The 221,965-nt window shown below is 68.3% G+C and carries 197 protein-coding genes and 1 pseudogene; 128 read left to right on the forward strand and 70 right to left on the reverse strand.

Annotated elements, in window-relative coordinates; all coding sequences use genetic code 11:
- Positions 1-115: 115 nt before the first annotated feature.
- Positions 116-1,012, reverse strand: a complete 897-nt coding sequence (gene egtD, locus AC07RV_RS28735; RefSeq protein WP_256222371.1) for an L-histidine N(alpha)-methyltransferase — start codon at positions 1,010-1,012, stop codon at positions 116-118.
- 140 nt (positions 1,013-1,152) lie between these two features.
- Positions 1,153-2,406, reverse strand: coding sequence for an ergothioneine biosynthesis protein EgtB (egtB, locus tag AC07RV_RS28740; RefSeq protein WP_296776329.1), 1,254 nt, complete (start codon positions 2,404-2,406; stop codon positions 1,153-1,155).
- Between the two features lie 173 nt (positions 2,407-2,579).
- Here egtB and AC07RV_RS28745 point away from each other — a divergent pair, with 173 nt between their 5' ends.
- Both AC07RV_RS28745 and AC07RV_RS28750 read left to right on the forward strand, forming a co-directional pair.
- Complete coding sequence (locus AC07RV_RS28745; RefSeq protein ID WP_296776332.1) at positions 2,580-3,926, forward strand: NAD(P)/FAD-dependent oxidoreductase; 1,347 nt, start codon at positions 2,580-2,582, stop codon at positions 3,924-3,926.
- Between the two features lie 25 nt (positions 3,927-3,951).
- Entirely contained in the window at positions 3,952-4,203 is a 252-nt protein-coding gene (locus AC07RV_RS28750; RefSeq protein WP_296776335.1) for a hypothetical protein, read from the forward strand.
- Positions 4,204-4,233: 30 nt separating this feature from the next.
- Here the strand turns inward: AC07RV_RS28750 and AC07RV_RS28755 are convergent, their stop codons facing one another.
- Positions 4,234-6,171 (reverse strand): PhoX family protein, encoded by a 1,938-nt coding sequence (locus AC07RV_RS28755; protein ID WP_296776338.1) that lies wholly within the window; start codon positions 6,169-6,171, stop codon positions 4,234-4,236.
- 98 nt (positions 6,172-6,269) lie between these two features.
- Entirely contained in the window at positions 6,270-6,797 is a 528-nt protein-coding gene (locus AC07RV_RS28760) for a thermonuclease family protein (RefSeq protein ID WP_296776339.1), read from the reverse strand.
- 200 nt (positions 6,798-6,997) lie between these two features.
- Between AC07RV_RS28760 and AC07RV_RS28765 the strand changes: the two genes are divergently transcribed.
- Positions 6,998-7,720, forward strand: a complete 723-nt coding sequence (locus tag AC07RV_RS28765) for an SDR family oxidoreductase (RefSeq protein ID WP_296776340.1) — start codon at positions 6,998-7,000, stop codon at positions 7,718-7,720.
- An 11-nt stretch (positions 7,721-7,731) separates the two neighbouring features.
- The gene (locus AC07RV_RS28770; RefSeq protein ID WP_296776341.1) at positions 7,732-8,433 is read left to right on the forward strand and encodes an aspartate/glutamate racemase family protein; all 702 of its coding nucleotides are present in this window, start codon (positions 7,732-7,734) and stop codon (positions 8,431-8,433) included.
- Positions 8,434-8,442: 9 nt separating this feature from the next.
- Here the strand turns inward: AC07RV_RS28770 and AC07RV_RS28775 are convergent, their stop codons facing one another.
- Positions 8,443-10,140 (reverse strand): long-chain fatty acid--CoA ligase, encoded by a 1,698-nt coding sequence (locus AC07RV_RS28775; protein WP_209545425.1) that lies wholly within the window; start codon positions 10,138-10,140, stop codon positions 8,443-8,445.
- Positions 10,141-10,427: 287 nt separating this feature from the next.
- Between AC07RV_RS28775 and AC07RV_RS28780 the strand changes: the two genes are divergently transcribed.
- The 12 genes from AC07RV_RS28780 (at position 10,428) to AC07RV_RS28835 (ending at position 21,343) form a co-directional block, all read left to right on the forward strand.
- Positions 10,428-10,868 (forward strand): OsmC family protein, encoded by a 441-nt coding sequence (locus tag AC07RV_RS28780; protein ID WP_057596490.1) that lies wholly within the window; start codon positions 10,428-10,430, stop codon positions 10,866-10,868.
- Positions 10,869-10,915: 47 nt separating this feature from the next.
- Positions 10,916-11,884, forward strand: coding sequence for a Bug family tripartite tricarboxylate transporter substrate binding protein (locus AC07RV_RS28785; protein ID WP_296776342.1), 969 nt, complete (start codon positions 10,916-10,918; stop codon positions 11,882-11,884).
- A gap of 426 nt (positions 11,885-12,310) precedes the next feature.
- Entirely contained in the window at positions 12,311-13,084 is a 774-nt protein-coding gene (locus tag AC07RV_RS28790; protein ID WP_296776343.1) for a GntR family transcriptional regulator, read from the forward strand.
- Positions 13,081-13,881 (forward strand): transporter substrate-binding domain-containing protein, encoded by an 801-nt coding sequence (locus AC07RV_RS28795; RefSeq protein ID WP_296776344.1) that lies wholly within the window; start codon positions 13,081-13,083, stop codon positions 13,879-13,881. Before AC07RV_RS28790 ends, AC07RV_RS28795 begins: the two co-directional genes overlap by 4 nt.
- Before the next feature lie 15 nt (positions 13,882-13,896).
- Positions 13,897-14,559 carry an amino acid ABC transporter permease gene (locus AC07RV_RS28800; RefSeq protein WP_296776345.1) on the forward strand — a complete coding sequence of 221 codons (663 nt, stop codon included), beginning with the start codon at positions 13,897-13,899 and terminating at the stop codon, positions 14,557-14,559.
- 7 nt (positions 14,560-14,566) lie between these two features.
- Positions 14,567-15,220 carry an amino acid ABC transporter permease gene (locus AC07RV_RS28805; protein WP_093340005.1) on the forward strand — a complete coding sequence of 218 codons (654 nt, stop codon included), beginning with the start codon at positions 14,567-14,569 and terminating at the stop codon, positions 15,218-15,220.
- On the forward strand, positions 15,204-15,986 hold the full coding sequence (locus AC07RV_RS28810; RefSeq protein ID WP_093340007.1) for an amino acid ABC transporter ATP-binding protein: 783 nt from the start codon (positions 15,204-15,206) through the stop codon (positions 15,984-15,986). The genes AC07RV_RS28805 and AC07RV_RS28810 overlap by 17 nt, the downstream gene beginning before the upstream one ends.
- 191 nt (positions 15,987-16,177) lie before the next feature.
- Positions 16,178-16,672, forward strand: coding sequence for a P-loop nucleotide/nucleoside kinase family protein (locus tag AC07RV_RS28815; protein WP_296776350.1), 495 nt, complete (start codon positions 16,178-16,180; stop codon positions 16,670-16,672).
- 100 nt (positions 16,673-16,772) lie between these two features.
- Positions 16,773-17,282 (forward strand): sigma-70 family RNA polymerase sigma factor, encoded by a 510-nt coding sequence (locus AC07RV_RS28820; protein WP_093340011.1) that lies wholly within the window; start codon positions 16,773-16,775, stop codon positions 17,280-17,282.
- A 1-nt stretch (position 17,283) separates the two neighbouring features.
- Positions 17,284-18,270 carry a FecR domain-containing protein gene (locus tag AC07RV_RS28825; protein WP_296776353.1) on the forward strand — a complete coding sequence of 329 codons (987 nt, stop codon included), beginning with the start codon at positions 17,284-17,286 and terminating at the stop codon, positions 18,268-18,270.
- 104 nt (positions 18,271-18,374) lie between these two features.
- On the forward strand, positions 18,375-20,822 hold the full coding sequence (locus tag AC07RV_RS28830; RefSeq protein WP_296776355.1) for a TonB-dependent siderophore receptor: 2,448 nt from the start codon (positions 18,375-18,377) through the stop codon (positions 20,820-20,822).
- 35 nt (positions 20,823-20,857) lie between these two features.
- Positions 20,858-21,343, forward strand: a complete 486-nt coding sequence (locus tag AC07RV_RS28835) for a GNAT family N-acetyltransferase (protein WP_296776357.1) — start codon at positions 20,858-20,860, stop codon at positions 21,341-21,343.
- 3 nt (positions 21,344-21,346) lie between these two features.
- On the opposite strand, the gene AC07RV_RS28840 is transcribed toward AC07RV_RS28835, so the two are convergent.
- The 3 genes from AC07RV_RS28840 to AC07RV_RS28850 are packed head-to-tail and all read right to left on the reverse strand — an operon-like array spanning position 21,347 to position 24,406.
- Complete coding sequence (locus tag AC07RV_RS28840; RefSeq protein ID WP_057596479.1) at positions 21,347-22,570, reverse strand: CaiB/BaiF CoA transferase family protein; 1,224 nt, start codon at positions 22,568-22,570, stop codon at positions 21,347-21,349.
- A 14-nt stretch (positions 22,571-22,584) separates the two neighbouring features.
- On the reverse strand, positions 22,585-23,376 hold the full coding sequence (locus AC07RV_RS28845; protein ID WP_057596478.1) for an enoyl-CoA hydratase/isomerase family protein: 792 nt from the start codon (positions 23,374-23,376) through the stop codon (positions 22,585-22,587).
- Between the two features lie 46 nt (positions 23,377-23,422).
- Positions 23,423-24,406 (reverse strand): tripartite tricarboxylate transporter substrate-binding protein, encoded by a 984-nt coding sequence (locus tag AC07RV_RS28850; protein ID WP_492714801.1) that lies wholly within the window; start codon positions 24,404-24,406, stop codon positions 23,423-23,425.
- Positions 24,407-24,465: 59 nt separating this feature from the next.
- Between AC07RV_RS28850 and AC07RV_RS28855 the strand changes: the two genes are divergently transcribed.
- The 10 genes from AC07RV_RS28855 to AC07RV_RS28900 all read left to right on the forward strand — a co-directional run bounded on the left by AC07RV_RS28855 (position 24,466) and on the right by AC07RV_RS28900 (position 31,888).
- Positions 24,466-25,152 carry a GntR family transcriptional regulator gene (locus tag AC07RV_RS28855; protein WP_296776362.1) on the forward strand — a complete coding sequence of 229 codons (687 nt, stop codon included), beginning with the start codon at positions 24,466-24,468 and terminating at the stop codon, positions 25,150-25,152.
- Between the two features lie 104 nt (positions 25,153-25,256).
- On the forward strand, positions 25,257-25,844 hold the full coding sequence (locus AC07RV_RS28860; RefSeq protein WP_093340021.1) for a DUF1439 domain-containing protein: 588 nt from the start codon (positions 25,257-25,259) through the stop codon (positions 25,842-25,844).
- The gene (locus AC07RV_RS28865) at positions 25,841-26,863 is read left to right on the forward strand and encodes a glycerophosphodiester phosphodiesterase (protein WP_296776367.1); all 1,023 of its coding nucleotides are present in this window, start codon (positions 25,841-25,843) and stop codon (positions 26,861-26,863) included. Before AC07RV_RS28860 ends, AC07RV_RS28865 begins: the two co-directional genes overlap by 4 nt.
- A 26-nt stretch (positions 26,864-26,889) precedes the next feature.
- Entirely contained in the window at positions 26,890-27,141 is a 252-nt protein-coding gene (locus AC07RV_RS28870) for a hypothetical protein (RefSeq protein WP_371268778.1), read from the forward strand.
- 26 nt (positions 27,142-27,167) lie between these two features.
- Entirely contained in the window at positions 27,168-27,587 is a 420-nt protein-coding gene (locus AC07RV_RS28875) for a hypothetical protein (RefSeq protein ID WP_296776371.1), read from the forward strand.
- Positions 27,588-27,664: 77 nt separating this feature from the next.
- Positions 27,665-29,146 carry a TolC family protein gene (locus AC07RV_RS28880; RefSeq protein WP_296776373.1) on the forward strand — a complete coding sequence of 494 codons (1,482 nt, stop codon included), beginning with the start codon at positions 27,665-27,667 and terminating at the stop codon, positions 29,144-29,146.
- Between the two features lies 1 nt (position 29,147).
- Positions 29,148-30,533 carry a multicopper oxidase family protein gene (locus AC07RV_RS28885; protein WP_296776377.1) on the forward strand — a complete coding sequence of 462 codons (1,386 nt, stop codon included), beginning with the start codon at positions 29,148-29,150 and terminating at the stop codon, positions 30,531-30,533.
- Positions 30,534-30,571: 38 nt separating this feature from the next.
- The gene (locus tag AC07RV_RS28890; protein ID WP_296776380.1) at positions 30,572-31,084 is read left to right on the forward strand and encodes a cupredoxin domain-containing protein; all 513 of its coding nucleotides are present in this window, start codon (positions 30,572-30,574) and stop codon (positions 31,082-31,084) included.
- A gap of 19 nt (positions 31,085-31,103) precedes the next feature.
- Positions 31,104-31,562 (forward strand): DUF411 domain-containing protein, encoded by a 459-nt coding sequence (locus AC07RV_RS28895; RefSeq protein ID WP_296776381.1) that lies wholly within the window; start codon positions 31,104-31,106, stop codon positions 31,560-31,562.
- Between the two features lie 35 nt (positions 31,563-31,597).
- Entirely contained in the window at positions 31,598-31,888 is a 291-nt protein-coding gene (locus tag AC07RV_RS28900; protein ID WP_296776384.1) for a copper-binding protein, read from the forward strand.
- On the opposite strand, the gene AC07RV_RS28905 is transcribed toward AC07RV_RS28900, so the two are convergent.
- The gene (locus AC07RV_RS28905; RefSeq protein WP_296776385.1) at positions 31,885-33,183 is read right to left on the reverse strand and encodes an NAD(P)/FAD-dependent oxidoreductase; all 1,299 of its coding nucleotides are present in this window, start codon (positions 33,181-33,183) and stop codon (positions 31,885-31,887) included. The two genes, AC07RV_RS28900 and AC07RV_RS28905, sit on opposite strands and share 4 nt — an antisense overlap.
- 47 nt (positions 33,184-33,230) lie before the next feature.
- Between AC07RV_RS28905 and AC07RV_RS28910 the strand changes: the two genes are divergently transcribed.
- The 5 genes from AC07RV_RS28910 (at position 33,231) to AC07RV_RS28930 (ending at position 38,557) form a co-directional block, all read left to right on the forward strand.
- Positions 33,231-34,265 (forward strand): P1 family peptidase, encoded by a 1,035-nt coding sequence (locus tag AC07RV_RS28910; RefSeq protein WP_296776388.1) that lies wholly within the window; start codon positions 33,231-33,233, stop codon positions 34,263-34,265.
- 18 nt (positions 34,266-34,283) lie between these two features.
- Positions 34,284-35,804: a TAXI family TRAP transporter solute-binding subunit gene (locus tag AC07RV_RS28915; protein ID WP_296776391.1), complete on the forward strand. Its 1,521-nt coding sequence runs from the start codon at positions 34,284-34,286 to the stop codon at positions 35,802-35,804.
- A gap of 48 nt (positions 35,805-35,852) precedes the next feature.
- A complete protein-coding gene (gene pabB / locus AC07RV_RS28920) occupies positions 35,853-37,607 on the forward strand; it encodes an aminodeoxychorismate synthase component I (protein ID WP_296776394.1) in 1,755 nt (584 codons plus the stop codon).
- A 70-nt stretch (positions 37,608-37,677) separates the two neighbouring features.
- Complete coding sequence (locus AC07RV_RS28925; RefSeq protein ID WP_296776397.1) at positions 37,678-38,187, forward strand: MerR family transcriptional regulator; 510 nt, start codon at positions 37,678-37,680, stop codon at positions 38,185-38,187.
- On the forward strand, positions 38,093-38,557 hold the full coding sequence (locus tag AC07RV_RS28930) for a carboxymuconolactone decarboxylase family protein (RefSeq protein ID WP_296776400.1): 465 nt from the start codon (positions 38,093-38,095) through the stop codon (positions 38,555-38,557). Before AC07RV_RS28925 ends, AC07RV_RS28930 begins: the two co-directional genes overlap by 95 nt.
- Positions 38,558-38,575: 18 nt before the next feature.
- Here the strand turns inward: AC07RV_RS28930 and ettA are convergent, their stop codons facing one another.
- Complete coding sequence (gene ettA / locus AC07RV_RS28935; protein WP_093340042.1) at positions 38,576-40,237, reverse strand: energy-dependent translational throttle protein EttA; 1,662 nt, start codon at positions 40,235-40,237, stop codon at positions 38,576-38,578.
- 343 nt (positions 40,238-40,580) lie between these two features.
- On the opposite strand from ettA, the gene AC07RV_RS28940 reads away from it, so the two are divergent.
- The 3 genes from AC07RV_RS28940 (at position 40,581) to AC07RV_RS28950 (ending at position 44,931) form a co-directional block, all read left to right on the forward strand.
- Complete coding sequence (locus AC07RV_RS28940; protein WP_296776403.1) at positions 40,581-42,377, forward strand: DEAD/DEAH box helicase; 1,797 nt, start codon at positions 40,581-40,583, stop codon at positions 42,375-42,377.
- A gap of 221 nt (positions 42,378-42,598) precedes the next feature.
- Positions 42,599-43,798 (forward strand): tyrosine-type recombinase/integrase, encoded by a 1,200-nt coding sequence (locus AC07RV_RS28945; protein WP_003056225.1) that lies wholly within the window; start codon positions 42,599-42,601, stop codon positions 43,796-43,798.
- The gene (locus tag AC07RV_RS28950) at positions 43,795-44,931 is read left to right on the forward strand and encodes a PDDEXK nuclease domain-containing protein (RefSeq protein ID WP_003056224.1); all 1,137 of its coding nucleotides are present in this window, start codon (positions 43,795-43,797) and stop codon (positions 44,929-44,931) included. The genes AC07RV_RS28945 and AC07RV_RS28950 overlap by 4 nt, the downstream gene beginning before the upstream one ends.
- 45 nt (positions 44,932-44,976) lie before the next feature.
- Here the strand turns inward: AC07RV_RS28950 and AC07RV_RS28955 are convergent, their stop codons facing one another.
- Positions 44,977-45,765, reverse strand: a complete 789-nt coding sequence (locus AC07RV_RS28955; protein ID WP_003056223.1) for a hypothetical protein — start codon at positions 45,763-45,765, stop codon at positions 44,977-44,979.
- A gap of 6 nt (positions 45,766-45,771) precedes the next feature.
- Entirely contained in the window at positions 45,772-46,674 is a 903-nt protein-coding gene (locus tag AC07RV_RS28960; protein WP_003056222.1) for a WYL domain-containing transcriptional regulator, read from the reverse strand.
- An 89-nt stretch (positions 46,675-46,763) separates the two neighbouring features.
- Here AC07RV_RS28960 and mblB point away from each other — a divergent pair, with 89 nt between their 5' ends.
- The 5 genes from mblB to AC07RV_RS28985 all read left to right on the forward strand — a co-directional run bounded on the left by mblB (position 46,764) and on the right by AC07RV_RS28985 (position 52,394).
- Complete coding sequence (mblB, locus tag AC07RV_RS28965) at positions 46,764-47,957, forward strand: anti-phage 6A-MBL system MBL-fold protein (protein WP_003056221.1); 1,194 nt, start codon at positions 46,764-46,766, stop codon at positions 47,955-47,957.
- Entirely contained in the window at positions 47,954-50,209 is a 2,256-nt protein-coding gene (gene cap2-3 / locus AC07RV_RS28970; RefSeq protein WP_011517546.1) for an anti-phage 6A-MBL system cap2_3 protein, read from the forward strand. The genes mblB and cap2-3 overlap by 4 nt, the downstream gene beginning before the upstream one ends.
- Positions 50,210-50,254: 45 nt before the next feature.
- On the forward strand, positions 50,255-51,325 hold the full coding sequence (locus AC07RV_RS28975) for a ComEC/Rec2 family competence protein (protein WP_003056219.1): 1,071 nt from the start codon (positions 50,255-50,257) through the stop codon (positions 51,323-51,325).
- Between the two features lie 376 nt (positions 51,326-51,701).
- Positions 51,702-52,052: a DUF2958 domain-containing protein gene (locus AC07RV_RS28980; RefSeq protein WP_012204591.1), complete on the forward strand. Its 351-nt coding sequence runs from the start codon at positions 51,702-51,704 to the stop codon at positions 52,050-52,052.
- A 63-nt stretch (positions 52,053-52,115) separates the two neighbouring features.
- Positions 52,116-52,394 carry a hypothetical protein gene (locus AC07RV_RS28985; RefSeq protein ID WP_021027902.1) on the forward strand — a complete coding sequence of 93 codons (279 nt, stop codon included), beginning with the start codon at positions 52,116-52,118 and terminating at the stop codon, positions 52,392-52,394.
- 142 nt (positions 52,395-52,536) lie between these two features.
- On the opposite strand, the gene AC07RV_RS28990 is transcribed toward AC07RV_RS28985, so the two are convergent.
- Together AC07RV_RS28990 and AC07RV_RS28995 are read right to left on the reverse strand one after the other, a co-directional pair.
- Positions 52,537-52,836 carry a hypothetical protein gene (locus AC07RV_RS28990; protein WP_003056213.1) on the reverse strand — a complete coding sequence of 100 codons (300 nt, stop codon included), beginning with the start codon at positions 52,834-52,836 and terminating at the stop codon, positions 52,537-52,539.
- Between the two features lie 147 nt (positions 52,837-52,983).
- The gene (locus AC07RV_RS28995) at positions 52,984-53,247 is read right to left on the reverse strand and encodes a hypothetical protein (protein WP_012204589.1); all 264 of its coding nucleotides are present in this window, start codon (positions 53,245-53,247) and stop codon (positions 52,984-52,986) included.
- Positions 53,248-53,771: 524 nt separating this feature from the next.
- Between AC07RV_RS28995 and AC07RV_RS29000 the strand changes: the two genes are divergently transcribed.
- The 3 genes from AC07RV_RS29000 (at position 53,772) to AC07RV_RS29010 (ending at position 57,013) form a co-directional block, all read left to right on the forward strand.
- Positions 53,772-54,599 carry a DUF932 domain-containing protein gene (locus tag AC07RV_RS29000; protein ID WP_003056211.1) on the forward strand — a complete coding sequence of 276 codons (828 nt, stop codon included), beginning with the start codon at positions 53,772-53,774 and terminating at the stop codon, positions 54,597-54,599.
- A gap of 75 nt (positions 54,600-54,674) precedes the next feature.
- The gene (locus tag AC07RV_RS29005; RefSeq protein WP_003056209.1) at positions 54,675-56,741 is read left to right on the forward strand and encodes a ParB/RepB/Spo0J family partition protein; all 2,067 of its coding nucleotides are present in this window, start codon (positions 54,675-54,677) and stop codon (positions 56,739-56,741) included.
- Between the two features lie 62 nt (positions 56,742-56,803).
- Positions 56,804-57,013: a hypothetical protein gene (locus tag AC07RV_RS29010; RefSeq protein WP_003056207.1), complete on the forward strand. Its 210-nt coding sequence runs from the start codon at positions 56,804-56,806 to the stop codon at positions 57,011-57,013.
- Positions 57,014-57,143: 130 nt separating this feature from the next.
- Here the strand turns inward: AC07RV_RS29010 and AC07RV_RS29015 are convergent, their stop codons facing one another.
- Complete coding sequence (locus AC07RV_RS29015; RefSeq protein WP_011517543.1) at positions 57,144-57,662, reverse strand: GNAT family N-acetyltransferase; 519 nt, start codon at positions 57,660-57,662, stop codon at positions 57,144-57,146.
- A gap of 821 nt (positions 57,663-58,483) precedes the next feature.
- Between AC07RV_RS29015 and AC07RV_RS29020 the strand changes: the two genes are divergently transcribed.
- Entirely contained in the window at positions 58,484-58,798 is a 315-nt protein-coding gene (locus AC07RV_RS29020; RefSeq protein WP_003056203.1) for a DUF736 domain-containing protein, read from the forward strand.
- Between the two features lie 353 nt (positions 58,799-59,151).
- Here AC07RV_RS29020 and AC07RV_RS29025 read toward each other — a convergent pair whose 3' ends face one another.
- Positions 59,152-59,445 carry a helix-turn-helix domain-containing protein gene (locus AC07RV_RS29025; RefSeq protein ID WP_003056202.1) on the reverse strand — a complete coding sequence of 98 codons (294 nt, stop codon included), beginning with the start codon at positions 59,443-59,445 and terminating at the stop codon, positions 59,152-59,154.
- A gap of 223 nt (positions 59,446-59,668) precedes the next feature.
- On the opposite strand from AC07RV_RS29025, the gene AC07RV_RS29030 reads away from it, so the two are divergent.
- The 13 genes from AC07RV_RS29030 to AC07RV_RS29090 all read left to right on the forward strand — a co-directional run bounded on the left by AC07RV_RS29030 (position 59,669) and on the right by AC07RV_RS29090 (position 70,701).
- Positions 59,669-60,016 carry a DUF2958 domain-containing protein gene (locus tag AC07RV_RS29030; RefSeq protein ID WP_003056199.1) on the forward strand — a complete coding sequence of 116 codons (348 nt, stop codon included), beginning with the start codon at positions 59,669-59,671 and terminating at the stop codon, positions 60,014-60,016.
- 341 nt (positions 60,017-60,357) lie between these two features.
- A complete protein-coding gene (locus AC07RV_RS29035; protein ID WP_011517541.1) occupies positions 60,358-61,116 on the forward strand; it encodes a DUF2285 domain-containing protein in 759 nt (252 codons plus the stop codon).
- Between the two features lie 83 nt (positions 61,117-61,199).
- Positions 61,200-61,481 (forward strand): helix-turn-helix transcriptional regulator, encoded by a 282-nt coding sequence (locus AC07RV_RS29040; protein WP_023123353.1) that lies wholly within the window; start codon positions 61,200-61,202, stop codon positions 61,479-61,481.
- A gap of 26 nt (positions 61,482-61,507) precedes the next feature.
- On the forward strand, positions 61,508-62,365 hold the full coding sequence (locus AC07RV_RS29045; RefSeq protein ID WP_296776452.1) for a replication initiator protein A: 858 nt from the start codon (positions 61,508-61,510) through the stop codon (positions 62,363-62,365).
- A 253-nt stretch (positions 62,366-62,618) separates the two neighbouring features.
- Positions 62,619-63,257, forward strand: a complete 639-nt coding sequence (parA, locus tag AC07RV_RS29050; RefSeq protein WP_003056189.1) for a ParA family partition ATPase — start codon at positions 62,619-62,621, stop codon at positions 63,255-63,257.
- Positions 63,254-63,517, forward strand: coding sequence for a hypothetical protein (locus AC07RV_RS29055; protein ID WP_003056186.1), 264 nt, complete (start codon positions 63,254-63,256; stop codon positions 63,515-63,517). Before parA ends, AC07RV_RS29055 begins: the two co-directional genes overlap by 4 nt.
- The gene (locus tag AC07RV_RS29060) at positions 63,514-64,038 is read left to right on the forward strand and encodes a DUF2840 domain-containing protein (protein WP_003056183.1); all 525 of its coding nucleotides are present in this window, start codon (positions 63,514-63,516) and stop codon (positions 64,036-64,038) included. Before AC07RV_RS29055 ends, AC07RV_RS29060 begins: the two co-directional genes overlap by 4 nt.
- Positions 64,035-64,622: a S26 family signal peptidase gene (locus tag AC07RV_RS29065; RefSeq protein ID WP_011517538.1), complete on the forward strand. Its 588-nt coding sequence runs from the start codon at positions 64,035-64,037 to the stop codon at positions 64,620-64,622. Before AC07RV_RS29060 ends, AC07RV_RS29065 begins: the two co-directional genes overlap by 4 nt.
- A complete protein-coding gene (locus AC07RV_RS29070) occupies positions 64,619-64,996 on the forward strand; it encodes a hypothetical protein (RefSeq protein ID WP_077176498.1) in 378 nt (125 codons plus the stop codon). The genes AC07RV_RS29065 and AC07RV_RS29070 overlap by 4 nt, the downstream gene beginning before the upstream one ends.
- A gap of 73 nt (positions 64,997-65,069) precedes the next feature.
- Positions 65,070-67,046, forward strand: a complete 1,977-nt coding sequence (locus AC07RV_RS29075) for a relaxase/mobilization nuclease domain-containing protein (RefSeq protein WP_011517536.1) — start codon at positions 65,070-65,072, stop codon at positions 67,044-67,046.
- 215 nt (positions 67,047-67,261) lie between these two features.
- Positions 67,262-68,605, forward strand: coding sequence for a ferredoxin reductase family protein (locus tag AC07RV_RS29080; RefSeq protein WP_003056168.1), 1,344 nt, complete (start codon positions 67,262-67,264; stop codon positions 68,603-68,605).
- Between the two features lie 14 nt (positions 68,606-68,619).
- Positions 68,620-69,285, forward strand: a complete 666-nt coding sequence (locus AC07RV_RS29085; RefSeq protein ID WP_003056167.1) for a response regulator transcription factor — start codon at positions 68,620-68,622, stop codon at positions 69,283-69,285.
- Positions 69,286-69,345: 60 nt separating this feature from the next.
- A complete protein-coding gene (locus tag AC07RV_RS29090) occupies positions 69,346-70,701 on the forward strand; it encodes a sensor histidine kinase (RefSeq protein WP_230391047.1) in 1,356 nt (451 codons plus the stop codon).
- A gap of 13 nt (positions 70,702-70,714) precedes the next feature.
- Here the strand turns inward: AC07RV_RS29090 and AC07RV_RS29095 are convergent, their stop codons facing one another.
- A complete protein-coding gene (locus AC07RV_RS29095) occupies positions 70,715-71,422 on the reverse strand; it encodes a VIT1/CCC1 transporter family protein (protein ID WP_021028154.1) in 708 nt (235 codons plus the stop codon).
- 41 nt (positions 71,423-71,463) lie between these two features.
- Positions 71,464-72,015 carry a cytochrome b gene (locus tag AC07RV_RS29100; RefSeq protein ID WP_033460303.1) on the reverse strand — a complete coding sequence of 184 codons (552 nt, stop codon included), beginning with the start codon at positions 72,013-72,015 and terminating at the stop codon, positions 71,464-71,466.
- A gap of 321 nt (positions 72,016-72,336) precedes the next feature.
- Here AC07RV_RS29100 and AC07RV_RS29105 point away from each other — a divergent pair, with 321 nt between their 5' ends.
- From AC07RV_RS29105 to AC07RV_RS29210, 22 genes are all read left to right on the forward strand, one after another.
- Positions 72,337-73,560 carry an efflux RND transporter periplasmic adaptor subunit gene (locus AC07RV_RS29105; RefSeq protein ID WP_043376323.1) on the forward strand — a complete coding sequence of 408 codons (1,224 nt, stop codon included), beginning with the start codon at positions 72,337-72,339 and terminating at the stop codon, positions 73,558-73,560.
- Positions 73,561-73,573: 13 nt separating this feature from the next.
- Positions 73,574-76,669, forward strand: coding sequence for an efflux RND transporter permease subunit (locus AC07RV_RS29110; protein ID WP_043371994.1), 3,096 nt, complete (start codon positions 73,574-73,576; stop codon positions 76,667-76,669).
- Entirely contained in the window at positions 76,666-76,986 is a 321-nt protein-coding gene (locus AC07RV_RS29115; RefSeq protein WP_003056157.1) for a DUF3240 family protein, read from the forward strand. Before AC07RV_RS29110 ends, AC07RV_RS29115 begins: the two co-directional genes overlap by 4 nt.
- A gap of 47 nt (positions 76,987-77,033) precedes the next feature.
- Positions 77,034-78,281, forward strand: a complete 1,248-nt coding sequence (locus tag AC07RV_RS29120; protein WP_296781331.1) for a TolC family protein — start codon at positions 77,034-77,036, stop codon at positions 78,279-78,281.
- Complete coding sequence (locus tag AC07RV_RS29125; protein ID WP_227472611.1) at positions 78,262-79,050, forward strand: phosphatase PAP2 family protein; 789 nt, start codon at positions 78,262-78,264, stop codon at positions 79,048-79,050. Before AC07RV_RS29120 ends, AC07RV_RS29125 begins: the two co-directional genes overlap by 20 nt.
- The gene (locus AC07RV_RS29130) at positions 79,047-80,720 is read left to right on the forward strand and encodes a phosphoethanolamine transferase (protein WP_003056147.1); all 1,674 of its coding nucleotides are present in this window, start codon (positions 79,047-79,049) and stop codon (positions 80,718-80,720) included. Before AC07RV_RS29125 ends, AC07RV_RS29130 begins: the two co-directional genes overlap by 4 nt.
- Positions 80,721-80,731: 11 nt before the next feature.
- Positions 80,732-81,154, forward strand: a complete 423-nt coding sequence (locus AC07RV_RS29135; protein ID WP_012204569.1) for a diacylglycerol kinase — start codon at positions 80,732-80,734, stop codon at positions 81,152-81,154.
- 42 nt (positions 81,155-81,196) lie between these two features.
- Positions 81,197-82,111 carry a LysR family transcriptional regulator gene (locus AC07RV_RS29140; protein WP_012204568.1) on the forward strand — a complete coding sequence of 305 codons (915 nt, stop codon included), beginning with the start codon at positions 81,197-81,199 and terminating at the stop codon, positions 82,109-82,111.
- 25 nt (positions 82,112-82,136) lie between these two features.
- Positions 82,137-82,364 carry an EexN family lipoprotein gene (locus tag AC07RV_RS29145; RefSeq protein ID WP_003056142.1) on the forward strand — a complete coding sequence of 76 codons (228 nt, stop codon included), beginning with the start codon at positions 82,137-82,139 and terminating at the stop codon, positions 82,362-82,364.
- A 216-nt stretch (positions 82,365-82,580) separates the two neighbouring features.
- Positions 82,581-84,590, forward strand: a complete 2,010-nt coding sequence (locus AC07RV_RS29150) for a conjugal transfer protein TraG (protein WP_043371996.1) — start codon at positions 82,581-82,583, stop codon at positions 84,588-84,590.
- A complete protein-coding gene (locus AC07RV_RS29155; protein WP_003056139.1) occupies positions 84,587-85,051 on the forward strand; it encodes a ribbon-helix-helix protein, CopG family in 465 nt (154 codons plus the stop codon). The genes AC07RV_RS29150 and AC07RV_RS29155 overlap by 4 nt, the downstream gene beginning before the upstream one ends.
- Positions 85,048-86,097 (forward strand): P-type conjugative transfer ATPase TrbB, encoded by a 1,050-nt coding sequence (gene trbB, locus AC07RV_RS29160; protein WP_043371999.1) that lies wholly within the window; start codon positions 85,048-85,050, stop codon positions 86,095-86,097. The genes AC07RV_RS29155 and trbB overlap by 4 nt, the downstream gene beginning before the upstream one ends.
- Positions 86,094-86,480, forward strand: coding sequence for a TrbC/VirB2 family type IV secretion system protein (locus AC07RV_RS29165; protein WP_003056137.1), 387 nt, complete (start codon positions 86,094-86,096; stop codon positions 86,478-86,480). Before trbB ends, AC07RV_RS29165 begins: the two co-directional genes overlap by 4 nt.
- Positions 86,477-86,749, forward strand: coding sequence for a VirB3 family type IV secretion system protein (locus AC07RV_RS29170; RefSeq protein ID WP_003056130.1), 273 nt, complete (start codon positions 86,477-86,479; stop codon positions 86,747-86,749). The genes AC07RV_RS29165 and AC07RV_RS29170 overlap by 4 nt, the downstream gene beginning before the upstream one ends.
- A 14-nt stretch (positions 86,750-86,763) precedes the next feature.
- Positions 86,764-89,235, forward strand: a complete 2,472-nt coding sequence (trbE, locus tag AC07RV_RS29175; RefSeq protein ID WP_043372001.1) for a conjugal transfer protein TrbE — start codon at positions 86,764-86,766, stop codon at positions 89,233-89,235.
- Positions 89,232-89,987 (forward strand): P-type conjugative transfer protein TrbJ, encoded by a 756-nt coding sequence (gene trbJ / locus AC07RV_RS29180; RefSeq protein WP_003056124.1) that lies wholly within the window; start codon positions 89,232-89,234, stop codon positions 89,985-89,987. Before trbE ends, trbJ begins: the two co-directional genes overlap by 4 nt.
- A gap of 11 nt (positions 89,988-89,998) precedes the next feature.
- The gene (locus tag AC07RV_RS29185; RefSeq protein ID WP_003056123.1) at positions 89,999-90,325 is read left to right on the forward strand and encodes an EexN family lipoprotein; all 327 of its coding nucleotides are present in this window, start codon (positions 89,999-90,001) and stop codon (positions 90,323-90,325) included.
- Entirely contained in the window at positions 90,322-91,674 is a 1,353-nt protein-coding gene (gene trbL, locus AC07RV_RS29190) for a P-type conjugative transfer protein TrbL (RefSeq protein WP_043372004.1), read from the forward strand. The genes AC07RV_RS29185 and trbL overlap by 4 nt, the downstream gene beginning before the upstream one ends.
- Positions 91,675-91,692: 18 nt before the next feature.
- Complete coding sequence (gene trbF, locus AC07RV_RS29195; RefSeq protein WP_003056121.1) at positions 91,693-92,397, forward strand: conjugal transfer protein TrbF; 705 nt, start codon at positions 91,693-91,695, stop codon at positions 92,395-92,397.
- A complete protein-coding gene (trbG, locus tag AC07RV_RS29200; protein WP_003056120.1) occupies positions 92,394-93,395 on the forward strand; it encodes a P-type conjugative transfer protein TrbG in 1,002 nt (333 codons plus the stop codon). Before trbF ends, trbG begins: the two co-directional genes overlap by 4 nt.
- A 2-nt stretch (positions 93,396-93,397) precedes the next feature.
- A complete protein-coding gene (locus AC07RV_RS29205) occupies positions 93,398-94,666 on the forward strand; it encodes a TraB/TrbI/VirB10 family type IV secretion system protein (RefSeq protein ID WP_003056119.1) in 1,269 nt (422 codons plus the stop codon).
- Positions 94,663-94,938 (forward strand): DUF2274 domain-containing protein, encoded by a 276-nt coding sequence (locus tag AC07RV_RS29210; RefSeq protein ID WP_003056116.1) that lies wholly within the window; start codon positions 94,663-94,665, stop codon positions 94,936-94,938. The genes AC07RV_RS29205 and AC07RV_RS29210 overlap by 4 nt, the downstream gene beginning before the upstream one ends.
- Positions 94,939-95,054: 116 nt before the next feature.
- On the opposite strand, the gene AC07RV_RS29215 is transcribed toward AC07RV_RS29210, so the two are convergent.
- From AC07RV_RS29215 to AC07RV_RS29225, 3 genes are all read right to left on the reverse strand, one after another.
- Positions 95,055-95,534: a copper chaperone PCu(A)C gene (locus tag AC07RV_RS29215; protein ID WP_003056114.1), complete on the reverse strand. Its 480-nt coding sequence runs from the start codon at positions 95,532-95,534 to the stop codon at positions 95,055-95,057.
- A 26-nt stretch (positions 95,535-95,560) separates the two neighbouring features.
- The gene (locus AC07RV_RS29220; RefSeq protein WP_076841736.1) at positions 95,561-96,052 is read right to left on the reverse strand and encodes an SCO family protein; all 492 of its coding nucleotides are present in this window, start codon (positions 96,050-96,052) and stop codon (positions 95,561-95,563) included.
- A 115-nt stretch (positions 96,053-96,167) separates the two neighbouring features.
- Positions 96,168-97,055 (reverse strand): LysR substrate-binding domain-containing protein, encoded by an 888-nt coding sequence (locus AC07RV_RS29225; protein WP_027011074.1) that lies wholly within the window; start codon positions 97,053-97,055, stop codon positions 96,168-96,170.
- 171 nt (positions 97,056-97,226) lie between these two features.
- Between AC07RV_RS29225 and phnC the strand changes: the two genes are divergently transcribed.
- From phnC to AC07RV_RS29270, 9 genes and pseudogenes are all read left to right on the forward strand, one after another.
- Positions 97,227-98,066 carry a phosphonate ABC transporter ATP-binding protein gene (phnC, locus tag AC07RV_RS29230; protein WP_003056095.1) on the forward strand — a complete coding sequence of 280 codons (840 nt, stop codon included), beginning with the start codon at positions 97,227-97,229 and terminating at the stop codon, positions 98,064-98,066.
- A complete protein-coding gene (phnD, locus tag AC07RV_RS29235) occupies positions 98,060-98,938 on the forward strand; it encodes a phosphate/phosphite/phosphonate ABC transporter substrate-binding protein (protein ID WP_003056094.1) in 879 nt (292 codons plus the stop codon). The genes phnC and phnD overlap by 7 nt, the downstream gene beginning before the upstream one ends.
- Entirely contained in the window at positions 98,935-99,735 is an 801-nt protein-coding gene (gene phnE, locus AC07RV_RS29240) for a phosphonate ABC transporter, permease protein PhnE (RefSeq protein WP_003056093.1), read from the forward strand. Before phnD ends, phnE begins: the two co-directional genes overlap by 4 nt.
- Before the next feature lie 8 nt (positions 99,736-99,743).
- The gene (locus AC07RV_RS29245; RefSeq protein WP_011517523.1) at positions 99,744-100,727 is read left to right on the forward strand and encodes an NAD(P)-dependent oxidoreductase; all 984 of its coding nucleotides are present in this window, start codon (positions 99,744-99,746) and stop codon (positions 100,725-100,727) included.
- Positions 100,728-101,304: 577 nt separating this feature from the next.
- The gene (locus AC07RV_RS29250; protein WP_003056089.1) at positions 101,305-102,843 is read left to right on the forward strand and encodes an IS3 family transposase; all 1,539 of its coding nucleotides are present in this window, start codon (positions 101,305-101,307) and stop codon (positions 102,841-102,843) included.
- 70 nt (positions 102,844-102,913) lie between these two features.
- Positions 102,914-103,384, forward strand: a pseudogene (locus AC07RV_RS29255) (LysR substrate-binding domain-containing protein); the annotation flags it as partial.
- Entirely contained in the window at positions 103,381-104,049 is a 669-nt protein-coding gene (locus AC07RV_RS29260; protein WP_003056085.1) for an epoxyqueuosine reductase QueH, read from the forward strand. The pseudogene AC07RV_RS29255 and the gene AC07RV_RS29260, both read left to right, overlap by 4 nt.
- 103 nt (positions 104,050-104,152) lie before the next feature.
- Entirely contained in the window at positions 104,153-105,043 is an 891-nt protein-coding gene (locus AC07RV_RS29265) for a methylenetetrahydrofolate reductase (protein ID WP_227472608.1), read from the forward strand.
- 542 nt (positions 105,044-105,585) lie between these two features.
- Positions 105,586-106,617 (forward strand): endonuclease/exonuclease/phosphatase family protein, encoded by a 1,032-nt coding sequence (locus AC07RV_RS29270; protein ID WP_296781330.1) that lies wholly within the window; start codon positions 105,586-105,588, stop codon positions 106,615-106,617.
- Between the two features lie 12 nt (positions 106,618-106,629).
- On the opposite strand, the gene AC07RV_RS29275 is transcribed toward AC07RV_RS29270, so the two are convergent.
- From AC07RV_RS29275 to AC07RV_RS29295, 5 genes are all read right to left on the reverse strand, one after another.
- Positions 106,630-107,826, reverse strand: a complete 1,197-nt coding sequence (locus AC07RV_RS29275) for a mandelate racemase/muconate lactonizing enzyme family protein (RefSeq protein ID WP_093340046.1) — start codon at positions 107,824-107,826, stop codon at positions 106,630-106,632.
- A 73-nt stretch (positions 107,827-107,899) separates the two neighbouring features.
- Complete coding sequence (locus AC07RV_RS29280) at positions 107,900-108,907, reverse strand: TRAP transporter substrate-binding protein (RefSeq protein WP_093340048.1); 1,008 nt, start codon at positions 108,905-108,907, stop codon at positions 107,900-107,902.
- A 61-nt stretch (positions 108,908-108,968) separates the two neighbouring features.
- On the reverse strand, positions 108,969-110,270 hold the full coding sequence (locus AC07RV_RS29285) for a TRAP transporter large permease (protein ID WP_208513005.1): 1,302 nt from the start codon (positions 110,268-110,270) through the stop codon (positions 108,969-108,971).
- Complete coding sequence (locus AC07RV_RS29290; protein ID WP_093340051.1) at positions 110,267-110,833, reverse strand: TRAP transporter small permease; 567 nt, start codon at positions 110,831-110,833, stop codon at positions 110,267-110,269. Before AC07RV_RS29290 ends, AC07RV_RS29285 begins: the two co-directional genes overlap by 4 nt.
- Before the next feature lie 94 nt (positions 110,834-110,927).
- The gene (locus AC07RV_RS29295) at positions 110,928-111,677 is read right to left on the reverse strand and encodes a FadR/GntR family transcriptional regulator (protein ID WP_296781329.1); all 750 of its coding nucleotides are present in this window, start codon (positions 111,675-111,677) and stop codon (positions 110,928-110,930) included.
- Between the two features lie 171 nt (positions 111,678-111,848).
- On the opposite strand from AC07RV_RS29295, the gene AC07RV_RS29300 reads away from it, so the two are divergent.
- The 5 genes from AC07RV_RS29300 (at position 111,849) to AC07RV_RS29320 (ending at position 116,514) form a co-directional block, all read left to right on the forward strand.
- Complete coding sequence (locus AC07RV_RS29300; protein WP_296781328.1) at positions 111,849-113,588, forward strand: IlvD/Edd family dehydratase; 1,740 nt, start codon at positions 111,849-111,851, stop codon at positions 113,586-113,588.
- Between the two features lie 8 nt (positions 113,589-113,596).
- Positions 113,597-114,508 (forward strand): 2-dehydro-3-deoxygalactonokinase, encoded by a 912-nt coding sequence (locus tag AC07RV_RS29305; protein WP_296781327.1) that lies wholly within the window; start codon positions 113,597-113,599, stop codon positions 114,506-114,508.
- A complete protein-coding gene (locus AC07RV_RS29310) occupies positions 114,505-115,146 on the forward strand; it encodes a 2-dehydro-3-deoxy-6-phosphogalactonate aldolase (RefSeq protein WP_296781326.1) in 642 nt (213 codons plus the stop codon). Before AC07RV_RS29305 ends, AC07RV_RS29310 begins: the two co-directional genes overlap by 4 nt.
- Before the next feature lie 35 nt (positions 115,147-115,181).
- Entirely contained in the window at positions 115,182-115,919 is a 738-nt protein-coding gene (locus tag AC07RV_RS29315; protein ID WP_296781325.1) for an aldolase, read from the forward strand.
- Positions 115,920-116,199: 280 nt separating this feature from the next.
- On the forward strand, positions 116,200-116,514 hold the full coding sequence (locus tag AC07RV_RS29320; RefSeq protein ID WP_203202122.1) for a hypothetical protein: 315 nt from the start codon (positions 116,200-116,202) through the stop codon (positions 116,512-116,514).
- A gap of 63 nt (positions 116,515-116,577) precedes the next feature.
- On the opposite strand, the gene AC07RV_RS29325 is transcribed toward AC07RV_RS29320, so the two are convergent.
- The 4 genes from AC07RV_RS29325 to AC07RV_RS29340 all read right to left on the reverse strand — a co-directional run bounded on the left by AC07RV_RS29325 (position 116,578) and on the right by AC07RV_RS29340 (position 120,664).
- Complete coding sequence (locus tag AC07RV_RS29325) at positions 116,578-117,285, reverse strand: SDR family oxidoreductase (protein WP_296781324.1); 708 nt, start codon at positions 117,283-117,285, stop codon at positions 116,578-116,580.
- Positions 117,286-117,318: 33 nt separating this feature from the next.
- Complete coding sequence (locus AC07RV_RS29330) at positions 117,319-118,734, reverse strand: MATE family efflux transporter (protein ID WP_296781323.1); 1,416 nt, start codon at positions 118,732-118,734, stop codon at positions 117,319-117,321.
- A gap of 28 nt (positions 118,735-118,762) precedes the next feature.
- Positions 118,763-120,097 (reverse strand): MFS transporter, encoded by a 1,335-nt coding sequence (locus tag AC07RV_RS29335; protein ID WP_296781322.1) that lies wholly within the window; start codon positions 120,095-120,097, stop codon positions 118,763-118,765.
- Between the two features lie 111 nt (positions 120,098-120,208).
- A complete protein-coding gene (locus tag AC07RV_RS29340; RefSeq protein WP_093340068.1) occupies positions 120,209-120,664 on the reverse strand; it encodes a MarR family winged helix-turn-helix transcriptional regulator in 456 nt (151 codons plus the stop codon).
- Positions 120,665-120,720: 56 nt separating this feature from the next.
- Between AC07RV_RS29340 and AC07RV_RS29345 the strand changes: the two genes are divergently transcribed.
- Positions 120,721-121,269: a PaaI family thioesterase gene (locus tag AC07RV_RS29345; protein WP_296781321.1), complete on the forward strand. Its 549-nt coding sequence runs from the start codon at positions 120,721-120,723 to the stop codon at positions 121,267-121,269.
- Positions 121,270-121,296: 27 nt separating this feature from the next.
- Here the strand turns inward: AC07RV_RS29345 and argC are convergent, their stop codons facing one another.
- A complete protein-coding gene (argC, locus tag AC07RV_RS29350; protein WP_296781320.1) occupies positions 121,297-122,226 on the reverse strand; it encodes an N-acetyl-gamma-glutamyl-phosphate reductase in 930 nt (309 codons plus the stop codon).
- A gap of 82 nt (positions 122,227-122,308) precedes the next feature.
- On the opposite strand from argC, the gene AC07RV_RS29355 reads away from it, so the two are divergent.
- From AC07RV_RS29355 to AC07RV_RS29390, 8 genes are all read left to right on the forward strand, one after another.
- Complete coding sequence (locus tag AC07RV_RS29355; RefSeq protein WP_296781319.1) at positions 122,309-123,208, forward strand: LysR family transcriptional regulator; 900 nt, start codon at positions 122,309-122,311, stop codon at positions 123,206-123,208.
- A gap of 124 nt (positions 123,209-123,332) precedes the next feature.
- Complete coding sequence (locus AC07RV_RS29360) at positions 123,333-124,379, forward strand: Fe(3+) ABC transporter substrate-binding protein (RefSeq protein WP_057595618.1); 1,047 nt, start codon at positions 123,333-123,335, stop codon at positions 124,377-124,379.
- A 124-nt stretch (positions 124,380-124,503) separates the two neighbouring features.
- The gene (locus AC07RV_RS29365; protein WP_296781318.1) at positions 124,504-126,213 is read left to right on the forward strand and encodes an ABC transporter permease; all 1,710 of its coding nucleotides are present in this window, start codon (positions 124,504-124,506) and stop codon (positions 126,211-126,213) included.
- Positions 126,210-126,896 carry an ABC transporter ATP-binding protein gene (locus tag AC07RV_RS29370; protein WP_296781317.1) on the forward strand — a complete coding sequence of 229 codons (687 nt, stop codon included), beginning with the start codon at positions 126,210-126,212 and terminating at the stop codon, positions 126,894-126,896. Before AC07RV_RS29365 ends, AC07RV_RS29370 begins: the two co-directional genes overlap by 4 nt.
- Before the next feature lie 102 nt (positions 126,897-126,998).
- On the forward strand, positions 126,999-127,694 hold the full coding sequence (locus tag AC07RV_RS29375; RefSeq protein ID WP_296781316.1) for a glutathione S-transferase family protein: 696 nt from the start codon (positions 126,999-127,001) through the stop codon (positions 127,692-127,694).
- A gap of 61 nt (positions 127,695-127,755) precedes the next feature.
- Positions 127,756-128,169 (forward strand): lactoylglutathione lyase, encoded by a 414-nt coding sequence (gloA, locus tag AC07RV_RS29380; RefSeq protein ID WP_093340085.1) that lies wholly within the window; start codon positions 127,756-127,758, stop codon positions 128,167-128,169.
- Positions 128,170-128,175: 6 nt separating this feature from the next.
- The gene (locus tag AC07RV_RS29385; protein ID WP_296781315.1) at positions 128,176-128,772 is read left to right on the forward strand and encodes a DUF1697 domain-containing protein; all 597 of its coding nucleotides are present in this window, start codon (positions 128,176-128,178) and stop codon (positions 128,770-128,772) included.
- A gap of 109 nt (positions 128,773-128,881) precedes the next feature.
- Complete coding sequence (locus AC07RV_RS29390) at positions 128,882-131,077, forward strand: gamma-glutamyltransferase family protein (protein WP_296781314.1); 2,196 nt, start codon at positions 128,882-128,884, stop codon at positions 131,075-131,077.
- Positions 131,078-131,137: 60 nt separating this feature from the next.
- Here the strand turns inward: AC07RV_RS29390 and AC07RV_RS29395 are convergent, their stop codons facing one another.
- The 4 genes from AC07RV_RS29395 to AC07RV_RS29410 form a co-directional block, all read right to left on the reverse strand.
- Complete coding sequence (locus tag AC07RV_RS29395) at positions 131,138-131,869, reverse strand: haloacid dehalogenase type II (RefSeq protein WP_208512993.1); 732 nt, start codon at positions 131,867-131,869, stop codon at positions 131,138-131,140.
- A 7-nt stretch (positions 131,870-131,876) separates the two neighbouring features.
- Positions 131,877-132,524 (reverse strand): bifunctional 4-hydroxy-2-oxoglutarate aldolase/2-dehydro-3-deoxy-phosphogluconate aldolase, encoded by a 648-nt coding sequence (gene eda, locus AC07RV_RS29400; protein ID WP_093340093.1) that lies wholly within the window; start codon positions 132,522-132,524, stop codon positions 131,877-131,879.
- Positions 132,515-134,353: a phosphogluconate dehydratase gene (gene edd, locus AC07RV_RS29405; RefSeq protein WP_296781313.1), complete on the reverse strand. Its 1,839-nt coding sequence runs from the start codon at positions 134,351-134,353 to the stop codon at positions 132,515-132,517. Before edd ends, eda begins: the two co-directional genes overlap by 10 nt.
- 222 nt (positions 134,354-134,575) lie before the next feature.
- A complete protein-coding gene (locus tag AC07RV_RS29410) occupies positions 134,576-135,130 on the reverse strand; it encodes an OmpA family protein (RefSeq protein WP_281080781.1) in 555 nt (184 codons plus the stop codon).
- A gap of 69 nt (positions 135,131-135,199) precedes the next feature.
- Between AC07RV_RS29410 and AC07RV_RS29415 the strand changes: the two genes are divergently transcribed.
- Positions 135,200-136,021 (forward strand): gamma-glutamylcyclotransferase, encoded by an 822-nt coding sequence (locus AC07RV_RS29415; RefSeq protein ID WP_296781312.1) that lies wholly within the window; start codon positions 135,200-135,202, stop codon positions 136,019-136,021.
- On the forward strand, positions 136,018-136,560 hold the full coding sequence (locus AC07RV_RS29420) for a superoxide dismutase family protein (protein WP_057597176.1): 543 nt from the start codon (positions 136,018-136,020) through the stop codon (positions 136,558-136,560). Before AC07RV_RS29415 ends, AC07RV_RS29420 begins: the two co-directional genes overlap by 4 nt.
- Positions 136,561-136,569: 9 nt before the next feature.
- Here the strand turns inward: AC07RV_RS29420 and AC07RV_RS29425 are convergent, their stop codons facing one another.
- Positions 136,570-137,154, reverse strand: coding sequence for a nucleotidyltransferase family protein (locus AC07RV_RS29425; protein ID WP_296781311.1), 585 nt, complete (start codon positions 137,152-137,154; stop codon positions 136,570-136,572).
- Between the two features lie 32 nt (positions 137,155-137,186).
- Between AC07RV_RS29425 and pdxH the strand changes: the two genes are divergently transcribed.
- Complete coding sequence (gene pdxH, locus AC07RV_RS29430; protein ID WP_203202142.1) at positions 137,187-137,840, forward strand: pyridoxamine 5'-phosphate oxidase; 654 nt, start codon at positions 137,187-137,189, stop codon at positions 137,838-137,840.
- Positions 137,841-137,844: 4 nt separating this feature from the next.
- Here pdxH and AC07RV_RS29435 read toward each other — a convergent pair whose 3' ends face one another.
- The 8 genes from AC07RV_RS29435 to msrA form a co-directional block, all read right to left on the reverse strand.
- Positions 137,845-139,053 carry an OmpA family protein gene (locus tag AC07RV_RS29435; RefSeq protein WP_296781310.1) on the reverse strand — a complete coding sequence of 403 codons (1,209 nt, stop codon included), beginning with the start codon at positions 139,051-139,053 and terminating at the stop codon, positions 137,845-137,847.
- Positions 139,053-139,439 (reverse strand): hypothetical protein, encoded by a 387-nt coding sequence (locus AC07RV_RS29440; protein ID WP_296781309.1) that lies wholly within the window; start codon positions 139,437-139,439, stop codon positions 139,053-139,055. Before AC07RV_RS29440 ends, AC07RV_RS29435 begins: the two co-directional genes overlap by 1 nt.
- A gap of 151 nt (positions 139,440-139,590) precedes the next feature.
- On the reverse strand, positions 139,591-140,541 hold the full coding sequence (locus AC07RV_RS29445; protein ID WP_296781308.1) for an AEC family transporter: 951 nt from the start codon (positions 140,539-140,541) through the stop codon (positions 139,591-139,593).
- A gap of 67 nt (positions 140,542-140,608) precedes the next feature.
- The gene (locus tag AC07RV_RS29450) at positions 140,609-142,708 is read right to left on the reverse strand and encodes a TonB-dependent receptor (protein ID WP_296781307.1); all 2,100 of its coding nucleotides are present in this window, start codon (positions 142,706-142,708) and stop codon (positions 140,609-140,611) included.
- A 78-nt stretch (positions 142,709-142,786) separates the two neighbouring features.
- Positions 142,787-143,197, reverse strand: a complete 411-nt coding sequence (locus tag AC07RV_RS29455) for a hypothetical protein (RefSeq protein ID WP_296781306.1) — start codon at positions 143,195-143,197, stop codon at positions 142,787-142,789.
- Entirely contained in the window at positions 143,197-145,386 is a 2,190-nt protein-coding gene (locus tag AC07RV_RS29460; RefSeq protein ID WP_296781305.1) for a TonB-dependent receptor, read from the reverse strand. The genes AC07RV_RS29455 and AC07RV_RS29460 overlap by 1 nt, the downstream gene beginning before the upstream one ends.
- 81 nt (positions 145,387-145,467) lie before the next feature.
- Positions 145,468-145,860: a hypothetical protein gene (locus tag AC07RV_RS29465; protein WP_296781304.1), complete on the reverse strand. Its 393-nt coding sequence runs from the start codon at positions 145,858-145,860 to the stop codon at positions 145,468-145,470.
- Positions 145,861-145,879: 19 nt separating this feature from the next.
- Positions 145,880-146,431: a peptide-methionine (S)-S-oxide reductase MsrA gene (gene msrA, locus AC07RV_RS29470; protein ID WP_093340113.1), complete on the reverse strand. Its 552-nt coding sequence runs from the start codon at positions 146,429-146,431 to the stop codon at positions 145,880-145,882.
- A 100-nt stretch (positions 146,432-146,531) separates the two neighbouring features.
- Between msrA and AC07RV_RS29475 the strand changes: the two genes are divergently transcribed.
- From AC07RV_RS29475 to AC07RV_RS29490, 4 genes are read left to right on the forward strand one after another with little or no spacing between them, the layout of a single operon-like run.
- A complete protein-coding gene (locus AC07RV_RS29475) occupies positions 146,532-147,245 on the forward strand; it encodes a TetR/AcrR family transcriptional regulator (RefSeq protein WP_093340115.1) in 714 nt (237 codons plus the stop codon).
- A gap of 41 nt (positions 147,246-147,286) precedes the next feature.
- Positions 147,287-147,964: a protein-L-isoaspartate O-methyltransferase family protein gene (locus tag AC07RV_RS29480; RefSeq protein WP_296781303.1), complete on the forward strand. Its 678-nt coding sequence runs from the start codon at positions 147,287-147,289 to the stop codon at positions 147,962-147,964.
- Between the two features lie 13 nt (positions 147,965-147,977).
- A complete protein-coding gene (locus AC07RV_RS29485; protein ID WP_057596286.1) occupies positions 147,978-148,316 on the forward strand; it encodes a rhodanese-like domain-containing protein in 339 nt (112 codons plus the stop codon).
- Between the two features lie 24 nt (positions 148,317-148,340).
- On the forward strand, positions 148,341-149,879 hold the full coding sequence (locus AC07RV_RS29490) for a TolC family outer membrane protein (RefSeq protein ID WP_296781302.1): 1,539 nt from the start codon (positions 148,341-148,343) through the stop codon (positions 149,877-149,879).
- Positions 149,880-149,883: 4 nt separating this feature from the next.
- Here AC07RV_RS29490 and AC07RV_RS29495 read toward each other — a convergent pair whose 3' ends face one another.
- Positions 149,884-151,314, reverse strand: a complete 1,431-nt coding sequence (locus tag AC07RV_RS29495) for a 3-deoxy-D-manno-octulosonic acid transferase (protein WP_296781301.1) — start codon at positions 151,312-151,314, stop codon at positions 149,884-149,886.
- Positions 151,315-151,320: 6 nt separating this feature from the next.
- Positions 151,321-152,703, reverse strand: a complete 1,383-nt coding sequence (locus AC07RV_RS29500) for a phosphomannomutase/phosphoglucomutase (protein ID WP_296781300.1) — start codon at positions 152,701-152,703, stop codon at positions 151,321-151,323.
- 113 nt (positions 152,704-152,816) lie between these two features.
- Here AC07RV_RS29500 and AC07RV_RS29505 point away from each other — a divergent pair, with 113 nt between their 5' ends.
- The 3 genes from AC07RV_RS29505 (at position 152,817) to AC07RV_RS29515 (ending at position 155,942) form a co-directional block, all read left to right on the forward strand.
- Positions 152,817-154,430 (forward strand): DNA-3-methyladenine glycosylase 2 family protein, encoded by a 1,614-nt coding sequence (locus AC07RV_RS29505; protein ID WP_296781299.1) that lies wholly within the window; start codon positions 152,817-152,819, stop codon positions 154,428-154,430.
- A gap of 6 nt (positions 154,431-154,436) precedes the next feature.
- Positions 154,437-154,934 (forward strand): methylated-DNA--[protein]-cysteine S-methyltransferase, encoded by a 498-nt coding sequence (locus AC07RV_RS29510; RefSeq protein WP_093340123.1) that lies wholly within the window; start codon positions 154,437-154,439, stop codon positions 154,932-154,934.
- Positions 154,935-155,009: 75 nt separating this feature from the next.
- Positions 155,010-155,942 (forward strand): DMT family transporter, encoded by a 933-nt coding sequence (locus AC07RV_RS29515; protein ID WP_296781298.1) that lies wholly within the window; start codon positions 155,010-155,012, stop codon positions 155,940-155,942.
- Between the two features lie 7 nt (positions 155,943-155,949).
- On the opposite strand, the gene AC07RV_RS29520 is transcribed toward AC07RV_RS29515, so the two are convergent.
- A complete protein-coding gene (locus AC07RV_RS29520; RefSeq protein ID WP_296781297.1) occupies positions 155,950-156,612 on the reverse strand; it encodes a DUF1345 domain-containing protein in 663 nt (220 codons plus the stop codon).
- A 264-nt stretch (positions 156,613-156,876) separates the two neighbouring features.
- Between AC07RV_RS29520 and AC07RV_RS29525 the strand changes: the two genes are divergently transcribed.
- A complete protein-coding gene (locus tag AC07RV_RS29525) occupies positions 156,877-157,551 on the forward strand; it encodes a c-type cytochrome (protein ID WP_444814109.1) in 675 nt (224 codons plus the stop codon).
- Between the two features lie 10 nt (positions 157,552-157,561).
- Positions 157,562-158,854 (forward strand): c-type cytochrome, encoded by a 1,293-nt coding sequence (locus AC07RV_RS29530; RefSeq protein ID WP_057596293.1) that lies wholly within the window; start codon positions 157,562-157,564, stop codon positions 158,852-158,854.
- A gap of 10 nt (positions 158,855-158,864) precedes the next feature.
- Here the strand turns inward: AC07RV_RS29530 and AC07RV_RS29535 are convergent, their stop codons facing one another.
- Together AC07RV_RS29535 and AC07RV_RS29540 are read right to left on the reverse strand one after the other, a co-directional pair.
- Complete coding sequence (locus AC07RV_RS29535) at positions 158,865-160,169, reverse strand: ATP-binding protein (protein ID WP_296781295.1); 1,305 nt, start codon at positions 160,167-160,169, stop codon at positions 158,865-158,867.
- Positions 160,166-160,906, reverse strand: a complete 741-nt coding sequence (locus AC07RV_RS29540; RefSeq protein WP_296781294.1) for a response regulator — start codon at positions 160,904-160,906, stop codon at positions 160,166-160,168. The genes AC07RV_RS29535 and AC07RV_RS29540 overlap by 4 nt, the downstream gene beginning before the upstream one ends.
- A 165-nt stretch (positions 160,907-161,071) precedes the next feature.
- Between AC07RV_RS29540 and AC07RV_RS29545 the strand changes: the two genes are divergently transcribed.
- Both AC07RV_RS29545 and AC07RV_RS29550 read left to right on the forward strand, forming a co-directional pair.
- A complete protein-coding gene (locus AC07RV_RS29545) occupies positions 161,072-161,542 on the forward strand; it encodes a DUF2147 domain-containing protein (protein WP_296781293.1) in 471 nt (156 codons plus the stop codon).
- Between the two features lie 13 nt (positions 161,543-161,555).
- Positions 161,556-162,716, forward strand: coding sequence for a cytochrome c biogenesis protein DipZ (locus AC07RV_RS29550; protein WP_296781292.1), 1,161 nt, complete (start codon positions 161,556-161,558; stop codon positions 162,714-162,716).
- A gap of 6 nt (positions 162,717-162,722) precedes the next feature.
- Here AC07RV_RS29550 and AC07RV_RS29555 read toward each other — a convergent pair whose 3' ends face one another.
- From AC07RV_RS29555 to AC07RV_RS29575, 5 genes are all read right to left on the reverse strand, one after another.
- Positions 162,723-163,226 carry an RNA polymerase sigma factor gene (locus tag AC07RV_RS29555; RefSeq protein WP_296781291.1) on the reverse strand — a complete coding sequence of 168 codons (504 nt, stop codon included), beginning with the start codon at positions 163,224-163,226 and terminating at the stop codon, positions 162,723-162,725.
- 40 nt (positions 163,227-163,266) lie between these two features.
- Positions 163,267-176,595 carry a filamentous hemagglutinin family protein gene (locus tag AC07RV_RS29560; protein WP_296781290.1) on the reverse strand — a complete coding sequence of 4,443 codons (13,329 nt, stop codon included), beginning with the start codon at positions 176,593-176,595 and terminating at the stop codon, positions 163,267-163,269.
- A 212-nt stretch (positions 176,596-176,807) separates the two neighbouring features.
- On the reverse strand, positions 176,808-177,794 hold the full coding sequence (locus AC07RV_RS29565) for a FecR family protein (protein ID WP_296781289.1): 987 nt from the start codon (positions 177,792-177,794) through the stop codon (positions 176,808-176,810).
- A 94-nt stretch (positions 177,795-177,888) separates the two neighbouring features.
- Positions 177,889-178,401, reverse strand: a complete 513-nt coding sequence (locus AC07RV_RS29570) for an RNA polymerase sigma factor (protein WP_296781288.1) — start codon at positions 178,399-178,401, stop codon at positions 177,889-177,891.
- Between the two features lies 1 nt (position 178,402).
- Positions 178,403-179,047 carry a TonB family protein gene (locus tag AC07RV_RS29575; RefSeq protein ID WP_296781287.1) on the reverse strand — a complete coding sequence of 215 codons (645 nt, stop codon included), beginning with the start codon at positions 179,045-179,047 and terminating at the stop codon, positions 178,403-178,405.
- A gap of 382 nt (positions 179,048-179,429) precedes the next feature.
- On the opposite strand from AC07RV_RS29575, the gene AC07RV_RS29580 reads away from it, so the two are divergent.
- Positions 179,430-180,260 carry a hypothetical protein gene (locus tag AC07RV_RS29580; protein WP_296781286.1) on the forward strand — a complete coding sequence of 277 codons (831 nt, stop codon included), beginning with the start codon at positions 179,430-179,432 and terminating at the stop codon, positions 180,258-180,260.
- Positions 180,261-180,302: 42 nt separating this feature from the next.
- On the opposite strand, the gene AC07RV_RS29585 is transcribed toward AC07RV_RS29580, so the two are convergent.
- From AC07RV_RS29585 to AC07RV_RS29595, 3 genes are read right to left on the reverse strand one after another with little or no spacing between them, the layout of a single operon-like run.
- On the reverse strand, positions 180,303-181,856 hold the full coding sequence (locus AC07RV_RS29585) for an AMP-binding protein (protein WP_296781285.1): 1,554 nt from the start codon (positions 181,854-181,856) through the stop codon (positions 180,303-180,305).
- A 5-nt stretch (positions 181,857-181,861) separates the two neighbouring features.
- Positions 181,862-182,998, reverse strand: a complete 1,137-nt coding sequence (locus AC07RV_RS29590; protein ID WP_296781284.1) for a DUF5938 domain-containing protein — start codon at positions 182,996-182,998, stop codon at positions 181,862-181,864.
- Positions 182,999-183,053: 55 nt separating this feature from the next.
- Complete coding sequence (locus tag AC07RV_RS29595) at positions 183,054-183,857, reverse strand: SDR family NAD(P)-dependent oxidoreductase (RefSeq protein ID WP_093340144.1); 804 nt, start codon at positions 183,855-183,857, stop codon at positions 183,054-183,056.
- A 213-nt stretch (positions 183,858-184,070) separates the two neighbouring features.
- On the opposite strand from AC07RV_RS29595, the gene AC07RV_RS29600 reads away from it, so the two are divergent.
- Complete coding sequence (locus AC07RV_RS29600) at positions 184,071-184,754, forward strand: TetR/AcrR family transcriptional regulator (RefSeq protein ID WP_093340146.1); 684 nt, start codon at positions 184,071-184,073, stop codon at positions 184,752-184,754.
- Position 184,755: 1 nt separating this feature from the next.
- On the opposite strand, the gene AC07RV_RS29605 is transcribed toward AC07RV_RS29600, so the two are convergent.
- The 4 genes from AC07RV_RS29605 to AC07RV_RS29620 all read right to left on the reverse strand — a co-directional run bounded on the left by AC07RV_RS29605 (position 184,756) and on the right by AC07RV_RS29620 (position 190,281).
- On the reverse strand, positions 184,756-185,718 hold the full coding sequence (locus AC07RV_RS29605; protein WP_296781283.1) for a LysR substrate-binding domain-containing protein: 963 nt from the start codon (positions 185,716-185,718) through the stop codon (positions 184,756-184,758).
- A gap of 92 nt (positions 185,719-185,810) precedes the next feature.
- Positions 185,811-187,439 (reverse strand): tannase/feruloyl esterase family alpha/beta hydrolase, encoded by a 1,629-nt coding sequence (locus tag AC07RV_RS29610; RefSeq protein ID WP_296781282.1) that lies wholly within the window; start codon positions 187,437-187,439, stop codon positions 185,811-185,813.
- A 35-nt stretch (positions 187,440-187,474) separates the two neighbouring features.
- Entirely contained in the window at positions 187,475-188,890 is a 1,416-nt protein-coding gene (locus tag AC07RV_RS29615; protein WP_296781281.1) for an FAD-binding oxidoreductase, read from the reverse strand.
- A gap of 74 nt (positions 188,891-188,964) precedes the next feature.
- Entirely contained in the window at positions 188,965-190,281 is a 1,317-nt protein-coding gene (locus tag AC07RV_RS29620) for an MFS transporter (RefSeq protein WP_296781280.1), read from the reverse strand.
- Between the two features lie 209 nt (positions 190,282-190,490).
- Here AC07RV_RS29620 and AC07RV_RS29625 point away from each other — a divergent pair, with 209 nt between their 5' ends.
- The gene (locus tag AC07RV_RS29625; RefSeq protein ID WP_296781279.1) at positions 190,491-191,447 is read left to right on the forward strand and encodes a TIGR03571 family LLM class oxidoreductase; all 957 of its coding nucleotides are present in this window, start codon (positions 190,491-190,493) and stop codon (positions 191,445-191,447) included.
- Positions 191,448-191,450: 3 nt separating this feature from the next.
- Here the strand turns inward: AC07RV_RS29625 and AC07RV_RS29630 are convergent, their stop codons facing one another.
- Complete coding sequence (locus AC07RV_RS29630; RefSeq protein WP_296781278.1) at positions 191,451-192,692, reverse strand: glutamate carboxypeptidase; 1,242 nt, start codon at positions 192,690-192,692, stop codon at positions 191,451-191,453.
- 114 nt (positions 192,693-192,806) lie between these two features.
- Positions 192,807-193,670, reverse strand: coding sequence for an IclR family transcriptional regulator (locus AC07RV_RS29635; protein WP_296781277.1), 864 nt, complete (start codon positions 193,668-193,670; stop codon positions 192,807-192,809).
- 171 nt (positions 193,671-193,841) lie between these two features.
- Here AC07RV_RS29635 and AC07RV_RS29640 point away from each other — a divergent pair, with 171 nt between their 5' ends.
- The 4 genes from AC07RV_RS29640 (at position 193,842) to AC07RV_RS29655 (ending at position 198,738) form a co-directional block, all read left to right on the forward strand.
- Positions 193,842-194,819, forward strand: coding sequence for a Bug family tripartite tricarboxylate transporter substrate binding protein (locus tag AC07RV_RS29640; RefSeq protein WP_203202173.1), 978 nt, complete (start codon positions 193,842-193,844; stop codon positions 194,817-194,819).
- Between the two features lie 26 nt (positions 194,820-194,845).
- Entirely contained in the window at positions 194,846-197,203 is a 2,358-nt protein-coding gene (locus tag AC07RV_RS29645; RefSeq protein WP_296781276.1) for a cytochrome P450/oxidoreductase, read from the forward strand.
- A gap of 129 nt (positions 197,204-197,332) precedes the next feature.
- Positions 197,333-198,148, forward strand: a complete 816-nt coding sequence (locus AC07RV_RS29650) for a tetratricopeptide repeat protein (RefSeq protein WP_296781275.1) — start codon at positions 197,333-197,335, stop codon at positions 198,146-198,148.
- The gene (locus AC07RV_RS29655) at positions 198,145-198,738 is read left to right on the forward strand and encodes an esterase/lipase family protein (protein WP_296781274.1); all 594 of its coding nucleotides are present in this window, start codon (positions 198,145-198,147) and stop codon (positions 198,736-198,738) included. Before AC07RV_RS29650 ends, AC07RV_RS29655 begins: the two co-directional genes overlap by 4 nt.
- A 10-nt stretch (positions 198,739-198,748) precedes the next feature.
- Here the strand turns inward: AC07RV_RS29655 and AC07RV_RS29660 are convergent, their stop codons facing one another.
- From AC07RV_RS29660 to AC07RV_RS29685, 6 genes are all read right to left on the reverse strand, one after another.
- Positions 198,749-201,232 carry a penicillin acylase family protein gene (locus AC07RV_RS29660; RefSeq protein WP_296781273.1) on the reverse strand — a complete coding sequence of 828 codons (2,484 nt, stop codon included), beginning with the start codon at positions 201,230-201,232 and terminating at the stop codon, positions 198,749-198,751.
- Positions 201,233-201,331: 99 nt separating this feature from the next.
- Positions 201,332-202,810 (reverse strand): efflux transporter outer membrane subunit, encoded by a 1,479-nt coding sequence (locus AC07RV_RS29665; protein WP_296781272.1) that lies wholly within the window; start codon positions 202,808-202,810, stop codon positions 201,332-201,334.
- A gap of 38 nt (positions 202,811-202,848) precedes the next feature.
- Entirely contained in the window at positions 202,849-204,834 is a 1,986-nt protein-coding gene (locus AC07RV_RS29670; RefSeq protein ID WP_296781271.1) for a MacB family efflux pump subunit, read from the reverse strand.
- Positions 204,835-204,895: 61 nt separating this feature from the next.
- Positions 204,896-206,053 (reverse strand): efflux RND transporter periplasmic adaptor subunit, encoded by a 1,158-nt coding sequence (locus AC07RV_RS29675; protein WP_296781270.1) that lies wholly within the window; start codon positions 206,051-206,053, stop codon positions 204,896-204,898.
- 165 nt (positions 206,054-206,218) lie between these two features.
- Positions 206,219-207,898, reverse strand: a complete 1,680-nt coding sequence (locus AC07RV_RS29680) for a cyclic peptide export ABC transporter (protein WP_296781269.1) — start codon at positions 207,896-207,898, stop codon at positions 206,219-206,221.
- A 37-nt stretch (positions 207,899-207,935) separates the two neighbouring features.
- The gene (locus tag AC07RV_RS29685) at positions 207,936-208,175 is read right to left on the reverse strand and encodes a hypothetical protein (protein ID WP_093340174.1); all 240 of its coding nucleotides are present in this window, start codon (positions 208,173-208,175) and stop codon (positions 207,936-207,938) included.
- Between the two features lie 178 nt (positions 208,176-208,353).
- Between AC07RV_RS29685 and fhuF the strand changes: the two genes are divergently transcribed.
- The 6 genes from fhuF (at position 208,354) to AC07RV_RS29715 (ending at position 217,027) form a co-directional block, all read left to right on the forward strand.
- On the forward strand, positions 208,354-209,106 hold the full coding sequence (gene fhuF, locus AC07RV_RS29690) for a siderophore-iron reductase FhuF (protein WP_296781268.1): 753 nt from the start codon (positions 208,354-208,356) through the stop codon (positions 209,104-209,106).
- An 80-nt stretch (positions 209,107-209,186) separates the two neighbouring features.
- Positions 209,187-211,283: a GNAT family N-acetyltransferase gene (locus AC07RV_RS29695; RefSeq protein WP_296781267.1), complete on the forward strand. Its 2,097-nt coding sequence runs from the start codon at positions 209,187-209,189 to the stop codon at positions 211,281-211,283.
- Positions 211,265-212,575: a lysine N(6)-hydroxylase/L-ornithine N(5)-oxygenase family protein gene (locus AC07RV_RS29700; RefSeq protein ID WP_208513703.1), complete on the forward strand. Its 1,311-nt coding sequence runs from the start codon at positions 211,265-211,267 to the stop codon at positions 212,573-212,575. The genes AC07RV_RS29695 and AC07RV_RS29700 overlap by 19 nt, the downstream gene beginning before the upstream one ends.
- Before the next feature lie 184 nt (positions 212,576-212,759).
- Positions 212,760-213,377, forward strand: a complete 618-nt coding sequence (locus tag AC07RV_RS29705) for an RNA polymerase sigma factor (protein ID WP_296781266.1) — start codon at positions 212,760-212,762, stop codon at positions 213,375-213,377.
- A complete protein-coding gene (locus AC07RV_RS29710; RefSeq protein ID WP_296781265.1) occupies positions 213,374-214,417 on the forward strand; it encodes a FecR family protein in 1,044 nt (347 codons plus the stop codon). Before AC07RV_RS29705 ends, AC07RV_RS29710 begins: the two co-directional genes overlap by 4 nt.
- A 156-nt stretch (positions 214,418-214,573) precedes the next feature.
- The gene (locus tag AC07RV_RS29715; RefSeq protein ID WP_296781264.1) at positions 214,574-217,027 is read left to right on the forward strand and encodes a TonB-dependent siderophore receptor; all 2,454 of its coding nucleotides are present in this window, start codon (positions 214,574-214,576) and stop codon (positions 217,025-217,027) included.
- Between the two features lie 73 nt (positions 217,028-217,100).
- Here the strand turns inward: AC07RV_RS29715 and AC07RV_RS29720 are convergent, their stop codons facing one another.
- Positions 217,101-221,918, reverse strand: a complete 4,818-nt coding sequence (locus AC07RV_RS29720; protein ID WP_296781263.1) for a non-ribosomal peptide synthetase — start codon at positions 221,916-221,918, stop codon at positions 217,101-217,103.
- Positions 221,919-221,965 lie beyond the last annotated feature (47 nt).

Genomic DNA, 221,965 nt, shown 5'->3' on the forward strand with positions numbered 1-221,965 from the left:
GGGGTCGCCTTTTCTTTGCCTACTTTCTTTTGGCGAAGCAAAAGAAAGTAGGTCCGCCGCCGGGCGGAATTCCCGGCTCCTGCCTCAGCAAGAACAAGACCTTCGAAAAGGACCGTCAAGCCCCCAACCAATGCACGCTAAACAACCTCTCCGAATCCACCCAAACCGCCCCCGGCCGAAACCCCGCCTTCACAGCCAAAGCACGAAACCCATCCACAGTGAACTTGTGCGAGTACTCCGTATGAATGGTCTCCCCTTCCTCGAACCCAAACGACTCGCCATTCAATGAAACGCTCTGAGCCCGCCGACTCACCAGATGCATCTCGATCCGCCGCAAAGGCGCATTGAAGAACGCCGCATGCGTGAACCCATCGAGATCGAAGTCCGCATCCAGCTCCGAATTGGCACGCCGCAACAGATTGAGATTGAACGCCGCCGTCACCCCTTGCGCATCGTTGTAGGCCGCATGCAACCGCGCCGGATCCTTCACCAGATCCACCCCGATCAGCATCCCCCCACCGCGCAACATGCGAGCCGCCAACTGCAAGAAGGCCAGCGCCTCGTCAGGCTCGAAGTTCCCCAGCGTAGACCCCGGAAAGAACCCCACCCGCCGCCCCGCCCCAGGCATGGGCGCGGGCAACACCAGCGGCATCGTGTAGTCGGCCGCAATCGGCTGCACGGCCAGCTCCGGATAGTCCGCACGCAACCGCGCCGCAGCCCCCTCGAGATACTCGCCCGAGATATCGATCGGCAAATAACGCTTCGGCGACTCCAGCGCATCGAGCAGCAAGCGGATCTTCGTCAACGACCCCGCCCCGAACTCAACGATCTCCGCATTCGGCCCGATCTGCTTCGCGATCTCCCCCGCGCACTCGCCGAGGATGCGCAGCTCGGTGCGCGTCGGGTAGTACTCGGGCAAATCGCAGATTTGATCGAACAGCTGCGAGCCGACCACGTCATAGAAGAACTTCGGCGAGATGCTGCGCGGCGTGCGCGCCAGCCCCGCCTGCATCTCGCGCGCGAACTCGGACAGCGGCGCAGAAGCAGCGGGCGCCACGACGGCAGGACGCTTCTTCGCCGAGAACGGCAGCGAAGAAGAGGAGGAAGAAGCAGTCGAAGCTGCCGCGGGAATGGGAGCGAATGGGCGCATGGTCAGAGATCCTTCGCGAGCCGCAGGCCGGTGAATTGCCAGCGCGCGGCCGGCGGGAAGAAGTTGCGATAGCTGGGGCGCGCATGGCCCTCGGGGGTGGCCACGCTGCCGCCGCGCAGCACGAGCTGGCCCACCATGAACTTGCCGTTGTATTCGGCCGCCACGCCAGGCAGCGGCTTGAAGCCCGGATACGGGTCGTAAGAGGAACGCGTCCATTGCCACACGTGGCCGGTCATCTGCGAGATGCCCGGGTTGCCGAACGCGGCCTCCCACTCGAACTCGGTCGGCAGCCGCGCGCCGGCCCACTCGGCATACGCGGCGGCCTCGTAGAAACTCAGTTGCGATACCGGCGCCTCGGGCTCGATCGGCCGCACGCCATGCAGGCCGAACACATGCCAGCCACCGGCATTGGCCGACGAGGCACCCAGGCGCGGATCGTCGGGCGCGAGCCAGTAGGCCGGATGGCGCCAGCCCTGCGACTGCACCGCGGCCCAGCCGTCGGACAGCCACAGCTCGGGCCGCTGGTAGCCGCCATCGGCGATGAACTGCGCGAAGTCGCCGCAGCTCACGAGCCGGTCGGCGATCGCATGCGGCTGCAGCAGCGCGCGATGGCGCGGGGTCTCGTTGTCGAACGAGAAGCCCGCGCCGTCATGGCCGATCTCGACCAGGCCGCCCTCGTGCGGCAGCCAGCGCATGGCGGGCGGCACCGCGGCCAGCCGCAACGCGGGGCCGCCGGCGGGCTTGTAGGCGGGCAGCAGCGGGTTGCACGACAGGGCATGCAGGATGTCGGTGAGCAGCAGCTCCTGGTGCTGCTGCTCGTGGTTCAGACCCAGCGTGACGATCGGCTCGAGCGTGGTCCAGGCGGCCTCGGCCTCGTCGCTGTCGAGGAAGGCCAGCACGGCCGCGTCGACATGGCGGCGGTAGGCCTGCACCTCGTCGAGCGAGGGCCGCGTGAGCAGGCCGCGCTGCGGGCGCGGATGGCGCGGGCCCAGGGCCTCGTAGTAGGAATTGAAGAGGTAATGGAAACGCGTGTCGAAGGGCTGGTAGCCGCTGGCATGCGGCTGCAGCAGCACGGTCTCGAAGAACCAGGTGGTGTGCGCGAGATGCCATTTGGTCGGGCTCGCGTCGGGCATCGACTGGATGCACTGGTCTTCGGCGGAAAGCGGTGCGGCAAGCGCGAGGCTGGCGGCGCGCACGGAGCGGAACTGCTCTCGCACGGTGCCGGCTGCCGGCGTGATCGGCCGGGAAAGCGTCATGGGTTCTCCAGTCGCGGGTCAACGAAGTTTGTAGCCGATGCTTCCGACGGCGGCGCGTAGGACAAGGACCCGCCCCCTGGCGCAGGCTGTCCCTCCTCGCGCCATCCGACGGCGGGTCGGCCACTTTGGCACAAGATGGCTTCGCGTGCAGGGCGCTGCGTATCATCCGTTCGATGCAAACGACCAACTCCCCAGGCCGCCCCCGCGTCGTCATCGTCGGCTGCGGTTTCGGCGGGCTCGAAGCGGCTCGCAAGCTGCAAGGCGCCGACGTCGACGTGACGGTGATCGACCGCACCAATCACCACCTGTTCCAGCCGCTGCTCTACCAGGTGGCGACCGCCGGGCTGGCGGCGCCGTCGATCGCGGCACCGGTGCGCGGGCTGTTCCGCGGCCAGGCCAACATCACGACCCTGCTCGGCGAGGTCTCGGCCATCGATCCGGCCGCGCGCACGGTGCGCATGGCCGACGGCAACCCGGTGCCTTACGACCACCTGATCGTCGCGGCCGGCGCCACCCACAGCTATTTCGGGCGCGACGAATGGTCGGCCAATGCGCCGGGCCTCAAGACCCTGGCCGATGCCTTCGAGATCCGGCGCCGCGTGCTGCTGTCCTTCGAGACCGCCGAGCTCACGACCGACGCGCAGCGCCGCCGCGCGCTGCTGACCTTCGTGGTGATCGGCGCCGGCCCCACGGGCGTGGAGATGGCGGGCACGCTGGCCGAGATCGCCAAGCACACGCTCGCGGGCGAGTTCCGCCACATCGATCCGGCGAGCGCGCAGGTGCTGCTGGTCGAGGGCGGGCCGCGCGTGTTGCAGGCGATGCCCGAGGGCCTGAGCCAGAAGGCGCTCGAGCAGCTCGAGAAGCTCGGCGTCGAGGTGCGGCTCAACGCGCGCGTGACCGCGATCGACGCCACCGGCCTCGAGGTGCAGGCCGGCGGCGGCGCCGACGGCGCGCCCGCGCAGAGCTACCGCATCGACAGCAGCTGCGTGGTGTGGGCCGCGGGCGTCGCGGCCTCGCCGCTCGGGCGCATGCTCGGCGGCGCCACCGGCGTCGAATGCGACCGCGCGGGCCGCATCAAGGTCGAGCCCGACCTGAGCCTCGCGGGCCATCCCGAGATCAGCGTGGTCGGCGACCTCGCGGCCGCCATGAGCCATGCGCCCGGCAAGGAGCCGCGGCCGGTGCCCGGCGTGTCGCCCGGCGCCAAGCAGGCCGGGCGCGCCGCGGCCGCCAACATCCTGCGCCGCATCGCGGGCCAGCCCACGCAGCCCTTCCGCTACCGCGACTACGGCAACCTCGCGACCATCGGCCGCAATTCCGCCGTGGTCGACCTCGGCACGCCCTTCGGCCCGCTGCGCTTCAGCGGCCGGCTCGCGTGGCTGTTCTGGCTGTTCGCGCACGCGTACTTCCTGATCGGCTTCCGCAACCGCATCGTGGTGATGATGGACTGGGCCGGCGCCTACTGGAGCTTCCAGCGCAATGCGCGCGTGGTGGCCGACGTGAACGGCCGCAGCGAGTCCTGAGCCGCGCCGCCGCAGGAGGTCCGCCATGTCGCTGCTGCCCTGGATCGCGCTGCACGCCCTCACCGCGCTGTTCTGGCTCTGGATCCTGCGCTGGGGCGGCGCGCACTGGCTCGAAGGCACCTTCGCCTCGGGCTTCCTCGTGAGCATCTTCGCGCCGCGCTGGAGCGAGGAAGGCCTGCGCATGTGTGCGCTGCTGATGCTGATCGTCTGCGGCATCAGCTTCGTGCTCGGGCTGGTCATGCCCGAACTGCGCTGCTGGTACGGCGGCGCCTGCTGAGCGCCGCCGCTCGCTCCCGGGGACCAGCGCTCAGGTCCCGACCACGCCGCCGTCGTTCTTCGTGATCGCCACCGTCGCCGAACGCGGGCGGCCCGCGCCGTCGGGCCATTTCGACACCGCGAGCGGACGATCGGGATCGCTGCGCTCGTTGGCCGGCTCGCCCGGGTGCTGGATGTTGATGAACAGCGTGCGCAGATCCGGCGTGGCCGTGAGGCCGGTGATCTCGCAGCCGGCCGGGCCGAGCAGGAAGCGGCGGATCTCGCCTTGCGTCGGATCGCAGGCCAGCATCTGGTTGTTCGGCAGGTTGGTGTAGTCGCCCTTGCCGAGCGTGGAGGTCGAGACGTCGGTCTGGATCCACAGCACGCCGCGCGCATCGACCATCAGGCCGTCGGGGCTGCCGAAGGCGTCGCCCTTGACGTTGCCCTGCGCTTCCCAGCGCGACTGCTTCGGATCGCCCGCGAGCACCAGGTGGTTCCATGCGAACTTGGTGCCGTCGAGGTCGCCCTGCTCCTTCCAGCGGATGATCTGGCCCATGGTGTTGTTGGAGCGCGGGTTGGCCGCGTCCATGAACGGCTGGCCGGCACCGCCGCGGTTGCTGTTGTTGGTCAGCGTGCAGTAGACCTCCTTGGTCAGCGGATCGACGGTGGTCCACTCCGGGCGGTCCATCTTGGTCGCGCCCAGCAGGTCGCTGGCCTGGCGCGACTTGATCAGCACGTCGCCCTGGCTCGCGAATCCCTTGTCGGCCACGAGCCCGTTCTGGCCCTGCACGAGCGGCAGCCATTCGCCGCTGCCGTCGACGTCGAAGCGCGCTACGTAGAGCGTGCCGTGGTCGAGCAGCTCGCGGTTGGCGGCCGCGCCGCCGGGCTTCACCGCGTCGCGGCTCACGAACTTGTAGATGTACTCGAAGCGCGAGTCCTCGCCCATGTAGACCACGGCACGGCCGTCGGCGGTCAGCGCGGTGGCCGCGCCCTCGTGCGCGGCGCGGCCCATCGCGGTGCGCTTGCGCGGCGTGGAGGCCGGGTCCTGCGGATCGATCTCCACCACCCAACCGTAGCGGTTGGGTTCGTTCGGGTTCTTCGTCACGTCGAAGCGCGGCTCGTGCTCGTGCCAGCGGTACTTGGCGCCGTTGCCCTTGCGGATGCCCCAGCGCTTCTGGTGCGCGTCGGGCGACTCGGGGCCCTCGAAGTAGTCGGCGAAGTTCTCCTCGCAGGTCAGGTAGGTGCCCCAGGGCGTCTGGCCGTTCGAGCAGTTGTTGTAGGTGCCCAGCACCTGCGTGCCGCTCGGATCGGCGGCCGTGCGCAGCATCGGATGGCCGGCGGCCGGGCCGCTCAGCGTCATCGGCGTGAGCGCGGTGACGCGGCGCGCGAAGCGCGAGGGCAGCACCTGCGACCATTTGGCGCCGTCGCGCTGCAGCTCGATCACCGACACGCCATGGGCGTTCATCGACTTGCGCACCTTCTCGGGCGTCCAGGTCTTCATGCCGTCGACGTGCAGCAGGCCGTCGTCGACGTACTCGTGGTTCAGCACCAGCAGGCCGCGGTTCGAGCCCTCGATCGGGAAGAAGGCCATGCCGTCGTGGTGCATGCCGGCCTGCAGCGCCTGGTCGTCGGCCGAGTTGGAGCCGTCGGTCCTGAAGGCGGGCATGCTGCCGGCCACGCCGGTCGGATCGCCCCAGCGGTAGAGCACCTGCGCGCTGTAGCCCTCGGGCACCACCACCTGGTCGACCGCGGCCATCGCGATGCCCTTGAAGCCGATCGCGCGGCCCAGGCCGGCGACCGCGCCACCGCCGCTGCCGGCGGTCGATGCGCAGCCCGCGAGCGAGCCGGCCGCGAGCGGGCCGAACAGCCCCGCCACCGCGGCCGCGAGGCCGCCACGCACGAGCACGCGGCGCGCCGGATCGGACACCTCGTGGATCGTGGGGTTGGCGGAAAGGTTGGAGTCCTCCATCCGGTCGAAATTCTTGGCCATGTCGTTGTTCTCTTCGGTGCGTGGGTTGCAAGAACCCCGAATGCTCTTCGCGCCGCATGAATCTCGCGTGACATGGGCCGTGCCCGGCCTCAAGGCACTCAGAACGACGAGAAGAAGTTGTCACTCCAGTGAGATTCGCGCCGCTGCCGGCGCCATTCCCACGGGGGCGTGGGCTTGGTATCCGCCCACAGCCCGGCGCGCTGCGCGCGGGCGCCGTCCTGCAGCCGGAACAGATCGCCGCCGCGCTTGCTCGCGATGCCGTGGTAGTCGTAGACCCAGGCCCAGCCCTCCGACACCATGCGCCGGCCCGCGTCCTCGCCGTTGCACGACACGTCGGCCACGGTGCGGCCGTAGCGGTCGGTGTCGCGCGCGGTGATTAGCGCCTTCTCGGCATAGCAGAGCCGGCTCAGCGCCTGGCGGCTGCGCTGGCCATAGGGCTGCGCCTTCTCGGGCGCGTCGATGGCGGCGATGCGCACCTTGACCTGTTCGTAGGCGCCGCTGCGGCCGCAGCGCGCAGTCAGCGTGTCGCCGTCGCTGACGCCGACGACGAGGCAGCTGCGGGACGCGGCGGCATGGGCCAGCAGGGGGAAGGCAAGAAGGATGGGAAGGAACGCGCGCAGTTGCATGAAGAAGACGGACGGAGCGACAACGGATGAGGACGCATCGAGGCTAAGGGATTCGCGTGCCGGGCGCGGTGGGGACACACATTTTTTCCAGCGGCGCGCGGCACCGTGCCGCGCGCTTGACAGGGCGGCGCGGCCTTCTATGATCGAGTTCAATTATCTTGATGTGAGTTCCGAAATATGGAACTCGTGAAAATCCAATCATGAGCAACACCTTCTCGCAGCAACGCGTTGCCATCGTCGGCGGCACCTCCGGCATCGGCCTCGCGGTGGCGCAGCGCATCGTCCAGCAGGGCGGCCAGGTCCACGTGGGCGGTCGCTCGCCGCAGCGGCTGGCGGCGGCCCTCGACCAACTCGGCTCCGCGGCCACCGGCACGACGGTCGACTCCTCCGACGCCGATTCGCTCGCGCGCTTCTTTTCACCGCTGCCCGCCATCGACCACCTGTTCACGCCCGGCGCGAGCTACAGCGTCGCGCCCTTCGGCAGCGAGGACGTGGCGCAGGTCGAAAGCCCGTTCCGCCAGAAATTCTGGCCCCAGTACTGGGCCGTGCACCATGCGCTCGCCAAGCTGTCGCCCAGCGGCTCGGTGGTGCTGATGTCGGGCGGCGCGGGCGCGCGGCCGCTGCCGGGCGTCGCCAGCTACGCGGCCTGCAACAGCGCGATCGAGGGCCTGGGCCGCGCGCTCGCGATCGACCTGGCGCCGCGGCGCGTCAACACCGTGTCGCCCGGCACCATCGACAGCCCGCTGTGGCGCGGTCGCCCGGCCGCCGCGCGCGAGGCCGCCTATGCGGGCTTCGCCGCGATCAGCACGCTGGGCCGGGTCGGCACCGTCGAGGAAGTGGCCGACGCGGTGGTGTTCCTCATGGGCAACGGCTTCATGAGCGGCACCACGCTGTTCGCCGACGGCGGCTACACGCTGCGCTGAGGAGTCGCGCCATGCCGATCCGCATCCGCGTCGTCACGCCCCATGTCGCCCCGGTGCCCGCGAAGCTGCGCGAGATCGAGGATCTCGCCGAGGGCGGCGCGCTGCAGCTGTCGCAGGTCAACATCGCCGACGGCCCGCGCGCGATCGAGAGCCCGGCCGACGAGCATCGCTGCCTGCCCGGCGTGCTCGCGCGCATCGAGGAGGCCGAGGCGCAGGGTGTCGACGCGATGGTGGTCGACTGTTTCGCCGATCCCGGCGTGGAAGCCGCGCGCGAGCGCGTGGCGATCCCCGTCATCGGCCCGGGCGAGGCCAGCCTGCACCTGGCGGCGACGCTGGGCCGGCGGCTCGCGATCGTCACGGTGCTCGAGAGCGTGCGCCCGATGATCGATGCGCTCGCCGAGCGCACCGCGCTGGGTCCGCGGCTGGCGCCGCTGCGCGTGGTCGACACGGCGGTGCGCGAACTCGACGCCGATCCCGAGCGGCTGCTCGCGCGCCTGACCGAGGCGGCGGCGCGGGCCGTGCGCGACGACGGCGCCGACGCGATCGTGCTGGGCTGCACCGGCTTCCTGGGCGTGAGCGATGCGCTCGCGCGGGCCCTGGCGACCCAGGGCCTCGCGGTGCCCGTGATTCATCCGCTGCGCAGCGCGGTGCTGCTGGCCGCGGCGCAGGTCCGGCTCGGGTTGCGGCACCGGGCGGCGCGCCCGGCGCGCTGACTCGGCGCCTCAGGCGTTCTCGGCTTCCTGCAACAGGCGCCACATGACCTTGCCGCTGCCGCTCTTGGGCAGCGCGTCGACGAACTGCACCTGGCGCGGGATCTTGTAGACCGCCATGTTCTCGCGGCACCAGTCGATGATCTGCTGCGCGGTCGTGTCCTTGTGGGTGGCCCGCAGCACCACCACGGCCTTGACCGATTCGCCGCGGTAGGCGTCCTTGGTCGAGATCACGCAGGCTTCCTGGATCGCCGGGTGGCGGAACATCAGCAGCTCGACCTCGGCCGGCCAGACCTTGAAGCCGCTGGCGTTGATCATGCGCTTCAGGCGGTCGGTGATGAAGAAGTAGCCCTCCTCGTCCATGCGGCCCATGTCGCCCGAGCGGAAGAAGCGCTTGCCCTCGAACTCGACGAAGGCCGCGGCCGTGGCCTCGGGCCGCTTCCAGTAGCCCTGGAACACCTCGGGGCCATGGATGATGATCTCGCCCGATTCGCCCGGCGGCAGTTCCTTCAGCGTGTCGGGGTCGACCACGCGCGCGTCGGTGCTCATGAACGGGATGCCCAGGCACTGCTGCTTGGGATGCTCGGCCGGGTTCGAGTGCGAGGGCGCGGCCGTCTCGGTGAGGCCGTAGCCTTCCTGGTACTTGAGGCCGAACTGGTCCTGCAGCCGCTGCGCCACCGCCTGCGGCATGGCCGCGCCGCCGCCGCCGATGTAGCTGAGGCTCGAGAGGTCGTAGCTCGCGAAGTGCGGGCTCGCCATCAGGTCGATCACCATGGTCGGGATGTTGGTCCAGCTCGAGACCTTCCAGCGCGAGATCAGGCGCCCGGCCACGTCGCGGTCCCAGCGCGGCATGATGACCAGCGTGGCGGCCGCGAGGATCGCGGTGTGCATCATGCTGACCACGCCGGTGATGTGGAACATCGGCACCACGGCCAGCACCACCACCTCGGAATGCGCGCAGCCCCACAGCACGCCCGACAGGGCGTTGTGCATCAGGCTCGAATGGTGGTGGATGCAGCCCTTGGGCAGGCCGGTGGTGCCGCTGGTGTAGGGCAGCAGCGCCATGTCGTTGGCGCCCACCACGTGCTCGGGCACCGGGTGGCTGGTCTCGAGTGCCTCGGTCCAGGCCATGACCTCGCCGCCGGCCAGCGCGGGCAGCGCATGGCGGGTGCCGAGCCAGTCGACCCAGGCGGGCGCGGGCGCGTCGTCGCCGGTCACGCCGGGATCGAAGGCGTCGGTGAACTGGGTCACGATCATCCTCGACAGGCGCTCGCCCTCGGGCAGCGCGTCGCTGGCCTTGGCCAGTTCGCCGGCCAGGTCGCCGGTGGTGATCGCCACCTTGGCGTCGGCGTCGGTGATGTAGTGCTTGAGCTCCTCGGCCCGGTTCATCGGGTTGACCGGCACCACCACGGCATTGGCGCGCAGGATCGCGAAATGCGCGATCACCAGTTGCGGGCAGTTCTGCATGTCGAGCAGCACGCGGTCGCCGCGCTTCACGCCCAGCGCATGCAAGGTGCCGGCCAGGCGCTCGACCTGGCTCGCCAGCTCGCGGTAGCTGGTGACGCGGCCGAAGAACACCAGGGCGTTGTTGTCGGGGTAGCGCTCGGCGGCGGTCTTGAGGTTGTGCCAGAGCGACACCGCGGGCACGGTGATCGAATGCGGCAGGCGTTTGGGCCAGAACTTGTGATGCGGGCGTTGTTCCAGGGTCATGGCAGGCGGGCGGAAGGGGAATGGGGAATCCGGGCGGGGCGCGTCCGGCCGGAATGCCGGGCGCGCGAACCGCACGCCAGCCTAAGCCGAGCGCGGCGCGGCTCCCATCGGGGAAGCCCCCGGAGCGTCACCTTGGCGACGCCCTTTTTTCTACGTCCTCCGATCGCGGCCTGCCGAAACGGCCGGGGCGACAGCGCCCGCGACTACAGACGCGGTGCCCCGTTTCGGCGATACCGGGAGCTCCGCATCCCGTTCACCCATCCACCGACCACCGAAGGAGCATCTCCATGGCAGCAGAAAAGCACGCGAGCGTTCACTGGGAAGGCGCCGGCAAGACCGGCAAGGGCCAGGTCAGCACCGAGACCGGCGCGCTCAAGGACTACCCCTATGGCTTCGCCAGCCGTTTCGAGGACGACCGGCGCGGCACCAACCCCGAGGAGATCGTCGGCGCCGCGCACGCGGCCTGCTTCACGATGGCCTTCGCTTTCGCGCTCGAGAAGGAAGGCCTGGCCGCCACGAAGATCGACACCCGCGCGGCCGTGCGCCTGGCCAAGGACGGCGAGGGCTTCAAGATCGACCGCATCGCGCTCGAGCTCGACGCCGCCGTACCCAACCTCGACGAGGCGAAGTTCCAGCAGATCGCCGCGGCCGCCAAGGCCGGCTGCCCGCTGTCGAAGGCGCTCGCGAGCGTGCCCGAGATCACGCTGAAGGCGACGCTGGCCGGCTGAGGGCCTTGCCTATGATCGTCTCCTCACCAAGAACGAGGAGACGGATCATGAGCAACAACACCCTGCGGACCGCGCTCGCGGTCCTATCGCTGGCCGTGGGCACGGCCGCCACGGCCGCCTTTCCCGACAAGCCGATCAAGGTCGTGATCGGCTTCCCGGCCGGCGGCCCGCTCGACCAGCATGCGCGCCTGCTGACCGACAAGCTGCAGGCGGCGCTGGGCCAGCCGCTGATCGTGGACTACAAGCCCGGCGCGGGCGGCTCGGTAGGCGCCGACGCGGTCGCCAAGAGCCCGGCCGACGGCTACACGCTGATGCTCGCGAACACCGGCGTGGCCGTGATCAACGGTGCGCTCTACAGCAAGCTGCCCTACGACACGCAGCGCGACTTCGTGCCGATCGCGCGCACCGCGATGCAGCCGCTGGCGCTGCTGGTCACGCCCAAGCTGCCGGTGCAGAACCTCAGGCAGTTCATCGACTACGCGAAGGCGCGGCCGGGCCAGGTCAACTACGGCTCGGCCGGCAACGGCGGCATCAGCCACCTGGTGCCCGAGATGTTCAAGACCGCGACCGGCATCTTCATGGTCCACATCCCCTACCGCGGCAGCGCGCCGGCCTTCACCGACCTGATGGGCGGGCAGGTGCAGTTCATGGCCGAATCGATCCCGCAGGCCGCCAACTACCACAAGCAGGGCAAGGTGCGCGCGCTGGCCGTGACCAGCCGCGAGCGCAATCCCGCGCTGCCCGACATCCCGACCGTGGCCGAATCGGGCGTGAAGGGTTTCGAGGTGGTGGGCTTCTACGGCTTCTTCGCGCCCAAGGACACACCCAAGGAGGTGGTGGCCAAGCTCAGCGAGGCCTTCAAGCAGGTGCTGACCAGCGCCGAGGTGCGCGAGCGCATGGTGAGCCAGGGCGCCGACCCGGCCTTCCTGGGCAGCGAGGAGTTCGCGCGTTTCCTGGCGACCGAGACGCCGCGCTGGCGCGAGGCGGTGAAGGCTTCGGGCGCGCGGATGGATTGAGCTGGCTGGGGCAACCTGCCACTTCGAAGGGCGGGGGTGGAGGCCTGAGATACGTCAGGGGCGCGTGCACAGGACAGCGGGTACTTCCCTCCGCGAATGTCCCCCGGCCTTCGGCCTCCTCCTTGATCTCGCTGCGGGAAGCACCCGCTGCCCTGTGCACGTGGGCGCTGCGGTGGTGCGGGCGGTTCAACAACGATTGCGTCCAGGCTCACGCCGATGGGGTACTCCCCGCAGCGAAATAAAGGAGGAGCCGAAGGCGGGGGACATTCGCGGAGGGGAGTACCCCATCGGCGTGAGCCCGTCCCTCTGAGCGCGAAAGCTTCAGCACGCCCAAGGCACCCGCACCACCGGCGCACTCCGCCCGGCCCATTTCGGTGCACACATCTTGCATACCAGTTGGCACGGAAGCTGCTGGTATGCAGGCGAATGTCTACCTCCGCTTCCGAAATCAGTGCGCGCATCGTCGAGGCGGTGATGGCGCAGAAGCTCGCGCCGGGTTCGCGCCTGGGCGAGCAGCAGCTCGCGATGCTGTTCGACTGCAGCCGCACCATCGTGCGCGAGGCGCTCACGCGGCTGGCGGCGCGCGGCATCGTCACCGTGAGCGCGCGGCGCGGCTGGTTCGTGATCGAGCCCTCGCAGGACGAGGCGCGCGAGGCCTTCGAGGCACGGCGCGTGATCGAGCTCGGCCTCATTCGAAGCGCGGGCACCGCAGGCAAGCTCCAGAAGAGCGCGCTGCGCCAACTGAAGACGCACCTGCAGCGCGAGAAGGCCGCGCTCAAGGAAAGCGACGTCGGCAACCGCAGCTTCCTGCTCGGCGACTTCCACGTCTGCCTGGCCGAATGCCTGGGCAACACGCTGCTGGCCGACACGCTGCGCGACTACACGGCGCGCACCACGCTGATCGCCATGCTCTACCAATCCACGCACGACGCGGTGCAGTCCTGCGAGGACCACGTGCAGATCGTCGCGGCGCTCGAGCGCGGCGACCATGCCGCCGCCGAGGCCCTGATGGCCGAGCACATCGGCACGGTGCAGTCGGCCCTGCGCGTGCAGGCGCCCGCCGATCCGCTGGCCCAGCTGCGCGATGCGCTGGCGCCGCTCCAGAACACGGCCACCACGCCCGCCCCCCGGAGCAAGCGCCGCAAGCCCGGCGCGGCCCCCGATCCCGACTCTTCGACTTACCTAGGAGCCCTGCTATGACCTTCCTCGCATCCAAACGCCGCGTCGCCCTCGCGCTCGCCTCCCTCGCCCTGCTGGCCTCGGCCGGCGGTGCCTACGCCCAGAACGCGCTCGACAACGTGCTCAAGGCCAGGACCATCAAGATCGCCGTGCCCACCGACTACCCGCCCTACGGCTCGGTCGACAAGAACATGAAGCCGCAGGGCCTCGACGTGGAGATGGCCGAGCTCATCGCCGCCAAGCTCGGCGTGAAGGTCGAGCTGGTGCCCGTGACCAGCGCCAACCGCATCCCCTACCTGCAGACCAGGAAGGCCGACCTCGTGATCTCCACGCTCGGCAAGAACGCGGAGCGCGAGAAGGTGATCGACTTCTCGTCGGCCTATGCGCCCTTCTTCCAGGCCGTGTACGCCGCCAAGAGCATGAAGCTCGCCAGCTTCGCCGACATGGCCGGCAAGACCGTGGCCGTGACGCGCGGCGCGATGGAGGACCAGGAGCTCAACAAGGTGGCGCCGCCGAACGTCGACTACCGCCGCTTCGAGGACAACAACGCGACCATCGCGGCCTTCGTGGCGGGCCAGACCCAGACCCTCGCGACCAGCGCGGCCGTCGCCGGCGACATGCTCGCCAAGAACCCGAAGGTCAGCGCCGAGTTCAAGCTGCTGCTCAAGGACAGCCCCTGCTTCGTCGGCATCGCCAAGGGCGAGACCGCGCTCAAGACCAGGGTCAACGAGATCATCGCGACGGCCAAGAAGGACGGCACGCTCGACGCCCTGTCGAAGAAGTGGCTCGGCAAGGCCGCCGGCGACCTGCCGGTCTGATCGAACGGCGCGGCCATGGGCATCGAATTCGACTTTGGCGCCGTGCTCGCCGAATGGCCGCTGCTGCTGCGCGGCGTCGCGTGGACCATCGGCCTCACGGCCGTGGGCACCGTGCTGGGCATGGGCGTCGGCACCTTCTGCGCCTGGGCGCGCGCCGACGGCCCGCGGTGGCTGCGCGCCGTGGTGGGCACCTATGTGGAACTGATCCGCAACACGCCCTTCATCGTGCAGCTGTTCTTCATCTTCTTCGGGCTGCCGGCCGCGGGCGTCAAGCTCACGCCCGAGGTGGCTTCGGTGATCGCGATGGTGCTGAACCTCGGCGCCTATTCCACCGAGATCATCCGCGCCGGCATCGAGGCCACGCCCAAGGGCCAGATCGAGGCCGCCGTGAGCCTGGCGCTGAGCCGCTCGCAGGTGTTCCTGCGCGTGGTGCTGCCGCCGGCGCTCAAGAAGGTGTGGCCCGCGATGGTGAGCCAGATCGTCATCGTGATGCTGGGCTCGGCCGTGTGCGGGCAGATCTCGACCGAGGAGCTGAGCTATGCGGCCAACCTGATCCAGAGCCGCAACTTCCGCGCCTTCGAGGCCTTCATCGTCGCCACGCTGATCTACCTCGCGCTCTCGGTGGCGCTGCGGCGGCTGCTCGACTGGGCCGGTCCCCGCTTCTTCTTCGGCCGCTGAATCCGCCATGACCGATTTCTCCCTTTGGGACATCCTGCGCAACCTGCTGCTGGCGCTGCGCTGGACCGTCGTGCTCTCGCTCATCGCCTTCGTCGGCGGCGGCATCGTGGGCGCGCTGCTGCTGTTCCTGCGCCTGCGCGGCGGCCGGGCCGTCGGCAAGGCCGTGGGCCTCTACGTGCAACTGTTCCAGGGCACGCCGCTGCTGATGCAGCTGTTCCTGGCCTACTTCGGCATCGCGCTGTTCGGCATCGACGTGTCGGCATGGACCGCGGCCAGCGTGGCGCTCACGCTCTACACCAGCGCCTTCCTCACCGAGATCTGGCGCGGCTGCGTGGCCTCGATCCCGAAGGGGCAGTGGGAAGCCTCGGGCAGCCTCGCCCTGAGCTTCGGCGAACAGCTGCGCCACGTGATCCTGCCGCAGGCCGTGAGGATCGCGATCGCACCCACCGTGGGCTTCCTGGTGCAGGTCATCAAGGGCACGGCGCTGGCGTCGGTCATCGGCTTCGTCGAACTCACCAAGGCCGGCAGCATGATCTCCAACGCCACCTTCCAGCCCTTCGTGGTGTTCAGCTGCGTGGCCCTGCTCTATTTCGTGCTGTGCTTTCCCGTGAGCCTGTACGCCAAGACCCTCGAGAGGAAAACCCATGGCCGCCGTGCTTGAACCGCAACAACAACCCGCCGTCGCGGTGGGCGCCCCCATCGTGCGCATCACCGCGCTGCGCAAGTCCTACGGCAGCAACGAGGTGCTCAAGGGCATCGACCTCGACGTCAAGCGCGGCGAGGTGATCGCCATCATCGGCAAGAGCGGCTCGGGCAAGAGCACGCTGCTGCGTTGCATCAACGGCCTCGAGGTGTTCCAGGAGGGCTCGCTCACCGTCGACGGCAAGCCGCTGCTGCACGAGAGCGCGATGGCGATGCGCGAGCTGCGCCAGCGCGTGGGCATGATCTTCCAGGGCTTCAACCTGTTCCCGCACCTCACGGTCGGTAAGAACGTGATGCTCGCGCCCACGCTGGTGAAGAAGCGCTCGTCGCTCGAGGCCGCCTCGCAGGCGCGCAAGCTGCTCACGCGCGTGGGCCTGGCCGAGAAGTTCGACGCCATGCCCGACCAGCTCTCGGGCGGCCAGCAGCAGCGCGTGGCGATCGCGCGCGCGCTGGCCATGGAGCCGGGCGTGCTGCTGTGCGACGAGATCACCTCGGCGCTCGACCCCGAGTTGGTGGGCGAGGTGCTGCGCGTGGTCGAGTCGCTGGCCGACGAGGGCATGACCCTGCTGATGGTCACGCACGAGATGAACTTCGCGCGCAAGGTGGCCGACCGCGTGATCTTCATGCACCAGGGCCGCGTGCACGAGATGGGGCCGCCCACCGAGCTGTTCGCGAACCCGCGCACGCCCGAGCTGCGGCAGTTCCTGTCGTCACTGCACGACTGAAGCGCGCGGCCGTGGGCTATGCTCGGCCCATGGCCTGCCCGCGCATCATCGCGTCGATCATTCGCACCATTTCGAAGATGGTGGGTTGACGCACGGTTCCTCGAGTTCATGCCATGCAACCCGCCCCAGAAGGCGGGTTTTTCGTTTTCCGGGGCGCTGCTTCCAAGCCCACCACCTCCGGAGAAAACGAAATGACAGCGACCCCCTCCACCCCCGTGCTGCACATGGTCTGCGGCAAGATCGGCGCGGGCAAGTCCACGCTCGCGCGGCGGCTCGCCGCGGCACCCGCCACCGTGCTCGTGAGCGAGGACGCCTGGCTCGCGGCGCTCTACCCGGGCGAGATCCGCGAACTGCCCGACTACGTGCGCTGCGCGGGCCGCCTGAAGCAGGCCATCGAGGGTCACCTGGCGGCGCTGCTCGCGGCCGGCGTGTCGGTGGTGCTCGACTTCCCGGCCAACACGGTCGCGAACCGGCGCTGGATGCGCGGCCTCTTCGAAGCGGCCGGCGCGGCGCACGTGCTGCACCTGCTCGAGCTGCCCGACGCGGTCTGCAAGCAGCGCCTGCGAGAGCGCAACGCGAGCGGCACGCATCCCTTCGAGACCAGCGAGGCGCAGTTCGACCTGATCAGCAGCCACTTCGCCGCGCCTTCCGCGGCCGAAGGCTTCACGGTGCGGCGGCACGGCTGAAAACCCATGCCCCGGGGCGAGCGCTTCATCTAGAATTAATGAGAAACGTTCTCATTAATCTCGACCCATGCCAGGCCGCTGGCGAAGAGGGAATGCCGCCATGCCTGCCGCCGAATCCGCCATGCACGAGGAAGTGCGGTCGCTCTATGGCGAGCACCACGGCTGGCTGCAGGGCTGGCTGCGGCGCAAGCTCGGCGATTCCTTCGCCGCGGCCGACCTGGCACAGGACACCTTCGTCAGCGTCATCACGACCGGCACCGCGGCCGGCATCCGCGAGCCGCGCCCCTTCCTCGCCACCATCGCGCGGCGGCTGATCGCGCACCGGCATCGCCGGCAGGTGCTCGAACAGAGCTACCTCGAGGCGCTGGCCGCGCTGCCGCAGGAGATGGCGCCCTCGCCCGAGGTGCAGCTGCTGGCCATCGAGGCGCTGCACCAGGTCGATCGCGTGCTCGACAGCCTGCCGCCGGCCGCGAAGGAAGCCTTCCTGCTGGCCCATCTCGAAGGCCTGAGCTACGCGCAGATCGCCGAGCGGCTCGGCGTATCGGCCAGCTCGGTCAAGCAGTACCTGTCGCGCGCCAACCGCCAGTGCTTCTTCGGCCTGGCCGACTGAGATGCGCAGCGCCCCCCTCGACACCGCCACCGCCCTGCCCTTCGGCGAACGCGCGGCCGACGAGGCCGCCGAGTGGCTCACGCTGCTGATGTCGGGCGAAGCCACGGAAGACGACCGCCGGCGCTGGCAGCAATGGCGCCGCGGCCATCCGGACCACGAGCGCGCGTGGCAGCACATCGAGAGCTTCAGCGCGCGCCTCAAGGGCCTGCATCCGGCGGCCGCCCATGCCGCGCTCGCCTCCGGCCGCACGCCCGCGCCGCGGCGCAAGGCGCTGCGCGCGCTGCTGTGGCTCGGCGCGGCCGGCGCCACGGGCGTGCTCGCCTCGCGCACGCAGACCTGGCAGCAGACGGTGGCCGATTTCCGCACCGGCACCGGCGAGCAGCGCGATCTGTCGCTGCCCGACGGCACGCGCATCACGCTCGGCACGGCCAGTGCCATCGACGTGCGCTTCGACAACCGGCAGCGGCTGGTGCGGCTGGTGGCGGGCGAAGTGCTGATCGTCACCGGCCACGAGCGGCCCGACAGCCCGCCCTTCGTGGTCGACACCGCCCAGGGACGGATCCGCGCGCTCGGCACGCGCTTCAGCGTGCGCCAGGACGAGGGCCGCAGCCGTGTCGCCGTGCTCGAGAGCGCGGTCGAGATCGCGCCCGCGGAGGCCGCGGCCGCGCCGGTGCGGCTGCGCGCCGGCGAGCGCGCGAGCTTCGGCCGCGGCGAGGTCGGCCCGATCGCCGCGGTGGACGCGCAGACCACGGCCTGGACGCTCGGCCAGCTCATCGCCGACGACATGCGCCTGGACGACTTCCTGGCCGAACTCGGCCGCTACCGGCCCGGCATCGTGCGCTGCGACCCGGCCGTGGCCGGGCTGCGCTTGTCGGGCGTGTTCCCGCTGGCCGACACGGAGCGCATCCTCGCGATGCTGCCGAGCGTGCTGCCGGTGCAGGTGCGGCTGCGCACCCGCTTCTGGGCGACGGTGGAGGGCGTCCAGTAAGCACCGGCCTCCAGAAAATTTTCGTCGTCGCCTGCCCGATTTGCTTTCTCGCGGCACCTGTCAAGTGAGGGCTTCTTTTTCAGCAATCACTTCGAGAGACCACCATGCCGACCAACGGGCGCCAGCCGCGACACCAGAAGAACAAGCATCCAGCTCAGGGAATTTCAGCCACGGCGCTGTGCGGCCTCGCGCTGCTGGGCGCGCAGATGGGCCTGCCGGGCACGGCCCGCGCCCAGGCACCGCAGGCGCAGGCCGCGCGCCAGACCTACGACGTTCCGGCCGGCCCGCTCGCGCCGGCGCTGCGCAGCTTCGCGAGCGCGGCCAACCTGCCGCTGAGCTTCGTCGCCGAGCAGACCGACGGCAAGCGCACGGCCGGCCTGCGCGGCCCCTTCACGCCGCAGGAGGCGCTGGCCGCGCTGCTGGCCGGCACGGGGTTGCAGGCGCTGCGGCTGGACAACGGCGGCTACGTGTTGCGCAGCCAGCCCGCGCCCACAGAATCCGCGCCGACCGCGCCCGTCACGGGCAACGGCAGCCTCCCCGCCGTGCAGGTGACCGCAAGCGCCGAGCGCGAAAGCGGCAACGGCCCCGTGCCCGGCTATGCCGCGCGCATCAGCGGCACGGCCACCAAGACCGACACGCCGCTGATCGAGGTGCCGCAATCGGTGTCGGTGATCGGCCGCGAGGAAATGGAGGCGCGCGGCGCGCAGGACGTGATGGAGGCGCTGCGCTACACGCCCGGCGTGACCACCAGCACCTACGGTCCCGACAACCGCGGCTGGGAGTACGTGCTGCTGCGCGGCTTCAACTCGTCGACCACCGGCGTCTACCGCGACGGGCTGGCCCAGGCCTCCTTCGTTCCCACCTACTACCTGACCGAGCCCTATGCGCTGGAACGCGTGGAGGTGCTGCGCGGCCCGGCGTCGATGGTGTTCGGCCAGGCCGACGCGGGCGGCATCGTCAACCGCGTGAGCAAGCAGCCCACGGGCGAGCGGATCCGCGAGATCGAGCTGCAGTACGGCAGCTACCAGCGCCAGCAGCTGGCCTTCGACCTCGGCGACCGGATCGGCAGCGACGCTGTGCTGAGCTACCGGCTGGTCGGCCTGAGCCTCGACAGCAACGACCAGGACCGCTACCCCGACGGCCGCAGGCTCAACCACACGCGCACCTACATCGCGCCCTCGCTGCGCTGGCAGCCGAACGCGGGCACCTCGCTGACCGTGCTGGCCGAGTTCCTGCGCAACAACACGGCCGAGGATCCCTACTACCTGACGCAGAACTACGCCCTCTCCTCGATCAAGGTGGGCGACCACAGCTTCGGCCAGCTCAAGCAGACGCAAGGCGCCATCGGCTACCGCTTCGAGACCGCCCTGGGCGACCAGTGGACCCTGCGCCAGAACTTCCGCTACAGCCGCGTCGACCCGAGCCGGCGCGTGGTCTGGGCCGACGCGCTGGGCGAGGACCAGCACACGCTGTCGCGCATCGCCAGGACCTGGCGCGATCCCGTGAACCTCGCGACGCTCGACACCAGCGTGCAGGGCAGGCTGCAGCATGGCGATGTGCAGCACACGCTGCTGCTGGGCGTCGACTACAGCGACCAGAAGGGCCGGCAACGGCGCTTCATCGGCCCGGCGCCCAGCCTCGACCTGCTCGCGCCCGTCTATGGCCAGCCGGTGGCACTGCCCACCGAGCCGCTCGCCAACCTCGACCAGTCGACGCGCCAGCTCGGCTTCTATGCGCAGGACCAGCTCAAGTTCGGCGAGCGCTGGGTGCTCACGCTCGGCGGCCGCCAGGACCGCGTGCGCCAGGTCACCGACGACCATCTCGACAGCAGCCGCTCCCGCAAGTCCGACAGCGCCTTCAGCGGCCGGGCCGGCCTCAGCTACCTGCTGGGCAACGGCTGGGCGCCCTACCTGAGCTACGTCACCTCCTTCCTGCCCAACAGCGGCACCGATGCGAACAACGAGGCCTTCCGGCCCAGCCGCGGCAAGCAGGTCGAACTCGGCCTCAAGTTCCAGCCCACGGGTTCGCGCAGCCTGTTCACCGCGGCCGCCTTCGACCTGCGCAAGACCAACGTGGTCACCTACGACCCCGCGACCTTCGAGGGCCGCCAGATCGGCAAGCAGCGCTCGCGCGGCATCGAGCTCGAAGCCAAGGGCGAGCTCGCGCCGGGCCTGAACATCGCGGCGGCCTACACCTGGCTCGACATGAAGGTGCTCGCCAGCGCCGACCCCGACGAGATCGGCAAGATCCCGCCGCTGGTGCCCAAGCAGTCGGCCTCGGTCTGGCTCGACTACACGCTGGGCAACGGCCTGGGCTTCGGCGGCGGCGTGCGCTACGTCGGCAAGCGCCAGAACGACGAGCACAACACCAGCGCCGAACGCGGCGTGACGCTGCTCGACGCGGCGCTGCACTACGAGCGCGGCCCGTGGCGCGTGGCGCTCAACGTCTCCAACCTGGCGGACAAGAAATACAACTCGATCTGCTACCACGGCGAGTGCTACCAGGGCACGCGCCGCACGGCGACGCTCACGGCACGCTATCGCTGGCAGTGAGGACCGCGGCGGCGGGCCGCTATGCTTCGCACCCCATGCAGATCGAACCCGCCCGCCCCGAGGAAGCCCCCACCGTCGTCGCCGTGCTGCACGAGGCCGCGCAATGGCTGGTCGACGAAGGCCGCACCCTGTGGTCGGGGCCGGAGATCGCGCCCGCGCGCATCGAGCGCGACTGCGCGGCCGGCGGCTACTTCATCGCGCGCATCGATGGCCAGGTGGCCGGCGTGGTCCGGCTCGACCTCGAGGACCCGTATTTCTGGCCCGAGATCGAGGCTGGCAGCTCGCTCTACGTGCACAAGCTCGCGGTGCGCCGCGGCTTCGCGGGGCAAGGCGTGTCGAACGCCTTGCTGGTGTTCGCGCGCGAACGGGCGACGACGCTCGGCAAGCGCCACCTGCGGCTCGACTGCGTGGCCGACCGCGCACCGCTTCGCCGCCTCTACGAGCGCTTCGGCTTCGCGCTGCACAGCGAGATCCGCAAGGACTTCGGCCTCTTCGCGCGCTACGAGTTGCCGCTGGGCTGATCCTCAGGCCGCGGCGTGCTGCGCGATGACCTGCGCGCGCTGCAGCCGCTCGATCTCCTCCTCGCCGAAGTCGAATTCGCGCAGCACCTCGTGGGTCTGCTCGCCCACGCGCGGCGCGGCCGAGCGCGCATGCGGCGACACGCCGTCGAAGTGCAGCGGCAGCCCGAGCGAGCGCGTGGTGCCGCCCTCGGCATGGTCGACCTCCACCACCATCGACACCGCGCTCGACTGCGGATGCTCGAGCGCCTGCTTCACGTCGTGCACCGGTCCCACCGGCACGCCGGCGCGGTCGAGGCGCTCGATCCAGTGGTCCGCGCCGTGCGGCGCCAGCGCCTGCGTGATCAGCGCCTCGAGCGCGGCCTGGTGCGCGAGCCGGTCGCGGCCCGTGCGAAAGCGCGGGTCGTCCACCCACTCGGGATGGCCCAGCACCTCGGCGATGCGCTGCCAGTTGGCCTGGTTGCCGCCGCCGATCGCGATCGCACCCTCGGCGCAGCGGAAGGTCTGGTACGGCGCGATCAGCGGATGGGCCGTGCCCATCGGCCGCGCGATGGCGCCGCTCGAGAAGTAGGCCGCGGCGAACCAGTACATCTGCTGCAGCGAGGCCTGCAGCAGCGAGGTCTCGACCTTGCTGCCGATGCCGGTGCGCAGCCGCCGCACATAGGCCGAGAGGCTGCCGAGCGCGGCCAGGATGCCGGCATTGATGTCGGCGACCGAGTTGCCGGGCTTGGCCTGCTCGCCGCCGAGGCTGCCGGTGACGCTGATCAGGCCCGAGAAGGCCTGCAGCACCAGGTCGAAGCCGCCCTTGTCGCTCAGCGGGCCGTTGGGGCCGTAGCCGCTGATCGAGCAGTAGACGAGGCCGGGGTTCGCGGCGCGCAGCTGCTCGTAGCCGAGGCCGAGCGCATCGAGCTTTCCGCGCCGGAAGTTCTCGGTGACGATGTCGCAGCGCGCCGCGAGCCGGCGGATCACGTCCTGCCCGGCCGGCTGGCGGATGTCGACCGCCACCGAGCGCTTGCCGCGGTTGAGCATCACGAACGATGGCGCGAGCCCCGGGTCGTTGGGCCGTGCATAGCCGCGCGCATCGTCGCCGGCCGGAAACTTCTCGATCTTGATGACCTCGGCGCCCATGTCGGCCAGCATCAGGCCGCAGATCGGGCCGGCCATGATCTGCGACAGCTCGAGCACGCGCACGCCGGCCAGCGGCAGCGCGGCGGGGTCCGGTGGCGGCATTCCGTGCGCCACGCTCAATGGCCCTCGAAGCGCGGCGCGCGGTTCTCGGCGAAGGCCGCCAGGGCCTCGTGCAGGTCGCGCGTGCGCAGGCTGGCGACATGCGCCTGCTGCGCGGCGGCCTCGTCGTACTGCTGGCGCGCGGTCTCGTTGAGCGTGCGCTTCATCGTGACCAGCGGGATCGGCGCCACCGCGAGCAGCTCGTCGAGCCAGGTGCGCAGCTCGGCATCGAGCGCTTCGGGCGCGACCAGCGCATCGAGATAGCCCACGCGCAGCATCTCCTCGGCCTGGATCGCGCGCGAGGTCAGGAACAGCTTCTTGGCCGCGCCGAGCCCCAGCCGCGAGACCCAGCGGCGGATGCCGTGGCCGTAGTAGTGCAGGCCCAGGCGCGAGGCCGGCATGAACATGCGCATGCCCTGCACGCCGAGACGGAAGTCGCAGGCCAGCGCGAGGTCGGTGGCGCCGCCGTAGACCGGCCCGTGCAGCCGCGCGATGGTGACCGCGCGCGCGTTCTCGATCTCGTCGGTGAACTGCTCGAACAGGTTCTCGCCGGTGGCGGCGGCCTTGCCCAGGCGCGAGAGGTCGAAGCCCGAGCTGAAGCTCTTGCCCGTGCTCGCGAACACGATCACGCGCACCGCGGGATCGGCGTCGAGCTGGCGCAGGTAGCCGCGCAGCACCGGCAGGTCGTCGGGCTCGATGCGGTTGTGGCTGCCGGGCCGGCGCAGCGTGATGGTGGCGACGGCGCCGTCGATGGCGAGCAGCGGCGGCGCGGCGGTGTCGGCCGCGGGGTCCTGGAGGGTCGTGGTCATGCGTGAAGGTCCTTGGAGAGGAAAAGAAAAAAGGAAAAGGGGCGGGTCAATCGAAGCGGAGTTGCTGCTCGCGGATCACCTGGCCCCACTTGCGGAAGTCGGTCGCGACCAGCTCGGCGGCCGCCTCGGGCGGGCCGGCCTCGATGTCGCTGCCCGTGGCCAGGAGGCGCTCGCGGACCGCGGGCGTCTGCAGGGCGGCGTTGAGCGCCGCGTTGAGCCGTCGCACCACGGGCGCCGGCAGGCCCTTGGGCGCGGCGAGCACGAACCAGCCCTGCGCGTCATAGCCGGGCAGGCCCTGCGCGGCCACAGTCTTCACGCCCGGCAGCGCCGGCACCTCGCGCGCCGAGGTCACGGCGATGGCGCGCGCCCGGCCGCCCTGCACCACCGGCACGGCGGGCGCGATGGTGGCGAACGAGACCGCGACCGCGCCGCCCATCAGGTCGTTCATGGCCGGCGCCGCGCCCTTGTAGGGCACGTGCATCAGGTCGCTGTGGCTCGCGGCCTTGAGCAGCTCACCCGCCAGGTGGTGGATGGTGCCGTTGCCCGAGCTGGAATAGGCCAGCTGCCCCGGCTGCGCGCGCGCCAGCGCCAGCAGCTCGGGCAGGGTGCGCGCGGGCACCGAGGGATTCACCAGCACCACCAGCGGCGACTTCGAGACCACGCCCAGGTAGCTGAAGTCGCTGCGCGGGTCGTAGGGCACCTTGCGCGCGTTCGGGATGATGGTCAGCGGCGCGCCGTCGATCAGGCCCAGGGTGTAGCCGTCGGGCACGGCGGTCTTGACGGCCTCGGCGCCGATCGCGCCGCCGGCGCCGGGCCTGTAGTCCACCACCACCGGCTGGCCCAGCGCCTTCTCCATCACCGGCGCGAGGTCGCGCGCCACCGCGTCGGCCGCGCCGCCGGGCGTGTAGCCGAGCACCAGCCGCAACGGGCGGGTCGGCGACCAGCTTTCCTGCGCATGCAAAAATCCGGGCGTACCCAGCAGAAATGCAGAACCGGCCACCACGACCTTCCAAAGCAGTCTTGAAAACACCACGCGTCTCCGTTTAAATATTTATAAACGAATTCAGTATATTTTCAGATCACATCCGTATGCAACCCGGTAGAAGCCCCGTTGCCAGCCCGACGCTGGCCGAATCGATCCGCCTGTCGATCATCGAAAGCCTGGCCAGCGGCCTGCTGCAGCCCGGCCAGCCCATCGACGAGCGCGGACTCAGCGAGCGTTTCGAGGTCTCGCGCACCCCGATCCGCGAAGCCATCCTCCAGCTGGCGGCCCAGGGTTTCGTGGTGATGGAACCGCGCAGCGGCGCCTCGGTGCCGCGGCTGTCGATCCAGCTGCTGCGCGAGCTGCTGGAGCTGCTCGGCGAGCTGGAAGGCGCGGCCGCCAAGTTCGCCGCCAAGCGCATGCGCCCGGCCGAGAAGAAGGCGCTGGAAGAGGCGCTGGCCGCCTGCGCCGAGGCGTCGGCGCGCGACGACGCGCTGGCCTACCGCGATGCCAACGACCATTTCCACGACCTGATCTACGCGGCCTGCCGCAACGAGACGCTGGTCGACCAGATCCGCGCGCTGCGCACCCGCTGCGCCGCCTACACCGCCAACCGCTTCGATTCGCCGGGCCGCATGCAGCGCTCGGCGCGCGAGCACGCGGCCATCACCGAGGCGCTGCTGCGCAGCGATCCGGCCGAGGCGCAGGCGGCGATGCTGGTCCACATCTCGATCGGCGGCAGCGACTTCGCGGAGTTCGTGAGCGGGTTGCCGCAAGACCTGTTGCATGCTTGAACGGGCCCTGTCCGGCCAGCGGTGCCGGTGACGTCCTGCAACCAATCGGGCGCGAACTCGCGCGCCTGTGGCAAGCTCCCACCGCCATGCAAAGCCGCCGCTCCATGCCCTCCTCCCCGATCCGCCCGACCCGTCTGACCCGCCGCCGCGCGCTGGGCGCCCTGCTCGGCGCCTGCGCGCTCCAGGCGCCGTTCGCCGCCTTCGCGGGCTTCAACTTCTTCACCAGCGAATACACCGCGAGCCGCGACGAGCTGCAGGCGCAGATCGCGCGCCGCTTCCCGGTGGCCGAGCGCTATGCCGAGCTGTTCACGGTCGGGCTGCGCGATCCGCAGCTGGGCCTGGACGCGGGCACCAACCGCGCCGCGATCACCGCCACGCTGACCATCGCGAGCCCGCTGCTCGGCGGCGCGCCGGTGCAGGGCACGGTGGCGGTCAGCAGCGCGCTCAAGTACGACGCCGCCACGCGCGCGCTGCGGCTCGACCAGCCCAAGGCCGAGCGCATCGAGCTGCAGGGCCTGGGCGGGCGCGATGGCGAGCGGCTGCAGCGCGTGGGCGCGCTGGTGGCGCAGGAACTGCTGCAGGGCCAGCCGCTGCGCACCTTCAAGCCCGAGGAACTCACCGTCGGGCGCAAGACCTACGAGATCGGCGACATCACGGTGCTCGCCGACGGCATCAAGGTGCAACTCAAATGACACATCGCAGACGCACGCTCCTGCTCGCCCTGGGCGCCACGGCCGCGCTCGCCGCGGGCTGCACCGGCTTCGCGCCCACGCCGCGCACGCGCTTCGACCTCGAGGCCCACCGCGGCGGCCGCGGCCTCGCGCCCGAGAACACGCTGGCGGCCTTCTCCAACGCCATCGACCTCGGCGTGACCACGCTCGAGCTCGACATCGGCCTGAGCGCCGACGGCGTGGTGGTGGTGTCGCACGACACGGCCCTCAACCCCGACCACACGCGCGATGCCGCCGGCCAGTGGCTCGCGCCCGCGAACGGCCGCAGCGGGCCCACGATCCGCTCGCTCACGCTGGCGCAGCTGCAGGGCTACGACGTGGGCCGGCTCAATCCCTCGAGCAGCTATGGCCGCCAGTTCGCGCTGCAGCTGCCGCGCGACGGCGAACGCATTCCCACGCTCGAGGCGGTGTTCGACCTGGTGCGCGCGCGCGGCCCGGCCGCGGCCACCGTGCGCTTCAACATCGAGACCAAGATCGATCCGACCAAACCCGACGAGACCGCCGCGCCCGAGCCCATGGTGCGCGCACTGCTGGCCGTGATCGACACGGCACAGATGGCCGATCGCGTGACCGTGCAGAGCTTCGACTGGCGCACGCTGGCGCTGGTGGCCCAGTTGGCGCCCGCGATGTCGCGCGCCTACCTGAGCACGCCGCGCACGCTGAAGGACAAGCGCTGGACCGCCGGGCTCGATGCCACGGGCTTCGGCTCCACGCCGCGGCTGGTGAAGGCCGCGGCCGGGGCCAGCGGTGGGCCGCTCGTCTGGTCGCCGGCCTTCGCCGATCTCAACGCGGCGCAGGTGAAGGAGGCACAGGGCCTCGGCATGAAGGTGCTGCCCTGGACCGTGAACCAGCGCGCCGACATGATCCGGCTGATGGACCTGGGCGTGGACGGCATCATCACCGACTACCCTGACGTGCTGCGCGACCTGGTGCGCGAACGCGGGCTGCCGCTGCCGCCCTCGGGAAGGAGCGCCTCGTGAGCGCCGCGCTGCAACAGCTCGACACCATCGCCGGGCACATCGACGCGCTGCGCCGCCAGGGCGGTGGCCCCGCCGGCCTGCTGTCGGACCAGGCACGCGGCAGCGCCGCGCTGCTGGCCGCCCTGCCGCCGCGCTACGGCGAGGTGCTGCTGAACCTGCTCGACCGGCTCGAGTCGAGCGCGCTGTTCAGCGAGGAAAGCTGCTCGTTCAGCCAGAAAGATCTGCTCGACAACCTGTCCTTGTGGGTGGACAAGGCCCGCGCGCAGCTCGGCGGCTGAGGCACGCGGTTTATCATCGGCCCTCCATGCGCACCCTGTTCCTCGCCCTCATGATCGCCCTGCTGCCGGTTCGCGGCTGGCTCGGCGACGCGATGGCGATCGAGATGGTGCGGCATTCGATGCCCGCGGCCGAGGCCGTCGCCGGCGTGGCACAGGCGGCCACCGAGGCCCACTGCCACGAGGCCGGCGACATGGCCATGACGGCCATGGACAACGCCTCGCACGCCGAACACGCGATGGCCGACGGCCATGGCGACGGCAGCGACCACGCCAGCCACCAGGGTTGCGGCACCTGCACCGCCTGCCAGGTCTGCCACTCGGTGGCACTCGGCGGCACCGAACTCCCGGGCATCGCGCACGATGCCCCCCAGGCCGCCCCCGCGGCCCCGGCGGCTCGCTTCGCGAGCACCGAGCCCTTCCTGGGCTTGAAGCCGCCCATTTCCTGATCTCCCTGCCCGTAGTCCGTCCGCGGTGAGCCCTTGCCGGCTCGCGGCGTCGATCGTATTGCTCATGGAGATCGAGCGTGAACCCTATCGTTCGCCGGCACCTGGCCGGCCCCTTTCCCTTTCGCTGTCGAACAGCTGACGCGCTGCCCCGGCGCGCCCTCGCATTCGCCAGTGCCCTGTTCCTGGCCGGCTGCGCCAGCCTCTCGCCCGACGGCGGCACGGCCGACGTGCAGGCCCTGGTCGCGGGCAATCCCCTGATGGCGGGCCAGCCGGCCCAGCGCATGCCCGACGAGGCCTCGCGCAAAAGCGTCGACGCGCTGCTCGCCAGGCCGCTCGACGCCGAGGCCGCCGTGCGCATCGCGCTCGTCAACGGCCCGCGCGTGCAGGACGCCTTCGCCACCCTGCAGCTGAGCGACGCCGACCGCGTGCAGGCCGCGAGCCTGCCGAACCCGGTGCTCTCGTTCAGCCGGCTGGCGCAGGGCCGCGAACGTGAGCTCGAACGCATGCTGAGCTTCAACGTGATCGGCCTGGTCACGCTGCCGTGGCAGGCGCGCTGGGCCGGCCAGCGCCACGAGGCCGCCAAGCTGCAGGCCGCGCAGAGCGTGCTGCTGCTGGCCGCCGACACGCGCCGCGCCTGGGTGCGCGCGGTGGCGGCGCAGCAGAGCGTGGTCTACCTGCGCGATGCCAGGGAGGCGGCCGAGGCCAGCGCCGAGCTCGCGCACCGCATGGCCCAGGTAGGCAACTGGAGCGCGCTGCAGCGAACGCGCGAACAGCTGCTGCTGGCCGATGCCGCGGCGCAGCTCGCGCGCGCCGAGCAGGCCGCCGTGGCCTCGCGCGAACAGCTCACGCGGCTGCTGGGCCTGGCGGGCGAACGCGCCGCCTACACCCTGCCCGACCGCCTGCCGCCGCTGCCCCAGGCCGCGCCCGAGCTCGGCGACGTGCAGGCGCGCGCGCTGCGCGACCGGCTCGACGTGCGCTCGGCGCAGGCGCAGAACACGGCCGTGGCCGATTCGCTGGGCCTCGTGCATGCCACGCGCGTCATCAACGCGATGGAGCTCGGCGTGGTGCGCAACACCACTTTCGAGAACGATGCCGACCGTTCGCGCGCCACGCAGCGCGGCTTCGAGCTCGACCTGCCGCTGCCCCTGTTCGACTGGGGCCAGGCACGCACCGGCCGCGCCGAGGCGCAGTACATGCAGTCGGCCGCGCGCGTGCGCGACGTGGGCGTGCTGGCCGCGAGCGAGGCGCGCGAGGCCTGGCGCGGCTGGAACACCGCCTATGGCCTGGCGCGGCGCTACCGCGACGAGGTGCTGCCGCTGCGCAGGAAGGTCAACGAGGAGATGGTGCTGCGCTACAACGGCATGCTCGCGAGCGTGTGGGAACTGCTCGCCGAGACGCGCGCGAGCATGCTCGCGGTGAACGCCGGCATCGAGGCGCAGCGCGACTTCTGGCTGGCCGACACCGACCTGCAACTGGTGCTCACGGGCAGTTCGCCCGGCGGCATGACGGCGCTGCAGACCGCGGCCGCCAGCGACGCCCCCGCGGCGGGAGGACATTGAGATGAACCGCCGCAATTTCTTCGCGGGCGCCGCCACGGCCGTGGCCGCCACCACCGTCAGCCGCGTCTCGATGGCCGCGCTGCCCGAGCCCGTCTCGCAGAGCTCCACCGCCACGGCCGCGCCGCTGGTGCCGCCGAACGGCCGGCCCTACAACCCCGTCGTCACGCTCAACGGCTGGACCCTGCCCTGGCGCATGAACGCCGGCGTCAAGGAATTCCACCTGGTCGCCGAGCCCGTGGTGCGCGAGATGGCGCCGGGTTTCAAGGTCAACATGTGGGGCTACAACGGCCAGTCGCCGGGACCGACCATCGAGGTGGTCGAGGGCGACCGGCTGCGCATCTACGTGACCAACCGGCTGCCCGAGCACACCACCGTGCACTGGCACGGCCAGCGCCTGCCCAACGGCATGGACGGCGTGGGCGGCATCACGCAGCCGCAGATCCCGCCGGGCAAGACCTTCGTCTACGAGTTCACGGCGCGCCGCCCCGGCACCTTCATGTACCACCCGCATGCCGACGAGATGGTGCAGATGGCGATGGGGATGATGGGCTTCTGGGTCACGCACCCGAAGGCCGATCACCCGCTGATCGAGAAGGTTGATCGCGACTTCTGCTTCCTGCTCGGCAGCTTCGACGTGGAGCCCGGCAGCGCCACGCCCAAGGTCAGCACCATGACCGACTTCAACCTCTGGAGCTTCAACAGCCGCGTGTTCCCGGCCATCGACACGCTCAACGTGCGCAAGGGGGACCGCGTGCGCATCCGCGTGGGCAACCTCACGATGACCAACCACCCGGTGCACATCCACGGCCACGAGTTCGAGGTGACCGGCACCGACGGCGGCCCCGTGCCGCGCACCGCGCGCTGGCCCGAGGTGTCGGTCGACGTGGCGGTGGGCCAGATGCGGCAGATGGAGTTCATCGCCGACGAGGAAGGCGACTGGGCGCTGCACTGCCACAAGGCGCACCACACCATGGGGCCGATGGGCCACGAGGTGCCGACCATGATCGGCGTGGACCACAAGGGCGTGGCCGAGAAGATCAGGAAGCTGGTGCCCGACTACATGGTGATGGGCGACAAGGGCATGGCCGACATGGGCGAGATGGAGATGCCCATTCCCGACAACACGGTGCCGATGATGACCGGCACCGGTCCCTTCGGTTCGGCCGAGATGGGCGGCATGTTCACGCTGCTCAAGGTGCGGCGCGACCAGAAGCCCGGCGACTACCGCGACCCGGGCTGGTTCAGGCATCCGCCGGGCACGGTCGCGCGCGAAGTGCCGAACGCCAACGTGCCGCCGGCCCCGCGTGCGAAGGCACCGGCGCCATCGGCCAGCGAGCCCGATGCCAGCGTGCGCAAGCCCTCGGGCCATGGCGCGCACCAGCACTGAGTCCGCTCATCCCATTTCCATTTTTTGGAGTTCCATCCATGAACAAGACACTCAAGCTCGCCGCCGCCGGCCTCGCGCTCGCGGCCTTCGCCACCGCCTCGCTGGCGCACGAGAACCACGTCGCCAAGCCCAAGGGCGCGGCCGAACTCGCGCCCGAGCAGAAGCCCTGGGGCATCGTCGGCAAGCCCGGCGCCGTGAAGCGCACCATTGACATCGCGATGGCCGACGACATGACCTTCACCCCCTCGGTGATCGAGGTGCGCGAAGGCGACACGCTGCGCCTGCGCTTGAAGAACAAGGGCAAAGACCTGCACGAACTCGTGCTCGGCACCACGGCCGAGATCGAGGCCCACGCGGCCATGATGAAGAAATTCCCCGGCATGGAGCACGACGAGCCCTGGATGGCGCACGTGCCGCCGGGCCAGACCGGCGAGCTGGTCTGGACCTTCAACCGCGCCGGCGACTTCGACTTCGCCTGCCTGGTGAAGGACCACTACGAACTCGGCATGGCCGGCCGCGTCCGCGTGCTGCCCGCCGCCGGCAAATCCTGAAATCCCGAAAGGAACTCCCATGCAAAGAAGACGACTGATGCTGGCCCTGGCGTCCACCGCCGCCCTGCCTTTCATCGCACCGGCGGCGCGCGCCGCGGCGCCGATGGTCGAGATCTGGAAGGACCCGAACTGCGGCTGCTGCCAGGACTGGGTCAAGCACCTCAACAGGAACGGCTTCGCCACGCGCGTGCACGACGAAGGCAACGCGGCCGCGCGCAAGCGCCTGGGCCTGCCCGAGAAGCTGGGCTCGTGCCACACGGGCCAGGTCGGCGGTTACGCCATCGAGGGCCACGTGCCCGCGCGCGAGATCCAGCGCCTGCTCAAGGAGAAGCCCAAGGCCGTGGGCCTCGCCGTGCCCGGCATGCCGGTCGGCTCGCCGGGCATGGACGGTCCGGCCTACGGCGACCAGCGCGATCCCTACGACGTGCTGCTGGTGCTGGCCGATGGCGGCACGCGCGTGTTCCAGAGCTACCGATGAATCCTCCGATCACCCTGCAAGAAAGACCGATCACCATGAAGAAATCGCTCGCCGCCCTCGGCGCCCTCCTGTTCGCCGCCGTCGCCTTCGCGCAGACGGCCCTGCCGCCCGTCGAGGGCGAGGTCCGCAAGATCGACACCGAGGCGAACAAGATCACCTTGCGCCATGGCGACATCCCCAACCTCGAGATGACCGGCATGACCATGGTCTTCCGCGTGAAGGACCCGGCGCTGCTCACGCAGGTGAAGCCCGGCGACAAGGTGCGGTTCACGGCCGACAAGGTCGATGGGGCGCTCACGGTGTTGTCGATCGCGCCGGCCAACTAGGCGAAACGCTGCGGCGCGAACGGCGCCAGCGCGATCTCCGGCGCCAGCCCCGCCATCGCCTGCGCCGCCAGCCGCCCGGTGCGCGCCGAGCCGCACAGCCCCACGTGCCCATGGCCGAAGGCCAGCACCACGTCGGCGCTGCCGGCGGCGGGGCCGATGCAGGGCAGGCCGTCGGGCAGGCTCGGGCGATGGCCGAGCCAGCGCTGCACCTCGGTCCCTTCGGGCGGCGCGTCGGCGAGCGCGGGAAACATCGAGCGCAGGTGCGCGTGCAGGATCTCGGCGCGGCGCCAGTCGGGCGCGGCCTCGAGCCCCGCGATCTCGACCTGGCCGGCGGCGCGCAGGCCGCCGTTCATCCAGTGCGCGATGAGCTTGCCGTCGGCCACCATCACCGGCGTGCGCGGGCCCACCGCCGCCTTCGGCAGCACGACGTGATAGCCGCGCTCCGATTCCAGCGGCACCGGCGAGCCGGCCGCGGCGGCCAAAGCGCCCGAGCGCGCGCCGGCGCAGATCGCGGCGGTGTCGCAGGCGATCTCGCCGGCTTCCGTGCGCACGGCGCGCAATCGCCCGCCCTCGATGCGGAAACCGGTGGCGCGCGCGGCCACGCGTTCGGCGCCGAGCGCACGCGCATGCGCGGCCAGCGCCGCCACGTAGGCACCCGGGTCGCGGCAGTGGCCGGCCTCGCCGACGTGGATGCCCAGCGTGTAGCGCGCATCGAGGTCGGGCTCCTGCCGGCGCAGTTCGTCGGCCTCCCATTCGCTCCATCGCACGCCGGTGCGCGCACGCACGCGCCAGGCCAGCGCATCGCCCTCGAACTCGGCACGCGAGCGGTAGGCATGCAGCAGGCCGCGCTGCTCGATCAGTTGCGGCACGCCGGCCTCGGCCGCCAGCCGCGCATGCAGCGCGGGCGCGTCGACCAGCAAGGTGCGCAGCGCGTCGGCGATGCGCTGCACGCGCGCCTCGGTGGCGCCCGAGGCCAGGTAGCGCAGCAGCCAGGGCAGCGCGCGCGGCAGGTAGGGCCAGCGCACCGCCAGCGGGCCCAGCGGATCGGCCAGCCAGCCCGGCACCTTGCGCCAGGCGCCCGGCAGCGCGGGCGGCACCACCGAATGCGAGGAGAGCCAGCCCGCGTTGCCGTAGCTGGTGGCCTGCGGCGCGCCGGGCTCGCCCGGCTCGACCACGGTGACGCGCAGGCCCGCGCGCAAGGCCTCGATGGCGGTGGCGCTGCCCACGGCGCCCGCGCCGATCACCACCGCATGGCGCCGCGCGCCGGACTGGAAACCACTTCTTTCAACTGTCATGGCGCCCATCGTAGGGGCCACGCGGCATGGTTCCATAATCGGCCGCCATGTCCGCCACGCCTTCCCACGCTTCCCCTTCCTCTTCCGACGGTGCCATCACCGACGTCGCCGGCATCGAGGTCGGCCACTTCTCCGACACCCGCCGGCCCACCGGCTGCACCGTGATCATCACGCGCGAAGGCGCGGTGGCCGGCGTCGACGTGCGCGGCGCCGCGCCCGGCACGCGCGAGACCGACCTGCTCGCGCCCGGCAACCTGGTGCAGCAGGTGCACGCCGTGATGCTCGCGGGCGGCAGCGCCTGGGGCCTGGCCGCGGCCGAGGGCGCGATGCGCTGGCTCGAGGAGCGCGGCGTGGGCATGGACGTGCGCTTCGGCACCCTGCCGATCGTGCCCGCCGCGGTGCTGTTCGACCTGCCGATGGGCGATGCCCGCATCCGGCCCGATGCCGCGGCCGGCTATGCCGCCTGCGAGGCCGCGGGCCGCGAGGCGCCGGCCGAGGGCAACGTGGGCGCCGGCACCGGCGCGCTGGTGGGCAAGCTGTTCGGCGTGCAGCGCGCGATGAAGGGCGGCATCGGCACCGCCTCGGTCACGGTCGGCGGCGTCACGGTCGGCGCGCTGATCGCGGTCAATTCGCTCGGCGACGTGATCGATCCCGACACCGCGCTGCCCGTGGCCGGCGCGCGCACCGAGGACGGCCGCGCGCTGCTCGACACGCGCCGCGCCCTGCTGCGCGGCGAGCTGCCCAAGCCGCTGCTGGCCGGCACCAACACCACCATCGGCGTGATCGCCACCGACGCGGTGCTGACCAAGGTACAGGCCAACCGGCTCGCGACCGTGGCGCACGACGGCCTGGCGCGCGCCATCAATCCCGTGCACACCATGAGCGACGGCGACACCCTGTTCGCGCTCGCCACCGGCCGCGTGCCGCTGGCGGCCGACGGCCCGGGCATGACGGTGCTCAGCGCCATGGCGGCCGAAGTCACCGCGCGCGCCACCCTGCGCGCGGTGCTGGCGGCGCGCTCGGTGACGGTCGGCGAGCTGCACATCCCCTCGGCCGCCGAGCTCGGCACCGCGCCGCGCTGACCTCACGAGCGAGACACCATGGCCTTCCCGAGAACCCTCAAGCTGATCCTGCTGTCGATCCGCGACCTGATCGCCTCCGCCGGCCCGATCCTGTTCCTCGTGATCGGCCTGTTGATCGCCGCCTACTGGTGGCTGCAGCCGCAGCCGCCCAAGCAGGTCACGCTGGCCACCGGTCCCACGGGCAGCGCCTACGCGCAGTTCGGCAAGCGCTATGCCGAGTCGCTGAAGCTCAGCGGCATCGAGGTCACGCTCAAGCCGACCTCGGGCTCGTCGGAGAACCTCGAGCTGCTGCGCAAGGGCGAGGCCGACGTGGGCTTCGTGCGCGGCGGCAGCGCCGACCCGGTGGCCGACGAGGAGGCCGGGCTCAGTTCGCTCGGCAGCCTGTTCTTCGAGCCGATCTGGCTGTTCTACCGGCCCGACGCGATCACGCGCGCGCCCGACAGCGTGATCGCGCAGCAGGCGGCGGAGGCCGAGAAGGCGAAGAAGGCGGCCAAGGCAGCCGCGAAGGGCCGCCATGGCGCCGAGCGCAAGAAGGCCGCACCGCCGCCCGCGCAACCCGTCACGCCCCCCGCACCGATCCCGCTGACCTCGCTGACGCAGCTGCGCGGCCTGCGCGTCAACGTCGACATGCCCGGCAGCGGCCTGCCCGAACTCATGGGCCGGCTGCTCGAGGCCAACCGGCTCGCGCCCGACGCGCTGCTGCTGTCGAACCTCGAGCAGTCCGCGGCCGCCGAAGCGCTGCAGGCCGGGCTGCTCGATGCGATCGTGCTGTCGTCGGCGCCGCAATCGCCGCAGGTGCAGCGGCTTCTGCGCGCGAACGACATCCGGCTCATGGATTTCGTGCAGGCCGACGCGTACACGCGGCGCTTCCCCTTCCTCTCGGCCGTGACCCTGCCGCGCGGCGTGGTCGACCTCTCGAAGGACCTGCCGGCCGGCGACGTGTCGCTGCTGGCCGCCACCACCTCGCTGCTGTCGCGCGAGGACACCCATCCCGCGCTGCGCCAGCTGTTCGCGCAGGCCGCGCAGCACCTGCATGGCGGTGCCGGCTGGTTCAACCGGCCGCGCGACTTCCCGAACACGCGCACCAGCGAACTGCCGGTGAGCCCCGAGGGCGACCGCGCCATCAACGGCACGCCGCCGTTCTGGCAGCGCTACCTGCCGTTCTGGGCCAGCAACCTGATCGAGCGCATGTGGCTGGTGCTCGGCGGCCTGCTGGTGCTGATGCTGCCGCTGAGCCGCGTGGTGCCGCCGCTCTACCAGTTCCGCGTGCGCCGCCGCGTGTTCCGCTGGTATGCGCGGCTGCGCGACATCGAGGGCAAGGTCGACGGCCAGCGCGGCGATCCGGCCGAGCTCACGAAGGAGCTCGACGAGCTCGACCGCGTGGTCAACCGCGTGGCGGTGCCGCTGTCGTATGCCGACGAGCTCTATGCGCTGCGCAACAACATCTATGCGGTGCGCAAGCGGGCGCTGGCGCGCGGCGCCGGTGCGCCGGCCGGCCCCGCGATGCCAGCGCCGCCTTCGCCTTCCGCACCGCGCTGACCGGTACGCGGCGCCAGCGGGCGCCGCTGCCTTTTCCCAAGACCCATCGTGCCCACCCTGATCGACTTCGCCGACCCGCGCACCGATGGCGCGCAACGGCTGCGCCTGGCGTTCGGCGCCCCTTCCCGCACGCTCGTGGCGCGCAACCTGGCCGAGGTGCGGCCCGTGCTCGCGCAGGCCGAGGCGCTGGCTCGCGCGGGCCACTGGTGCGTGGGCTACCTGCGCTACGAGGCGGCCGCGGCCTTCGATGCCGCGTTCGAGACGCATGCGGGCGACGACGGGCCGCTGGCCTGGTTCGGCGTGCACGACCAGGCCCTGCCCTGGCCCGAGCACGCCCCGCCCTCTCCCTCCAGCCCGCCGATCGCCTGGCGCGACAGCCTCTCGCGCGCCGACTTCGATCGGCAGATGCAAGTCATCCACGCGGCGATCGCCGCCGGCGGCCTCTACCAGATCAACCACACGGCGCCGCTGCTCGGCGAATACGCCGGCGACCCGCTGGCCCTGTTCGCCGCGCTGCGCCGCAACCAGCCCGCGGGCTACGCGGCCTTCATCGACAGCGGCGAGGAGCAGGTGCTGTCGCTGTCGCCCGAGCTGTTCTTCGACTGGCACGGCGAGCGCATCCTCGCGCGCCCGATGAAGGGCACCGCGCCGCGCGGCGCGACGCCGGCGCAGGACGTGGCCCAGGCGCATCGGCTGCGCAGCGTGCCGAAGGAGCGGGCCGAGAACGTGATGATCGTGGACCTGCTGCGCAACGACCTGTCGCGCATCGCGCAGCCCTTCTCGGTGCGCGTGCCGCGGCTGTTCCACACCGAGGCGCTGCCCACCGTGTGGCAGATGACCTCGGACGTGGAAGCCGCGGTGCGGCCCGGCACATCTCTGGTCGACGTGTTCGATGCGCTTTTCCCCTGCGGCTCGGTCACGGGCGCGCCCAAGGTGGCGGCGATGCGGCTGATCCGCGAGCTCGAGCAGGCGCCGCGCGGCGTGTACTGCGGCGCGGTCGGCGTCCTGCGGCCCGGTGGGCATGCGACCTTCAACGTGCCGATCCGCACCGTGACGCTGCGCGGCGGCCAGGCACGCTGCGGCATCGGCAGCGGCATCACGGCCGATGCCACGGTCGACGCCGAATGGGCCGAGTGGGGCCACAAGCGGGCCTTCCTGGGCGCGGGCGACGTTGCCGAGGCGCCCGGCTTCGAACTGCTCGAAACGCTGGCGCTGGTCGACGGCACGCTGCGCGATGCGCCGCTGCACATCGAACGCATGGCCGGCGCGGCCGCCCACTTCGGCTTCGCCTGGGATGCCGCACGCGTCGAGGCAGCGCTGCAATCGCTGCACGATGCGCATGCCGAAGGCACCTGGCGCGTGCGCCTGCTGCTCGATGCGCGGGGCCTGCCACGCGCCGAAGCGCATGAAATGGGCGCTGCGCCCCACCGCGTGAAGCTGCAGCTGGCCGACCGCCCCTTCGACGAGGCGCACAGCGACTTCACGCGCTTCAAGACCACGCGCCGCGCGCACTACGAGGCCTTCGCGCCGACCCTTCCCGAGGCCTTCGACACGCTGCTATGGAACCCCGCGGGCGAACTCACCGAATGCACGCGCGGCAACATCGCGCTGCGCCTGGACGACGGCCGCTGGGTCACGCCGCCGCTGCGCTGCGGCCTGCTGCCCGGCATCGGGCGCGCGCAGCGGCTGGCCGAGGGCTCGCTGGTCGAGCAGACGGTGCGGCGCGAGCAGCTCTCGCGCGTGACCGCGCTAGCCTTCGTCAACAGCCTGCGCGGCTGGATCGAGGCGGAACTCGTCCCCTGAATCGCCGCATCGGAGGAAGATGCGAAAAGCGCTTGACTTAGAGCGCGCTCCAACTTCGAGAATTCTCCCCATGGAAAGCAACCTGAGCATCACGGAAGTGGCACGGCGCACCGGCCTCACGGCCCACACGCTGCGCTACTACGAACGCATCGGCCTGATCGCAGCCGTGTCGCGCGCACCGGGCGGCCAGCGCCGCTATGCCGCCGCCGACATGGAATGGCTCGCTTTCCTGTTGCGCCTGCGCGAGACCGGCATGCCCATCCAGGGCATGCAGGCCTTCGCCGGGCTTCGCAGTCAGGGGGACGCGAGCATCGGCGAACGCCGCGCGATGCTCGAATCGCATCTCGCCGAGGTTCGCTCGAAGGTGGAGGCGCTGCAGCAATCGATGCAGGCGCTGGCGCACAAGATCGAGCACTACCGCGGGATCGAGGCCCGGCGTCCCTCTTCATCGGGCAATGCCCCGGCTTCAACGAAGAGGAAGAAACATGCAGCAGCAACACCAGCCCCATCCGACGACCAGCCAAGCGACCGGCGAGCGCTACGCGCGCGGCCTCGCGAAACTGCAGCAGATCGACGGTGAAGGCGGCATCAAGGTCGTCGAAGGCCTGGCCGACATCGCACCCGACTTCGCGCGCCTGCTGATCGAGTTCCCGTTCGGCGACGTCTATTCGCGCCCCGGCCTCGACCTGCGCTCGCGCGAGATCGCGGTGGTGGCCGCGCTCACCGCCATGGGCAATGCCGCGCCGCAGCTCAAGGTGCACATCCAGGGCGCGCTCAACGTCGGCGTGACGCGCGAGGAAGTGATCGAGGTGATCATGCAGATGGCGGTCTACGCGGGCTTCCCCGCCGCGCTCAACGGCCTGAGCGCCGCCCGCGAGGTGTTCGCGGCCGACGATGAAAAAAACGCGCGGCCCCTTGCGGAACCGCGCGCCCTGGTCGAGCCAGCCTGACGAAGGCCGCAGCAGGCCTTACTTGAGGGCCTTGAAGCGCACGCGCTTGGGCTTGGCGCCCTCTTCGCCCAGGCGCTTCTTCTTGTCGGCTTCGTACTCCTGGTAGTTGCCGTCGAAGAACACCCATTGCGAGTCGCCTTCGGCGGCCAGGATGTGGGTCGCGATGCGGTCGAGGAACCAGCGGTCATGGCTGATCACCAGCACGGTGCCCGCGTACTCGAGCAGCGCGTCTTCGAGCGCGCGCAGCGTTTCCACGTCCAGGTCGTTCGAGGGTTCGTCCAGCAGCAGCACGTTGCCGCCCTGGATCAGCGTCTTGGCCAGGTGCAGCCGGCCGCGTTCGCCGCCCGACAGGTTGCCGACCTTCTTCTGCTGGTCCTGGCCGTTGAAGTTGAAGCGGCCCGCGTAGGCGCGGCTGGCCATCTGGAACTTGCCGACGTTGATGATGTCCAGGCCGTTCGAGATGTCTTCCCACACGGTCTTGTTGTTGGCCAGTTCGTCGCGGTGCTGGTCGACGAAGGCCATCTTGACGGTCTGGCCCACCACCACCTCGCCGCTGTCGGGCTGTTCCTTGCCGGCGATCAGCTTGAACAGCGTGGACTTGCCGGCGCCGTTCGGGCCGATGATGCCGACGATGGCACCCGCGGGGATGTTGAAGTTCAGCTTGTCGATCAGCAGGCGGTCGCCGAAGCTCTTGCTCACGTCCTTGAACTCGATCACCTGGCTGCCCAGGCGCTCGGCCACCGGAATGAAGATTTCCTGCGTTTCGTTGCGCTTCTGGTATTCGACGTCGCTCAGCTCCTCGAAGCGGGCCAGGCGCGACTTGCTCTTGGCCTGGCGGGCCTTCGGGTTCTGGCGCGACCATTCCAGTTCCTTCTTCAGGGCCTTGGCGTGGGCTTCCTCGCTCTTCTGCTCCTGCGCCAGGCGCTCGCCCTTCTGCTCGAGCCAGGTGCTGTAGTTGCCCTTCCACGGGATGCCGCGGCCGCGGTCCAGTTCGAGGATCCACTCGGCGGCGTTGTCGAGGAAGTAGCGGTCATGGGTGATGGCCACCACGGTGCCCGTGAAGCGCTGCAGGAACACTTCGAGCCACTCCACCGATTCGGCGTCCAGGTGGTTGGTGGGTTCGTCGAGCAGCAGCATGTCGGGCTTGGACAAGAGCAGCTTGCACAGCGCCACGCGGCGCTTCTCGCCACCCGACAGCAGGCCGATCTTGGCGTCCCACGGCGGCAGGCGCAGCGCGTCGGCCGCGATCTCGATCTGGTGCTCGGAATCGGTGCCGGCAGCTGAAATCACCGCCTCGAGCTCGCCCTGCTCGGCCGCCAGCGCGTCGAAGTCGGCGCCTTCCTCGGCGTAGGCGGCATAGATCTCCTCGAGGCGCGCCTTGGCGGCATTGACCTCGCCCATGGCCTCGTCGATCGCGTTGCGCACCGTGTGCTCGGGATTGAGCTTGGGCTCCTGCTCGAGGTAGCCGATCGACAGGCCGGCCATCGGAATGGCTTCGCCCTCGATCTCCTTGTCGACGCCGGCCATGATCTTGAGCAGCGAGGACTTGCCCGAGCCGTTCAGGCCGAGCACGCCGATCTTGGCGCCGGGAAAGAAGGACAACGAGATGTCTTTCAAGATCTGCCGCTTGGGCGGCACGGTCTTGGAGACTCTGTTCATGGTGTAGACGTACTGGGCCATCTTCTGTGTAGGACTGCTGATTGCTGAGGTGGCGAAAGCCGGAAAAAGCCGAAATCCCCTGGAGGAAGCCCCTGGAAGACGGCGGCAGGCCCGGCGCGCGGAATCGCGGAAACGGAGCGCGAAAAGCAGTGATTATCGACTCATGCGACAATCGCCACCGTGCCGGGTCCAGTTGCCCGCACACCGGCTCTCTGCCGGGGACGAAGAAAACCCTTCCGCAAGTCGGTTTTTCGGGCTCCCACTCCTGACCTTCATCAGCCTTGACTGGCTCGCGTCACAAGAACGAAAGACGCCGAGCGGGCCGATGTCACCGCGCCGTGTATGGCGCTTGTTGTTTCACACAATGACTTTTGATGAACTGAAGTTGGCTCCGGCCATCTTGAAGGCCGTGCACGAGCAGGGCTACGAGACCCCCACCCCGATCCAGGCCCAGGCCATTCCGGCCGTCCTCGAGGGCCACGACCTCCTCGGCGGCGCCCAGACCGGCACCGGCAAGACCGCCGCCTTCACCCTGCCGATGCTGCACAAGCTCACCATGAGCCGCAGCGCCACCAACAAGTTCGGCGGCATCGGCATCCGCGCCCTGGTGCTCACGCCCACCCGCGAACTCGCGGCGCAGGTCGAGGAATCGGTGCGCGACTACGGCAAGTACCTGCAACTCGGCTCGACCGTGATCTTCGGCGGCGTGGGCATGAACCCGCAGATCGACCGCCTCAAGCGCGGCGTCGACATCCTGGTGGCCACCCCCGGCCGCCTGCTCGACCTGCAGCAGCAGGGCATGCTCGACCTGTCGACCGTGCAGATCCTGGTGCTCGACGAAGCCGACCGCATGCTCGACATGGGCTTCATCCACGACGTGAAGAAGGTGCTGGCGCTGATGCCGGCCCAGAAGCAGAGCCTGCTGTTCTCGGCCACCTTCAGCGACGAGATCCGCGAACTGGCCAACGGCCTGCTGCGCAACCCGCAGAGCATCCAGGTCACGCCGCGCAACACCACGGTGCAGCGCATCACGCAGGTGGTCCACCCCGTGGGCCGCGGCAAGAAGAAGGCGCTGCTCGCGCACATCATCAACGAGCACCAGTGGAGCCAGGTGCTGGTGTTCACCCGCACCAAGTTCGGCGCCAACAGCGTGGCCGAATTCCTCACCAAGAACGGCATCGAGGCGATGGCGCTGCACGGCAACAAGAGCCAGAGCGCGCGCACCCAGGCGCTGGCCGGCTTCAAGAGCGGCGACATCCGCGCGCTGGTGGCCACCGACATCGCGGCCCGCGGCATCGACATCGACGAGCTGCCGCACGTCGTGAACTACGAGATCCCGAACGTCAGCGAAGACTACGTGCACCGCATCGGCCGCACCGGCCGCGCGGGTTCGAGCGGCGAGGCCGTGAGCTTCGTCTGCCTCGACGAGGAAGGCTTCATGCAGGAGATCGAGCGCTTCACCAAGCAGACGATCCCCGTGCAGGTCATCGAGGGCTTCGGTCCCGAGGAAGGCGAACGCGCCGAGCCCATCGCCATGGGCCGCCAGACCATCTGGGGCGGCGCCGGCCGTCCGCCGAGCCGCGAAGTCATGCAGGCGGCCGCCAAGGCGGCGCGCGGCGAGATGATGCAGCGCATCCGCGACAACAAGGCCAGCCAGGGTGGCGGCGGTGGTGGTGGCAATGGCCAGCGCCGCGGCGGTGGCGGCAACGGTGCCGGCCAGGGCCGCAGCGCCAACGGCGGCGGTGGCCAGCAGGCCCCGCGCGGCCAGGGCCAGGGACCGGGCAATCGCGCGCCGCAAGGCCGCGCACCGCAGGGCCAGCCGCGTCCGCATCACCATGCGGCGGCGCACCCGCAGCAGAACCATCAGCCGCACGACGAGCGCCAGCCGCGCCATCACGGCAACAGCCACAGCCCGACCCAGGCCAACCAGGTCGCGCACCTGCGCGCCGAGGCGATCACCGGCGCGGCCGGCCAGCCCGATCCGTTGCGCACCAGCGTCGACCACATGGGTGGCGGCCGCGGACGCGGCGGCCGCTCGGGTGGCGGTGGCTACGGCGGCGGCAACCGCTCGGGCGGCGGTGGCCGTTCGGGTGGCGGCGGCTACGGCGGCGGCGGTGGCCGCTCGGGCGGCGGCGGCGGCGGTCGTTCGTTCGGCCGCTGAGGCACGACACAGACAGAACAGAGGGCGCTTCGGCGCCCTTTTTCATTTCACCATGACTCCAGCACCGAACTTTGCTGGACTACGCCGAAGCCCGATACAGCAGGTTTATCAATAACTTAGGCGAGTCCAACATATGCCGGTGCTTTCCGAAACCTGACCCGGCTTCCCCTCTGATGGCCCCTACATGGCTCTTGGGAATCGGGTCTTTCCGAGGAGTCATCGTGGCAAAACTCAAGCTCACCAAGTCCGCAGTCGATGCGGCACAACCCCAGGCGCAGGCCGTCGAACTCCGGGACACGCTGGTGCCCGGCTTCCTGTGCAAGGTTACACCAGCGGGCCGCAAGGTGTTCATGCTCCAGTACCGCACGAACGCTGGCGAGCGGCGCAAGCCCGCCCTGGGCCTGTACGGGGAACTGACCGTCGAGCAGGCCCGCTCGCTGGCCCAGGAATGGCTGGCCGAGGTGCGCCGGGGCGGCGACCCCAGCGCGGCCAAGGCCGCCGCCCGTTCAGCCCCCACGGTCAAGGAGCTGTGTACCAAGTTCATGGAGGATTACTCCAAGCAGCGCAACAAGCCCAGCACCCAGCGCGGGTATCAGGCCGTCATCGACCGCTGCATCGTTCCGATGCTGGGCCGTTTGAAGGTCCAGGACGTGAAGCGCCCGGACGTGGCCACGGCGATGAAGAAGATGGCGCACAAGCCGGCCGAGGCCAACCGTGCTTTCAGCGTGATGCGCAAGATGTTCAACCTGGCCGAGGTGTGGGGCCACCGGCCTGACGGCACCAACCCCTGCCGCCACGTCCCGATGTACCCCAACGGCAAGGCCACCCACCTCATCAGCGACGAGGACATGGGCAAGCTGTTTCGGCGACTGGAGCACATCGAAGCCGAGGGTCTGGAGAACTACGTCATCCCGCTGGCGATCCGCCTTCAATTCGAGTTCGCCGGCCGCCGCTCCGAAATCGTGACGCTCCGATGGGATTGGGTGGACCTGGACAACCGCCGCGTGGTCTGGCCGGACAGCAAGACGGGCGGCATGTCCAAGCCCATGAGCGAGGAAGCCTATCGACTGCTCTCGACGGCGCCACGGCAGGAAGGCACTCCCTATGTGCTGCCGTCTCCAAGCCATCCCGGCAAGCACCTGACCACGGGCGAGTATTACGGCGGCTGGAGCCGCGCCCTCAAGGCGGCGGGCGCCACGCACGTCGGCACGCATGGCATCCGCCACCGCTCCGCGACCGACATTGCCAACTCGGGCATCCCGGTCAAGGTCGGCATGGCGCTGACGGCGCACAAGACCGTGGCGATGTTCATGCGCTACGTCCACACCGAGGACGATCCGGTGCGCAAGGCGGCCGAGCTGGTGGCGAACCGGCGCAAGACGATCACCGAGGCGCAGCGGCCTGCGGAGGTGGCTGCATGACCAAGAAGGCGCCTGCGATGGCGGGAGTCGCACCCGCCGCCGTGCCTGCCGGCTACGCCGGCATCCACGGCGGCATCGTGGATCTGCTCGATGCCGCGCGCCAGACGGCAGCGCGCAGCGTCAATGCGCTGATGACGGCCAGCTACTGGGAGATTGGCCGCCGCATCGTGGAGGCCGAGCAACAGGGCAAGCGGCGCGCGGGTTATGGCGAGCAGTTGATCGAGCGGCTGGCAAGCGACCTCACCCAGCAGTTCGGCCGTGGCTTCAGCCGTCAGAACCTGCAGCAGATGCGGTCGTTTTTTCTGACCCGGCCAATTCGCCAGACAGTGTCTGGCGAATCTTCCCCGGAGCCAGTGCGGCCTTGGCGGCTGGACGAGCTGGCGCAGGTCTTCACGCTGCCGTGGTCGGCCTATGTGCGGCTGTTGTCGGTCAAGGACGAGCATGCGCGCCAGTTCTATGAAGCCGAGGCCTTGCGCGGCGGCTGGAGCGTGCGCCAGTTGGATCGGCAGATCGGCAGCCAGTTCTACGAGCGCACGGCGCTGTCGAAAAACAAGGCGGCGATGCTGGCCAAGGGCGCGGTGGCCAAGCCCGAAGATGCCGTCGCGCCCGGCGATGCCATCAAAGACCCCTATGTGCTGGAGTTCCTCGACCTCAAGGACGAGTATTCGGAGTCCGATCTGGAGGCCGCCTTGATCCGGCGGCTGGAAGACTTCCTGCTCGAATTGGGTGAAGGGTTCACCTTCATTGGACGGCAGCGGCGCTTGCGCATCGACCAGACCTGGTATCGGGTGGACTTGCTGCTGTTCCATCGCAAGTTACGCTGCCTGGTCATCATCGACCTGAAGCTGGGGAGTCTGACGCATGCGGACGTGGGCCAGATGCACATGTACTGCAACTATGCCAAGGAACACTGGGCCTATCCCGAGGAGAACCCGCCGGTGGGGCTGATTCTTTGTGCCGACAAGGGGCTCGCCCTGGCGCGGTATGCGCTGGAGGGCTTACCCACCAAGGTCATGGCGGCGAACTACCGGATGGTTCTGCCGGATACCGATGTGCTGCAAAAGGAACTGGAAAGCACGCGGCTCTTGCTGGAGTCTCGCGGAACGATTCGTCCCAAGACGTGGAAGCGGTAGACACACCTGCGGAGCTATACGCCTGTTTGGAGATTGGGCAGAACCTCAGTCTGTAGTCGGTTTTACGGCTTTCTTCCGTGAGGAGGAAGAAGGCAACGACGGCAAACATTCAAACAAACGTTCCGCATAGACGAATCCCATCCGCCTTACTGCGTCCTGATCGAAATACAGTAGCCATGCGGCAAGTAGCGCCAGCGAAATGAGCAATGTCAAGCCTGCGGCAAGCCCTGGATCGGCAAGGTGCACCAAGTCAAATTGGAGAGGTGCTACCTGCAAAATCTTTGCAATCAACAATCCGTAGACGACGCCCATGAGGCACGACAGGATACCGACAGGCTTCATCGCCAGCATGTTGCGATGAAATCCATAGGCGATGTTCTCTTTCAGCAAGAGCTGCTTGTTGGAACGCGTGAGTTCGCGAAGCCGCTTAGTGGCACCGATGTAGATGTCGTCTGCCTTGTCTGGGTTTGCTGATTCTTCTTCTGCCGTTGGCATGGCGATACCCAACTTGGCAGTGATCGCCGTGTGATAACGCTGCTTGCTGACACCATCAAGGAACTTGTCGCGGTGGCGTAGTGCGATGGTCGTGGGCATGCCACCCCATTTTGAGACCAGCATCTCTTCAAGTTTTTTACCACGTCCGCGCGCTACGCTCGCGAGTGCATAGATAGCGCCGCAGCCGCCCAGCAGGCCGATCACACCTGTAAGCACAGGGTGCCGAGCCCCGTAGACGCACAACAGCGGCACCAGCACGGGTAAGGCCACAAGAAGGCCAGGGATAACACGTGCCTTGCGCTCGTAGGGGTCTTTGACCAGTTCAAAAATTGTTGTCATGTGAAGTCAGGCCTGTGCCGCCAAGGCGTCGATATAGGGTTGGATTTCATCGCGGTTTTTTAGCGTGATCTGCTGTGCGAGGGGGTCTGGTGCTTCCTTGGTATGCAAACCCAAACGTCTCAGCGTGTAGTACAGAAACGCTTGGCGGCATGGAAGTTTGACCTCTCCATCTTCCATGCCGTAGTCCAACTCTAAGACTCGTTTCTTGGCTGCAGGCAAATCGGGATGCGGTGCAAGTACCAGCGTCAATACAGTTTGCCAATGCGAATCTTGGTTGGAGTCCACTTGGGTCGCCTCGAAGCCATCGATGCGCAGGATTCGAGCAAGGACGAAATCGCTGAAGCGCTGGCGCTTGTGGCAAAACGCGCGCATGTGCCAGCGAAAACCGTCATTGCCAAGGGCGTGGGGAGACAGCAAGCGAACCGATTCATCCAACGACGTCATGGACTGGTAGCTCACCAGAATGGATTCCTGCTGGCGGATTGCGCGCACCACTGCTTCGACGGTCTGCTCATTGATCGTGCGCCAAGGGGACGGGGCCCAATCTGTCTCCGGCGCGGAGCCGATGAAGCTGGCCGTCGGCTCGACAATTCCCATCTTTGTCGCTAGCAGTTCTGCTAGATAGCGTTGCGCCGAGCTTCGTTGGTAAAGCGGGTGAAAACTCTGCGCTGCCGTGTAGGTCTTGGAGCTGCGGTCGTAAGTCAGGTTGCTCGGCGCCAACTCCATGTACTTGGAAATGTCCAGCGATGCCTGCGGGACCGAAATACCAAAGTGCTCGGTGAGATCCATCCGGTTGATGCGCCGCTCCCAGCGCAGACGGAAATCGATGAATTGAAGTCTGCTCTCCAGCCCCCAACTTAGCCCCTTAGGCTCAGCAGGTTCGGCGGCAGGAACGGAAGGTTTTTGCATCAGTCACGCCTAAAAAGTAGACGGATATAAAAAATCGTCGTACATTAACTATACGCGATCATCCTTCGATCGTCTACCCGGAGACCCCAGTGCCTACAACCATCACGTTTTTTCCCGTCGACAACGGGGACATGACCCTCATCAAGTTCGGCGATCTCGACGCGACGACTCTGCTGATCGACGTAAACATCAGGCAAGACGCCGACGACCCTGACGGGGAGGCGCGCGATGTCGCCAAGGATTTGCGCGAACGACTGAAGAAGGATGAGAACGGCAGGCCGTATGTCGATGCGTTCCTGCTGAGCCACCCGGATCAAGACCATTGCCGAGGGTTGAAGCGACACTTCTACCTAGGGCCACTCGACAAGTACCCGGACGACAAGAAGGACGACAAGGACAAGAAAATCGTGATCCGCGAGATGTGGTCGTCCCCGATCGTGTTTCGACGCGCCAGCAAGACGCACACCTTGAGCGACGACGCCAAGGCATTCAACACGGAGGCGCGTCGGCGCGTGCAACTGAACCGTGACAAGAATTTCGCCGTCGGGAACGGTGACCGCATTCAGATCATGGGCGAGGACATCGACGGAAAAACCGATGATCTCACTTCGATTGTGCGGAAGGTGGACACGCGCTTTTCAACGATCAATGGCAAGAGTTCCGCATTCTTTTCTGCGTTTCTTTTGGCTCCACTGGACGCCCAGGATGACGAGGAAGAGGAAGAGTGCCTGGTCAAGAACCAGTCCAGCGTTATTCTGAACATCACGTTGGCGGCTGACGCGCAGACGCCGGATGGTGCGAAATTCCTTACTGGTGGCGATGCTGAGGTGTTCATCTGGAACCGCCAGTGGCAACGCCACAAGGCTGAAGCAGATGTGCTTGAGTACGACATCATGCAGGCGCCTCATCATTGTTCCTGGCATTCGCTGTCCTATGACAGCTGGTCCGACTACCGTGAAAAAGCCAAGCTCGATGCTGATGCTCGCAAGGCGCTTTCGCAGACCCGTGACGGCGCCGTCATCGTCGCCAGCTGCAAGCCGATTGCAGATGATGACAGCGATCCGCCCTGCATCCGTGCGAAGCGTGAGTACGTGACGATCGTGGACGAAGCAAAAGGCGAGTTCTACTGCACAGGCGAGTACCCCAGCGAAAAGTCCGTGGAACCGCTCGTTTTCACCGTAACCGCTCAGGGTGTGCAACCTCCCTCGAAGAAGGAGTCCGGATCGAAGGCCGCTGCCGTGGTGACCTCTGCGCGCACCCCCATGCCGCACGGAGCATCATGACGGGCACCATCGCAGACGCACTGCATCAACTTCAGCGGCATCGAGGCCTTATCCGCGTTGGCGAGCCAAGGACAACTGGTGCATCGACGGAGATTGAAGTCGATGTTGCGGTCCAACTGCCGAACAGGTCTCGGCGCAATGGTATCTCTGAGACCGGAGTGCGCACCGTCGAGACGTGCGTGCTGGTATTCGGTAGTGACTGGCCCCTGTCTGCACCCGAGCCCTTCTTACGTGCGGACTTCCCGCTCAACTTGCCGCACATCAACCCCCATCGCCAAGGCGAGTTAGTCTCGCCGTGCCTATTCGAAGGGTCGTTGAACGAGCTGCTGCATCGGTTTGGCCTGGACGCCGTTGTCGATCAGTTGATCGACTGGCTGCACAAGGCCGCGGCCGGAACACTCCTGGACCTGGAGCAGGGGTGGGAACCAACGCGCCGAGACAGCTGTCCTTCGACCGTTGTATTCAGTGCCGAGAAGGTCGCGGCCGCCGCTCCCGCTGACGGCACGATTCTGGTGGTTCCCGCAGGCTACGTGACGATCGATGGCGGTCTGTACGCCATCATCAACGCCGAACTGACCGCACAAGTCGATCCTGTGTTTTATCAGGATGTTCACAACGACAAGCTGGGCAAATGGGGGAACGGCCATGCCGCGGCCTTCATCGCGCGCGCTCCGATGACCGACGGCCTCCCGCATGTGATCGGACGCTATCAACCAGAGACAGTTGTCGATCTCGCGACGCTGCTCGATCGAGCAGCGGAGCTTGGTATTGATCGCGACGCTTTGGCCCAGGAAGTGGACGGTTATTTCGGACGCTCAATCCTGGATATGCGACAGGACTCGCATGGCTGGGTGCATGGTTTGTACGCGATTGTGATTCTGGCTGTGCAAAGGCCAGCGTCGCTTGTGGGCTCGCCAGGGAGGAGTGTCGAGGTATTGCCCTATGTGGTGCGCTATGAACTCAACGCTCAATCGCTCCTGGAGCGTAACGCCACGGTTCACCCGGCCTTTCACGCGCATGCGTTGTCTCCTGAACTGCTGGCAAGGACGTCCGGCATTCCATACGCAGCCACATCACAGCCGCTGGTCGTGCTCGGCTGCGGAAGCGTGGGATCGAAAGTCGCGATGCAACTGGGGCGAGCGGGCTTTGGTTCGATGACTTTCGTCGACAACGAACCCATGTCGCCTCACAACGCCGCGCGGCATGCACTCATTGAGCGGGCATCAGTTCTGGTTCCGCCTCGGAAGTCGGCGCTGATGAAGACAGCCTTTGAATCGCTGTCGCATCTTCAATCGCGAGCGTTCGACACCGACGCAGTGACTCTTTTGGTCGATCCGGAACAGTTTGCGGCAACCGTTCCGCAGGATGCGGCCCTCATCGTGGATGCGACGGCGTCACTTCAGGTGCTGGCTGCAGAAACACAATCGGCAGCGTTGGATCAATCCCCAGCCCGATTGGCACGGATCGCGATGTATGGTCAGGGGCGCTGTGTGGCGGTATTGCTCGAAGGAGCTGGCCGTGCCGGCCGAGTTGACGACCTCACGGCGTTCTTGTTCGAGTGCTGCCGGTTTGCACCGGAACTGCGTGCGTCGATTGCCGGCGAGACGTCTGAGCCGACTCGGATTTTCGTGGGTGACAACTGTCATTCGCTGACGATGCCTATGTCTGACGCCGTTGTTTCGCGGTCGACGTCACTGGCCGGCCTGCAACTGGAACGATGGCTCGTTGATGGGCTTCCGAAGGAAGCGACGCTTTGCGCCGGAATCTCAGATGCCGAAGGCCTTGGAATGGCATGGACCCGCGCCAGCCTTGGCCCGACCACTGCGCTTGAAGTCGCAGACGATGGTGGCTGGAACATTCGGGTCCTGTCCCCAGTTGCGCAAGCAATCCATGCTGATGCGCTGCGCTGGGGTGCTCTGGAAACAGGCGGCGCCTTGATCGGCCGCATCTCGTTTGAAAATCGAACCATCACCATTGCAGGCCTTGTTGAGGCACCGCCTGACAGTGTTCGAGAGGCCGCCCGCTTCGTCCTCGGAACCAACGGGCTTGTTCAAAATTTGCGCGCCGCAAACGCGGCCTCTTTGGGGTATCTCGCCTTTATAGGAACGTGGCACAGCCACCCGAAAGGCGGCGCACATTCGGGTATCGACCGAAATACATTGCGCGGCATCGCCGAGGATGCTGGCGGCCTTCCGGCCGTGTCGTTGGTATGGACTCCGACAGGACTCACGTGTGCGGTGGATCGCTGGTAGGTGCAAAGCCACCGGCACTTTGTTGGCATAAAACAAGAGGGATGTATGGCTGACTACTTCGAGATCGACTTTCTTGGCGTCGAAACAGCGAAAAGCGGGGACGCGATCACGCTGCGCTACTCGGTGAATGGCACCGAGGGCGTGCACGTTGTTGACGGTGGGTATCTGGATACGGGTGATCAGATAGTCGAGCATCTGAAGACGTACTATGGAACAACAGTCATCGACCATGTGATCCTCACGCACCCAGATCGCGATCACGCCAACGGACTACGAAAAGTCCTGGAGCAATGCACGGTCAGGAATCTTTGGATCAACCGGCCGTGGATATACGCGGACCAGTTGATCGATCGCTTTGAGACCTATGAATCGGTTGAAGCCCTGCGACGGAAGTTGCGCTCAATCTACGATGCCACGGCAATTCTTGAGGATATTGCGGTGGAGAAGGGAATTCCAATCCATGCCCCCCTTCAGGGGCAGAGCATCGGTCCGTTCGCGGTCATGGCACCTACCCTGGGGCGCTACTTGGACCTGATCGTGGACTCCGCGAAGACACCGGAAGCTGTCGAAGAAAGTGCTTTTGATAGCGCGCTGAGCAGCATATTCCGGGCAGTGAAGGCCGCGACCGCCTACATCAAGTCCCTGTGGGGCGAGGAATATTTCCCGCCTGAGCCGACCAGTCGTGAGAATGAAATGAGTGTGGTGCAGTCGGCTGTCTTGAACGGTCATCGCGTCATGCTTACTGGCGATGCCGGGCGTGAAGCACTGCAGGAGGTGATCGACTACGCACCTTTCGTGGGACTCGCGCTGCCAGGTATTCGGTATTTCCAAGTGCCCCATCACGGCGGGCGACACAACGTTTCGACCGAAGTCTTGGATCAACTGCTCGGCCCACGGTTGAACAGTATGCCGGACAAGCACCATTGGAATGCCATATGCAGTTCTGCCAAGGCGGATGAGGATCATCCGCGGAAGTCGGTGATTCGCGCCGTATTGCACCGGGGTGGGCACTGGGCGGCAACTGAAAGCCAGAACATACGCATCGGGGCAGGCATCACCCGCGATGGCTGGGTGCCGATTCCCCAGGCGGCGTATCCGGAAGATCAAGAAAATTGACAGCGCCTGAAGGCCAGCACCACTTTTCAACTGCCTGCTGACAACTTGGCCTGCATCCCGACGTTCCTTCGTCGGGCTCATGGGCTGCGCCCCGAGCTTCGTGCCGAATCGCAGTCATCCGGCTTCAAGCCCGGACGCTCTGATCTGGACTGACGCTTCGGACCTGCGCGCTACGCTTGTCAATACCGGGGTGGCTGCGTGGTGAGGTGTGGCGGCTTGCTGTTCCCTTCATCGTGCCACGGCGTGCTCGCCGTCAATGACTGCGCACCTTCGGCGCTTGCGGCCTGGCGGCCGTCTTCGATCTTTGACTGCTTGCGCTGCGCCGTGCCCTGCAAGGGCTGGGCAATTCCGCCCGGTAACCTTACAGGAGTTCACCATGAACCACGCATTCATCACGGACGAGCAGCGCATCGTGCTGCTGGCCAACGGCCGCGAATCCTTGGAGAACCCGGACTTCGATCCGGCCCCAGTGGTCAAGCTGTTCACGCCGGATGCCGGCGCGACCTGGCTGCTGACCGAGATTGATCCCGATGACCACGATCACGCCTTCGGTCTTTGCGACCTGGGCCTAGGGATGCCGGAAATCGGCTGGGTCAGTTTTTCCGAACTGGCGACCGTGCGCGGGCGGCTGGGCTTGCCGGTAGAGCGGGATCTGCACTTTCGTGCCGAGAAGCGGCTGAGCGCCTATGCGCGCGATGCGCGGCTGGCGGGGCGTGTCGTTGTCTGACCTGGTTCTGGGGCGCCGCAAGGCGCTCCTGAGCGTTCTCAATCATTTCAGGAGGTCAAGGCCATGAGCAGCCACCACGACTACATCCTCGAAATCACGGCAGAGCATGATGCGTTCAAGCCGTTCCCACCGGAGAACGGCCAGCCCTTGCGCTTTGCGCTCGGCGACGCGGTGATCTATACCAACGGGTTTGGCGCACAGTTCCGGTGCCGCGTCACCGGGTTTTATCGTCCCAGCGGACTTTCGGGCCTGTACGCGCGCGGTGCGCGCTACCTGCTGGACTCGTCATCGCCGTGGATGCCGGTGTCGGAAGCCAGCCTGCGCCCCGACGACCCGGCCTGATGCCTTCGCGCCCCTGGCGGGGCGCTACGCGCTGCGCTTGCCTCCAGGGGAAAGCCCTGCGGGCTATCCCCGCCGCGCAGGCTTGGCGCCCCTCTCGCGCAGCGAACCGGCTGGTGCCGGATCGCTCCCTTCATGCCGGACATTACGATGGCACTTCGGGCGTGGGTGTGTCGGGTTCGTAGTCGCCCAGCCACTCGAAGAGACGTTCGATATCGCAGTCCAGCTGGTTCAGCGTGGCCTGGGCCATTGCGTACCAGGTGGTGCCGTCGTCCGTTTCTTCGGAGGCGGACAGCAGGACGTTGAGCTGTGCGCGCCGTCCCAGCAGGCGCTGCATCTCGTTGCCTACCGTCTTGCGGTCGGTGGTCCAGATGAGGGTCGGCAGAAAGATGCCAGGCCCTTCTGCTCCAGGCGCAGGCGTTCCGGGTTGCATGGGATCGCTCATGGTGGTTCTCCAGAAGGTGGAGATTCCACGGTAGGCATTGGCCCGTGACCGGGCCACTCGAAATTCGCGCTATTTCGGGGGGATTTCGGGATCAGCGCCGATCGGCCGTGGCGCAGTCATGCGGGCGGGCTGCCTTTGAGCCGGTGCTTACCAGGGCTTCCAGCGCCGCTGGGGTGTTTGCGGCACGGCGCCGAGCAATTGGATCGGCGGCAGTGCATGGGGCGCATTGTTCCTGGGGAAGCGCCGGCGCACTTCGCATTCCAGTTCGTGCGCGAGGCCGCGTGCGTCCTTCTCGCCGCGCAGTGCCCGTTGCCGCCAGTCTCGGGCCTGGGCCATCAGTTCATCGTCTTGTAGGGCTCGTATGTCCATGCCATTGCCATTTTGCCGATGGCTGGGTGGGTAGCTGTCCACGGGGATTTCATTGAAGTCATGTGGGCGTCCCCGGCCACCTGGGAGATGGCCGGTCGCGCTCTCGTGCTAGCGCATCGAGCCGCCTGCGGCGTCTCGCCCCCTTCGGGCTTCGATCGTTCCCTCACTCCGTTCGGCTGACGCCTCCGGCCCGGCTTCCAGCTTCGAGCCTGCGCGCTTCGCTTGCCGTGCGGTCGGCTTGTGGGATGGCCGTTGCCATGTCCAGTCCTCTTCCCTGACTTCATCACCTTGTCCGCGACTGTAGCCCGCGGCCGTGTGCCGTCAAGGCGCGCAGGGCCGTGTCCTCGGCTGCGCCTGCGGGCCGCCCCACCCTGCGCTTGTTTCCTTGACGGCCCCCGTCCGCGCGCTCCCTTTCGTCGCGGGCGATGAACTCAGGAAAGACGGTGGCAACAGGGCCAACCGGGTTCCTCGCGCCGACCGCACCGAACAGCCGAAAGGCTGGGCTTCGAATCTTGGAATCCGGTGTGCGGTTTTCTTCAACAGCCTTTTTGTTCAGGAGAAAGACCATGCAACTCGCATCCCGCTTCGCTTCCCATTCCCCCGCATTGCGCAGCGACTCCCCGCTGTCCGATGACCAGATCCGCCGCGTGGCCCCGTCCATCTTCGCGGATGCCCCCCATGAAAGCCGTTCCGAGCGGTACAGCTACATCCCCACCGCCGCCGTGCTGACCGAGCTTCGCAAAGAGGGGTTTCAGCCCTTCATGGTGTGCCAGACCCGCGTTCGCAACGAGGGCCGGCGCGAGCACACGAAACACATGCTGCGCCTGCGCCACGCCAACCAGATCAACGCCCGCGAAGCCAATGAAATCATCCTGCTGAACTCGCACGACGGCACGAGCAGCTATCAATTACTGGGTGGCATGTTCCGCTTCGTTTGCAGCAATGGCCTTGTCTGCGGCGACACCGTGGGCGATGTGCGCGTGCCCCACAAGGGCGACGTGGCGGGCCATGTCATCGAGGGCGCCTATCAGGTGCTGAGCGGCTTCGAGCATGCGCAGGAATCGCGCGAATCCATGCAGGCCATCACGCTGGATGCCGGGGAATCGGAAGTGTTCGCCCGCGCCGCGCTGGCCCTCAAGTACGACGACCCAACCAAGCCCGCGCCCGTCACGGAATCGCAAATCCTGATGCCGCGCCGCTTCGACGACCGCCGCCCCGACCTGTGGAGCGTGTTCAACCGCACGCAGGAGAACCTGACCAAGGGCGGATTGCATGGCCGCGCCGCCAATGGCCGCAGACAGCAGACCCGCCCCGTGCAGGGCATTGATTCGGACATTCGCCTGAACCGCGCCCTGTGGCTGCTGGCCGATGGCATGCGCGCCCTCAAGGCCTGACCCCCTCTGACGTGTTCCCCGCCGGAGGGGCGGTTTCCCCTCCATTCCCTTGTTTCACTTGATTGGAGATTCACCATGAACGCCGTTACTTACACCGAAGCTCAAGCCCTCGACAGCCGCGCAAACGTGCTGCAAGCCGCCGACCCGAGCAAGCACATGATTCTGGTTCCGCTGTCGCGGCTGGTGCTGCGCCCCACGGGCCGCAACGTGCGCAAGACCGTCCCGCGCATGTCCATCCCCGAGCTGGCCGCGAGCATTCAGCGCGTGGGCCTGCTGCAAAACCTGATCGTGATTCCCGCCGCCGATGACCTGCATTACGAGGTGGTGGCAGGTGGCCGACGCTTTGCGGCCCTCAAGCTGCTGGCAAAGAAGCACCGTATCGCCAAGGATTGGGACGTGCCTTGCCTGCAGGTGGCCGATGGCACGGCCCGCACCGCCAGCCTGACCGAGAACGTGCAGCGCGAAGCCATGCACCCAGCAGACCAGTTTGAAGCCTTCGCCGCGCTGGTGGCCGAAGGCCGACCGATTGAGGACATTGCGGCGGATTTCTCCGTTACGCCGCTGGTGGTGCAGCGCCGCTTGAAGCTCGCCAATGTCTCGCCGCGTTTGATGGAGGACTACCGGGCCGATGCCGTGAGCCTCGATCAGCTGATGGCGCTCTCCATCACCGACGACCACGCCGCGCAGGAATGCGCGTTCTACGATGCGCCGCAATGGCAGCGCCAACCCTCGCACTTGCGCGAACGTCTGACGGAGCGCGAGATTGACGCCTACCGGCATCCGCTGGTGCGCTTCGTCGGGCTGGACACCTACGAGCAGGCGGGCGGCGGCATCCGCCGCGACCTGTTCGCGGAGGGCGATGCAGGCGTGTACCTGACCGACGCCGCGCTGCTGGAACGACTGGCGCAAGACAAGCTGGCGGGCATCGCCGCAGAGGTGAAGGCCGAGGGCTGGGCTTGGGCTGATGCCACGCCGGGCGTGACCCATGCCGATCTGCACGCCTTCCAGCGTGCGCCGAGGGAGCGCCGCGAGCCGAACAAGCGCGAAGCACAGCGCATCGAGAGGCTGCAAGCCAAGATGCAGGAGGTGGCCGAAGCCATTGATGCCGCGACGGACGCCGACGACGAGGACAAGGCCGATGCGCTGCAAGAGGAAGGCGAGCGGCTGGGCGAGCAGTTGCAGGCGCTGGAAGACGGCTTGCAGGGGTACGGCGCGAACGTGAAGGCCGCAGCCGGGGCCATCGTCACCATCGGCCGCAACGGCGAGGTGGTGATTCATCGCGGACTGCTGCGCGAGGCCGAGGCCAAGGCACTGCGCACACTGGAGAAGCTGCGCCAAGGGTTCAGCGACCCAGATGCCGCGAACGATGACGAAGGCGAGGACGACGAGCCGCCCAAGGCAGCAGCGATTTCCGACCGACTGGCCCAGCGCCTGAGCGCCCATCGCACCGCCGCGCTGCAAATCGAGGTGGCCCGGCATCCGCAGGTGGCGGTGGCCGCGCTGGTGCATGGCATGGTGCAGACCGTCTTGCAGGGCCGCTACTACGGGCGCGACCTGCCGCTGGGCGTGAGCCTGAAAGTCCAAGACCGGCTGGACGGCATGGCCCCGGACTGGCCCGAGTCACCCGCCGCTGTGGCGCTGCGTGAATTGCAGCAGGCGTGGAGCGGCAAGCTGCCCGAGGACAGCGCCGAACTGTTTGCCGCGCTGCTGGCGATGGAGCAAGGCGAACTGGTCAAGCTGCTGGCCGTGTGCGTGGCTTCCACGGTGGACGTGGTGACGCCTCGCGCCACACCGCACCAGCCCGGCGAGGAACTGGCGCAGGCCGTGGGCCTCGACATGGCCGCATGGTGGCAGCCGACCGCCGAGGGGTATTTCAAGCACGTTCCGAAGGCGGCAGTTCTGCAAGCCGTGGGCGAGTACGCGCCCGATCAGGTTTCCCGGCTGGCGAAGCTGAAGAAGGCCGACATTGCCAGCGAAGCCGAGCGGCTGGCCGATGGCGCGGGTTGGATGCCTGCCATCTTTAAGGTCGAAGGCCCGCAGCAGGCAGTGAAGGAAAGCGCGCAGGAGGCAGGCCCGGAGCAGGACGCCCCGGAGGATGCCGAGGCAATGGCGGATGAACCCGCCGAGGCGCTGGCCGCTTGACCCACGCCGAAGGCAAGCGCCCCGGCTTCGACCGGGGCGCTTCGCTGCAAGGAGAAGCCCCCATGACCCGCACCACCACCAACCGCCCGCGCATGGCGGCGGTCTATGCACCCGGCACGGTGCGCGCCCGCCGCTGGCACGGCGATGGCGACGTGCGCGGCTACCGACCGCCCTCGGGCTGGTCGGCCCGCGCTGACCTCACCGACATACATCCCATCACGGGCCGCGCCTTGCCGCGTGCCGTGTGGTGGATCATCGAAACGAAGGAATGATCATCGTCAGCACCGCGCCCAGGCCGTTCCGCCCTGGGCGCGGTGAAACGCATAATCCGGGCGCGGCGGTGGCCGCGCCCGGTGTTGAAGCCGAATAGCCGGGGCATTACGCCGCCGCCTTCACTGGCACTCAGGCGGCGGCGTTGAAGGCATCGCTGTACTGCGCGATGCCTTCGGGCACTGGCCCATGGAAGGCCAGTGCGAGAAAATAGCCGGGCGGCACGCCCGGCAGTTGCAGGCCCGCATGGGCCTGGAAGCCAAAGCGCCCGTAGTACGCGGGCTCTCCGAGCAGCACACAGCCTTCGGCCTGCATGGCCCGCAGTTCAGACAGCGCCTGTTCCATCAGGCGCGAGCCGATGCCGTGCCCCTGCCTCTGCGGCAGGACGGAGATCGGCCCCAGGCCGCACCAGCCTTTGGCCTTGTGGCCGTGGTCGTTGGTGATAGTCACCGGCGACAGAGCCACATGGCCGACGACCTGGCCGTGTTCTTCGGCCACGATGGAAAGCGTCAGTTCGCTAGCGTCGCGCAATGCACGCACGATGAATTGCTCCGTGTGGCTGGTGTGCGGCGCATCGGCGAAGGCGGCAATGGTCACGGCCTCGATAGCGGCAATGTCGTTCGTGGTTTCGTGTCGTAGCTGGATGGTCATGGTGTTCTGCGTTCCCTGCTCAAAATATAGAACGGCCTGGGCGTGTCGGCGCGTAGCGCCGCCGGGCTTTCGGGCTGCGCCCCGTGCCGACTTCGCTGTCACGGCCATTCGGCTTCAATCCACTCACGCCTTCGCGCCTGCGGCGCTGCGCGCTGCGCTTGCCTCCGGGGGATCGGCGCAAGGCCCATCCCCGCCGCGCGAGCTTGGCGCCCCTCGATGCCGCCGAACCGTCGATGCCGGATCGGCCCGGCCAGCGCCCCGCCGCAATGGACGGAGCTGGCGAACACGCTGGTGCTTGCTGCGGCAGGTTGTGCGAATGCGTGCCGTCCTCAACGCTGGCGGTTCTCGCCCATCACGTCACGAAGGACGGTTCACGGACATCCCGCCCGGCATCGCTATGGAGCTTCCACGCCACGCCTCAAGACCGGCGCCGCAAGGTGCGGCCGGGGCGTTCTCGCTTGTCGTCGGATGGTTGACCTGGCCCGCGTCAGTGGGCGAGCCGGTGCTGCCTTCGTGCGGGGATGCCGAGCCGGCCCTGCCTCCTTTCGATGCGGTTCGGCCCAAGGCGTCCTTGTGTTGTTGTGAATCCTAGCGGTGGCGCGGCTGCGCCTCGGGCTTCATGGCTGCAACCGTCCGGCGAAAACAATTTCCCCTGCTTTGTCACTGCGTTCGGCGCATTCCTCGCGGGACAAATTCTTTTCGCCTCCCGGCTCTCCACTGCGTTGCGACCGCAAGCGGTGCAGCCCGCCCGTCCCCCGCCGGCCGGATCACAACAAGGACGCGATGGGCGCGAACCTTGTTCCACCAAAAGGAGTTTCATCATGGCCAACATCGGCACCTTCACCGCAGACAAAGACGGCTTCACCGGCACGCTTCGCACCCTGACGCTCAACGTCAAGGTCAAGCTGGTGCCCAACGACAAGGGGGACAACGAGAAGGCCCCGGACTTCCGCCTGCAGGCCGCCAGCCACGACATCGGCGCGGCGTGGAAGAAGACCAGCGAGGCCGGGCGGGAGTACATCTCCGTGACCCTCGACGATCCTTCGTTCCCGGCCACGGTCTATGCCCGCCTGATCGAAGGAGAGAACGGCACGCACGACCTGATCTGGTCGCGCAGCAAGCCCCAGGCGGCCTGACGGCCGCCAGCGCCCCGCCCACTGCGGCGGGGCGCTGTACTGCTTGGATCAGCAGACTGGAAGGCTTGGCTCTCCCAGCTTCGTGATGGTGGTGGTCGGGCAGCATCACCATGACTTCGTGTTGCCAGGGCGAATGCAGGGCGATTCGGCGCACTGCGCCGACCGGGCTTTGCGGGCTGCGCCCCATGCCGACTTCGCCGTCATGGCCATTCGGCTTCAATCCCTATCGCAGCTGCGCGCTTCGCTTGCCTCCGGGGGAAAACCCTGCGGCCTCTCCCCGCCGCGCGATGCTTGGCGCCCCTGAAGTCCCCGAACCGGCTGCACCGGATCGGCCACGCCAGCGCGGTCGCACGCTATGGCGTGTCACTCTTCTTCGCCACAGTCTCCAACTCCTGGCGCACCTGCGCCAGCAGCTGATCGACCTGCTGCAGGTCGTCGCCGGCATAGGCCAGCGTCAGCAGCGTGAGCGGGTGCACCTCCATGACCTCGCACAGCTCGGCCAGCTTGTTCAAGGTGGGGCTTTTGAGGTCGCGTTCCAGCGTGCTCATGTAGGTGCGGCTGGACACGTCCGAGAACGCTTCCTGGCTCAAACCACGTGCTTTCCTGATGGTCTTTAGTGCCTCCGACAATGTATGTTTCGCTGCCAACCCTGGATCTCCGCAAAATCCAAGATGACATCCGATTGAGCCCTATAGGGCTACAATCTATAGTGTTCAACTATGCCCGCCTGCCGCTTTCGTGCTTTTACGGAAATCCGTATCTGCAGCTTCTCACAGAAGCACAAAACCGCATCCGTGCCTTTCCACAAACCCGCCGATGCGGTTTTGCGCTTTCACGCTTCGGCGGTTTTGTGCGAATGAGGTAACGCCCATGAACCAACTCATGACCGAGGACGAGCGCAAGCAACTGCTGGAACACGGCCGGGTCCGGGCCGCTGGCCGGGCCATCGACCCGCTGCCCGTGGTGCGGTTGTTCACGCCGGACGCACACGCCACTTGGCTGCTGGTGTCGCTTGACCCCGCTGACGGCGATACGGCCCATGGCCTGATCGACTTGGGGATCAGCATGCCTGAGCTGGGCGAGATCAAGCTGTCCGACCTCGCATCCATCGTCGGGCCGAGCAAACAGCCCGTGATGCGAGATCGGTATTTCCGGGCGGTGCGCCCGTTGTCGGAGTACCTGCGGCTGGCCCAGGAGAACGGTTCCGTCCTCGATTGAGCCGTTCGCGCCACGGCCAAGCCGGGCGCATTGAGGCTATTTCGGTCTTGCTCCAGACCCGTCAGGTCTTAATCCGCACTGTTGCACCAAACCAGTGCCACCCTGACGCAAACGGTCATGACGCCAGCCGTGCCATCGGGCACGGTGGATAGCGCAGGAGGCCGCATTTCCTCGCGCGCCACCGTCGCATTCAGACGATCCGCGCAATCCATCGGATGCTTTTCGTCTTGACACGCAAGTTACTAATCTACCAGCTTATTCACGATTGGATGCTAGTTCGATGCGGTGACGTTGGCGTGTGAAACCAGTGACGGCCGTCCTGCTCTACGGGAGCTTGCGTCATGGCCGAACCGCACCACCTCGCGCACTGGTATCCGACCGCCGCCTACCTCTACGTCCTGTGTCTGGACACGCTCGCACTGGCCTGGGAGTACCTGCGCCGCCATCCCGACTACCGGATCGACTGGCTGCGCCGTGCGCGCTGCCCCGATGCCGCGCATCGCTGGGGCTTGCGTCTGCTGGAAGACCCGGACGTGGATGCGCGTGACGCGCATCCGGCCTGGCTTCCCGGCCATGGGGCCGTGGTGCAGCTTCACCCCGATGCCGATCCGCCTCCGGATGCCACCGCCTTCGCGTTCTGGCGCATCCCCGGCCACAAGCAGTTGCTGCACGACGGCAAGGGTCTGGCGCTGATCGCGCGCAGCCCCAGCCTTTGCCAGCGCTATGCGCTGGCGCCTGGCCTGGAGGACGGCATGGCCGTGGCCCATGCCTATCGTGGCCGTCACGCCGCCCCTGCGGCCCCTATGCCTGGTACGCCTGCGTCAATGGCTCGGCCCAGGCCACCGCCTGCGGCGCTGCTGGAGCTACACACCCTGCAGGCGCTCGACGCCACCCTGGCGGGCGCGTCCTTGCGCGACGTCGCCGAGGGCTTGTTCGGTGCGGACGCCGCAGCCGGCTGGTACAGCGACGGCGGCCTGCGCTCCAAGGTGCGCCGCCTGGTGCGGCGCGGCGATGCGTTGATGCGCGGCGGCTATCGCCGCCTAGCACAACTGCCGCCGCTTGAGAAGGGTCGTTTTGAAGAGAGCGCAAAACGACCCTGAGCAGGAGGGCTTCGTTTTCTGAGACTGCCTTCATCCGGTTGCGCTGTGTGGCCGGAGCCCTGCAACCGATGGAGGTTCTCACCATGCGTCCTGCTCCCTTGCGGCCTGCCGCTACTGTCTCGACCGCTGCCGCGCAGCCCCAACGCTATCTCACCAACGACGAAGCCGCCGAGTACCTGCGCCTGTCGCCGCGCACGCTGGAAAAGCAGCGCGTGCTGGGAGGCGGTCCCAAGTTCCGCAAGTTCGGCCGCCGCGTGATGTACGCCGTGGTCGACCTCGATGCCTGGGCCGCCGAGCGCAGCTTCGAGAGCACGTCCGAGCCCGAGTACGCCGAGCAGCATTCGGCGGACAGCCGTGCGCGCTGATCGCTGGCGCGCGGGTGGCCTTCGCCATGTCCAGCCCCGCGCTGCCCATGCGGCAGCGACCGATGCAAGAGCGCGAACAGCTCGATCTGTTCCGCGCCTTGCCGGGCGACATGGCGCCGCGCGACAGCCAGGACTTGATGGCCTTTCCGTTCTTCTCGCTGGCGAAGTCGCGGCGCACGGCGCCGATCGACTTCCGCGCCAGCGGCATCACGATCCGCGTGGAGGGCACGCAGGAGCATGGCATCGCCACGATTTGGGATGCGGACATCCTGATCTGGGCTGCAAGCCAGATTGTGGAAGCCCGCGATGCGGGCTTGCGCCCGTCGCGGCTGATGCAGGCCACGCCCTACGAGATCCTGCGCTTCATCGGGCGCGGTACGTCGCTGCGCGACTACCAGCGCCTCAAGGCGGCCTTGGATCGGCTGCAGTCCACGACCGTGGCCACGTCGATCCGCGAGACGACCGGGCGGCGCCTGCATCGCTTCTCATGGATCAACGAGTGGAAGGAACTGGCCGATGCCAAGGGCACCCCCTTGGGGCTGGAACTGATCCTGCCGGACTGGTTCTATGCGGGCGTGCTCGATGCTGCCCTCGTGTTGACCATCGACCCGGCGTATTTCCGGCTGACGGGCGGGATCGAGCGATGGCTGTACCGCCTGGTGCGCAAGCACGGCGGGCGACAGCCTGGCGGCTGGCAGTTCGACTTCCAGCACCTGTACCGCAAGTCGGGCAGCGTGGCGCGGTACTACGACTTCGCCGCCGACCTGCGCGCACTGGTGGTGCGGCAAGCCTTGCCTGGCTACCAGTTGGGCATCGAGTACGTCTCGGGCATTGCCTCGCCGCTGCTGACGTTCCGGCCCGTGCCGCAAACGGCACGGGGATAACTACGGCAAAGCCTGTGGATGGGCTCGTGCTATCAGGCAACAAAGGTATCGTGCTATCAGGCAACGAATCCTCGTGCTATCAGGCAACAAAACCGGCCGCAAAGCTAATACTGGCGCGGGTTTCGGCCTCTCCTAACTTCCCTAACTTAAATACTCTAACTGGTAGTAGCAGCGCCGCGCCTCGGTGGACAACCGCCACAGGACGCGAAGCGCAGCGGCAACAGGCGGGCTTTCCGACACGGAGGGTCCGGTCATGATCGTCGCGCTGCTCAACCAGAAAGGCGGCGTGGGCAAGACCACGCTCGCCACCCACATCGCCGGCGAGCTGGCGATGCGCGGGCAGTCGGTCATCCTGCTGGATGCCGATCCACAGGGCTCCGCGCTGGACTGGACACAGCGCCGCAGCCAGCAAGGTTTGCCAAGGCTATTTAGCGCCGTGGGCCTCGCACGCGAAACGCTGCACCAGGAAGCGCCAGAACTCGCCAGGCGGGCCGATCACGTCGTCATCGACGGGCCACCCAGGATCGCTGCCTTGGCGCGCTCCGCGCTGCTGGCGGCCGAGCGGGTGCTGATCCCGGTGCAGCCCAGCCCCTACGACCTGTGGGCCAGCGCCGAGATGGTGGCGCTGATCCGTGAGGCGCAGGTGTTCCGGCCTGCGCTGCGCGCGGCCTTCGTCATCAACCGGCGCGTGAGCACCACCGTGATCGGACGCGAGGCCCGCGGCGCGCTGGCCGAGCAGCCGCTTCCTGCGCTGCGCGCGGAAGTGCATCAGCGCATCGTGTTTGCCGACAGCGTGGCCGCCGGCCGGCTTGCACGCGAGACGGCGCCAGACAGCGCCGCCGCGCGCGAAATCACCGCGCTGGTCGATGAACTGCTGCGGTGGCCGTCATGAGCACTCCTGCCAGCAAGCGCACGGGCAAGCGCATCGGCATCGGCGCTCGCCCGCCCGCGAATCCGCACGCCGAGGCGTGGATTCGCCAGGGCAGTGCCGATGACCTCCAGAAAGGCGACCTCTACACGGCCCGCCTGACCCTCGACATCACGCCCGCCATGCGGGCGCGCATCAAGGTATCGGCCTTCACGCAAGGCGTGACGGTGGCCGATCTGTTGCGCGCGCTGCTGGAGCGGGAATTCCCGGAGAAGTCCTCATGAACACACCCGCCTCGACGGCTTCGGCACCGCCGTCCATCCCGCCTGTCGGCGTGGCCGACGGCGTACCGCTGACGCGCGTTGCGCTCGCATACATCGACCAACGCTTCGACCTCTACCTGCGCTTCGGTGATCCTGCCCGCATCATCCGGTTCGACCGCTGGCGCCGCTGCGCGGTGTTCACGCCGAATGCGGTTCTCTGCCGCATCCGCTGGCAGGCCAACGACTACGGCACGATCCGCTGGCAGCTCATGGTGATGCAGGCGTGCATGCCGATGGATGGCGCGCAGCGCATCTCCGGCGTGCAACCTGGCGCGCGCCTCTTGCTGCACGCCGAGGGTGAGCAATCGGTGCGTGCCGTGCTGGCGCGCATCGACGCCATCGAGGCGCTGGGCATCACGCCTGTCGGCGTCTCGCCCGCGTACTGGCGCACGCTCGCCAACCGGCTCGCAGCGCACTTGCCGCTGCCCGAATACACCGCCGAGCGGCACGCCGCCTGGCTGGCCGGGAGGGCGCTGCCATGACCGCAGTTTCCACTTCCGGCACCGCGCCGCACCCTCGCTTGCGCGTGCGCGCTCGCCTCGTGCTGGCGGGCCTGTCCGCCTGCGGCCTCGCTGCGCTGGCCTGGGCGTCCTTCGTGCATCCGCTGCCACGCCTGACCTACAACCCGTCCGACAGCGTGGAGGTCGGCTGGTATCGCATCGATCCGCTCGACCATCGCACCAGCTCGCCACCACGTCCGTTGTCGGTAGGCAGCATCGTGCTGGTGCCGCTGCCTGCCGAGGCTGCCGCGCTCGCTGCGCAGCGCGGCTACCTGCCGACGCGCATTCCTCTGCTCAAGCGCGTGGGCGCGGTGGCGCCGCAAGAGGTGTGCATCGCTGACGGCAAAGTCCGCATCGACGGCGTGCCTTCAGCCGCCGTGCTGTCTGCCGATCGCTGGGGCCGGCCGCTGCCATCCCGGCAGCAATGCCACCGCTTGCGGCATGGCGAGCTGTTCCTCCTCAGTGTGACCAATCCGGCGTCGTTCGATAGCCGGTATTTCGGGCCGGTCAGCGCAGCTTCCGTGATCGGCGTTGCGCGCCCCGTCTGGCTGGAGTCGCGCCCATGATGGCCACCGATTCGCTGCGCATCATCGTGCTATCGGGCGTGTCGTTCTGCTGGCCGTTGTCATGTCGTCGCGCGTGCAGTGCGAGCGCATCCGCGCTGCACTTCGCGCTGCCTCCGGCGCAGCCGTCCCACGTGCAGGCGTCTTGCCTCGAACACGGCTGGCCTGCGGCCATTGCCGTGTTCGCCGGTGCGCTGGCTGCTGGTGCAGCCTTGCCACCGGGCCGCAGTTGCCGGGATCGAGAACCTGGGGGACAGGGGGAGGCAAATGCGGAAGGCAAGACAAAAGGGGGCGGCACCTGTCGGCCCGCAAAGCCAGTCTGCACGTGGGGGGGCGAGGCACGCAGCGGCTTTGCCGCCGTGCCGCTTGGGGCGTGAGGCACGCACCGATACAGGCATGTCCGCGTGCTTCGCACGCCCGGACACGCCAGAGTTTGCAGGGAGCGCAGGCATGACCAACCGCCGCGACGATGATTTCCGCATCCGCCCCAGCGCACCGAAGAACCGGGGCCAGGGCTTCGTATCCAAGGTGCTCCAGCAGGCAGGCAAGGCCAGCGGCGGCAAGTCCACGGTGCGCCGTCCTGGCGGCAGTGGCAAGGGCACCGGCCAGCGGCCCGGATCGCGCCTGGGACGCGGCCACACGGCGGCGCGCTTCGCAGGGGCGAAGCTCACGCCTATGTCGCGGCGCGTGACCATCAAGACACTACTGGTCAACCAGCAGCGGGCCAGTCCGCAGTCGCTCGCCAAGCACCTGCGCTACATCGAGCGCGACGGCGTGGGCCGCGACGGCGAACCGGGTCGGGCCTATGGGCCGCAGACCGACGAAGCTGATCTGAACGCATTCAAGGAGCGCTGCGCCGATGATCGGCACCACTTTCGCTTCATCGTTTCGCCCGAGGAAGGGGCCGAGCTGGAAGACCTGCGCACCTACACGCGGCACCTGATGGGACGCATGGAGGCCGACCTGGGCACGCGGCTGGAATGGGTGGCGGTCGATCACTGGAATACCGACAACCCGCACACCCACCTGATCGTGCGCGGGCGCGACGACACCGGCAAAGACCTCATCATCGCGGGCGACTACATCACTGATGGTTTTCGTCATCGCGCCGCCGAGCTGGCGACCGAATGGCTGGGGCCACGCACCGAGCTGGAGATCCAGCAGACCTTGCAGCGCGAGGTGGAGCAAGAGCGGTGGACTAGCCTGGATCGCACGTTGAAACGCGAGGCCGGCGAGGATGGCCGGGTACAGATCGAACGCTTCAACGAACCGACGTTGCAACGCCAGCGCCTGCTGCTGATCAGCCGCCTGCAACGCTTGCAGCACCTGGGCCTGGTCGACGAGACGCAGCCCGGCAGTTGGGCCGTCCATGCCGATGCCGAGAAGACCTTGCGCGCCCTGGGCGAGCGTGGAGACATCATCCGCACCATCCAGCGGGCCATGAGCGGCCAGCCGCGCGAGCTGGCGGTGTTCGAGCCGGGCGACGATGGCCGAACTATTCTCGGCCGCGTAGCCGCGAAGGGGCTGGCCGACGAACTGCGCGACCGGGGCTATCTGGTCATCGACGGCGTGGACGGCAAGGCCCACTACGTCGCGCTCAATGCCCGCGACGAGCTGGCGAACTATCCCAGCGGCGCCGTGGTGGAGGTGAAAGGATCGGCCGACGTGCGCGCGGCGGACAAGAACATCGCCGCGCTGGCGAGCGATGGCTTGTACCGTACCGACCATCACCTCGCCATCGCCCAGGGGCAGGCCGTGCCCGGCCGCGATCCGCAGGAAGTCGTCGCGGCCCATGTCCGCCGACTGGAAGCCTTGCGCCGCGCCGGCATCGTGGAGCGTGTGGCCGAAGGTCTATGGAAGGTGCCGGACGATCTGCCCGAGCGTGGCCGTCAGTACGACGCGCAGCGCCTGGGAAGCGTGGCCGTGGAACTGAAATCGCACCTGCCCATCGAGCGGCAGGCCCGCGTGATCGGGGCCACCTGGCTCGACCAGCAACTGATCGGCGGCGGCTCGGGCCTGGGCGACCTGGGCTTTGGCGGCGAGGCCAAACAGGCCATGCAGCAGCGCACCGACTTCCTGGCCGAACAGGGGTTGGCCGAGCGGCGCGGGCAGCGCGTGATCCTGGCGCGCAACCTGCTGGGCACGCTGCGCAACCGGGAGCTGGCGCAGGCCGCGAAGGACATTGCAGGCGAAACGGGCCTGGAGCATCGGCCCGTGGCCGACGGGCAGCGCGTGGCCGGCATCTACCGGCGCAGCGTCATGCTCGCCAGCGGGCGCTACGCGATGCTTGATGACGGCATGGGCTTCTCGCTGGTGCCGTGGAAGCCGGTGATCGAACAGCGATTGGGGCAGCAGCTTTCCGCGACGGTTCGCGGCGGCGGGGCGTCCTGGGAGATTGGGCGGCATCGGGGGCCAACCATTTCTTGAGTCAAGGTAAAGCCACAAGCCGGTGGGCAAAATTAGATTTTATCCATAGATGGGTGATCAATCCAAAGCGTTACCAAAGGTTGGGATGTCAAAATTAGAATTATCTGTAATTTCGGATACACGGCCACATTCAAAGGCACGCTATCGCGTATATGGATTGATGGTTTCCGACCAGTGCCGCATGCGCCTTCCGCAGAATTTGGGGCAAATCCACGATGAAGAGAATAATTTGGACGTTCTGGTTTTTTGCGCTGGCATTGAGCGCTTTATGGCTTTTTACCGATACGCTCTGGCCTGCACAGTCCAACTACTTCGCCCTGCGAACGGTATGGATTCAATACAGCGGCGTACTGGCCATCGGCGCGATGTCCGTGGCGATGATGTTGGCCACGCGCCCGGCGTGGCTGGAGCCCAGCTTGAACGGACTGGACAAGATATACCGCCTGCACAAGTGGCTCGGCATCGCTGCTCTGGCCGCTGCAACAGTACACTGGCTGTGGGCGCAGGGTACTAAATGGGCCGTAGGCTGGGGCTGGCTGACGCGCCCCGCGCGCAAGCCCCGCGCAACGGCTGATTCAATGGGCTCCATTGAATCGGCGCTGCGTGGCTGGCGTGGACTGGCCGAGGACTTGGGCGAATGGGCCTTCTACGCCGTCGCCGTGCTACTGGTGCTGGCTTTGGTTAAGCGCTTTCCCTACCGGCTGTTCGCCAAGACGCACCACTGGATGGCAGCGATCTACTTGGTGCTGGCCTTCCACACCTTGGTGTTGGTGCAGTTCTCCTACTGGGCCCAGCCCGTGGGCTGGGCTTTGGCTATGCTGCTGGCGAGCGGCACGGTATCGGCGGTGTGGGTGCTGCTGGGCCGAGTCGGTGCGCAGCGCACCGCGCACGGTGTCATCGAATCGCTGCAGACCTACCCTGCGCTGAACGTGCTGGAAACCACCCTGCGGATGGACCCGGGCTGGCCCGGCCACCGGCCCGGACAGTTTGCCTTCGCCATGTCCAACCCGAAAGAAGGCCCGCACCCCTACACGCTAGCCTCAGCCTGGGTGCCGGAAGACCGGCGCATTACCTTCATCACCAAGGCGCTGGGCGACCACACCCGCCGGCTGCCTGAGCGCCTACGGGTAGGCGACCAGGTAACGGTCGAGGGGCCTTACGGCTGCTTCACTTTCGACGACGAGAAGGCCCGCCAGATCTGGATCGGCGCCGGCATCGGTATCACGCCATTCATTGCGCGCATGAAGTATTTGGCGCAGCATAAAGGCCAAGACGCACGCCCGGTCGATTTGTTTCATCCTACGAGCGACGTTGATCCGCAGGCCATCGAGAAACTGCGCGCCGACAGCCAGGCGGCCGGCGTTGTGCTGCACTTGCTCATCGACAAGCAGAACGGTCGCCTGACGGGTGAACGCCTGCGTGCCATGGTGCCGGGTTGGAAAGACGCCAGCGTCTGGTTCTGCGGCCCCACGGCCTTCGGCCGCGCGTTGCGCGCCGACCTGCTGGCCCAGGGGCTGGAGCCGGAGGCGTTCCACCAGGAGCTTTTCGAGATGCGCTGAATGGAAGAAAGCACATGCGCGTATTGATCGTGGAAGACTCGCAAACGCTGGCCGAAGCCCTGAGCCAGAGCCTTCAGTCGGAAGGCTATGCCTGCGATACAGCAGCCGATGGCGTGTCCGCGCTGAAGTTTCTTGCCAGCTACCGGTACGACGCCATCATTCTGGACTTGATGCTGCCCCGGCTGGACGGCTTTGGCGTGTTGCGCGCATTGGGCCGGGAGGCCCATGCCGCACCGGTGTTGGTGCTCTCCGCGCGCGAACTGCTCGACGACCGGGTGCGGGCCTTGGATGCGGGTGCCGATGACTACCTGACAAAACCCTTCGAGCTAGCCGAACTGCTGGCTCGCCTGCGGGCGCTAGTACGGCGTCCGCCGCAACGGGACGTTCCAGTTCTGCGCCACGGCGATCTGGAGGTCGATCCGCGCTCGCGCATCGCGAGGTTCAAGTGCATTGATCTTGGGCTCACGCCGAAGGAGTATGGACTGCTCGACTTGCTGCTGCGTCGGCGCGGCGCCACGCTGTCGCGCTCGCAGATTTTTGAACATTTGTACGACAGCCGCAGCGATGCATCGGACAAAGTGGTAGAGGTGATCGTCAGCACCTTGCGAACCAAGCTTGCCCTGTGCGGCCTGGATGAACTGATCGTGACACGCCGTGGCTTCGGCTACATCCTGCCCTGAACGATGGTACGTCCCGATTCCGAAGCCCTTTCTGATGCGAGTCAAGGCGGATCCTGGTCCTTGCAGCGGCGGCTGGCTGCCAGCTTGGTGATCTGCATTGGAGGAACCTTCGCGATCCTGTTTCCCGTCCTCGACTACTGGATTGACCACGAAATCTATCGACGGATGGATACCACCCTGATGCAACGATCAGCGGCGGTGGGGCGCGTGCTGCAGGAGTTGGATGCGAGAAAGCTCGAAAGCCTCATGCCGGAATATGAGCCTGGCGGGCATACCGAGTTCTTCACGGTCTTCGATTCGCAGACCCACCGGGCCTTGCTACGCTCTCCCAGCAGTGCAGGCGCCGAGCTATCGCTTGGCCCGGTGGAGCAAGGCACCCCGCGCTATTACGACGTGACACTTCCGGATGGCCACGCGGGCCGCGCGCTGGCGACGCGCGTGTCGGTAACTGGAGAGAGGTCTCAGCTATTAGTCGTCGCAACAGAACGCCGGGATTGGGATCAAACCGAGCGGCGCATCCACTTTGCGCTCTTGGGCGGTATTGTGCTGGCAACGCTGCTAGCGACGGGCCTGGCGCTGCTCATGGTTCGGCATATCGTGGTCATGCTGGAGCGGGTCGGCGAGCAACTGGCCGATCTGCGTTCGGATCGGCCGATTGCGCGGATCGGAGCGGACTTTCCCCGTGAACTGCGTCCATTTGCCGAAGCCTTCAATCAGGGCTTGCATCACCTGTATGTGGCCATTGTCCGCGAGCGCCGCTTCTCCCGCGATGTGGCCCACGAGTTGCGCACGCCCCTGGCGGAAATCCGCATCAGCGCAGAAAGCGCTTTGATCGATGCCGACCCGGCCCGAATCCAGCGCGCCCTGAATGCAATGATCCAGGCCAGTTCACGCATGCAGCGCAGTGTGGACACTCTGCTGTTGTTGGCGCGACTTGAGTCCGGCCAACACACAATGGCGCTGGATCCTCTGGATCTAACTGCTTTGCTGCGAGAGTTGCTGGCGGGACTTAACGTCCAGCAAATGGCACCCAAGTCACCCATCCGCGTGACTTTGCCTGAATCGGCATGGGTGCAAAGTGATCAGGGCGTGATCGAACGCATCGTCTCCAACCTCTTGCGCAATGCCATTGAATACGCGCCCGAAGGCGACGACATTCAATGCGGGCTGGAGCGCGAAGCTTCCGGCTGGATGTTGACCATCGTCAACACAGCTCCCAATTTGCTGGCATCCGATCTGGATCAATTCGGCCTTCGCTTCTGGCGCAAGGATTCCGAAGGTGGCACGGCGCACCACGCCGGGTTGGGACTTGCACTGGCCCTGGCGCTCGCGCATGCCATAGACCTGCCGCTGGCGTTCTCACTGGACAACGGTCGGCTGTCCGCGCGGCTTGGCCCTTGGCCAGCGCTGCTCTGAGATTGACGCAGATTTACACCGCGGTGCCGAACATGGCTCCCACGCCCGCTGTCACCGCCATGGCAAATGTGCCCCAGAACGCGACGCGCAGTGCACTTTTGAACAGCGGCGTACCACCCACGGCAGCAGCCGCAGCGCCGAGCAGGGCCAGGAAGACAATCGCCGTCGCGACGATCCAATAGAGCAGGCTCTGCTCCGGCGCCAACAGAACCACGGCCAGCGGCATGGCCGCACCCACGGCGAAGCTTCCAGCGGACGCCATGGCGGCTTGCAGCGGGCGAGCGCTCAAGGTTTCAGAAATGCCCAATTCATCGCGCGCGTGCGCGCCCAACGCATCATGCGCCATCAATTGCGTGGCGACCTGATCCGCGAGTCGATGATCCAGGCCACGCCGAACATAGATGGCCGTGAGTTCGCGATGTTCGGCTTCCGGACTGTTCTTCAGTTCATCACGTTCCCGCGCCAGATCCGCCTTCTCCGTATCAGCTTGTGAATAGACCGATACGAATTCGCCTGCAGCCATGGACATGGCACCGGCTACCAACCCCGCGATGGCCGTGGTCATGATGCTGGCATGGCTTGCATGGGCCGCAGCCACGCCTGCAACTAGGCTGGCCGTGGAAATGATGCCGTCATTGGCACCCAGAACAGCTGCGCGTAGCCATCCGATATGTTCAGTGCGATGACTTTCAGGGTGAGCGCGATGATGAAATTTTGTCATTGAAAAATCAAATCCATGTGAAGCAGCCCAAGGCCAGCAGTTCAGGTGCGATGACCGGGAAGCATGCGAACCAGTGTGTTGTCACGCATGACGTAGTGGTGCAACAGCGCCGCCATCGCATGCAATCCGATCAAGACATAGCCCAATGTCGCCAGCGCCTCATGGACATCCTTGAGTTGGCGCGACAAAGCAACGTCGGTGCCGATCAGAGAGGGAACGGGCAAGCCAAACAGAACAATCGGCTTGCCCGCCGCACTCAAGGTGAGCCATCCGAGCAGCGGCATGGCGAGCATGAAGCTGTAGAGCGCATAGTGCATGCCATCGGCGAGCGTGGCCTGCCAGCGTGGCATGGGTGGTTGGATCGCGGGCTTCACGCCCGCCTGGATGCGCACCCCGATACGGATCACGACGATCACCAGAACGCTGAGGCCCAGCAGGTAGTGCAAGGACTTCATGGCGTCTCTCAAGGCTCCCTTGGGTGCCAGTCCGCGCAATTCCATGCTCGCATAGACCGCAATGATGAGAATCACGGTCAGCCAGTGCAAGCCTATGACCAAGGGACTGAAACGGTATTCGGAATTCTTGATGTCCATGGCGCATGGCCCCGATGTTTGAGATGGCAAAAAAGCGAACCGCTGGCTATCCTGGCTATCGGATCAAGTGACTGAGAAGTCAACTTGCCGGCAGCTTGTGGCTCAAGACAAGCGGTTTTTTTCTGAATAGATCGTACAGAGAAAATTTCGCTTTCTCCAAAGCTTTCTCAAAGCTTCACCGAAGAACATGAGCTGATCTTTACAAGAGATCGACCGCATGTTTCGCCTCATTAACCTCGCGCACCGCTTCATATGCGACGAATTTTCAATTCGCGCTGTGTGCTCTCTACTCTGCTCTACGTCATTTGGGGCGGCACAAGCATGAGCTTCCCGACCTTGAAAGCGGCGGGCACCTCCAGCCGAACCAAGACCTTGGCCCTGTCCGCCGTCGGTGTGGCAGTTCTGGCTGCCGTAGGGTACGGCTGGTGGGCTTGGGCAACGCAGCAGACAACCGTAGCCGATAAAGACGCGAACGAAGCCGTCGCCCAGCCGAGTGCTGGCAGCGTTCAGCTCAACGCCGCTCAACTCCGCGCGCAGGGCGTGGAAACCGCCATCGTCAAGGACGCCGCAGCAATACCGCTGGATGGCTTGCCCGCGCAGACCGTGGCACCGCTCTCGGCCAGCGCGCAGGTTGTGGCACCCTATGGCGGTGTGGTGACGCGCGTTCTGGTCGATGAAGGTGCCGCAGTGCGCCAAGGACAGGCTTTGGCGCGCATCCAGAGCAAGGATGTTCTGGCGGCGCAAGCCGATCTGGCGCGTGCCCGCACGGACGCGACCGCAGCCGCCACGCAGGCCAGGCGCGATGCTGCCCTGCTCGCCGAGGGCATCATCCCCGCCGCGCGCAACGAGCAAACTCAGGCGCGCGCAGCGGCTGCGCAAAGTACGTTGCAAGAGGCCAATGGCGCCCTCGCACGGCTTCGACCCGTTAGCGGCGGGCAGGCCGGCGAGTATGAATTGCTGGCGCCTTTGTCCGGGCGGGTGATGCGTCGTCACCTGAGCCTCGGGCAGGCGGTCGCGCCGCTCGACATCGCCTTTATAGTGGCTCAGCCTGGCCCGCTGGATGTCAGCGTCGCGGTTCCGCTGCGCTGGCGCTCAGATCTCCACCCAGGCTTGGAAGTGCGTCTTCCCGATGGCACGATCGCTCGCGTGACGGCTGTTGGTGGCGACACTGACCTCAGTAGTCAGAGCCTGCGGGTACGTGCCCGCGTCGATGCAGATCAGGCAGGGGCAGACCGCTATGCGGCCGGGCAGCAGATCAGTGTCGCGCTGTTGCTGCCAGCACCGCAGGGCACCTTGAGCGTGCCATCGGCCGCACTGCTGCCAGCGGGCAGCGCCCACGTGGTCTACGTTGCTGAGCCGTCATCGCAAGACAAGCAAGGCGACCTACGCGTCCGCGCTGTTCCGGTGCAACTGCTGGGGCAAGACGAATCAGAGGCGTCAAGCGCCGTGCGTGCAGTCTCGCCAGACACTGCGCCGCTTGCGGCAGGCATGCAGGTCGTCGTGCGCGGTACGGCACTGCTCAAATCCATGATTCCATTGCAATGAGGGGCGACCACGCATGTTGTCCCGTCTGATTGAATTTTCCCTGCGCCAACGTGCGCTGGTACTGCTTGGCGTGCTGGCTTTGGCGGGTGCGGGCCTAGCGGCCTTCCTGCAACTGCCGATCGACGCCTATCCGGATATTTCCCCCACGCAGGTCAAGCTGATTATCAAGGCTCCTGGCATGACGCCTGAGGAGGTGGAGTCGCGCGTGATCACGCCGCTGGAGATGGAGTTGCTCGGCGTGCCCCGGGGCGTGATGTTGCGCTCCACGGCCAAGTACGCCATCGCCGACATCACGGTGGACTTTGCCGAAGGCAGCGACATCTACTGGGCGCGTCAGCAGGTGGCTGAACGCTATGCCGGCGTTTCGGGCAGCCTGCCCGAAGGCGTCAGCGGCGGGCTGGCGCCGATTTCGACACCGCTGTCGGACGTGTTCATGTTCACCATCGAAGGCGGTGGCCTCACGTTGAGCGAGCGCCGCGCCCTGCTGGACTGGACGCTGCGCCCGGCCCTGCGCACGCTGCCCGGTGTTGCTGATGTCAACGTGCTGGGTGGAGAAGCCAAGAGCTTTGCTGTGGTGCCGGATCGCGCACGGCTTTCCGCTGCGAGCCTCAGCTTCTCTGATGTCATCACGGCGATCGGCCGCAACAACCGCAATGACGGTGCGGGCCGCCTGGATGCAGGCGAAGACACGCTGATCGTGCGCGCCGAAGGCGCGATCCACACTTTGGACGATTTATCCCGTCTGATCCTGCGCGCGGGGGCCAATGGTACGGCCCCAGTTCGCCTGGGCGACGTGGCCCAGGTGCGCATCGAAGGCGTGACGCGATATGGCGCCGTCACCCGGGACGGCGCGGGCGAAGCGGTGGAAGGCATCGTGGTGGCGCTGCGCGGGGCCGATGCCTCGGCGCTGGTCAAAGCCATTCGAGCCCGGCTGGACGAGGTGACTCCCAGCCTGCCGCCCGGCGTCAAGGTGGTGCCGTTCTATGACCGCAGCACGCTGATCGAGCGCGCCGTGGGCACGGTGGAAAGCGCCTTGCTGGAAGCGACGGTACTGGTCGTTATCCTGCTGCTTCTGTTCCTCGGCGAGCTTCGCGCCGCGCTGGTTGTGGCGGTGATGGTGCCTTTGGCGGCACTGGGCACCTTCTTGCTGATGCGTCTGGTCGGCATGAGCGCCAACCTGATGAGCTTGGGGGGCCTCGCGATCGCCATCGGCATGCTGGTGGACGCTGCCGTAGTGGTGGTGGAAAACGCCGTCAGTCGGCTCGACCCGCACGCGCCCAGTGCGCACCAGCCGCGCCTGCACCGCATATTCGCCGCGGCGCGCGAGGTCGCCATGCCTGTGGCCTCGGGCATCCTCATCATCTGTCTGACCTTCATGCCCCTGCTCACACTGCAAGGGTTGGAAGGCAAACTGTTTGTGCCGGTGGCGCTGACCATCGTATTCGCCCTGGGCGTCTCGCTGCTGCTGTCGCTCACGCTGGTGCCGGTGCTGGCCTCGCTGCTGCTCAAGGAACATGCTCACACCGAGCCGTGGGTGATGCGCTGGGCCACGCGCCTGTACCAACCGCTGCTGGAGGCTGCGCTTCACCACCCGCTACGCGCATCGGCGGTCGCCATCGCGGCCCTGGCATTGGGTGTGGTGGCCTACCTTGGCACGGGCAAGGCGTTCATGCCGACGATGGACGAGGGCGATATCCTGCTGCAACTGCAAAAACCCCCGTCCATTGGGTTGCAGCGCTCGCTGGAGATTGACCTGGCGGTGCAGAAGGCCATCGGTGCGGCGGTGCCCGAGGTGCGGCACAGCATCGGGCGGGTGGGCTCCGACGAGCTGGGGCTCGACCCGATGGGCCTGAACGAAACCGACCTGTTCATGCAGCTCGCACCGCGCAAGGATTGGCATGCAGCCGACAAGGACGCGTTGAGTGCCGAGATACGCAAGGTGATGGATGCCTTCCCCGGCCTGGAATTCGGCTTTACCCAGCCCATCGAGATGCGCATCTCGGAAATGCTCACCGGCAGCCGGGGCGACGTGGCCGTCAAGCTGTTCGGCCCTGACCTGCAAACACTGGGCGATCTGGCGCAGCGCATGGCCGCTCGCATCGAGAAAGTGCCCGGTGCGCGCGACGTGCTCACCCAGGCCAGCGACAGCGTGGAATACCTGCAGGTGAAGGTGGATGCGCAGGCGGCGGGGCGCGCCGGGCTGGCCGTGACACAGGTTCAGGACGAGTTGCGCGCGCAACTCGAAGGCGTTCCGGCCGGGCTGGTGATTGAGCCGGACAGGCGCACGCCGATCGTGGTGCGCGGCGACGCCCGCCTGCGCGGCTCGGCCGAGCGCTTCAAGGACTTGCAGCTCGCCCGCGGCGATCAGGGCGAAATCCCCTTGACCTCGCTGGCGCGCATCGCCACCACTGATGGCCCCGTGCTGGTGCGGCGCGAGAACGGCTCGCGCTTCGCGCTGATCCAGTCCAGCGTGAGCGGGCGCGATCTTGTCGGCTTCGTGGATGAAGCGCGCGCCGCCGTAGCGCGCGACGTGCCGCTGCCGCCCGGCTACCGCGTCGAATGGGGCGGGCAGTTCGAGAACCAGCAACGCGCAGCGGCCCGCCTTGGCATGGTGGTGCCGGTGGCCCTGGGGCTGATTTTCTTCGTGCTGTTCATGACCTTCGGCTCGGTGCGGCAGGCCGCGCTCATCCTCGGCAACGTGCCGTTTGCCATGGTCGGCGGCGTGGCGGCGCTGTGGCTGTCGGGGCAGTACCTGTCGGTGCCTGCTTCGGTCGGCTTCATCGCGCTGCTGGGCATCGCCGTGCTCAACGGATTGGTGCTGATGACGCACTTCAACCACCTGCACGCGCTAGGCCTGCCCATGGAACAGGTGGTGCGCGAAGGTTCGCTGCGACGGTTGCGCCCCGTGCTGATGACGGCTTCCATCACCGCCTTTGGCCTAGTGCCCCTGCTGCTGGCCAGTGGCCCTGGCTCTGAGATCCAGCGCCCACTCGCCATCGTGGTGATTGGCGGACTGGTCAGTTCCACTGCGCTGACCCTGGTCCTGCTGCCGGTGCTGTACCGGCGATTCGGCCAGGCCATCTCCTCACAACAAGGAGTCCACGCATGAACGGATTGAAAGAAGCGCAACTGGTGCGCCTGAATCTGGTGTTTCCACCCACGCTCGAAGACGCCGTCACCGATGCCCTGATGGCCGACCCGGTGCTGCCAGGGTTCACCCTGTTGCACGCCGAAGGGCATACCGGCGACTTCGCGCGCGCGTCCATTCGCGAGAAGGTTCGCGGCCGTGTGGATCGGCGCGTCATTTGGGTGTTGATCGAATATGAACAACTGGAACAGGTCCTGGCGCATCTGCGCCAGCGCATCGCGTCTAGCGATGTCCGCTGGTGGGTGGAGTCGGTGTTGGCAAGTGGAAGACTGGTATGACGAGTAAAAACAAAGGATGCAGCCTGGTACTACCGACTGGTGCCGTCATGGTGGCTATCGCGGCTTTGACATTTCATCCCGCGCAAGCGCGCGCCGATGATCTTTCGTGGCTGCCTGCGCAGGCGCAAGTCGAAGCGGCGATAAAAATCCAGCCGGTCGTGAATGCCGCAGCCGCTCGCTTGGACGCGGCGGCCGCCACGCAAAGCGCCCTTGAAGCCGGTAGCCACGAATTTGAACTCAGTAGTGGCCTACAACGTCGCAACGTGACCAACGAAGCGCGTCGCTACAACGAATGGGAAATCCAGCTCAGCCGTGCTGTTCGCTTGCCAAACAAGGCGCGTATAGATCGGGACATCGGCAGCCGCACCCGTAGGATGGCCGATATGCGCCTTGAAGATGCCGAGCACCAAATGGCAAGGCGACTGTTGGAAGTCTGGGCCGGATGGCTGCGCAGTTTCGTCGTAGCCGACGAGATGCAAGCTCAGGAAAAGTTGCTTAGACGTGAGCAGGAAGCAATGGCCCGCCGCGTGGCCCTGGGCGATGCAGCGCAGCGGGACAGCGACGTTCTGCAAGCCGAACGCGCGATGCTTGCAGCCCAGGTTAGCGCTGCGCGCGACGCAGAACGGGCAGCACGACAAACGATGGTGATCGAGTTCCCGGGCATTGAGACTCCCGCGCGGCCATCCACGCTGCCAGATCCCGATCCTTTGCCGGGCGGGGTACAGGAGTGGCTGGCGCGAATTGTGCGACAAAGCGTCGAAATCGGCATTGCCGATGGAGAGGCAGCGCGCCTTGCCAAGGTGGCCGAGCGAGCTCGCGCCAACCGCACGCCCGACCCCACAGTCGGGGTACGGATGATGTCTGAACGCGGTGGGACGGAACGTGTCATTGGCGTTGTCCTGACGGTGCCATTTGGCACTGACTATCGCAGTGCAATGGCTGCCACGGAAAGCGCCAACGCAGCTGCCGCAGAGGCAGAGGCGCTCGGCGTGCGGCGCGCGGTGGAGCAAAGTGCGTGGGTAGCCGCGCAGGCAGCTGAAAGTAAGCGCACGCAGTGGCAGTCATTCGCGCAGGCGCTGGCCGCGCAGACCACGGCCAGCAACCGCACGCGGCGAGCTTGGGAACTGGGAGAGGCCCCCTTGGCCGAATACCTCTTGACGTTGCGAAACCTGCGCCAGACACGCCTCGGTGAGGCACAGGCTCGCATCGATGCGCTGCAAGCGTCAGCACTGGTGCGTATCGATGCGCATGCGCTGTGGCATTCGAAGGGGGCACATGCCGATGCCCCTCAATGAATCCCGACTACTGGGCAACGCCCCACTATCCAACGCACCATTCGCACCTCGATTCTTAATCACTCATTTAGCGCTACCAGCGGGTGCGGCGCTGATCATCAGCAGTCTATTGATGGATGGCGGTGGGGACTTCTGGGTCGCCGATCATCTCTATCGCTTGCAGGGCAGCCGATGGGCTTTGCGGGATGCCTGGCTAACCAGCAACCTGCTGCATCGTGGTGGGAAGAATCTTTCCACCTTCCTGGCAATTGCGGTTGCAGCAACGTGCATCTGGGCTTGGAGAAAAAAACGTAGCAACAAATGCTCGGCATACCTACGCTGGCCGCTACTGTATCTTTTTTGTGCGTACTTGATCGGGGCACTGACGGTTTCGGCGCTGAAATCGTTCACTAACATGGATTGCCCCTGGAACTTGGTGCGCTATGGCGGAGCGCGAGTGTTTGTGGGCCTGTTTGAAACACGCCCGCCCGGTATGCCGCGCGGTGTGTGCTTTCCCGCAGGGCATGCAAGTGCCGGATATGCATGGGTCAGCCTATATTTCTTTACCTTGATGGTTCGTCCTGCCTGGCGTTGGATGGCCTTGGCTGCAAGTTTGATGATAGGTGCCATCTTTGGATGGACCCAGCAGGTGCGCGGAGCCCACTTCCTTTCCCATGACTTGTGGACGCTCCTGATTTGTTGGGTCGTTGCCTTGGGTCTTTTCATGGTCTGGCAACGCTGGTTTGTTGATGGCTCAGGCGATGTCTATTCATCGGGGTTCCAAGCATGAGAACTTTCAAACAGGCTCTCGGTCTGATGCCGCGATTCAGAACTGCAAACCTCAAGGACCTAAGCCATTGGCGACCACAATGCAGCGTCGAGTGGCTGATCTTGATGACCAGTATTTTCTTTGCACTAGCCTGCAATGGTCTATTTTGGAGTAGCGCCTTAGGCGTCCAGTCCAGCTTACGCATGGGTACATCCGTACTGCTGTTTCTGGTGGGAATTCACAGTCTGCTGTTGAGTTTGGTTGTGTGGCGCTGGAATGCCAAGGTTTTACTTGCGGTGCTTTTTGTTGCCTCTGCCCTCGCAACACATTACATGCGCAGCTTTCATATCTACCTCGATTCGAGCATGTTGCGCAATGTTCTAGCCACAGACTTCAAGGAAAGTCGCGAGCTACTGACGCCTGCATTGATTGCTCCACTAAGCCTACTGGCAGTAGTTCCGATTATTTTTCTTTGGCGAATCCGATTGCTCGGGCGTACTTGGCTGAAAGCAACCGTGTGGCGTATGGGATTGATGCTGTTTTCGACACTGATGATTTCGGGCGGTGTCATGCTGTCATTTCAGGACATGTCCGCACTGATGAGAAATCATCGCGAAGTGCGATACTTGATTACACCGGGAAACTATCTGGTGGGTTTGCCGAAGGCACTGACAGGTTCCTCTATCACGCAGTCCGCCGAAAAAATACCCATTGGAGCTGATGCCGTTGCAACAGTCAGGCCCGAAGGCAGTCGGCCACGTTTATTAGTCTTTGTCGTAGGCGAGACGGCTCGCGCCCAAAACTGGGGATTGAACGGCTATGCACGCGAAACAACGCCTCAATTGACTCAGATGGGTGTGATCAATTTCTCCGACATGCACTCCTGTGGAACTAATACCGAGGTTTCTGTGCCTTGCATGTTCTCGTCCTTTGGTCGCCGAAACTACGATGAAGACAAGATTCGCTCACACCAATCCTTACTGCATGTTCTGGAGCGCGCCGGTATTACCACCTTATGGAGAGATAACCAGTCAGGTTGCAAAGGGGTGTGCGATGGTCTCGAATATCAAAGCCTAGGGAATGCACAAAGTTCCTCTTTATGCGTTGATGGTCGGTGTTTCGATGAGATTTTGCTTGAAGACTTACCAGCTCAGGCTCGCAAAAATCCCGGTGATCGTGTGATTTTTTTGCACCAGCTTGGAAATCATGGCCCCAGCTACTTTCAACGATACCCAGCAGCGTATCGAAAATTCATCCCAACATGCGACACACCGGAAATGGGGAAATGCACCCGCGAACAGATTGTGAATAGCTACGACAACGCTATTCTCTACACAGATCATTTCCTAACCCAAGTCATTAAAAAATTGCAGGGCCTTTCCGACTACGACACAGCTATGATATTCGTCTCGGATCACGGCGAATCCCTGGGCGAGAAGGGACTTTTTCTGCACGGCATGCCTTATGCGATTGCTCCACAAGAGCAGACTCGTGTTCCTTTGGTTATGTGGTTCTCTTCAACGTTTACTCAAAGTCGAGGGCTGAATATTGGCTGTTTGAGTGAGCGAGCCCGCTCTTATGCGAATCACGACGCATTGTTTTCGTCTGTCTTGGGGCTAATGCAGGTTAAAACAAGTGAGTACGATAGGAATTTCGATTTTTTCTTTGGCTGTGATGATAAGAATATATAAGAGTTGTTCTCATGAAAGATAAAAAACACACAATCGCAGCTGATTCCATGTCCGCATTCGAAAATAAACAAAAATCTCGCCGAGGAATATTGAGAATTTGGCATGCGTCCCATTACTCAATTCAGGGATTGCGCGCTGGATGGAATGAGCCGGCCTTTAGACTTGAGTCAGTATTTTCCTTTGTGTTGGTCCCATTGGCCTTCTGGTTGGGGCAGGGATGGGTCGAAGTCGCTCTTCTCTCAGGAAGTATCCTTATTTTGATGATTGTGGAGCTACTCAATACTGCTGTGGAATCGGCGATTGATCGTATTGGCCCTCAATGGCATGAGCTATCAAAGCGTGCAAAGGACATGGGAAGCGCTGCCGTGCTGTTAGCCACTTTGCTGACTGGGGGGGTTTGGCTGTCAGCACTCTGGCAAAGGCTGATTAATTAGCCGCGCAAATGAAATTAGACGAATTAAAGTGGAGTGAGCACAATGGAGCTTCGACATCTTCGCTGCTTTCTCATCGTTGCGGAGGAACTTCATTTCGCTCGCGCCGCTGAACGACTACATATCGACCAATCTCCACTTTCACGCACTATCAAAGAATTAGAAGAGGAACTTGGTGCTCGTTTATTCATTCGTACTACCCGAAGCACTCAACTAACCCGTGCCGGGCGACAGCTTTTGGAGCATGTCCCGCGCATTTTTACCGCATTGGATCAGGCCCGTGATGGCGTCAAGTCGGCCACCAACGGATTTTTAGGCCAGTTACGCATTGCCTTGTCTGATGGTGTAACACCCACACGATTGTCAACTTTGCTGGCGCGATGCCGTGAAGAGGACCCTGAAGTTGAGATGCGTCTGTTTGAGGTGCCGCTCGGGCTGCAGATCAAGGGTTTGCATGAAGATCTGTATGACGTAGGTTTTTCGATGGCAGAGGATGGAGGCGATGGGATCTTGGTCACACCTGCTTGGGAAGATGAACTGATGGTAGCGGTGCCAGCCCGCCATCCCGTGCTCGCCTTCAAACAGGTTCCGCTGAAAGAAGTGCTGCGCTATCCGTTGGCACTGGGCGACCCGGCGGTCTGCGAAGGCCACGCGCGGCAGATCGATCGTTTTCTGCGCAAGCTCGATCAGGAGCCGCTGATTGCGCAGCGCGTGGCAACCTTCGACGTGATGATGACGCTGGTTTCCGCTGGCCTGGCTTTGGGCCTAGCGGGCGAGGCGCATATCGCCTCCAGCCGCGAGCCGGGTGTCGTGGCCCGCCGCTTGGCAGGCAAGCCATACATGCTTACGACCTATCTGCTACGCCGCGATGCGGAGCCGTCCGAGATGCTGGCTCGGTTCATCGAGCGTGTGGCCTTCATTGATTCGGCAGACGGTATCGACGCTGCCGACGATGCCTGAACCATCCGACGAAAGGACTGGAATCATGAACAGAGTGATGCTACTGATGCTGACCGTCGCACTGACCGCATGTGGCTCGTCTCAACCTTCGGAAACCGTGGATTTCCTCGCGGCGCATCCCGAGCGCATCAAGGAGATTCAACGGCAATGCAAGGAAGATCGCACAAAAGTCGGTGATGAACTTTGCCGCCGTGCTGCCGAAGCCGCCAATCGGCGTTTCTTCGGTGACCGACCTGAGCAGAAGTCCAAATAGCTCTGTTGTAGTCGCTTCGCAGCGACAAAGTTCTCGCTGACACCTCACTACGCCGCAACGCGCTCCCGTCTGCGGCGTTTTTATTGCCTTCGCTCCTGCAAGAAATCAGGCTTTTTCGGCCTAAATCCCCGCCATAACGGTCTTTGACCGACCTATGCACACGCCTTGATCCTGATGCACGCGGCACGTTGTTGTGCCGTGATTGGAGGCGGGATCATGCAAGGGACGAACGTGCTGTTCGGTCAGATCGCCGTGGTATTCGGCATCGTGATCGCCGGCGTGTGGGCAGCCACACAATGGACAGCCGCCGCCCTGGGCTATCAGCTACGCCTTGGCTCGCCCTGGTTCGACTTCTTCGGTACGCCGGTCTATCACCCGTGGCGGCTGTTCGAGTGGTGGTTCTTCTTCGATGCCTACGCGCCCAGCGTCTTTGACATCGGCGGCGCCATTGCGGGTGGCAGCGGCCTGGTGGCCGTGCTGGTGGCCATCGGCATGTCGATCTGGCGCTCGCGGCAATCGCGCCTGGTCACGACCTACGGCTCGGCGCGCTGGGCGAACGCGGATGACATTCGCGAGGCCGGTCTCACGCAGCCGGACGGCGTGTTCCTCGGCCAGCACGAACGCCAGTACCTGCGCCACGAAGGTCCGGAACACGTCCTGACCTTCGCACCAACCCGCTCGGGCAAAGGCGTGGGCCTGGTGGTGCCCACCTTGTTGAGCTGGCCCGCGTCCGCCGTCATCCATGACATCAAAGGCGAGAACTGGCAGATCACCGCAGGCTGGCGCTCGCGCTTCTCGCATTGCCTGCTGTTCAACCCGACCGATGCGAAGTCAGCGGCCTACAACCCGCTGCTGGAGGTGCGTCGCGGCGCCCATGAGGTGCGCGACGTGCAGAACATCGCGGACATCCTGGTCGATCCCGAAGGCGCGCTGGAGCGGCGCAACCATTGGGAGAAGACCAGCCATGCTCTGCTGGTCGGCGCCATCCTGCACGTGCTCTATGCGGGCGAGGACAAGACGCTGCGCGGCGTCGCCAACTTCCTCTCCGATCCGGCTTGCCCATTCGAGCTGACGCTGCACCGGATGATGACCACGCCGCATCTCGGCTATGGCCCGCATCCGGTCGTCGCATCGGCGGCGCGCGAAGTGCTCAACAAGTCGGACAACGAGCGTTCCGGCGTGTTGAGCACGGCCATGTCGTTCCTCGGCCTGTACCGCGACCCTACGGTGGCCGAAGTCACGTCGCGTTGCGATTGGCGGATTGCCGACCTGATCGCGGCCGAGCATCCGGTATCGCTGTACCTTGTGGTGCCGCCTTCAGATATTTCGCGGACGAAGCCGCTGATCCGCCTGATCCTCAATCAGATCGGGCGACGGCTGACGGAATCGCTCGATGGCTCCGACGGCATCGAGCGCCGCCACAAGCTGCTGCTGATGCTTGACGAGTTCCCGGCGCTCGGGCGGCTCGACTTCTTCGAGACGGCACTGGCCTTCATGGCGGGCTATGGCATTCGCAGCTTTCTCATCGCGCAGTCGCTCAATCAGATCGACAAGGCGTATGGGCAGAACCATTCGATTCTGGACAACTGCCATGTCCGCGTGACGTTCGCCACCAACGACGAACGCACGGCCAAGCGGATCTCCGAAACGCTGGGCACTGCAACCGAGCTGCGCGCACAGCGCAACTACGCAGGCCACCGGCTCGCGCCGTGGCTGGGCCACCTGATGGTGTCGCGCCAGGAGACCGCGCGCCCACTGCTGACGCCGGGCGAAGTGATGCAGTTACCGCCGGATGAAGCCGTGGTGATGGTGTCCAGCGTGGCGCCGATCAAGGCCAAAAAGCTGCGCTATTACGCGGACACCAATTTCAAGCGGCGCGTGCTGCCGCCGCCCGTGCTTGCGGCCGGACGCTATGCCGACGTTCCGCCCTCGCGAGCCGACGACTGGAGCGGGCTGGCGATTCCCGCCGTGCCTGCCGCAGCGGCCACTGCACCTACTGATGGCCTGGAGCACTTGGGTTCGGCCGACGACGGCGGACCGCGCCGTCAGCCCGAACTTTCCGAAGCCGTCGCCTACGACCCCGAGCTGGCCGCGTCCGCAGCCGACCTCGGGTTGCTCGATGACGATGACGACCTGCCGCTTCCCCTTCCTCGCCAGCTTGACCCGGCCATGCAGCGCACGGCCCGGCTGGCTTCCCTCGACCCCAACGACGGAATCGAGCTATGAGCCACTACCGCCTCAACCTGTTCATCCAGCCGGAGCATGCCAAGCGTCTGGACGAGCTGGCCGCCAAGAAAGGCGTATCGAAATCCAGCATCGTCGCGGCGGCGCTCGCATCGTGGCTGTCGCCCGATGCTGCCGACCAGCGCGAGGCAGCGATTGCCAAGCGGCTTGATCGCCTCTCGCGCCAGGCCGAGCGCATGGAGCGCGACCAGAACATCGCCATCGAAACGCTGGCGCTGTTCATCCGCTATTACCTCACGGTCAGCACGCCAGTTCCCGAGGCGCACCAAGACGCGGCACGCGCACAGGGCAAAGCGCGCTTCGAGCAGTTCGTTGAACAGTTGGGTCGCCACCTGCTGCGCGGTCGAAGCCTGGTGCGCGATGTGGTGGAGGAACTGCACCCCGACCCGGCGCGGATGGATGACGCGGCGGCAGTTGCCGAAGCGCAAGAGCGCGCCTCATGAGCGTCGCACCTTCGTCCTTCGCCACCTCGCTCGACCGCCGCATTCAGATGCTGCGCACGGCGATGGGGCCGCTGATCGCTGCCGCGCTCGAAGACCCGGACGTGGTGGAAGTCATGCTCAATCCTGATCGCACCCTTTGGGTGGATCGGCTTTCATCGGGCCGCGCACCGATGGGCGTGGAGCTGTCCGAGGCGGACGGCGAGCGAATCATCCGCCTTGTCGCCGCCCACGTTGGCGCAGAAGTCCATCGCGGCCAGCCGCTACTGTCCGCCGAACTGCCCGAAACCGGCGAACGCTTCGAGGGTATCTTGCCGCCCGCCGCGCCAGGGCCGGCCTTCGCGCTGCGGAAGCGCGCCATCGGTGTGATTCCGCTGGAGCGGTACGTCATCGACGGGATGATGACCAGCGCGCAGGCGGGCTTTCTCGTTCGTGTCGTGCGCGAGCGGCAGAACGTCCTGATCGCCGGCGCCACCAGCAGCGGCAAGACCACGCTCGCCAATGCGCTGCTGGCCGAGATCGCCGCCACGGGCGACCGCGTGCTGGTGCTCGAAGACACGGTGGAACTGCAATGCGCGGCCCGCGACCACGTTCCGCTGCGCACCCGCGCAGGCGTGGTGTCGATGACCGAGCTTGTGCGCTCGTCCATGCGCCTGCGGCCTGACCGCGTGGTCGTGGGCGAGGTGCGCGGCGCCGAGGCGCTGGATCTCATCAAGGTGTGGGGCACGGGCCATCCGGGTGGCATTGCCACGATCCACGCCGGCTCCGCCCTCGGCGCGCTGCTGCGCCTGGAGCAACTGATTCTCGAAGTGGCGGTGAACCCGCCCCGCGCGCTGATCGCCGAGGCGGTCAACGTGGTGATCCACATCGCCGGGCGCGGACGCAAGCGCCGCATCGAGAGCATCGCCCGCGTCGTCGGCTTCGACGGCGTGGGTTACCGACTGGCGGATGCGATGGACGCGCCGTTTCCCGAGCTGCCGCCACTTCCCGATGCCGCACCCGCTGCGGCGACTTCCCCATCCCTCGACCTTTCTGGAGAACTGCCATGACGCACGTTGATGCTTTCCGTATTTCTGTAAATCCGCTTTCCCGCCGCTCCAGTCCCGCGCGGCTGGATGGCCTGGCCCGCCCGGCCATGCAAGGCTTGATGCTCGCTGCCTTCATGCTGCTGCTTGCGGGCACTGCACAGGCCGCCGGTTCCTCGATGCCGTGGGAAGGCCCGCTGCAATCCATCCTTGAATCCATCCAGGGGCCGGTGGCGCGCATCGTCGCGGTCATCATCATCATCGCCACGGGCCTCGCGCTCGCGTTCGGCGACACGTCGGGCGGCTTTCGCAAGCTGATCCAGATCGTGTTCGGCTTGAGCATCGCCTTCGCCGCGTCCTCGTTCTTCCTGTCGTTCTTCAGCTTCTCGGGCGGGGCCGTCGTATGAGTGCCCCGGACACCTTCGCGGCCGGGTTCGAGGTGCCGCTGCATCGCTCGCTCACCGAGCCGATCCTGCTGGGCGGCGCACCGCGCACCGTGGCGATCGCCAACGGCACCTTGGCCGCCGCTGTCGGGCTAGGCCTGCAACTGTGGATTCCCGGTGTCGTGCTCTGGATCGTCGGCCATTCGCTGGCGATGCGGGGCGCGCGCGTCGATCCGCAGTTCATGGCCGTGTTCGCGCGGCACATCAAGCACCGCCCGCTGCTGGACGTGTAGGGGAGGACGCCGCGATGCTGAACCTCGCCGAATACCGCCAGCGACCGGCCTTGCTCGCCGACTGGCTGCCCTGGGCCGGACTGGTGGCACCGGGCGTCGTCTTGAACAAGGACGGCAGCTTCCAGCGCACGGCGCGCTTTCGTGGCCCCGACCTCGACAGCGCGACGCAAGGCGAGCTGATCGCCACATCGGCGCGCTTGAACAACGCGCTGCGCCGCCTGGGTTCGGGCTGGGCGCTGTTCATCGAAGCCGAGCGCCGGTCTGCCGCCGACTACCCGCACTCCGATTTCCCCGAACCGCTGTCCTGGCTGGTCGATGAAGAACGCCGCGCCGCCTTCGAGGATTCGGGCAACCACTTCGAGAGCGGCTATCACCTGACGCTGGCCTACCTGCCGTCCGAGGAATCCCGTGCTCGGGCCGCGGGCCTGCTGTACGAAAACCGGCCCACCGAAGGCGTGGATTGGCGCGAGCGGCTGCACGCCTTCGTCGCTGAAACGGATCGCATCTTCGACCTGCTCGATGGCGTGATGCCGGAGATCGCCTGGCTTGATGACAGCCAGACGTTGACCTACCTGCATTCGACCGTCTCGACGCGCCGCTACCGCGTCGGCGTTCCCGAAGTGCCGTTCCACATCGACGCGCTGCTGACCGATTCCGCGCTGGTCGGTGGCCTGGCGCCGATGCTGGGCGACCAGCACCTGCGCGTGGTGTCGGTGCGCGGTTTCCCGACCTCGACCTGGCCGGGGATTCTGGACGACCTCAACCGCCTGGGCTTCGCGTATCGCTGGAGTACGCGCTTTCTGTGCCTCGACAAAGCCGAGGCGGAAAAAGAACTCGCCCGACTGCGCCGCCAGTGGTTTGCGAAAAGGAAGAACGTCATCGCGTTGCTGCGCGAGACGATCTTCCAGCAGGAAAGCCCGCTGGTCGATACCGACGCCAACAACAAGGCCGCCGACGCCGATGCTGCCTTGCAGGAGCTGGGCAGCGATCAGGTCGCCTTCGGCTACCTGACGGCGACCGTCACCGTCATGGACGCGGACGCCGCCGTTGCCGACGAGAAGCTGCGCATGGTGGAGCGCGTCATCCAGGGGCGCGGCTTCGTCACCATCCCCGAAACGCTCAACGCCGTGGATGCGTGGCTGTCGTCCATTCCGGGCAACGCATACGCCAATGTCCGCCAGCCCATCGTCTCGACGCTGAACCTGGCGCACATGATGCCGGTGTCGGCGGTATGGGCCGGCCAGGAACGCAATGCGCATCTCGATGGGCCGCCGCTGATCGTCACGCGCACAGACGGCGCCACGCCGTTCCGGCTGGTGACGCACATCGGCGACGTGGGCAACACGCTGGTGGTTGGCCCCATCGGCATGGGCAAGTCGGTGCTGCTGGCGACGATGGCGATGCAGTTCCACCGCTATCGCGGCTCGCGCATCTTCGCCTTCGACATGGGGCGCTCGATCCGCGCGGCCATCCTGGGCATGGGCGGCGAGCACTACGACCTGGGCGCGGACGACGAGATCGCCTTCCAGCCGCTGGCGCGCATCGACCGAGAGGGCTACCGCACCTGGGCCAGCGAATGGGTGGAAGGCCGCCTGCTGCACGAAGGCGCGGCCGTCGGCCCGGACGAGAAGGCGGCCATCTGGTCTGCGCTGGGGAGCCTGGCCAGCGCGCCGGTGGAGCAGCGCACGCTCACGGGCCTGACGGCCTTGCTGCAATCGAACACCTTGCGCCAGGCACTCGCGCCCTACGTCCTGGGCGGCGCGCACGGCAGGCTGCTGGATGCCGACCACGACCGCCTCGGCACATCCGACGTGCAGGCGTTCGAGATGGAGGAGCTGATGCACAGCAAGGCTGCTGTGCTCGCGGTGCTGCGCTACCTGTTCGCGCGCTTCGAGGAGCGGCTGGATGGTGCGCCCACGCTGCTGATCCTCGATGAAGCCTGGCTGTTCCTCGATGACCCGGTGTTTGCGGCGCGCATCCGCCAGTGGCTCAAGACGCTGCGCAAGAAGAACGTCAGTGTCATCTTCGCCACGCAGTCGCTCGCGGACGTGAAGGATTCGGCCATCGCGCCGGCCATCATCGAAAGCTGCGCGAGCCGGATTTTCTTGCCGAACCCGCAAGCGACCGAACCGCAGATTCGCGCGATCTACGAGGGCTTCGGCCTCAACAGCCGGCAGATCGAGATCGTCGCCACCGCGCAGCCCAAGCGCGACTACTACTACCAATCCCGCCTCGGCAACCGCGTGTTCGACCTCGACCTGGGGCCGGCGACGCTGGCCTTCGCGGGTGCTTCCACGCCGCAAGACCAGCGCGCCATTGATGAGGTTCTTGGCCGCGTGCCGCAGGACGCCGGCGTGCCCGGCTTCGCGGGCGCCTGGCTGCGCCATCGCGGCCTCGATTGGGCGGCCGACCTGCTGCCCTCGTTCCCCGGCTACGCGCCGGGTTCCCTCCGTACCGCTGACCACCCCCAGGAGAACCAACTATGAAATTGCATACCCCCAAGCTCGCCGCGTTGACCGCCGCCTGCGTGCTCGCATTCGGCATCGCGCAACCCGCCCACGCCTTGTTCGGCGTCGGCGACATCGTGCTCGACCCGACCAATCTGGTGCAGAACACGCTCACCGCCGTTCGCACGCTGGAGCAGATCAATAACCAGATCCAGCAACTCCAGCACGAAGCGCAGATGCTCATCAACCAGGCGCGCAACCTGGCCAGCCTGCCGTCCAGCGTGGTCGGCCAGTTGCGCGCGAACCTGGCGACCACCCAGCGACTGATCGCGCAGGCCAAGGGCTTGGCCTACGAAGTGACAAGCATCGACCGCGAATTCGTGCGCCTGTATCCCGAGAAGTACGCCGCCACGGTGAGCGGCAATCAGATGTACCTCGATGCGCAGGAGCGTTGGAAGAACACGCTCAACGGCCTGCAAACGACCATGCAGATGCAGGCCCAGGCGTCGCAGAACCTGAGCGACGACGAAAGCGTGCTGGCCGACCTCGTGGGCAAGAGCCAGTCGGCCGAGGGCGCGCTGCAAGCGATGCAGGCCATGAACCAGTTGCTGGCCTTGCAGGCCAAGCAGTCGATCCAGACGCAGCGGCTCCAGATCACGCAAGACCGCGCGGCCTCGCTGGAACTGGCGCGGCAGGCGGCGGCCACGGAGCGCGGGCGCGAAGTGACGCGCCGCTTCCTGGGCGAAGGCACGCCGTACACGCCGCAGCCCGTCAATTTCTACAACCGCTGACGGAGGCTGCCATGCAACGCACGCCCGTCGTGTTTGCTTTCGCCATTCATGCGCTGGTGCTGGCCGGCTGTGACCGGCCGCAGCAAGTGTCGGTGAATGCGCTCGCCGCCGACCCGGCCCGGTTGCACGCGCTGCGCGCGCAGTGCCGCGCGGGCGCGCACGACGGCGCGTTTTGCGCGCAGGTGGCACAGGCCGACCTGCGGCGCTTTCTCTCCGGCCAGGCCGGGCCGAATGAGTACCAGACGCTGGCCGACCTGCCGCCGATCCCGCCCAGCTTCGATGAACCCGCCGATGGCAGCGCGGCAATCGCTCTGCCTGGGCAGGAGGACTCGCCATGAACGACGTGACGGTCATCGACCGCTTCCTTGACACCTTCTCGCGCTACATCGACTCGGGCTTTGGCCTGTTGCACGGCGAAGTGGCGTTTCTGACCGCCACGCTGATCGTCATCGACATGACGCTCGCCGGGCTGTTCTGGGCGATGAGCCATGCCACCGGCCAGGGCGAGGACGTGATCGCCAAGCTGATCCGCAAGGTGCTGTACGTCGGCGCCTTCGCCTACATCATCGGCAACTTCAACTGGTTGGCTGGCATCGTGTTCCGCTCCTTCGCCGGGCTGGGCCTGACGGCCAGCGGCTCGACCCTGAGCATGGAGAACTTCCTGCAACCGGGCCGGCTGGCGAAGGTCGGCATCGACGCCGGTGCGCCGATCCTGAAACAGATCGGCGACATGGCGGGCTTCCCCGAAGTCTTCGTGAACATCACGCCCATCGTCGTGATGTTCCTCGCTTGGCTGATCGTCCTGCTGTGCTTCTTCGTGCTGGCGATCCAGCTTTTCATCACGCTGATCGAGTTCAAGCTGACCACGCTTGCCGGCTTCGTGCTGGTGCCGTTCGCGCTCTGGAACAAGACCGCATTTCTCGCCGAGAAGGTGCTGGGCAACGTGGTGTCGTCCGGCATCAAGGTGCTGGTGCTGGCGGTGATCGTGGGCATCGGCTCGGGCCTGTTCGCCGAGTTTCAGGTACAGCCCGCCGAACCATCCATCGACCACTCCGTGGTCGTGATGCTGGCCTCGCTGACGCTGCTGGCCTTGGGCATCTTCGGGCCGGGCATTGCAACCGGGCTGGTGTCCGGCAGCCCGCAGCTCGGCGCAGGTGCGATGGCCGGTGCGGCGCTGGGCGCGGCCGGCGCTGCTGTTGCCGTGGGCGCTGCGGCTACGGGCGTCGGCGGCGCAGTCGCCGCCGGGGCGCGCATGGCGCCCGCAGCCGCCAAGCTGGCCGGTAGCGGAGCGCGTGCCGCCACTGGGGCCGCCAGCAGCGCGCGGTCGGCGTTTCAGGCGGGTTCTGCATCCGCCGGCGGTGGCCTCAAGGGCGCCGCCGCCGGCGTGGGCAATGTCGCCAAGACCGGCGCGCAGGCGGCCGGGCAGAAGGTGGCTGATGGTGCGCGCTCGATGAAGGAGCGTGTCGCCGCCGCCTTCCGGCCCGATGACGCCGGATCGGCGTCAGGGGGCGGTGCCGCACAGGCTGCAAACGAGCCAACCCCATCCACCGCGCAACCCGCCTGGGCCAAGCGCCTGCATCGCAGGCAGCAGCTCACCCATGCCGCGACGACCGCCGCCCACACGCTGCGCGGCGGCGATGGCGGCAGCTCCAGCCAAGGCCCGAGCCTGCGCGATTCCGATTCCTGATCTTCAAGGAGAACTCCCATGCGATTCAAACGACCGCAGGTGCGCTACGCCGATACGCCACAGCCTGCTACTCCGTATCAATCCGCCGCCCAGGTTTGGGACGAGCGCATCGGCTCGGCCCGCGTGCAGGCCAGAAACTGGCGTTTCATGGCCTTTGGCTGCCTCACGCTGGCCGTGCTGATGGCGGGCGGCCTAGTCTGGCGCTCGGCGCAGTCCATCGTCACGCCCTACGTCATTGAGGTGGACAACGCGGGCCAGGTGCGCGCTGTCGGCGAGGCCGCCACGCCCTACAAGCCCAGCGATGCGCAGATCGCCTACCACCTGGGCCGCTTCATCGGCCTGGTGCGCTCGCTGTCCATCGACCCCATCGTGGTGCGGCAGAACTGGCTCGATGCCTACGACTACACGACCGACAAAGGCGCGGTCGTGCTCAACGAGTACGCCCGCACGAATGACCCGTTCGCGCGCATCGGCAAGGAGTCGGTGACGGTGCAGATCACCAGCGTGACCCGCGCCAGCGACACGTCTTTCAACGTGCGCTGGACGGAAACGCGCTTCGTCAATGGCGCGCTGGATCGCACCGAACGCTGGAACGCGGTGATTTCCACGGTGCTGCAAACCCCGCGCACCGAGCAGCGTCTGCGCAAGAACCCCCTGGGCATCTACGTCAACGGGCTGTCGTGGAGCCGCGAACTGGAAGCTAACGAAGGAGCAAAACCATGAATGATCTTTTCCGTAAATCCGCCTTGCCGGTGATGCTTCTGGCTTCGACCGTGCTGTTCTCTGGCTGCGCTACTCAGGGCAAGCCGCCACCGACCATTTCGCTCGATGAGCCGGTGCAGGCCCAGCCGCTGCCGGAGCCACCAAAACCGGTGGAGGTGGTCACGGTGCCGCAGCCGCTCGCGCTGCCGTCGCAGTTGAAACCACTGCCAGAGACCGAGGAGGCCAAGCCCGCGCCGGAACCCGCGGATGAGAAAGTGCGCGTCTCGCGCGCCAATGCCGAGGCCCGTGTCGCGCCCACGCGCGAAGGCTACGTCAACGCGATCCAGGTCTGGCCCTTTACCGATGGCGCGCTTTACCAGCTCTATGCGGCCGTGGGCCGCGTGACGGTGGTTTCGCTGCAGCCCGGCGAGGAACTGGTGACGGTCGCGGCCGGCGACACGGTGCGCTGGATCGTCGGGGACACGTCGAGCGGCAGCGGTGAGGCTCTGCGCGTCAACGTGATGGTCAAGCCGATCCGCTCGGGCTTGAAGACCAATCTGGTCATCACCACCAGCCGCCGGACGTATCTGCTGGAGCTGACTTCGACCGAAAAGACGTGGATGGCGTCGGTGTCCTGGGAGTACCCGAAGGACAAGATGCTGGCCTTGCAGCGCCAGGCGCAGGCGGCCAGCGCCGCCGCCCCGGTCGATAGCGGCCTGTCGCTGGAGAAGATCCGTTTCCGCTATGCCATCAGCGGCAGCAATCCGCCGTGGAAGCCGCTGCGTGCTTTCGATGACGGCGAGAAGGTCTACATCCAGTTCCCGCCCGGCATCGCCCAGGGCGAGCTGCCGCCGCTGTTCGTGATCGGCGCGCAAGGCGACGGGCAACTGGTGAACTACCGATTCCGTGCGCCGTACTACATCGTTGATCGCCTGTTCGGCGCGGCCGAACTGCGCCTGGGCGGGGACAAAGGCGACGTGGTGCGGATTGAGCGCACGGACGGCACACGGAGGAACTGACCATGAGCCAGGACGATTCCCCTGATCTTGCGGCGCAGGCGGGCAAGGTCGCGCCCGAGGCGGTGGCGCTGCGCGCCCAGCCGCGCCCGGTCACGCGCCTGAACCGGCGCACGCTGGCCATCCTCGTCGGCGTCCTGTCGGTCGCCGTGCTCGGGGCCACGATCTGGTCATTGCAGCCGCACCGGCGCGGCACGGGCGAGCAGACCGAGCTTTACAACGTCGATCGCGTCTCGAAGTCCGAGGGGCTGGATGGTCTGCCGGCCGACTACTCGAAGCTGCCGCCGAAGGTGCCCGAGCTGGGGCCGCCGCTGCCGGGTGATCTCGGCCCAGCCATCGTGAAGTCGCAGCAGCCGGTGACGCCGGCCTACGCACCGCCGGGACATGATCCGGCGGATGCGTGGCGCAAGGAGGCCGATGCGGCGGCGAACTCGTCGGTGTTTTTCCGCTCGGGCAACCAAGGCAAGGCCACCGCGCCGGTCACGGCGCAAGCCGCTGCGGCTGCGCCCGGCAGCGCCTTGGCGGGCTTCGACCCGCTGGCCGCTGGCCCGGCCTCGACGGCGGCCCAGCCATCCGACCCGACAGCCGTGCAGAACCGGCAAGACCAGAAAGAGGCTTTCCTGAAAGGCGGTTCTACGGAAACCCGCAATTCCGGCAATCTCCAGATGCCGGCCTCGCCGTATCAGGTCATGGCGGGAACGGTGATCGCGGGCGCGCTGGTGACGGGCATCAAGTCCGATCTGCCGGGCGACGTGATAGCCACGGTGACGGAGCCGGTCTATGACACGGCCACTGGCAAGTTCCTGCTGATCCCACAGGGATCGCGCATCCTGGGCAAGTACAACAGCCAGGTGAGCTACGGGCAGAGCCGCGTACAGGTGGTGTGGAACCGCGTCATCCTGCCGGACACGTCCTCGCTGAAGCTAGACAACCTGGCGGGCACTGACCCTGCCGGCTATTCCGGCCTGGAGGATGGCGTCGATTGGCATTGGGATCGCGTCTTCGCGGGTGCGGCGCTGACGACCCTGCTGGGCGTGGGTGCCGAGTTGGCCGCACCGGAAAACCGGCAGGATGGCAACCGCATCGTGATCGCTGGGCGCGATAGCGCGCAGGACAGCATCAACCAGGTCGGCCAAGAGATGACCCGGCGCAACATGAACATCCAGCCGACGCTGACCGAGCGGCCGGGCCTGCCGGTGCGGATCATCGTCAACCGCGATTTTGTGCTGCGGCCGTACCAGCCTATGTTCTTCAACCGTGGAATTGCGAAATGAACACCACCAGGAAGTTGCGGCTTGGGCCGCTGCCCAAGGTCGAGAGCGTCAAGCTGGCCTTTGCGTGCCCGGTCAGCCTGAAAGCCGACCTCGACCGTTACGCCGCGCTGCACGCGCAGGTGTACGGCGAAGCGGTCGATGCCACGACGCTGATCCCGCACATGCTAGAGGCCTTCATGCAAGGAGACCGTGGGTTTCAGAGAAACAGCGCTAGTAAACACGCATTGCAAAACGCTGGTGGAGTAACCATCTCCGGTTGCCGTACGCCGTGAGCTTTTTGGCTATGCGTGACCTAGGTTGCGGGAGTTGGCATCGCGGCTTCGAATTTCGAGGGCTGCAAGCGGTGGGGTGTGCTACAGGTGCGCCATTCACCCACCCGCCAAGTGCTTCAGTGCTTGTGGCCGCCCTGGGCATCGTGGCCAGCCGGCTGGGCGCTGGCGTTGAGCGCACGCACGGGAGCCTTCACTTCGACCGATTCGCGCTTGCCGTCCGGGCCCTCGATGACGAGGGTCAGAGGCACCGTGTCGCCTTCCTTCACCTGCTGCTTCAGGTCCATCAGCATCACGTGGTAGCCGCCGGGCTTGAGTTCCACGGTCTTGCCTGCGGGCAGCTCGACGGCCGGCACCTGGCGCATCTTCATCACGTTGTCCTGCATGGCCATCTCGTGGACCTCGACGGCGGGCGTAAGCGGCGAGCTGGCCGAGACCAGCTTGCTATTCTTGGTTGCCTTCAACTGCATGAAGGCGCCGGTGGCTTTCTGTTGCGGTACGGTGGCGCGCACCCAGGCATCTTTGACGGTGACTTGCGCCTGGGCGGTGGCCGCGAGCAGCGAGGCGGCGACGATGGCTGTGCGGATGACGAGTTTCATGGTGTTCTCCTTGAGGGGATAGAGGGTCAGGCAGGGTTCAAGAGCTTGCGGATGTCGTCCGCATAGTCTTGGGCGGGTTGCTCATGGCGCAGGGCCAAGCGCAGCTTTCCTAGCGGGTCGTAGACGTAGCTGAGCGATGTGTGGTCCATGGTGTAGGACGATCCCGTCGGCATTTTCTTGTAGTAGACCTTGAAGTCCTTGGCGATCTGTGCGGTGCGTTCCAGGTCGCCGTACAGACCGATAAAGCTGGGGTCGAATGCAGCCGTGTAGGCTTTGAGCACCTCGGGCGTGTCGCGCTCGGGATCGACCGTGACGAACAGTGTCTGGAAGCGCTCGCCGTCGGGGCCGAGAAGCCGCTTGACCTCGGCCGCCCGCGCCAGGGCCGTCGGGCAGACATCTGGGCACTGAGTGAAGCCGAAGAAGACCAGGATGGCCTTGCCTCGGAAGTCCGCCAGCGTGCGCTCATTGCCATCCGGGTCGGAGAGCCGGATGTCCGTGGCATAGGTTGCACCGGTCAGATCGACACCTTTGTACGTGGGGACGTCTCAGGCCTGTTTGACTGACAGCATGGCTGCTAACGATAGGCTTGGCATGAATGATCCACTCGGGCCCTGTCGCCAAGTTCGTGAATCTTTAGGCCAGGCCTCTTCTCACCTCTTTTGCCAAGTCGAAAATCGTTGCTATCAGCGGAGCGTTCTGTCGTTCGCGACGACAGATGAAGTCGACGTGGGTGGCCATTGCTGTATCCAGAATCTTCAGCTTCACAAGACGCGGATCTGGAACATAGGCTGTCTCGGCAACGACGCCTAGTCCTATTCCTTGTGCGACTGCCTCGCGGACAGCCTCCCGGCTTCCCATCTCCAGCGCAACCTGGATGTTGATATTGCGGGCAATTAGCTCGCTCTCGAAGACTCTTCTTGTCGTTGAACCTTCCTCACGTATGACGAAGCGCTGGCTCTGAAGGTCCTTGAGCACTATCTCACCGCACCGGGCTAGGGCGTGCTCTCGGTTCGCAAAGACCACCAGGCGCTGTGACCTGTATGGCATGCAATGGAGTTCGGGGTGCTCGGCGTGATTGAGGACCACGCCGACATCACCCTGGTAGTCGAGGAGCTTTTCCGTGATTGAGCGGGAGTCGCCTACACGGACAGAGACCTCGACCTGGGGATGGCGGCTCCCGAAGGCCTTCAGAACAGGGACTACGTTGTACGGGCCGATCGCGTGAATCACAAGACGCCCGACGAATCGGTTTTTGGCTGCTGCCAAAAGGGCGTGCGCATCTTCCTCGCCGCTGAATGCCCGCCGCGTGTAGTCCAGCAGAGTCCTGCCAAAGGTAGTCAGCTCAAGCCGGCGGCCTTGACGAAGAAAAAGCTCCACGCCGTACTCATTCTCCAGGCGCTGAATATGCGCTGAGATGGTGGGCTGCTGTAGATCAAGCAGCTTCGCAGCAGCAGTCATGCTTCCGGCCCTTGCCGTCGCATCAAAGGCTTTCAAAGCCGCAAGTAGCGTGAGTCCAGACATAGGTGTTATCTATAGATACCCCTATTTTTCGGGGTGCAAGTTTCATATTGATGACACGTTCCACGAACAAACTGCACGCATGCCTAGCCGTATCGAACTTCTTTCTGCGGCAAATGTGCGTCATAAGCGCTCTCGCGCTGCTCGCAGGCAGAAACTTGCAAAGGTAACAACATGAAGTTGGAGAAGGACCGAGACGTTCTGAGTCTCAAGGGAGTTTCCGTCCGCTACGTTGACTCGACCGTGGCCTTGCACCCGACGAGTCTGGATGTGAAGCAGGGAGAGTTTTTGGTGCTTCTGGGCGCCTCGGGCGCAGGGAAGTCCACCTTGTTACGAAGCATCAATGGACTGGTGCTGCCCACAAAAGGCGAGGTATCGATACCTGGCCTGGCAGGTGGGGTAGTCAACGCAAAGACGCTGAGAGAGCACCGCAAGCGCTGTGGGATGGTTTTCCAGCAGCATCATCTGATTGGACGTCAGTCGGTCCTCAGGAATGTTCTGATGGGAAAGCTCGGTGACAGGGGTGCATTCGCTTCGCTATGGCCGTGGAGCAAGAAGGACAAGCTGGAGGCGCTCACAGTGATTGAGCGTGTCGGGCTGCTCGAAAAGGCGCTCTCCCGGGCTGATGCCTTGTCTGGGGGGCAGCAGCAGCGCGTAGGCATAGCTAGGGCGCTAATACAGAAGCCACGAATCCTGCTGGCCGATGAGCCTGTTGCCAGCCTGGACCCGGCAACCGCACATAGCGTGCTCACCTTGTTGCATGAGATCTGCAAAAAGGACCACCTCACCGCAATCGTGAGTCTTCACCAGGTGGAGCTCGCGCGCTCGTTTGCAGACCGAATCATTGGGCTCCGCCAGGGAGCTGTTGTATTCGAGGGTAGGGCAGAGCAGCTGAGTCCTGATGTTGCGCGGAACCTCTATGCAAAGCAGTCCAACGCTTCCAACACGAGTGCGTCCACTGATAGCCCCCGAACTCTTCAATCCAGTCAAACCAAGGAGCTCTTGCCATGCTGAATCGCCGTAACTTCTCTCTTGTTGTCAGCGCAGCTTCTTTTGCTGCACTCCTTCCTCTGTGGGCTCATGCGCAGGGAAAGGATCCATCAAAGCTTCGTGTCGCCCTTCTTCCAGATGAGAACGCTGCCAGCATCATCCAGAACGCGCAGCCTCTTAAGCGCTATCTTGAACAGCAGCTCAAGAAGGATGTTGAGATTGTGGTGACTACCGATTACTCCTCGATGATCGAGGCAATGCGGTTCGGTCGGATTGAGGTAGCGTACTTTGGACCGTTTTCGTACGTTTTGGCCAAATCTAAGGCGTCCGGGATTGAGCCCTTTGCGGTGGGCGTTGAACGTGGGTCGCCCACATACCAGTCGGTCCTCATCGCAACGGCCGGAGGGCCGGTGAAAACGCTTGAAGACGTGCGCGGCAAGCCCTTCGGATTTGGCGACCAGGCGTCCACATCAAGCCACCTTGCACCACGTGCACACCTGCTCAAGAAGTACAAGCTTGATGGTGAGAAGGACTATCGGCCAGTTCACCTTGGGGCACATGACGCGGTCGCACGTGCGGTGCAGTCGGGTCAGATTCCAGCCGGGGCTCTGTCCAAGCCGATTCTGGACAACCTCATCGCTCGAGGAAGCATTGATGCCACGAAGATTGTTCAGCTTGACCTTTCTGCTCCCATTCCAAACTATCCGGTCGTCATGCAGGGGGACCTCAAGCCTGAGCTCAAAGCTGCCATCCGCTCTGCCTTTCTGGACATGAAGGATGCTGAGGTGCTCAAGGCGTTTCGTGTCCAGGCGTTTGCCGCCACTGATGACGCTGCATATGACGTCCTTAGGGATACCGCAACCATCCTGAAGCTTGATTTGGGCCGTATGCAATGACCTCGGCTGCATTCGAGAACATCATCAGTCGCGACAAGCGGGAGCAGTTCATTGGACTGCGCAATACAGCGTTCGTCCTTCTGGTTTGCCTTGTAGCCCTGTACGTCACGGGGTTCTTCGATGCACAGCGGTTCATCGAAGGCGCCCCGGCTGTCAAGCAGCTCTCATCTGAGATGGTCCCTCCCAACTTCGACCGCTGGGAGCACTGGGTCATCCCGCTGAGGGACACCTTGGCGATGTCGATTGCCGGCACAGCACTGACTATCGTGCTTTCACTTCCGCTGGCGCTCCTGGCGGCTCCAAACACCACCCCCAATCCTTTGGTGGGAAGAGTGGCCAGAGTCATCCTGGCGGCATTCCGGTCCGTGCCAGAAATCATTCTTGGCATTCTGTTCGTGGCAGCCGTAGGGTTTGGTGCTCTACCTGGGGTGCTCGCACTAGCGTTGCATTCCACGGGAATGGTCGCAAAGTTTTACGCGGAAGCCATTGAGCACGTGGATCCGAAGCCACTTGAAGCAGCTGCTGCGGTAGGCGCAAGCCGCTTTCAGGTCATCTCGCATGCCGTTATCCCCCAAGTCCTTCCACAGTTGGCAGACATAACCATCTATCGCTGGGAGTACCACTTCAGGGCCTCCGCAGTACTTGGCATTGTCGGTGCAGGTGGCATCGGCTTCGAGTTGATGGCAGCACTTCGCCTTGTCAAGTATGACGAGGTCTCAGCCATCCTTCTGTCGATTCTTGCCTGTGTCCTCGTGGTTGACAGCATTGGATCGATGCTGCGAAAGCGTCTCAAGTAAATCGAAAAATGAATCATCGGAAAATCGTCGTAACGCAGCCAGTTCATGAAGAGGTTCTAAGGAAGCTCCAGGCTGAGGGTGAGGTCATCATGAATCCAGGGCCTGACCCCTGGAGCCCCAGCCAGCTCAGGGAGTACCTCGTGGATGCTGATGCCATGATGGCCTTCATGACAGACAGTGTGACCAAAGAGTCGCTGCTGAACGCTCCCAGGCTCAAGACCATCTCCTGTGCACTCAAGGGGTACGACAACTTCGACCTGAGGGCTTGCGCACAAGCCGGGGTGAGCGTCACCTTTGTTCCTGACCTCCTCACAGAGCCCACAGCCGAGCTGGCCATCGGATTGGCTATTGCTGCTGGCAGGAACGTGCTTCAGGGTGACGCCGCTACAAGAGCAGGCTACTCTGGGTGGAGGCCAGCTCTATACGGAACCGGGCTTCATGGGTCGGTGGCCAGCGTGATCGGTCTCGGAAAAGTTGGGCAGGCCATATTGGCGCGACTCGCGGGCTTTGGCTGCGCGCGGCTGCTTGGTGTAGACCCAAGTGTGCGTCTAGATCAGGTCGAACTGGTCACGCTTGATGAGGCTGTCAGCACATCGGACTATGTGTTCCTGGCAGTGCCTCTTGTTAGCGATACGCGCCACCTGGTTGACTCCAGGATGCTTCAACTATCGAAAAAGGGCCAGATCCTTGTAAACGTGGGTAGGGGGTCTGTGGTCGACGAAAGGGCGGTTGTCGATGCCTTGGCGAATGAGCAACTTGGCGCGTACGCCGCTGACGTCTATGAGATGGAAGATTGGCTACTTCCAGACAGACCTCGCGAAATTCATCCGGGATTGACCAACAACGCCAGAACAGTACTCACTCCCCACATCGGCTCGGCTGTGAGACGCGTACGGTTCGAAATTGAAATGCGGGCTGCTGAGAACCTAGTCCGCTCACTCAGGGGCGAGAGTTTGAGTGATGTTGCTGTCGAGGCCAGCGCGGCAGCATAGGTATGGTTGCTCGGCGGTTTGCACGCCAGCTGAAATGGGCGCGGCTTCAGAGCCTATGTCCTATGGCTGGGTGCAACCTGCCCGTGTGATGCCATCCTGCTCGCCAAGGGGAAATGACTTGAGTCATCATCGAAGTGGTTTAGCGATGATGTTCTCTGCACGGCGCAGCTCATGGGGTAAGCCCAAATGGGCGCATGGCAAACACCAGATACTTCGAGGGGTCAGGCTACAACACTGATCGTTCTTGGCCTCTGATAGTGGTTTCAACCCAGGACGTTTCAGCTGAGGTCATTACATTCGGCTCGTAGTAGAGGTGACGCTGCTTTGCGAGTTCTTGGACTGCACGGCTGAACCCTAGGTCTAATACAACCGCACTGCGCAGAGTGTTGAGATGCACCGCCGAAAGTGTCTCCCTCGCCCCTTTAGGGTCTGCCTTAGAGTTCACGCAGACGACGAGGTGCGTTGTCGCCGATAGACTGCTTTGATGCATCTCAATGAATCTAGGCTGTTGATTTCCACGCAGAACTGACCCGCCGGGGATGCGGACAAAAACTTGGACTACCAGGGGAGGTAGTTCATGTACTCATACGCAGACAGGATTCGTGCAGTTGCGCTTTACATCAAGCTTGGCTTGCGTGTCAGAGCCACGATTCGCCAGTTGGGGTACCCAACCAAGAACGCATTGAAAGGCTGGTATCAGCACTACCTGAAGCATCAGGATTTGCCAGCAAGCCAAGCTCCAAGAGCACCAAAATATTCGCTGCAGCAAAGGCAGGTGGCTATTGCTCATTACCTCGCCCATGATCGCTGTATTGCTGCAACGATGAGGGCTTTGGGTTATCCGGGTCGAGGAACGTTGACTGCGTGGGTTCGGCAAGACTGCCCTGACACCTGCAAATCGAGAGTAGGCAGATCTTGGCCGGCTACAAAGCCTGATGCCTTGATGTGTGAGGGCGTGGTGCAGCTGTGTGCCCGTCGATCAAGTGCACAGCAGATTGCGGACAAGTTAGGGGTGTGTAGGGGGACCTTGTACAACTGGAAAAATCAGTTGCTTGGCCCTTGTGCCCCAGCCTCAATGAAACACAGTCCAAAGCGATCGCCAGTGTTGGATGAAGCAGCACTCAGGCGCCAAGTTGAATCATTGCGCCAGGATGTTCGGCGGCTGAAGATAGAACGTGAGCTTCTCAAGCAGGCCCATGAAATCTTAAAAAATGGGGCTGACATTGATCTGCATAGGCTGGCAAACAAAGATAAGGCTGTGCTGGTTGAAGCGTTGCACGGGCAGTATGAATTGCCAGAACTGCTTTCTCTTGTTGGCCTTGCTAGAAGCTCGTATTTTTACCATCGTGCTCGGCTGAAGCTGGCTGACAAATACGTTGATTTACGCCGAAGCATCACAGAGATCTTCGACAACAACTACCGTTGCTATGGATATCGCAGGGTGCAGGCATCTCTGCTCAAGGAGTGCACGGGCATCTCAGAGAAGGTGGTTCGTCGGCTGATGAAGCAGGAGGGGTTGATCGTGGCCAAGCCCAAACGCCGCAGATATAACTCCTACCTTGGAGAGATAGGTGCCGCCCCGCAAAACCTCATCAATCGAGACTTCCGTGCCGCTGCGCCCAATGAGAAGTGGCTCACCGACATTACTGAACTCCAGATTCCTGCTGGCAAGGTTTACCTGTCGCCAGTCATTGATTGCTTTGACGGGCTGGTGGTGAGCTGGTCGATTGGGACTCATCCCAACGCACATCTCGTCAACACAATGCTGGATGCGGCCATTGATGCTGTTCAAGGCAGCGAGAGCCGCCCTGTGATTCATTCTGATCGTGGAGCTCACTACCGCTGGCCAGGCTGGCTCTCGAGGGTCCATGATGCAAAGTTGACTCGCTCGATGTCTCGCAAAGGGTGCTCACCAGACAACGCTGCGTGCGAAGGCTTTTTTGGAAGGCTAAAGATGGAGCTGTTCTATCCCAACAACTGGCAATCAACAACGATTGAGCAGTTCATTGAAGCTGTCGATGCGTACATTCGTTGGTACAACGAAAAACGTATCAAGGTATCTCTGGGACGTTTAAGTCCTGTGGAATACCGGCACAAACTTGGCCTAGCCGCATAAAACCAGTCCAAGTTTTTATCCGCACCCCCACCGGGGGCTAGTGGGTCACTTCTGGGTGGAAATCAACACGCTGTTCAAGCCGGGGCTGAAGTTCGAACCCGTGTTCGACTACGAGCAGGTGCTGGTCGTGGCCAAAGACCACCCCCTGGCTTCTACGGCCTACGTGAAGCCCCAGCAGCTGACCCGGGAAGTGCTCATCAGTTACCCCGTGGACATCGAACGCCTGGACATCTACAGCCAGTTCCTGTTGCCGGCCGGCGTGACGCCCAAGCGCCACAAAGCCATCGAAACCACCGACATCATGGTGCAGATGGTGGCCAGCGGCCGCGGTGTCGCCGCGCTGCCGCGCTGGCTGGTCGAGGAATATGCGGCCAGGATGGACGTGGTGCCTGTGCGGCTGGGCGCGCGCGGTATTGCCAAGCAGATCTTCCTGGGCGCACGCGAGGCGGATACCGCCATTGACTACGTGCGGGCCTTCGTCGAACTGGCCCGCCAGCCTGCAACTGCCACCACCGCTATTGCCCAAGGAGCCAAGGGATGAACACCACCGTCGAACGCAAAGCGCTTGCGCTGCCCGGAGGCCACGACAAGGTGCTGCTGCATTCGTGCTGCGCGCCGTGCTCAGGCGAGGTCATGGAGGCCATGCTGGCCTCGGGCATTGACTACACCATCTTTTTCTACAACCCCAACATTCATCCGCTCAAGGAATACGAGCTGCGCAAGAACGAGAACATCCGCTTCGCGGAGCAGTTCGGCGTGCCCTTCGTCGATGCGGACTACGACCGGGACAACTGGTTCGAGCGCGCCAAGGGCATGGAGCACGAGCCCGAACGCGGCGTGCGCTGCACCATGTGCTTCGACATGCGTTTCGAGCGCACGGCGCTGTATGCGCATGAGCACGGCTTTCCGGTGATCACCAGTTCCCTGGGCATCTCGCGCTGGAAGAACATGCAGCAGATCAATGACTGCGGCGTGCGTGCGGCGGCCAAGTACTCTGGCCTGATGTACTGGGAATACAACTGGCGCAAGGGCGGCGGCTCGGCGCGCATGATCGAGATCAGCAAGCGCGAGAACTTCTACCAACAGGAATACTGCGGCTGCGTCTACTCGCTGCGCGACACGAACCGCCACCGCGTGGAAAGCGGCCGCGAGCGCATCCAGCTCGGCGTGACGTTCTACGGTGACGAACAGCCCCCCAAAGATTGACGCGCCCTGCCGGGTGAGCGATGCCGCTCCATGGCTTCCAACCGACCCGATCAGCGCTGGCGGGTCGGAACTCTCCCAACAGTCGCCAGATATGGCAAGCCCCTTGCTTCATTCCGACAAGTCCAAGCCCATCGGCAACATCACCGACGCCTATTCGTTAGAGGTCAACGCGAAGGATATCTCTGCGCTGACCGCAGCGGCGCCGCGTGTATTGCCCGGGTCAACCATTTCCATTCCCTACCTGGCGAACCAGGACAACGACGCGCGACTGGCCGCAGCGCAGGCCGTTCGCGGACTCGGCTTTGAGCCCATGCCTCACCTCGCTGCACGCCGTATCGCCTCGTTCGCAAAACTGGAGTCGTTCATCCAGCGCGCGGTCGCGGAAGCCGGCGTCAAGCGTTGCTTCGTGATCGCTGGAGATCCGTCCACCCCGCTGGGGCCGTTTGCCGACAGCTCCTCACTGATCGAATCAGGCGTGTTCGAGCGCTCGGGCATTCAGATGGTCGGCGTGGGTGGCCATCCCGAGGGCCATCCGGTCATGAGCACATCTGATCGTTGGAAAGTGCTCGAACACAAGTGTCGCTGCATCGAAGGGCGCGGCATGGCGCCCTTGATCGTCACGCAATTTGCCTTCGATGCCGACATCGTGCTGGCCTGGCTGGAAGCCCTGCGCGGGCGTGGCGTCGAACATCCCGTACGCGTGGGCGTGCCGGGCCCTGCAGGCGTGGCGGTGCTGGCGCGCTATGCCGCCTTGTGTGGCGTTAGCGCATGCGCGTCGATGTTGTCCAAGTACGGCATCTCGATCAGCAAGCTGTTCGGCATAGCAGGCCCGGATCTCTTTGTGGATCGTCTGACCACCCGCCTGACCGAAGCACATGGAAAGGTGAGCCTGCATTTCTTTCCATTCGGAGGCATCGCTCAGTCCGTGAAGTGGGTAGAGCAGTACTGCTCGCGTGCCGAGCCTGAACAACCCATCGACACGGCTCCCATGTGATTACTGCGCCTCCAGCAGTCGCTTGCACTGGCATGCCCCATAGAAGCAGACCTCGTTGGGGCGAACGCTTCGAGAGCATCCTACCGCCCGCCTCAGCCTTCGCGTTGCGCAAGCGCCCCATGGGCGCGATCCCATTGGCACAGGACACACGCGGCCAACATCACCGGACGCAGGCGCAAATGCCACATCGAAATGGATCGCCCGCATCATCGGCTTCGACGGTGCGAGCTATCGATTGGCAGATTGGGGGGGCAAACACGATAAACGCCCTTCTCGAACTGCCTTCTGTAGGAAGATGGTGATAGACCGAAACTTTGATGATGCGACTTTGCTCGCTGAGACATCCTTACGTTTGCCACTGCAAAGCGCCTATGTGGCACCTAGCTCGCAAATCAGCAAGGATGCGTAGCGACCAAAATATGGACTAACCTGTTATTCCATAAGACCTTTTACGGAACTGTCCGTCTACATCAAAGACTTGACAGCGGACATTTTTCATGGCCGTCCGGGGGCTGAAACACCTTCCGGACACAATCGTCGCCATGCAGTACATCCCGCCGAACTTCGCCACCCTCTTCGTGGCCACCTGCAACCTGCTCAATCTCGCGAACCCGCACCGCGTGTACTACGAGAACCAGGACGCCTACAACGAGCGCGAGTACGAACGCAAGATCGACTGGCTCGGCGAGCGCTTCCATGCGCTCAATGCCGACGTGCTCGCGGTGCAGGAGGTCTGGGACGAGGCGGCGCTGAAGGCCGCCCTCCACCGCAGCGGCCTGCGCTACGACTTCGTGGCCGTGCCCGGTGCCGAGAACACGCCCGCGCAGCCCGGCCTGCCGCCGCGCCCCGGCGCGCAGGGCACGCCGCGCGTGGGCATCGCCACGCGGCTCAAGGTCGACCGCATCCAGTCCTTCGTCGACTTCCCGCCGGGCTTCGGCGTCGAGGTGCCCGGCCTCGGGCCGCACACCCGCTTCGAGCGCCCGCCGCTGCTGGCCACGCTGCGCATGAAGCACGGCCAGGCCGTGCACGTGCTGACGGTGCACCTGAAGTCGAAGCGGCCCAAGTTCCTGCAGGACGCGCAGGGCAACCACCTCGAGGACCGCGACGACCGCAAGGTGGGCGCGATGGCCTCGCTGCGCTCGCTGCTGATGCGCGGCGCCGAGGCCGCGGCCCTGCGCTGCATCGTGATCGACCTGCTGCAGGGCACCAACGTGCCGCTGGTGGTGATGGGCGACTTCAACGACAACCCGCACAGCGTGACCACGCAGCTCGTGGCGGCCACCTCCGAGGTGGCCTACGACAAGGCGGCGCGCGACGTGGCGCTGTTCAATGCCTACGAGATGCAGGGCGAGGCCGCGCTCAAAAAGGACGTGGCCTATTCGCACGTGCACCAGGGCTACCCGGAGGTGCTCGACCAGATCCTGGTGAGCGAGGAGTTCATCGCGGGCAGCCGCCACAGCCTGGGCGACGTGCGGCGCGTGGACTACTTCAACGACCACCTGCACGAGGGGCGCGACCGCTCGCGCTCCGACCACGGTTTCGTGCGCGCGCTGCTGCGGCTGCGCACCGACTGACGACGCGCCCGCTCAGGCCTTCGAGATCCGCACCATCGCATCGGCGCGCTTGTGCAGGTCGGGCAGCAGCTCGAGCCCCAGCCCCGGCTTGTCGTTGAGGCTGATCATGCCGTTCTCGACCTTCGGCAGCTCGGTCACCAGGCCCTGGTACCAGCCCGTGAAGAAGGCGCGCACGCTCTCCTGGATCAGCGCATTGGGCGCATGCAGGCTCAGGTGCGTCGATGCGGCCCACACCACCGGGCCGGTGCAGTCGTGCGGCGCCACCGGCAGCTGCCAGGCATCGGCCATGGCCGCGATCTTGCGCGCCTCGGTGAGGCCGCCGCACCAGCTCAGGTCGAGCATCGCGACACCGGCCACGCCGGTCTGCAGGTAGTCCTTGAAGCCCCACTTGTAGCTCAGCGTCTCGCTGGCGCAGACCAGCGCCTTGCAGTCGACCGCGTACTGCCTGAGCAGGTCGAGGCTGTCCATGCGGATCGCATCCTCGTGCCAGAAGGTGTCGAACTCCTGCAGCGCGCGCGCGATCTTCTGCGCCATCGGCAGCCGCCAGAGGCTGTGGAACTCGACCATGATGTCCATGCGCTTGCCGACCGCGCCGCGGATCTTGCGGAAGGGCTCGAGCGCCGCGTCGAGGTCGGCGTTGCTGATGTACTGGCCGTGGCTGCGCTCGGCCGCCGGATCGAAGGGCCAGATCTTCATCGCCGTGATGCCCTCCGACAGCAGCGACTCGGCCAGCTCGTCGGCATGGTGCAGGAAGCCCTGCAGGTCCTCGTAGGGCCCGGCCGCGTTGCCGATGCCCCAGTTGGAGCTGGTCTGGTTGGCGGCGCTGCGGATGTACTGGTAGCCCGCGCAGGTGTTGTAGATGCGGATCGCGTCGCGGCTCTTGCCGCCGAGCGCGGTGTGCACCGGCATGTTCGCGGCCTTGCCGAACAGGTCCCACAACGCGATGTCCACGGCCGAGTTGCCGCGCGTCTCCACGCCCGACCCGCGCCAGCCCAGGTAGCCCGTGAGGTCGCGGTTGCGCGCCTCGATCGCCAGCGGGTCGGTGCCCAGCAGCTTGTGGGCGCCCCACTCGTGCAGGTAGGCCTCGACCGCCTCGGCGCCCATGAAGGTCTCGCCGAGGCCGACCAGGCCTTCGTCGGTGTGCAGGCGCACCCAGAGGATGTTGGGGAATTCGCCGAGGCGGATGGTTTCGAGCTGCGTGATCTTCATGGCTTCATGGCGGTCCGGGATGCGGTGACTGAACGGCCAGCGCGCTCTCGAGCGCCGCCGGCCCGCGAAAGACTCAGCCCCCGCGCGCCTTCTTCAGCGCGTCCATCACCACGTTGACGGCCTCGGGGCCGATGGCCGGCACGTTCTTGTCGTACACCGGCTTCACCTTGTCGAGCATGCGCTTCTGCTCGGCCGGCGAGACCTCGTTGACCGTCATCGTCTTCTTGAGGCTGGCGAGCGACTTCTCGTTGAGCGCGCGATTGGCGGCGCGCTCCACCTTCTGGCCCTCGACCGCGGCCTCGCGCAGCACCGCCTGCTCCTCGGGCTTGAGCTGGTCCCAGAGCTTCTTGCTGTAGAGCACGAGGAACGGCGTGTAGGCATGGCGCGTCACGCTCAGGTACTTCTGCACCTCGCTGAACTTCGAGGTCTCGATGGTCACGAAGGGATTCTCCTGGCCGTCGATGGTGCGCGTCTCGAGCGCGGTGAAGATCTCGCCGAAGGCCATCGGCACGGCGTTGGTGCCCAGCGTCTTGAACGAGTCGAGGAAGATGTTGTTCTGCATCACGCGCACCTTGATGCCCTCGAGGTCCTCGACCTTGGCCACCGGCCGCTTGCTGTTGGTGAGGTTGCGGAAGCCGTTCTCCCAGTAGGCCAGGTTCACCAGCCCCGCGGCCTCGAGCTTCTTGTTGAAGTACTCGCCGGCCGGGCCGTCGAGCACCGCGTCGGCCTCCTTCTCGTTGTTGAACAGGAACGGCAGATCGAACACGCCGAGTTCCTTCACGATGCCCACCAGCGGCGAGGACGAGGTGCACACCATCTCCTGCGTGCCCGCGCGCAGCGCCTGCGTGGCCGGCAGGTCGCCGCCGGCCGCGCCGCCCCAGAAGGCGACGATCTTCATCTTGCCGCCGGTCTTGGCGGCCAGCACCTCCTGCATCTTCTTCACGCCCAGGCCCACCGGGTGGTCCTCGTTCACGCCGTTGGTGAACTTGATGGTGCGTTCGGCGAACTGGGCGAAGGCCGGCGTGGCCGCCATCAGGGCCGCGGCGGTCGCTGCCGCCATGAGGGTTCTGCGCTGGATCATGGTCTGTGTCTCCTACTTCTTGGGTGATGAACGAACGGACGGGAAACTCTGCGAAACGCCCTCAGCGCGCCAGCCACCACGACAGCGGCACGGTGACGATCTGCGGGAAGAACACCAGCGCGAACAGCACGATGAGCTGCGCGATCAGGAAGGGCATCACGCCCTTGAAGGCATCGTCCATGGTGATGCGCGCCACGCCGCACACCACGTTGAGCACGGTGCCCACCGGGGGCGTGATCAGGCCGATGGCGTTGTTCATGATGAACAGCACGCCGAAGTACACCGGGTCGATGCCGGCCTTGAGCACCACCGGCATCAGCACCGGCGTGAGGATCAGCACGGTGGGCGTGAAGTCGAGCGCGGTGCCCACGATGACGATGAGCACCATCATCATCAGCATCAGCAGCGTCTTGTTGCCCATGAAGGGCTCGAGCATCCGCGTGACCTCGCCCGGGATGTCGGCCACCGTGATGAGCCAGGCGCTGACCATGGCCGCGGCCACCAGGAACATCACGACCGCGGTGGTCTTGCCGGCCGCCAGCGTGAGGCGGTAGAGCATCGAGACCTTGAGCTCGCCGTAGACGAACATGCCGACCACGAACGAGTACACCGCCGCCACCACGGCCGCCTCGGTCGGCGTGAAGATGCCGAACTTCATGCCGCCGATGATCACCACCGGCAGCGCGAGCGCGAGGCTGCCGCGCGCGGTGATCGCCAGCCGCTCGCCGAAGGGCACGCGCGGCGCGGCCTGCACCTTGTCGCGGCGCGCCACGATCCACCAGGCGATGCCGATCGCCACGCCCATCAGGATGCCCGGCACGATGCCGGCGAGAAAGAGCTTGGTGATCGAGACGTTGCCCGCCACGCCGAACACGATGAAGCCGATCGACGGCGGGATCACCGGCGCGATGATGCCGCCCGCGGCGATCAGGCCGGCCGAGCGGTTGGTGTCGTAGCCCGCGCGGTTCATCATCGGGATCAGCAGCGCCGCGAGCGCCGCCGTGTCGGCCACCGCCGAGCCCGAGATCGAGGCCATGATGATCGCGGCCACCACCGCCACGTAGCCCAGGCCGCCGCGGAAATGGCCGACCCAGGCCATCGCCATGTCGACGATGCGCCGGCTCAGCCCGCCCGCCGTCATGAACTCGCCGGCCAGCAGGAAGAAGGGCACGGCCAGCAGCGGGAAGTTGTCGGCGCCGTCGACGAAGCGCTGCGCGATGATCTGGCTGTCGAAGGCCGGCAGGCCGCCGGTGTAGGCCAGCCAGCCCATGAGCGAGACGCCGCAGACCAGCAGCGCATAGGCGATCGGCATGCCGATCGCCATGGCGGCGAGCAGCGAGACGATGAAGACCGTGACCGTCATCGCGCACCTCCCGCGGTGCCCGGAGCGGGGGCAGTGGCGGCGGCGGGCTCGTGCGCCACGTCCTCCGACTCCATCACCTGCACCAGCTCCTCGTCGGAGACGCGGCCGGTGGCCAGGCGCCACAGCTTGTTGAGGTTGATGACGCCCATCACCACCGACACCACGTAGCCGATGCCGTAGACCCAGATCATCGAGATGCCGACCACCGGCGAAACGTTGGTGCGCTGCAGCTCGTGCATCTCGAAGGTGCCCATGAAGAACAGCACGTTGCAGAACAGCATGAGCAGCTGGTTGAGCACGAAGCAGATGGTCTTGCCCAGCCGCGGCAGGCGGCGGATCAGCGTGTCGACGCCGAGGTGCGCGCCGTCGCGCATCGCGACCATGGCGCCGATGTAGGTGAGCCAGATGAAGCAGTAGCGCGACATCTCGTCGGACACCGTGATGCCCGAGTTGAAGCCGTAGCGCAGCACCACGTTGCCGAACACCATGACGACCATCGCCACCATGCATGCGACCACGAGGAATTCCAGCACCCGGAAGAATCCGTCGATCAACCTCTTCATTCGATGTCTCCTGTTGCCCTTGTGTTGTTGTTCGCTTGTTCCGTCGTTGCGCGGCCGCGCGCGCGGCCTCCTGCCGCCTCGTCGCCTTCGCCTGCTAGAGCGCGAAGGCCTTGAGCTGGGTCGCGGGCCGGCTGATGCGCGGGATCTTGCGGCGCGAGGCCAGCACGGTCTCGATGTCCTGGCGCGCGCCGTCGATCAGCACCAGCACCGCCTTCTCGGCGCGTGCCGGGTTGCGCGCGATCACCGCGTCGAGCACCGCGCGGTGCAGCGGCAGCGAGCTCGCGGGACCGTTCTTGCGCGTGGTCGAGATCTCGAAGCTGGTGCGCAGCAGCGCGCCGAGCGCGCGGCTCATCTGCACCAGCATGCGGTTGTGGCTGGAGCGGATCAGCCCCTGGTGGAAGCGCAGGTCGGGCGTGATGTAGTCGCCGCCGAACTCGATGGCCTGCTTCATGCCGGCGTAGGCCTCCTCCATGTCGGCGATGTCCGCGGGCGTGGCGCGCGAGGCGGCCAGCGCCACCGCGGCCGGCTCGACCACGCGGCGCAGGTCCTGCAGGTCGCGCAGGAATTCGATCGACAGGCCGGCCTGCGTCTGCCACACGATGACGTCGGCATCGAACCAGTTCCACTGGTCGGGCGGCTGCACGCGCGTGCCGACCTTGGGGCCGGTGGTGACCAGGCCCTTGGCGATCAGCGACTTGATGGATTCGCGCACCACGGTGCGGCTCACGCCGAGTTCCTCGCACAGGATCGGCTCGGGCGGGATCGCGGCGCCGGGCGCGTAGCGGCCCGCGACGATGTCGCTGCCGAGCCGATCGACCGTGTTGCCGTGGACGTTCTTGATCATGCGAAGCCGTTGGTTGTGCGACGCGGCCAAGGCCGCCCGGCGCGCCCCGCTCGCTCGGAAACCCTGAGCGCCCCGCCAGGACAGCGCGCTTATCATATGATGATTGAAAATGCGGTTCGGCAGGACAAACCCTGACCCCGCGGCGCCTTCCCGCAACCGGAGACACCCTCGATGAGCACCCCTCCCAAGAAGAAGAATCCCGAAGAGCTGCGCAGCCAGCAGTGGTTCGGACGACACGACCGCGACGGCTTCATCTACCGAAGCTGGATGAAGGGCAAGGGCGTGCCGCACGACCAGTTCGACGGCCGCCCGGTCATCGGCATCTGCAACACCTTCAGCGAACTCACGCCCTGCAACTCGCACTTCCGCACGCTCGCGGAGCAGGTGAAGATCGGTGTCTACGAGGCCGGCGGCTTCCCGCTCGAGTTCCCCGTGATGTCGCTCGGCGAGACCTTGTTGCGCCCCACCGCCATGCTCTATCGCAACCTCGCGAGCATGGACGTGGAGGAAAGCATCCGCGGCAATCCGCTCGATGGCGTGGTGCTGCTCATGGGCTGCGACAAGACCACACCCGCGCTGATGATGGGCGCGGCCAGCGTCGACCTGCCGACCATCGGCGTGTCGGGCGGCCCGATGCTGTCGGGCAAGTGGCGCGGCCAGGAGCTCGGCTCGGGCACCGGCGTGTGGCAGATGAGCGAGCAGGTGCGCGCCGGCACGCTCAAGCTGCAGGACTTCTTCGAGGCCGAGAGCTGCATGCACCGCAGCCATGGCCACTGCATGACGATGGGCACCGCGAGCACCATGGCCAGCATGGTCGAATCGCTGGGCATCGGCCTGCCGGGCAACGCGGCCTTCCCGGCCGTCGACGGCCGCCGCAACGTGCTCGCGCGCGAGGCGGGCCGGCGCATCGTCGGCATGGTCCACGAGGACCTGAACATGTCGAAGATCCTGACGCGCCAGGCGATCGAGAACGCGATCAAGGTCAACGCCGCGATCGGCGGCTCGACCAACTTCGTGATCCACCTGCTGGCGATCGCCGGGCGCATCGGCGTCGAGCTCACGCTCGACGACTTCGACCGCCTGGCCTCCGAGCTGCCCTGCATCCTGAACCTGCAACCTTCGGGCCAGTTCCTGATGGAGGACTTCTGCTATGCCGGCGGCCTGCCGGTGGTGATCAAGGAGATCGCCGACCACCTGCACAAGGACATCCTCACCGTCACTGGCCGCAGCGTGTGGGAGAACGTGAAGGACGCCGAGAACTACAACCCGCAGGTGATCCGCACCCAGGCCGAGCCCTTCAAGGACAAGGCCGGCATCTGCGTGCTGCGCGGCAACCTCGCGCCCAACGGCGCGATCATCAAGCCCAGCGCGGCCACGCCCGAACTGCTGGTGCACAAGGGCCGCGCGGTGGTGTTCGAGAGCGCCGACGACCTGCACCGCCGCATCGACGACGAGAGCCTCGACATCGACGAGCACTGCGTGATGGTGCTCAAGAACTGCGGCCCCAAGGGCTACCCCGGCATGGCCGAGGCCGGCAACATGCCGCTGCCGCCCAAGGTGCTGCGCAAGGGCATCACCGACATGGTCCGCATCAGCGACGCGCGCATGAGCGGCACCGCCTACGGCACCGTGGTGCTGCACACCGCGCCCGAGGCCGCGGCCGGCGGCCCGCTGGCGCTGGTGCAGAACGGCGACATCGTCGAGCTCGACGTGCCGAACCGCAAGCTGCACCTGCACGTGAGCGACGAGGAACTGGCGCGCCGGCGCGCCGCCTGGGTCGCGCCGAAGGCACCGCTCGATTCGGGCTACTGGAAGCTCTACGTCGACACCGTGCTGCAGGCCGACGAAGGCGCCGACCTCTCGTTCCTGCGCGGCCGCCGCGGTGCCTTCGTGCCGCGCGACAACCACTGATGGCGGCGATGGCAGGTCCATTGGTCGCGGTCGACTGGGGCACGAGCTCGCTGCGCGGCGCGCTGATCGCGGCCGACGGCACGGTGCGCGAGGAGCGCAGCGACGCGCGCGGCATCCTCGCGGTGCCGGCGGGCGGCTTCCCCGCGGTGTTCGAGCAGCTGTTCGGCGACTGGATGCGCGAGAGCGGCGCGCGCTGCCTGATCTCGGGCATGGCCGGCAGCAAGCAGGGCTGGGTCGAGGCACCCTACTGCGCCTGCCCCGCGGGCCGCGTCGAGGTCGGCCGCAGCATCATCGCCATCGACGCCATTCCCGGCCAGCGCATCGCGATGGTGCCGGGCCTGCGCGACGAGCACGACGGCGTGCCCGACGTGATGCGCGGCGAGGAGGTGCAGATCTTCGGCGCGCTGTCGCTGCTGGGCCGCGACGAAGGCCTGTTCGTGCTGCCGGGCACGCACAACAAGTGGGCCATGGTGAAGAAGGGCCGCGTGACCGGCTTTCGCACCTTCATGACCGGCGAGTTCTATGCGCTGCTGAGCCAGCACTCGATCCTCGCGCGCACGCTCGATGCGTCGGCACCGCTCGACGAGGCCGCCTTCGTCGAGGGCGTGACCCGCGCCGACAACGGCCAGGGCCTGCTGCACAACGCCTTCGGCGCGCGCACGCTGGCGCTGTTCGATCGCATGCCGCGCGCCGAGCTCGCGAGCTATCTCTCGGGCCTGCTGATCGGCGAGGAGCTGCGCACCCAGTCGCTGCAGGCCGCGGGCGAGGTGGTGCTGATCGGCTCGCCCGCCCTCACCCAGCGCTATGCGCTCGCGCTGCGCACCAGCGGCACGGCCACGCGCTCGCTGGGCGCCGAAGCCACCTGGGCCGGGCTGCATGCGCTGTCCGGCTTCCTCGATTCCTCCGCCACCCCATCATGACCACGCCCTTCGACAAATTCGACGCCGCCCTGCGCACCTTGCCGCTGGTGGCCATCCTGCGCGGGCTCGAGCCGCATGAAGCCGATGCCGTCGGCGACGCCATCGTCGAGCCCGGCTTCCAGCTGCTCGAGGTGCCGCTCAATTCGCCGCAGCCGCTCGACAGCATCGCGCGGCTGCGCGCGCGCTTTCCGCAGGCGCTGGTCGGTGCCGGCACGGTGCTCGATGCGCAGCAGGTGCGCGAGGTGCAGGCGGCCGGCGGCGAGTTGATCGTGTCGCCGAACTTCGATGCCGCCGTGGTGCGCGAGGCCGCCCGCCTGGGCCTGGTCTGCCTGCCCGGCGTGATGACCCCGACCGAGGCCTTCGGCGCGCTCGCCGCGGGCGCCACCGGACTCAAGCTGTTCCCGGCCGAGCTGGCCTCGCCCGCGGTGGTGAAGGCGCTGCTGGCCGTGCTGCCGCGCGGCACGCCGCTGATGCCCGTGGGCGGCATCACGCCCTCGAACATGACCGAGTGGCGCGAGGCCGGTGCCTCCGGCTTCGGCATCGGCTCGGCGCTGTTCAAGCCCGGCAAGAGCGCGCAGGCGGTGCGCGACGATGCGCAGCGCTTCGTCGCGGCCTACACCGGCACGACGCGCGCCTGATTCGATTCCCCCACGCAGAACACCAGAGGATCACGATGTCCGCCGATGCCGACTACGCCAGCCCCGAAGTGCGCCAGCTGCGCGAAGACCTCGCGCTCGCGCTGCGCGCCGCCGCCCACCACGGGCTGTCGGAAGGCGTGTGCAACCACTTCAGCGTGATGCTGCCGGGCCGGCAGGACCGCTACCTGATCAACCCGCGCGGCCTGCACTGGAGCGAGATCGGCGCCGAGGACATCGTGCTGATCGACGTGCACGGCGAGGTGCTCGCGGGCCGCCATCGCGTGGAGCCCACCGCGCTCTTCATCCACGGCGCGGTGCACCGCATCGCGGGCCATGCGGTGGTGCTGCACTGCCACATGCCCTACGCCACCGCGCTCACCATCACGGTCGACCGCGCGCTCGATCCGACCGCGAGCCAGAACGCGATGCGCTACATCGACCGCATCGCCGTCGACCGCGAATACAACGGCCTGGCGCTCGACGACGCCGAGGGCGAACGCATTGCGCGCGCGATGGCGGGCAAGGACGTGGCCTTCCTCGCGAACCACGGCGTGATCGTGGCGGGCGCCACCATCGCCCATGCCTACGACGATCTCTACTACCTCGAGCGCGCCTGCCTGCACCAGGTGATCGCGCAGTCGACGGGCCGCCCGCTGGCACCCGTGAACCGCGAACTGGCCGCGCGCGTGGCGGCGCAGATCCAGGGCGAGCGCGAGCAGTCCGACCTGTTCTTCGAAGCGCTGCGGCGCATGCTGCCCGCGCCGCGCGGCTGAGCCTTTTCGCACCTGTGCCTTGTCGCCGTGCGGCGACAGCGGAAGCCTCTTTGTGTCGAGGCGTTTCCCGTGCTTTCAATTGCCTTGCGGCGCTGGCCGCGGCGCGTTACGTCTTGCGCCGGACGCGGCATTCGCGCGGGCAGAATCCGCCCGGTCGCCGTGAGCGAAGTCCTACGCCCCGGCGTTACAGCGCTTCATCGGATTTCGCCCGCGCCTTACACAGCGTTGACATGAACGCGGGAGGATGACACCCATCAACAACCACTCCCCTGGAGTTGCCATGAAAAAGCTCACCTACGCATTCGGCGCCGCGGCCCTTCTCTCGCTGGCGGCGATCAGCGCTCCGGCCCAGGCGCAGAGCGGCCCCTTCATCCAGGCCCAGGTCTACGTGACCCCGGCGCCGCCGCATCGCCACTACGACCGCCGCTACTACGCGCCCCCGCCGCCGCCCCACTACCACCCGGGCTACCACCGCGGCGACCGCTACTACCGCCATGACCGCTACGAAGGCCGCCGCTACGGACGCCACGACAACGACCGCGACGGCGTGCCGAACCGCTACGACCGCCGGCCCAACAATCCGTACCGCTACTGACGCGGTCGTCTCCAGAAACGAAAAAGCCGGGCCTCGCGCCCGGCTTTTTCATGGCCGCCGCGTTCAGGCCGCGGGCACCTGCGCGTAGGGCGGCGTGTCGCTGGCGAAGCCCTGCTTGAGCCCGCGCGAGATCGCGTCGGCCAGCACCTCGGGCAGGCCCTTCTCCACGCCCTCGTAAGCCAGCCGCGCCACCTCGTCGGGCGAGGTCTTCGGCGCATCGACGTGCGCGGCCATGTCGGTGTCCATGTAGCCCACGTGCACGCTGACCACCTGCGTGCCCTGGCCCGCGAGCTCGTTGCGCAGGCCGTTGCTCAACGACCAGGCGGCCGACTTTGTCGCGCTGTAGGTCGCCACGCTCGGGAAGGTGGTCCAGGCCAGCGCCGACAGCACGTTGACGATGGCACCGCCGCCATTGGCCGCCAGCACCGGCGCGAAGGCGCGCGACAGCGCCCAGGGGCCGAAGAAGTTGGTTTCGAGCTCGGCGCGCGCGGCCGCCACCGAGTCGGGCCCGAGCAGGTTCGAGCCGCGCGAGATGCCGGCGTTGTTGACCAGCACCGAGACGTCGCCGCAGGCGCGCACCGCGGCCTCGATCTGCGCCGGCTGGGTCACGTCGAGCGCCACCGGCACCACGCCGGCCAGGGTGATGGTCTGGGGGTCGCGCGCGGCGCCGTAGACCTTGCGCACACCGGCCGCGAGCGCGGCCTTGGCGAAGGCGAGCCCCAGGCCGCGGTTGGCGCCGGTGATGAAGACGACCGAATCCTTGATGTTCATGGGAGCCCTTTCGAAGTTGGACGAGAAAACGCTTCAGGCCTGCGCCATGCGCCGCAGCAGCCCGCTGGTGGTGCGCGGCCAGCCGACGCGGCCGAACCAGGCGCCGCCGGCGATCGCCGAGCCGATGACCAGGCCGTAGACCACGAGCGCGATGCCCTGGGCCGCGAACACGCCCGTGAGCCCCGCGCCCCAGCGCAGCGCCAGCCAGCCGCCGATGCCCGCCACGGCCAGCCGCGCGAGGTTGCCGATCACCGGCCACAGCAAGCGGCCCGCGCCCTGCGAGGCGAAGTACAGCACCAAACCGACGCCGAAGAAACCGTAGAGCGGGCCCACCACGCGCAGGTAGTGGATGCCGGTGTCGAGCATCGCGGTGTCGTGGCCGAACAGCATCAGCCACGGCCGTGGGAACAGCGCCGCCAGCAGGCCGATGGTCTCGGCCAGCGTGAAGGCCAGCGCGGCGCCGATCCAGGTGGCACGCAGCGCGCGCTCGCGCTGGCCCGCGCCCATGCAGGTGCCGACCATCGCGACCAGCGGCGCGCCCAGGCCGAACACCAGCGGCACCAGCAGGTACTCGAGCCGCGAGGCCGTGCCGTAGCCGGCCAGGGCCTCGGGACCGAAGTGGCCGGTGAGCGCGGTGGCGATGCCGATCGACAGGTTGGTGGCCACGGTCGACACCGTGCCCACGAGGCCCACGCGCAGGATGTCGCGGAAGAAGGGCCAGCGCAGCTTGAGCGCCGCCAGCGCGGGCTTGAGCAGGCTGCGCGGCGAGCGCAGGTAGACGATCAGCGCGATCGAGCCCAGCAGGTAATACAGCAGCAGCGCCATCGCGCCGCCCGCGATGCCCATGCCCGGCAGCGGGCCCCAGCCGAAGATCAGCAGCGGCGAGGCGGGGATCAGGAACACCACGCCCACCACCGTGACGTTGGCCGGCACCGCCATGTTGCCGGTGCCGCGCAGGATCGCCGACAGCGAATTGAACAGCCACACCAGCACCGCGCCCGAGAACACCCAGTTGGAATAGGTCAGGGCCGCCTCGAGCGCCGGGCCGCTGCCGCCCATGATCCCGTAGAGCCAGCGGCCGCCGAACAGCAGCGCGAGCGAGAACAGCACGCCGAAGCCCAGCGCGATGACGATCGCATGCCACACCAGCGAATCGGCATCGGCGCGGCGGCGCGCGCCGAGCGCGCGCGCGATGGCCGAGGAGATGCCGCCGCCCATGGCGCCGCTCGAGGTCATCTGCATCAGCATCACGATCGGGAACACCAGCGCCATGCCGGCCAGTGCATCGGTGCCGAGCTTGCCGACGAAGTAGGTCTCGATCAGGCCGACCGAGGCCTGCGCCACCATCACGAGGACGTTGGGCGCGGCCAGCCGCAGCAGCGTGGGAACGATGGGCGCCTCGAGCAGGCGGCGGGTGCGCGGATCGAGATCGGCGGCGGAAGCGGTCATGGCCTGGGGCTCCGTGGCGTGGGGACGATCAGGCGCGGGCCGTGGCGGGCTGGCCCGCGGCGGAAGGCGTCGCGGGTGCGCCGCCGGCCTTGGGCGCTGCCGGACGGCGGATCGCCATCACCATCAGCGCCGCCAGCAGGCAGGCCGCGCCGGCGACGTAGAGCGCCGGGGTGTAGGTCAGCAGCAGCGTGCGCGCGAAGCCCGCGCCATAGGCCGCGGTGGCGGCGCCGAGCTGGTGCGCGGCGAATACCCAGCCGAACACCATGCCGACCTTGGCCGGGCCGAAGGTGGAGCCCGCGAGCTTGACCGTGGGCGGCACGGTCGCGATCCAGTCGAGGCCGTAGAACATCGCGAACAGGCCCAGGCCGTAGATGGTGAATTCGGAATGCGGCAGCCAGAACAGCGAGAGACCGCGCAGGCCGTAGTACCAGAACAGCAGCTTGCGGTTGTCGTAACGGTCGGACAGCCAGCCCGAGAGGATGGTGCCCACGAAGTCGAAGGCGCCCATCATCGCGAGCACCGAGGCCGCGGGCACCGCGCCCATGCCGTTGTCGCCGCACAGCGAGATGAAGTGGGTCTGCACCAGGCCGTTGGTGCTCAGGCCGCAGATGAAGAAGGTGGCGGCGAGGATCAGGAAGGTGCGGTTGGTCGCGACCTCCTTGAGCACGCGGAACGGCGTGGCGAAGGTGATCGCCGCGGCGGACGCGGCCGGTGCCTGCGGCGCATCGGGGGCTTCACCGAAGGGGCGCAGGCCGACGTCGGACGGCCGGTTGCGCATCAGGCACAGCGCCAGCACGCCGATCAGCAGGCTGCCGATCACGATCGGCACGATGGCCGAGCGCCAGCCCCAGTGCTCGATCATCCAGGCCGCGACCGGCAGGAACGCGAGCTGGCCGGTGGCCGAGCTCGCCGTGAGCATGCCCACCACCAGCCCGCGGCGCGCCACGAACCAGCGGTTGGCCACCACCGCGCCGAGCACCAGCGCCGTCATGCCGGTGCCCAGGCCCAGCATCAGGCTCCACAGCACGAACAGCTGCCACAGCTGCGAGGCCATCGTCACCAGCGCCATGCCCAGGCCGACCAGCGCGAGGCCGGTGCAGATCACCGCGCGCAGGCCCCAGCGCTCCATCAGCACCGCGGCGAACGGACCCATCAGGCCGAACAGCGCGAAGCGCAGCGCGAGCGAGGACGAGATCTGCTCGGTGCTCCAGCCGAACTCCTTGCCGAGCGGCTGCAGCATCGCGCCGGGCAGGCCCAGCGCGGCCGACATCGTCAGCATGGTCAGGAAGGTGATCGCGGCGACGATCCAGCCGTAGTGGATGCCGCGGCGCTGCAGCCATGCGGAGACTTGGGTGGCGAACATGGGACCTCTGGAGGAATGGGAATGGAGGAATGGGAGAAAAGAGGGGCCTGGACCGCGGGGCCTGCGGGCGAATGGGGAGTGCGAAGAATGGGAAGCGGGTGCGGCTGCGCGTCAGTCCAGCTCGCAGGCCTGGTCGTCCGCGCCGAGCAGCTCGAGCGATTCGTCGATCAGCAGGTGCAGCGCGAGCACGCGCTCCACGCCCAGCAGCGCATTGAGCTTCTGCTGCGCCGTCTTCCAGTGGGCCAGCGCCTCGCGGCGCTTGGCCTCGCCGCTGTCGGTGAGCTGCACCAGGCGGCTGCGCGCATCGGCGCCCGCGCCCTGCGCGATCCAGCCCGCGGCGATCAGCGGCTGCAGGTTGCGGCTCAGGGTCGAGGGCGTCATCTTGAGTTCACCCGCCAGGTCGACCGGGCGCGAAGGACCGAGCCGCGCCAGATGCGACAGCAGCGAGTACTGCGTGGTCTTGAGTCCGCTGCGTGACACCTCCGCGTCATAGTGCTGCGAGAGGCGGCGCGAGAGCTGGCGCACCTTGAAACTGGTGCAGCCGCGGGGCTTGGTGGGGGCGTCCATGGGCTATTATTGTAGCTGCAACTATTGCATATGCAACCAAATGGAGGAATGACCGCATGACCGAACCCCAGAACCTGCTCGAGACCTGGCTTGCCGAGGAGCGGGACATCATCGCGAAGCTCGAAGCCGGCCCGGGCCCCGGCGTGGCGCGCCCCGAGCAGGTGAGCGGCAAGACCGGCCTCGAGATCATGCAGGCCATGCTGCGCGGCGACATCCCCTATGCCGCCATCGCCAAGACGCTGGACTTCACCGTCATCTCGGTCAGCCCCGGCGTCGCGATCTTCCAGGGCACCCCGCTGCCGCAGCACCTGAACCCGCTGGGCACCATCCACGGCGGCTGGGTCGCCACCCTGCTCGACTCCGCGCTCGGCTGCTCGGTCCACACCATGATGCCGCCCGGTCGCAGCTACACCACGGCCGAACTCGGCGTGAACTACGTGAAGGGCCTCACGCCCAAGGTGCAGCGCGTGCGCGCCGAGGGCAAGGTGATCCACTGCGGGCGGCAGCTCGCGACGGCGGAAGCGCGGCTGGTGGGCGCCGATGGCACGCTGTATGCGCATGCCACGACGACCTGCTTCGTGTTCGAGATTCCGGCGGGACGCTGAGCTTCGGGGTCCGGGCGCTCACCTGCCCTACAGCGCGGGCGCCAGCGCCCCCGCCATCAACCGCAGGTTCTGCACCGCCGCCCCCGCGGCCCCCTTGCCCAGGTTGTCGAGCACCGCGCTCAACACGACCTGCCCTGTGCGCTCGTTGAAAGCCACCGCCAGGCTCATGTCGTTCGTGCCGTTGTGGATCTGCGGATCCAGCTCGGTCGAAGGCGCATCGGCAGACATCGGCAGCACCCGCACATGCGCCGCATCCAGATAGCGCTCCGCCAGGCAGTCATGGATGCGCGCACCCGACACGTCGGCGGGAAGCAGCCGCGCATGCAACCCGATCGTCAGCACGATCCCCTGCCGATAGCTCCCGTAGGCCGGCACGAAGAGGGGCCGCTGCGACAGGCCGGCGTAGGCCTCGATCTCCGGCACATGCTTGTGTTCGAGCGCGAGCCCATAGACCGTCAATGAATGCGCGCCAGCGCCGGCCTCGTGCGCTTCGGCGCCCGCCCTGCCCTGGCCCGAATAGCCCGAGACGGCATGGATGACCAGCGGATAGTCGGCGGGCAGCAGACCCGCGTCCGTCAACGGCCGCAGCAGCGCGATCGCGGCCGTGGGATAGCAGCCGGGATTCGTGACCCGCGATGCCGAGGCGATGCGTTCGCCCTGCCCGGCAGCCAGCTCCGGCAAGCCGTAGACCCAGCCGGGGCTGGTGCGATGCGCCGAGCTCGCATCGATGACGCGCACCGCCGGGTTCTCGATCATCGCCACCGCATCGCGCGCCGCGGCATCGGGCAGGCACAGGATCGCGATGTCGGCCTCGTTGAGCGCGGCGCGGCGCGCGGCCGGGTCCTTGCGCAGATGGGTGGGCAGGGTGCGGATGCGGAATTCCCCGCCGCGCAGCCGGTTCTGCAGATCGAGGCCGGTGGTGCCCTGATCGCCGTCGATGAAGAGGTTGAGGTCCATGGAGCGAGATCGTAGGGACGAGGCCGCGATGGCTCCAGCTAAATATATGGAACCCCAGATTCAAAAAAGATAAATTAGCGCGATGCGGGAACTGAGCCTCGACCATCTGCGCACCCTGGTCGCCATCGCCGACCTCGGGTCGCTGGCCAATGCGGCGCGCGCGCTGCACCTGGCGGCCCCCACCGTCACCGTGCAGATCGCGGAACTGGAGTCGCGCCTCGGCGGCCAGTTGCTGGTTCGCGGGCGCGGGCCCGCGCAGCCGACGGCCCTGGGCGAGCGCTTCATCGCGCGCGCCCGCCGGCTGCTGGCCGATGCCGACGATGCGGTGGAGGACGTGCGGCGCCAGCTCGCGGGGCAGACCGGCCGCGTGCGCGTGGGCGCCTCGACGGGCGCGATCGCGCACCTGCTGCCGCCCGCGCTCGAACGGCTGGCGCGCGACCATCCGGGCATCGAGGTCAACGTGCAGGTGCTGACCTCCAACGACAGCATGGCGCGGCTCGCCGCGGGCAGCCTCGATCTCGCGGTGGTCGCGTTGCCGCAGCCGCCGGTGCGCGGCGTGCACGTCACGCCGCTACGGCGCGAGGCCGTGCTCGCCTTCCTGCCGGCGGCCTGGAAGGCGCCGAAGCGCCTCACGCCGCAATGGCTGGCCGAGCGGCCGCTGATCATGAACGACGCCTCCACGCGGCTCTACCGGCAGACGGCCGAGTGGTTCTCGGCGGCCGGCGTGCATTGCCGGCCGCGCATCGAGCTCAACTACAACGACGCGATCCGCACGCTGGTGGCCGCGGGCTATGGCGCGGCCCTGCTGCCCGAGGAAGCGGACGGGCGCACGCCCGATCCGCGCATCGCGATCCGGCCGCTGAGCCCGGCGCTGTGGCGGCAGCTGGGCCTCGCGGTCGGCGACCGCGACGTCGGCGGCCCGACGCGCTTCGTGCTCGAGGTCCTGCAGGCGTCGAAGGGTCGCGGCGGCCCGGGCGAGTAGGCCTGCGGCTTGTAAGTCCAAACGACGCGCGCCTCTTCTCCCTGTTGATAATCGTTCGCATCGGCGCCGCAGGCCGGCCGCCGCATTGCCCCGAGAACACATCACCGACCTGGAGGATCCCGTCATGACCCAACGCATCGGCGCGCGCGCAGCACACGCCCTGATCGGCGCCACCGGCGCCTGGCTCGCCCTCGCCGCCCTGCCCGCGCATGCGGCGGAAGAGCTCACGCTCTACACCACGCGCGAGCCGGCGCTGATCCAGCCGCTGATCGCGGCCTTCAGCGCGCAGAGCAACATCAAGGTCAACACGGTGTTCGTGAAGGACGGCCTGCTCGAACGCGTGAAGGCCGAGGGCGCGCGCTCGCCGGCCGACGTGCTGATGACGGTGGACATCGGCAACCTGGTCGACCTGGTCGACGGCGGCGTCACGCAACCCGTGAAGTCGGCCGCGCTCGAATCGGCGATCCCCGCCAACCTGCGCGGCGCCGACGGCCAGTGGTTCGCGCTCTCGATGCGCGCGCGCGTGCTCTACGCCGACAAGGCGCAGCCGCTCACGAACTTCCGCTACGAGGACCTCGCCAATCCCAAGTGGAAGGGCAAGGTCTGCATCCGCGCCGGCCAGCATCCCTACAACACCGCGCTGGTGGCCTCGCTGATCGCGCACGACGGCGAAGCCAAGGCCGAGCAGTGGCTGCGCGGCGTGAAGGCCAACCTGGCGCGCAAGGCCACCGGCGGCGACCGCGACGTGGCGCGCGACATCCTCGGCGGCATCTGCGACGTGGGCCTGGCCAACTCCTACTACGTGGGCCAGATGAAGAGCGCCAAGGAAGGCACCGACGCGCGCAAGTGGGGCGATGCCATCAAGGTGGTGCGCCCGACCTTCGCCAAGAGCGGCGGCACCCACGTCAACATCAGCGGCGCGGCGGTGGCGAAGAACGCGCCGCAGCGCGCCAACGCGGTCAAGCTGCTCGAGTTCCTGGTGTCCGAGCCGGCCCAGTCGCTGTATGCCGACGCCAACTACGAATACCCGGTGCGCAAGGGCGTCGCGCTCGACCCGATCATCGGCCAGACCATCGGCGAGCTGAAGGTCGATCCGCTGCCGCTGACCGAGATCGCGAAGTACCGCAAGCAGGCCAGCGCGCTGGTCGACAAGGTCGGCTTCGACCAGTGAGATCGGGGAGCGCTCGAGAAGTAGAAACCGTTCACGCTGAGCCTGTCGAAGCGCCGCACGAGGCTTCGACAAGCTCAGCCCGAACGGTTCTCGTGGATCGACCGGTTCTCTCCGATCGCAGATCATGCTGAGGGCCTCGCGCGGCCCCCGCACGCTGCAGGCGGTGGGCCCGCTGTGGCGCGGGGCCGCGTTGCTCGTGGCGGCCGGCGTGCTCGCGCCGGTGCTCGCCCTGCTGTGGCTCGCGCTCGGGCCCGGCGCCCAGGGTTTCGCGCACTGGCAATCGCTGTTCGCGCACGTGCTGCCGCAGGCCACGCTCAACACGGCCATGCTGCTGGGCGGCGTCGGCCTGCTGGTGCTGATCGTGGGCACCGGCTGCGCCTGGCTGGTCACGGCCTGCGACTTCCCGGGCCGGCGCGTGCTGCACTGGGCGCTGCTGCTGCCGCTGGCCATGCCGACCTACATCGTCGCCTTCGCCTACCTCGACCTGCTGCATCCCATCGGCCCGGTGCAGGGCGCGATCCGCTGGCTGCTCGGCTACGACAGCCCGCGCCAGTTCCGCCTGCCCGACCTGCGCTCGATGGGCGGCGCGGTCTTCGTGCTCGGCTTCGTGCTCTATCCCTACGTCTACATGACGGCGCGCGCGATGTTCATGAGCCAGCCCGCGCACCTGATGGAAGCCGCGCGCATGCTCGGCGAGAACCGGCGCGGCGCTTTCTTCCGCGTCGCGCTGCCGCTGGCGCGCCCGGCACTGGCCGTGGGCCTGAGCCTGGCGCTGCTCGAGACGCTCAACGACATCGGGGCTTCCGAATTCCTCGGCGTGCAGACGCTCACCGTGGCCGTCTACACGACCTGGATCACGCGCTCCGACCTCGCGGGCGCGGCGCAGATCGCCTGCGCCATGCTCGCCATGGTGATCGCGCTGGTCTGGCTCGAACGCAACGGCCGGCGCCACCAGCGCTACGGCTCGGCGCAGCGCATGCGCGCGCTGCAGCCGCGGCCGCTGCGCGGCGCCATGGCCTGGGCCGCCACCGCGGCGGCCTCGCTGCCGGTGCTGATCGGCTTCGTCGCGCCGGCGCTCTACCTGGTCTGGGAAAGCGCCAAGCGGCTGCGCCAGGGCGGCGGCATCTCGCACGGGCTGCTCGCGAGCCTGGCCAACACCATCGCGCTGGCGGCCGGCGTCACCGTGGCCGCGGTGGCGGCCGGGCTGCTGGTGGCCTGGGCCGCGCGCAACCCGGGTGGCCAGGGCGGCAGCGCGCGGCGCGGCCGCTGGCCCGCTCGCGTGGCCACGCTGGGCTATGCGGTGCCGGGCACGGTGCTGGCCATCGGCCTGCTCACGCCGGCGCTGGCCTTCGATGCCGCGCTCGCCACCACGTTCGGCTGGCAGGGCCTGCCGCTGATGGGCGCGGGCGTGGTGCTGGTGGCGGCCTGCACCATCCGCTTCCTCGCGATGCCGGTCGGCAGCATCGAGGCCGGGCTCGCGCGCATTCCGCCGGCCATCGAGCAGGCCGCGCGCCTGCTCGGCGAGACCGCCCTCGGCGCGCTGCGGCGCGTGCACCTGCCGCTGCTGCAGCCCTCGATCGCCGCCGGCGCGCTGCTGGTCTTCGTCGACGCGATGAAGGAACTGCCCGCCACGCTGCTGCTGCGGCCCGCCAACTTCGACACCCTCGCGACCTGGCTCTATGCCGAGGCCGCGCGCGGCACCTACGAGGAAGGCGCGATCGCGGCGCTGCTGATCGTGGCGGCCGGGCTGCTGCCCGTGATGCTGCTGGCGCGCAGCCAGCTCGCGGCCGCGCACGCGGCCGATCCCCTGCCCGTATCCTCCGCCACGCCATGAGCGCCAACCTGCACATCGACGCCCTCCGCCTCGCCTACGACACGCCGCGCGGCCCGCACGTCGTGGTCGACGGCTTCTCGCTCGCACTCGCGGCCGGCGAGATCGCCTGCCTGTTCGGCCCCTCGGGCTGCGGCAAGACCACGGTGCTGCGCGCCATCGCGGGCTTCGAGCCGCTGCGCGCGGGCGAGATCCGGCTCGGCGAGCGCACGCTGTCCTCGCTGCAGCAGCATCTGCCGCCCGAGGCGCGGCGCGTGGGCATGATGTTCCAGGAGTACGCGCTGTTCCCGCACCTCGACGCGGCGCGCAACATCGCCTTCGGGCTGCGCCGGCTGCCGCGCGCGCAACAGCAGGCGCGCGTGGCCGAGATGCTCGCGCTGGTCGGACTGGCCGAGGCCGGCGAGCGCTATCCGCACGAGCTCTCGGGCGGCCAGCAGCAGCGCATCGCGCTGGCCCGCGCGCTGGCGCCCGCGCCGGCGCTGCTGCTGCTCGACGAGCCCTTCTCCAACCTCGACGGCGCCACGCGCGAACGGCTCACGGTGGAGGTGCGCGCGATCCTGCGCCAGGCCGGCCAGACCGCGATCCTCGTGACCCACAACGAGGCCGAGGCGCAGGCCATGGCCGACCGCATCGGCGTGATGCACGGGGGGCGCATCACGCGCTGGATCGAGACCTCGGTCCGCTGAGGCCTAGCACAAGACGCTCTTTTGCCGAATGGGCTTTTCGGGAAAAGGTTGTTCGCCCCCGGAAGAATCCGGCCCCAACCGATTCATCCGGAGCGCCCGCCCATGTCCCAGCCTCTCACCCTCGTCAGCCACCTGCTGTGCCCCTACGTGCAACGCGCCGCGATCGCGCTGCACGAAAAGGGCGTGCCCTTCGAGCGCGTCGTGATCGACCTCTCGGCCAAGCCCGACTGGTTCCTCGCGATCTCGCCGCTGGGCAAGGTGCCGCTGCTGCGCGTGCAACGGCCCGACGGCGGCGAGACCGTGCTGTTCGAGAGCAACGTGATCTGCGAATACATCGAGGAGACCCAGCCCGGCGCGCGGCTGCATCCCGAGGACCCGCTCGCGCGCGCCGAGCACCGCGCCTGGATGGAGTTCGGCTCGGCGATCCTGGCCGACCTCTGGGGCTACGAGACCACCAAGGACGCCGAGGTGTTCGCGCAGAAGCGCCAGGCCCTGGCCGACAAGTTCGCGCGCGTCGAGGCGGCGCTCGGCGCCGGCCCCTTCTTCGCGGGCGAGCGCTTCAGTCTGGTCGACGCGGTGTTCGCGCCGGTGTTCCGCTACTTCGAGGTGTTCGACCGCCTCGTCGACTCGAAGCTCTTCGACGCCCTGCCGCGCGTCGAAGCGTGGCGCAAGGCGCTGGCCGCGCGGCCCAGCGTGCGCGCGGCGGTGGTGCCCGAGTACCCCGAGCACCTGATGGACTTCCTGCGCAAGCACGAGTCGCTGCTGCTCACGCGCGCCGAAGAAGTCCGAGCGGCTTGATCGGCGCGGCGGGAGACCGACAATAGCGGGCTCCCACGACAACACCCACGGACTCCACGCGATGAGACTCCTCCACACCATGCTGCGCGTCGGCAACCTGCAGCGCTCGATCGACTTCTACACGAAGGTGCTCGGCATGAACCTGCTGCGCACCTCCGAGAACCCCGAGTACAAGTACAGCCTGGCCTTCGTCGGCTACGACGAGGGCAACCCCGGCCAGGCCGAGATCGAGCTGACCTACAACTGGGGCACCGAGAGCTACGAGCTCGGCACCGCCTACGGCCACATCGCGCTCGGCGTGCCCGATGCCTACGCGGCCTGCGAGAAGATCAAGGCCGCGGGCGGCAACGTCACGCGCGAAGCCGGCCCCGTGAAGGGCGGCACCACGGTGATCGCGTTCGTGACGGATCCCGACGGCTACAAGATCGAGCTGATCCAGCGCGCCGAGCAGGCGGCCGGCGGCGGATTGCGCTGATCGACGATGGCCACCGGCGCCGCGAAGAAGAAACCGGCCTCGAAAAAGGCCGCTGCCAAGGCCGGCAGCAAGGCCGTGCGCCATGTCGCGCTGCTGCGCGGCGTCAATGTCAACGGCATCACGATCCGCAGCGCCGACCTGCAGGCGCTGTTCGTCGAGCTCGGCTTCGGCGCGGTGCGCACCGTGCTCGCGAGCGGCAACGTGCTGTTCGACACCGACGAGACCGACATCGCCGCGCTGCGCCAGCGCATCGAGCAGGCGCTGCGCGAGCGCTTCGGCTACGAGGCCTGGATCGTGCTGCTCGCGCAGGCCACGGTGGCGCGCATGGCCGCGGGCTATCCCTTCGAGCGCGTCGACGAGGAGCGCCATCCGTACATCGTGTTCGGCTCCGATCCCGCGATGCTCGACGAGGTGATGGCCAAGGCCGAAGAACTCGAGACGTACACCGACCGGCTGCAGCGCGGCGACGGCGTGCTCTATTGGGAGCTGCCGCGCGGCGAGAGCACCGACACGCCGGTGGCGAAGCTGCTCGCGAAGACGCGCTACAAGTCGAGCACCACCACGCGCAACCTGCGCACGGTCGAGAAGCTGATCGCGGGTTGAGCCGGCCAGGGGCCACGGCATAGGGGCAATCGCCCCTGCGCAAGGCACGGGATTTGCAATAGATTGAAAGGCCGACCGACGCGTCGGCCTTTTTCATTCGAGCGCCACGATGCCCCCCTCCAGAATCATTCCAACAGTCCTGCTCGCCGTGACCGCGGCGACGCTTTCCGCCTGCGGCGGCGGTTCCAGCGGCGGCTTCGCCGCGCTTCCCATCGGCAGCGCGCCGCCGCCACCTTCCGCTCCCCCGCCGGCCCCGCCCGGCGCGCGCTTCGATCCCGCGCTGTGCGTGCAGCAGGCCGGCACGCCGCACGGCCAGACGGCCGGCATCAGCGGCACCAGCCTGATGGTGACCTCGGCCCACTACGAAGCCTCGAAGGCCGGCTGCAAGGTGCTGGCCACCGGCGGCAGCGCGATCGACGCGGCCATCGCGGTGCAGGCGGTGCTCGGCACGGCCGAGCCCTTCGCCTCGGGCCTCGGCGGCGGCACGCTGATTACCTACTACGACGCGGCCACCCGGGCCGTGCGCACCTTCGACGGCCTCTCGGCCGCGCCCGCGGCCACCGGCGGCGCGACCACGCTCTACCAGGCCGTGGCGCAGGACGTGTCGAGCGCCGCGCCCTACAACGTCTGCAAGAGCGGCCTCGCGGCCGGCGCGAGCATCTCCTCGCAGCAGGGCAACACCAACATCTCGGCGCGCGCGGTCGGCATTCCCGGCACGGTGGCGGTGCTCGACCTGGTGCACCGCGCCTACGGCCGCAAGGCCTGGAACGCCCTGTGGGACGACGCGATCGCGCTGGCCGAGAACGGTTTCCCGATGACCAGGTACATGTACTCGACGCTCTATGCCGACAGCGCCGAGTTCGACGACGACGGCAACCCGGTGGACGCCGGCAGCGGCGTGCCCGCCTGGGTCAACTCGGCCGGCACGGTGCGCGGGGCGGCGCGCTGCAAGTATCCCGACATCGCGAAGCGCTACTGCGACCTGGCCGACGCCACGATGCAGAAGCCGCTGCCGATCGGCACGCTCATCAAGAACCCCGAGCTCGCCCAGACCATGAAGCTGGTGCGCGACGGCGGCAGCGCGGCCTTCTACGATCCGGCCCGGCCCACGGTGCAGGCGATCGTGCAGCGCACCACCGCCGGCAGCCTGCCCTGCCGCTCGGTCCTGCCGACCGCGGGCACGCCCGCCAGGCCGGCGGTGGCGACCACCATCGCCTCGATCCCGAGCCTGATGCAGCCGACCGACTTCGCGGCCTACCAGGCGGTGGAGCGCAAGCCACTCGTGGGCACGCGCTTCGGCACCACGATCTACACCCAGCCCGCGCCCTCGTTCGGCGGCTTCGTCACGCTCTATTCGCTCGGCATCCTCGAGCGCAAGAAGCTGCAGGACGAGAAGGCGCTCGACACGCCGCGCTTCGTCTACTACGCCGCGGAGGCGAGCCGGCTCGCCAACGTCGACCGGCGCGCCGTGATCGGCGACCCCGCCTGGTCGAACGTCAACGCGCGCGCCTCGGTGCTGCTGAGCGAGGCCGAGCTCGACCGCCGCGCGGCGCAGATCGGCGACAAGGCCTTCGACACCGCACCCGCGGGCAACATCGGCAGCTTCGTGGCGGCTGACCCGGCGGGCTACGACACCATGACCGCGCTCGGCAAGGGACGCGCCGCCGCGCCGGCCACTCGGCTGGCGCAGGCTCGCCCCACGGCGCGCGACGAGGACTGGAACACCACCAGCAACGTGGCGGTGGTCGATGGCTACGGCAACGCGCTGTCGATGACGACCACGATCAACACGCACTGGGGGGCGCACATGGAAGCGGCCGGCATCATGCTCAACGACGTGATGTCGAACTTCTCCGCCGGCTCGAGCGCGCCGCCGAGCACGGGCTCGGACGTCAACGGCTACCAGGGCACGAAGCGGCCGCGCACCTCGATCGCACCCGCGATCGCCTTCGATGCCGAGGGCCGGCTGCGGCTGGTCTGGGGGTCGGCGGGCGGCGGCCCGATCCCCGACTACATCGTCAAGAGCTTCATGGGCCACGTGGTCTACGGCCTCGACCTGCAGGCCGCGATCAACGCGCCCAACTTCACGGGCCAGAACGGCGTGGCCGAACTCGAGGCCGGCTCGGCGCTGGCGCCGCTGGCCGACAGCCTGCGCGCGAGCTACGGCTACGACACCGACACCCTGCGCGTGACGGGCCTGCTCAGCGGCCTGAGCGGCATCGCGGTGACGCGCGACGCGAACGGCCGCGCGGTCTACAGCGGCGCGGCCGACAACCGGCGTTCGGGCGCGGCCTTCGGCTACTGAGCCCGCGCAGCGCACACGAAGAAAAGCCTGGCGGTGCCAGGCTTTTTCGTGTGGCGCGGATCAGCAGCCGAGCAACTCGGCCAGCTCGAGGATGTCGCGCGCATGCAGGTTGTTGGCCGCCACCGGCGTCACGTCCTTCGGCTGCGCGCGGCCGAACTCGAAGGGCCGCTCGATGTAGCCGGTCTTGAGGCCGCAGGCGCGCGCGGCCGCGAGGTCGTCGTGGTGCGCGGCCGCCAGCATCACCTGGCCCGGCGTGGCGTCGAACACGCCGGCCACGCCGAGGTAGGTGCGCGGGTCGGGCTTGTAGGCCTTGAAGACCTCGGCCGACAGGACGCAGTCCCAGGGCAGGCCCGCGCGCTTGGCCATCTCGGTCAGCAGGCCGATGTTGCCGTTCGACAGCGAGCAGATGGTGAACTTGCGCTTGAGGCGCGTGAGCCCTTCCACCGCATCGGGCCAGGCCGGCAGCCGGTGCCAGGCGCGGCTGAGTTCGCGCCGCGCGGCAGCATCGAGGCGGTCGCTGAGGCCGAAGTCGCGCAGCACTTGCTCGAGCATGCTCAGGTGCAACTCGTCGAGCAGCGTGAAGCCGCCCTCGCCCGCGGCGATGCGCTCCATCACCTGCTTCATCGCGGGCTGGTAGCCGGCGCGCCAGGCCAGCGCGAAGGTCGCGCCGTCCACACCCGGCAGGGCCTGCTCGGCCTCGGCGGCGATGCCGCTGTGCCAGTCGACCACGGTCCCGAAGACGTCGAAGGCCACGACCTTGAGGTCGCTGGCGTCGAAATCCGCGTTGCCCATGGCGGCCTCAGCGCGCGAGCTGGCTCGCGGCGCGCGCCAGCTGTTCGATGCGGGCCCAGTCGCCGTCGCGGATGGCGTCGGTCGGCACGATCCACGAGCCGCCCACGCAGGCCACGTTCGACAGCGCGAGGAACTCGGCCGCATTGCCCGCATGGATGCCGCCCGTGGGGCAGAAGACGACGTCGCCGAACGGGCCCTGCCAGGCCTTGAGCATCGGCAGGCCGCCGGCCTGCAGCGCGGGGAAGAACTTGAGCTGGGTGTAGCCGTCCTCCTGCGCCGACATGATCTCGCTGCCGGTGGCCACGCCGGGCAACAGCGGCAGGCCGAGGTCGTGGCAGGCCTTGCCGACCGCGCGCGTGTAGCCCGGGCTCACGCCGAACTTCGCGCCGGCCAGCGCCGAGGCCTGGGCATCGGCCGCGCTGCGGATGGTGCCCGCGCCGGCCACGGCCTCGGGCACTTCCTTGGCGATGATTTCGATGCATTCGAGCGCCTGCGGCGTGCGCAGCGTCACCTCGAGCATGCGGATGCCGCCGGCGACCAGCGCGCGCGCGAGCGGCACGGCGTGCTTCACGTCGTTGAGCACGATCACCGGGATCACCGGCGCGTCGCGCATCACGTCGAGGGAAGTCAGTGCGTTCTTGTCGTTTACAGCCATGAGCAGGCTCCTTCTTCAGCAGTCAATGCATTGCGCCGCATGCCGGCGAACAGTTCGCGCCCCAGGCCGTGGCCGTCGGCGATGCGCTGGGCCTCCGACAGCGTGGCGGCCTCGCGCTCGGCCCACTCGTCGGCGGGCAGCAGGACCTCGAGCGTACCCGCGACCGCGTCCAGGCGTATGACGTCGCCATCGCGCACCTTGGCCAGCGGCCCGCCCGCGGCCGCTTCGGGCGACACGTGGATGGCGGCTGGTATCTTGCCCGAGGCGCCGCTCATGCGGCCGTCGGTGACCAGCGCCACTCGGAATCCCTTGCCCTGCAGCACCGACAGCGGCGGCGTGAGCTTGTGCAGCTCGGGCATGCCGTTGGCCTGCGGGCCCTGCCAGCGCACCACGCAGACCACGTCGCGCTCGAGCTCGCCGGCCGTGAAGGCCTTCTGCAGCGCGGCCTGCGAATCGAACACCCGCGCGGGCGCCTCGACCACATGGCGGTCGTCGGGCACCGACGAGACCTTGATGACACTGCGGCCCAGGTTGCCGCCGAGCAGCTTCAGGCCGCCGGTGGCGCTGAAGGGCGCGGCGACGGGCCGCGTGACGGCGTCGTTCTGCAGCGCGGCGGCCGGCGTCCAGCGCAGGCGCTTGGCATCGGCCTCGCCCTCGAGCGACGGCACGTCGGCGAATTCGCGGATGCCGCCCGAACGCACCGTCAGCACGTCGGCATGCATCAGGCCGGCCTCGACCAGCTCGCCGATCACGAAGCCGGGGCCGCCCGAGGCCTGGAACTCGTTCACGTCGGCGCTGCCGTTCGGGTACACACGCGTGAGCAGCGGCACCACGTCCGACAGCTTCGAGAAATCGTCCCAGTCGATCACGATGCCCGCGGCGCGCGCCACGGCCACCCAGTGGATCAGGTGGTTGGTGGATCCGCCCGTGGCGAGCAGCGCGGCCATGGCGTTGACGATGCAGCGCTCGTCGACCATCTCGCCGATCGGCGGGCACTGGAAGGCGGCTTCGCCGGCCTTGCCCAGCACCGTGCGCACGGCCTCGCGCGTGAGCGTCTCGCGCATCGCGTCGCCGGGCTGCACGAAGGCCGTGCCGGGCACGTGCAGGCCCATGGCCTCGAGCAGCATCTGGTTGCTGTTGGCGGTGCCGTAGAAAGTGCAGGTGCCGAGCGTGTGATAGGCCGCCATCTCGGCCTCGAGCAGGCCCTGGCGGCCCACGAGCCCCTGCGCGGCCTGCTCGCGCACCTTCGACTTCGCGTTGTTCGACAGGCCCGAGGGCATCGGGCCCGCGGGCACGAACACGGTGGGCAGGTGGCCGAAGTGCAGCGCGCCGATCAGCAGGCCCGGCACGATCTTGTCGCACACGCCGAGCATCAGCGCGGCATCGAACATGTCGTGCGTGAGCGCGACCGCGGTGCTCATCGCGATCAGGTCGCGGCTGAACAGGCTCAGCTCCATGCCGGGCGTGCCCTGCGTGACGCCGTCGCACATGGCGGGCACGCCGCCGGCCACCTGCGCGGTGGCGCCGAGGCGGCGCGCCTCGTGCTTGATGATGTCGGGGTAGCCCTGGTACGGCGCATGGGCCGAGAGCATGTCGTTGTAGGCGGTGACGATGCCGATGTTGGGCGCGCGCTCGGCGACCACGCGGAACTTGTCGTTGGCCGGGATGCCGGCCACGGCATGCGCCACGTTGGCGCAGCCCATGCGGTCGGAGCCGCGGTCGCGCTGGCGCAGTTCGGCGAGGCACGCGAGGTAGGCGCCGCGCTGCGCCTTGCTGCGATCGCGGATGCGATCGGTGACGTCGAGGACGGTGGGATGTGTGCTGCTCATGGGGATGTTGTCGGTGGCTCTGCCGATGGGGTCGCCACTGTCGCGTGGGCGACCTCGAGATGGGTTCATCGTAGCAAGGACGACGCCAGGCCTCGATGGAAATCGGGCACCGTGCCAATACGAATCCACGCCCGGATACGGATGCTTGCAAAACACCCGGACGCGGACTCGCGCGAGCCCGCGTGGCGGCGCATTCCGCGCGCCGCGGCGGCTCGCCCGGCCTCAGTCGAGCAGCTTGACCTCGACCCGGCGCGCCTGCGCGTCGTTGCCGCTGCCGGCCGTGACCGGCGGGCGCAGCAGGTCGATCTTGTCGGCCGGCACGCCGAGGCCGACGAGCACGTCGCGCACCGTCTCGGCACGCTTCTTCGCGAGCTGTTCGTTGACCGCCGCATCGCCGGTGGTGTCGTGGAAGCCCGAGACCACCGCCTTGCGGCCGGCCTCGACGCCCTTGATGACCGCGGCCAGCGCTTCCGCCGCGCCGGGCGCGAGGTCGGCGCTGCCGGTGGCGAAATAGAAATTCACCACGCCGTTGGCGACGCGGATGCTGGCGCCGTCGGGGATCGTGACGGTGACGGTCTCGGTGACCTCGGCCACCGTGGCCTGGGTGGCCGGGGCCGCGGCCGGCACCGTGATGGCGGTCTGCGCCGTCGCGGAGGCCTTGGCGGGCGTCTTGTGCCACGCCGCGAAGCCGATCACCCCACCGACGATCAGCAGCAGCAGGATCGCGATCAGCCCGAGGGCGAAATTCTGCTGGCTGTCGTCGGTGTTGTTCGTCACGCGTGCTCCATAGGATGAAAGCGGCCGGTAAATAATGGGGTGGTCAACCATGATCAGGAAATTGTAGGCATGGGTCCTTCTCCCGACACTGTAGGCGCTGGCCCCACCTCGGGCTCGGACCGGGCGCCCAATCCCGGGCCGCCGGGTCTGGATCCGCTGCCCAAGCCGCTGCGCGATCCCCAACCGATGCTCGAGCGCACCATCGCCGAATGGGGCGGCCACGAGGACCTCTGGCTGTTCGGCTACGGCTCGCTGATCTGGCGGCCCGAGTTCGATTTCATCGAGCGCCGACCGGCCTGGGTGCGTGGCTGGCACCGCGCGCTGAAAATGTGGAGCCGCGTCAATCGCGGCAGCGTGCAGACGCCGGGCCTGGTGTTCGGCCTGCTCTCGGGCGGCAGCGTGCGCGGCATGGTGTTCCGCGTGCCGGCCGCGCAGGGCCTGGACACGCTGCGCCGGCTCTGGCTGCGCGAGATGCCCACCGGCGTCTACGACCCCAAGTGGCTGCGCTGCACCACCGCCTCGGGGCCGGTGAGCGCGCTGGCCTTCACGCTGTCGCGGCGCAGCCCCAACTTCACGGGCGAGCTCAGCGACGAGCGCTACCGCCACATCTTCGCGAATGCCGTGGGCCGCTACGGCAGCTCGCTCGACTATGCGCAGCAGACGCTCGAGGAGCTGCGCCGCCATGCGATCCACGACGTGGCGCTCGCGCGGCTGGTGGCGCTGGCCGCCCCGCCCGCCGTACCCTCCGACACATCGGCGGCGCACACTGCATCGCCGGCCCCGACCGATTGCGATGTGGTGCCGCCTCCGGTATACGTCGCAGGGTCTTCCGACAAGAAATCCTCTCAACCTTCCGGACCCTCCGGATCTCCCGACAAGGACCAACAATGAAGAACTCCTCCCGCCGCCTCGCCGGCGCTGCCACCGCCGTGCTCGCGGCCTCGCTGCTGGCCGCCTGCGGCACGCTGGGCGGCAAGCCGGCCACCACGGTCGAACTGGTGCCCACCGGCGCGATCACGCCGAACCCGACCACGGGCACCGTCACCTTCACCGCGCTCGAGCATGGCGTGCGCGTGGCCGGCATCGTGCGCGGCCTGCCGCCGAACACCGAGCACGGCTTCCACATCCACGAGAAGGGCGACTGCGGCGACAACGGCAATGCCTCGGGCGGCCACTTCAACCCCAGCGGTGGCACGCACGGCAAGTTCGCCGCGCCGGGCAGCCATGCGGGCGAGCTGCCGAGCCTGGTGGCCAACGGCGCCGGCGAGGCACGCTTCAGCGTCGAGAACCATGCGATCTCGCTGACGCCGGGCGCCGCCAACAGCGTGATCGGCCGTGCGCTGGTGGTGCACCGCGACAAGGACGACTTCACGACCCAGCCGGCCGGCAACTCGGGCCCGCGCATCGCCTGCGCGGTGATCGGCAAGTAAGGGCTTCGTTCAGCCGGCGCGCTGTGCGCCGGCTGCCTCGCGCGCGCGCCACAGCGCCTCGGCGCGCGCCAGGGCCTCGGGAGTGTCGATGTCGGTCACGACGCCGGCATCGTCGAGCGCCAGGTCAGCTACCGAATCCATAGCACGCAATGCCCGCAGGACGGGCGCCGCGCCGAAGTTTCCTTCGAGCGCGGCGAGCGCCGCCTGGCAACTCGCGGCAAAGCCCACCGGATGCCCGCGCTCGCCCTGGTAGCTCGGCTGCGCCGCCTGCACGCCGCCCGCGAGCGCCGCCGCCACGGCGCGCATCGTCTGGGGCAGCACCAGCGGCAGGTCGCCCGGCAGGATCAGCCATCCCGCCGCGCCCGCCGTGGCGCGCACCGCGGCGGCAATGGAATCGCCCATGCCCGGATGGCCCGCGTCCTCCACATGCCAGGGCAGGCCGCTCGCGCGCACCGCGTCGAGCGTGCGCTCGAGCACCGGCTTGCCGGCCAGCGGCGCGCGCAGCTTCGAGCCGCTGCCGCCGGCGGCCACGAAGCGTTCGCCGCGGCCCGAGGCCAGCACGATCACGGTCGGGGGATTCGCGAGGGGGGTCACGGCGCGAGTATCGCTTGGGCAACAATGCCGCCATGACTTCCCCGACTTCCAAAGAATCGCTGGCCGCGCTGCGCAAGAGCTACGAGCGCGCCGAGCTCGGCGAGGCGCACAGCGCCGACGATCCGCTGCGCCAGTTCGAGCGCTGGCTCGACGAGGCCATCGACGCCCAGGTGCCCGAGCCCAACGCGATGACCTTGTGCACCGTCGGCAGCGACCTGCGGCCCTCGAGCCGCATCGTGCTGATCAAGGGCTACGACGCGCGCGGCCTGGTCTGGTACACCAACTACGAGAGCCGCAAGGGCCGCGAGCTCGCGGGCAACCCCTATGCCTCGCTGCAGTTCCACTGGGTCGAGCTCGAGCGCGTGGTGCGCATCGAGGGCCGGGTCGAGAAGGCCGGCGCCGACGAGAGCGACGCCTACTACGCGAGCCGCCCGCTCGATTCGCGCCTGGGCGCCTGGGCCAGCCCGCAGAGCGAGGTGATCGGCGGGCGCGAGGTGCTGGTGAAGAATGCCGCCGTCGCCGCCGCGAAGTACCTGCTCTCGCCGCCGCGCCCGCCGCACTGGGGCGGCTACCGACTGGTGCCCGATCGCTGGGAGTTCTGGCAGGGCCGCAAGAGCCGGCTGCACGACCGGCTGCGCTACCGGCTCGAGGCCGGTCAGTGGACACGCGAACGGCTCGCGCCCTGACAGATCAAGCCTCGCAGGCCGTCACCTTGAATTCGACGCGGCGATCGAGCGCGTCGCTCGCATCGTCGGCGCCCGTGCCCACGATGTTCTCGCGGAAGCCCGCGCCGGCTTCGCGCAGCTTCTTCGCCAGCGGCGGGGCCTCGCCCACCAGCCGGGTCTTGACGGTCACCGCGCGCTGCAGCGACAGCCGCTCGTTGACCGCCTCCGAACCCGTGCGGCTGGTGTGGCCGGTCACGACCACGCAGGAATCGATCTGCACCGCCTGGCGCGCGATCTGGCGCAGCCACATCGGGTAGGCGGCGCTGATCTTCGGGTCGGCCAGGAAGTCGGTCGAGCCCGGCTTGAACAGGAACTTCACGCTCAGGTTGTTGGTTTCGAGCCCCAGCCGCGCAAGCGTGCCGAAGGTCTTCTCGGCGTCGGCGGTGCGACCCAGCTGCGACTGCGTGAGGTACAGGCCGCTGTAGACGCGCAGCTGCTGCCCGTCGGGGCGGCGCGAGGCGGCGTCGTAGCGCGCCAGCGCCTCCTGCAGCCGGCCGGCCTCGTAGGCGGCGGTGGCCTCCTGCATCACGGTCGCGGTCGGCAGGCGCTCGAGGTAGAGCGCGTCGGCGGCCTGGCCCGGCTGGGTCTCGGCGGTGCGGATGTAGCCCTCGACGCCGCGGTCCTTGCCGTTGACCGGGCTGTCGCGGAAGAAGGCCGTGGGCCGGGTGTCGAGCGAGGCATCGCTGATGCGCGCCACCGACTGCGCGATCACCACGCCGCTCTTGATCTCGGTCAGCGCGAGGTTCAGCCGGTAGGGCGAGCCGCCCGCCTCCTTGTCGCGCACCAGCGTGCCGTTGAGCACGTACTGCGCGGTGGCGATCTCGGTGCTGTTGAACGGCGTCACGGTGAACTGCTTGAACTGCGCCTGCATGCGCTGGACGATGCGCTGCTCGGCCACGCGCGTGACCTCGGTCTGCTGGCCGCTGGCGCTCTCGAGCAGCGGGTCGATGACGATGCGGCTCTGCTTCATCGAGGACTCGACCTTGGCGAGGAAGCCCGGCAGCTTCTTGGTCTGCACCATCAGGTCGTCCACCGCCTGGTCGACGGCCTGTTCGAAGGGCATCGCGTTGCCCGGCTGCGGGCGCTGTGCCGCGCAGGCCGCGAGCAGCACGGCGGCGGCGCCGAGCGCCATCGCGCGCAGCGCGCTGCGCAGGCTGGAGGGGATCTTCATCATCAGCATTGGCTCCTCAAGTACGTCATGTCCTGGTCCGACAGCGGCTCGCCCACGGCGGCGCGCATGTTGATCTCGGTGCAGCGCTTCGTCGGCGCCGGCCGGCGCACGGGCGCGGGCCGGTCGGCCTCGTGCTCCGCCACGCGGGCCGGCGGCGCCTCGGCCGGCGCGCGCGGCTTCGGCGGCGGCCGCGTGGCCGCCTTCTCGCTCGGCCGGTCGACGGCGGCCGGCGGCTTCGCCGGTTCGGGCGCCGGTTTCTCCTCCGGCTTGGGCACGGCCAGACAGGGCGTGCGGCACGGCTTGGCCTGCGCCGCCGCCGGCGTGGCGGCGCCCAGCAGCAGCCATGGCGCGATCGCCGTCGCGATCAGCACCATCGCAGCAACGGGCATGGATCGCGTCTGGCAAATCATCAGCGGGGAAATGTAGAGCGGCCGGCGGCGCTCCACATCTCGCCAAACGGCCACCCTGCCGAACGGCATAGGGGGCGCGGGACGCGGAGGAGATCGAAAGGCTACGGTTTCGCGTGGCCCGGGACGGATGTCAGGGCAACCACTGCACCCAGAGCATCACCAGCGTGAGCGTGACCAGCGCCAGCAGCGTGGAGACCGCGACGCTGGCGGTCACCAGGTCCTCGGCGCTGCGGTAGCGCTGCGAGAACAGGAACACGTTGGCGCCGATCGGCAGCGCGGCCGCGACCACCATCACCGTGAGCGGAATGCCGCGCACGCCGAGCGCCCAGCCGATGATCGCCACCAGCAGCGGATGCAGCAGGTTCTTGACGCCGGCCTGCACCATGGCACTGCGCCAGTGGCGCCCCACCGGCGTGAGCGCCAGCGTGATGCCCACCATCACCAGCGCCACCGGGCCGAAGGCCTGGCCCAGCAGCTCGATGGTGCGGTCGACCGGCTGCGGCATGACCCAGCCGCTCTGCGCGAACAGCAGCCCAGCGATGATCGGCAGCGGCACCGGATGGATGATGGCGTTGCGCAGCGCGCGCAGCGCGGTGCGCAGCATCGAGCGCTTCTCGGCGCCGCCGACCACCGCGTGCTCGCGCGCCACCGCGAGCTCGAGCACCACGGTGGCGCTGGTCATCAGCACCAGCGAATGCAGCGAGATCAAGGTCAGCAGCACCACCATGCCGGCCTCACCATAGGCCAGGCCGACCAGCACGATGCCGATCATCACGGTGTTGCTGTAGGTGTTGGCGAGCGCGAGCACCGCGCCCGTGCGATTGAAGCCGCGCAGCGCCAGCGTGGCCGCGAACAGCAGCCCCGAGGCGATGAAGTAGGCGGCCACCGGCTTGAAGCGCAGTTCCTCGACGTGCACGCCGCTCATCGCGCGGAACAGCAGCGCCGGCGCGAGCAGCAGGAAGATCAGGTTGGAGAGGTCCTTGACCGCGGGGCCGCCGATCCAGCGGCGCCTCCCGGCCAGGTAGCCCGCCGCGATCAGCAGCACGACGGGCAGGAGGGAGGAGATGACGAACGAATTCACCGGTCGAGGATAGCCGAGCGTTCGCGCCCGCCTCCCTCCCCCGCCGGGGGAAGGAGGCCCCGTCCGGTCAGAAGGTCACGCGCACGCCCACCTTCAGCGACCGCCCCGGCAGCGGTGCGGCCGGGTACACCGTCGTCGTCAGGATCGAGGTCGCGCTGTAGGCCAGCTTGTTGCCGATGTTGTCGACGCGTGCATACCAGGTGAGGTTGGCGCGCTGCACCTTCATGCGGTAGGCGATCGAGGCGTTCCACAGCGTGTAGGCATCGGTCTCGCGCGCGCCGACGCCCGGCACGCGGTGCTGCGCGGCGTTGTAGTCGAAGCCGACGCGGCCGCTCCACGGGCCGTTGCCGTAGACCAGCGTGGCGCCCACGCGCACCGGCGCGATGCGCGGCAGCGGCTCGCCGGTGTCGGTGTTCTTCGCGCGCACCAGGTCGCCGCGCCACTCGAGGTCGAGCGTGCCGGCATCGGCCATGCGCGCGAAGCCGTCGCTGCCCAGCAGGCGCAGGTTGCCGCTGGCCTCGATGCCGGTGAAGCGCGCGCGCACGCCGTTGTAGAGGTACTCGGCCAGCGTGTCGGTGACCTCGGGGTCGGTCACGACCTGGCCTTCCTCGTCGAGCGTGCGGCCCGAGGCGGTCAGGCCGATGTAGTTGCGAAAGCGCGTGACGTAGGCATTGACGCGCGCCGTGTTCGGCCCCGACTTCCATTGCGCGCCGAGGTCGAAGCCGGTCGACTGCTCCTTGCTGAGGTTCGGGTTGCCGACCTCCCATGCGGCCGTGGCCACGTGCGGGCCGTTGGCCAGCAGCTCGTAGTCCTTGGGCGCGCGCTCGGTGTAGGCGATGTTCGAGGTCAGTTGCCACTGCGGCGCGAGGTTGACCAGGGCGCCGAAGGCGGCGCTGTTCGGGTTGAAGGTGCGCTCGCCGATCGCGAAGCGGTTGATGCTGGGATCGTCGGGATAGCCGAGCGAGCGCACGGTGACGCGCTCGGTGCGCGCGCCGAAGCTCAGCTTGCCCCACGAGGTGCCCATCTCCTCGTAGAGGAACAGTGCGCGCGAGCGCGTGCGGCTGTGCGGCGCGAAGGCTTCCTCGCCGTCGGCGGCGAAGCGGTTGGTCTCGGCGCTGAAGCCCATCAGGCCTTCCAGCGGTCCGATCTTCTCGTGCCGCACCTCGACGCGCAGGTCGTTGCTCATGTTCGAGAAGGTGGTGCCGGCCTCGGCGCCCTCGAACTCGGTGTGGCGGTAGTTGGTGTGGCTGAGCTTGGCGTGGACGCTGCGGATGATGCCGCCCGGGCGCCATTCGCCCTCGATCGCGTAGCGGTCGGACTTCATCGCGATGGTCACGTCGTCCTCGGCCACGGTGCCGTAGTTGCTGCGGTAGGTGCTGGCCGAGGCACCGATCCAGCCCCGGTCGAAGAACAGCGTGCCGCCGATCGCGCCGCCGTGCGCCTCGTTGGCCGAGTTGCAGATCTTGCGCGCGCGCCAGGGCGAGCCGGGCTTCTCGCAGTTCAGGTCGATCGGCGCCGAGACGTCGCTCGAGTCGCGCTTGAAGGCATCGGCATGCAGCGCGAAGCGGCCGTTGCCGCCCTCGAGCATCACGGCGCCGTTCTTCTCGCGGTTGCCGGTCGCATAGCCGAGGTCGGCGCGGCCGCCGAAGCCCTCGATCGGCTCGCTCGGGATGCGGTTGTCGATCAGGTTCACCACGCCGCCGACCGCGCTGCCGCCGTACTGCAGCGCCGACGGGCCGCGCAGCACCTCGACGCGCTCGGTGACCAGCGCGTCGACCGGCACCGCGTGGTCGTAGCTCAGCGCCGAGGCGTCGGGCGCGCCGCCGCCGTTCTGCAGGATGCGGATGCGGTCGCCGTCCTGGCCGCGGATGATCGGCCGGCTGGCATTGGGGCCGAAGTAGGTGCTGCTGACGCCGGGGATGTTGTCCAGCGTCTGGCCCAGCGTGGACTGCGAGCGCAGCAGCAGTTCGTCGCCCGAAAGCGTGGTGGTGGGCGCGATCAGGTCGCTGGCGCCCAGCGGGTTGCCGGTGACGGTGATCTCGCGCAGGCTGGTGGTGGGTTGCGGGTTCGGCGAGGGATCGGCGGGTGCGGTCTGGGCCAGGGCCGCGGCCGAGGCGAGCGAGAGGACGGCAGCGCCGATGGCGTTGCGACGGAATTGGGGGGTCATGATGAAAACTCGTTGAATCGATGAGCGACCGCCGGCCACCCGTGCGCGACGGCTGGCGGCGAATCGGAAACGGAACATTCAGCGAGCGACAGGCGGCCCGCGGGCCTCGAACGGCGCGACCCAGCGGACGATGGCCTCGCCCTGCAGGTAGGCGAAGCGCGCAGCAGGCAGTTGCACCGGCAGCAGCACCAGCGGCACGCCCAGGGCGCCGGAGCCGTGCGCGAGCCGGTCGTACAGCCGGCACTCGGCATCGGTGCGATCGCCGAACAGGGCATGCAGCCAGCCGTGCCGCGCGGCGGAAGCATGCGCCTGCGCCTCGTGCACGCCCTGCGTCGCGCCGGCGGCCGCGGCCGTGCGCCGGGCCTCCACGGTCCGGGTCCAGTCGCCCGGCACGTGCAGCGTGGCATGCACGAGCCCGAGGGTCGACGCCGCCCACACCGCGAGCAGCAGCGTGAGAACGACGGCGCGCGACAGCCTCGAATGCTTCATCAGAAGTGCGTGGTCATGCTCATGTAGACGCTGCGCCGCGTGCCGTATTGCGGCGCGCCCACGCCGACGCCGGTGCCGTCGCGCAGCAGGTAGCTCTTGTCGAACAGGTTCAGGATCGCGACGCGGCCGACCACGTCGCTGCCCGAGGCGTACTTCCAGGTGTGGGCGTAGGCGGCGTTGACCACCGTGTAGTTCGGCAGCGCGGCGCTGTTGGGCGCACCGCCGTCGGGCGTGCGGCGCAGGCCGCTGCCGAAGATCAGGTCGCCGCTGATCTGGTCGTCGCCGAAGCGGTAGCTGGCGCCGGCCGAGGCCGTCCAGGTCTGGTCATGGTCCAGGTACACGTCGTGGTTGGCGATGTAGCCCAGCTCGTCGGCGCCGAACAGCGACTGGCTCGACACGATGTTCCTGCCCATCGCCTTCTGGTGGGCCAGGTTCGCATAGGCCGACCAGTGCTCGTCGTTGTAGCGCGCCGACAGCTCCACGCCGCGCGCGAAGCCGTCGGCGTAGTTGAACGGCGACAGGATCAGCGCCTGGCCGAACTGGCCTTCGTCGACCAGGTTCGTGATGTTCTTGTAGTAGACGTCGGCCGACAGCGACAGGTTCGGGCTCAGCTTGTGGTCCACGCCCAGGTCGAAGTAGTGGGTGCGCTCGGCCTTCACCGGATCGGAGACCGCGATCTCGGGCTGGTTGGTGGTGCCCGCGTAGAGGTTGATGCTCTGCTGCGACGCCAGCTCCTGCGGCGGTGGCGTGAAGTAGCGCGCGTAGCCCGCGTGCAGCGCCGTGTCGTCCGACAGCTTGTACGCAAGGTTCAGCCGCGGGCTCCACTGGTGCTCCTTGGTGAAGGCATCGACGCTGTCGTAGCGCAGGCCGTAGTTGAGCGTGAGCTTCGGGTCGATGCGCCACTCGTCCTGCAGGTAGAGGCTGGCGAGCTGGCCGACCTTGCCGGAGTCGTCGTTGATCAGCAGCGGCGTGTCGCCGGCCTGCGCGCCGCTGTCGTCGACCGGGAACACGTTCACCGCATTGATGCTGCGCGTGGTCTGCCGCGTGTAGGCGCCGCCGAAGCGCAGCGTGTGCGCGCTGCCGAGCTTGTACGAGGCATCGGCCTGGAGGCCGTTGGACGAATTCGAGCGCAGGGTGTCCGAGGCCACGCCGTTGTAGACCAGGTCGCCCACGGGGTCCGGCAGGTAGTGCAGGTTCGAGTACTGGTGGAAGGCCGAGACCTGGAAGTCGAGCGCGCCGAGGGTCTTCTGGAACGACAGCGCGACGAAGCGCGTGGCCTCGGTCTGCCGCTCGCGCACGTCGGACGACGGCAGCGCATTGAAGCCCGAGCCCAGGTCGCTGAAGCCGGCGAGCGAGAAGGCCGGGGCCTGGCCGGGATTGGTCGGGATCTGGAACTTGCCGTTGTAGGTGCCGAACATCAGGCCCAGGCGCGTGTCGGCATCGAGGTAGTACGACAGGGTGCCGAAGGTCTTGCCCTGGCGCGTGCGGTCGTTCTGCGCGTTGAGCGTCGGCTGGGGGTTCTCGATGCCGCTGGTGTTGGACACCAAGCTGCCCGACAGGTAGTAGCTCAGGTTGCCCGTGGTGCCGTAGAACGACGCGTTCTCTTCCAGCGTGTTGTGGCTGCCGAAGGTGAAGCCGAGCGAGCCGCCGGGCTTGCCGAGGCCCTGCTTGGTCTGGATGTCGACGATGCCGGCGGTGCGCAGGCCGTACTGCGCGGGCAAGGCGCCGGTGAGGAAATCGACCGAGTCGATGTAGCGCGTGTCGAGCGACTGGCCGAAGCCCGAGATGCCCTCGGGCAGCTGCACGCCGTTGACGCGGTACTGCACGTTGCCGTGGTCGTCGCGCACGTGCAGCGAGCCCGAGGCCTTGGAATCCTTGGCGACGCCCGGCAGGGTCAGCAGCACGTCGTCCAGCGGCGTGGCATCGCCCTTGCCGAGCGCGTCGATGGCCGAGCGGTCGATGCGGTAGACGGTGGCGCCGACCGCGGGCGACAGCTCCATGCGCGCCTTCTTGAGGCGCTCGGACTGCGCCTCCACCGTCACCGCCGGCAGGGCACCGGTGGCGGGCAGCGCGCCCGCGGAAGCATCGGCGGCAGGCGCCGGCGCGGCGAGCTCCTGCGCGACGGCTGCCAGCGAGAGCAGGGAAAGAACGGCAACGCCGATGGCATTGCGACGGAAATGGGGAATCATGAATGGACACTCGTTGAATCGATGGGCGACCCGCCGCCACCCGTGGCGAACGGGTGCGGCGAGCCGGAACACAAGGGGGATTCAGCGAGAGGAAGGCGGGCCGCGCGCGTCGAACAGCGCGACCCAGCGGGCGAGCACCTCGCCCTGCAGGTAGGCGAAGGTGGCCGTCGGCAACAGCATCGGCAGCACCACCAGCGGCACGCCCGGTGCGCTGGAGCCGTGCGAGAGCTGGTCGTACAGCCGGCACTCGGCATCGGTGTGCTCGCCGAACAGGCTCGCCAGGCCGTGCGCGGCATGGTCGTGCCCGGCGTGGTCGTGGTCCACGTGCGCGGCCGCGGCCGCCGCGGGCAGGCCCGGCGCGTGCAGCGAACGGTGCATCAGCCCGAGCGTGCCCGCGAGCCACAGCGCGATCGCCAGCGCGAAGACGAGCGCGCGCTGCGAGCGGGTCGGGCCGGACGAAAGGGCGAGGTGCACGGGCGCGGCGGAAAGAGGATCAGGCCTTGACGCGCGCGGCGAAGGTCTTCTGGAACTTCTCGACCTTCGGTCCCACGACGAAGGCGCAGTAGCCCTGGTTCGGGTGGTTCAGGAAGTAGTCCTGGTGGTAGGCCTCGGCGGTCGAGTAGTTGTCGAGCGGCTTGACCTCGGTCACCACCGGCGAGGCATAGGTCTTGCCGGCCTCGATCTCGCGGATGACGTCGTCGGCCACCTGCTTCTGCGCCTCGGTCGTGTAGTAGATGCCGCTGCGGTACTGGGTGCCGACGTCGTTGCCCTGGCGGTTGAGCGTCGTGGGGTCGTGCACCACGAAGAAGATCTCGAGGATCTCGCGCAGGGCGATCTGCGCCGGGTCGAAAGTCAGCTTCACCACCTCGTTGTGGCCGGTGCGGCCGGTGCAGACCTGCTCGTAGCTGGGATTGACCGTCTGGCCGTTCGAATAGCCCGATTCCACGTCGACCACCCCCTGCACGCGGTCGAACACCGCCTCGGTGCACCAGAAGCAGCCGCCGCCGAGCACGATGGTTTCGGTGGTGGAAGGCGAAGAGGTCATGGGGGACTCCAGGAACGGACTGACAAGGGAACCCGATATTGTCGCGGCTTGACGCATTCGATGCGGCTCACTACATTACTAACCCGCGAGTCATTAAACAATGCCCACTCCCCGATTCCTTGCCGACAAGATCTGCCCGGTCCGCGCCAAGCGCGAGCGGCGCAAGGAGGCGCGCCCCGGCGAACTGCTGGCGGCGGCGCTCGATCTGTTCGTCGAGAAGGGCTATGCCGCCACCCGCTCGGAAGAAGTGGCGGTGCGTGCCGGCGTCTCCAAGGGCACGTTGTTCCTCTATTTCCCGAGCAAGGAAGAGCTGTTCAAGGCCGTGGTGGTCGAGAACCTCGGCGGCCGCTTCACCGAGTGGAACCAGGAATTCGAGACCTTCGAGGGCACCACGGCCCAGATGCTGCGCTACTGCATGCGCGTGTGGTGGGAGCGCGTGGGCCTGACCCAGGCCTCGGGCCTCACCAAGCTGATGATGAGCGAAGGCGCCAACTTCCCCGAGCTGGCGGACTTCTACCGCCAGGAGGTGGTGCGGCCGGGCCATGCGTTGCTTCGGCGCATCATCCAGCGCGGCATCGACCGCGGCGAGTTCCGGCCGGTCGACGTCGACCACACCATCTACTCGGTGGTCGCGCCGATGATCTTCCTGATGCTCTGGAAGCACTCGGCCAACCTGTGCGTCGACGAGGGCGACAACTTCGACCCGCTCAAGTACATCGAGATGCAGGCCGACGTGGTGCTCTACGGCCTCAGCACCCAGCCGCGGGCGCAGGCGGAACCCGACGAAGCCGCTGGCCCGTCGGGTGCCGCCTAAAATTGAAGGTTTGTCCTGACCCGCCCCCAGAAGGAAAACCCATGAGCACCGCCCCCACCCTCGAGCGCTTGCGCTTCAACATGATCGAACAGCAGATCCGCCCCTGGGATGTGCTGGACCTGGAAATCCTCGACCTGCTGGCGGTCATCCGCCGCGAGGACTACGTGCCCGAGGCGCACCGCGCGCTGTCCTTCTTCGACATGGAGCTGCCGCTGCTCGACGGCTCGGTGCCCGGCGAATTCATGCTGTCGCCCAAGGTCGAGGCGCGCACGCTGCAGGACCTGCACGTGCAGAAGCACGAATCGGTGCTCGAGATCGGCACCGGCTCCGGCTTCATGGCCGCCCTGCTCGGCGCCCGCGCCGCCAAGGTGCTGTCACTCGAAATCAACCCCGCGCTGGCCGCCCGCGCCGCCGAGACCCTGCGCCAGAACGGCGTGACCAACGTCGAGGTGCGCCATGCCGACGGCGCCGTGCCGCTGCCCAGCGGCCCGAGCTTCGACGTGATCGTGCTCAGCGGCTCGGTCGCGCGCATTCCGCAGAACCTGCTCGGCTCGCTCAAGGTCGGCGGCCGCCTGGCGGCGATCGTCGGCGACGAACCCATGATGCGCGCCCACTTCGTGACCCGCAGCAGCGAAAGCAAGTGGGACACGATCCAGCCCTGGGACACGGTGGCGCCGCGCCTGCTGAACTTCCCCGAGCCGTCGCGCTTCGCGTTCTGATCGGGCCGGCCGCATGATCGATCAAGTCCGCCCCGCCGACCTCGCCGCCTGGTTTGCACAGGACGCCGACGCACCCGCCGTGCTGCTCGACGTCCGCGAGCCCTGGGAGCTGCAGACCGCGAGCGTCGCCCCGGCGGGCTTCACGCTGCTGGCGATCCCGATGAACGAGATCCCCGCGCGCCTGTCCGAGCTCGACGAGAACCAGCGCATCGCCTGCCTGTGCCACCACGGCGCCCGCAGCCAGCGCGTGGCCGCCTTCCTGCACCAGAACGGCTTTGCGCAACTGGCCAACGTGGCCGGCGGCATCGACGCCTGGTCCGCGCAGCACGACCCCGCCGTGCCGCGCTACTGATTCTTCCGCTCCCAAGGACTTTCAATGCCTCCCAGGCCCCGGCTCCTGCCTCTTTCCGCAGCCATCGCAAGCCTTCTTGCCACGCTGCTCGCATCGCCGGCCCAGGGCCAGACACTGAACGAACTCTACGAATCGGCGCGTGGCTTCGATGCCACCTACCAGGGCGCGCGCGCCCAGTACGACGCCAGCGTGGCGCGCGCGGCGCAGGCGAAGGCCGGCATCCTGCCGGCCGTCGGGCTCAGCGCGGGCGTGAACCGCAACAACCTCGACATCGACGTCATCACGGGCAACCAGCAAGGCAGTTCCTCGCGCGACTTCACGCAGCAGAACGTCGGCATCAACGCCACCCAGCCGCTGTACCGGCCCGCCAACTGGGCCACCTGGGAACAGGGCAAGCGCCAGGCCGAGATCGCGCAGTCGGTGTTCACCATCGCCGAGCAGGACCTGATCGTGCGCGTGAGCCAGGCCTATTTCGACGTGCTCGCGAGCCAGGACAGCCTGTCGCTGGTGCGCGCGCAGAAGGCGGCCGTGTCCGAGCAGCTCGCCTCGGCCAAGCGCAACTTCGAGGTCGGCACCTCCACCATCACCGACTCGCGCGAGGCCCAGGCTCGCTACGACCTCGTGGTGGCGCAGGAGATCGCGGCCGAGAACGACCTGCGCGTAAAGAAGATCGTGCTCGACCAGCTGGTCGGCCGCCCCGGCAGCGTGCCGGTGCCGCTGGCCGTGCCGGTGGTGCTGCCGACCGCGCAGCCGGCCGACATCGAAGCCTGGGTCTCGCAGGCCGATGCGGGCCACCCGGCGATCCGCCAGGCGCAGCTCGGCGTCGACGTGGCGGGCCTCGAGATCGAGAAGGCGCGCGCCGGCCACAAGCCCACGCTGGACGCCAACCTCGGCTACAACGTCACGCGCAACCCGAACGGCACCAGCACCAGCACCGTGGGCACGCGCATCAACGCCGCCACCGTGGGCGTGACCTTCAACCTGCCGCTGTTCGCGGGCTTCGCGACCGAGAACCGCATCAAGGAAACGCTGGCCCTCGAGGACCAGTCGCGCAGCGTGCTCGACGGCACGCGCCGCAACGTGGCGCAGGCCACGCGCGCGGCCTACCTCGGGCTGGTCTCGGGCGCGGGCCAGGTCAAGGCGCTCGAGGCCGCCGAGGCCTCGAGCCAGAGCGCGCTCGACGCCAACCGCCTGGGCTACCAGGTGGGCGTGCGCATCAACATCGACGTGCTCAATTCGCAGAGCCAGCTCTACCAGACCAAGCGCGACCTCGCGCAGGCGCGCTACAACGTGCTGCTGGGCAACCTGAAGCTGCGCCAGGCCAACGGCACGCTGACCGTGGCCGACATGGACGCCATCAACGCCACGCTGGCGAAGAACGGCAGCGTGCCCGCGGTGCCGGCCCCATCGACCACGCCGGCCGATCCGAACGCCGTGGCCGTGCCGCCCGCGCGGCCCAGCGTGCCGGTGGTGCCGCCGGTGCCGGTGGCGCCGTTCAATCCGCCGCCGCCCGCGATCCCCGTCGCACCGCCGCCGCCGCCGGTGCTGAACCCGGGGCGCTGAAACCCTAGTCGAGCGTGGGTTCCGCGCGCTCGCGCGGACCTTCCGGCACCGGCTGCGCAGCCTGAACCGGCGGCTTCGCCGGCTCGTCGGCCAGCGCCGGCTCCACCGGTTCCTCGGGCTCGGCCGCCATCGCGATCGTGAGCACCGCGGCCGCCGTGCGCTCGGCCGCGCCGCGGTTCGAGGACGAGAAGGCCTGCGCGGCCTGCGACATCGCCTCGCGGCGCTCGCGGTTCTCGACCAGCTTGAGCGCGCTGGTCACGGCCTGTTCCATGGTCTCGACGCGCAGCGAGGCACCGGCCGCGAGCGACAGCTGCGCGGCCTCCGCGAAATTGAAGGTCGACGGCCCCATCACCACCGGGCAGCCGCAGGCCGCGGGCTCGATCAGGTTCTGGCCGCCCAGGGGTTCGAAGCTGCCGCCGAGCAGCGCGACGTCGGCCAGGCCGTAGTACAGCGCCATCTCGCCGAGCGAATCGCCGAGCCAGATCTCGGCCTCGGCCGGCTGGCCCGCCGTGCTGCGGCGCGCCACCGCGAAGCCCTCGGCCTCGATCAGCGCGGCCACCTCGTCGAAGCGCTGCGGATGGCGCGGCACGATCATCCACTGCACGTCGTGCACCCGCTTCGAGATCGAGCGGACCGCACCCTGCTCGGGCGGCACCGGCGCGGTGGCGCCGAAGCGCCGCAGCACCTCGAGCAGCAGGCGCTCCTCGCCGTCGCGCGAACTGGCCAGCACCACGATCGGCTTGGGCAGCGTGCCGCGCAGCTTGGCGGCCGCATGCAGCTGCCGCACGTCGGGCGTGGCGTCGAACTTGAGGTTGCCGTAGATGCCCGAGACCTTGGCGCCCAGCGACACCAGCCGGTGCGCGTCGGCCTCGGTCTGGGCCCAGACCGCGCTCAGTGCCGAATAGGCCGGCCGCGCCAGCCAGCCCAGCCGCTCGGCCGAGGCCAGCGATTTCTCGTTGAGCCGCGCATTGGCCAGCACCAGCGGGATGCGGCGCTCGGCGCAGGCCGCGGCCATCTCGGGCCAGACCTCGGTTTCCATCAGCACGCCGATGCGCGGCTGGAAGCGGTCGAGGAAGCGCGCCACGGCGCCCGGCGTGTCCCAGGGCTGCCAGACCTGCGTGTCGCCCTCGCGCAGCAGCTTGGCGCCCTCCTCGCGGCCGGTGGCGGTGCCGTGCGTGAGCAGGATCGGGATCTCGGGGAACTGGCGTCGCAGTTCCTCGATGAGGATGGCGGCGGCGCGCGTCTCGCCGAGCGAGACCGCGTGCACCCAGCACTGGGCGTGGCCGGTGGTGGCGGCGTCGTAGTGGCCGAAGCGCTCCTCGACCGCCACCGCGTAGCCGGGCTCGGCCGCCGCGCGGCGCCGCAGCTTGCGGCGCACCAGCGGCTGGGCCAGGGTGGTGAAGGCGCCGTACAGGCGCAGCAGCAGCGAACGCACGGTGTCCTAGTGCGCCGCTTCGGCCAGCGTGGCGTCGGGCTTCACCGTCTTGAGCAGCGCCAGCATGCGGGCCTCGATGCGCTCGAGCGCCGCCTGGGTCTGACCCTCGAAGCGCAGCACCAGTACCGGCGTGGTGTTGGAGGCACGGATCAGGCCGAAGCCGTCGGGCCAGTCGACGCGCAGACCGTCGATGGTCGACACCTGCGCCGGGGCCTCGAAGCTCGCCGCCTTCAGCAGCTGCTCGACCACCGCGTGCGGCTCGCCCTCGGCGCACTTCACGTTGAGCTCGGGCGTGGAGAAGCTCGTGGGCAGCGCGTTGAGCACGTCGCTGGCGTTCGGGCTCTTGCTGAGGATCTCGAGCATGCGGCAGCCGGCATAGGTGCCGTCGTCGAAGCCGAACCAGCGCTCCTTGAAGAAGATGTGGCCGCTCATCTCGCCGCCCAGCGGCGAATCGAGTTCCTTCATCTTCGCCTTGATCAGCGAATGGCCGGTCTTGAAGATCAGCGGCTTGCCGCCCGCGGCCTCGATGGCCGGGCCCAGGCGCTGCGAGCACTTCACGTCGTAGACGATGGTGCCGCCGGGCACGCGCGACAGCACGTCCTGCGCGAACAGCTGCATCTGGCGGTCGGGGAAGATGTTCTGGCCGTCCTTGGTGACGATGCCCAGCCGGTCGCCGTCGCCGTCGAAGGCCAGGCCCAGCTCGGCGTCGCCCTGCTGCAGCGCGGCGATCAGGTCCTTGAGGTTCTCGGGCTTGCTGGGATCAGGGTGGTGGTTCGGGAAGTCGCCGTCGACCTCGCTGAACAGCTCCGTCACCTCGCAGCCCAGGGCACGGAAGATCGCCGGGGCCGAGGCGCCGGCGATGCCGTTGCCCGAGTCCACCACGATCTTCATCGGCCGCGCGAGCCGCACGTCGCCCACGATGCGCTGCACGTAGGCCTCGGTCACGTCGACCTCGCGCACGCTGCCGCCGGGCGCGAGCGTCGCGCTGCCTGCTTCCATGGTCTTGCGCAGTGCCTGGATCTCGTCGCCGTAGATCGCGCGGCCGGCCAGCACCATCTTGAAGCCGTTGTAGTCCTTGGGGTTGTGGCTGCCCGTGACCTGGATGCCGCTGGTGGCGAGCGTGTGGGCCGCGAAATACAGCATGGGCGTGGTGACCGCGCCCACGTCGATCACCTCGACGCCGGTGGCCACCAGGCCGCGGATCAGCGCTTGCGAGAGCGCCGGGCCCGACAGGCGCCCGTCGCGCCCCACGGCCACGGAGGTCTCGCCGGCCGCGCGGGCCGCGCTGCCGAAGGCCCGGCCCAAGGCTTCCGCCACCTCGGGATTCAGCGTGGAGGGCACCACGCCGCGGATGTCGTAGGCCTTGAAGATCGACGCGCTGAGCTGCATGAAAAAGGATTCCTCTGTGGATTCGTGGACCCGGGGATTGTAGGCATCGCCAGGGGTACCCACATGTCCGAAAACGGCCAGTCGAAACGACGCCAAACCTTAATATTCAAGCCATGACAAACGCCAACGCCTCCCCCGACGTGCTCGAGAGCGATGCCTGCTACCTGGCGCTGAAGACGCACGACGCGCGCTTCGACGGCTCGTTCTTCACCGCGGTGACCTCCACCGGCATCTACTGCCGCCCGGTCTGCCGCGTGAAGCTGCCGCGGCGCGAGAACTGCCGCTTCTTCCGCCATGCGGCCCAGGCCGAGGCCGAGGGCTTCCGTCCCTGCCTGCGCTGCCGGCCCGAGCTGGCGCCGCGCCCCATGGGCACGGCCAACTGGTCGACCGAGGATGCCTCGCGCATCCTCGCGCAGCAGGCGGCGCGGCTGATCGACGAGCCCGACGCCTGGACCGACGAGGGCCCGGGCGCCGCGCAGATCGCGGCCCGGCTCGGCGTCAGCGACCGCCACCTGCGCCGCATCTTCGAGGCCCAGTTCGGCGTCTCGCCGCTGCAGTACCTGCAGACGCGCCGCCTGCTCGCGGCCAAGCAACTGATCGCCGACACCCGTCTGCCGATGACGCAGGTGGCGCTGGCCAGCGGCTTCGCGAGCGTGCGCCGCTTCAACGCGGCCTTCGTCGAGCACTACGGCCTCAATCCGAGCGCCTTGCGGCGCGCCGGCGGCGCCGAGGGCGGCGACGGCCGCGCGATCGAGGTGCGACTGGGCTTTCGCCCGCCTTACGACCCGAACGCGATGCTCGGCTTCTTCGCACGGCGCGCGCTGCGCGGGGTCGAGAGCATCACGGCCGAGGATGGCAAGGTGCCCACGGCCGGCAAGAACGCCAAGGCGCCGGCCCCGGCCTTCACGCGGCTGGCGCGCACGCTGCGCGTGCAGCATGGCGCACAGGTGCATGCCGGCTGGCTGCAACTGCGCTTCGACATGGCACGCGAACAGATGCTGCTGTCGGTCAGCGATTCGCTGGCGCCGGTGCTGCCGGTGGTGATCAGCCGCGCCCGCGCCATGCTCGACATCGACGCCGACCCGATGGCCATCAACGCCGCGCTGCACGAGGCCTTTCCGCATGGCGACGGGCTTCGCGTGCCGGGCACGGTCGACGGCTTCGAGCTCGCGGTGCGCGCGGTGCTGGGCCAGCAGATCACGGTGGCCGCGGCGCGCACCCTGGGCTCGCGGCTGGTCGAGGCCTTCGGCGAACCGATCGCCACGCCCATCGACGGGCTCGACCGCCTGTTCCCCACGCCCGCCGCCATCGCGGCCGCCAGCGGCGATGCGCTGGGCCAGCTCGGCATCGTGCGCCAGCGCCAGGCCGCGCTGCATGCGCTGGCGCGCGCCGCGGCCGAAGGCCGGCTGCCGCTGCACGCGGGCGCCGACGTGCCCTCGACCATCGCCGCGCTGCAGGAGCTTCCGGGCATCGGCGCCTGGACCGCGCAGTACATCGCGATGCGCGCGCTGCGCTGGCCCGATGCCTTCCCGGCCGGCGACGTCGCGCTGCAGAAGGCGCTGGGCGTGAGCACCGCGCGCGCCGCGAGCGAGGCCTCGCAGGCCTGGCGCCCGTGGCGCAGCTACGCGGTGCTGCGCGCCTGGCACGCACCCGTCCCTTCCACGCCGTCCGTCGAGCCCACCGCCGCGGACTTCCCTTCCACTCCCACGGCAGGCCTCACCGCCTGAAAAGCCATGAAGTTCAAGAAGACCGTCATCTACACCTCGCACTACGACAGCCCGCTCGGCGGCATCACCATGGCCGCCACCGACGCCGGCCTGGCCGGTGTCTGGTTCGACCAGCAGCGCCACTGGCCCGACACCACGGGCTGGCAGACGCGCGACGACCACCCGGTGTTCGTCGAAACGGCCGCACAGCTGCGCGACTATTTCGCCGGCAAACGCGACCGCTTCGAGCTGCCGCTCGACCTGTCGCACGGCACCGCGTTCCAGCAGAGCGTGTGGCAGGCGCTGCTCGCGATCCCCGCGGGCGCCACCACCAGCTACGGCGCGCTGAGCGCGAACGTTGGCAACCCGGCCGCGGTGCGCGCGGTGGGCGCGGCCGTGGGCCGCAACCCGATCAGCGTGATCGTGCCCTGCCACCGCGTGCTCGGCGCCAACGGCTCGCTGACCGGCTATGCCGGCGGGCTCGAGCGCAAGAGCGCGCTGCTCGAGCTCGAAGGCGTGCGGTAGGCTCGCGGTCCGGGAACGCCCGGCTGCAGACGGATCCGCAGCCGGGCGCAAGAGAACACACAACGACAACACCGCATGACCACCTCCACCACCACCGCCGCCGGCGCACCCAAGCCCAAGGGCTGGCTCGTCGACCTCGTGCTGCTCGGCGCGCTCTGGGGCGCCTCCTTTCTGTTCATGCGCATCGGCGCCGCCGAGTTCGGCGCGCTGCCGACCGCGGCGGTGCGCGTGAGCATCGCCGCGCTGTTCCTGCTGCCGATCGCGCTGCTGCGCGGCCAGGGCCCCGCGCTCGCGCGCCACTGGAAGCCCAGCTTCTCGGTCGGCGTCTTCAACTCGGGCCTTCCCTTCGCGCTGTTCAGCTTCGCGGTGCTCAGCATCAACAGCAGCCTCGCAGCCGTGCTCAACGCGGCCACGCCGATGTTCGGCGCGCTGGTGGCCTGGGCCTGGTTCCGCGAACGGCCCGACGGCTCGCGGCTGGTCGGCCTGGTGATCGGCTTCATCGGCGTCGCCATGCTCGCCAGCGGCGGTGCCGGCCTGCACACCGGCGCCAGCAACCTCGCGGCGCTGTGGGCCATGCTGGCCTGCCTCGCGGCCTGCCTGTGCTACGGCATCTCGGCCAGCGCCACGCGGCGCTTCCTCACCGGCGTGCCGCCGCTGGCCACCGCCACCGGCAGCCAGATCGGCGCCTCGCTGTTCCTCGCCGTGCCAGCGATCTGGCTCTGGCCCGCGCAGATGCCCGGCGCGCGCGCCTGGCTCGCGCTGCTCGCGCTCGGCATCGCCTGCACCGGCGTGGCCTACATCCTGTTCTTCCGGCTGATCGAGCGCGCCGGCCCGGCGCGCGCATTGACCGTGACCTTCCTGGTGCCGGTGTTCGCGGCCTTCTACGGCGCGGTGTTCCTCGGCGAGACCATCACGCAGTGGATGCTGACCTGCGCCGTGGTGATCGTCTGCGGCGTGGCGCTGTCGACCGGCCTCGTGAAGCTCTGGCCCCGCCCCGCCAAAGCCTGAGCCGGGATCAGATCGCGCCGGCCACCACGTTGACCGACAGCGCGAGCACCAGCATGTTGAAAGCGAAGGCCAGCACGCTGTGGATCAGCGTGATGCGCCGCATCTCGCGCGAGGTGGCCTGCACGTCCGACACCTGCGAGGTCATGCCGATCACGTAGGCGTAGTAGAGGAAGTCGAAGTAGTCGGGGTCCTGCTTGCCCGGGAAGTCCAGCCCGCCCGCATCGGGCCCGCGATGCTTCTCGTCGTTGTAGTAGCGGTGCGCGTAGTGGAAGGCGTAGATGGAATGCATCATCAGCCACGAGCCCGCGAGCGCCACCAGCCCGAGTCCGATGTGGACCGCGCGCTCGATGCCGCTCAATTGCTTGACCTGCTGCAGCAGCATCGCGATCGCCACCACGCTCGCGCCCACCACCACCAGCATCGACACCAGGATCATCAGGTTCGGCTGGTCGAGCGACTGCGCGCGCTCGCGCGTGCGCTTGGCATCGAAGGTGTCGGCCAGCCACCAGGTCAGCACCTGGTAGACCAGCACGGCCGCGCACCAGCCGGCCAGGCCACGGGCCATCAGGCCCAGCGGCCAGGGGATCGCCGCAATGGCGACGCCGACGATGCCGCCATACAGCAGGCGCTGCGGACCGGTGGTGGTGGACAGGGGGTGGAGCGTGGACATGGGGCGCAGCTTAGCGCCGTGGCCATGGCGCGGTGCGAGCGATGGGACTTTTTGTCCCAGCGTACGCCGCAACGTGCGCGCGCTGGTATGGTCACGACGTCCCCGGGGCACCGCGCCGGGCCCGACGACGTTTTCCCACGAAGCAACGACGTGCGGCCGATGCAGCCGCGCCCTTCCGCCATGAGACACGTGCGACTTCTCCCACGACCACCGCACCACGGGCTGCGCGCCACGCTGGCTGCACTGGCCGTCACGACCCTTGGCCTGATCGGCCTTGTCGGCCTGCAGCCCGCGCGCGCGGCCGAACCGGCCGGCGTCCCCGACACCATCGAGCAGCGCGTGGCCGCCTGCATCGCCTGCCACGGCCGCCAGGGCTCGACCGGCAACGCGGCCTTCTTCCCGCGGCTGGCCGGCAAGCCCGCGGGCTACCTGTTCAACCAGCTGCGCAGCTTCCGCGACGGCCGGCGCTCCAACACCGACATGAACTACATGGTGCGCCACATGTCCGACGCCTACCTGCAGGAGATCGCGGACTACTTCGCCGGCCTCGACCTGCCCTATGCCGCGGTCTCGCCGACCAGCGACGCACCGCCCGCCCAGCTCGCGCGCGGCCGCCAGCTCGCGCTCGAGGGCGACGCCACGCGCAACATCCCGGCCTGCGTGCACTGCCACGGCGCCGCGCTCACGGGCGTGCAGCCGGCCATCCCGGGCCTCTTGGGACTGCCGCGTCTCTACGTCTCCTCGCAGCTCGGTGCCTGGCTCACCAACGAGCGCCATGCGCTCGCGCCCGACTGCATGGCCGAGATCGGCCGTCGCATGACCACCGCCGACATCAACGCCGTCGCGAGCTGGCTCGCGGTGCAGCCGATGCCCGCCAACCCCAAGCCGGTGTCCGCGCCGGCCGCGCCGTTGCCGATGGGCTGCGGCGGCATGCAGTGAGGCCGCGACGATGACCGCACTCAAACGCCTCTGCTGGACCCTGCTGGTGCTCGTGCTGCTGCTGGCCGCCGTGGCCGGCGGCGTGGTCGCGCTCAACCTGCGCGGCGAGGCCGCCATCCCCGAGCAGGCCGAGGCCTTCGAAGCCACGCCACAGCGCATCGAGCGCGGCCGCTACCTCGCGCTGGCCGGCAACTGCGCGGGCTGCCACACCACGCGCGGCGGCCAGGCCTACGCGGGCGGCCTGCCGATCGAGACGCCCTTCGGCACCATCCACTCGACCAACCTCACGCCCGATGCGCAGCACGGCATCGGCGGCTGGAGCAGCGCGCACTTCTGGCGCGCGATGCACAACGGCCGCTCGAAGGATGGCCGGCTGCTCTATCCCGCCTTCCCCTATCCGAGCTTCACGCGCGTCACGCGCGAGGACTCCGACGCGATCTACGCCTACCTGCGCAGCCTGCCGGCCGCCGACACGCCGAACCGGCCGCACCGCCTGCGCTTCCCCTACGACACCCAGGCCGCGCTCGGCGTCTGGCGCGCGCTGTTCTTCACGCCGCAGACCTTCGTCGCCGACGCGGGCAAGCCGGCCGAATGGAACCGCGGCGCCTACCTGGTCGACGGCCTGGGCCACTGCATCGCCTGCCACGGCAGCCGCAATGCCTTCGGCGCCACCGAGACGCAGCGCGGCCTCTCGGGCGGCCTGATCGCGGTGCAGAACTGGTATGCGCCCTCGCTGGCCGATCCGCGCGAAGCCGGCGTGTCGGGCTGGCCCGCCACCGAGGTGGTGGCGCTGCTCAAGAACGGCAGCGCGCCGCGCGGCTCGGTGATGGGCCCGATGGCCGACGTGGTGTTCGAGAGCACGCAGCATCTGTCCGAGGCCGACCTGTCGGCGATGGCCGCCTACCTCAAGGACCTGCCGGCCGTCGCGCAGGAGGCCGCGGACGCCAAGCCCGCGCGCCCCGCCACCTACCGGCGCGATGCCGGCGAGATGGCGCGCGGCAACCGCATCTACGACCAGCGCTGCGCCTACTGCCATGGCGACCAGGGCCAGGGCGCGCCGGGCGCCTACCCGCCGCTCGCGGGCAGCCGCGCCGTCAACATGGCGCGGCCCGTCAACCTGATCCAGGTCGTGAGCCATGGCGGCTTCCTGCCGACCACCGCGGGCAATCCGCGCCCCTACGGCATGCCGCCCTTCGGCGAGACGCTCGACGGCACCGACCTCGCGGCCGTGCTGACCTACATCCGCGGCTCGTGGGGCAACGACAGCGCGCCGGTCACGCAGCTCGACATCGCGCGGCGCTGAGGCGCGAACCTCATTCGGGATTCGCGGGCAGGCTCAGCAGCGCTTCCAGGCCGCCCTCGGGGCGGTTCGACAGGCGCAGCCCGCCGCCGAGCGCGGCCGCCAGCTCGCTCGCGATCGCGAGCCCCAGACCCGTGCCGCCGGTCGCGCGGTTGCGCGAGGACTCGACGCGATAGAAGGGCTCGAGCACCTTGTGCAGTTCCGCATCCGGAATGCCCGGGCCGCTGTCGCGCACCGCGATCCGCAACTCGGTGTCGGTTCTTGCCACGACCACGCGCGCACCGCCCCCGAACTTGATCGCGTTGTCGAGCAGGTTCACGAGCGTGCGGCGCAGCGCGAGCATGCGCGTCTTCAGCGGTGCACCGGCCTGGCCCTCGAGCGCCACCTGCGCGCCGGCATCGAGCGCATCGCAGACCAGGCCGTCGAGCAGCGCGTCGATGTCGACGGCGCGAAAGGGCTCCTGGCCCGCATGGGCCGCCCGCGCATAGGCCAGCCCTTCCTCGACCAGCGCCTGCATCGCATCGAGATCGCCCGCCAGGCGCGCGCCGCACGGGTCGTCCTTCCAGGGCTCGAGCCGCAGCCGCATGCGCGTGATCGGTGTCTGCAGGTCGTGCGAGATGGCCGCGAGCAGCCGGTGGCGCTCGGCCAGGTGCGCATCGATGCGCCGCTGCATGTCGTTGAAGGCGCGCGCCGCGTGCACCACCTCCATCGGGCCCGCTTCCTTCAACGCGACGGTCCGCGTGCCGGGCTTGATGGCATTCGCGGCCCGCGCCAGCGCGCCGAGCGGCCGCACCGCGACGCGCACGCCCCACCAGGTCGCGGCACCCAACAGCAGCACCTGGAGCGCGAGCAAGGCGATGGCGCGCCCCGAGAGGCCCAGTGCGGGCGGGTGCAGCGTCAGCGTGAGCATCGTGCCGTCGGCCAGGCGCAGCGGCAGCAGCAAGGGGGCATCCGCGTCATGGCCGGGCCCACGCAGCATCGGCCCCGTGCGCGCCTCGCCCACCGCGGCCGCCACGCTGCGCGCGAGGCTCAGCGACAGCGCATCGCCCGCGGGCGCGGCCGCCGGCAGCGCGGCGATCGCGTAGTCGTAGTTCCTGCGCGCCAGCCGCGGCAGCCATGCCGCGCGCTCCGACGGCGGCACGCGGTCGAGGATCGCCAGCGCGCTCGCGACCTCGCTGCCCAGGTACGAAGCCATCATGTCGCGCGCCAGCAGGCCGCGCTCGTAGAGCAGCACCGCGAAGGTCAGCGCATGCGCCAGCGCCAGGCCCGCGAACACCACGACCGCGACCCGGCCGAACATCGTCTGCGCGCGCTTCATGGCGCCTCGGCCTCGGCGCGCACTTCGCAGCAGAACACATAGCCCGCCGCGCGCACCGTCTTGATGTAGCGCGGCTCGCGCGAGAGGTCGCGCAGCCGGCGGCGCAGGCGGCTCACCAGCAGGTCGATCGAACGGTCGAAGGCATCGCTGTCGCGGCCCTGGATCAGGCTCTGCAGCTGGTCGCGGTGCAGGATGCATTGCGGCCGCTCGAGCAGCACCTGCAGCAGCCGGTACTCGGCGCCCGTGAGCGCCACCAGCGTGCCGCTCGCGTCCACCAGGTGCCGCCCCAGCGTGTCGAGCCGCCAGTCGCCGAAGGCCAGGAAGCGCGGCTGCTGCGCGCGCCGCAGGTTGGGCGGCAGCATGCGCGTGCGGCGCAGCACCGAGCGGATCCGCGCGAGCAGCTCGCGCGTCGCGAAGGGCTTGGTCAGGTAGTCGTCGGCGCCCATCTCGAGGCCCAGGATCCGGTCGGCCTCGTCGGCGCGCGCGGTCAGCATCAGGATCGGTATGGCCGCCGCGTCGCGCGCACGCAGGTCGCGGCACAGCGAGAGGCCGTCCTCGCCGGGCAGCATCAGGTCCAGCACGATCAGGTCCACAGCGTGGGCCGCGAGCACCTCGCGCATGCGCGCGGCATCGCAGGCCGTGCTGACGCGCAGCCCGCCCTGCGTCAGGTAGTCGCGCAGCAGCGCGAGGATCTGGCGGTCGTCGTCGACGACGAGCACATGGTCGGGGTGTTCCATCGCCGCACGATAGTCGCCGTGGCGCACGGCGCGGCCGCGGTTTTGTATCGCAGTTTGTCCGGGCCGCGCGCGGACAAGCATTGCTACAGATCCGCCGGCTTTTCGACATCGCCGCGGCGACGCCGGCCGATGCAATGACGGCTCCCTATCACCCATGGAGCCTCCATGCACTCGATGACTTCCGCCTGCCGCGCCCTCGCGCTCGGCCTGCTGCTCGCCGCCGCCCCGGCGGCCTTCGCCCAATCGGCCGCCAGCGATCCGCGCGGCCGCTGGATCACCGCCAACGGCAACCTCGAGGTCGAGGTCTCGGCCTGCGGCGACGCGCTGTGCGGCACCGTCACGCAGGTGCTCGGCAACCGGTCGATGGCGCCCGAGGGCGGCGAGATGCAGGCCGTCGACACGCGCTCGCCGCTCGGCATGACGCTGCTCAAGGACTTCAGGCCCACGGCCGCCACCGAGCCGGGCGGCGAATGGGAAGGCACGATCTACAACCGCGAGAACGGCAAGACCTACCGCTGTCGCATGTCGGTCGCCACCGCATCGATCGCCGCCGGCGAACTGGTGCTTCATGCCTATGTCGGCCTGCCGCTGTTCGGCAAGACGCAGCGCTGGACCCGCGCGCCGTCGCGACACTGAAGGAAGGCACCGCATGCTGCAAACCTTGCTCGCCCTGGGCGCCGGCATCGCGACCGTCGGCAGTCCCTGCATCCTGCCGATGCTGCCCTTGCTGCTCGGCGCCACGCTCGCGCCTGCGGGGCCGTCCGCGCGCACCGCATCGCTGCGGCCGCTGCTGATCGTGGCCGGCTTCGTGCTCTCGTTCGCCGCCGCCGCGCTGGCCTTCGGCGCCTCGACGCGCGTGCTCGGGCTCTCGCCGCAGGCGCTGCGCCACGCGAGCATCGCGGTGCTGCTGGCCTTCGGGCTGCTGCTGTCGTGGCCGCGCCTGCTCGACCGCCTGGCCGCGCCGCTGGGCTTTCTCGCCGATGCCGGCCAGAAGCTCGGCGACCGCGCCGGTGCCAGCCATGGCGGCGCGCTGCTGCTGGGCGCGAGCCTGGGCCTGCTGTGGACGCCGTGTGCCGGCCCCGTGCTGGCCTCGGTGCTCACCCTGATCGCGACCGAGGAGCAATCGTGGACCGCCGCCTGGCTGCTGCTGATGTACGCCATCGGCGCCGGCGTGCCGATGTTGGCCATCGCCTACGGCGGACAGGCCGCGAGCGAGCGGATTCGCGTCGTGGCGAAGCACATGCACGCCCTGCGCCGCGTATTCGGCGTTCTGATGATGGCGACCGCCGCGGCCATGGCCTTGCGGGTCGACACGCAGTTGTCGGCATGGCTCTCGCGGGCGGCGTGGTCGTCGGGCGGTTCCTCCTCCTCGGTGTCCGTCACGACGGCGCCGGATTTCATCGGCATCGACCAGTGGTTCAACTCGCCCGCGCTCACGATCGAAGGCCTGCGCGGCCAGGTCGTGCTGGTCGACTTCTGGACCCACGGCTGCGTCAACTGCGTCAACACCCTGCCCCACCTCCGCGAGTGGGCCCGGCGCTATCGCGAGCGCGGCCTGGTGGTGGTCGGCGTGCACACGCCCGAGTTCGCCTTCGAGCGCGACGCGGCCGGACTGCAGTCGGCGATCCGGCGCCACGGCATCGACTACCCCGTGGCGCAGGACAACCGCTACAAGACCTGGAAGGCCTGGGGCACCGAGTACTGGCCCAGCCTCTATCTCGTCGACCGCACGGGGCGCGTGATCTTCCGCCATGTGGGCGAAGGCGACTACGAACACATCGAGCGGCAGATCGAGCAGGCGCTCCGCTGAAGCCGCTCAGGCGCGGCAGCGATCCAGCGCCTGCCGCAACGCGGTGTCGACATTGCGCAGCGACAGGCGATAGCGGTCGGCCACCTCCTGCCGGCTCATTTCGTCGAAGCGCAAGGCCATCAGCACCGCGCGATGGCGACGCGGCAGGCGCTGCAGCGCGCGCTCCACGGCCATGACGTCGGAGCGCATCTCCGCGATCAGCGCGGGACCGGGCGCGGGGTCCGCCAGTCCATCGAGTTCGACATCGGCATCGCTCGCGTACTGCCAGGGCCTGCTGCTGCGCAGGCGATCCGTCGCCAGGTTGCACGCGACGCGGCGGATGTAGGCCAGCGGATTGCGCACCGATGCGTCGGCCGCGTTTTCATTCAGGCGCAACCAGGCGTCATGCAGGCATTCGATGGCCAGGTGGGGACACCCGAGCTGGCGCGCCAGTTGCGCAGCCAGGCGGTCGTAGTGCATGACCAGGACATCGCACAGCGCGATGCCTGGTTCGACGTCGGGAATCAGCATGTCCACGCTGCGGCCGGTCGCTGTCGATTCGCGCGTCCGTTCAGCGGTCCTGCTGCAGGCGCTGCCGTTCGGCGTCGGTGAAGCGCTTCCAGTAGCGGGCATCGATGCGCTCGCCGAGGCCGACGATCTTCACCATCCTGGCCGGGTCGTAGGGCTCCAGGCCGGAGCGAAGCTCCGCGCCGGACGTGGGCGTCTCCTGGCCGTCCGGCCGCGGTGGCGCGGCTTCGTTGCCGAAGCCCAGCACGCGCACCGTGAAGACCGAGGGCAGGTTCTGCCGCGCCACGGCGCGCTCGCGCTGCATCGCGTCCTGCGCCGCGGCCGCCGCCGAACTCGCGGCCGCGCTCGCGTTGGACAACGCGCTCACGTTCACCGCCGCGACCACCGGCAGCCCGCTCGACTTGCCCTGCACCTGGATGTTCTCGGCGTTCACCACGCGCAGCGCGGCGATGTTGACGTTGCCCGAGACGCGGATGCCGGCCTCGCCCGCGTCGATGGTGCCCAGCGGCGCGATCAGGTCGATGTCGCCGGGCGGAACCTCGGGCAATGGCGCGAGCGTGGCGATGCCCGCGCCCGTGCTGGGCACCTCGGGCGAGATCTTCATGTTGCCCACGCTGTCGTACACCTGCCGCGGTGGCGTGAAGACCACGGTGGTCTTCGAGCCGCGGCCGGCATTGATATCGCCCTCGGCCGACCAGGCCAGGATGTCGCCGCCGAAGGTGGTCATCACGCGGCTCTGGCCGAGCAGGATGCTGCCGAGCGCATAGAGCTCGATGCTGCCCTGGCCGCGCGTGATCAGGCCGGCGGTCGAAGGCGGCGCCGCGCCTTCGATGCCGTAGGTCTGCGCACCGCCCGGGGTCAGCACCTGGATGTCGCCGCCGAGGTTGGTGTGGATGCCCGAGCCGCCGTACATCAGCAGGTTGCCCTGGTAGCCGATGGTCTGCCCGTCGGCGCCGCGTTGCGGGAACATCGCGGCGATGGCGTTGCGTCCGCGCAGGTAGCTGCCGAAGCGCGGCCCGTCGGCGTCGTTGTATTCGCGGCCACCCTCGCGCAGCTCGGCGAAATAGACCTGGCGCGCGAAGATGCGCTGCTGCTCGGGCGCCAGGGTGTCGAAGTAGGCCAGGGCCTCTTGCGCGGAGCCCTGGAAACCGTAGCGCTGCGACAGCCACGCCGACAGTTCGGCGCCATAGGTCTTCACGACCTTGTCGCCCTGGTCCGCCAGCGGCGTGCCAGCCGTTGCGAGCCTAGCGGGGTCCAGGTACTTCTTCAGCAGGCCCGTGTAGTCGGCGCCCTGCGCCCCGAGACCGGCCTGCACGACGATGCCGGCGCCGGGGCGCGTGTCGCTCGCGACCACGGGGCCGATGCTCGTGAGGTTGGACAGGTCGTTCTGGACGATGTTGCGGCCCGCGGAGATCTCGAGCGTGCCGGGGCCGGCGACTTCGAAGTTCGCATAGAGGATGTCGCGCCCGGCCTCGATCACCGAGACGTCGTTCTGGTGGGTGTGCACGATCAGGTTGCCATGCGCCTGGGCCCTGGAAGCGGAATTCGCCACCTCGCCGATCTCCAGCGGCGCGTCGTTGCTGCGCATGCCGGCATACACGATGTCCCGCCCGGCCTTCACGGCGACCGGCCCGGCGGCGACGTAGTCGATCTGGCCCGCGCGGGGGCCCTCCGTCGGATGGAAGGTCACCACCGTGCCGGTTCGCAGCCCGACGATGTCGCCGCCGGCCGCATAGAAGCGCGAAGGCGCAACGGGGCTGTCCGAGACGCTGGCGTTGGTGCTCACGCTGTTGACGTCGAATGCGAACAGCGGAAAGAGCCTGAGGTCCGATGACGGCGCGAGATCGGAGACGTTGCTGGCCAGCCTCATGCCCGTACCGTTGAAACCCGTAAAGCCCGGGTGTTCGATCGTTGCGGTGGCCGAGGCGTCCGCGCCGGACGAACTGATGGCATAGCCGCCGCCATACAGCGAACCGCCCGCGAGCAGCTCGATGCGGCGCTCGCCCAGCGGGGCCAGCAGCAGGCCGCTGTTCCATCGCGCTGCATCGGCCGAGCCAGTGACGATGGCAGTGGCGGCCGAAGGTCCGTAGTAGATGCTTCCCATGGCCGCGACGGCACGGACGGTGCCCGGCAGCAGGTACCAGCCGCCATTGCTGGCGTAGTCCCAGGAGGTCCCGGCAAATTTGGCGGCCGTTTCGCCGGCGCGGGTGTCGAGCGCCAGGTTGCCACCCGCGGTCGACAGCTCGAGTGCCGTCCTGTCGGTCCACAGGCTGAACCAGCTCTTTCCGCTCGGTCCGTCCTTGGGTTCAGGGGTGAAGGCAAATCCGTTGGGCGTCGGCACCAGGCCCGGGTTTCCCGTGCCGCCCAGCACCAGGTCTCCCCGGCTCGAGATGCTGGCGCCGGCATCGCCTTGCATCAGCATCAATCCGCCCGTGGCTCGCGCAATGCTCGCTTTATAGGGATTCGATGCGCGAATCTCCTTCGGATCCTGCACCGCGCCATAGAACAGCTCCACGGTCCCGATCCGGCCCGCCGACATGGAAATGCCGCCGCGCAGGTTGACCAGGCCGCCGTACAACTCCTGCGTTTGCGCCACGCCGGAACCGTTGGCGCCGCTCAGCCGCCCGTCGATGCTGCCGTTCCAGCCGCCGCCGACCCGAAGGTCCAGGTCTCCGCCGCCGGTCAGGGCGAGGCTCCCGTCCGCCAGCACCCGACCGGTGCTGCCCACGGCGAGCATCACGCCCTGGCTGCGTGCCGTGGCGTTCGTGTTCGCGCCCATCGTCGAGCGCGTGGTGATGGCCCCCGCGTTGCCGCCGACGCGGATGCTGGCGTCGCCGCCACCCAGAGTGCCCAGTCCGGTGAAGCCGGTGACGGCGGGCCAGTACAGCAGCTTGCCGTCGCCGCCGGTCCGCTCGTTGTTGCTGTAGGTGCCGAAGTTGATCCACCAGGCCGTCGGCACGTCGCTCACCCCTGGCGTGTTGCCCGTACCCTGGCGCCACAGCCAGTTGCCGACGCTGCCGCTGGCCATGGCCAGTTCCTGGCTCGCGCCCCAGGCATCGCCGGTCAGATCGCCGCCGACGTCGAGTCGCAGGTTGCCACCGCCGTCCGGATACCAGGCCTTGTAGAGGCTGTCCGTGCCGTCGACCAGCTTCTCGTACGCGGGCGTGATCTTGTCACCGGCCGCATTCCACAGCACGGCATTGCCGTTGGCCTGCAGGCCGCGCGCGAGGTTGTAGCTGGCATCGAGCGTGGCGCTGCCCAGGCTCTTCTGCGTGCCGGCGGTGTACACGCCGTAGGGCGACTGCATCGAGAAGTTGCCGCCCGCGGCCAGGTCCAGGTCGCCCGTGCCGGTGCGCAGCACGCTGAAGACGGGCGCCTTGGGCGTGACGGCCACCACCACTTCGCCGGCGGGGCCACCGACCGCCACGCACTGCCCGGGTTCCTCCGCGCAGATGCTGTAGCCCGGGTCATCGGCCCAGTCGTCGACCGGAACGCCCGGCGTGCCGCCGTACATGTTGCCCTCTTGCCATACCCACGAGACCCGCACGCACTGCCCCGCCTCCTCGCCGCAGATGCTGTAGGTCGGGTCGTCGGCCCAATCGGGTGCCGCCGTGCCCGGTTCGCCGCCATAGTTGTTGCCGGGCGCCCAGTACCAGACGCCGCCGCGCCGAATCTCGGTCTGCTTGAACACGGTGTAGTGCGTATCGGCGAGCAGGATGCTGCCCGCGTCGAGCCGCGTCAGACGGTTGTCCGCCGCCTGCAGGTCGGCGCCCGCCACGAGCCGCAGGCTCCATGACTGCGAACCTTCCGGCAGCATCTGCGCCAACGCCCAGTTCTGGGCTTGACGTCCGCTCGAATCCGCGGGACGCAGATTGACCGACAGCGCCCCGTCGGGCAGCGCCACGTTGGTGCCTGAAGCGATCAGTGCGCCCACCGGCAGGAGCAGGCTGCCCGACTGCGTCATCGCGACCGGCAGCTTCGCACCCTTGGGCCAGGTCAGGCGCGCCAGCGTCACGGCCATCGGCAGCCGTGCGCCGGCCAGCAGTTGCGCGCCCACCGGGAGCGCCAGGCCGCCGGTGCCCACCATCCGGCCCGCGGGCAGCAGCACGCTGCCGTCGGCCGCGCGCACATCGGCCGCGAGCACCGTGCCGAAGGGCAGCATCAGCTCGCGGTCCAGCGTGATCGCGCCCGGCAGCACGGTGCCCGCGGGCAGGGTGACGTCCTTCACCGTGATCGCGTAGTTCAGCGTCTTTCCCGCGGGGTAGACCGTGCCCTCGGCCAGGGTCACGCCCGGCACCGGCACCACCACGTCGCCGCCGAAGGCCTGCACGCCCGGTGTCAGGATCCAGCCGCCGTCGTCCGGCGTCTCGGGCGGCGGCGCGAAGCCGTCGTTGATGCTGCCGTAGATCGACAGGTCGCCGCCGGCGCGCAGGGTCAACATGCCGACCTCGCCCGAGCCGTAAACGCTCGTGCGCTGCGTGTTCGGGTTCAGGCTCGCGTAGCGCAGGCCCGAGAGGTCCAGGTCGCCCCGCACGACCAGGTCGCCGTCGGGCGTGGCGCTCGCGATCTCGATCGCCGGGCGTAGATGGAAGGCGTCGCGATAGGTCGCGTTGTTCAGGCCTGCCAGCTTCGAATTCAGCAGGTTGCCGTTGCGCAGTGCACCGTCGACGAACAGCGTGGCCTCGTCGCCCTTGCCATTCAGATACACCTGATCGATCACCTGGTAGGGCCGACCGCTCGCGGCCGCGTCGGTGCCGAAGGGCGCGTCGCTGTAGCGCTGCTTGCCGTACACGGCGATCGAGCGCGCGCCCTGGATGTTCACGTTGCCGCGCGCATCGATGGCGATGTCGCCGAAGGTGGCCGCGTCGGCGTCCGTCGTGCTGCCGGTGCTGCCGATGCGCGGCGCGTACAGGTCCAGCGTGCCGCGGCTCCTGCCGTCGCCGCCGCTCGAGCCGGTGCCATGGCGCAGGTCGATGCGCGCGCCCTCGCCCAGCACCAGCGTACCGCTGCCGGCATCGAGCTCCACCATCGCGCGGTTGGGGCTGTCGATGATCTTGCCGTGGCTGTCCACGCGCAGCACCGTGCCGTGTGCGTCGAGCACGGCGCTGCCTGCCAGCGCGAGACCCCTGGCAGCCGCGAGCCGGATGCTGCCGACCTGCTCGCCGCTCGCGTCGATGGTGCCGACCACGTCGAGACGGCCGTTGTCCACCGACACGTTGATCTGGCGGGCCTTGAGTTCGTTGCCGATGCGCAGGTCGCCCTGCTTGAGCTGGAAGCTGCGCTCGCCGAAGAAGCCGCCGTCGTTGAGCCGCGTGTTGAGGGCCGCGAACTCGTCGCTGAGCGCGCCGCCGCTGCCCAGGTGCTGGGCGCGGATGTCCACGCCGCCCGCGCGATAGGGCACCAGGGTGCCGCCCGCGTCGTAGTGGCCGCTCGCGCCGGCGCGCAGCGTGCCGCGCAGGTCCACGCGGCCCGCGTCATCGCTTCCCCCGCTCTGCTCGGCGAGCGCGATGGCGCTGAGCAGGCCCGCGTTGTTGTTCCGCGCCGAGAGGTCGATGGTCGACCCCGCCGCCTGCGTGATGTTGCCCGCGGTGCTGCGCAGCGTCACATCGCCGCCCCAGGAATAGCGGCGCACGTCGAACAGCGCGATCTCGCGCCCGGCCAGGTCGAGCCAGGCGGAGTCGCCCAGCACGATGTCGCCCTCGGCCGTGATGCCGAGCTTGCCGCTGGGTAGCGCCACCGTGGTGTCGACACGGACCGTGGCGCCCTTGAGGTTCAGTTCCGCGCCGGTCTGCACGCCGGCGTCGAGGCTCGTGGCCGACGCATCGGCGCGGCCGCTCGCGGGTGCCAGCACCTGCAGCGAGCCGCCCGCGGCGATGCGGTTGATCGAGCCTCCGGCACCCGTGATGAGCGGGGTCGTGAGGGTCAGGTTGCCGCCTTCGTAGCGCGGTCCGTCGGTGCCTGCACCGGCACCGGCGACTTGCGACTGGTACACCGACAACGAGCCCTTCTGGTTGGCGGTGATGCGCTGCGTCGCGTTCAGTTGCACGTCGGCGAAGCCCAGGATGGTGCGGCCGAAGTCGTCGACCCCATTAGGTTGCGATGTCGGGTCGTAGCCGAACTCGATCGTGTCGGCGTTGATCGCGAGCTTGCCGCTGCCCGTGCCCCGGCCACCGGTGACCGGCGCCGGCGCGGCGCCCGCGAGGCCGGCCCAGGTGAGCTTGGCGGTGGTGATGCGGGCCATGTCGCCGGCACCGCCCTGGCCGTAGATGGCCGGCGTGGAGAGCACCAGGTTGCTCAACGACGACCTGCCGGTCGCGGCATTGGTGGTGTCCAGGCTCACGTTGCCGAAGAAGTTCACCGACTCGGCGGCGGTCAGCACCAGGCGCTCGAGCGCGGGCGCTCCGTAGGCCGTGTCGCCTCGCAGCAGTCGATCGAGCAGGTCCTGGTTCAGGCTGAGCCCGGCGGTCAGCGCGCCGCGCGCCGCGGCGGCCGCGAGGTCTTCGCTGCTGCCGGCATTCACCGTGCCGACGGCCAGCACCAGGTTGCGCGTGCCGTAGCGCACGCGGTCGCTCATGTCGAAGCTCGATCGCGTGGCGGCCAGCAGCGTGCCTTCGGAATAGAGCTCGGTCGTGCCCTGGCAGAGGACCACGGTGCCGCACGCGCCGATGGCGATCGGTCCCGCGCCCATCGGGAGCGAGGGGTCCTGCTGCGGCTCCGGCGCCAGCATGTTGAGCCATCCATTGGACGCCGCCACCACCGACACCGCGCCGGGGCGGTAGACATAGCCGGCGCTCGAATCGTAGGGCGCCTTGCCCATGCCGATGGTGTTGATGCCCGCGCCGGCCTCGATGGCGATGCCGCCGCTGGTGCTGGCCGCGACCAGGAACACCTCGGGGGCCCTGAGGATCGCGCCCTCGCGCAGGACGATGCGGCCGGTTTCCCCGCCGACGTCGACATAGTTGCTGAGGTTGGCCCCGCCCGTCGGCGTGCCGTAGACCGACTGCAGGTTGCCGCCCACCGTCAGACGGGCCGCGCCGATGGCGTTGAGATCGCGGGCGTGGAGCGACAGGCCGTCGAAATCGGGCGTGGCGCGCGCGCCATCGGCCAGGACTTCGATGGCGCCATCCCCGACGTTCGCGGTGTTCGTGCCCATGCCGGCCGTGCCGCGATAGCCGTTCTTGCCGGCCTCGAAGTTCGCCTTCGCGTCGAAGCTGAAGCGGCTGTCCGGCGACGAGGGCAGCCGGAACTCCAGGCGCCCGGCATCCGCCGGCAACGCGGCGCGGGCCGTGCCCGCCAATGCCGCCTGCTGCAGCACGAAGTCGGCATAGCTGGTCTCGTTGTACTGCGAGTAGCTGCGCAGCACGTCGGCCGAGGTCACGACGAGCTGGCTCGACAGGCTGTCCGCGAGGCCCGTGTTGGCGGTGCCCAGGGTCGCGGCCGTGGCGTAAGAGCCGTTGCGCATCGGCGTGGCGCGGGTGGGCGTGCGCCCCGTGGCGGGGCCGTTGATCTCGACGCGGAAGGCACCGGGCAGCAGCGCATAGTTCGACGGCAGCAGGGTGTAGGTGCCCGCCGGCAGGCCGGGAATGTCGCTGGCGCCGATCGTGACCTGCTGGCCGATGCGAGGATCGACCGCGCCACCGCGATCGGCCGGCGCGTAGGCCGAGGCATAGCCGGGCACGATCGCATAGACGGGGTTGCTGTCGAGGCCGGGCAACACGAAGCCGTTGCGGCCCACCTGCATCAACGGCGTCATCCGCGCATCGGTGGAACCGCCGCGCCCCGAGACGAAGCCGGCACCGCGCACATCGCCACCGCCCGACAGGTCGAATACCGCGCCCTCCTCCGCCGCGATGCTCCGGCCTGCCACCAGAATGGCCCCGGCACTGCCCACACCGGACAACTTCACATGGCTGCCCAGGTGGTCGTAGTTCACCCCGTCGGACGTACCGCCATAAGGCATCACGAGGCCCGCCGCGGAAATCGACGTGAGACTGCCCGGCGCGAAGCGCACCGAGGCGGTCGACCCGAGCGTGCCCGGGACATCCGTGCCCAGCGTGATCGAGCCCAGGGGCGCGCGCAGGACACCGCCTTGCTCGATGTGGGCCGCGCTGAACAGCAGGGAGCCGAAGACCGAGGAGGGCAGCTGCGGGTCGGCCGCATTGGTGTCGTAGCGCTCGAAGACCAGGCGGCGGTCCGACTTGAACGCCGTCGCGCTGGCCCGGCCCGCAAGCACGCGTGCCGAGACACCGGTGGCGGGGTACACCTGCGCCGCGCGCAGCGTGAGGTCGCCGGTCGTGTTGAGTTCGACATCGAAGCTGCCGCCGCTCAGGAGTCTCGTGCCTGGCACGAAACGCAGATCGCCCTCGCTGACCAGGTTCACCCGATCGAAGCCCGCGCGCTCCACCGATGCGGAACCCACCGCAGCGTTCGCACCGAAGGTCACGGCCCCCCTCACATCGACCAGCTTGCCCTGGACGTTCAACACGGCCGAGGAATCCAGCGTGCTCACGCCGCCCTGGTAAGACGGCCGCACGTGGCCCTCGACGGCCGCGACGTTGTCCGTGATGCCCGCCAACAGGACATACGGCGCCGACAACGACACGCTGTGGATGGGATCCAGGCCGGCCGCGACCGTCACCGCGCCCGAAAGGATGCGCAGCTCCCTGCCCATGGCGAGATTCAGGTCTCCGCCGAAACTGACCAGGCCATTGCTGTAGAGGCTCAGGGACGAGAAGCCGCCGTCCTGCACCTGGTTCACGGCCAGCGCCCCGCGGCCGTGCTTCAGGCCCTGTGCATCCGAGGCGCCCGCCGGGCGGGTCTGGACCAGGGTCAGGTCACGCACCGCGAGCAGCGCATCGTCCGGAACGACGTCATTGGCGCTCACGTAGTTGGGCGCCTCCAGGGCGATCGCGAGGCTGCCACCGGCGGCGCCGAAGCCACCCGCATGCGCGCGCAGGCTTCCGTCCAGATACAGGCCGCTGCTCGAGGCGACCTGGATGCGCCCGCCATCGCTCGCAACGGTTCTCACGCCCGTGCCGTCCACGCTCAATGGCGCCTGTGCGCCGGAGGCATCGATCACCGCGCCTTCGCGGATCACCACGAAGGCATCCGAGGCCATGGCACGGCTCGTGGCTTCCTGCAGCTCGCCGCCGATGACGATGCTGCCGCCGCGGGTGACGAGGCCGAAGGGTTGCCCCTGGACGTCGTGCGCCGTGTGGACCTCGGCCGATGCATCGAGCGTTGCGTGCGCTCCGATGAGGATCCGGCGCGCGCTGGCCCTGCCATCGGCAACAATGCCGCCGTTCGCGATATTCGATCCCCCCAGCTCGGTCACCGGCCCGAGCAGGCTGATGCTCCCCCCTCGTGCCTGCAACAGGCCCTCGACCGTCAGGTCGCCTCGGCTCGACAAAGCGATCGACTGCCCCGGGTCCACCCGCACGGCAGCGTCCTTGCCCAGGTACACACTGCCGGCATCCCCGGTCTGCGCGGGGGCAGCGCCGCCCGTGCGTCCCCCCTCGACTCCCCCAGCCAGGGAAATGCTCGCCCCGCGGCGCCGATTCGCCTCCCGCGCCGTGGGATTGTCCTGGTACATCTCCGGCTGCCAGTACTGGAGCAAGCCGGCCACGCCTTCGCTCGCGGGACGCACCGGCCCGTTCGCACGCAGCACCGGCATCTTGACGTCCAGCGTGACGCCGTCCGGCACGACCAGCCCGTTGTGGGCGCGCACGTCGTAGCGGGAAAAACCGCTTCGAAACAGTTCGGTGGACAGCGTGGTCGTTCCTGCCACGGCAAGGTCTTCGGCGAACACCGATCCGGCCGCCAGGCGCGAACCGGGCGGCAGCTTCACCGTGAGGTCGAAGGGCGCGCGATCCCCGCCATGAAGCTGCACCGTGCGATCGGCGATCGGCACGCCGTTCGGAAACACGTTGGCCGGAACGACGTAGTTGGCGAACAGTTCGGTGAGTTCGGTGCTCCCGAAAAAGAACTGGAGGGTGGATCCGGCCGGAACATGGTCCAGGACCTGACCCGTTGCGGTCAACTCGATGCCTTGGTCGGTCCGGACGGCGAACGCCCCGTTCAGAAAAAAGACATATCTCGTTCCGCCGGACCTGCTGAGCGGAGGAGTCCAATCGGCTTCGGCCTTGAAGATCGCGTTGATCTTGATGCCCGTCGCTCCTACTTTCTCTCCAGGTTTCGCGATGGACACGATGTAGCTGTAATCGATCGGCAGCACGCCGCCGGCCATCACGTTGATTTCGAGCTCCCGCAACAGGACCAGGTCGGCCAGCGCCGAATCCCCAGCGTGCAGCATCCCATCGACAGGCACCACCTTGCCACCGATCGCAATCGCGCTCGCCGATTCGATCTGCAGCGTGCCTCCTCCTTGGACGCCATGGCCTCGGATGTCTCCATCGAGCGTCAGCACCGCCACTCGATTGCCCGCGCCCGTGCTCGCCAGCCCGGAGCCCAGTTGCACGGAGCCGCCCGCACCGCCCTTGATACGCCCGTCCGGTTGCACCACGCCCCCCGAGGACACGTCGATCAGCGCGCCCTTCTCGAGCGTCACGCTCTCGGTCGAGCGGATGCTGACCAGGCCTCCGTCGATGTGCGCGAGGTCCGCCGGCGCACCGCTGCCCGATCGCAGATCGCTCAGCACCCCCGTCGCATCCAGCGTGACGCCCTCGCGCACCCACACGCCGGCCTGCGCGCCTTGCGGCACCTCGATGCCGATATCGAGCGGCTTCGAGGCATCGCGCACCTGCTTCAGCACGTTGCCCATGCGTATCGTCCCGCTGTGTGCCGTGAGGTTCGCGGCCACGTCCACCGAGGGTGCATACAGGACGATCTCTCCGCCATTGCTTACCTGCAACAGACTTGCAACGGCGATGTTCTTCTTCGCCGCGATCCGCACCGCGCCGAGCGAGGCCGCGGTCAACGAATCGGCATCGAGCAGCACCATGCCCTGGCGCTCGGCGGTCACGGCATCGGACAACCCCAGCGCGTCGGCGATGCCCGGGACCGGTTCGCCCAGCTTGACGTTGTCGACAACCGGCACGAGCCCACGGCGGATCACGCCGCTGGCGGCATCGAAGATCGGGCGGTACTGGCCGACGACCAGTTCGCCGCGCCGCGCCACCGCGCTTTGCGACTGGTTGTAGCCGTCCAGATCCGCCTGCGCCGCCCGGGTCTGTTGCGGGCCCTGGTAGGTCTCCCCGACGATCGTTCCCTCGAGCACAGCGTTGTTGGTAGCCACCACCAGCCGGCCCGCGTCACGCCCGACGGTGTAGCCGTTCTCCGGTCGCTCTCGTGGGCCTATCAGCGGGTTGTAGAAGTAGCCGGTGGTGTTCTTTCCCCAGCGCGCATGCTCGTCCTCGAAGCCGCGGTACAAGCCCTTGTAGAGCAGGTCGCCCGGTGCACTCGACACTTCGTAGAGCCGGCCATCCGAACCCTTGAGCCAGCTCAAGCGGAGCTTGCCGCTCGCGACATCCAGCGTCCCGCCCGACAGATTGACGCTGGAGCCCGCGCGCGTCACCAGGTCGCCGCCCGCCACCGTGACCGTGCCGCCCTGTGCCATCCATTCGCCGATCGAATGGCCATTGGTCGCGAGATAGCCGCTGACCTCGAGCAGCCCGCCCTGGGTGTACCAGCGATCGGTCGGATAGCCGTTCGTGCCGGCCGGCACGAACACCAGCTTGCGCCGGTCCACCCACAGGTTCAGGTTGTTGAGGTTCTTGCTGTCGCGGTTGATCGGCGCATCGCGCTGCTCGTTGCCCTGGGCATTGATCAGCACGTTGTTGCTTTCCATCGCCACCTTCACGCCCACCGCGCCCGAGACATCGAGCTGGGCACCCTGGGCGACCAGCGTGCGCTTCGGGGCCGCCACCACGATCTCGCCGCCGGTCGCAAGCGACAGCGACGAACCCTGGAACTCCACCGTGCTGCCGCTGACGATCTCGATGCGCGAGAGATCGCGGCGGTCCGCGATCGTGCCGAGGTTGTCGAACATGCCCGTGGCGTTGTTGACCGGTTGGCCATCGACGAATCGCAGCGCCGCATCGCGCTGGCTGTCCAGGGCCGTCGCGCCGTTCGTGTCGAGCAGGATGGCGGTGGTGCTGCCCTCCGCCACCGTGACCGTGCCCGTCTCGTCGCTCGCGCGGGTCGACAGGTGGATGGTGCCGCGCTTGGCCACCGTCGTGGTGGCGACCAGCACACCCGCCTGCGTCACCGTGTGGCCGGTCAAGGTGATGTCGCCGGCGGGGGCGGTGATCAAGCCGGTGTTGATGACCGTTCCAGACGCACTGTCCGCATTGCGCGAAGCCGAGACTTCGTTGCCTGCGGTGGTCGAGCGCTGGTTGCCTTCGGTGCTCACGCCCTTGCGGATGGTGAAGCTGTCGCCGGCGGCGAGCACGGTCTGGCCCGAGGGCGTGTGGATCTGTCCGGCGTTGCGCACCTCGGTGCCCAGCAGCATGACGTAGCCGCCGCCCTGGGTGGCCGATTGCGGCGTGTGCGTGGTGATCTGCGCGCCGGCCTGCACCTCGACCTTGCCAGCCGCGTCGGTGAAGGTGGGGGCACTGCCGTTGGCATCGACGTAGATGCCTTTCGTGCGGAACTGGTCGTCGGTGATCTTGGCCGCTGCCGCCACCAGGTTGCGTGTATTGACCTGGCTGGTGCCCGAGAACACCACGCCATTGCGGTTGGCGATCAGCACCGTGCCGTCGGCCTTGATCTGGCCCTGGATCTGCGAAGGCCGCGCCTGCGGGTCGTTGACCTTGTTGAGCACCGCCCAGCTCGGGTCCTGCTTGAAGTCGACCGTGGTATTGCGCCCGACGTTGAAGGTCTCCCAGTTGAGGATCGCCTTGTCGCCAGTCTGCTGGACCGCGACGTTGGTGCGGCCGTCGACCTGCGATTGCACCGGTGCATTGGCGTTGAGCCAGCCTGCGGTGAGGCTGTTGGTGTCGACCTTGAGGCCGCCATCGGCCAGGCCATCGGGCACCGAGGGATCGTTGCCCGCGGCCAGCCGGGCGGCCGCCTGTGCCGCCTGCTGCGCGGCGATGCCGCGTGCCGCGAGATTGAGGTTGTTGATCGAACGGCTCAGTTGCTCGTTGGCGCGCTGCTGCTGGGCCTGCGGGCTCGTCAGGCTCGACGCCGGCATGCCGTTGGGCAGCCGGCCGGTGGCCGTGGCCGTGTTCTGCATCGCGCCCTTGTTCGCGAACCATGCCGAACTGAATGCATGCTGCGCATGCGCGGCACCGGCCATGCCGCCGGCCGCCAGCGCCAGGGCCATGGCACCCGCCAGCGGCGCGGTCTTGAAAAGTCGCTCTTCCGCGCCAGGGGGATGACGGTGCCTGCTGCCGCGTACGCGTGTGCTCATGGGGTTCCTGTCGAAGTCGAGGTCGTGTCCATCGGGCTGCGCGCTCCTAGCGGCAGCCTTGTGTCGGCGCGACGGCGCCGCAGGCCTCCTGGCAGGAGGCCATGCCGAACCGTCGACATCTAAGGACGAACGGTCTCCCCGTTCGACTGCAAACTTTTTTCAGCGCAAGAGTTTCCGCCGCTGCCGTGCGAGCGGCATGACAGCGCGATCGGTCAACTCAGGATGAACAGGCCGCCGGGCAGCGAACGCGCCTGCAGGCCGAAGGTGTGCTGCAGCTGCGTCAGCGCGCGCTCGAGCGAAGCGACGTAGAAGCTGCCCGTCACCGGCTTGTCGCGCACGCCGTCGTTCATCAGCACGATGCGCCCCGGCCGGTAGCGGTCGATGTCCGCGAGCACCTCGGCCAGGGGCGTGTCGTCGAACACCAGTTCGCCGCGGCGCCAGGCCGAGACGGCGGCGCTCCGAACGGTGGAGATGACATCGATCGATCGATCGTCGTAGCGGGTCTGCTCGAGCCTGCGCAACAGCCGGGTTCCGGCCGGATGGTCGACCTGCACCGAACCCTCGATGCAGGTCACGCAGGCCTTGCCGTCGAGGTAGCGCACCTCGAAGCGGGCCGCGGTGGCGCGCGTGCGCCCCGGTCCCGCGGCGACCATGAACGGTGCATCGCCGCCGAGATCGAACGCGGCTTCGCCGGCCAGCAGGTCGACGCCGTCCGGCTGTCCATCGCCGGCATGCTGGCGGATGCTGGTCCGGGTGTTCAGCGTGACGGTGCTCTGCGCCACGGTCAGCGCGCGCCGCTCGCCGGTCGCGGTGCGCAGGTCCGCGCCCCATTCGTCGGGCGCGGGCCACAGGCCCCCGGGCGGATGAACGATGGCGACACCCGCCACCGCCGCCAGCGCCGCACCGGCCGCACCGAGAAATGCGCGACGCCCCTGCGGGCGGCCCTGCAGGTTGCGCCGGTGCCGCCGTGCCGCCGACGCATCGGTGCGCAGCACTTCGCCGGCCAGCGGCTGCAGCAGCGCCCAGCGCTCGCGCACCGTCCTGTAGGCCGCCTGGTGCGCCGGGCTGGTCTGCAGCCAGCGCTTGAAGCCCTCGGCCTCCCAGGTCTTGACGTTGCCCGCGTTGAGCATGCGCAGCCAGACCCACGCCTGCTGTTGCAAGGCGTCGGGCACTTCGCTCTGTGGTTGTTCTTCGGTCATGGATCACGTCGTCCGGCGGCGCATCGGCGATGCGGGCAGCGGCACATCCGCCACGCGTTCCTAGGGAGACGAACGGGCCGCGCGCGCACTGCAATCATTTTTTATCGGGGTTCATCACGGCGTCGACCGCCTCGTGGGCGCGCTTGAGTTCGTAGGCGACGGTGCGCTGCGACACGCCCAGCCGGTCGGCGGCTTCCTTGTGCGACAGGCCCTCCCAGTGCACCAGCAGGAAGATGTCCTGCCGCCGCGCCGGCATGCGCCCGACGCGCTCGAGCAGCAGCGCCATCTCGGAGCGCGCCTCGGCCGTCCGCGCCGGCCCCGGGGCCGGGTCGACCAGCGACTGCACCTCCTGGACCTCGTCCCACGACAGCGTGCGTGCCTGCCGGCGCCGGATGTCGACCGCGATGTTGACGGCCACGCGCAGCACGTAGCCGACCGGGCTCTGGACCTCGTCCTCCTCCGGCCTGCTCTGCAGCCGCAGCCAGGTGTCCTGCAACGCATCGCCCGCGAGGTCGCTGCTGCCCAGCAGCCGCGTCAGCCGATGCTTGAGGCTGACGTAGTGGCGGGCCAGGTACTCGGTCAGGACCGGGCGCGTCTCCTGCGCCATGTCAGGACGCTTCCCGCGCACACAGCGGACCGCCGGCGGTGGCGTGCGGTTCGATGAACATCGTCAGCGGCTGCGGCAGCGCCGATGGCGGCGGCCGGTCGATCCGCAGCGCCTGCAGCGTGGCCTGCACCGCGGCGTCGCGGCTGGCACTGCCCGTGGAGCCCAGCAGGCGCACGCGCCGGATCTGTCCGCTGGCGTCGACCTGGAAGCGCAGCAGCGAGCGGTAGCTGCCCGGTGCCGTCTGCGGATTGCCGCACAGGGCCTGCCAGACGCGGGCCTGCACCAGGCCGGGGTAGCCGGCCAGGTCGCCGAGTTCCGCCTCGCGCGGCACCGCGGCAGGCGCGATGGCGGCGGGCTTCAGGACGAAGCCGCCGCCCGCCTCCGCGGGAATCGCTTCCGCGACGAGGCCGGTGTCTATCAGCAGCAGTTGCAAGGCCGTCTCGGGCGAATGGACGCCCTGTACGGCGGACGAGCTTCGGCCCGCCACGAGTTCGCCGCGCGCGAGGGTCGGCCGGTGCGTGATGCTGGCATAGCGCTTGATGGCCTCGGCCAGCGGCTGCGCGGGGAGGTCGAACTCGAACTGCGCGCTCGCATCGTTCCACGACGCTGGCGCCTGCGCTGCATCCGTTGCGCACGGCGCATCCACGCCGATAAGACATCCCGCCAGCGCAAACCCACTGAGCGCTGCCAGATTGCCTGTCATCTTGCTGTTCGCACGCGTCCGGAGATTGAAATGAAAGCCCGACACCGGCGAGCCAGCGGGCAAATGTTCGCAAGGCTAGGCAGAACCGGTTACATCGACGTGACAGCGCGATGACCTCGGCTGCGTATCGCAACACGCAGGCGTGCGCCAACAGATGCATGGCGATTTCTCCTACAAGCACCGTCGCCATCGACGCATAGGCGCGTGCGGGCGCTCTTATTAACTTGTGGGTCATCAACAGGGAGCAGCACCTCAGGAGCCAGAGCGACGCGCGAAGGTCCGAGGTTTCTTTTTTTTGCCTTTCTTCCTTCGAAGGACCTTCTTCATGCCCTTGTTCCGTTCGCGCGCCCGCGGCCACGCCACCCTCGTCGCCGCCCTGGCCGGCGGCGGCCTGCTCGCAGCCGCCACGCCCGCCCTCGCCGACCCGTCGCCGGCGCTCGACCGCTTCAGCCTCTCCGTCGGTGCCTTCGCCGCCGATCCCAAATTCGACGCCTCGGTGGGGACGCCCTACGGCTCGCTGCGCACCGGCGACATCAAGCCCGGTCGCGTGACCATGCCGCGCATCACGGCCGACGTGCTGCTCGGCGACACGCAAGGCCTCTCGTTCGACTACTTCCGCTACAAGCGCGACTACTTCGGCGGCCTCTCGGGCGGCACCTCGCTCGGCGGCCTCGGCACCATCGCGGCCTTCGGCAATGCCAACGTCGACACGCAGGTCGATTTCGCCAAGCTCTCGTACAAGTGGTGGATCGGCTCGGGCAACACGGTGCTGGGCCTCGGTGCCGGCGCGGCCTACTACCGCATCAAGCTCGGCGTGAGCGCGCTCGCCGGCGTCAACGGCCAGTTCGGCACGCTCAACGAGAGCTCGAGCCGCGATGCGATCGCGCCGCTGCTCGAGATCGGCGTGCGTCACGCGATCACGCCCGACCTGCGGCTGTTCGCCGACGCCTCGGGCGTGTGGAAGAACGGCGGCAGCTCGCACGGCAACATCTACAACGCCGCGGCCGGCGTGGAGTGGTTCCCGGTCAAGAACGTGGGCCTGGTGCTGGCCTACAACGTGACCAACATCGACATCACGCGCGACAGCGGCACGGCCGACGCGCGGCTGAAGATCCGCCTGCAGGGGCCGACGGCCTCGCTCAAGGCGCGCTTCTGATCGCGGGGAGATCGGCGGCGCAGTGCCGCCGATCTCCCGCCTCTATTCGCCCGGCTCGCGCGTCAAGGTCGCGAGCAGGATGGTGCGCACGTCCTTCTTGAGCACCTTGCCGACCTTCGAGCGCGGCAGGTCGCTCCACACCTCGACTTGCTTGGGCGCCTTCACGCTGCCGATGCGCGCCTTGACGAAGGCCTTGATCGCCTCGGCGTCGATGCTGCGGCCCGCCTGCGGCTGCAGCACCGCCACCACGCGCTCGCCCCATTTCTCGTCGGGCAGGCCGATCACCGCGCTGTCCTGCACGTCGGGGTGCTGCATCAGCGCCTGCTCGACCTCGGCCGAATAGACGTTGAAGCCGCCCGAGATGATCATGTCCTTGGCGCGGTCGACGATGTAGAGGAAGCCGTCGTCGTCGAGACGGCCGATGTCGCCCGTGTGATGCCAGCCGAAGCGCGAGGCCTCCTGCGTGGCCCTCGGGTCCTTGTAGTAGCCCTGCATCACGAGCGAGCCGCGCACCACGATCTCGCCGCTCTCGCCCGTGGGCAGCAGCTCGCCCTCGGCGTTCATCACGCCCACCTGCACCAGCGGCCCGGGCCGTCCCGCCGAGGCGAGGCGATGCTTCGCCACCGAGCCGTCGGCATTGAAGTGCTCGCGCGGCGACATCATCGAGATCATCATCGGCGCCTCGGTCTGGCCGAAGAGCTGGGCCATCACCGGGCCGATCTTCGTGAGCGCCTCCTCGAGCCGCGCGGCCGACATCGGCGCCGCGCCGTACCAGAAGCACTGCAGCGAATCGCGCTTCGTCGCCGCGAGCTCCGGATGCTGCAGCAGCATGTAGATCAGCGTCGGCGGCAGGAAGGCATGGGTGATGCGGTGGCGCTCGATCAGCGCGAGGAACTCGCCGAGGTCGGGCTTGGGCATGATGACCACGCGCCCGCCGAGCGCCATCACCGGCAGGCACAGCACGCCGGCCGCGTGCGTGAGCGGCGCGAGCGCGAGATAGGCCGGCCGGCCCTCGAAGGGATAGCCCATCAGCGTGAGCGCCGACATCGCCTCGAGGTTGCGCCCCGTGAGCATCACGCCCTTGGGCTGGCCCGTGGTGCCGCCGGTGCCCGCGATCATCGCCACGTCGTCGGGCGGCGCGATGTCGAGTGGCGCGTCGTCCAGGCCTTCGAGCCAGTCGTCCATCGAAGGCGCGAAGGCTTGCCGCGCATCGAGGCAGACCAGCGCGCGCAGCTTGGGCAGCTGCGAACGCATCTGCTCGACCATGGGCGCGTAGTTGCCGTGGAACACCAGGCAGGCGCAGTCGAAGGCATCGAGCACGAAGGCGTTCTCGCTCGCTTCGTTGCGCGGGTTGATCGGGCACCACACGCCGCCCGCGCGCGAGATGCCGAACACCGTGGCGAAGGCCATCGCATCGTTGCTCGAGAGCACGGCCACCTTGTCGCCGGGCTTGAGGCCCGCGCGCTGCAGGCCGCGCGCCACACGCCAGCTGATGCGCTGCACCTGGGCATAGCTGAGGTCGGCCTCGCCCAGGGTCAGGCAGGGCGCATCGGCGCCCAGCTGGGCGCCCTTGTCGAGGTAGTCGACGAGACGCATCGGGGTCAGCCCATGCGCGTGAGCACGGGTTCCTGCACCAGGCCGAAGCCGCGCAGCGCGCCCAGCAGCTCGCGATGGCCGAAAGCCTGGCAGCCCGAGGCGAAGCCGGCGCGGCGCGGCGGCTGCTGCAGCAGCGAGGCCGCCGCATAGGCCTGCAGCAGGCCGGTCTGCTTGTAGTTGCAGTTGCCGAAGATCACGCAGTGCACGCGGCCCAGCGGACCGGAGGCATGCACCGAGTCGACCGACTTGTTGATGCGCGGGTTCTCGCGCGGCGGCATGGTGTTCATCACGCTCGATGCCGTCTGCGCCAGCGCCGCGTAGCGGTCCTCCTCGTTCATGCCCTCGGTGGCCTTGAGCGCGGCGGCCACGATCTGCGGCACGCCCATCATCAGCGGCTTGTTGAAGACGCCGCCGAGCACCTTGACGTTGGCCACGCGCGGATCGCGCTTGAACCACACGGGGTGCGAGGTGCCGCCCCAGGGCAGTGCGAGCGCGGCCTCGTGCTGGCCCGGGATCGACAGGTGGTAGAGGCCGGCATCGGGCTGCCACTCGACGTACTCGTTCTGCTCGAGGTAGTAGGCCTTCGACGTCGCCGCATTGACCAGGATGGTCTGCGTCGACGCGATGGTCGGGCTGCCGCCCCAGAACACGGCGATGTCGAGCGTGTCGAGCCCGGGGGTCTCGAGGCACAGCTGCGCCGCGATCTCGCCCGTGGTGTACATGTGGGCCAGGCCCGGCGACAGCAGCAGCCCCGCGGCGGCGAACCTGGCGCCCCATTGCTGGTCGAGCGTGATCAGCCAGTCCTGCTCGCCCGTGGTGTCGGTGTAGTGGCAGCCGGCGTTGAGGCAGGCCTCGACCACCTCAGGGCCGAACTTGGCGAACGGCCCCACGGTGTTGAGCACCACCGAGGCGCCGGTGAAGAGCTCGGTGAGCGCCTCCACCGAGTGCGCCACCTCCACCACCTCGTAGCGCGCGGTCTCGATGCCGGGCACGTTCGATTTCATCGCGGCGTCGAGCTTCTCCTTGCTGCGGCCCGCGGCGATGAACGGGATGTTGTACTCGCGCAGGTACTCGCAGACCAGCCGCCCGGTGTAGCCCGAGGCGCCGTACACGATGACCGGCTTCTTGTTCTTGCTGCTCATGTCGTCTCTCCTTTTTCTTGCCTGATGTGTGACTCGTTCTGTTCGCGCATGGCCTTCACATGCCCATGCCGCCGTCCACCGCGAGGCCGGCGCCGGTGATGAACCGGGCCGCGTCGGAGCAGAGGAAGACCACCACGTCGGCCATGTCGCCGACCTCGCCGAGCCGGCCCAGCGGCGTCTGGCCGATCACGTCGCCGACGGCCGCCTCCACGCTGGGCGCGAGGCCCGCGGCGACGATGTCGTTCGCGAGCTTCATGCCCATGTCGGTGGGCACCAGTCCCGGGTAGATGCAGTTGACGCGCACGCCGTAGCCCAGCTTGCCGGACTCCATCGCGGCCACGCGGGTCGCGCGGTCGACCGCCGACTTGGTGGCCGAGTAGCCCGCGATGGCGGGAAAGGCGATGGTCGCTGCGACCGAGGCGATGTTGACCACCGCGCCGCCCGCACCCGCGGCGCCGCCGGGGCGCATGGCGCGGAACGCGTGTTTCATGCCCAGCAGGGTGCCGGTCACGTTCACGTCGAGCATGCGGCGCAGGTCCTCGGCCTGCACGTCGACCACCAGCGAGGTGATCTCGATGCCCGCGTTGTTGACCACGATGTCGAGCCCGCCGAGCTCCTTCACCGTGGTCTCGACGGCGGCGGCCCAGGCCGCATCGTCGGTGACGTCGAGCGGCACGAAGCCCGCCTTCGCCCCGCCGGACGAGAGGCGCTGGGCGGTCGCCCGCCCCACGTCGGCGAGCACGTCGCCGATCATCACCGCCGCGCCGGCCTCGGTCAGCGCCTGCGCAATGCTGGCGCCGATACCGCGCGCGCCACCCGTCACGAGCGCCTTGCGCCCCTTCAGATCGAACTGTCCCATCGCTTGTCTCCTGTGGTCTGGTTGTGAGATGGAGCGGCCATCCTAGAAATCGTCTTGACGAGTGTCAAGATTTTCTTTGACGACCGTCCAGATTTTTTAGAATGACGCCCGGAACAGGCTGGAACGCCGTTTCGCACGGGCGTGCCATGCGTGCTATGGTTTGCAGATCAACGGACAACGAGAGCGGCTCGCGCATCGCGCGGCGCGGTGGAAATGACGACACGACAGCAGGAACAACCGTCGACGGCCCGGGTGCCGAAGGCCAGGGTCGACAAGTTCGAGGAGCGGCGCGCCGAGCTCGGCGAGGCCGCGCTGACCACGCTCGCCACGCTCGGCTATGCGCGCACCAGCCTGCGCGAGATCGCGCAGAACACCGAGTTCTCGCACGGCGTGCTGCACTACTACTTCACCGACAAGGTCGACCTGATCGTCTGCAGCGTGAAGCAATATAAGGCGCGCTGCGTCAAGCGCTACGACCATGCGGTCGACAGCGCCACCAGCTTCGACGAACTGACGGAAGGCTTCCTGCAGAGCCTGGCCGACACGCTGCGCGACGAGGGCCACATGCACCGCCTGTGGTACGACCTGCGCTCGCAGGCGCTGTTCGAGGCCGCCTTCCGCGACGACGTGACCGAGATCGACAAGAGTCTCGAGGCGATGATCTGGCGCATCATGGTCCGCTTCGAGGAGCTCGCGGGCGTGCCCACGGGCCTGCCGCCCGCCGCGGCCTATTCCCTGTTCGACGGCCTGTTCCAGCAGGCGCTGCTGCGCCACCTGTCGGGCGAGGCCGATGCGGCCGAGCGCATGAAGGACGACGTGCGCGCGGCGATCCTGCGCCTCTTCCCGCGGCCCGCCGAGCTCCGCAAGCCGGCCGCCGCGCGCAAGCGTCGCGCCTGACTCAGGCCTTCGTTTTCTTCGCGGCCTGCACGGCCCGCGCGCCGGCCCATTCGCCCGACGCGCACAGGCCCTGCATCACCTCGGCGATCAGCGCGCAGATCGCGCGCTTGGCATTGCCGGTCGGCAGGTGCACCGACACGCACAGCCCCAGCGTGCGGAACATCGCGCCGGAGGCGATGCGGTGCGCCGCGAGCCGCCCTTCGCTGACTTCGCGCTGTGCGAGTCCCAGCGGCATGATGGTCGGCCCGAGCCCCGCCTCGACCGCGGCCTTGAGCGTGTAGACCGAATTGATCTCGGCCGCCACGCGCGCGGCCGGCTGGCCCGCGGCCTCGAGCACCGCGTCGACCAGCCAGCGCGTGCAGTGCCCATGCGCATTGGCGGGCCACACCAGCGGCCGCGCGGTCGCCTGTTCGATGCTCACCTCGCCCTCGGGCAACGCATGCGGGCTCTGCGGCGATTCGAGAAACACGAAGTCTTCTTCCACCAGCGGCGTGAAGGTCACGTCCTCGGCGGGCATGGTCGGCGAGAACACCGCCACGTCGACGCGGCCGCGCGTGAGCTGGTCGGCCATGTTGCCCGTGAGCTCCTCGTTGAGGTGCAGCACCACGTCGGGATAGCGGCGCGCTGCCGCGCGCATCAGCGGCAGCGCGATCATCGGCGACACGCTCTGCGGCAACGCCGCCACCACCGAACCCACCACCGAATCGGCCGCCACGTGCACCGCGGCGCGTGCGTCGCTGACCTGCTTGGTGATGCCCTGCGCGTATTCGTAGAACACCTTGCCGGCCTCGGTCATCGCCACGCCGTTGCGGCTGCGCAGCAGCAGCTGGGTGTCGAGCTCGGCCTCGAGTTCGGCCATCTGCTTGCTCAGCGCCGACTGCGCCACGTAGAGCTGCTGCGCGGCGCGCGAGAGGCTGCCGCAATCGACGATGGCAACGAAATACTTGAACTGGCGCAGTTCCATCGGCGGGGGGTCTCCGGCCATTCGCCACAGGGTTGCGGGAACGGCCGGCCATTCTAGGCCGCGCGTTCGCGGCCTATGGGTCGGACAAGGCCTCAGTGCACGCAGTCGAAGCTCGCCGCATCCTTCGTGTCGCCCGCGCCCTTGTAGCGCGGGTACGCGGGGTATTTGCACATCGGCCGCGCAAGCGCCGTGGCGCCCGTGGCCGCGTCGAGCTTGCGTTGCACCAGGCCTTGCGCCGACGCGGGCACGCCCTGCTCGACCCAGGTCGCCATCGCCTTCAGCAGGTCGACCTTGTCGGCGCCCGGGCCGCCCGCGCAATGGCCCACGCCCGGCGCGAGGAACAGCTCCACGGTCTGGTCGGCCTTGCCCTGTCCCAGCTTGCCGACCACCTGATCGTAGTAGCGCGAGGTGTCGCGCGCGCTCACCGAGGTGTCGTTGGTGCCGTTCCACAGGATCAGCTTCGCGCCACGCGCATGCAGCCGCTCCAGGTCGGGATCGGCCGCGCTGAACAGGCCGCCGACCACGCCCATGCGCGCGAGCCACTGGTCGGGGTTCCAGGCCAGCGTGTCGAAGGCCGGGTCCTGCGTGATGAACGAGCGCACGAAGCCGTCCGAGAACATGCCCTGGATCGAGTTGCCGCCGAGCGCCGCCTGCGGCCAGATGTACGAGCCCCAGCCATCGGCCGTGTTCTCGAGGCCGAAGTTGTAGCCCGGGTGCGACCAGGCGCCATCGGCGGTGGCGACCGCCGAGGTGATGGTCTTCACCGTGGCGATCTGCGCATCCGACAGGCAGGCATCGCCGGTGTCGGCGCCGCCCGCGCAGCGCAAGGGCGCGGGGTCGTAGTTGCAGGCCGCGGGCTTCGAGACGATGCCGTCGGCCACGCCGTCGAGCGCATCGCACTGCGCGAGCACCGCCTTGGCCAGCAGGGTCTGCTTGGCCGGATTCAGCGTGTTCGCCGGCACGCGCACCTGCTTCGAGATGCGGTTGAACTGCACGAACAGGCCCATGATGTTGCCGGCCGGGGCGCGCGCCACGATGCCGTCGAAGTCCTCGGGGAAGCGCTGCGCGAGCATCAGCGCGTCGTGGCCGCCCATCGAGCAGCCCTCGAAGTAGCTGCGCGCGGGGCCGCTGCCGAAGAAGGCCGCGATCAGTTCCTTGCCCGGCGGCAGCGCGCGATGCTCCGACTGCTGCGTGAAGTCGAGCAGCTTCGCGGGATCGGCCGCGAAGCGCGCCGCGAAGTAGCCGGCATCGCGCACGCCGGGATAGTCGTAGCCGCCATTGGTGCCGATCGTGGCGTAGCGCTCGCTGAAGATCGAGGCGCTGAACTGCGGATCGGCCGCGCTCGGCAGCGCGCCGTCGAAGCCGCCGCCGCCGATGAAGGCCAGCTTGCCGTTCCAGCCCGAGGTCGGCAGGCGCGCCTCGAAGCGCAGGCTCGAGCCCTGGAAGCTCGCGGTGAGCACGCAGTACTCGGGCTGCACGCCGGTGGCGGCCACCACCTTCGCATCGTCGACGCGCACCGCGCCTTCGGCAACGGCGCGGCCCTTGAACGCGGGGCATTTCTCGGCCAGCGACTGCGCGGGCGGCGGTGCCGCCGGCGGCGCGCTCGCCGGTGGCACCAGCGGCACGAAACCGCCACCACCGCCCCCGCCACCGCCACCGCATCCCGCCATCAACGCTGCCGCGGCCATCGCGACCCATGTGTGCTTGTGCGAACGCTTCATCGTCTTGTCTCCTGTGTTGTCGTATTCGGGGGTACTCAGACCGCGGCGTGGCCCACGACCTTGCCGGGATTGAAGATGTCGTGCGGATCGAGCGCGCGCTTGATCGCGCGCATCAGCCCCACTGCCTGCGCGCCGTGCTCCTCGACCAGGTACTGCATCTTGTGCAGCCCCACGCCGTGCTCGCCGGTGGAGGTGCCGCCATGGCGCAGCGCGCGCTGCACCAGCCGGTGGCTGAAGGCCTCGGCGGCCGCGTTCGCGGCGGCATCGTCGGGGTCGACCAGCACCAGGCAGTGGAAATTGCCGTCGCCCACATGCCCGAACACCGGCGCCAGCAGCCCGTGTTCGGCGATGTCGGCCTGGGTTTCGTCGATGCACTGCGCGAGCGCCGACAGCGGCACGCAGGCATCGGTCGTGAGGCTGCGGCAGCCGGCCTGGAGTTGCAGGCAGGCGAAGTAGGCGTGATGGCGCGGCGTCCACAGCCGCGAACGTTCCTCCTGCCGCAGCGCCCACTGGAAGGCGCCGCCACCATGGCCGGCCACGATCTCGCGCACCAGCGCGGCCTGTTCGTCGATCTGCGCCTTGCTCGCGCCGAACTCGAGGAACAGCGTCGGGTGCTCGGCCAGCGTGGTGCGGCTGTGGGCGTTCACGGCGCGGATCGTCAACGCGTCCAGCATCTCGGCGCGCGCGAGCGGTACGCCGAGCTGGATCGCCTCGATCACCACGTCGACCGCCGCGCGCACCGATGGGAAATGCACCACCGCCGCCGCATGCGCTTCGGGATGCGGATGCAGCCGCACCGTCGCCTCGGTGATGAGGCCCAGCGTGCCTTCGGAACCGCAATAGAGCTGCGTGAGGTTGTAGCCAGCCGAGCTCTTGCGCGCCTGCGTCGCGGTGCGCACCACCTCGCCGTCGGCCGTCACCACCGTGAGGTTCACGAGGTTGTCGCGCATGGTGCCGTAGCGCACGGTGTTCGTGCCCGAGGCGGCGGTCGCGACCATGCCGCCGATCGAGGCGTCGGCACCGGGGTCGACCGAGAAGAAGAAACCGCTGTCCGCGAGCGCCGCGTTGAGCTGGCCGCGCGTCACGCCGGCCTCGACCGTGGCCGTGAGGTCGCCGCCGCGGATCGCGAGCACGCGGTTCATGCGCGAGAAGTCGATGCACACGCCGCCCTGCACCGCGAGCAGGTGGCCTTCGACCGACGAACCCACGCCGAAGCCGATCACCGGTACGCGTTCGCGCGCACAGGCGCGCACCACGAAGGCGACTTCGTCGGTGCTCTGCACGAACACCACCGCGTCGGGCGGTTGTGGCGCATAGGCCGATTCGTCGGTGCCGTGCTGCAGCAACACGGCCTGGCTGGTCGACAGGCGTTCCTCGAAACGCCGTTGCAGGAGCGCGAGCAGTTCGGCCGAGGGCGAACGACGCGCAGGGGAGATCACGACCGCATCCATGGGGTGGGACTTTCTGTGGGGGAACCGGGAATGAAGCGCCGCGGGCGAACGCCGCGGCGCGGAAAGACAAAGGCTCAGCGCCGCGCGGCGGCCGGCTTGACCAGCAGCACCAGCACCGCGCCCGCCACCAGCAGGCCCGCGAGCATGTGCAGGCCCGCGTCGATGCTCTGCGTCGCGTCCTTGATCAGGCCGATGAGGAAGGGCGCGCTGAAGCCCGAGAGGTTGCCGAAGGAGTTGATCAGCGCGATGCCCGCGGCGGCGGCCGCACCGCCAAGAAAGGCCGTCGGCATGCCCCAGAAGATCGGCAGGGTCGACATGATGCCCATGGTGGCCAGCGTGAGCCCGGCCATCGCGAGCACCGCATTGCCGTGGAAGGCCACGCTGAGCACCAGCCCGATCGCGCCCACGATGGCGGCCAGCGCGCTGTGCCAGCGGTACTCGAGCCGGCGGTCGGCGCTGCGCGCCATCAGGTACATCGCGACCACGCCGAAGGTCCAGGGGATCGCACTCAGCAGGCCGATGTCGAGCGCGCCCTTCACGCCGATCGCCTTGATGATGCTCGGCAGCCAGAACGAGATGCCGTACAGGCCCGAGGTGTAGGCGAAGTACACCAGCGCCAGCAGCCAGACGCGGCCGTTGCCCAGCACCTCGAGGATGCGCGGCTCGGCCTTGCCCTGGTTCTCGGCCGCGATGTCGCGCGCGATCAGCTCGCGCTCGGCGGTGCTGAGCCATTGCGCGTCCTTCACGCGGTCGTCGAGGTAGCGCCACACGACCAGGCCCAACGCCACGGTCGGCAGGCCCTGCAGCAGGAACAGCCATTGCCAGCCGGCCCAGCCGTTGACGCCGCCCATGCCCTGCAGGATCCAGCCCGAGATCGGGCCGCCGAGGATGCCCGCGAACGGGATCGCCGCGAGGAACAGCGAGGTCGCCTTGCTGCGCCGCGCGGCCGGGTACCAGTAGGTCAGGTACAGGATGATCCCGGGGAAGAAGCCCGCCTCGGCTGCGCCCAGCAGGAAGCGGATCACGTAGAAGGACATCGGCGAGCTCACGAACATGGTGGCGGCCGACAGCAGGCCCCAGGTGATCATGATCCGCGCGATCCAGCGGCGCGCGCCCACGCGGTGCAGCACCACGTTGCTCGGCACCTCGAACAGGAAGTAGCCGATGAAGAAGATGCCCGCGCCCAGGCCGTACACCGCCTCGCTGAACTGCAGGTCGCCCTGCATCTGCAGCTTGGCGAAGCCGACGTTGACGCGGTCGAGGTAGGCCACGATGTAGCAGACGAAGAGCAACGGGATGAGCCGCCAGCCGACCTTGCGGTAGACGGCATCGGCGCCGCCGTCCTCTTGCGCCGCCGCTGCCCGGGGCCGTGTGATCGCGCTCGTGTTCATGGAGTGGGTGTCTCGCTGTGCTGGTGATTCGGTGCGCCGATGGTCGCGGCGGCACGCGAAGGCGCCGCAGCGGGTTTACGCGCAAGATTCATATGGATTGAAGATCGGCGCATCTCCGATCGAGATGCTTGGCGCGGCGGCCTTGTCCCCACGCGGCGCCGGCCGCGATGCGCGTGCGATCATTTCCTTCGCCCCACCTCCTGCCGCCCATGCCCTCCTTCAATCGCGCCTACCAGCAGACCCTCCAGGCCGGCCGACTCACGCTCGGCCTCATGACACCGATCGCGCGCCCCGACGAGGCGATGGCCGACCTCGCCGTGGAACGCGATCTCGCGCAGCGTGCCGACGCGCTGGGCTTCGCGGCGCTGTGGACGCGCGACGTGCCGGTGCTCGCGCCGCAGGGCGAGCGGATGATGCCGACAGCCCCGCTCGACGAGCCCTTCCTCTGGCTCGCCACGCTGGCCGCGGCCACGCAGCGCATCGCGCTCGGCACGGCCGCCGCGGTGCTGCCGCTGCGCCAGCCGCTGCACCTGGCCAAGGCCGCGCTGTCGCTGAACCGGCTGTCGGGCGAGCGCTTCATTCTCGGGCTCGGCTCGGGCGACCGCGAGGCCGAGTTCGCGATCTTCGGCGAGGACATCGCGCAGCGCGCCGAGACCTTCCGCGAGCGCTGGACGCTGGTGCGCTCCGGCCTCTCGCCGCTGGCTGCCGAACGCGCCGTGCTGCGCGAGGCCACGGCGGGCCACGAACTGATGGCGGCGCCGGCCGAACGCATCGGCATGGTGGTGGTGGGGTCGGCGCGGCAGTCGCTGCAATGGACCGCGGCCCATGCCGACGGCTGGGCCACCTACCACCGTGACGAAGCGCGCCAGCAGGGCCGCATCGGCCTGTGGCAGACCGCGCTGCGCGAACGCGCGGGTGGCGAGGCCAAGCCCTTCATCCAGTCGCTGCAACTCGAATTGCTCGAGCGCGCCGACGCGCCGGCCGAGCCGATCGAACTGGGGCTGCGCACCGGGCGCGACGCGCTGGTGGCCTACCTCGACCGGCTGGAGGACGCGGGCGTGGCCCACGTGCTGATGAACATCGCGCGCGGGCCGCGCGATGCGCGCGAGATCGTGGAGGAACTCGGGCGCGAGGTGCTGCCGCGCCTCCAGAGCGCGGCCGCTTGAAGCTCAGTTCGCGCTCAACGCCATCAGCATCCGCGACAGCAGGTACAGCCGCGGCACGATGCTCTCGACCTCCGCGTATTCCTCGGGCGTGTGGATGCCACCGCCCACGATGCCGAAGCCGTCGAGCACCGGCACGCCGACACCGGCCACCAGGCTCGCATCGGCGGCGCCACCGCTGCTCTCGATGGTGAGCTTCTTGCCGATCTCGGCGTAGATGCCCTCGGCGGTCGCCACCAGCTTGTCGGAAGCGGGCGAACGCGGCATCGGCGGCAGGCCGCGGATCAGGCGCACCTTGACCTCGGTGTCGGGGATCAGCTTGTTCTGCGAGATGCGCTGCAGGTCCTTCTCGACGCGGTCGAGCTCCTCGGGCGTGGCGGCGCGCACATCGCCGCGCGCGCTCGCGGTGGCGGGGATCACGTTGGTCGGGCCGTTGGCGGTCAGCACCGTGAAGTTGACCGTGGTCTTCTTCGCGGCATCGGCGATCTTCGACAGCTGCAGCACCTGGTGCGCCACTTCCATCGCGGCATTGCGGCCGGCCTCGGGCGCCACGCCCGCGTGCGCGGCCAGGCCCTTGACCTCGATCAGCGCGGTGGCCGAGCCCTTGCGCTCCACCACCAGGCCGTCGGCCGGGCGGCCCGGCTCGAGGTTCAGCGCCACGTCGTGCTGCTTCGCCACGCGCTCGATCAGCGCGCTGGTGCCGACCGAGCCGGTCTCCTCGTTGGTGTCGATCAGGAAGGTGAGTTGGCCGTAGTCCTTGAAGCCCAGCTGCTGCAGGATCTTCAGCGCCTGCAGGCCCGCGACCACGCCGCCCTTGTTGTCCATCACGCCCGGGCCGTAGGCGCGGCCGTCCTTCACGTAGAAGGGCTTGGCGGCGGCAGTGCCGTCCTTGAACACGGTGTCGATGTGGGCCAGGATCAGGATCTTCTTCTTGCCGGTGCCGGTGAAGGTCGCGACCACGTTGCTGCCGGGATGCGGCTCGGCCGGGAAGGTCTCGATGCGCGCGCCGAGCTGGCGCAGTTCGTCCACCACCAGCGTGCGGACCTTCTCGAGGCCCTCGGCATTGGTCGAGCCCGAGTCGATGTTGACCAGGCGCTCGAGCAGCTTGAGCGATTCCTCCTTCTTCTGCGTGGCGGCGTCGAGCACGGCCTGGTTCGGCTGCTGCGCCGAGGCGGCGCCCGCGAACGCGAGCGCGCAGGCCAGCGCGATGGCCGGGGTGCGAAGGGAGGGGAAGGCGAAAGTCTTCATAAGTCTTGTTGTCCGTTCTTTGTCGATGGCTTGTGGCTCCGCGAGGAGGCGCGCCGCTCCCCGCGACGCGCCGCCGCAGCCTATCGCCCCGCCCGCACGCGGGTCAAGCGCGGCTCAGCATTCCTTCGGTACCAGGTAGCCCAGCACCTCGCTGGTCGCGGCTGCTTCGCGCAGCACGGCGGTCGCGATCTCGCCATCGGCCGAGGGATCGAAGCCGCCGCTCGCGCCCAGCGCGGTGATGACCGCGCACACGCGTCCCGTGAAGTCGTGGACCGGCGCCGCGACCGCGCTGATGCCGCGCAGGTAGGTGTCGCGCACCACCGCGCAGCGCAGCGCGCGCACCTCGGCGCGCAGGGCCTCGATCGGCTGCTTCGCATCGAGCTGCGCGCGCATCTCGCGCGGCGCCGCGGCCAGCTCCTGCTCGGCCAGCTCGCGCACGCTGCGCTCGTTGAGCAGGCCGAGGAAGGCGCGGCCGGTGGCCGACCACAGCATCGACATCACCGAGCCCGCGCGCACGTTGACCGTGACCGGCAGGCCCGGCTCCTCGAAGCGCATCACGGTCGGGCCCTTGTTGCCCATCACGGCGACGAAGCAGGTCACTTCGAGCCCTTCGCGCAGCCGCACCAGCGCGGGCTCGGCCGCGCGCACCGGGTCGGACTGGCGCATCGCGGCCAGCCCGATGCTGATGGCCTCGGGCCCGAGCCGGTAGCGCTGCGAATCGACGTCCTGCGCCACCAGCCCTTCCTGCACCAGGCTCGCGAGGTAGCGGTGCACCTTGGCCGGGCTCTCGCCCACGTGCGCCGCGAGGCCCGACAGCCCCGCGTTGCCGCCCATGCGCGCCAGGCCCTTGAGCACCGCCATGCCGGTCTCGGCCGACTGCACGCGCTGGCGCCGCTCGCGCGGCGCGGGCGTGGCGGACGACCTTGCGACTGCGGCCTTCGGCTTGGCGGGGGCGCTTTTCTTCGGGGTGGAAGCCATGTGCTGATCGTCTCGTTCTCGAAAAAAGTGGCGGGCACCCGATGGTAAGTACGGTGGCCCGAGGGCTTGCCTCGCGATTTACGCTATGCGTACAATCATTACGCAAAACTCGCCGTCGCGGATTTTGACCCCGGATTGCGCTTCCCAGAACCCTAGAAACCAGGAGACACGATGAAGAAGTTCCTGGCCGGCTGCCTGCTGGCCCTCCCCGCGCTCGCCGTCACGAGCACCGCCTTCGCCCAGGCCGCCGCCTACCCCGCCAAGCCGATCCGCTGGCTCGTGCCCTATGCCGCCGGCGGCGGTTCCGACTTCCTCGCGCGCACCATCGGCCAGACGCTGTCGACGCAGGCCGGCCAGCCGGTGCTGGTGGACAACAAGCCCGGCGGCAACACCGCCATCGCGGCCGCGGAGACCGCGCGCTCGGCGGCCGACGGCTACACCGTGCTGTCGGCCGACAACGGCACCATGGTGTTCAACCCCTCGCTCTACAAGACGCTGTCGTACAGCCCCACCAAGGACCTCGCGCCGGTCACGCTGATGGGCCGCTTCCCGATGATCCTGGTGGTCAATCCGGCCAGCGGCATCGCCGACGCCAAGACCTTCATCGCCCAGGCCAAGGCCAAGCCCGGCAGCTTCTCGTACGCCTCGGCCGGCGCCGGCAGCCCGCACCACCTGGCGATGGAACTGCTCAAGACCGAAGCCGGCCTGTTCATGGTGCACGTGCCCTACCGCGGCGCGGCACCGGCCCTCACCGACGTGGCCGGCGGCCAGGTGCAGGCCATGATGGTCGACCTCGCCGCGGGCGCGGGCTTCATCAAGGGCGGCAAGGTCAAGGCCATCGCCGTGGCCAACGCCACGCGGCTGCCGCAGCTGCCCGACGTGCCCACCTTCGCCGAGCTCGGCCACAAGGGCGTGGAAGCCGCCGCGCTGGTCGGCATGGTGGTGCCCGCCGCCACGCCGCCCGAGGTGGTGAACGCGCTCAACAAGCGCGTGGTCGCGGCCATCAACGAACCCACGGTGCGCAAGCGCCTCGAGGACTTCGGCGTCGAGCCCGTGGGCAACACGCCCGCGCAGTTCGGCGAACTGCTGCGCAGCGAGACCGTGCGCTGGCAGAAGCTGATCCGCGACCTGAAGATCACCCTGGACTGACGCGCCGCGCGGAAGGAGCCTTCTCGATGTCCACCGTTTCCGAAGCCGCCGCCGCGCGCACCGGGGGTTGCCCCGTGGCGCACGGCGACCTGTCCGCCGAACGCTCGCCCACCGGCTGCCCGGTGAGCCGGCGCGCCGCCGACTTCGATCCCTTCGAGGACGGCTACCAGCAGGACCCGCCCGAATACGTGCGCTGGGCGCGCGAGCAGGAGCCGGTGTTCTACAGCCCGAAGCTCGGCTACTGGGTGGTCACGCGCTTCGAGGACATCAAGGCCATCTTCCGCGACAACCTCACCTTCAGCCCCTCGATCGCGCTCGAGAAGATCACGCCCACCGGCCCCGAGGCCAACGCGGTGCTCGCGAGCTACGGCTTCGCGCTCAACCGCACGCTGGTCAACGAGGACGAGCCGGCCCACATGCCGCGGCGCCGCGTGCTGATGGACCCGTTCACGCCCGAGGCGCTCAAGCACCACGAGCCGATGGTGCGCCAGCTCGCGCGCGAGTACGTCGACCGCTTCATCGACGACGGCCGCGCCGACCTGGTCGACCAGATGCTGTGGGAGGTGCCGCTGACCGTCGCCCTGCACTTCCTCGGCGTGCCCGAGGAGGACATGGACACGCTGCGCCAGTACTCGATCGCCCACACCGTCAACACCTGGGGCCGTCCGAAGCCCGAGGAGCAGGTGGCGGTGGCGCACGCGGTCGGCAATTTCTGGCAGTTCGCGGGCAAGGTGCTCGACAAGATGCGCCTGAACCCCGACGCGCCGGGCTGGATGCCCTACGGCCTGCGCAAGCAGAAGGAGCATCCCGAGGTCGTGACCGACTCCTACCTGCACTCGATGATGATGGCCGGCATCGTGGCCGCGCACGAGACCACCGCCAACGCCACGGCCAATGCGATGAAGCTGCTGCTGCTGCATCCGCAGGCCTGGCGCGACATCTGCGAGGACCCCGGCCTGATCTCGAGCGCGGTGGAGGAATGCCTGCGCCACAACGGCTCGGTCGCGGCCTGGCGCCGTCTCGCTACGAAGGACGTGCAGGTCGGCGGCATCGACATTCCCGCCGGCTCGAAGCTCTTGATCGTCACCTCGTCGGCCAACCACGACGAGGCGCATTTCGCCGATGCCGACCTGTTCGACATCCGGCGCGACAACGCCAGCGACCACCTGACCTTCGGCTACGGTTCGCACCAGTGCATGGGCAAGAACCTCGCGCGCATGGAGATGCAGATCTTCCTCGAGGAGTTCACGCGCCGCCTGCCGCACATGAAGCTCGCCGAGCAGCAGTTCAGCTACGTGCCGAACACCTCGTTCCGCGGCCCCGAGCACCTGTGGGTCGAATGGGACCCGGCCCACAACCCCGAGCGCCGCGATGCCGCGCTGCTGCAGCAGCAGGTGCCCGTGCGCATCGGCGAGCCTTCGAAGCATGCGATCTCGCGCCAGATGGTGGTGCAAAGCGTGACCCCGGTCGCCGAGGGCGTGGTGAAGCTGCGCCTGGCCACGCCGGACGGCCGCCCCGTGCCGCGCTGGACGCCGGGTTCGCACATCGACATCGAATGCGGCTCGCCCGAGCTCTCGCGCCAGTACTCGCTGTGCGGCGATCCCGCCGAAGCCGACGTGCTCGAGATCGCGGTGCTGCGCGAAGAAGATGGCCGCGGCGGCTCGGCCTGGGTCCATGCCAACATGCGCCCCGGCGACAAGCTCAAGGTGCGCGGCCCACGCAACCACTTCCACCTCGACGAGAGCCGCCAGCGGCTCATCCTGATCGCCGGCGGCATCGGCATTACGCCCATCGCCGCGATGGCACGCCGCGCCAAGGCATTGGGCCTGGCCTACGAGATCCACTACAGCGGCCGCAGCCGCGCGCGCATGGCCTTCGTCGACGAACTGGCGGCGCTGCATGGCGAGCGCCTGCATGTCTACGCGAAGGAGGAAGGCCTGCGCTGCGACCTCGCCGCCCTGCTCGCCACCCCGCGCGAAGGCACCCAGGTCTATGCCTGCGGCCCCGCGCGCATGCTCGACGCCCTCGAGGCCTGCTGCGCCGCCTGGCCCGAGGACTCGCTGCGCGTGGAGCATTTCGAATCGAAGCTCGGCACGCTCGACCCGTCGAAGGAACATGCCTTCGAGGTCGAGCTCAAGGACTCGGGCATCGTCGTGCCCGTGCCGGCCGACCGCACCGTGCTCGACGCGCTGCGCGCCGCCAACATCGACGTGCAGAGCGATTGCGAGGAAGGCCTGTGCGGTTCGTGCGAGGTGCGCGTGCTGGCCGGCAAGGTCGACCACCGCGACGTGGTACTCACGCGCTCGGAGCGGGAGGCGAATGGACGGATGATGACTTGCTGCTCGCGGGCTTGTGCGGGGGAGCGGTTGGTGCTGGAGCTCTGAGCCCGAACCGGGCGCGAAGCATCCGCCGCGAACGCCCGAACTTCTGTCATCGAACTGTCGTTGCAGTTCGGCCCGCCTTCCGCTACCGTGCCCGGCACACGAATATGCAGGGAACGAGGAATGGGAGACATGACAAGGTTCGAGGCCCGCGGCAAGGCTTGCGGGGCACTGCTTCTGTCGCTGCTGCTGGCCGCCTGCGCGACGCAACCCGAAGGAAAGATCGTGCCGGCCACGCAGGCCACGGCTTCCGCCAAGCCGGCGCCCGCCCCGTCCGATGAAGACAACGACGCCAACGCGCAACGGGTGCTGCGCGCACTGTCGTTGATCCAGGCGAAGAAGCCGGCCGAGGCCCTGCCGCTGGCGCAACAGGCCGTCGTCGAGTACGAGAAGCGCTATCGCGAAAGCGGCGTCATCTCGTTCTCGTCGCGCTCCCTGGTCGAAACCCTCGCCTACCTGGGCCAGGCCGCCAGCGCGAACACGCCGGCCAAGGTTCATGGCCCCTGGTTCGGCCTCGCCTACTTCACGCAGGGCTTCGCGCTGGTCGACCTGCACCGGATTCCGGAGGCCAGGCAGGCCTTCGATGCCGCCATCCTGCTGTCGCCGCAGAACTCCAAGTACCTGTCGGAGCGCGGCAACATCGATGCGCTCGAGAAGAACTGGCGCGCATCCTTCGACCGGTTCAAACAGGCACTGGACGCGGCGCAGCTCAGCCCGGAACAGGTGAAGACCTCGGAGACCACGCGCGCACTGCGCGGCATGGCTTTTGCCGAGGTCGAGCTCGGTGATCTCGATGCCGCCAAGGCGCTGCACGAGCGCGCCCTGGCACTGGACCCCACCAACGCGATGTCGCGCAGCGAACTGCGCTACATCGAGCGCCTGCAGCAGCGCGCACCCAAGGTGCGCGCCCCCGACGAAGAAGCGAGGCCGAAGGAACGCACGGCATGAACGTGGTGCTGGTGCACGGCATCTTCGACGACGGCGCGATCTTTCGGCGCCTCGAACGCAGCCTGCGCGACGCCGGCCATCGCTGCTGGATACCCGCGCTCAAGCCCGCGGATGGACGCCGCGGCATCCATGACCTTGCCTGCAAGCTGAAGGCATACATCGACGAACAGCTCGGCCCGACCGAGCCGATCGCCATCGTGGGCTTCAGCATGGGCTGCATCGTCTCGCGCCATTACCTGCAGCTGCTCGACGGGCATGCGCGCTGCGAGGCTCTGTTCGCGGTCTCGGCACCGCACCAGGGAACACTGCTGGCCTACCTCTATCCGGGAAAGGGCGCCCGCGACATGCGGCCCGGGAGCCCGGTGCTCGAGGAACTCCAGCGCACCGAGCATCGGCTCGCGCGGATGGCGGTGTTCGGCTACTGGACGTCTTTCGACGTGACGGTGTTCCCGGCCCGAAGCTCCCACTGGCCTCGTGCATCGAGCAGCCTCGATGCGCGGGCCCTGCTGCATCGGTTCATGCCGGGCAACGCACGCGTCTGCGCGGACATCGTCCAGCGGATGGCCGCCCTGGACGCAGCGCGCGTCTGAAGCGCGCCGTTCAGGGCCGCAGCGTCTCGCGCACCAGCTTCGGATCGCGCGCGATCTCTTCCTCGCGGAACGGGAAGCGCAGCCAGTCCTTGCGCGCATAACGCAACACGGGTGCGGCGCCCGCGCCGTTCGTCACCGCGGTCTCGCGCTCGCCGTGCGCGAGCAGCGTGCGGGCCTGCACGCCGCGTGCGTCGAAATGGACGATCTGCAGGTAGGTGTTGCCGTGCGAGTCGGGTCCCATGCGGTAGCTGCCTTCGGCATCGGCGCAGGCGACCGTGAAGTAGCCCTCCGCATCGCAGCCGCCGAACAGGGGCACGTTGTTCCCGCCGCTGCGCACGAAGCGTTGGACGCCCAGCGGTGCGTTCAGCGGCCAGCCCTTCTTCCTCATGTCCTCGACGGCGCCGGCAAGGGCTTGCGCGATGCGCGGATCGCCTTCACGGATGCCGGAAGGCGTGGAAAGCGGGGCCTGCGCCGAAAACGGCGTGGCATGGAGTTCGTCCGCCGGCATCGCGCTCAGCCGCGTCCAGAAGAAGTCCCACAGCAACGCGCCGCGCGCATCCGCATCCGCGCGGTTCGACCAGCGGCGCAGCACCTGGCAGGCGGGGCCGGTCGCCACCGAACGCGCCACGCCGCCGGCACCGGCCGCGATCTCGACCGATGCGGATCCGCAAGCGCTCCGCAGCAACGGCACCTTGAACAGATCGGCGCTGTAGGCGCGCGATTCGAGCACCTTGCGCGACAACCGGTCGGCCAGGCGGCTCGCGGAAGTCTCGCGGGCCCGCAGCAGTTCTCCGGCGATCCGGTGGCCCTCGCGTCCGCGCAGCGACAGAGGTTCGGGCTCCGCACCGAGCACGCTGGCGAAGCCCACGAGCGGCTGCGCCGGATTGCTGAGCCAATGGCTATCGTTCATGTTGGCCACGTAGTCCTCGCGCAGCAGCGCGGGCATGCGAACGGCCGGCATCGCCGAAGCCTGCACGGCGGCCGGATCGCGCCGCCAGTCGCAGGCCGATCGGCTGCCGTCGAGCATGGGCGTCTCGGCATCGAGGGCCGCGAAGGCTTTCAACAGCGGCGTGGCACAGGCGACGCGCAGGTCGTCGGGCACATCGGGCACTGCGCCGATCTCCGAATACCAGGCGCGGTTGTCGCCGCGCCCGATCGCCACCGTGTTGACCCAGGGCATGGCGGCCTCTTCGCGCTGGATCGCGATGAATTCGTCGAGCGAGCGCGCACGGTTCCAGCGCAGGAAGTTGCGGAAGATGCGCGGGTTGTCGGCATTGATGTCGCGGATCGCGAGGGCCTTGCCCGCGCGCCAGCCGAGCGCGGGATTGCGCGCGCCGAGATCGATCACGGGACCGAAGCGCGTGCGCCAGAGCGTGCGCCGCACGGTCTCGACGCTGCCGTCGGCACGGCGCACCTCGACCGCGAGCGGCTGCGCCTGCATCGGCTGCGAGACACCGTCGACCATGTAGCGCGTGGCGTCCGAGGGATCGAGCGTGAGGTCGAACAGGCCGAAGCGCCGGGCCGCCGACACGGTGTGGCTCCAGGCGATGTCGTTGTTGAAGCCGATCATGACGACCGGAATGCCGAGGAAGGCGATGCCCGCCACATCGACGGCGCCCGGCAGCGTGAGATGCGCCTGGTAGAAGCGGTCGGGCCCGCCCCAGTACCAGTGCGGATTGCCGAACAGCACGCCACCCTGCCCGCCCGTGGCGGCGCCGCCGAAGCCGAGCACGTTGCTGCCGATGCCCTGCGCGTCGCCCACCGGGATGCGCAGCCGCGACGAGAGCGAGAGCCGGTCCGCCGAGGCCGGCGGCGCCGCGGCCGCGGGCTGCGCCTGCGCGATCTCGACGACGAAGCGCGTATACCCGCCCGCGAGAGCGGCCGCGATCATGCGGCGGTGCACGTCGTCGGGACCGATGGGCTGGACCCATGCCGCATCCGCGCAGGCGGGCCGGGCCGCGACGGCGGCCTTTGGTGCTGCCGGCTGGTGGAGCGTGCCCACATAGCGGTTGTACCCCTCGGCATAGCCTTCGATGAGCTGTTCGAGCTCGGGGGGATTCGCCTGCCGCAGGCTTTCAATGGCCGGCGCGCCGGCGAATGCCTTGAAGAAGAAGTCGAGGTCGAGGTTGGCCGGCGTGCCGAAGGTGGAGCGCGTGGCCGGTTTCGCGTCCGGTCCGAAGTGGAAGGAGCGCTCGCCGCGGTAGGTGACGAAGGCATCGGCGAGCGTGCACAGGGCGTCCTGCGCCTGCGCATAGCCCTGGCCGAAGCCCAGGCCGCGCCAGTCGGCGGCGTGGATGTGGGGAATGCCGTCGGTGGTGCGGCGGATGTCGATGGCCGCGTGGGCCTCGGCCTGCGGTGTTGGGCGCCGAGCCTGCACGCCCGAGCCGAAACCGAGTCCCAGCATCAGCGCCGCCACGGCCAGCACCTGGCTGCTCGATCGGCGGGCGCGCCGGCTTGCGGGCCGCGAGGCGGCCGCTGTCGAAGAATGAGTCACGCGAATTCCAGGAAGGTACGGCCAGAACGATCCGGAAGAAATTCCTGCGCGACCGCTGCTCCGCTGCAAGAAGTACAGACGCGCGAGCGCCCGCTTTGTTTAGTGCAGCGGGCTGCTGCGCTCCTGCGCCAAGGCCGAGTCCTCTGCATCCGCGCGCCATCCGCCGCCGAGCGCCCGGTACAGCGCGACACGCGCCTCCAGCCTTGACTGCATCAACTGCACCTCGCGATCGCGCGCCTCGTGCAGCGTGCGTTGTGCGTCGAGCAGCACCAGCAGGGTTTCGGCACCGGCCCGGTAGCGCGACTCGGCCAGTGCCTCGGCACGCCGCGCCTGGTTCAGTTCCTCGGCCTGGGCGATGGCCTGGGCATCGAGGCCGGCGACACCAGTCAGCGCCGTCTGCGCATCGGCCAGGGCGGCGGCGATGGCCCCGCGGTACGACTGCAGGAGCTCTTCCCGGCGCGCCTCGGCAAGGCTGCGCTCGCCCGCGAGCCGCCCGCCGTCGAACAGCGGCGCGGCCACGCCGGCCGCGAGCCGGTAGACCGGATCGCCGAACAACCCGCCGGACCCCGACCCGCCGAGCGAAGCGTTCAGCGAGACGCTCGGCAGCAGCGCGGCGCGCGCGGCATACACGTTCTGGTCGGCCGCGGCCAGCCTGGCCTCGGCGCGCGCGATGTCGGGCCGGCGCACGAGCAGTTGCGATGGCAGGCCGGGGTCGATCGGCGGCACGCGCAGCTGCGCGAGCGGTACCGCAGCGCCGCCGGCATCGCCCGGCCGCGCCATCGCGTCGAGTCCGCGCAGCAGCGCCAGCGCCGTGAGCGCTTCGTCCACACGCTGGCGCATCGCCGCGAGTTCACGCTCGCGCGCGGCCACCAGACCGCGCTGCTGGGCGAGTTCGAGCGCGGTCGCGGCGCCCGCCGCCTGGCGCGACGACACCAGCCGCAGCAGCCGCCGCGCGTTGTCGAGGCTGTCGTTCGCGATCGCGGCGCGCTCGCGCAGGCCGCGCAGCCGCAGCCACGCCGATGCCGCCTCGGCGCTCAGGCCCACGCGCACCGCGTCGCGGTCGAAGACGCTGGCGCGCCAGCCTTGCAGGCCTTCCCGCCGCAGCGCGGCCTGGCGGCCCCAGAGGTCGAGTTCGTAGCGGGCCGCGAAGCCCGCGAGATGTTCGCTGCCCGCTACCGAGGCCTGGCCATCGACGCGGCCCTCGCGGCTGGCATCGATGTTGGCGCTCAGCGTGGGCCAGCTCGACGCGCCGGCCACGCGCGCCTGCGCGCGGGCCGCCTGCATGCGCGAAACCGCCATCGCGAGATCGTGGCTGCCGGCCTGGGTCTCCACGATCAGCGCATCGAGCTCGGCGCTGCCGAAGGCGCGCCACCACTGCGCGTCGGGCGCATCGGCTTCCACCGGCGGCGCGGTGGATGCCGCGGACAGCGACGCCGGTACACGCCAGGCGGCGGGCACGGACACCGCGCGCTCGGAAACTTCGGGCGGCAGGGCGCAGCCGGCCGCGAACAGCGCGCCGAGCAGCGCGCCGATCCTCCACGGGAGGCTGGCTGGGCTGGAGGTCGATGGGTCTGACATGCGAAACAGAAAAAAGGACGTCGTGCGATCGGGCTTCGCTACTGCGAGGCCAGCGCCACCACCGGGTCGAGCCGCGCCGCGTGGCGCGCGGGCATGAAGCCGAACACCAGGCCGGTCAGCACCGCACAGCCGAAGGCACCGAGCACCGCCAACGGCGAGAACAGCACCGGCACGCTGGCCAGCATCAGTGCCGCCACGACCAGCAGGCCGACCGCGACACCGACCGAACCGCCGACGGCGGTCACCAGCACGGCCTCGGTCATGAACTGGCGCTGGATGTCGGTCTGCCGCGCGCCGGTGGCCATGCGGATGCCGACCTCGCGCGTGCGCTCGCGCACGGTCATCAGCATCACGTTCATCACGCCGATGCCGCCGACCACCAGCGAGATCGCCGCGATCAGGCCCAGCATCAGGGTCATCGCGCGCGCGGTCTCGGACTGCGCCCTGATCGCCTCGACGCGGTTCCAGACCTGCACGTCGTTGACGCGGCGGCGCGCGGCCAGGCTGGACTCGATCGCGCTGGCCGTCGCGATGGCACGTTCCATGTCCCGGACCTGGACGCCGACCCAGGTCGGATTCGCATGGCCGGCCAGCCGCGCGGCGGCGGCGGAGAACGGCACGATGATGCGGTTGTCCTGGTCCTCGCCGTCGGTGGTGCCCTTGGCGGCCAGCACGCCGATCACCTCGAACGGCACCTTCTCGATCAGCACGTTCTGGCCGATCGGGTTGCTGCCGTCGGCAAACAGCGCCTTGCGCACCGTCTGGCCGATCACCGCGACCTTGGCAACGCTGCGCTCGTCCTGCGCATCGAACATCTGGCCCTCGCTCACGGCCCAGCCGAGCACGCGCGAGAAGTCGACGGTGGTGCCGCCGCTCTCGGTGGCGAGATCGACATTGCCGCGGCGCGCGACCACCCGGTCCTCGATGTACGGCGCGACGGCCTCGACGTTGGGCAGCTCGCGCACGATGTCGACGTCTGCCAGCGTGAGCGGGGTGGTGGGCGAGCGGCTGCTGCCCTCGCGCGCCGCCATGTACATGGTGCGCACGCCGAAGGTCTCGAACTGCGCGAGCACCTTCTTCTGCGAGCCGCCGCCGACCGCGAGCATCGCGATCACCGAGGCGACGCCGATCACGATGCCCAGCAGCGTGAGGCCGGTGCGGAAGCGGTTGATCCACATCACGCGCCAGGCGGCGCGCGCGGCTTCCCGCAGGTCGGCGGCCATCGAGGCCTGGCCGGCGCGCGGCCCGCGCGACGCATCCCACGCCGGGCGCGGCCCGTCGGCGGGACGCGCGTCGCCGGAGTCGGCCACGATCTCGCCGTCGCGGATCTCCACGATGCGGCGGGCCTGCGCGGCGACCTGCCGGTCGTGCGTGATCAGGATCACCGTGTGCCCCGCGTCGGCGAGTTCGTGCAGCAGCTTCATCACCTCCGCGCCGCTCTGGCTGTCGAGCGCGCCGGTGGGCTCGTCGGCCAGGATGACGCGGCCGCCGTTCATCAGCGCGCGCGCGATGGCCACGCGCTGCTGCTGGCCGCCCGACAGCTGGCCCGGCCGATGGTCAAGGCGGGCGCCCATCGCCAGCCGTTCGAGCAGCGCGGTGGCGCGCACGCGGCGCTCGTGCTCGGGCATGCCGGCATAGAGCGCGGGAATCTCGACGTTCTCGCGCGCCGACTCGGTCTGCACCAGGTGATAGCCCTGGAACACGAAGCCGAAGGTCTCGCGGCGCATGCGCGCGAGCGCGTCGGCATCGAGGTCGGAGACGTCGCGCCCCTCGAACAGGTAGCACCCGTCGTTCGGCCGGTCGAGGCAGCCGAGGATGTTCATGAGCGTGGACTTGCCGGAACCGGACGCCCCCATGATGGCGACGAACTCGCCCGCATGGATCTTCAGCGAGATGCCGCGCAGCACCGGCGTGGGCGCGGGATCGTCGGGCGTGCGCTGCGGCAGCCCGTAGGACCTGCGGATGTCCTGCAGCTCGACCAGCGGCGGCGCGTTCGCCGCCTCCGGGCCCGGCGTCGCGCTCATTGGAGTCCCTTCGTGCTTCGCACTGCGGCGCGAGCTTGCTGGGGGCGGCCCGGCGCTGCGCTCATGGCTTCGCGGTCTTGCCGAAGCCCGCGTCGGCCACGATGCGCTCGCCCGCCTCGACACCATCGAGGGCCTGTGCGAAGACGCGATTGCGCACCCCGATGCGCAAGGGCCGCGTCTCGACGCTGCCATCGGGCCGCAGCACGCGCACGGTGTAGCGATCCGCGGCATCCGCCACCGGCACGAGCGCCGTGGCCGGCACGATCAGCGCATCGGCGGCGGCGGCTTCGACGAAAGTGACCTGCGCGGTCATCTGCGGCATGAGTTCGCCGTCGGCGTTGTCGATGTCGAACAGCGCCGTGTAGACCACGACCTTGTTCGGCGTCGCGGGGGCCGCGGCGGTGCTGTCGTTGCCGCCGGTCTTGGCCGTCGGCGACGGCGGGGCCGGCAGCACCTGGCGCACCTTGCCTTGCCAGCGGCGCTGGTTGTTGCCCAGGGTCGTGAAGTAGACCGGCATGCCGGCCTTGACGCGGCTCACGTCGGCTTCCGACACCTCGGACCACACGGTCATCGCCGACAGGTCGGCGATGCGCAGCACGTCGGGCGTCTGGTAGGTGGCGTTGAGGGTCTGGCCCTCGCGCGCGGTCACCGACACCACGGTGCCCGCCATCGGCGCGAAGATGCGCGTGTAGCCGAGCCGCGCCTCGTCGGCCTGCAGCGTGGCCTGGGTCTGCGCGATCTGGGCTTCGAGGTGCTCGATGCGAGCAGCCGCCGAAGCGAACGCGGCCTCGGCGCTCTGCACGTCCTCTTCGCGGGTGGCGCCGTCGGCGGCCATCTGGCGCTGGCGCGCATGCTGCTGGCCGGCCAGCCGGTGCTGCGCGCGCTGGTCGGCCAACTGGGCACGCAACCCGGCCAGCGACGCCCGGCCCGCATCGACCGTGGCGCGCTGCACGCTGGGATCGATCTCGACCAGCAACCGCCCCTTGTCGACCACGTCGCCGGGCTGGACGTGCAGCCGCAGGATCTGACCCGAGACCTGGGCGCCGACATCCACGTAGCGCCGCGGCTGCAGCGTGCCGAAGGCAGTGACGCTCGATTCGATGGCACCGCGCCGCACGACCGACGACTCCACCGCGCTCGCGGGCCGGCGCGCCCAGAGATAGCCCGCGGCTGCCAGAGTCAGGAAGAGAACGAGGAGGATGGAAACGATTCTGCGCATGTCGAGGAAAGGGAGCGTGCGGGCCATTCACGCTTGCGCGGACGCCGCGAGCGGAGCTGTCTTCTTGGAGTTCGCGCGTATTCTGTACGGTCCGAAATCGGCCACACGCGGCGCAAGGTCGATGCCTTCACGGGCCACAGACGGCCGGGTGGCGGCTCTCTCTTTCTACGCGGCCGCCTTCTGCGGTGCACGCACGCGCTCTTCCGCGATGCGGCCGGCCTTCATGGTGATCACGCGGTCGGCGATGTGGAAATAGCGGTCGTCGTGCGAGATGACCACCAGCAGGTGGCCCTTGGCGCGCAGCTCGGGCAGCAGCTCGGTGTAGAAGAGATGGCGGAAGGTCGGGTCCTGGTCGGCGGCCCATTCGTCGAACACCAGCACCGGACGGCCCTCGAGGTAGGCATGCACCAGCGCGAGCCGCTTGCGCTGGCCGGTGGACAGGTCGGTGGTGGTGAAGGCGCCGTCCTTGACCGAGACCTTGTGCGCGATCTCGAGGCGCTGCAGGTAGGGCAGCGCGGTCTCGGGCAGCGTCTGCCGGCCTCCTTCGCCGCCGGCCACCAGGTCCTCGAACAGGTAGAAGTCGGAGAACACGGTGGTGAAGAGCTGCCGGTAGTCGTCGCGGGTCTCGGGCGTGACGGCCTTGCCGTCGAGCACCACCTCGCCCTGCTGCGGCGCATAGAGGCCGAGCAGCAGCTTGATGAGGGTGGTCTTGCCCGAGCCGTTGTCACCGACGATGAAGACGATCTCGCCGCGCTCGATGCGCAGGTCCACCGGACCGAGCACGAAGGCGTCGCTGCCCTCGGGCGTGTCGAATGCGTAGCGCACGCCGCGCATCTCGATGGCCTCGCGCATCGGCGGCGAGGTCGGTGGCGAATCGAGATGCAGGTGCGGCTCCGGCGTGGCGAAGCGGGCCGTGAGATCGGCGATGCGTTCGAAGGCCACCCGGGCCCGGCCCAGGTGCGGCAATGCGCTGACGATCTGGTCGATCGGCCCCTTGATGAACAGCAGCACCAGCACGAAACCGCTGAGCACCGTCGGCTCGGTGGTCCGCCAGGCGGCCCAGCCCAGGATCATCGCGATCAGCAGGAAGAACAGCGCGGAGCCGAAGGAGGTGGCGAGCACGAAGATGTTGATCGCCCGGTGGTTGATGTCGCGAATGGCATCGACGGTGCGCGCGATCTGCCCTTCGTACACGCGGGAGCGCCGCGCGCGGTGCATGCGCAGCTCCTTGGCGCCCTCGCTGATGCCGCGGTAGGCCTTGTGCAGCAGTTCCTCCTGCTCGCGCGACTCGAAGAAGCCCGCGATGCCGCGTGCATGGGCCCAGGTCTGGACGGCCACGCCGATCAGCATCGCCACCACCAGCAGGCCGAACAGCGGCAGCGACAGCCAGCCTAGATAGCTCAGGCAGCCGAGCGCGATGGCGGTCGAGATCATGGTGGCGGCCAGCATGAAGGCCACGTCGCTGATCATGTCCACGTCCTGCGTCAGCACGGGCATCAGGCGGTGCATGCGGTAGCGCTCCAGCGCATCGATCGGGGCCGCGAGGATCTTCAGCGCCAGATCCTTGCGCACCTGCGCGACCAGGCGCTGGCCCACGACGTTGTTCGAGATGTCGGAAGCCGCGCGCCCGACCAGCGCGATGACGCACAGCACGACGAAGGTCAGCAGCAGCCCTCCCGCCATGCCGCCGGGCCGGCTCAGCACCTCGTTGATGGTCGCCAGCAGCGCCACGGTGGCCACGCCGGCCCCGATGCCGGTCACGGCGGAAAGCACGATCCAGGGGACGAAGGGTTTCAACAGCCGAAGCAGATCGGACGCCTTGGCGCTGGAGGAAGGTACTTGCATGCCGGTATGACGGATCGGCGGCCCGGATGTTTAGTGCCTACTGCAGCGTCGACGGGGTTCGCGGATCGTCGTCGGGCACCGAACCGACCAGGGCCGCGCCCGCCAGTGCCCACAGCGTCAGGGCTTCGTCGAATGCGCGCACATGCCTGGCATCGCGCCCGAGCCACAGCACCAGCCTCTGTGCGCGCTCGAGCGACGGGGCGTCGTGCAGTTCGCGAAAGAGCTGCCAGGCCTCCTTGCAGGCCGGATCGGAAATAGCGTGGTGACTGGAGCTCATCGTGTCAGGGCGCCTCGGTGGGTGTGGATGGGCAGTTAGACGCGGTTCGCCCGCGGATGTTTAGCCGCTGTCATCTTCGTGCCTCGATTCCTCGGGCTGTTTCGTGGCGCTAAACCTTTGGGCACGCCAACCGTCTCCCATCGATGAGCCATTGCGCGACGGCCCGCGGCCCCTTTCCATGATTTCGCTTCTGGCGCCGATATTCCAGGGCGAATGGGCGGCCTACGGCGAAACGTTGGCCTGCTCGCCACGCGTGCCCGCGGACGCCGTGCGGGTGGCCGACCTGATCGCCGATGCGGCCCTGCTGGCCGGACTGCTGCGCCAGCACGCCCGCCACCTGCGCGCGCACGGCACCGACCTGCGGCCGGTGGCCTCCGCCTGGAGCCTGCACTATCTGAACGCCCTGCTGCCCCCGGTCGCGGCGGCCGCCAGCCTGCTGCAGCATGGCTTTCCGATGGCACCCGCGCGGGTGTGGCTCACGTTCGCGGAAGGTGCCGTGCCGCAGTGCTTTCACATCACTGACGAGGGGCAGCCCCGGCACGGCGCCGGCACGGCCGAACGCTATGCGGCACTGCTCCAGGAGCATCTGGCGCCGCTGTTCCTGCAGCTGACCCGCTTGACGCGGATCGCGCCCAAGATCCTCTGGGGCAATGCCGCGCGCTACCTCGAACCGGTGCTCGAGCAGGGCCTGGCGGCGAGCGGCCAGGCGCCCTCCGTGGCGCAGGACCTCGACCACCTGCTGCACCAGCCACTCTGGGGCTGCGACGACAACCCGATGTTCACGCCACCGCGCCGGGCCGTGCGCCTGGAGGCCGGTGTGCCCGCACCCATCGCGCTGCACCGGCAATGCTGTCTCTACTACCTGCTGCCCGAGGAAGGCTATTGCGCCGCCTGCCCGCTGGCGCCGGAGTTCCGCAAGACGCGGGCCTGAGCGACCGAGCTAAACAAACCGGCCGGCCGCGCGTCTTTTGCGGATATGCATCCATTCATAGATGCGACTGCGACGCCCCCATGCCACTGCATCCCGATCTCGAAGCCTTCCTCGAACTGGCCGCCCTCGCCGAAGAGGATGGACGCGCACCGATGTGCGAGCTGGAGCCCGCGCAGGCGCGCGCCAGCTACGACCAGTCGACCCTCGCGCTGGACGGCGTCGGGCCCGAGCTTCCGGTCGAGGACATCGGCTTTCGCGCCCGCGACGGCGCGACGCTGCGCGCCCGGCTGTACCGGGGCGGCGATGCGGGCACGCCGCTGCCGACCCTGCTGTACTTCCATGGCGGCGGCTACGTCGTCGGCGGGCTCGATTCGCACGACGCGCTGTGCCGCGCGCTGGCGCAGCGCACGCCCTGCGCGGTGCTGGCCGTGGACTACCGGCTCGCGCCGGAACACAAGTTCCCGACCGCCTTCCACGACGCCGAGGATGCCGCCCTGTGGCTCGCGGCGCAGGGCGCATCCCATGGCCTGGACCCCACGCGCGTGGCCTTCGCCGGCGACAGCGTCGGCGGCACGCTCGCCACGGCCCTGACGCTGGCCGCGCGCGATGCCGGACGCCCGCAGCCGCTGCTGCAGGTGTTGCTCTATCCCTGCACCAGCATCCGCCAGGACAGCGATTCGCACCGGCGCTACGCGAGCGGCCACCTGCTCGAGCAGCGCACGCTGCAATGGATGTTCGGCCACTACCTGCGCAGCGAAGATGACCGCACGGACTGGCGCTTCGCCCCGCTCGCCGCGCGGGACCTGTCGGGCCTCGCGCCCGCGCACATCGTGCTGGCGGAATACGACCCGCTGGTCGACGAAGGCCGGGCCTATGCCGAGCGGCTGCAGGCGGCCGGCGTGCGCACGCAAGTGCAGGTGCACGAAGGCATGGTCCACGACTTCGCCCGCCTGAGCCAGGTGGTGGAGGAAGCCGACACCTTGCGCTCGTCGATCGCGCAAACGCTGGCCGATGCATTCGGACGTGCATCCGTCGCCGCAGCCGCACCGGTACCCGTGCCGGCATCGGCGATCGGCGCCTGGGTGTTCCATGCGCACCCCGACGGCGATCCGCTCGAGGTGCGTCTCGACACCTCGAAGCTCACGGTCGGCCCGCAGGCCGGCCATGGACCGATCAGCCATTGGCTGCTGCACGAGCAGGCCGGTACGCTGCGCCTGGACGGGTCGAACAGCCACGACGCCGAGCCCGCGCAGACCCATCTGCTGGCCGCCGTCGAAGCCGCCTTCGTGCGCCATCCGCAACGCACCACGCTGTCCCTGCGACTCGCGCCATCGAGCCAGGCAGGCCTCGCGCGCCTGGTCGATGCCGGCGCGGCGAGCCTGCCGCCGGGCCCCGATGCGATCGTGGCGCGCGAAGCCTTCTGGCAACTGCCGCGCGTGTGGCAGCGCGGGCCGCGCGAGCCCTTCGCGCAGCGCTACACGCTGAGCCAGGGCCGCCGCCATCCGCTGCGGCCGGCCAAGCCGGCCGGTACCGTCTACCAACGCCACATCCCCTGGCTGTCGCAGACGCTGTCGCTGGACACGGTCGACATCGAGCGCGACCTGCCGGCCTTCCATCGCTGGATGAACGATCCGGTGGTGGCGCACTTCTGGGAAGAACAGGGCGAGCTCGCCAGGCATCGCGCCTATCTCGAAACGATCGCGGCCGACCCGCGCGTGACGGGGCTGATCGGGCGCCTCGACGGCGAGGCCTTCGGCTACTTCGAGGTGTACTGGGCGAAGGAGGACCGCATCGCGCCCTTCTACGACGCGGGCGACCACGACCGCGGCTGGCACGCGCTGATCGGCGAGGCGCGTTTTCGCGGCAAGCCCTTCCTCACGGCCTGGATGCCTTCGGTGTCGCACTACCTGTTTCTCGACGACTGCCGCACGCAGCGCATCGTGATCGAGCCGCGCGCGGACAACCACAAGATGATCAAGAGCCTGGGCCGCTGCGGCTACGCCCACGTGAAGGAATTCGACTTTCCGCACAAGCGCGCGATGCTCGGCATGCTGCTGCGCGAACGCTTCTTCGGCGAAGCCCTCTGGATTCCCCAGGGGGACGCCACCGTCTCGCCACCTTCGGCCGATCGCGCCGAACCTCCCCTCAAGGACATTCCATGCAAATCCACGACCTGATCGGCATCGGCTTCGGCCCGTCCAATATCGCGCTGGCGATCGCGCTCGACGAGAAGCGCCACCACGGCCAGTTCGTGGATGCCCTGTTCATCGAGAAGCAGCAGGGCTTCGTCTGGCACAAGAACATGCTGCTCGACAACGCGCACATGCAGATCTCGTTCATCAAGGACCTGGCGACGCTGCGCAATCCCTCGAGCCGCTTCACCTTCCTGAACTACCTGCACGAGAAGCAGCGCCTGCAGGACTTCGTCAATCTCAAGACCTTCTTCCCGAGCCGGCACGAGTTCAACGACTACCTGGGCTGGGCCGCGGCGCAGTTCGAGGACCGCTGCGCCTACGGCGAGAGCGTGTTCGAGGTGGTGCCGGAGATGCGCGGCAGCGAAGTGCAGCTGGTGCGCGTGCGCTCGCGCCAGGCCGACGGCAGCGTGCGCGAGCGGCTGGCGCGCAACCTGGTGGTGAGCGTGGGCGGCGTGCCGAAGATCCCGGCGCGCTTCCAGCCCTTCAGGGACGACCAGCGCGTGTTCCATTCGAGCAGCTACCTCGAGGCGATCGCACGGCATCCGAAGGCCGAGCGCATCGCCATCGTGGGCGCGGGCCAGAGCGCGGCCGAGATCTTCATGGACCTGCAGAGCCATCCGAACAAGCCCGCGGTCGACCTGATCATGCGCGCCCGTTCGATCAAGCCCTCGGACGACAGCCCCTTCGTCAACGAGATCTTCAACGCCGACTTCACCGACTTCGTGTTCAACCGCTCGCAACCCGAGCGTGCCGAGCTGCTGGAAGAGTTCTGGCACACGAACTACGCGGCGCCGGATCTGGAGCTGATCCAGCAGATCTTCAACGTGTTCTACCGCCAGCGCGTGGCGGGCGTGGCACGCCACGGCTTCCTGCGGCGCCACGAGGTGACCGCGGTGCGCGCGGCCGCGGACGGCGTCCACCTGTGGCTGCACGACCTCAACACCGACCAGCGCGGCGAGCATGGCTACGACGTCGTGATCCTCGCCACGGGGTACGAGCGCGACGGCCACAAGACGCTGCTCGATCCGCTCGCGCCGTACCTGGGCGACTTCACGGTCGACCGCAACTACCGGCTGCAGGGCACGCCGGAACTGAAGCCGGGCATCTTCCTGCAAGGCGCCTGCGAAACCAGCCACGGGCTCAGCGACACGCTGCTGTCGGTCACGGCCATCCGTTCCGACGAGATCGGGCAGGCGCTGCTGGAAGCGAATCCACGGCCGGCGCAGCAGGCGCATGCCTCAGGGCGTACACCGCTGCCGGCCGCCGTGATTTAACGCTTTGGACATCGCGCGGTGATACACTTAATAAGAATCGTTCTTATTACAGATCCCCGGGGTCGACCCAGCGCGCTGCCGTATCGCCGGCTCGTCATTCCTAGCCGGAGCTGACGAGCCCGAAGGCAAGACCAGCGACCGGGCTCCCGGGGCCCATCGTCGATGCTTGCGAGAAGGCGGCCGGATGCGCGACCTCGTCCAGGAACTTGTAGCTCACTATGCGGACTTGCGCCGACAGCTCACTCGCGACCTGAGGGATCCCCACTACGCGGCGGACATCGCGCAGTCGAGCTTCGAGCGGGTGTACGCGCACGCGATGAAGTCCATCGGGGCGGCGCGTGCCGATTCGACGTCGGACGAGGCGAGTGGCAACGGTGGCATCGAGTCGCCCCGTGCCCTGCTGTTCCGGGTCGCGCGCAACCTGTGCATCGATGAGGCCCGTCGCCGCAAGGTGGCGCAGGAATGGATCGGCACGCACGCGGTGGTCGAGACCCAGAGCGCGGCGCCCTCGAGCGAGTTCCTCCTGGCCCAGCAGCGCGTGCTCGCGCGCGTGGTCCAGACGATGGAAAAGCTGCCGCCGCGCAGGCGCGAGGTCTTCCTGCTGTTTCGCGCCTACGGTCATACGCGCGCGGAGATTGCCCAGCGCCTGGACATCACCGAGATGGCCGTCGCCAAGCACCTGCTTCGCGCCACGATCGATTGCTCGCGGGTGTTCGCCGAATTGCGCGCCGAGCTCATCGAGCCGCAGTACGTGAGGAACCACGCGGGCTTCGACGCGTCGCTGGCCGAAGACTTCTCGTGAGCATCGGCATGGCGATGGGGGCTCCGCGCGAGCGCATGGTCGAGAAGGCGCTGGCGCTGATCGTGGAAGCCGAGATCGCGCCCGATCAGGCCGCGCATGCGCGCCTCGCACTCAGCCAATGGCGCGGCAAATCGCCCGAGCATGCGGCGGCGCTGCTGGAGGCGCGGCAGCGGTGGGACGCGCTCGGCGGCATGGCCGATGACCTGCGCACGCATTTCGAGGCGTCGAAGGCCGATCTGGCGAACGCGTCCGCCGCGGCGGACGCGCGCCGGCCTCAGCGCCGCAAGCATCTGTTGTCCATCGTGGGATTGCTCGGCGTCGGGCTGCTCGGTGGGCGTGGCGTTCACTGGTATCTGCAGCAACCCGTCTTCCATGCGGCCTTCCAGACGCGGACGGCCCAGCTGTTGAAGGCGACGCTCACCGACGGCATCGACGGCAGGACGGGCAGCCGGCTCGACCTGGCGCCGCTGAGCGCTGTCGACGTCACGCTCTACCGCCAGCGCCGGGTCGTGGAGATGGCCCGCGGCGAAGTGCGCTTCGAGGTGGTCCGCGATGCCGACCGGCCATTCCGGGTCCGTACCCGCGAGGGAACGATCGAAGTGATCGGCACGGTGTTCACCGTGCGCGATCGCGGCGGCCCCGTGCTCATCGGCGTCGAGCGCGGGCATGTGCGGGTGCGGCCCTTGCGGGGGCCGGAGGGCAGCGTCGAGGCACACGCCGTGGATCTGCATGCCGGCGAACTGGTGGAAATCAGCGACGGCAGCATGGCGCCCGTGCGAAGGGCCGACACCACGGCGCTCGCGGCCTGGCGCGACGGCTGGCTGGTCTTCGACAACACCCCGTTGAGCGACGCGCTGGCTGCCGTCAACAGCTACCGCACCCAGCCCATCGTCACCGCGGGACCGCGCATCGACGCCATGCGGCTGTCCGGGCGCTTCCGCAGCAACGATTCCATCGGCCTGCTGGCCGCCCTGCCCTCGATCCTGCCGCTTGCCGCCGTCACCCGCCCCGACGGCAGCGTCGAACTGCGCCAGCGCTGACACCGCCCGGCCAGGAAAGAGACGGCAGGTCCAAAGTTCCTGTCTCCGTCTGGCGAGTTCAAACGTCTTGCTTTCAGAAGGGCGCGGCGCCGCGTCCCGCGGACCGCGTTCCCGAACTGAATTCATTCGCCTTTACCAGACCTGGAGCCTCGACCCATGCGTTCTTCGCCTCGCCAACATCTTCTGAGCGCCGCCCTCGCGACAGCCCTCGGAACCGCCTTTCTCAGCTGGAGCAGTCTGGCCACCGCCCAGACGCCGGGACAGGCCGCGAGGGTGTTCGACGTCAGCGTCGCGGCCCAGCCGCTGTCCTCCGCGCTCAACGAGCTCTCGCGGCAGACCGGCATGCAGTTCTTCGCAGCCGGCGACGTGGTGGCGGGCGTCCAGTCCCCCGCGCTCTCGGGCCGGCTCACGGTCCAGCAGGCGCTCGAACGGCTGCTGGCCGGCAGCGGCCTGGTCGCCGTTCGCAGCGGCGAATCGCAAGTGACCGTGCAGCGCCAGTCGACGGCACCGGCCGAGCGCGGCAGCCTGCCGCCCGTGAGCGTGACCGCCGCGCCGGGCGCCGACGGAACGACCGAGAACACGGGCTCCTACACCACGCGGGTGACCGGGGCCGGCACGCGCATGGACCTGTCGCTGCGCGAAACCCCGCAATCGGTCAGCGTGATCACGCGCCAGCAGATCAGCGACCAGAACCTCGTCACGCTGAACGACGTGCTGCGCCAGACGCCCGGCATCGTCGCCGACCGGATCGACGAGCGCGTGAGCTACACCTCGCGCGGCTTCACACTGAGCCCGATGATCGACGGCATCCCGACCCTGGCCTATGCGAGCGTGGCCGGCGAGACGAGCATCATCAACACGGCCGTCTACGACCGCGTCGAGATCGTCCGCGGCGCCGCGGGCCTGCTCAACGGCGTCGGCTCGCCCGGTGGCTCGATCAACCTCGTGCGCAAGCGGCCCACCACGGAGTTCTCGGGCTACGTGGCCGGCGGCTTCGGCTCGTGGAACCGCTACAACACCGAGGCCGATCTCGGCGGCAAGCTCAACGAGTCGGGCACCGTGCGCGGCCGCGTCGTGGCGTCCCACACCGACGGCGACAGCTTCACCGACCACAAGAAGCAGCGCAACAGCGTCTTCTTCGGCATCGTCGAGGTCGACCTCGCGCCGACCACCACGCTGGCGGTCGGCTACGAGTACCAGAAGAATGCGATCAAGGGCGCCAACTTCGGCCAGGCCCCGCTGTTCTACAGCGACGGCACGCGCACGCGCCTGCCCGTGTCCTTCAACTCCAGCACGCCGTGGAGCCACTGGGACATGACCAGCGACCGCTTCTTCGTGAACCTCGAGCACCGGCTCGACAACGGCTGGCGCGTCAAGGCCGAGGGCGCGCTGGTGAACAGCAAGCGCGACCGCGCGGGTGGCGACCTCTGGCTCTACCCCTCCACCTTCGATCCGTTCACGCAGGAAGGCGTGCTCGATCGCGGCGACAACCCGGCCCATGGCCGCAACAAGTCCTTCGACGTCTACGCCACCGGGCCCTTCGAACTGTTCGGCCGCACGCACCAGGCCAGCATCGGCCTCAACGTGAATCGCTACACCTACTCGGTCTACAAGAACAACTCCGTGCTGGACACCGCGGACCGGGAACCGGTCACGCTCTACAACCTGTCGGCCGCGCCCCGGCCCCAGTTCATCTATCCGATCCTGAACTTCGGCGAGCAGACCGAGGAGACGGCCATCTACGGCTCGACCCGCCTGCGCCCGACGGACAGCCTCTCGGTCATCCTCGGCGGCCGGGTCACCTGGTATCGCAACAGCGGCTACGACACCGACACCACCGGCAGCGAACCCGTCACGACCTATACGCCGCGGGTCAGGGAGAACGGAGTCTTCACGCCCTATGTCGGCCTCGTCTACGACGTGAGCAAGGAGTTCTCCCTGTACGCCAGCTACACCGACATCTTCCAGCCCAATACCGCGAAGGACGTGAACAACCGGGTCCTCGATCCGAAGCGCGGCAACAACATCGAACTCGGCATCAAGGGCGAGCACATGGACGGCAGGCTCAACACCAGCTTCGCCGTGTTCCGCTCGGAGGAAGACAACCTGGCCGTGGACATCCCCGGCGCCGCGCCGCTGCCCGATGGCTCCACGCCATCGCGCGCCGTCAAGGGCGCGCGCAGCAAGGGCTTCGAGGCGACGGTGTCGGGCGAGATCGCGCGCGGCTGGCAGATCATGGGCGGCTACACCTACCACACCAAGCGCGATGCCGAGGACAAGCTGCTCAATACGCCGCTGCCGCGCCGCCTGCTGCGCATCGCGACCACCTACCGCCTGCCCGGCGACTGGAGCAAGCTCACCGTGGGCGGCAGCCTCAGCTACCAGAGCCGCATCTACTACGACGAAGCCTACGAGCTCGGCCGTGTCACGCAGGGCGGGCTGACGCTGCTGGGCCTGATGGCGCGCTACGACTTCACGAAGCAATTGAGCGCCACGCTCAACATCGAGAACGTCGGCAACAAGCGCTACTACAGCGGCCTGGGCGGCTACAACGGCTACACGCAGGGTGCGCCGCGCAGCGCGTGGCTCAGAGCCACCTACAAGTTCTGAGCCCTCGGGGCCAGCCCGACCCGCGCCGGCCCCGCCCTCTCATCGAAGCCCCGCCGCGCGGCGGGGCCTCGGCTCACGCCGCCGCCATCGCGGCGGCGCCGCTCGCGGGAAGCTGCAGCGCCACGCAATGCCGCACGATCGCCTCGAGCTGTGCGCGATAGTCCAGCGACAGACGTTCGATCGTCTCGGGCCGGAACATGGCCTGGCTGTAGATCCAGCTGACCGCGAGCCTGCCGTCGAACACCTGGCCGATGATCTCGATCCAGTTCGGCAAGGCGCCCCGCGCGTCGCGCTCCGCGCCCGCTGACTCGCCGCTGGTGGGCGAGAAGATCGACGCCTCGCCGAAGCTCTGATCGAACTGCCCCAGGTAGTTGAAGGTGATCCGCGGCTCGGCCGCCGCGAGCGCACCCCGCACCGCCTCGTCGGCATGCAGGTAGCGCAGCGCGCCGAAGCCCACGCCCTTGTCCGGCACCGCCCGCAGCGCGGCCGAGACCGCGCGGATCGACGACTCCAGCGGCAGGTCGCCGCCCGGCAGGCGCACCGGATAGGCGCTCGTGAACCAGCCCACGGTGCGACTCAGATCGAGGTCGGCCGCGTCGCCCTCGCGCCCGTGGCCCTCGAGCGTGATCAAGGTCTCGGGGCTTTTCGTCCAGGCGGCCACGGTGCGCGACAGCGCGGTCAGCAGCAGGTCGTCGATGCCGGTGCCATAGGCCGCGGGCGCGGCGCGCAGCAAGTCCTGCGTGAGCTCGCGCTCGAGTTGCACGTAGGCCACCACGCGGTCGCTGAACCGGGCCGGGACCCGTGCATCGTCGCGCGGCAGGTCCTCGATCCCGGCCAGCTGCCGCTGCCAGTACGGCAGTTGCAGCGCCAGCGCCTCCGACCGCGCCCACGCCTGCAGGTGCAGCGCCCAGGCCTTGTAGGCAGCCGTCTTCGCCGGCAGCCGCGGCTCTTGCGGCTGCGCGAGCTGCTCATAGAGCGACTGCAGGTCCTCGAGCAGCACCCGCCAGGAAACGCCATCGATGTTCAGGTGATGCACCACGATCAACAGCCGCGCGCTGCCGTCGGCATGCCGCATGCATGCCACCCGCCACACGGGGCCGTCGGCCAGTGCCAGGCTTCGCTGCGTGCGCTCCGATTCGCGCTCGATGTCCTGCGGCGTGGCGACCTCGCAGCACCGGAGCACGTCGGCCGCGTCGGACGGGATCGCATAGGACTGCCGCCACGAGCCGTCCGCTTCGCGGACATAGCGCATGCGCAGCGCATCGTGCTCCCGCTGCAGCAGGTCGAGCGCGCGCCGCAGGCGCGGCTCGTCCAGCCAGGACTCGACGCGCAGCAGGATCGACTGGTTGAAGTGATGGCGCTCGGGGATCTCCTGCGCGAAGAACCATTGCTGGATCGGCAGCAGCGGCAGCGTGCCCTCGGCCTCGATCCGCGGCGCGGCAGCGGCCGAGGGCGCGGCGCCGTCGGCCCTCGCGGCCATCAGCGCCTCGATGGTCTGGTGGCGGATCAGGTCGCGCAGGCGCAGCTCGAAACCCAGCTTCGCATTGCGCACGCGCGAGATCACCTGCAGGCTCAGGATCGAATCGCCGCCCATTTCGAAGAAGTTGTCCGCGATGCCGACGCGTTCGACGCCCAGCACCTGTCGCCAGATCGCCGCCAGTTGCACCTCGGTGTCGTTGCGCGGCGCGCGAAAGACGCTGTCGGCCTCGGCCGCCGGCTCCGGCAGCGCGGCGCGGTCGAGCTTGCCGCTGATCAACCGCGGCAGCCGCGGCAGCGCCATCACGCGTGCCGGCACCATGTACTCCGGCAGCCGCTCGGCAAGCTGCCCGCGGATGCGCTGGACCAGCGCGTCGTCGGCCTCGTCGGCGGCCGCCACCACGTAGGCCACCAGCTGCTGGCCCGAGGCACTCTCGCGCGGCACCACCGCGGCGTCGAGCACGCCCGCCACCTCGCGCACCCGGGCCTCGACCTCGCCGAGCTCGATGCGGAAACCCCGCACCTTCACCTGGTGGTCGGCGCGGCCGATGTATTCGATGTTGCCGTCGGTCATCCAGCGCACCAGGTCGCCGGTACGGTAGAGGCGGCCGCCGGCGCCGTCGAAGGGATCGGCCACGAAACGCTCGGCCGTGAGGCCGCGGCGTCCCAGGTAGCCGCGCGCGAGGCCGTAGCCGCCGATATAGAGCTCGCCGATCGCGCCGCGCGGCACCGGCTGCATGTCGGCATCCAGCACGTACGCCGCGCGTTCGCCCACGGGCCGACCGATCGGTGCGTAGGCGCAGTCGAAGGTATCGGTGGCGCGGCTCTTCCAGATCAGCGGCGTCACCACGGTCTCGGTGGGGCCGTAGCCGTTGATCAGGATGCGTGGCTTGAGCGTGCGACAGACCTTGTCGTACGACGCCTTCGGCATCGCCTCGCCGCCGAAGACGTAGAGCTCCACGGGCGGCGCATCGTCGCGCAGGCTCGCCCAGTCCGCGATCTGGCCCAGGTAGGCCGGCGGGAAGGCCGCGTTGGTGATGCCGTAGCGGTGCAGCGCCTGGTAGGTCTGCTCCGCGGTCCACAGCTCGTTGTCGCGCAAGGCGAGGCCCGCGCCCACGCACAGCGGCGTGAGCCAGCGCTCGTGCGCGCCATCGAACGAGAACGACATGAAATGAAATTCGCAGGAATGCGGGCCCATGCCGTAGATCGCGGCCGTGGCCAGGCAGTGCATCGACAGCGGCCCATGCGTGACGGCCACGCCCTTGGGCATGCCGGTGGAGCCCGAGGTGTAGATCACGTAGGCCAGGCTGTCGGCATGCACCCGGGCCTGCGGATCGTGCGTGGCCGCCTCGTCGAGGCTCAGTTCCTCGAGCACCGCCAGCGCCACGCCCGGCACCTCGGGCATCGCCGCGAGCCGCGGCAGCACCGCGCGGTGCGTGAGCAGCAGCGCCACGCCGCTGTCGCGCACCATGAAGGCCAGCCGGTCCGGCGGGTAGGCCGGATCGAGCGGCACATAGGCGCCACCGGCCTTGAGCACCGCCAGCAGGCTCACGATGCTTTCGAGAGAGCGCTCCAACGCGACCCCGACCAGGGTGTCCGGACCGACGCCGCGCGCCATCAGGTGGTGCGCCAGCCGGTTGGCGCGCGCGTTGAGCGCGCCGTAGCTCAGTTCGTCCTCGCCGCACAGCAGCGCGATCGCCTCGCCGCGCCGCGCGGCCTGCGCCTCGATCAGGCGATGCACCGGCAGATGGCCGACGGCATCGGCCGGCGCTTCGTTGCGGCCGAGCGCGAACATGGCGGTGCGCTCGCCCTCGTCGAGCCAGGACAGCTCGCCGACCGCCCGCCGCGCATCGGCGCTCATCTGCGCGAGCAGGTGCTCCATCTGCCGGCGCAGCGCCAACACGAAGGCATCGCCGAATTCGCGGCGACCGTAGCAGTACTCGATCTCCAGCGTGTCGTCGGCCACCACCTGCAGGTCCATCGCATAGCCGGTGAGTCCGCCCACGGCGATCTCGCCGAATCGCGGTCCGTAGCGGTCGAGTTCGCGCATGGCGCGATCGATGGGCGCGTTCTCGAACACGATGATGCTGTCGAACAGCGGGCGGCCCGCGGAGCCGGTCCAGCGCTGGATGTCGGCGAGCGCGGCATGCTCGTGTTCGCGCAGGCGCAGGTTCACATCCTGGACCTCGCGCAGGTAGTCGCCGACCGCGCGGCCCGGCCGTCGAGAGACCGGCACCGGGATGGTGTTGATGAAGAGCCCCATCATCTCCTGCGCACCCGGCAGCGAGTCAGGACGCCCGGCCACGGTGGCCCCGAACACGACATGGTCGCGCCCGGTATGGCGCTGCAGCAGCAGCGCCCAGGCGGCCTGGACCAGGGTGTTGAGCGTCACGCGCTCGCGCTGCGCGAACTGCTGCAGCGCGGCGGTGCGCGTGCGATCGAGCCGCGTGTAGATCTTCTCGAAGCCCTCGCGCGCGGGATCGGCGTGGCCGGCCTCCGCCAGCAGCGTGGGACCGTCGAGCGCGCCGAGCGCGGAGGTCCAGAAATCCTGCGCCGCCCGGGCGTCCTGGCGCTGCAGCCAGCGCACGTAGTCGCCGTACACCGGCGGCGTCGAGGTCAGCGCCTCGCCGGCATAGGCGCGCAGCCACTCGCCCATGAGGCGGGAATCGGTCCAGCCGTCCGACAGGATGTGGTGCCGCGTCCAGACCAGTTGCCAGCGGTCTTCCTCCAGGCGGATCAACGCCACGCGCGACAGCGGCGGACGCAACCAGTCGATCGCGCGGGTCAGGGCCTGCGCCTCGTGGTCGGCCAGCCGCTGCGCGGCCTCCGCGCCATCGAGCGCACGCCAGTCGAGTTGCTCGACGCTGGCCGGCGCCTGCCGGAACACCAGTTGCAGCGGCCGGGCCATCCCGTCGCGCCAGAGAAAACCGGTGCGCAGCATGGCGTGGCGCTCGACCATCGACTGCCAGGCGCGCTCGAAGCGCCGCGCATCGATGTCGCGGACCTCCACGCTCAGCTGGTTGACGTACAGGCCCGAGCCGGCCGCCGCTGCCGAATGGAAGAACATCCCTTCCTGCGTGGGCGCCAGCGGATAGACGTCCTCGATCGCATCGGCATCGAGTCCGGTCGCCGCGATCGCGTCGGCCGGCAGAAAATCGCTCAACCGCCCTCGCACCGAAGGGACGACGGCCGACAGCGCGAGCGGATCCAGCGGCTCGGCCCGCCCGGCCAGCCGCTCGATGGTCTGCTGCTCGAACATCAGGCGCGGCGAGATCTTCCAGCCCGCGGCACGCATGCGTGCCACGATCTGCAGGCTCAGGATGGAGTCGCCGCCGAGCTCGAAGAAGTTGTCGCCGCGCCCCACGCGCTGCACCCCCAGCACCTCCGCCCACACCCCCGCCAGCGCACGCTCCACCTCCCCGCGCGGCTCCTCGTACGCCACCCCGGCACCCACCTCCGGTC

Source organism: Variovorax sp. GW821-FHT09B01, from assembly GCF_059418345.1.

What these genes read in the sequence shown, in the direction of transcription:
- AC07RV_RS29635 (WP_296781277.1), bottom strand. Translation starts at nt 193,670, where the DNA reads ATGGCTTCCACCCCGAAGAAAAGCGCCCCCGCCAAGCCGAAGGCCGCA.
- AC07RV_RS29185 (WP_003056123.1), top strand. Translation starts at nt 89,999, where the DNA reads ATGCAACGCACGCCCGTCGTGTTTGCTTTCGCCATTCATGCGCTGGTG.
- AC07RV_RS29595 (WP_093340144.1), bottom strand. Translation starts at nt 183,857, where the DNA reads ATGGGACAGTTCGATCTGAAGGGGCGCAAGGCGCTCGTGACGGGTGGC.
- AC07RV_RS29600 (WP_093340146.1), top strand. Translation starts at nt 184,071, where the DNA reads ATGACGACACGACAGCAGGAACAACCGTCGACGGCCCGGGTGCCGAAG.
- AC07RV_RS29605 (WP_296781283.1), bottom strand. Translation starts at nt 185,718, where the DNA reads ATGGAACTGCGCCAGTTCAAGTATTTCGTTGCCATCGTCGATTGCGGC.
- trbE (WP_043372001.1), top strand. Translation starts at nt 86,764, where the DNA reads ATGCTGAACCTCGCCGAATACCGCCAGCGACCGGCCTTGCTCGCCGAC.
- AC07RV_RS29015 (WP_011517543.1), bottom strand. Translation starts at nt 57,662, where the DNA reads ATGACCATCCAGCTACGACACGAAACCACGAACGACATTGCCGCTATC.
- AC07RV_RS28765 (WP_296776340.1), top strand. Translation starts at nt 6,998, where the DNA reads ATGAGCAACACCTTCTCGCAGCAACGCGTTGCCATCGTCGGCGGCACC.
- AC07RV_RS28755 (WP_296776338.1), bottom strand. Translation starts at nt 6,171, where the DNA reads ATGGCCAAGAATTTCGACCGGATGGAGGACTCCAACCTTTCCGCCAAC.
- trbB (WP_043371999.1), top strand. Translation starts at nt 85,048, where the DNA reads ATGAGCGTCGCACCTTCGTCCTTCGCCACCTCGCTCGACCGCCGCATT.
- AC07RV_RS29305 (WP_296781327.1), top strand. Translation starts at nt 113,597, where the DNA reads ATGGCAGGTCCATTGGTCGCGGTCGACTGGGGCACGAGCTCGCTGCGC.
- AC07RV_RS28845 (WP_057596478.1), bottom strand. Translation starts at nt 23,376, where the DNA reads ATGACCACGACCCTCCAGGACCCCGCGGCCGACACCGCCGCGCCGCCG.
- AC07RV_RS29105 (WP_043376323.1), top strand. Translation starts at nt 72,337, where the DNA reads ATGAGCTTCCCGACCTTGAAAGCGGCGGGCACCTCCAGCCGAACCAAG.
- AC07RV_RS29565 (WP_296781289.1), bottom strand. Translation starts at nt 177,794, where the DNA reads ATGACCGAAGAACAACCACAGAGCGAAGTGCCCGACGCCTTGCAACAG.
- AC07RV_RS29555 (WP_296781291.1), bottom strand. Translation starts at nt 163,226, where the DNA reads ATGCTGATTCCCGACGTCGAACCAGGCATCGCGCTGTGCGATGTCCTG.
- AC07RV_RS29535 (WP_296781295.1), bottom strand. Translation starts at nt 160,169, where the DNA reads ATGAAGCGCGCGCAGACGATGTTCGGCCGGGTCGCGGTCGTGGTGTTC.
- AC07RV_RS28890 (WP_296776380.1), top strand. Translation starts at nt 30,572, where the DNA reads ATGAACAAGACACTCAAGCTCGCCGCCGCCGGCCTCGCGCTCGCGGCC.
- AC07RV_RS29245 (WP_011517523.1), top strand. Translation starts at nt 99,744, where the DNA reads ATGAATCATCGGAAAATCGTCGTAACGCAGCCAGTTCATGAAGAGGTT.
- AC07RV_RS29310 (WP_296781326.1), top strand. Translation starts at nt 114,505, where the DNA reads ATGACCACGCCCTTCGACAAATTCGACGCCGCCCTGCGCACCTTGCCG.
- AC07RV_RS29150 (WP_043371996.1), top strand. Translation starts at nt 82,581, where the DNA reads ATGCAAGGGACGAACGTGCTGTTCGGTCAGATCGCCGTGGTATTCGGC.
- msrA (WP_093340113.1), bottom strand. Translation starts at nt 146,431, where the DNA reads ATGACCTCTTCGCCTTCCACCACCGAAACCATCGTGCTCGGCGGCGGC.
- AC07RV_RS29065 (WP_011517538.1), top strand. Translation starts at nt 64,035, where the DNA reads ATGACCGCAGTTTCCACTTCCGGCACCGCGCCGCACCCTCGCTTGCGC.
- AC07RV_RS29455 (WP_296781306.1), bottom strand. Translation starts at nt 143,197, where the DNA reads ATGAAGCATTCGAGGCTGTCGCGCGCCGTCGTTCTCACGCTGCTGCTC.
- AC07RV_RS29125 (WP_227472611.1), top strand. Translation starts at nt 78,262, where the DNA reads ATGCCGATGCCCCTCAATGAATCCCGACTACTGGGCAACGCCCCACTA.
- AC07RV_RS28895 (WP_296776381.1), top strand. Translation starts at nt 31,104, where the DNA reads ATGCAAAGAAGACGACTGATGCTGGCCCTGGCGTCCACCGCCGCCCTG.
- AC07RV_RS29440 (WP_296781309.1), bottom strand. Translation starts at nt 139,439, where the DNA reads ATGCCCGTTGCTGCGATGGTGCTGATCGCGACGGCGATCGCGCCATGG.
- AC07RV_RS29615 (WP_296781281.1), bottom strand. Translation starts at nt 188,890, where the DNA reads ATGGATGCGGTCGTGATCTCCCCTGCGCGTCGTTCGCCCTCGGCCGAA.
- AC07RV_RS29100 (WP_033460303.1), bottom strand. Translation starts at nt 72,015, where the DNA reads ATGGACATCAAGAATTCCGAATACCGTTTCAGTCCCTTGGTCATAGGC.
- AC07RV_RS29215 (WP_003056114.1), bottom strand. Translation starts at nt 95,534, where the DNA reads ATGAAACTCGTCATCCGCACAGCCATCGTCGCCGCCTCGCTGCTCGCG.
- trbF (WP_003056121.1), top strand. Translation starts at nt 91,693, where the DNA reads ATGCGATTCAAACGACCGCAGGTGCGCTACGCCGATACGCCACAGCCT.
- AC07RV_RS29570 (WP_296781288.1), bottom strand. Translation starts at nt 178,401, where the DNA reads ATGGCGCAGGAGACGCGCCCGGTCCTGACCGAGTACCTGGCCCGCCAC.
- AC07RV_RS29020 (WP_003056203.1), top strand. Translation starts at nt 58,484, where the DNA reads ATGGCCAACATCGGCACCTTCACCGCAGACAAAGACGGCTTCACCGGC.
- AC07RV_RS29330 (WP_296781323.1), bottom strand. Translation starts at nt 118,734, where the DNA reads ATGACCGCTTCCGCCGCCGATCTCGATCCGCGCACCCGCCGCCTGCTC.
- AC07RV_RS29060 (WP_003056183.1), top strand. Translation starts at nt 63,514, where the DNA reads ATGAACACACCCGCCTCGACGGCTTCGGCACCGCCGTCCATCCCGCCT.
- AC07RV_RS28950 (WP_003056224.1), top strand. Translation starts at nt 43,795, where the DNA reads ATGACCAAGAAGGCGCCTGCGATGGCGGGAGTCGCACCCGCCGCCGTG.
- AC07RV_RS29385 (WP_296781315.1), top strand. Translation starts at nt 128,176, where the DNA reads ATGGCCACCGGCGCCGCGAAGAAGAAACCGGCCTCGAAAAAGGCCGCT.
- AC07RV_RS29375 (WP_296781316.1), top strand. Translation starts at nt 126,999, where the DNA reads ATGTCCCAGCCTCTCACCCTCGTCAGCCACCTGCTGTGCCCCTACGTG.
- AC07RV_RS28830 (WP_296776355.1), top strand. Translation starts at nt 18,375, where the DNA reads ATGCCGACCAACGGGCGCCAGCCGCGACACCAGAAGAACAAGCATCCA.
- AC07RV_RS29355 (WP_296781319.1), top strand. Translation starts at nt 122,309, where the DNA reads ATGCGGGAACTGAGCCTCGACCATCTGCGCACCCTGGTCGCCATCGCC.
- AC07RV_RS28745 (WP_296776332.1), top strand. Translation starts at nt 2,580, where the DNA reads ATGCAAACGACCAACTCCCCAGGCCGCCCCCGCGTCGTCATCGTCGGC.
- AC07RV_RS29705 (WP_296781266.1), top strand. Translation starts at nt 212,760, where the DNA reads ATGCGCGACCTCGTCCAGGAACTTGTAGCTCACTATGCGGACTTGCGC.
- AC07RV_RS29045 (WP_296776452.1), top strand. Translation starts at nt 61,508, where the DNA reads ATGTCCAGCCCCGCGCTGCCCATGCGGCAGCGACCGATGCAAGAGCGC.
- argC (WP_296781320.1), bottom strand. Translation starts at nt 122,226, where the DNA reads ATGGACCTCAACCTCTTCATCGACGGCGATCAGGGCACCACCGGCCTC.
- AC07RV_RS29335 (WP_296781322.1), bottom strand. Translation starts at nt 120,097, where the DNA reads ATGTTCGCCACCCAAGTCTCCGCATGGCTGCAGCGCCGCGGCATCCAC.
- AC07RV_RS29485 (WP_057596286.1), top strand. Translation starts at nt 147,978, where the DNA reads ATGATCGATCAAGTCCGCCCCGCCGACCTCGCCGCCTGGTTTGCACAG.
- AC07RV_RS29630 (WP_296781278.1), bottom strand. Translation starts at nt 192,692, where the DNA reads ATGAAGACTTTCGCCTTCCCCTCCCTTCGCACCCCGGCCATCGCGCTG.
- AC07RV_RS29460 (WP_296781305.1), bottom strand. Translation starts at nt 145,386, where the DNA reads ATGATTCCCCATTTCCGTCGCAATGCCATCGGCGTTGCCGTTCTTTCC.
- AC07RV_RS29695 (WP_296781267.1), top strand. Translation starts at nt 209,187, where the DNA reads ATGCCACTGCATCCCGATCTCGAAGCCTTCCTCGAACTGGCCGCCCTC.
- AC07RV_RS29290 (WP_093340051.1), bottom strand. Translation starts at nt 110,833, where the DNA reads ATGAAGAGGTTGATCGACGGATTCTTCCGGGTGCTGGAATTCCTCGTG.
- AC07RV_RS29250 (WP_003056089.1), top strand. Translation starts at nt 101,305, where the DNA reads ATGTACTCATACGCAGACAGGATTCGTGCAGTTGCGCTTTACATCAAG.
- AC07RV_RS29280 (WP_093340048.1), bottom strand. Translation starts at nt 108,907, where the DNA reads ATGATCCAGCGCAGAACCCTCATGGCGGCAGCGACCGCCGCGGCCCTG.
- AC07RV_RS29300 (WP_296781328.1), top strand. Translation starts at nt 111,849, where the DNA reads ATGAGCACCCCTCCCAAGAAGAAGAATCCCGAAGAGCTGCGCAGCCAG.
- AC07RV_RS28900 (WP_296776384.1), top strand. Translation starts at nt 31,598, where the DNA reads ATGAAGAAATCGCTCGCCGCCCTCGGCGCCCTCCTGTTCGCCGCCGTC.
- AC07RV_RS29390 (WP_296781314.1), top strand. Translation starts at nt 128,882, where the DNA reads ATGCCCCCCTCCAGAATCATTCCAACAGTCCTGCTCGCCGTGACCGCG.
- AC07RV_RS29415 (WP_296781312.1), top strand. Translation starts at nt 135,200, where the DNA reads ATGGGTCCTTCTCCCGACACTGTAGGCGCTGGCCCCACCTCGGGCTCG.
- AC07RV_RS29165 (WP_003056137.1), top strand. Translation starts at nt 86,094, where the DNA reads ATGACGCACGTTGATGCTTTCCGTATTTCTGTAAATCCGCTTTCCCGC.
- AC07RV_RS29260 (WP_003056085.1), top strand. Translation starts at nt 103,381, where the DNA reads ATGAACACCACCGTCGAACGCAAAGCGCTTGCGCTGCCCGGAGGCCAC.
- trbJ (WP_003056124.1), top strand. Translation starts at nt 89,232, where the DNA reads ATGAAATTGCATACCCCCAAGCTCGCCGCGTTGACCGCCGCCTGCGTG.
- AC07RV_RS28930 (WP_296776400.1), top strand. Translation starts at nt 38,093, where the DNA reads ATGCAGCAGCAACACCAGCCCCATCCGACGACCAGCCAAGCGACCGGC.
- AC07RV_RS29505 (WP_296781299.1), top strand. Translation starts at nt 152,817, where the DNA reads ATGACAAACGCCAACGCCTCCCCCGACGTGCTCGAGAGCGATGCCTGC.
- AC07RV_RS29580 (WP_296781286.1), top strand. Translation starts at nt 179,430, where the DNA reads ATGCCCTTGTTCCGTTCGCGCGCCCGCGGCCACGCCACCCTCGTCGCC.
- AC07RV_RS29095 (WP_021028154.1), bottom strand. Translation starts at nt 71,422, where the DNA reads ATGACAAAATTTCATCATCGCGCTCACCCTGAAAGTCATCGCACTGAA.
- AC07RV_RS29640 (WP_203202173.1), top strand. Translation starts at nt 193,842, where the DNA reads ATGAAGAAGTTCCTGGCCGGCTGCCTGCTGGCCCTCCCCGCGCTCGCC.
- AC07RV_RS29625 (WP_296781279.1), top strand. Translation starts at nt 190,491, where the DNA reads ATGCCCTCCTTCAATCGCGCCTACCAGCAGACCCTCCAGGCCGGCCGA.
- AC07RV_RS28910 (WP_296776388.1), top strand. Translation starts at nt 33,231, where the DNA reads ATGTCCGCCACGCCTTCCCACGCTTCCCCTTCCTCTTCCGACGGTGCC.
- AC07RV_RS28860 (WP_093340021.1), top strand. Translation starts at nt 25,257, where the DNA reads ATGCCCTCCTCCCCGATCCGCCCGACCCGTCTGACCCGCCGCCGCGCG.
- phnD (WP_003056094.1), top strand. Translation starts at nt 98,060, where the DNA reads ATGCTGAATCGCCGTAACTTCTCTCTTGTTGTCAGCGCAGCTTCTTTT.
- AC07RV_RS28750 (WP_296776335.1), top strand. Translation starts at nt 3,952, where the DNA reads ATGTCGCTGCTGCCCTGGATCGCGCTGCACGCCCTCACCGCGCTGTTC.
- AC07RV_RS29685 (WP_093340174.1), bottom strand. Translation starts at nt 208,175, where the DNA reads ATGAGCTCCAGTCACCACGCTATTTCCGATCCGGCCTGCAAGGAGGCC.
- AC07RV_RS28790 (WP_296776343.1), top strand. Translation starts at nt 12,311, where the DNA reads ATGTCTACCTCCGCTTCCGAAATCAGTGCGCGCATCGTCGAGGCGGTG.
- AC07RV_RS28775 (WP_209545425.1), bottom strand. Translation starts at nt 10,140, where the DNA reads ATGACCCTGGAACAACGCCCGCATCACAAGTTCTGGCCCAAACGCCTG.
- AC07RV_RS28825 (WP_296776353.1), top strand. Translation starts at nt 17,284, where the DNA reads ATGCGCAGCGCCCCCCTCGACACCGCCACCGCCCTGCCCTTCGGCGAA.
- AC07RV_RS29480 (WP_296781303.1), top strand. Translation starts at nt 147,287, where the DNA reads ATGAGCACCGCCCCCACCCTCGAGCGCTTGCGCTTCAACATGATCGAA.
- AC07RV_RS29360 (WP_057595618.1), top strand. Translation starts at nt 123,333, where the DNA reads ATGACCCAACGCATCGGCGCGCGCGCAGCACACGCCCTGATCGGCGCC.
- AC07RV_RS29210 (WP_003056116.1), top strand. Translation starts at nt 94,663, where the DNA reads ATGAACACCACCAGGAAGTTGCGGCTTGGGCCGCTGCCCAAGGTCGAG.
- AC07RV_RS29620 (WP_296781280.1), bottom strand. Translation starts at nt 190,281, where the DNA reads ATGAACACGAGCGCGATCACACGGCCCCGGGCAGCGGCGGCGCAAGAG.
- AC07RV_RS29590 (WP_296781284.1), bottom strand. Translation starts at nt 182,998, where the DNA reads ATGAGCAGCAAGAACAAGAAGCCGGTCATCGTGTACGGCGCCTCGGGC.
- AC07RV_RS28985 (WP_021027902.1), top strand. Translation starts at nt 52,116, where the DNA reads ATGAGCAGCCACCACGACTACATCCTCGAAATCACGGCAGAGCATGAT.
- AC07RV_RS29115 (WP_003056157.1), top strand. Translation starts at nt 76,666, where the DNA reads ATGAACGGATTGAAAGAAGCGCAACTGGTGCGCCTGAATCTGGTGTTT.
- AC07RV_RS29070 (WP_077176498.1), top strand. Translation starts at nt 64,619, where the DNA reads ATGATGGCCACCGATTCGCTGCGCATCATCGTGCTATCGGGCGTGTCG.
- AC07RV_RS29585 (WP_296781285.1), bottom strand. Translation starts at nt 181,856, where the DNA reads ATGCGTCTCGTCGACTACCTCGACAAGGGCGCCCAGCTGGGCGCCGAT.
- AC07RV_RS28780 (WP_057596490.1), top strand. Translation starts at nt 10,428, where the DNA reads ATGGCAGCAGAAAAGCACGCGAGCGTTCACTGGGAAGGCGCCGGCAAG.
- AC07RV_RS29650 (WP_296781275.1), top strand. Translation starts at nt 197,333, where the DNA reads ATGACAAGGTTCGAGGCCCGCGGCAAGGCTTGCGGGGCACTGCTTCTG.
- AC07RV_RS29040 (WP_023123353.1), top strand. Translation starts at nt 61,200, where the DNA reads ATGCGTCCTGCTCCCTTGCGGCCTGCCGCTACTGTCTCGACCGCTGCC.
- AC07RV_RS29395 (WP_208512993.1), bottom strand. Translation starts at nt 131,869, where the DNA reads ATGGGCAACGCGGATTTCGACGCCAGCGACCTCAAGGTCGTGGCCTTC.
- AC07RV_RS29675 (WP_296781270.1), bottom strand. Translation starts at nt 206,053, where the DNA reads ATGCGCAGAATCGTTTCCATCCTCCTCGTTCTCTTCCTGACTCTGGCA.
- AC07RV_RS29145 (WP_003056142.1), top strand. Translation starts at nt 82,137, where the DNA reads ATGAACAGAGTGATGCTACTGATGCTGACCGTCGCACTGACCGCATGT.
- AC07RV_RS29155 (WP_003056139.1), top strand. Translation starts at nt 84,587, where the DNA reads ATGAGCCACTACCGCCTCAACCTGTTCATCCAGCCGGAGCATGCCAAG.
- AC07RV_RS29680 (WP_296781269.1), bottom strand. Translation starts at nt 207,898, where the DNA reads ATGCAAGTACCTTCCTCCAGCGCCAAGGCGTCCGATCTGCTTCGGCTG.
- AC07RV_RS29270 (WP_296781330.1), top strand. Translation starts at nt 105,586, where the DNA reads ATGCAGTACATCCCGCCGAACTTCGCCACCCTCTTCGTGGCCACCTGC.
- ettA (WP_093340042.1), bottom strand. Translation starts at nt 40,237, where the DNA reads ATGGCCCAGTACGTCTACACCATGAACAGAGTCTCCAAGACCGTGCCG.
- AC07RV_RS29665 (WP_296781272.1), bottom strand. Translation starts at nt 202,810, where the DNA reads ATGTCAGACCCATCGACCTCCAGCCCAGCCAGCCTCCCGTGGAGGATC.
- AC07RV_RS28840 (WP_057596479.1), bottom strand. Translation starts at nt 22,570, where the DNA reads ATGCCGCCACCGGACCCCGCCGCGCTGCCGCTGGCCGGCGTGCGCGTG.
- AC07RV_RS29080 (WP_003056168.1), top strand. Translation starts at nt 67,262, where the DNA reads ATGAAGAGAATAATTTGGACGTTCTGGTTTTTTGCGCTGGCATTGAGC.
- edd (WP_296781313.1), bottom strand. Translation starts at nt 134,353, where the DNA reads ATGAGCAGCACACATCCCACCGTCCTCGACGTCACCGATCGCATCCGC.
- eda (WP_093340093.1), bottom strand. Translation starts at nt 132,524, where the DNA reads ATGGCTGTAAACGACAAGAACGCACTGACTTCCCTCGACGTGATGCGC.
- AC07RV_RS29010 (WP_003056207.1), top strand. Translation starts at nt 56,804, where the DNA reads ATGACCCGCACCACCACCAACCGCCCGCGCATGGCGGCGGTCTATGCA.
- AC07RV_RS28915 (WP_296776391.1), top strand. Translation starts at nt 34,284, where the DNA reads ATGGCCTTCCCGAGAACCCTCAAGCTGATCCTGCTGTCGATCCGCGAC.
- AC07RV_RS28820 (WP_093340011.1), top strand. Translation starts at nt 16,773, where the DNA reads ATGCCTGCCGCCGAATCCGCCATGCACGAGGAAGTGCGGTCGCTCTAT.
- AC07RV_RS29370 (WP_296781317.1), top strand. Translation starts at nt 126,210, where the DNA reads ATGAGCGCCAACCTGCACATCGACGCCCTCCGCCTCGCCTACGACACG.
- AC07RV_RS29450 (WP_296781307.1), bottom strand. Translation starts at nt 142,708, where the DNA reads ATGACCCCCCAATTCCGTCGCAACGCCATCGGCGCTGCCGTCCTCTCG.
- AC07RV_RS29340 (WP_093340068.1), bottom strand. Translation starts at nt 120,664, where the DNA reads ATGGACGCCCCCACCAAGCCCCGCGGCTGCACCAGTTTCAAGGTGCGC.
- fhuF (WP_296781268.1), top strand. Translation starts at nt 208,354, where the DNA reads ATGATTTCGCTTCTGGCGCCGATATTCCAGGGCGAATGGGCGGCCTAC.
- egtD (WP_256222371.1), bottom strand. Translation starts at nt 1,012, where the DNA reads ATGCAGGCGGGGCTGGCGCGCACGCCGCGCAGCATCTCGCCGAAGTTC.
- phnE (WP_003056093.1), top strand. Translation starts at nt 98,935, where the DNA reads ATGACCTCGGCTGCATTCGAGAACATCATCAGTCGCGACAAGCGGGAG.
- AC07RV_RS29345 (WP_296781321.1), top strand. Translation starts at nt 120,721, where the DNA reads ATGACCGAACCCCAGAACCTGCTCGAGACCTGGCTTGCCGAGGAGCGG.
- AC07RV_RS28855 (WP_296776362.1), top strand. Translation starts at nt 24,466, where the DNA reads ATGCAACCCGGTAGAAGCCCCGTTGCCAGCCCGACGCTGGCCGAATCG.
- AC07RV_RS29510 (WP_093340123.1), top strand. Translation starts at nt 154,437, where the DNA reads ATGAAGTTCAAGAAGACCGTCATCTACACCTCGCACTACGACAGCCCG.
- trbL (WP_043372004.1), top strand. Translation starts at nt 90,322, where the DNA reads ATGAACGACGTGACGGTCATCGACCGCTTCCTTGACACCTTCTCGCGC.
- trbG (WP_003056120.1), top strand. Translation starts at nt 92,394, where the DNA reads ATGAATGATCTTTTCCGTAAATCCGCCTTGCCGGTGATGCTTCTGGCT.
- AC07RV_RS29550 (WP_296781292.1), top strand. Translation starts at nt 161,556, where the DNA reads ATGCTGCAAACCTTGCTCGCCCTGGGCGCCGGCATCGCGACCGTCGGC.
- AC07RV_RS28990 (WP_003056213.1), bottom strand. Translation starts at nt 52,836, where the DNA reads ATGAGCGATCCCATGCAACCCGGAACGCCTGCGCCTGGAGCAGAAGGG.
- AC07RV_RS29225 (WP_027011074.1), bottom strand. Translation starts at nt 97,055, where the DNA reads ATGTCTGGACTCACGCTACTTGCGGCTTTGAAAGCCTTTGATGCGACG.
- AC07RV_RS28760 (WP_296776339.1), bottom strand. Translation starts at nt 6,797, where the DNA reads ATGCAACTGCGCGCGTTCCTTCCCATCCTTCTTGCCTTCCCCCTGCTG.
- AC07RV_RS28905 (WP_296776385.1), bottom strand. Translation starts at nt 33,183, where the DNA reads ATGACAGTTGAAAGAAGTGGTTTCCAGTCCGGCGCGCGGCGCCATGCG.
- AC07RV_RS28925 (WP_296776397.1), top strand. Translation starts at nt 37,678, where the DNA reads ATGGAAAGCAACCTGAGCATCACGGAAGTGGCACGGCGCACCGGCCTC.
- AC07RV_RS28770 (WP_296776341.1), top strand. Translation starts at nt 7,732, where the DNA reads ATGCCGATCCGCATCCGCGTCGTCACGCCCCATGTCGCCCCGGTGCCC.
- AC07RV_RS29120 (WP_296781331.1), top strand. Translation starts at nt 77,034, where the DNA reads ATGGTGGCTATCGCGGCTTTGACATTTCATCCCGCGCAAGCGCGCGCC.
- AC07RV_RS29135 (WP_012204569.1), top strand. Translation starts at nt 80,732, where the DNA reads ATGAAAGATAAAAAACACACAATCGCAGCTGATTCCATGTCCGCATTC.
- AC07RV_RS29295 (WP_296781329.1), bottom strand. Translation starts at nt 111,677, where the DNA reads ATGATCAAGAACGTCCACGGCAACACGGTCGATCGGCTCGGCAGCGAC.
- AC07RV_RS28865 (WP_296776367.1), top strand. Translation starts at nt 25,841, where the DNA reads ATGACACATCGCAGACGCACGCTCCTGCTCGCCCTGGGCGCCACGGCC.
- AC07RV_RS29520 (WP_296781297.1), bottom strand. Translation starts at nt 156,612, where the DNA reads ATGTCCACGCTCCACCCCCTGTCCACCACCACCGGTCCGCAGCGCCTG.
- AC07RV_RS29035 (WP_011517541.1), top strand. Translation starts at nt 60,358, where the DNA reads ATGGCCGAACCGCACCACCTCGCGCACTGGTATCCGACCGCCGCCTAC.
- AC07RV_RS28795 (WP_296776344.1), top strand. Translation starts at nt 13,081, where the DNA reads ATGACCTTCCTCGCATCCAAACGCCGCGTCGCCCTCGCGCTCGCCTCC.
- AC07RV_RS28955 (WP_003056223.1), bottom strand. Translation starts at nt 45,765, where the DNA reads ATGACAACAATTTTTGAACTGGTCAAAGACCCCTACGAGCGCAAGGCA.
- AC07RV_RS29560 (WP_296781290.1), bottom strand. Translation starts at nt 176,595, where the DNA reads ATGAGCACACGCGTACGCGGCAGCAGGCACCGTCATCCCCCTGGCGCG.
- AC07RV_RS29530 (WP_057596293.1), top strand. Translation starts at nt 157,562, where the DNA reads ATGACCGCACTCAAACGCCTCTGCTGGACCCTGCTGGTGCTCGTGCTG.
- pdxH (WP_203202142.1), top strand. Translation starts at nt 137,187, where the DNA reads ATGACTTCCCCGACTTCCAAAGAATCGCTGGCCGCGCTGCGCAAGAGC.
- AC07RV_RS29000 (WP_003056211.1), top strand. Translation starts at nt 53,772, where the DNA reads ATGCAACTCGCATCCCGCTTCGCTTCCCATTCCCCCGCATTGCGCAGC.
- AC07RV_RS28875 (WP_296776371.1), top strand. Translation starts at nt 27,168, where the DNA reads ATGCGCACCCTGTTCCTCGCCCTCATGATCGCCCTGCTGCCGGTTCGC.
- gloA (WP_093340085.1), top strand. Translation starts at nt 127,756, where the DNA reads ATGAGACTCCTCCACACCATGCTGCGCGTCGGCAACCTGCAGCGCTCG.
- AC07RV_RS28815 (WP_296776350.1), top strand. Translation starts at nt 16,178, where the DNA reads ATGACAGCGACCCCCTCCACCCCCGTGCTGCACATGGTCTGCGGCAAG.
- egtB (WP_296776329.1), bottom strand. Translation starts at nt 2,406, where the DNA reads ATGACGCTTTCCCGGCCGATCACGCCGGCAGCCGGCACCGTGCGAGAG.
- phnC (WP_003056095.1), top strand. Translation starts at nt 97,227, where the DNA reads ATGAAGTTGGAGAAGGACCGAGACGTTCTGAGTCTCAAGGGAGTTTCC.
- AC07RV_RS28975 (WP_003056219.1), top strand. Translation starts at nt 50,255, where the DNA reads ATGGCTGACTACTTCGAGATCGACTTTCTTGGCGTCGAAACAGCGAAA.
- AC07RV_RS29140 (WP_012204568.1), top strand. Translation starts at nt 81,197, where the DNA reads ATGGAGCTTCGACATCTTCGCTGCTTTCTCATCGTTGCGGAGGAACTT.
- AC07RV_RS28835 (WP_296776357.1), top strand. Translation starts at nt 20,858, where the DNA reads ATGCAGATCGAACCCGCCCGCCCCGAGGAAGCCCCCACCGTCGTCGCC.
- AC07RV_RS29320 (WP_203202122.1), top strand. Translation starts at nt 116,200, where the DNA reads ATGAAAAAGCTCACCTACGCATTCGGCGCCGCGGCCCTTCTCTCGCTG.
- AC07RV_RS29655 (WP_296781274.1), top strand. Translation starts at nt 198,145, where the DNA reads ATGAACGTGGTGCTGGTGCACGGCATCTTCGACGACGGCGCGATCTTT.
- AC07RV_RS29645 (WP_296781276.1), top strand. Translation starts at nt 194,846, where the DNA reads ATGTCCACCGTTTCCGAAGCCGCCGCCGCGCGCACCGGGGGTTGCCCC.
- AC07RV_RS29540 (WP_296781294.1), bottom strand. Translation starts at nt 160,906, where the DNA reads ATGGAACACCCCGACCATGTGCTCGTCGTCGACGACGACCGCCAGATC.
- AC07RV_RS28805 (WP_093340005.1), top strand. Translation starts at nt 14,567, where the DNA reads ATGACCGATTTCTCCCTTTGGGACATCCTGCGCAACCTGCTGCTGGCG.
- AC07RV_RS29085 (WP_003056167.1), top strand. Translation starts at nt 68,620, where the DNA reads ATGCGCGTATTGATCGTGGAAGACTCGCAAACGCTGGCCGAAGCCCTG.
- AC07RV_RS28885 (WP_296776377.1), top strand. Translation starts at nt 29,148, where the DNA reads ATGAACCGCCGCAATTTCTTCGCGGGCGCCGCCACGGCCGTGGCCGCC.
- AC07RV_RS29670 (WP_296781271.1), bottom strand. Translation starts at nt 204,834, where the DNA reads ATGAGCGCGACGCCGGGCCCGGAGGCGGCGAACGCGCCGCCGCTGGTC.
- AC07RV_RS29285 (WP_208513005.1), bottom strand. Translation starts at nt 110,270, where the DNA reads ATGACGGTCACGGTCTTCATCGTCTCGCTGCTCGCCGCCATGGCGATC.
- AC07RV_RS29315 (WP_296781325.1), top strand. Translation starts at nt 115,182, where the DNA reads ATGTCCGCCGATGCCGACTACGCCAGCCCCGAAGTGCGCCAGCTGCGC.
- AC07RV_RS29545 (WP_296781293.1), top strand. Translation starts at nt 161,072, where the DNA reads ATGCACTCGATGACTTCCGCCTGCCGCGCCCTCGCGCTCGGCCTGCTG.
- AC07RV_RS29110 (WP_043371994.1), top strand. Translation starts at nt 73,574, where the DNA reads ATGTTGTCCCGTCTGATTGAATTTTCCCTGCGCCAACGTGCGCTGGTA.
- cap2-3 (WP_011517546.1), top strand. Translation starts at nt 47,954, where the DNA reads ATGACGGGCACCATCGCAGACGCACTGCATCAACTTCAGCGGCATCGA.
- AC07RV_RS29700 (WP_208513703.1), top strand. Translation starts at nt 211,265, where the DNA reads ATGCAAATCCACGACCTGATCGGCATCGGCTTCGGCCCGTCCAATATC.
- parA (WP_003056189.1), top strand. Translation starts at nt 62,619, where the DNA reads ATGATCGTCGCGCTGCTCAACCAGAAAGGCGGCGTGGGCAAGACCACG.
- AC07RV_RS29475 (WP_093340115.1), top strand. Translation starts at nt 146,532, where the DNA reads ATGCCCACTCCCCGATTCCTTGCCGACAAGATCTGCCCGGTCCGCGCC.
- AC07RV_RS29005 (WP_003056209.1), top strand. Translation starts at nt 54,675, where the DNA reads ATGAACGCCGTTACTTACACCGAAGCTCAAGCCCTCGACAGCCGCGCA.
- AC07RV_RS29610 (WP_296781282.1), bottom strand. Translation starts at nt 187,439, where the DNA reads ATGAAGCGTTCGCACAAGCACACATGGGTCGCGATGGCCGCGGCAGCG.
- AC07RV_RS29205 (WP_003056119.1), top strand. Translation starts at nt 93,398, where the DNA reads ATGAGCCAGGACGATTCCCCTGATCTTGCGGCGCAGGCGGGCAAGGTC.
- AC07RV_RS28980 (WP_012204591.1), top strand. Translation starts at nt 51,702, where the DNA reads ATGAACCACGCATTCATCACGGACGAGCAGCGCATCGTGCTGCTGGCC.
- AC07RV_RS29130 (WP_003056147.1), top strand. Translation starts at nt 79,047, where the DNA reads ATGAGAACTTTCAAACAGGCTCTCGGTCTGATGCCGCGATTCAGAACT.
- AC07RV_RS28800 (WP_296776345.1), top strand. Translation starts at nt 13,897, where the DNA reads ATGGGCATCGAATTCGACTTTGGCGCCGTGCTCGCCGAATGGCCGCTG.
- AC07RV_RS29490 (WP_296781302.1), top strand. Translation starts at nt 148,341, where the DNA reads ATGCCTCCCAGGCCCCGGCTCCTGCCTCTTTCCGCAGCCATCGCAAGC.
- AC07RV_RS29055 (WP_003056186.1), top strand. Translation starts at nt 63,254, where the DNA reads ATGAGCACTCCTGCCAGCAAGCGCACGGGCAAGCGCATCGGCATCGGC.
- AC07RV_RS29420 (WP_057597176.1), top strand. Translation starts at nt 136,018, where the DNA reads ATGAAGAACTCCTCCCGCCGCCTCGCCGGCGCTGCCACCGCCGTGCTC.
- AC07RV_RS29275 (WP_093340046.1), bottom strand. Translation starts at nt 107,826, where the DNA reads ATGAAGATCACGCAGCTCGAAACCATCCGCCTCGGCGAATTCCCCAAC.
- AC07RV_RS29715 (WP_296781264.1), top strand. Translation starts at nt 214,574, where the DNA reads ATGCGTTCTTCGCCTCGCCAACATCTTCTGAGCGCCGCCCTCGCGACA.
- AC07RV_RS29500 (WP_296781300.1), bottom strand. Translation starts at nt 152,703, where the DNA reads ATGCAGCTCAGCGCGTCGATCTTCAAGGCCTACGACATCCGCGGCGTG.
- AC07RV_RS28940 (WP_296776403.1), top strand. Translation starts at nt 40,581, where the DNA reads ATGACTTTTGATGAACTGAAGTTGGCTCCGGCCATCTTGAAGGCCGTG.
- AC07RV_RS28785 (WP_296776342.1), top strand. Translation starts at nt 10,916, where the DNA reads ATGAGCAACAACACCCTGCGGACCGCGCTCGCGGTCCTATCGCTGGCC.
- AC07RV_RS29365 (WP_296781318.1), top strand. Translation starts at nt 124,504, where the DNA reads ATGCTGAGGGCCTCGCGCGGCCCCCGCACGCTGCAGGCGGTGGGCCCG.
- AC07RV_RS29515 (WP_296781298.1), top strand. Translation starts at nt 155,010, where the DNA reads ATGACCACCTCCACCACCACCGCCGCCGGCGCACCCAAGCCCAAGGGC.
- AC07RV_RS28960 (WP_003056222.1), bottom strand. Translation starts at nt 46,674, where the DNA reads ATGCAAAAACCTTCCGTTCCTGCCGCCGAACCTGCTGAGCCTAAGGGG.
- AC07RV_RS29170 (WP_003056130.1), top strand. Translation starts at nt 86,477, where the DNA reads ATGAGTGCCCCGGACACCTTCGCGGCCGGGTTCGAGGTGCCGCTGCAT.
- AC07RV_RS29030 (WP_003056199.1), top strand. Translation starts at nt 59,669, where the DNA reads ATGAACCAACTCATGACCGAGGACGAGCGCAAGCAACTGCTGGAACAC.
- AC07RV_RS29435 (WP_296781310.1), bottom strand. Translation starts at nt 139,053, where the DNA reads ATGATGAAGATCCCCTCCAGCCTGCGCAGCGCGCTGCGCGCGATGGCG.
- AC07RV_RS29325 (WP_296781324.1), bottom strand. Translation starts at nt 117,285, where the DNA reads ATGAACATCAAGGATTCGGTCGTCTTCATCACCGGCGCCAACCGCGGC.
- AC07RV_RS29075 (WP_011517536.1), top strand. Translation starts at nt 65,070, where the DNA reads ATGACCAACCGCCGCGACGATGATTTCCGCATCCGCCCCAGCGCACCG.
- AC07RV_RS28810 (WP_093340007.1), top strand. Translation starts at nt 15,204, where the DNA reads ATGGCCGCCGTGCTTGAACCGCAACAACAACCCGCCGTCGCGGTGGGC.